We start from the raw sequence: 230,686 nt of genomic DNA, 5'->3' as shown, positions 1-230,686 counted from the left end.
AAACCCGCTGCCTGCTCGGGACGATCCCTCAGCAGCTCCCCGCGCAGCATGGTCACGCAGCAGGCGTGGTCCCGCCACACGTCCCCCAGGAACCGGTGGATCGTGCCCACGTGCTTCGCCTCCGCGGCCGCGTTGAACGGGTCCGCGACCACGTACCCGCCGATTACCCCGTTGTTCAGTGCGGGCAGCATGTCCGAGGGGGCCATCGGGACCAGCGCCACGGTCCGGGCGCTCGTGGACGGGCTCTCACGCATCACGGGTGTCAGCCCCTCGGCGCGGAGCATCTTCTGCACCACCACGTTGTGGATGGACCACCAGGCGGGAATCGCCACGGTGCGGCCGGCAAGCCCCGCCAGGTCCGTGATCTCCGGGTGCACAGTGAGCGAAGAGCCGTTCGTGTGGTTCCACGCCGTGATCCGCACGTCCGCCTGCAGCTCGTAGCGCATGTACAGGGCCATGGGCATGAGCATGTGGATGGCCTCCACCTTGCCCGCCACGAAGGCCTCGGACAGCGAGGACCAGCTGCGGAACAGGACGGGCCGCGCGACGGCCACCCCGGCGTCGTCGTAGTAGCCGTTGGCGTGGGCCACCAGCAGGGGCGCGGCATCAGTGATCGGCAGGTACCCGATGCGCACGGGCCGTGAGCCGCCGTCACCACCGCTGCCGATGCGGGTTCCCGTGTAGAGGGAACCGGCGCCCCACGCCGCACCCGTCAGTGCCACCGCCGCGGTCCCGGCGCGCAGGACGGTCCGCCGTGTGGTGAGAGACCCGCTCATATCTCCCAGGTTCCCGCCTCGTCGTCCGTGCCGCGGTACGTCGCGAGAATCTGTCCGGCCGTGGTGCCGTCCTGGGACGGAACCCACTGCCGCCGAAAACCGCGCGGTCCGGCGAAGAATCCGATGCGGTCCCCCAGCGCCATGGCCTCGGCGACGTCGTGCGTGACCAGGAAGACCGTCAGCCCGAGGTCAGTGGTCAGCTGCCGCAGCCACTGCTGCAGGTCCTCGCGGGTGGCGGGGTCCAGCGCGCTGAAGGGTTCGTCGAGCAGCAGCACGTCCGGGCGCACGGCGAGCGCCCTGCCCACGGAGACCCGCTGGGCCTGGCCGCCGGAGAGCTCCTGCACGGGGGTGTGGGCGAGGTGGGAGAGGCCGAGGATCTCGAGCAGCTCGCCCACGTGCTCGTCGTCGAAGCGGTCGCGGTTGCGCCGGTACCTGCCGCCGAGGGCGATGTTGCGCCGCACGGACAGCCAGGGGAACAGTGCCGGGGTTTGGAAGACCACGGCAAGGCGGGCGTCAGGGTCCGAGAACTCGATGCTGCCTCCGTCGAGGGTCTCGAGCCCGGCGATGGCACGCAGCAGGGTGGACTTCCCGGAACCGCTGGGGCCCAGCACGGCGAGGGTCTCGCCCCGGTGCAGGGTGAGGTCCACGCCGTCGAGGGCGGGGTCGGAGGCCCCCGGGTAGGTTTTGCTGACACCGTGCACCCGCAGCGCGGTGCCCGGGTCCGTGGTCACCGCGGTGCCGTCGTGCCCGTGCCTCACCCGAGCCTGCGCAGTTCCCACCGCAGGTGGCCTTCCGTGGGCGACTGGACGGGCAGGAACGCTGCTTCCCGTGCGCGGCGCGCCGTGGGCGAGGACAGCGCGTAGCCACGGCCGCCCACGATCTTCGCCTCCAGGCGGGTGGCCTCGCCGGTGAGCAGGGCTGCGTCGAGGCGCAACTGCAGGAGCTCGCGGGGTGCGGCGGCACGCGGTTCCCGTGCCAGCCGCACGAGGTCCGCGCGCAGGCGCTGCTGCTCCGCCACGGCATCGTCCAGGTCCTCGCGGAACATCTCGCCGACGCCGCCCAGGTTCTCCCGCGCGCTCGTCAGCGCCGCCGCGGAGAGACCGAGGCAGAACGAGGTCTGCAGCAGCAGGAACGGTCCGCGGACCGTGGCCAGGAACCCGGGGACGTCCTCGGTGAGGACGTCCTGCTCCGCGTCGATCTCCACGCCCTCCAGGCGCAGGATGCCGGACGCCGTGGCGTTGAGCGCCATGAGGTTCTCCAGCGGCCGCACGCTGACCCCGCGGGCCGCCACGCGGGTGCGGACGATCGCGGGGCGTCCGTCCTCCCGGACGACCGGCAGGATCACGACGGCGTCCGGGTACAGGTTCGAGGCCCACGGCACGGTGCCGTCGAGCACCAGGTGGTCCCCCCGGCGGGTGAGCGTCACGGGAATCTCACCGATGCCCGCCGCGGCCTTGAACGCCGGTGCCATGGCGGAGCACAGCGGCACTTCACCGGTGCGCAGCTCAGACGCGACGGGCGCCCCCACCGCGTCGAGGTACTCGAGGCCGGAGCGGTGGCCCCACAGTGAGAACGCCGTGGCCGTGCACTCGGCCGCGAGGTCGAAGACGACGGCTGCCTGTCCACGCAGGTCCCCGCCCCCGAGACCCAGGTCCAGCAGGCCCCGCTGCCCGAGCTCACGCAGGGTCTCGAACGGGGTGGTGTCCGCCTCGTCGGTGGCCCTGGCACGCTCGGCCGCGCGTGCCCGGACCAGGCCGTGTTCCGGGTAGTCGGTCAGTGGGGCCAGGAGCTCCTGGTCGGAGGCAGTCTCGAGGGTTGCCGAAGTACTGGGCTGGGACATGGGTTCCGTTCTGACGGGGCGTGCGCCGGGTGCCGCGGCCCGTCGTGGGCTGCGGCACCCGGTGGTGGTGACGGGTGGACGCGGGACTCAGACCTCGAGCTTGAACATCCGGTCGAAGGGGGTGCTCACGGCCGCGCGGGCGCGCACCACGGCGTCCTCGTCCGGAGCGTTGTAGAAGCACAGGCACTTGGCGGTGTCCTCGCGCACGTAGGTGCGCAGGAACGACACCTCGGGAACCTCGGCGTACTTGGGCGAGTTCGCCTTCTTGCGGGCGAGGTACTGGTCCATAGTGATCTCGGCGGGGATGTCCCACTCCACGAGGTAGTCGGTCTGGCCACGGAGCTTCTTGATGTCCTCGAGCTCCGCGCCCACCAGGCGCACCTCGTCCGGGCCGGTGACCTCGGTGACGGAATCCCCCAGCGCCGTGCGCACGGTCTGCGCAAGACCCTCGGGCGTGTCCTGCTGCGTCTCCACGACGACGAACACGCGAGCGTGGTCCGCCGTCACCTGGGACTCGATGAGTTCGGCAGAGGCCTGCGTGACAGCGCTCGACGTCGCGTCGATGATCGAGCGCACGGCCTCCTTCTCGGCCACGGCGGGAACAATTTCAATGAGCTGCAGCGACATGCGGATCCTTTCGGGAACGGGTCTGCGGTGATGACTCGCGCGCACGCCGGGACTCTTTGCCCCGGTGCGCGGTGCCACCCCGCGTGAACGTGCCCTCCACCGTAGGACTGCCACGTCCACCCCGTGCAAGAGGATTAACAATTCGACACATTTGACTGAGCAGGTCAGCCAGTCCTGGTGCACGCATGCGGTCCGGGTCCCGCCTCGCGATCCGCGGCACGTCAGGGTCCGTCGACGACGGCTGTGACGCGCCCTACAGCAGGTCGGCGACGTCGCAGCGCACCGTGACCGGCGCGTGTTCGCGCAGCGCGGAGGCGCGTGCCTTCTCCGCCCGCAGGGCAGCGGTGACCCGCGGGGCGATCCCGAAGCCGAAGAACAGCAGCGCACGGTAGGGCCGGTTCCCGCCGCGCTCCGAGGAGCGGGCGGCGTCGGCGCCGTCCAGAGTGGCGGCGTCGTTGGTGACGGTCTCAGCAAGGTCGGCGCCATTGCCGGGAGTCTGCTCCACCGGTGCGGGGCCAACCACACGAACGCGCTCGGGCAGCGCGAGGTCCCGCAGGGTGGCGTCCACGGCATCCCGCGGGCCGGTCAGCGCCGCTGTCCGCACAGCCGGTGGCAGACCCAGCTCGTGGCGCTCCCGCAGCTCTCGCTCCGCGTGCCCAGCCGGGTCCCAGCGCACGAGCGCCGAGACGGCACGGTCCAGGTCCGCGGTGACCACCACGGTGCCGCCGTCGGAGGACGCCCGCACCAGGGCAGCGGCGTTAAACCACCGGCGCAGGGTCTGCTCCTCCGCACGCAGCCACGGCCGGGCAAGCATCCGGTTGCCGTCCAGCAACAGCGCGGCGGCGTAGCCGCCGTCCGCGACGGGCTCCGCTCCCGGCGTCGCCACCACGAGCGCCGGGGCGGACCCCACCCGGGGCCGCACGGTGCGGTCGCTCGACGAGATCACGGGCACCTGCGGGAACGAACGGCCCAGCTCCTCCGCGGTCCGGGACGCCCCCACGGTGCTCAATCGCACCCGGGTGAACCCACACTCCACGCACCGCCAGTCATGGGCGTGACGCCCGCACCACGTGCACACCGGCACGGCGTGGGCGGAATCCAGCGCGAGGGGCCCGTCGCATGCCTGGCAGCGCGCGGGCGTACGGCACCGCTGGCAGGCCAGCACGGGAGCATAGCCCTTGCGCGCCACCTGCACGAGCACGGGCCCGGACTTCAGGGCCTCGCGTGCCACCCGGAACGCCTCGTGCGGCAACCGGGCGCGCGCCGCGAGCGGGTCGAGGGCGGTGTTGTAGGAATCGGAGGTCGCTTCGATGCGCGGGGAGAACCGGCGCAGGTCCGCGCGATCTGGTGCCACGCGCGCCGCCCACCCTGTGGCCACGAGCCGCAGCGCCTCGGGACTCACCGCATACCCCGTGAACAGCGCGGCCAGACCCTGCTGCTGGGTGCGCAGCAACAACACGTCCCGCGTGTGCTGGTAGGGGGCGCGCTGCTCCACGAAGTTCACGTCCCCGTCGTCATGACAACACACGAGCGCGAGGTCCTGCACCGGCGCGTACGCGGCAGAGCGCGTGCCCACGGCCAGGCGCTTCTTCCCGAGCGCGAGCTCGAGGAACCCCCGGTAGCGGGGCGTGGGTCCGTCGTCGGCGTGCAGGCGGACGACGACGTCCTCCCCCACCAGCTCGCACAGCGCCCGTTCGAGCCGCTCCAGTGCCTTATGGTCCGCGACCACGCCCACAGCCCCACGACCAGCGGCGTACGCGGTGGCCATGGCGCTCGCGGTCAGCCCCGCCCAGTCATGGTCCTCGGCCGAGGGCAGTACCTCCACGACCGCGCGCGCCGGCTCACCACGCCCCACGGACGCCACGAACTCCAGGCCGCCCGTGTAGTGCTGCCAGCCGGTCGTCGCGGGCTCCACGGGAGACGAGGGCGCTCGGCCGGGCTCGGGGGCCGCGGTCGGGTCCGCATCGGCGGCGCCGTCGGAAGCGGGGCCCGCTGATAGGTCGGCCGGCACCGCGGCGTCGTCGTCCGCATTCACAACGCCCGTCTCGGAGGTCTCGGCAGCTTCGGGAGCCGCGAACTCCTTATCCACCCGCGCGACCCGCGGGGCAATCGCGACCCGCAGGACGTCCGCGACCGTGCCCGCGCAGCGTTCGGCCACGGCCTGCGCGAGCTCGACGATCTCGGGGCGGGCCACCGGCAGAGGCGTGAGCACACGGCGGATGGGCAGCAATCGGTCCTCGGGGACGTCCGTGTGGGCCACACGATCCACGACCCACCCGGACATCTTCCGGCCCGCGAAAACCACCGAGACCTTGGACCCCACGACCGCCTGGTCGTCGAGGGCAGCGGTCACGCGGTAATCGAAGACCCGGTCCAGGTGCGGAACGTAGGCCTCGAGCAGGACCTTGGCCACGGGGTCGCGCGCCGCGCGACCCTCGGAGCCCAGGGCCTTTCGGGGCAAAGTACGCGGCTGGTCCGGGGGTGCGGCCTCGGGCAGACCCGCGAGCGCGAGCTGCTCACCGGACGTGTCCCGCTCGGGGGTGTCCCGGTCCGCGGGGACGGAACCCGCAGTCGCGGAGCCCGGGCGCGCGGTGCCCGCCGACTCCAGCCTGGGAGACTCCGGCATGGCGGGCTCCGTCCCGGCGGGGCCGGGGCTCACAGCCCCGCGGCGGAACGCAACTCCTGGACCCGGTCCGTGCGCTCCCACGTGAAGTCGGGGTCATGACGGCCGAAGTGACCGTGGGCGGCGGTCTTGGCGTAGATGGGGCGCTTGAGGTCCAGGTCCTCGATGATCGCCAACGGCCGCAGGTCGAACACCTCGGAGATCGCCTTTTCGATCCGCGCGGGGTCCACGGTCTCGGTGCCGAAGGTCTCCACATACAGGCCCACGGGACGGGCCTGACCGATCGCGTAGGCCACCTGGACCTCCGCACGGCGGGCCAGTCCGGCGGCCACGACGTTCTTGGCGACCCAGCGCATCGCGTACGCGGCGGAGCGGTCCACCTTGGAGGGGTCCTTGCCGGAGAACGCGCCGCCGCCGTGGCGGGCCATACCACCGTAGGTGTCCACAATGATCTTGCGTCCGGTCAACCCGGCGTCCCCCACGGGACCGCCGCGCACGAAGTTGCCCGCGGGGTTGACGATGATCTTGGTCGCGGACAGGTCCAGCCCGGAGTCCTCCAGGACGGGGCTGATCACGCTGGTCGTGAGATCGCGGGTGAGCTGGTCCAGGTCGTAGTTCTCCGCGTGCTGGGAGGAGACGACCACCGTGTCCACGGAGACGGGGGTGTGCCCGTCGTAGCCCAGGGTCACCTGAGTCTTGCCGTCCGGGCGCAGACCGGGCAGCACCGCAGTCTTGCGCACCCGTGTGAGCTGCTCGGATAGCCGGTGCGCCAGCAGAATGGGGGCGGGCATGAGCGTGTCCGTCTCGTCCGAGGCGTACCCGAACATGATGCCCTGGTCCCCCGCGCCCTGGGCGTCCCGGGGGTCACGCGCGGCACCGGTGCGCTCCTCGAGGGACGTGAACACACCCTCGTAGATCTCGTTGGACTGCTCGCCCACGCTGATGGACACACCGCAGAACTCGCCGTCGAAACCGTGCACGGAGGAGTTGTACCCGATATCCAGCAGGGTCTTGCGCACGATGTGGGGGATCTCCACATAAGCGTCCGTCTTGACCTCGCCCGCCACGTGCACGAGGCCCGTGGTGACCATGGTCTCCACGGCCACCGAGGAATTGGGATCCTCGGTTAGCAGAGCGTCCAGGATCGCGTCGGAGATCTGGTCACAGATCTTGTCCGGGTGCCCCTCGGTCACCGACTCGGACGTGAAGATTCTCAGGTGCTTGCTCGCTTCGTTCACGGGAGACCACATTACCCGTCGGTGCGGACGTCCTCGGCGATGCGCTGCACCACGAACCGCGCGACCTCGTCCTTGGTCCCGCGCGCCCCGCGGTCCTCGCTCGAGCGGGCCGAGAGCACGGTGACCTCGGTGTCGTCGCGACCGAAGACCTTGTCCGTGCCCACCTCGTTGAGCACGAGCAGGTCGCAGCCCTTGCGTTCGAGCTTGGCGCGGGCGAAGTCGAGCACCGAGTGCTCGGCGTCCCCGGTCTCGGCGGCGAAGCCCACGATCAGCTGCTCGAGAGAGCGCTCGGCACGCTGGGCCACGACGGCGCGCAGGATGTCCGGGTTGCGCACCAGCCGGATCACGGGGTCCGCGCCGTCCTCGGACTTCTTCATCTTGTGCTCGCCCACGGTGTCCGGGCGGTAGTCCGCCACGGCGGCGGCCATGATCACGACGTCGGCCTCGCGCGCGGCAGCCAGGGTCGCGTCCTGCAGCTCACGCGCCGAGGACACGCGCGTGATGTCGACGCCGCTCGGCAGCTCGGTCTCCACGTGCGCGGCGATCAGGTGCACGTGTGCGCCCGCGTCGCGCGCGGCACGGGCCAGGGCCACGCCCTGCTTGCCCGAGGACCGGTTGCCCAGGAAGCGCACGGGATCCAGGGCTTCGCGCGTTCCGCCCGCGGTGACCAGGACGCGGCGTCCGCGCAGAGCGTCGTCGCCGTCGGACGATGAGTGGGCGGAGCTGGAGGCGGGGTCCACGAGGGCGAGCGCGGCGTCGAAGATCTCCTGCGGCTCGGGCAACCGGCCCGGGCCGCTGTCCTTGCCCGTGAGCCGACCGCTGGCCGGGTCGAGGACCGTGTGGCCGTGCCCGCGCAACAGGGCCACGTTGCGCTGCGTGGCCGGGTTCTGCCACATCTCGGTGTGCATGGCCGGGGCCAGCAGCACGGGCGCGGCGGTCGCGAGCACCGTGGTGGTCAGCAGGTCGTCCGCGTGCCCGTGGGCCACCCGGGCCATGAGGTCCGCCGTGGCCGGGGCGATCACCACCAGGTCCGCGGCCTGGCCCTGGGCCACGTGGTTGACCGTGTCGATCCGGTCGAAGACCGACCCCGAGACGTGCTCGCCCGTGAGGGCCTCCCACGTGGGCGCACCCACGAACTGCAGGGCGGCCTCGGTGGGCATGGGCACCACGTGGTGGCCGGCCTCGGAGAACAACCGGGACAGCAGGGCGGCCTTGTATGCGGCGATGCCCCCGCCCACACCCAACACCACGCGCAACGGGGCGCGGGGCGCGGAGGGGACGGGGGCGTCGCGGCTGTGCGGGTCGGTCACTGCTCGGAGGACTCTGCGGAACCCTCGGCGGGGTCCTCGGTGTCCGCGGCCGGGATCTCCTCGGAGGTCTCCCCCAGCTGGACGCCGTCGGAGAAGACCGCGGTGCCGTCCTGCTCACCCTGGGCGAAGAAGTCGCCGGTGAACATGTCCGTGGCGGTGGGCTCGTCGTTGACCATCTGGCCGTTGGGGGTGAACCCGGCGTGGTCCACGTGCACGGCCTCGATCAGGCCCTCGTCGACCTCGCGGAACGCGATGGACAAGGGCTTCTCGTTGAGCTGGGTATCCACGAGCGGACCCACGTACTCGAACAGACCCTCGTGCAACTGCGAGTAGTAGGCGTTGATCTGGCGGGCTCGGCGGGCCCCGAAGATCACGAGTCCGTACTTGGAATCCGTCTTGTCGAGCAACCGATCGACGGGCGGGTTGACGATGCCTTCGTTGTTCGTGCTCACGTGTTTCATGACTCCTGTGGTGGACGGAAAAGGTGGTGCTACTGGCCGTGGGGGCTGCGCGGATCCGGGGCGGGTGACCGCCTCAACGGTGCGATGTGCTCGGCAACCCCATGAGGGCCACGAGTTCGGCGGCGGCGCGTTCCACCGTGTCGTTGACGACGGTGTGATCAAACTCTGATTGCGCCGCGAGTTCCAGTTTAGCCGTTTCCAGCCGACGCTGCTGTTGCTCGGGGGTCTCGGTGCCCCGGCCCACGAGCCGGTGCACCATTTCCTCCCAGCTCGGCGGGGCCAGGAACACGAACTGGGCGTCCGGCATGGCCTGGCGCACGCTGCGCGCTCCCTGCAGGTCGATCTCAAGCAGGACGCTACGCCCGGCCGCGAGCGCTTCCTCCACTTTGTGGCGCGGTGTGCCGTACCGGTTGAGGTTGTGCACGACCGCCCATTCGAGCAGGTCGTGGCGATCGATCATGTCGTCGAACTCGGCGTCGCTGACGAAGAAGTAGTGCACGCCCTCCACCTCGCCGGGCCGCGGCGCACGCGTGGTGGCCGAGACGGACAACCACACCTGCGGGTAGTGGTCCCGGATATAGGTGGACACCGTTCCTTTGCCCACGGCCGTGGGGCCGGCCAGAACGGTCACGGTGGGTGTGGGACGCACGGATACCTCCGGGAGAAGACGGTGACGGGCGAGCGGTCAGCTCGCCCGTCACTGTATCAACCGCGGGTCCTAGTGGTTGCGCCCGGGATCGTGCGGATCGGGCACCAGGGTTCAGCGGTCCAGGTAGTCCACGAGCGCCTTGCGCTGGTGCTGACCCAGGCCACGCACCCGGCGGGTGGGTGCGATCCCGATCTGCTCCATGATCGCCGCCGAGCGCACCTTCCCGATCCCGGGGGTGGCCTCGAGCAGTTCGGTGACCTTGAGGCGGCTGACGGCTTCGTCCTCCTCGCCCCTGCGCAGCACTTGTGCCACGGTGATCGACCCGTCCCGCAGTCCCTTCTTAATCTCCGCCCGCGCGGTCCGCGCCGCCGTGGCTTTCTCGCGCGCGCGTGCGCGCTCTTCGTCCGTCAGTGGCCGCAATGCCATACCCAGCTCTCCTCCTCGTGTGACAGCGGCTCGGCCGAGCGCCTGATGGGGGGGACGCACGCAAGCCGCCCCCCTGAAAGTACCGGACGCGTTTGCCCCCGTAAACACGATGAACGCCCCCTGACGTGGCCTTTCGAGCCGTCGCCGGGGGCGTTCTCGGGGGTCTCAGGAGAGGTGGAGGTGCGTGCGCAGCTCCTCGGTGCTGCGGTCGATGGCGTCCCGCAGCGCGGGGACGTCGGGACCGTGACGCAGCACACCTCGCGAGGAGTTCGCGAGCACTGTGGGCCTGACGTGCTCAAAGACCGTGGCCACGGCCGCGGCGTCCGCGCCCTGGGCACCGTAACCGGGGGCCAGGATCGGCCCGTTCAGAGTGCTCAGATCGATGTCCAAGGATGCCAGGGCCTCCCCCACGGTCGCCCCGATCACCGCTCCGCACGAGCCCAGGGTGGCCTCGGACGGTGACGTCACGATTTCATCACGATTGTTCCCGGCCCCCGTATTCGCTCCGGTGACACCGCGAACGGCCGCCACGGTGGCGCCGTCCGACGGCGCCGTCGAACCTTCCGGGGACGACGACGCCGTGCCCGGCCGGGGCTGCGCCGTCGCGTTCTCCCGGGCGATCGCGGCCAGGACGGACCCGGCCACGGACCCGGTGCCGCCCACGTGCTGGACGGACGCGCCCTCCGGGTTGGAGGTCAGCGCGAGCACGAACGCCCCGCGCCCGGTCTCACGCGCGAGGTCCAGTGCCGGACGCAGGGACTCGAAGCCGAGGTAGGGACTCAGCGTCACGGCGTCGGCCGCGAGGGGCGAGTCGTCGGAGAGCCACGCGCTCGCGTAGGCCGCCATGGTGGAACCGATGTCCCCGCGCTTGGCGTCCGCGATGCTCAGCAGCCCGGCCTCGCGGGACTCCCGCAGGACGCGCTCAAGCACCGCGAAGCCCGCGGAACCGTACGCCTCGAACAGGGCAACCTGCGGTTTCACGGCCGCGCACCGCTCCGCTGCGGCTTCGAGGACGCGCAGCGCGAAGCGCTCGAGGCCCTGCGCCGTGGCGGGCAGAGCCCACGCGTCCAGCAAGGAGGGGTGGGGGTCGATCCCCACGCACAGCGGACCCGCAACGGTCATCGCCCGTTCGAGGCGGGCCCCGAAGGGAACACGCTCGGACTCAGCCACGGGTGTCCCCCGCGGCGACCTGCTCCCGCAGCTTCTGCTCGTGCTCCTGCAGGGACGTCACGGACCACGAGTACTGCCGCTGCGCGGTGATCGCCTGCAGTGCTGCACCGAGCTCCGAGACCGTGGTCATGGTGGGCACACCCACGGACGTGGCCGCCGCACGGATCTGGTACCCGTCGCCGCGGGCCTGCTGACCGCCGGAGGGCGTGTTGAAGATCAGGTCGATCTTCCCGTCCGTGATCAGGTCCGCGACCGAGGGGGACCCGTCGTCGGCGTCGGCGATCTTGGCCACGACCGTGGACTCGATGCCGTTGCGCCGCAGCACCTGGGCCGTGCCGCCCGTGGAGACGATCTCGAAGCCCAGGTCCGCGAACATCTTCACGGGGATCACCGCGGAGCGCTTGTCCTTGTTGGCGACCGAGACGAACAACCGTCCGGACGTGGGCAGCGGCCCGCCCGCGGCGGCCTGCGCCTTGGCGAACGCGGTGTCGAAGTAGCGGTCGATGCCCATGACCTCACCCGTGGAGCGCATCTCGGGGCCCAGCAGGGAGTCCACCACGGTGCCCTCCGGGGTGCGGAAGCGCGCGAACGGCAGCACGACCTCCTTGACCGCGGTGGGGGTCTGCTCGGGCAGGGTCGTGCCGTCGTAGTCCGCGGGGAGCATCCCCTGCTCGCGCAGCTCGGCCACGGTGCGCCCGGTGCCGATCAGCGCGGCGGCCTTGGCCATCTGCACGCCCGTGGCCTTGGACACGAACGGCACCGTGCGCGAGGCCCGCGGGTTGGCCTCGATCACGTAGAGCACATCCGAGGCGAGAGCGAACTGCAGGTTGATCAGACCCCTCACGCCCACGCCGCGCGCAATGGCTTCGGTGGCCTCGCGCACGCGGGAGATCACGTCCGGGCCCAGGGTGATGGGGGGCAGCACGCACGCGGAGTCACCGGAGTGGATCCCGGCCTCCTCGATGTGCTCCATGATCCCGCCCACGTAGCAGTCCTTGCCGTCGTAGAGCGCGTCCACGTCGATCTCGATCGCGTCCTCGAGGAACTTGTCGATCAGGGCCGGGCGGCTCGGGCTGACCTCGGTCGCGTTCTCGAGGTAGGACTTCAGGGACGCCTCGTCGTAGACGATCTCCATCCCGCGCCCACCGAGCACGTAGGACGGGCGCACCAGCACGGGGTAGCCGATCTCGTGGGCGATCCGGCTGGCCTGCTCGAAGGTGTGGGCCGTGCCGTTCTTGGGCTGGCGCAACCCCGCCTCAGTGAGCACGCGCGCGAACTCCCCGCGGTCCTCGGCCAGGTCGATCGCCTCGGGGGTCGTCCCGAGGATCGGCACGCCCGCGGCCTTGAGGTCAGCCGCGAGCTTGAGCGGGGTCTGCCCGCCGAGCTGCACGAAGACACCGAGCAGCCCACCCGAGCGGCGCTCGGCCTCCACGACCTCCATGACGTCCTCGAACGTGAGCGGTTCGAAGTACAGCCTCGTGGAGATGTCGTAGTCGGTCGAAACGGTCTCCGGGTTGCAGTTGAGCATCACGGTCTCGTACCCGGCCTCGCGCAACACCATGGACGCGTGCACGCACGAGTAGTCGAATTCGATCCCCTGCCCGATCCGGTTGGGCCCGGAACCCAGGATCATGACCGAAGGCTTCTCGTGCGGGGCCACCTCCGTTTCGCGGTCGTAGCTCGAGTAGTGGTACGGGGTGAACGCCTCGAACTCGGCGGCGCACGTGTCCACGGTCTTGTAGACGGGGCGGATGTCCAGCGCGTGGCGCACCCCGCGCACCACCGATTCCTCGAGGTGGACCAGCTCACCGATCTGGGCGTCGGAGAAGCCGTGACGCTTGGCCTCCCGCAGCGTGACCGGGCGCAGGTCCGGGTCCGCGCGCACCAGGTCCGCGGTCTCGTTGAGCAACTGGATCTGGTCCAGGAACCACGGGTCGATCGCCGTGGCCTCGAAGACCTGTTCCACGCTCGCACCCGCGAGAAGGGCCTGCTGCACGTTGCGCAACCGGTGGGTGGTGGTCTCGCGGCACGTCTCCACGAGCCGGGCCACCGTGTTGGGCCCGGGCTCCACGGCCGGGCGGGCGAAGCTGAAGGACGAACCCTTCTGCTCGAGCGAGCGCATGGCCTTCTGCAGCGCCTCGGTGAAGTTGCGCCCGATCGCCATGGCCTCACCCACCGACTTCATGGTCGTAGTCAGCGTGGGGTCCGCGGCCGGGAACTTCTCGAACGCGAAGCGCGGGACCTTCACGACCACGTAGTCCAGGGTGGGCTCGAAGCTCGCGGGGGTCTTCTGCGTGATGTCGTTGGGGATCTCGTCGAGCGTGTACCCCAGGGACAGCTTGGTCGCGATCTTGGCGATCGGGAAGCCCGTGGCCTTGGACGCGAGCGCCGAGGAACGGGAGACGCGCGGGTTCATCTCGATGACCACGATCCGCCCGGTCGCGGGTTCCACCGCGAACTGGATGTTGCACCCGCCTGTGTCCACGCCCACTTCACGGATCACGGCGATCGCGATGTCACGCATGCGCTGGTACTCGCGGTCGGTCAGGGTCAGGGCCGGGGCCACGGTGATCGAATCGCCCGTGTGCACGCCCACCGGGTCCACGTTCTCGATCGAGCACACGACCACCACGTTGTCGTTGGCGTCGCGCATCATCTCGAGCTCGTACTCCTTCCACCCCAAGATGGACTCCTCGAGGAGCACCTCCGAGGTGGGTGAGTACTGGATCCCGGCGCCGGCGATGCGGTGCAGATCGGTCTCGTCGTACGCGAGACCCGAGCCCAGTCCGCCCATCGTGAAGGACGGGCGCACGACCATGGGGTAACCGAGCTTCTCGGCGGCGACGAGCGCCTCGTCCATGGAATGCACGATGATCGAGCGCGCGGATTCCGCGCCGCAGCGTTCGACGACGCCCTTGAAGGCCTCGCGGTCCTCGCCCAGGTTGATCGCGTCCACGTCCGCGCCGATCAGCTCGACGTCGTACTTCTCGAGCACGCCGTTGGCGTCCAGGGCCAAGGCCGTGTTCAGCGCTGTCTGCCCGCCCAGGGTGGGCAGCACAGCGTCGGGACGTTCCTTCGCGATGATCTTCTCGACCGTCTCCGGGGTGATGGGCTCCACGTAGGTGGCGTCCGCGAACTCGGGATCGGTCATGATCGTGGCCGGGTTGGAGTTGACCAGGATCACGCGCAGCCCCTCGTCCTTCAGGACGCGCAGGGCCTGGGTCCCGGAGTAGTCGAACTCCGCGGCCTGCCCGATCACGATGGGCCCGGAGCCGATCACCAGGACGCTGTTGAGGTCTTGCCTGCGGGGCATCAGTTGTCTCCTGCTTCCGGATCGGGGCTCTGACCGGCCCGGTCCATCATGTCGATAAAGCGGTCGAAGAGATAGGCGGAGTCGTGCGGACCCGCGGCGGCCTCGGGGTGGTACTGCACCGAGAACGCGGGGATGTCCTCGCAGCGCAGTCCTTCCACGACGTCGTCGTTGAGCCCCACGTGGGACACGCTGACCCGCCCGTAGCGGGACTCGGGCGCAGTCACGGGCTCCCCCACGGGCGCGTCCACCGCGAAGCCGTGGTTCTGGGAGGTGATCTCCACCGTGCCCGTGGCGAGGTCCATGACCGGCTGGTTGATCCCGCGGTGGCCGAACGTGAGCTTGTACGTCCCGAAGCCCAGCGCGCGGCCGAGCAGCTGGTTACCGAAGCAGATCCCGAAGAACGGGATGCCCTCATCCAGCACGCGGCGCAGCAGGGCCACCTGCTCGTCCGCGGTGGCCGGGTCCCCCGGGCCGTTCGAGAAGAACACGCCGTCCGGGTGCAGCGCCTGCACCTGCTCAAAGCTCACGTCCGCGGGCACCACGTGCACACGTACCCCGCGTTCGGCCAGGCGCTGCGGGGTCATGGACTTGATCCCCAGGTCCACCGCGACCACCTCGTGGCGCACCGGGGCGTCCCAGCCGTGCTCGCGCGGCTCCACCGCGTAGGTCTCGTCCGTGCTCACGTGCTCGGCGAGCGCACGGCCCGCCATCCCCGGCTGCTCGGTGACCCGCTGCACGAGCTGGGCCACGGGCTCACCGGCCTGATCGCCGGAGAAGATCCCGGCGCGCATCGCACCCTTGTCCCGCAGGTGGCGGGTCAGCGCGCGGGTGTCCACGCCCTGGATCCCGGTGATGCCCTGCTCGGCGAGCTCTTCGTCCAGGCTGCGCTCGCTGCGCCAGTTGGAGGGCCGGCGGGCGGGGTCACGCACCACGAAGCCGTTGACCCAGATCTTGCGGGATTCCATGTCGTCCAGGTTCACGCCCGTGTTGCCGATGTGCGGGGCGGTCTGGATCACGATCTGCCCCGCGTACGAGGGGTCGGTCAGGGTCTCCTGGTAGCCGGTCATCCCGGTCGCGAAGACCGCTTCGCCGAAGGCCGTCCCGGGGGCACCCCAGGCGCGGCCCTCGAACACCGTGCCGTCCTCGAGGACCATGACGGCCGGTTCGATGCGTGGTGAGTTCATGGCGAACTCCTTTCGTTGAGCGTGCCGGGAGCGTGAGGGCTCCCGGGAATTCGGTTCTCAGGCGTCCAGCAGGGCCGACGCCGCGTCCTCCAGTTGCCGGGATCCCTCACCGGTGCGCGCGCGGAAGCCGGTGTCCACGCGGGTGTCCCCGAGGTCCCAGGTCAGCACCACGAGTCCGTCGCGTTCCACGAACTTGCCGACCATCCCGGACGCGGTGGACACTGCGCGCAGATCCGCCCGTGGAATGAACACGTCCGGGGCGCCCTGGCGGTTGAGGAACACACCGTCCGGGGCCACGATCGCCTCCGCGTTCGTGCGCACCCCCAGGTCATGCCCCGCGATACGTTCGAGCGGTTGGGCGGTGTAGGTGGTGACCACGTACATCCCGTCCACGCGCGCGGTGGCCCGCTGCAGCAGGTCCCGGGGCGCCTGGGCCGGCGCGGCCAAGCCCGCCTGGCGTCGCACCCGACCCCGCCAACCCCACCGGATCAGGGCGAAGAGCACCACGACGATCAGGATGGTCAACAGGGTGGGTACGAGCTTGTCCGACATGGGCGGCCTTTCGTGGGGGTGGTCAGCGGGTCAGCGGCGTGGCGGGTTCGCCGTCACGCGCCACGGGGTGACCGCGGTAGAACGTGGCGCGCACACCGCCGGGCAGGGTCATCCCCCGGTACGGACTATTGCGGCCCTTGGACGCGTGGATCGTGGGATCCACGGGGGTCTGCCCGCTGGGGTCCCACAGCACGATGTTCGCGGTGGCCCCGGGGGCCAGTTCCTGGCCCTGGTCGGTCAGGCCCAGGATCCGGGCGGGGGTGCGGGACATGATCTGCGCCACGCGCTCCCACCCGATCAACCCGGTGTCCACGAGGGTCGACTGGACCACCGCGAGGGCGGTCTCCAGACCCGTCATACCGTGGGCCGCGCAGCTCCACTCGCATTCCTTGTCCTCCGCGGTGTGCGGGGCGTGGTCCGTGCCGATCACGTCGATCGTGCCCTCGGCCACGGCACGGCGCAGGGCCTGGACGTCGTCGTCCGTGCGCAGCGGCGGGTTGACCTTGTAGACGGGGTCGAAGGTGCGCACGAGTTCGTCGGTGAGCAACAGGTGGTGCGGGGTGACCTCCGCGGTCACGGCCACGCCGCGCTCCTTGGCCCAGCGCACGATGTCCACGGACCCCTTGGTGGAGAGGTGGCAGATGTGCAGGCGGGAGTCCACGTGCTGGGTCAGCAGCACGTCCCGGGCGATGATCGCCTCCTCGGCCACCGCGGGCCAGCCCGTGAGACCGAGGTCAGCGGAGACCGCGCCCTCGTTCATCTGGGCGCCCTCGGTCAGGCGCGGTTCCTGGGCGTGCTGGGCGATGATCCCCCCGAAGGACTTGACGTACTCGAGGGCCCGGCGCATCAGAACGGGGTCGTGGACGCACTTGCCGTCGTCGGAGAACATCCGTACACCCGCGCGGGACTCCGCCATCGCGCGGATCTCGGACAGCTGCGTGCCCCCGAGCCCCACCGTGACCGCGCCCACGGGGTGGACGTCGCACCACCCAGCGTCGCGGCCCAGCTGCCACACCTGCTCAACCACGCCGGCGGTGTCCGCCACGGGGTGGGAGTTGGCCATCGCGAACACCGCGGTGAACCCGCCGCGGGCCGCCGCACGCGTTCCGGTCTCCACGGTCTCCGCGTCCTCGTGACCCGGTTCGCGCAGGTGGGTGTGCATGTCCACGAGACCCGGAAGGGCCACGGCGCCGGCGGCGTCGATCACGTCCGTGCCCTCGGGCACGTCCAGGGTGCCCACGGGCCCCACGGCGGCGATCACCCCGTCCGTGAGCAACAGGTCCGCGGGCTCACCGCCCTCGGGGCGGGCGTTGCTGATCAGGTAGGAGCTCATGCGGGCCACCTCAGTTCTCGCTCGGGTACGGGGAGCTCTCGTCGCCGGAGAGCAATAGGAACAACACGGCCATCCGCACGGCCACACCGTTGGCCACCTGCTCCAACACGGTGGAGCGCGGGGAGTCGGCGGCCTCTGAGGAAATTTCCAGGCCGCGGTTCATGGGCCCGGGGTGCATGAACACCGTGGGCGCACCCATGTGCTCGAGGCGCTGCACGCGCTGGGATGTGAGCCCCCAGCCTCGCGTGTACTCGGCCTCGCTCGGGAAGAACGCGGCGTTCATGCGCTCACGCTGCAACCGCAGCATCATCACGGCGTCCGGGGCCTCGGCCAGCACGGCGTCCAGGTCGTAGCCGACCTCGCACGGCCAGTCGTCCATGGCCACGGGAACCAGGGTGGGCGGGGCCACGAGCGTGACGCGTGCGCCCAGGGTCGTGAGCAACCACACGTTGGAGCGGGCCACGCGGGAGTGCAGCACGTCCCCCACGATCACCACGTGCATTCCTTCGAGGTCCATCCCGGTGCTCGCCATGCCCGTGGCCCGCGAGCGCACGCGGCGCAGGGTCATGGCGTCGAGCAGGGCCTGGGTGGGGTGCGCGTGCTTGCCGTCCCCGGCGTTGATCACCGCGGCGTCGATCCACCCGGAGTCCGCGAGCTGCTGCGGGGCGCCGGAGGACGCGTGGCGGATCACCACGGCGTCCGCGCTCATGGCCATGAGCGTCTGTGCGGTGTCCTTGAGCGACTCGCCCTTGGACACCGAGGAGCCCTTGGCGGAGAAGTTGATCACGTCCGCGCTGAGCCGTTTGGCCGCGGTCTCGAACGAGATCCGCGTGCGCGTGGAGTCCTCGAAGAACAGGTTGACCACGGTGCGCCCACGCAGGGCGGGCAGTTTCTTGACCGAGCGCGAGGACACGGCGGCCATCTGGTCCGCGGTGTCCAGGATCCGCACTGCCTCGGGGTAGCTCAGCTCGTTGGTCGTCAGCAGGTGCTTCATACGCGCGGCCCCTTCCCGGCGGTACCGGGGGCGCGGGCGACGTCATCGTCGGAGACCACCGGCGAGTCGATGATCACGCAGTCCTCGTGACCCCTCACGCGCGGCTGGGGATCGGACTCGCGCAGCAGCACGCGGACCTTCTCGTGGGAGGACGTGGGCAGGTTCTTGCCCACGTGATCCGCGCGGATGGGCAGCTCGCGGTGGCCACGGTCCACGAGCACGGCCAGGCGCACCGCGTTGGGGCGTCCCACGTCCACGAGGGCGTCCAGGGCCGCGCGGATCGTGCGCCCCGAGAACAGGACGTCGTCCACGAGCACCAGGGTGCGCCCGTCGATCCCGGAGTCCGGGATCACCGTGGGTTGCGGGGTGCGCGCGGGATGACGCCGCAGGTCGTCGCGGTACATCGTGATGTCGAGCTGACCCGTGCTCTGTTGCGCGTGGAAGTCGGGGTCGATCTGCTCGAGCTTGGCGGCCAACCGCTGGGCCAAGGGGTAGCCGCGACGGGCGATCCCCAGCAGCACGAGGCCCCGGGAGCCCTTATTGGACTCGAGGATCTCGTGGGCGATCCGGGACAGGGCCCGGTCGATGTCGGGTGTCGAGAGAATTACGCGGGACGTCATGCTCCGCGGTGACTGCTCGGCGTGTTCGGGCACGCTCACGTGCCGCCTCCTTCCCCGCCTCACCGGACGGACTTAAAGGGTGCGATCCGTAGTCGAAGCTACCACACGAAAAACCCCGGCCCGTGGCGAGCACGGACCGGGGTGGGTTCAGTCGTCGAGCAGGGAGGGCTTGACCTTCTGCAGCCGCCCCAGCAGCCCGTTGACGAAGCGAGGCGAATCGTCCGTGGACAACTGCCGGGCCACGGCCACCGCCTCCGCGACGGCCACGCCGTCCGGGATCTCCGAGTTGTACAGCAGCTCCCATGCCCCCACCCGCAGCACGTTGCGGTCCACCGCCGGCATCCGGTCCAGCTCCCAGCCCTGGGAGTAGGTCTCCAGGAACTCGTCGATGTCCTCGCGCCGGTCGTGGACGCCCTCGAGGATGTCCACCGTGTACGGGTTGATGGGCGAGGAGGAGTTCTCCCGCCGCCGCACCAAGGCGTCCCGGACGGATTCGTTACGTTGTTCGGCCTCGAACAGGATCTCGACGGCGCGGATCCGGGCCTTGCTCCGGGCGCCGCTCACTCGTTGACGCGTCCCAGGTAGTCACCGGTGCGGGTGTCGACCTTGACCTTGGTGCCCTGCTCGAGGAACAGCGGGACCTGGATCTGGTAGCCGGTCTCGACCGTGGCGGGCTTGGTGCCGCCCGTGGAGCGGTCACCCTGCAGACCCGGCTCGGTGTAGGTGATCTCGAGCACGACCGACGGCGGCATCTCGATGTACAGGGGCGCGCCCTCGTGCATGGCCACGGTCACGTTCTGGTTCTCGAGCATGAAGTTCGCGGCGTCCCCCACGACGGCGGCCGGCACCGTGATCTGGTCGTACGTGGAGTTGTCCATGAAGACGTAGTCCTCGCCGTCCTGGTACAGGTACTGGTACTCGCTGCGATCCACCGTGGCGGTCTCGATCTTGGCACCGGCATTGAACGTCTTGTCCACCACCTTGCCGCTGGTCACGTTGCGCAGCTTGGTGCGCACGAACGCGCCACCCTTCCCGGGCTTGACGTGCTGGAACTCGATGGTCTGCCAGAGGTTGCCGTCGAGCTTGAGGATGGTGCCGTTCTTGATGTCGTTGCTGGTTGCCACGGTGTCACTTTCTCGTCGGGAACGTCGCCGCACGGCGGCGGGGCGCGTGGAGCCGGACCAGTCTACCGCGTGCGCCCGCCCGCCGTGCCAGCCGAGCAGTGCTCAGGGGCGCGGACGACGGCGCTCGCCGTGCCGTCCGCGCGGGCTCACTCCGCGATCTCCTGGTAGCACGCGAAGAGGATCGCGGGGTCCGGGACCTCCATGATCCGCGGTGCGGCGATCCGGTCCAGCACCACGAAGCGCAACAGGTTGCCGCGGGTCTTCTTGTCCCGCTTCATGACCTCGAGCAACCGGGGCCACTGGTCCGCGCGATACGTCACGGGCAGCCCCAGGGACGTGAGGATCTCGCGGTGCTCGTGCACGACGTCGTCGGACAACGACCCGGCCGCGCGCCCGAGTTCCGCCGCGAAGACCATGCCCACCGACACCGCCGCGCCGTGGCGCCACTGGTAACGCTCATTGTGCTCGATCGCGTGCCCCAGTGTGTGGCCGTAGTTGAGGTATTCGCGCCGCCCGGATTCCTTCAGGTCCGAGGAGACGACCTCGGCCTTGACCCGGATCCCGCGCTCCATCAGCTCGCGCGCCACGGGCGACGCCGCGTCCCGCACCTCCTGCGGGTTCTCCCGGATCAGCTCGAGGATGCGCGGGTCCGCGATGAACCCGCACTTGACCACCTCGGCCATGCCCGTGAGCAGCTCGTTCTGCGGCAGGGTCTGCAGTGAGTCCAGATCGCACACGACCGCGGCCGGTGGGTGGAATGCTCCCACGAGGTTCTTGCCCTCCGCGGTGTTGATCCCGGTCTTCCCGCCCACGGCGGCGTCCACCATGCCCAGCAGCGTGGTGGGCAGGTGGATCACGCGCACCCCGCGCAACCACGTGGCGGCCACGAAACCGGCGAGGTCCGTCACGGCGCCGCCGCCCACGGAGACCACGGCGTCCGTGCGCGTGAAGTCCGACTGGCCCATGATCTGCCAGCAGAACGCCGCGACCTCCACGCGCTTGCCCTCCTCAGCGTCCGGGATCTCGGCCACGAAGCTCTGGATCCCGACGGCGGAGAGGTTCTGCTGCACCACGTCACCCGTGGCGCGCAGCGCGCGGGGGTGGATGATGAGCACCTTCTTGACGCGCTCGCCCAGCAGTTCGGGCACGCGGTTCAACAGGCCGTTGCCCACGAGGACGTCGTAGCGGTTGTCGGGACCGCCGTGGACGGGGATGCTGACGGGATCACTCATGCGGTGTGTTCCTTTCCGCGCGGCTGCGCGATCGGTTCGCCCAGCGCGAGGTAGAGCTCACGGGCGATCTGCGCCACGGTGCGCGGCGCGGCGCCGTCGAGCCGGATGGTCGCGAGGCGTTCGAAGGTCTCGCGGCGCTCGGCCATGATCTGGCTCCAGCGGGCCTCGGGATCCGGTTGGAGCATGGGGCGGGTCGTGTTGCCCTTGATCCGCGGACGGACGGTGTCCAGGTCCACCTCCAGGTATGCGACCGTGTGCCCGGCCAGCAGCGGCTGCACGAGCGGGGACATGGGTGCGCCCCCGCCCAGGGAGATCACGGACCCGGCAGTGTCGGGGTCGTCGAGCAACTCGGCGACGACCTGCGCCTCGATCCGGCGGAACTCGGCCTCCCCGCGGGCGCGGAACAACCGCGGGATGGGTCCGTAGCGGGACTCGATCACGCGATCGGTGTCCACGTGGGGCAACCCGTAGTGCTCCGCGAGATGCTGTGCCACGTGGGACTTGCCCGCCGCCATCGGCCCGATCAGCACCACGGGCAGGGCGGGGCGCGTCACGCCAGGTCCCCGCGCACCTCGTCCAGGGCGGCCAGCGCGGCGGGGTCCGCGAGCTCGGGGGACGTGCGCAGGTTGGCGGGGATCCCCGCGAGGTAGGCGTCCTTGTTGCGTACCGTCTCGGTGATCGAGTCGCCGCCGAACTTCTCGAGGGCGGCCTGGGCGAGCACGAGCGCGACCATGGCCTCGGCCACCACGCCGGCCGCGGGTACCGCACACACGTCCGAGCGTTGGTGGTGGGCGCGGGCGGGTTCACCCGTGGCCACGTCCACGGTGTGCAGCGAGCGCGGGACCGTGGCAATGGGCTTCATCGCGGCACGCACGCGCAACAGGTCACCGATCGACATGCCGCCCTCGATGCCGCCGGCGCGATTGGAGACCCGGTGCACGGTCCCGTCGGCAGCCAGCGTCTCGTCGTGGGCCGCGGAGCCCGGGCGCGCGGCGGTACGGAACCCGTCCCCGACCTCCACGCCCTTGATGGCCTGGATGCCCATCAGGGCCCCAGCCAGGCGCGCGTCCAGGCGTCGGTCCCAGTGCACGTACGAGCCGAGTCCCGGGGGCAGGCCCTCGGCGAGCACCTCGACGACGCCGCCCAGGGTTTCCCCCGCCTTGTGCGCCTCGTCCACCGCGGCCACCATGGCCTCGGAGGTCCCGGCGTCGAAGCAGCGCAGCGGGTCGGCATCCAGCGCGGCGACGTCGTCCGGGCCGGGCAGCGCGGCGCCCTCGGGCACCGACACTTCCGCGATCGCGGTCGTGTGGGACACGAGCCGCACCCCGAGGGCCGCGAGGACCTGGGAGGCCACGACACCGAGCGCCACGCGCGTGGCCGTCTCTCGGGCCGACGCCCGTTCGAGCACGGGGCGGGCCTCGGCGAAGTCGTACTTCTGCATGCCGGTGAGGTCCGCGTGACCGGGGCGCGGGCGGGTCAGGGGCGCGTTGCGGGCCCGGCCCTCGAGCACCGCGGGATCCACCGGGTCGGAGCTCATGACGTCCTGCCACTTGGGCCACTCCGTGTTGGCGATCTCGATCGCGACCGGCCCGCCCTGCGTGAGCCCGTGGCGGACCCCGCCCAGGATGCGCACGCGGTCCTGTTCGAATTTCATGCGGGCGCCGCGGCCGTACCCGAGCCGGCGCCGGGCCAGCGCGTCCTGGATCATCCCGGTGGTCAGTTCCACACCGGCGGGGACACCTTCGATGATCCCCACGAGCGCCTCACCGTGTGATTCCCCGGCCGTGAGCCAACGCAACATCAAAACACTCCAGTTCTCGCCCGGGGTCCACGCCCCGCGGTCAATTCGTTTCGCTCGGTCGTGCGCCCCGGCCCGGGCGGCACGCGCGCCGGGTCACGGCGCGAGTCGTGTGGCCTGCGCGATGCGCACGCGCTGCGGGATGCCACGTTCGGGCCGTCCCACCGCGCGACACATGGCCGCGGTCACCCTGTCCTCGTGCGGTATCGCCGCGAGGGGATCGCCCTGCGTGAACCAGCGGACCTGATCCACGGCCTGGAAGATCAGCATATCGACACCGGGGGCGATCGCGCCCCCCGCGTCCTGCCATGCAGACGCCAGCCGTGAGGGCCACGGGTCGTACGCGGCGTCGAGCAGCACGCCGGACACCGACGGCGCCTGGGCGCGCCACTGCAACGCGAGCTCGTCCGCACCGCGCGGGGGCAAGGTCGCCACGACCACGTCCGCGGTGTGCAGTGCCTCGGCGGCGTACTCCCACGCCACGGTGCGCACCTCGGTGCCCACCGCCCGCGCCACGGCATCGAGGGTCCGTGCGCGCGAGGGTGTCCGCACGACGACGTCCACCGTCTCGGCCCCGAGCCCGTGCAGGGCCGCGACGGCCGCGCTGGCGGTGGCCCCTCCGCCGAGCACGACGGCGCGCGGGGTCTCCGGGATCGCGCCGGCCGCGCTCACGGCGGACATGATGCCCATGACATCTGTGTTGTCCGCGACCACGCGTCCGTCGTCCTCGAACGTGAGTGTGTTGGCCACGCCGAGCGCCCGCACGAGCGGGATGACCCGGTCGGCGTCTCGGGCGGCGAGGGGTTTCAGGGGCATGGTGACCGAGAACCCGCCCCAGTCCCCCGCAGCCCGGGCGTCCGCCCAGAAGGTGTCCCATTCGCCCACGGGCACGTCCCGGCGCGTGTAGTGCGCCGTGAGCCCCAGGGCCTCGTAGGCGGCCGCGTGCAGCACCGGGGACAGAGAGTGGCCCACGGGGTGCCCCAGCACCGCGGCCCGCACAGAGGATCGCGTCATCGCGCGCCCCTCAGGAGCACTTACCGGGGTTGTCCGAGCACCACTGCTGGTACTCCTGCACGTAGCGCTGGTGCTCCTCGTACGTCTTGGAGAACTTGGTCTCACCGGTGTCGAGGTTCACCGTTACCCAGTAGTAGTAGTCGTTCTTCTCGGGGTTCGCCGCTGCGGCGATCGCGTCGTCGCTCGGGGACCCGATGGGACCCACGGGCAGGCCCGGGTTCGCGTACGTGTTGTACGGATTGGACTTGTCCCGCTTCTCCTCGTCAGTAAGGTGCACGGTGGTCTTGCCGAGCCCGTAGGTCACGGAGGCATCCGACTGGATGAAGCCGCTGGTCTCGCCGTTCGGGTTGTTGATCCGGTTCTCGATCGCCCCGGCCACGGAACGGTAGACCTGGGGCGTGCCCTCGAACTCCACGATGGAGCCGATCGTGAGCACCTCGAACCAGCGGTCCTCGGGGACGTTGTTCTTGGACAGCGTGTCCTTGGTGCGGTCCACCATTTCCTGCAGGATCTGCTCCGCGGTGGCGTCGAGCGGGAAGTGGTACTCCCCCGGGTGCAGCCAGCCCTCCAGGTCGGGGAAGCGGTCCGGGATGCCGAACTTGGCCTTGTCCGTGGCGAGCTTCTCGAACTCGGACTTGTCGATCCCGGTGGCCTGGCTCAGGGCCGCGAACGTGTCCCCCTTGCGCTGGGTCTTGGGGATGGCCGCATAGTGGGTGGCCTCCCCCCGTTCCATGAGGGCGTCGATGGCGGCGTCGGAGCTCATGCGGGTCTTGAGCTGGTACTCCCCGGGCTGGATGAACTGCTCTGGGTAGCGCTGCTGGAACGTGGAGACGAAGTGGGAGGCGTTGGCCACGATGTCCTGCGCCTGCAGGTCCTGGGCGATCTGTCCCGTGGAACTGCCGTCCGCCACGGAGAACGTGACGTCCTGGTCCCCGGAACCGCGGTAGTCCTTGCGTTCGAACAGACCGAACGCGGACCCCAGGACGGCCACAACCACGACCAGAGCCGCGATGAACAGCGCGATCGCCGTGGCCAGGGACGCGCGCGAACGGACCTTGCGGCGCTGCCGCTGTTCCGGGGTCACGTCGTGGTGTTCGAAGGCCCCCGCCAGGCGGGATTCCCCCGCGTCGTTCGAAGAGGTCAGCACGTCACCGTCGGACCGGTGGCCCTGTCCGTCACCGGTGCCGGTCTCCCGCGGCTCTCTGCTCACGAATTCTCTCCGCTCACGAATTCTCTCCGTCCGCCGTTCATGGTGCACATGTGGGGTGCTGCGGGCCAGGATCACCGCCCGCACGGTCAACTCTAATCAGCAGCCCGGTCGGGGACGGGTTCGCCCGGTTCCGTACCGGTCCGCCGCCCCTCGTCCACCGCCGTCTGCAGGAACGTCACCGCGGCGGCCTGATCGACCCTGTCCATGTGATGACGTCGTGACACACCCGAGTCCGACAGCGACCGGTGCGCGCTCACCGTGGACAACCGCTCGTCCACCAGGCGCACCGCTGTAGTGCACCCCCGTGAGCCTAACCGACGAACCAGTGAGGCCGCGTAATCACGAGCCATCCGCGTCGAGGCATTCTCACCGCCGTCGAGGCTGCGCGGCAGCCCCACGTAGACGGTCACCACGTCCCGTTCCTCGCACAACCGGGTGATGATCTTCACATCGAAGGCCTTACGGGGGTTGCTGTCCCGCCCGAGGGTGTCGTGCGGGGTCGCGAGCACGGCGTCGGGGTCGGTCAGGGCGATACCGACCCTGACCGTCCCCACGTCCACGCCCATGCGCACACCGCGTGCGAAGGGTTGCGGCATCAGCCCGCCGTGGCCAGGATCTGCTGGCGGATCCCGGCCAGCGCGTCGGGGATGCGGGCCGGGTCGGAACCGCCGCCCTGGGCCACGTCCGGCTTTCCGCCTCCGCCACCACCGAGCGCGGTCGCTGCGGTGCGCACGAGCTGGCCCGCGGCCAGGCCGGCGTCGCGAGCGGCGTCGTTGACGGCGACGACGACGAGCGGGCGCCCGTTCGCGACACCGGTCACCGCGGCCACGGCGGCGTCGGATCCCAGACGGGCGCGCAGGTCGAGAGCGAGGGTGCGCAGAGCGTCCGCCGAGGCGATCTCACCGGCGTCGTGCAGGACGGCGCGCACGGAGCCCACGGTCTGCGCGTCCTGCGCGAGCTGGCCGGCCTGCGCCTGCAGCTGCTGCTGGCGCAGCCCCGCGAGCTGTCGCTCGGTCTCCTTGAGCTTCTCGAGCGTCGCCGCGAGGCGCTCGGGCAGTTCGGCGCTGGACTGGACCTTGAGCATGCCCGTGAGCTGGTTGACCAGGGTGCGCTCGGCGGCCAGGTGGTTGAACGAATTCAACCCCACGAGCGCCTCCACACGGCGGTTGCCCGAGCCCACGGACTGCTCCGAGACCAGGGACAGCGAGCCGAGCTGGGACGTGGAGCCCACGTGCGTGCCACCGCACAGTTCACGTGACCACGGGCCGTTCATCTCGACCACGCGCACCTCGTCCCCGTACTTCTCACCGAACAGGGACATCGCCCCGAGCTTTTTGGCCTCGGCGAGCGGCATCTCGCGGGTCACGACCTCGAAGTCGTCCCGGATCGCGGTGTTGGCGATCTGTTCGATCTCCTGCACCTGGGACGGCGTGAGGGCCTCCCCGTGGGAGAAGTCGAAGCGCAGGTAACCCTCCTTGTTGAACGACCCGCGCTGGACGGCGTCGGGACCCAACACGTCGTGCAGCGCCGCGTGGATCACGTGCGTGCCCGAGTGGGCGGCCTCGCCGTCGTGACGGCGCCGCGAGTCCACGCGCGCGGTGACCTCGTCACCCGTGACGACCTGGCCCGCGGCCACGGTGACCCGGTGCACGGACAGTCCCTTGACGGGTTGCTGGACGTCCTCCACGGTCAGGCGCAGCCCGTCCGCGGAGTCGATCACGCCGGTGTCGGCGGCCTGGCCACCGGACTCGGCGTAGAACGGCGTGGCCTCGAGTACGACCTCCACGCGCGCGCCCTCGCTCGCCGCGGGCACCGGGACGCCGTCGGCGAGGATCGCGCGCACGGTCGTGGGGGTCACGAGCTCGGTGTAGCCCGTGAACCGGCTGCCGTGGTCGTTCAACAGGCGGCGCAGTTCGGACAGGTCCGCCATGGCGCCCTTCTTGGCGCGCGCGTCCTGCTGGGCCCGCTCACGCTGCTCGGCCATGAGCTCACGGAAGGCCCGCTCGTCCACGGCCACGCCCGCCTCGCCGGCCATCTCCAGGGTCAGGTCGATGGGGAAACCGAACGTGTCGTGCAGCGCGAACGCGTCCGCGCCGCTCAGGGCGCGCTTCTCGCCCTTGGCGAGCTCCACGGCGTGCTCGAGGCGGGTGGTGCCCGACTCGATGGTCTTGAGGAACGCGCGTTCCTCGGCGTACGCGATCTTGGAGATCCGTTCGAAGTCATCCTCGACCACGGGGTAGACGCCCTTCATCGCGTCGCGAGAGCGTGGCAGCAGCACGGGCAGGCAAGGGTCCGTCACCCCGAGCAGGCGCATCGCGCGCACCGCGCGGCGCAACAAGCGGCGCAGGATGTACCCGCGGGCCTCGTTGCCCGGCGTGACACCGTCCGCGATCAGCATGAGCGAGGAGCGCACGTGGTCGGCGACGACGCGCATGCGGACGTCGTCCTCGTAGCCCTGCTCCCCCGGCTTCTCCGCGCCGCGATAGGCGCGACCGGACAGTTCGGCGGCGGCGTCGAGCACGGGGCGGACCTGGTCCGTCTCGTAGAAGTTCTCCACGCCCTGCAGCAGCATGGCCAGGCGCTCCACGCCGAGACCGGTATCGATGTTCTTCTGGGGCAGGTCCCCCAGGATCTCGTAGTCCTTGCCGTTGCCCTCGCCACGCTGGTACTGCATGAACACGAGGTTCCAGATCTCGATGAACCGCTCGTCGTCCACGGCCGGACCGCCGTCCTGGCCGTAGCGCGGGCCGCGGTCGTAGAAGATCTCGGAGTCGGGACCCGCGGGGCCCGGCTGGCCGGTGTCCCAGTAGTTCTCGTCCCGGCCCATGCGCTGGATCCGCTCGGCGGGCAACCCCACGGTGTCGTGCCACAGGTCGTAAGACTCCTGGTCCCCCTCGTACACGGTGACCCACAACCGCTCCGGGTCCAGCCCGAAGCCGCCGTCCTCGAGCGAGGAGGTCAGCAGCTCCCACGCCATGGGGATCGCGCCGGACTTGAAGTAGTCACCGAAGGAGAAGTTCCCGGCCATCTGGAAGAACGTGCCGTGCCGGGCGGTCTTGCCGACCTCGTCGATGTCGAGGGTGCGGATACACTTCTGCACCGAGGTGGCCCGCGAGTACGGGGGCGTCTCTTGGCCCAGGAAGTACGGGATGAACGGGACCATACCGGCAATGGTGAACATGGCTCCGGGCTGCTGCGACACCAGCGAGGCCGAGGGCACCACCTGGTGGCCCTTGCCCTCGAAGTAGCTTAGCCAGCGCTGTGTGATCTCATGGGAGAGCATTACCGGTCATTCCCTTCCGATGGGACGTGTGTGATGATCCGACCCCGGGGGTCGCCCGGTGCGGGGCCCGGTTCGTGGGCGGTGTCCGCCCGCCACGGGGCATCCGGCGGTGGTGCGGCGTGGTGCGGGGCGTCCGGGTGGTTCGCGGTGTGGTCCACGGGCGTGCGCACGCCGAACTTCTCGTGCAGCTCGGCCTCGCGTTCGTTCATCCCCGCGCGCACCCGGGCGGCGAAGTCCTGGAACCGCCGCGCGGCGGTGCGGAAGAGCTCCACGGCGCTCCCGCTCGCGCGGCGTTCGACGGCGCCCTCGGAGCCGTGGCGGGCCACCGCACCCTGGGTGCCGCTCTGCACCTGCCGCCCGATCGCCTCGCGTGCGGCGGGGTCGGAGGCCACGCGCGTGGCCGCTCCGCCCACCACGGCGCCCGCGGCGAGCAGTGCGAGTTTGGACCACAAACCCATGCTCAGCTCCTGGTGTCCGTGGGCCCGGTCGCACGGCCTGCGGCGTGCGCGTCCGTGGACCCGGTGGTCGTGCCGGTCGCCGCGCCACCGGGCGCGGCACCGGGCTCGGTATGGGGGCCGGGCCGGGTCTGGGCACCGGCCTGGGGGCTGAACGCGCGGCGCAGCCCGTGGGAGAAGGACGCGACCTTGATCAGCGGCTGCCCCACCGTGGAGGCCACGAGGGAGGACAGTGCGGAGACATTGGCGGAGGCGTCCGAGACGTTGGACGTGATCCCGTCCACCTTCTCGAGCTGGGTGTTGGTGGTGGCCACGGTACGCGTGACCTCGTCGATCAGCGGGGCGGTGCCGTCGTTGATGGAGCGGATGCTCAGGCGCAACTCATCGAAGACACGACCTAGCTTGATGATGGGCACCGCGAGCAACCCCACGAGCACCGCGAAGACCAATGCCGCGAGCAATCCGGCGATATCCCCACCGTCCATGGGCGACCACAACTCCGTTCCTACTTCGAGATCAGGGTCGGACCCGCGCGCAAGACCGACCGAAGCGCAACTCTACCCAAGAACCCGGGTGCAACGGGGAATCCGGCGCCACCGGGCCCGGTGTGCCCGTGCGCCGTCGTCCCCGGGACGCGAACAGCCCGCAGCCGAGGGCCGCGGGCTGTTCGCCCGTCACCCGTGACACGGGCGACGGAGGGCACGGAGGATCAGACCATCCGTGCGTAGTACTCCACCACGAGCTGTTCCTCGCAGGTCACGGGGACCTCGGAACGCTGCGGCTTGCGCGTGAGCTTGGCCTGCAGACGGTCGATCGTGACGTCCAGGTAGGCCGGGGTGTCCGGGAGGACATCCTGGTTGGCGCCGGTCGCGGCGATCTGGAACGGGACCATCTTCTCGGAGCGCGGGTGCACGTGGACCGTCTGGCCCGGGCGCACGCGGTACGAGGGGCGGTCCACGCGCTGACCGTCCACCATGATGTGGCGGTGCACCACGGCCTGGCGGGCAGCGGCCATCGTGCGGACGAAGCCGGCACGCAGGACAAGGGCGTCGAGACGGGTCTCGAGCAGGGCGATGAGGTTCTCACCGGTCTGGCCCTCGACACGCTTGGCCTCGACGTACGCGCGGTGCATCTGCTTCTCGCGGATGTTGTACTGCGCGCGCAGCCGCTGCTTCTCCATCAGCCGGACCTTGTAGTCGGAGTCCTGCTTGCGGCGGGCACGGCCGTGCTCACCGGGAGCGTACGGGCGGCGCTCGAAGTACTTCTCGGCCTTCGGCGTCAGCGGGATGCCGAGGGCACGGGACTTGCGCACCTGACGGCGCACACGAACACTGTTGGAGCTGTTGGACACAACTTGCCTTTCATGCGGTTCGACGGCGTACGGGATGGACCCGCGTTCCGTTCTGGGTGGTACTGGCCTCCGGCGCGGGAATCGGTTCCCACGGGAGAGGTGCGGATCAGCCGCAATCCGACGGACCTAGCGTCCGCCGGGCACGCGCGGGATCGTGAGGGTGCCACGGGTCCCGGGAATGCGCCGGCGCGACGTGCCAGCCAACCGTCCACTATAGCCGATTCAGTCCACGTCCTCGTTCACCCAGTCGAGCGACTTGGTCACGGCCTTGCCCCAGTTGCGGAACAGCTTGTCCTGCTGCTCACGGTCCCCCTGGGGGTCCCAGCGCTTGTCCTCGGCCCAGTTGCGGGAGATCTCCTCGAGGTCCGCCCAGAAGCCCACGGCGAGACCGGCCGCGTACGCGGCGCCCAGGGCCGTGGTCTCGGTGATCTTCGGCCGGATCACGGGCACACCCAGCTGATCCGCCTGGAACTGCATGAGCAGCTCATTGGCCGTCATGCCGCCGTCCACGCGCAACTCGGTGAGGTCCTGCTTGGAGTCCTTGTTCATGGCCTCGGCCACCTCACGGGACTGGTACGCGGTGGCCTCGAGCACGGCACGGGCGATGTGCTCCTTGCGCACGTACCGCGTGAGCCCCACCAGGGCGCCGCGGGCGTCCGGACGCCAGTGCGGTGCGAACAGGCCCGAGAACGCGGGGACGAAGTACGCCCCACCGTTGTCCTCGACCGCGCGCGCGAGCGGCTCGATCTCCTTGGCGTCCTGGATCAATCCCAGATTGTCCCGCACCCACTGCACGAGCGAACCCGTGACCGCGATGGAACCCTCCAGCGCGTAGACCGGCTTCTCGCCCTCGATCTGGTAGCACACCGTGGTGATCAGTCCGTGCTCGGAACGCACCGGGGTCTCCCCCACGTTCATGAGCAGGAAGCTGCCGGTGCCGTAGGTGTTCTTGCCCATGCCGGGTTCGAAACACGTCTGGCCGAACATGGCCGCCTGCTGGTCACCCAGGATGCCGGCGATCGGGACCTGCTTGAGGAACCCGCGGGCGCGGCCCTTGCCGTAGACCTCGCTGCTGCAGCGGATCTCCGGGAGCATGGACATGGGCACGCCCACGGTCTCGCACAGCTCCTCGTTCCAGTCGAGGGTGTCGATGTTCATGAGCAGGGTCCGGGACGCGTTCGTCACGTCCGTGACGTGCACCCCGTCCTTGGAGCCGCCGGTCATGTTCCACACGAGCCAGCTGTCGGTGGTACCGAAGAGCAGGTCCCCGGCCTCGGCGCGGTCACGGGCGCCCTCCACGTTGTCCAGGATCCACTTGACCTTGGGGCCGGCGAAGTAGCTGGCCAGGGGCAGACCCGTGAGCTCGCGGAAGCGTTCCTCCCCGCCGTCCTTGGCGAGTTCGTCCACGATCTCCTGCGTGCGGGTGTCCTGCCACACGATGGCGTTGTACACGGGCTCGCCCGTGTTCTTGTCCCACACCACGGTGGTCTCGCGCTGGTTGGTGATGCCCACCGCGGCGAGATCGTCCTTGGTCAGCTCCGTCTCCGCGAGGGCGTCCGCGACACATCGGCGGGTGTTGCGCCAGATCTCCTGCGCATCGTGTTCGACCCACCCGGCGCGCGGGAAGATCTGCTCGTGCTCGTACTGGCCCACACCCACGATGGTGCCGGAGTGGTCGAAGATGATGGCGCGGGTACTCGTGGTGCCCTGATCGATGGCCATCACGTACTGGGGATCACCGGAACCCGTGGTCTTGGTGCCTTCGGCGGTCTTGGTGGTGTTTCGCTTGCTCATGGTGCTCACTCCTTGGGTCGAGGGGCAGGAATCGATGGTGGTGCGTTCAGGGGATCAGAAAGCCGCACCCGGGAACAACTGGAAGACACCGCCGGCGAGCAGCGCGCCCAGGATGGGACCCACGATCGGGACCCAGGCGTAGCCCCAGTCGCTGCCACCCTTGCCCCGGATCGGGAGGACGGCGTGGGCCACGCGGGGGCCCAGGTCACGCGCGGGGTTGATCGCGTAGCCGGTGGGGCCGCCGAGGCTCGCACCGATCCCGACCACGAGCAGCGCCACGGCCAGGGGGCCCAGGCCGGAGGGGGTCCCGCCGAACATGAGGATGACGAACACCAGGACGAACGTGGCGATCACCTCGGTCAGCACGTTCCACCCCGCGGAGCGGATCTCCGGTCCGGTGGAGAACGTGCCCAGCTTGGCGGCCGGGTCCAGCGGCTCGTCGTAGTGCTGCTTGTACGCGATCCAGCAGACCACGGCACCCAGGAAGGCGCCCAGGAACTCGGCGGCCAGGTAGACCAAGGTCGACGCGGCGGTGATGGCCACCCCCGGCGCGTAGACATCGGCACCGGAGGCCCAGATGCCGACCGTCACGGCGGGGTTCAGGTGGGCGCCCGATTGCCAGGCGACGTACACGCCGGCGAACACGGCGATACCCCACCCGAAGTTGATGAGCAACCAGCCGCCGGCATTGCCCTTCGTCTTGCCCAGCAGGTGGTTGGCCACGACACCGACACCCAGAAGGGTCAGCAGTGCGGTGCCCAGGACTTCGGACCAGAACACCGTGCCCAGGGGCACCACTTCCGCCGCCTCCATGGGCAGCATCGCGCTCAAAGTGGTCATGGATTGACTCCTTGCAGTTCGTGTCGTTGTTGGGTGATTCGGACACACCGCCTCCCGATGGCGTGAGCCACCGGGAAGCGGTGTCGGCGGGAACGGGACGCCCGCCTACGTCACAGGGTGTTGAGCGAGGGGGCTGCGCTGCGCGCGGCCGCCGCGGAGGCGTCGTCCGTGGTCTGCGCGGCGGCGTCCTCGGCGGCGCACACGGCGCGGTAGGCCTCGATCTCCTGCTCCTTGCGGGCGTCGTCCCAGCCCAGTTCGGCGGCGAGCAGATCGGCGACCTCCTCGACCGCGGCCAGACCGTGATCGGGCTGGTCGTAGGACATCCGGGTCCGGGTCTCGAAGACGTCCGCGACGTGCAGGACACCCTCGTGCCGCGCCGCCTGGACCACCTCGGCCCGCAGGTAGGCGGGCGCCGCCGCGAGCGGCCGGGCCAGATCCTCCTGCTCCGCCACGAGGTCCTCGATCTCCGTGATGGCCGATCCGTAGCGGTTCAACAGGTGCTCGACCATGTCGTCGCTCCAGCCGTGGCGTGCGCCGATCCGGTCCGCCTGGCGGGTCATGGGAACGTACCCGTTGGCACCGTGGAGCAGCGTCCGGTCGGTGACCGAGGGCAGGCTCTTGGCGCGCTCCTTGCCGAGGGCGAAGTCCACGGCGTCCTGGGCCATGATCCGGTAGGTGGTCAACTTGCCGCCGGCGATCGAGATCAGACCCGGGGTCGCCTCCGCGACCGTGTGCTCGCGGGAGATCTTGGTGGACGCGGTTTCCGTGCCCTCCTTGACGCCCGGCTGCAGCAACGGCCGCAGACCCGCGTAGGTGCCCATGACGTCGTCCCGGGTCAGGGGCTCGTCCAGGACCACGTTCGCGTGTTCGAGTACGTAGTCGATGTCCGCGGCCGTGGCCACGGGGGCCGAGATGTCCTGCTCGTAGGGGGTGTCGGTGGTGCCGATGATCCAGTAGTGCTCCCACGGGATCACGAACAGTACCGACTTCTCGGTCTGCAGGATCAGACCCACCTCGCCGCGGATCCTGTCCCGGGGCACCACGATGTGGATGCCCTTGGACGCGAGGACCTTGAGGCCCCCGTCCGTGTGGGCCATGTCCTGGGTCTCCTCGGTCCACACGCCGGTGGCCGCGATGACCTTGCGGGCGCGGATCTCGTGCTGCGTACCGGTCTCCAGGTCCGTGACGCGCGCGCCCACGACGGCGCCGTCGTCGTTCTTGAGGAGCTCCGTGACTCGCGTGCGGGTCGCGGCCAGGGCGCCGTAGCCCACGGCCGTGCGGATGAGCGTCAGCACCAGACGGGCATCGTCCACGCGACCGTCCCAGTACTTGACGGCGCCCACCATGACGCCCGGCTTGATGCTGGGGAACGCCTCCTTCACGCCGCGCTGCGAGAGCTGACGGTGGAAGGGCATGGACGCGACCTTGGAACCCACGTGGGCCAGGGTGTCGTAGAGACCGACGCCCGCCGTCACGTAGGGGCGCTCCCAGAACCGGTGCAGGATCGGGTAGAGGAAGGGGACGGGCTTCACCAGGTGGGGAGCCAGCGTGTACAGCAGGCGCTCCCGTTCGTGCAGCGCCTCCGTGACGAGCTTGAAGTCGAACTGTTGCAGGTAGCGCAGGCCACCGTGGACCAGCTTGGACGACCAGCGGGACGTCCCTCCCGCCCAGTCCTGGGCCTCCACGATGCCGGTGCGCAGCCCTCGCGTGGCCGCGTCCAGCGCGATGCCGGCCCCCGTGATGCCACCGCCGATCACCAGGACGTCCAACTCGGCCCCTTCGCTCATTTCACGGAGCGCGGCCTGACGGGTCTCGGAATTCAATTGGGTGGCAGTCACAGTATCTTCCTCACTCAATGTCGGTGTGGATGCGGTGTGGCCCGCAGTTCTTGCGGACCACGCTACGCACCGGGATGTGACGTACATCCCATTTCGTAGCCGTGCGCACTACCATGTCGCGCCGATGCACGTATGCTCAACCTATTTGCACAAGTGTGCACGGGAGGTGAGGGGCGATGCACGACGATTCACTGCTCTACCAAGCCGCGGAACTGTACTTCGTGCAGGACATGACCATGGGTGCCGTGGCCGAGCGGCTGGGGGTCTCACGGTCCACGGTCTCGCGCATGCTGGCGGATGCGAAAGCCAGGGGCATCGTGACGATCACCCTGCGCCCACCCGACACACCCACGGACCGGCTGTCCCGTCGCATCCACGACACGTTCCGGGTCACGGCGCACATCGCGGGGACCCAGCGGGCGTCGCATAGCGGCCAACGACTCGACGCGGTCTCGCGCTACACCGCACAACTACTCGCGTTGTGGGTCCAGGACGGGACGTCCCTGGGGGTCGCGTGGGGCACCACGACCTCCGCGATCGCCTCTCACGTGCGCCACACCAACACCCAGGACGTCTCGGTGGTGCAGCTCAACGGGGCCGCCGGGCCGCGGACGGCCGGCACGGATGCGTCCGCCCCACTGCTCTCGACGTTGGCGCAGGCCTTCAACGCCGAGCTGTACCCGTTCCCGACCCCCGCTTTCTTCGACTGGGAACAGACCCGGACGCTGCTCTGGCAGGAATCCTCGGTCCGCCGCATCCTCGCGGCCCGGGCGAGTGTTGACCTGGCGGTGTTCAGCGTGGGGGCCTTCCACGGCCCGGTGCTGTCCCAGGTCTACACGGAGGGCCACCTCAGCTCGTCCGAGCTGCGCAGTCTGAGCGGGCACCGCGTCGTCGGGGATATCTGCACCGTCTTCATCCGCGAGGACGGCAGTTACTCGGACATCGAGCTGAACCGGCGGGCCTCCGGACCCACCCCCGCCGATCTCTCCAGGATCCCCCGCCGTGTGTGCGTGGTGTCCGGGCGGCACAAGGTGCGCGGCATCGTGGGTGCGCTGCGGTCGGGCGCGGTGACGGACCTGGTGATCGACGACCTGACCGCCAAGGATGTGCTGGACCACGTGGACGGCGCGGGAGCACGGCCCTGACCACGCACCGTCGTAGCCGCGCCCTACGGCCGGGTGTCGCCGCGCACGATGTCGCGCAACCGGATCACGCGCTGCGCCAGGTCTCGTTCGTGGCCGTACCCCGTGGGCCGGTAGTAGTCCTTCCCCACGAGCTCGTCCGGCGGGTACTGCTGGGTGGCCACCGCGTTGGGCGTGTCGTGGGCGTAGACATAGCCCGCGCCGTGGCCGAGCTCGTTCGCGCCCGGGTAGTGCGAGTCCCGCAGGTGCGGGGGCACGGGCCCCGCACGTCCGGCGCGGACGTCCGCGATGGCCTCGTCGATGGCCAGGTACGCGGCGTTCGACTTGGGCGCGGTGGCCAGATGTGCGACGGCCTCGGCGAGCGGGATCCGCCCCTCGGGCATCCCGATCAACTGCACTGCCTGGGCGGCCGCGACCGCCGTCTGCAGCGCCGTGGGGTCCGCGAGACCGATGTCCTCCGACGCGCTGATGATCAGCCGGCGCGCGATGAACCGGGGGTCCTCCCCGGCCTCGATCATCCGGGCCAGGTAATGCATCGCGGCGTCCACGTCCGAGCCGCGGATCGACTTGATGAACGCGCTCACGACGTCGTAGTGCTGGTCCCCCTGCTTGTCGTAGCGCACCGCCGCGCGGTTGACGGCTTCCTGCGCGTGCTCCAGCGTCACGGTCACGACCGATGCGTCGGGGGTTTCGCCCGCTGCCCCGGGCTCGGCCGCGCCGTCGTCCGACGCGTCGGCTCCCGACCCCTCCGTACCCGAGCCCTCGGCCCCGGAACGCGCGGCGCCATGGGCGTCGTCGTCCGACGCCGCCGCGTGGGAGAGCGCGACCGCCGCCGCCGCCTCGAGGGACGTGAGCGCCTTGCGCGCGTCTCCCCCGGAGACGTCCAGCAGGTGCTCGCGCGCCTCGGGACTCAGGACGACGGCGCCGTCCAGCCCACGCGGGTCGGTCACCGCGCGGTCGAGCAACTCCCCGATGTCCGCGCGCTCGAGCGGTTGCAGGGTCAGCAGCAGCGAGCGAGAGAGCAGCGGCGCGATCACGGAGAACGAGGGGTTCTCGGTTGTAGCGGCCACGAGGACCACCCACCCGTTCTCGACCCCGGGCAACAATGCGTCCTGCTGTGCCTTGGTGAACCGGTGGATCTCGTCGAGGAACAGCACCGTGGTGCGCCCGTGCAGGTCGCGCGCGGTCAGTGCCTCGTCCATGACGCGCCGCACGTCCTTGACGCCGGCCGTGACGGCGGACAGCTCCACGAAGGTGGTGTCGTGGCCGCGCGCGATCACGTGCGCGATCGTCGTCTTGCCCGTGCCCGGCGGGCCCCACAGGATGACCGACGACGCCGCTGTGAGCCCCGAGCGCCCCGCGGCCAGTCCGCGCAGGGGCGAGCCGGTGCGCAACAGGTGTTTCTGCCCCACGACCTCGTCCACGGTGCGGGGGCGCATGCGCACGGCGAGCGGTGCGCGGGAGCGCGCGCGGGACGGGGCCCGGTCCCGCGCGTGGGCGGATGGGCCGGACCCGTCCTCGCTCAGGGGATCCGGGACGTCGAACAATGCATCGCTCACGCCTCGACCCTACTGCCCGCCCCGGACACGCACGGGCCGCCGCGGGTTCAGCCGCGACGCGGGCGCTGCAGCTCGTCGCTGTCCACCACGAGGGTCACGGGCCCGTCGTTGATGAGCGAGACCTCCATGTGCGCACCGAACTCCCCGGTCTCCACCGGCAGACCGCGCTCACGCAGCGCCGCCACGAATGCCTCGAAGAGGGGTTCGCTCACGTCCCCGGGGGCGGCGCGGGACCACGACGGTCGGCGCCCCTTCCGGACGTCCCCGTACAGCGTGAACTGGCTGACCACGAGCACCGGGGCCGAGCGGTCCTCGCACGAGGTCTCCCCCGGCAGGATGCGCAGTCCCGCGATCTTGACCGCGAGCTGCGCGGCGATCTCCGGGGTGTCCGAGTGGGTGACCCCCACGAGCGCGACGAGCCCGGGGCCGGTGATCTCGCCCGTGACCCGTTCACCCACGGTGACACGGGCCCGCGACGCCACTTGCAGCACGATTCTCATGGCGTCAGTCCATCACACTCGCGCGGCGGGGCCACCGACCTCGGGGTGACATCCCGGATCGGCGGCCCCGCAGCGCGTAGCGACGGTGTCACGTGTCGATGGCGTTACTTCGCGTCGCCGCCCTTGTCGGCGGAGGCTGCCTCGCGCGGCGCCTCGGCCTTCTTGGGCTCGGGCTTGGCGTCCACGCCGGCTTCCTTGCGCTGCTGCGCCGTGATGGGCGCAGGCGCGGCGGTCAGGGGGTCGTAGCCGTTGCCGGTCTTGGGGAACGCGATGACGTCCCGGATGGACTCGGTGCCCGCGAGCAGCGCGACCACGCGGTCCCAGCCGAAGGCGATGCCGCCGTGCGGGGGCGCGCCGAACTGGAAGGCGTCCAGCAGGAAGCCGAACTTCTCCCGGGCGTCCTCCTCGCTGAGCCCCATCACGCGGAACACGCGGTCCTGCACGTCCCGGCGGTGGATGCGGATGGAACCGCCGCCGATCTCGTTGCCGTTGCACACGATGTCGTACGCGTAGGCCAGCGCGGAGCCGGGGTCCGTGTCGAAGGTGTCCATGAACTCGGGCTTGGGGGACGTGAACGCGTGGTGCACGGCCGTCCACGCACCGGAGCCCACGGCAACGTCGCCGGACTCGACCGCCTCGGACGCGGGCTCGAACAGCGGCGCGTCCACGATCCACACGAAGGCCCAGTCATTCTCGTCGATCAGGCCCACGCGATGGCCGATCTCCACGCGCGCGGCACCGAGCAGCGCGCGGGAGGTCTTGGCCCCGCCCGCGGCGAAGAACACGCAGTCGCCGGGCTTCGCGCCCACGGCCTCCGCGAGTCCGGCCTTCTCCTCCTCCGAGATGTTCTTGGCCACCGACCCGGCGATCTCGCCGTCCTCCTTGAACAGCACGTAGGCGAGGCCCTTGGCGCCGCGCTGCTTGGCCCACTCCTGCCACGCGTCGAGCTGGCGGCGGGGCTGGGATGCACCGCCTGGCATGACCACGGCACCCACGTACGGGGCCTGGAACACGCGGAACGGGGTGTCCTTGAAGTACTCGGTGAGCTCCGTGAGCTTCAGGTCGAAGCGCAGGTCCGGCTTGTCGGAGCCGTAGTCGGCCATGGCCTGGGCGTAGGTCATGCGCGGGATGGGGGTCGAGACGTCCACGCCGATCAGAGCCCACAGGGACTTCACGATCTGCTCGCCCAGGGCGATGACATCGTCCTCCTCCACGAAGGAGGCCTCAACGTCCAGCTGGGTGAACTCGGGCTGGCGGTCCGCGCGGAAGTCCTCGTCCCGGTAGCAGCGGGCGATCTGGAAGTACTTCTCGATCCCGCCCACCTGCAGCAGCTGTTTGAACAGCTGCGGGGACTGCGGCAGCGCATACCAGGAGCCCGGGGACAGCCGTGCCGGCACCACGAAGTCACGCGCGCCCTCGGGAGTGGAACGGGTGAGGGTGGGGGTCTCCACCTCGGTGAAGCCCTGCTCGTGCAGCAGGGTGCGGGCCACCCGGTTGACCTCGGAACGCAGCCGCATGATGCGGGCGGGCTGCGGGCGGCGCAGGTCCAGGTAGCGGTACTTCAGGCGGGCTTCCTCGCCCACCTCCACGTGCTCGTCGATCTGGAACGGCAGGGGGGCCGCGGTGTTGAGCACGGTGAGCTCATCCACCATGACCTCGACCTCACCGGAGGGCAGGTTGGGGTTCTCGTTGCCCTCGGGGCGGCGCTCCACGGTGCCCGTGACCTGCAGGACGTACTCGTTGCGCAGCTGGTGGAACTGCTCCTCGTCACGCACCACGACCTGCGCCACGCCGGAGGCGTCACGCAGGTCCACGAACGCCACGCCGCCGTGGTCGCGGCGCCGGCCGACCCAGCCCGCCAGAGTGACGGTCTGTCCAATGTTCTCGACGGTCAACGTGCCGAGTTCATGCGTTCGCAACAAGTGCATTCACCTTTTCAATCAATGGGATGGTCGGGATCGCGGGCCGGCGGAGCGCGTCGCACCGAGTGCCCGCGGAGCCGCACCGGATCGGGCGCCCCGGAGCAGGGCGTGCTCCCGTCCCCGCGAGTCTACAAGCCGTCGCGCGCGGGCACGGCCGTCGCGCGCGGGCACGCCTCTCGGAGGACAGAGCCGGCGTCAGTCGTTCGTGGTGGCCGCGCGCAGCACCGTGGCGTGCAGGTCCTCGGCGGGCGGCTGCCACGATGCGGGGTCCGCGGCCACCTGCTCGCCCGAGCGGATGTCCTTGACCTCGTGGGTCGGGCTCCCGTCCTCGGCCACCGAGGAGAACCACACGAACGGGATGCCGCGGCGCTCGGCGTAGCGGATCTGCTTGCCGAACTTCTGAGCCGTGGCGGCCACCTCGGTCGCGATCCCGCGAGCGCGCAACTGCCCGGCGACGTCCTGCGCGGCGGACCACGATGCGTCGTCGTTCAGGGCCACGAGGACCGCGGAGGGCACCGAACGGGAGGCCTGGGCCATGGAGCGGGACAGGATCCGGGTGACCAACCGGGTCACACCGATTGACAGGCCCACACCGGGGTAAGTCTTCTTCCCGGAGGACGCGAGGGACTCGTAGCGACCACCCGAGCACACGGAACCGAGCTGTTCGTGACCCACGAGGACCGTTTCGTACACGGTGCCTGTGTAGTAGTCCAGACCGCGGGCGATGGACAGGTCCGCCACGACCTTGCCGGGGGCGCGGCGGGAGGCCTCCCCCACGACCTCGGCGAGTTCGTTCAGGCCTTCGTCCAGCAGGTTGTTGCTCACACCGAGTTCCCGCACGCGCTCCACGAAGGACGTGTCCTCGGTGCGGATCGCCGCGAGGGACAGCGCGGCCTCCGCCTGCTCGGGCGTGGCACCCACCGTGTCCTGGAGATTCCGGGAGACCTGCTCGGCGCCGATCTTTTCGAGTTTGTCGATCTCACGCAGCACCGCGGGGGCGTCAGTGAGACCCACACCGCGGTAGAAACCCTCGGCGAGCTTGCGGTTGTTGACCCGCAGTACGAACGGCGGGATGGGCAGCTCGGACAGCGCCTCGATCATCACGAGCGCGAGCTCCACGTCGTAGCGGAACGCGAGCGTGCCGTCCCCCACCACGTCGATGTCCGCCTGGGTGAACTCGCGCGCCCGGCCCTCCTGGGGGCGCTCGCCGCGCCACACCTTCTGGATCTGGTAGCGGCGGAATGGGAACGTGAGGTAGCCACTGTTCTCCACGACGTAGCGGGCGAACGGCACGGTCAGGTCGAAGTGCAGCGCCAGCGCGTCCTCGCGGGAGGAGTCCTCGTCCTGTTGCAGCCGGGAGACCCCGTAGACCTCCTTGTCGATCTCACCCTTGCGCAGCAACTGCTCCACGGTCTCCACCGCGCGCGTCTCGATCGAGGAGAAGCCGTGGAGTTCGAAGGTCCTGCGCAGGGAGTCCAGCACGTGTTGCTCCACGATCCGTTCCTCCGGGAGCCATTCGGGGAAACCGGACAGAGACGTGGTGCGGGCCATGGGTGGGAACTCCTCGGTAGTGGGTCTCGGGCGGTCCGGGGCTCGGCCTGTGCGCCGTGGAAGCCCCGGGCGGCGAGGCGTCGTCGTACGAGCAACCCCCGGAACCGGGGCATGCGCGAGCGCGGACGGTGTCAGCTGCCAGTCTAAGCCGCGCGGCTCGATAGGATGGCCGGTGTCCACCATGGGAAACCCCACCGCGACGCCCGCAGCTGCGGGCAGCGCCGGCGGGGTCGTGCAGAAAGAGTTGTAGCGGTGACAGAACGTCCTGAATCCGACGACCGCCGTCCCGTCCCGGGACCGGCCACCCCCGCGGCGTCCGCGCCCAGGCCCGCGGCGCCGTCGACCCCCAAACCCACCCCGAACGCGGCACCCGCGCCCGCACCGGCGGCGGCTCAGCCACGTCCCGCGGAGGGCACCCACGCCGCGCTCGCCCCGGCCGATTCCGTGGAACGCGCTCGGGCCTTCGGCCGCGCGGACGAGAACGGCACCGTGTACGTGAGCGTGCAGGGCACCGAGTACGCGTGCGGGCAGTTCCCGGACGCCACACCGGACGAGGCGCTCGCGTACTTCGCGCGCAAGTTCGACGACGCCGAGGCGCAGGTCGCACTGCTTGAACAGCGCATCGCCGCCAAGGTACCCGCCGGTGACATGCGCAAGACCGTGGACCACGTGCGCGAGCAGGTGGACGCGCACACCATGGTGGGCGATCTCACGGATCTCTCCACGCGCCTGGATACCCTCGAGGACGCGATCAAGGTGGCTCTGAACCGCGAACGCGAGGAGACCAAGGCCGCCAAGGCGCAGCAGCTCGCGCACCGCACCGCGATCGTGGAGGCCGCCGAGGAGGTCGCCGCGCAGGATCCCGCCAAGACGCAGTGGAAGCACTCGTCCGCGCGCATGGCGGAGCTGTTCTCGCAGTGGCAGGACCACCAGCGCTCTGGCGGACGCCTGTCCAAATCGGACGAGGACGCCCTGTGGAAGCGCTTCCGCAAGGCCCGCACCACGTTCGACCGGCACCGCAAGGCCTTCTTCTCGTCCCTGGACGAGACCAACGCCAAGGCCAAGCGCGTCAAGGAGGGCCTGATCAAGGAGGCCGAGGCGTTGTCCTCGTCCACCGAGTGGGGTGAGACCGCCGGGAAGTACCGAGAGCTCATGGACCGGTGGAAGGAGGCCCCGCGCGCGTCCCGCAAGGAGGACGACGCCTTGTGGGCTCGGTTCCGCGCCGCCCAGGACGCGTTCTTCTCCGCGCGCACCGCCGCGAACGAGCGGATCGATCAGGAGTACGCGGGCAACCTCACGGTCAAGGAGCAGCTGCTCGCCGAGGCCAAGCAGATCCTGCCCGTCAAGGACCTCGACGCCGCCAAGAAGCAGCTCGCGTCCGTCCAGCAGCGCTGGGAGGAGGCCGGTAAGGTCCCGCGCGCCCACATGCGCCGCGTGGAGAACGAACTGCGCGCCGTGGAGGACGCCGTGAAGAAGGCCGAGGACGACCGCTGGCGGCGCACCGACCCCGAGACCAAGGCGCGCTCCAACTCCATGCTGTCCCAGCTGGAGAACAAGATCGCCGATCAGCGCGCTGCCCTCGAGGCCGCCCGTGCGGGTGGCAACACCAAGAAGGCCGCGTCACTCGAGAAGGACCTGGCCACGAGCGAGCAGTGGCTCGCCACGCTGCAGGCCACGGCGTCCGAACTGCGCTGATTTTCTGCCGCTGACTGCAGGAACGCCCCCGTCCCCGGTGTGCCGGGACGGGGGCGTTCCACTGGTTCCTAAGGGTGGGGGCGTTCCTCGCCTCGGCGCGCGATGCGTACGGCACCGGCCCGCGCACCGTGGCGTGGGAGCGCGCCGCAGGTCTCGGTCCACGGGCGTTCTCCACAATCGGTGCGCTGCCCTGCCCTTCCGGTTCGCCGTGGGGTGGGATGGGTCCATGACGTCCGTGCTCACCGCTCGCGGCACCACCGCGCCCCTCGTCCTGCTCCCGGGCCACCAATTCAGCCGCGCCGAACTGAGCGCGATGACCGAGGACGGTTTGTTGCGCCGCGAACTGCTCGACGCCTACGTACCTGCGACCACCGCCCCCACGCTCCAGTTGAGAGCCACGGTGGTGAGCAGGGTCGTGCCCGGGCACCTGCAACGGCGGGGTGTGCTGGGGCGGCTCGGAGCCGCGTGGTTCTACCGCTGCGCACCCGAGCCCTCGCCCGTGACGATCCTCGTGGACAAGTCCGCGCGCACAACCACAACGGTGCCGCCGGGCCTCGTGATCCACCAGACGGGGTTCGCGCCGCGGGACCTCGTGGTCCACCACGGCATCACACTGACCACTCCCCTGCGCACCGCCGTGGACCTCGCGATACACGTCACCGGCCCGGCCGGCGACGCCGCTCTGCTCGCCCTACTGAGCGCACCGCGCCTGCACTGCTCACCGCAGCATCTGCTCGCCGAACTCGAGGCCCTGGCAAAGCTGCCGGGGCGCCGGGTCGCGATCGCCCGCGTCCGCAAGCTCGCACGGGCGCTCGAGGCCGGACGCGCGGGCGGACCCGTCAAGAGTTGACCGGGCGGTGTCCCGAGGTGCGGTAGACGTCGTAGACGCCGTCGATCCGGCGCACCTGGTTGAGCACGTGGTCCAGGTAGCGGGTGTCCCCCATCTCGAACGAGAACCGGGAGATCGCCAACCGGGACCGCGAGGTGTGCACCTGGGCCGAGAGGATGTTCACGTGGTTCTCCGACAGCGCCTTGGTCACGTCGTAGAGCAGGGACTTGCGGTCGAGGGCCTCCACCTGGATCTCCACGAGGAACAGGGAGGACTGGGTGGGCGCCCACGAGACGTCCTTGATCCGGTCGTCGTCCTCCGGGATGACACGCATGTTAGCGCAGTCCTTGCGGTGCACTGAGATCCCGGACCCGCGCGTGACGAAACCCACGATCTCGTCCGGGGGCACCGGGGTGCAGCACCGGGCGATCTTGACGTAGACGTCCGAGGCCCCCTGCACGAGCACACCCGCGTCCAAGACGCCGGGGCGCACGGGGTGGGTCACCCGCGTGGTCTCGGCGAGGTCCTCCTCGGTGCCCTCGGCCCCGCCCAGGTGTTGCAACAACTTGTCGACGACCTGGTGGGCGCCCACGGCGTCCGAACCGATGGCTTCGTAGAGCGCCGCCACGTCGCCGCGGTTGAAGTCCTGGGCCACCGCGAGCAGCGCTTCGCTCGTGACCGTGCGCTGCAGCGGGAGGTGGTGTTTGCGCAGCGCCCGGGTGAGCTGGTCCTTGCCCCGCTCGATCGCTTCCTCGCGGCGTTCCTTGGAGAACCACTGCCGGATCTTGGTGCGCGCCCGCGGGGAGCCCACGAACTTGAGCCAGTCCTGGGACGGAGCGGCCTGTTCCGACTTGGACGTGAGGATCTCCACGCGGTCCCCGTGTTGCAGCCGGGAGGACAGCGGGGCGAGCTTGCCGTTGACGCGCGCGCCGATCGTGCGGTTGCCCACCTCGGTGTGCACCGCGTACGCGAAGTCCACCGGCGTGGACCCCGTGGGCAGGGCCATGACCTCGCCCTTGGGCGTGAACACGTACACCTCGGCGGTGTTGATCTGATAGCGCAGCGAGTCCAGGAAGTCCGAGGAGTCCTTGGCCTCCTCCTGCCACGACACCAGGGAGCTGAGCCAGTTCAGCTCACCCTCCTTGGCCTTGGGGGTCGCGGAATTCGCCTGGTTGACCTTGTCCTTGTACTTCCAGTGCGCGGCCACGCCGTACTCGGCGCGGCGGTGCATCTCGTGGGTGCGGATCTGGATCTCCACGGGACGCCCCGCGGGCCCGATCACCGTGGTGTGCAAGGACTGGTACATATTGAACTTCGGCATGGCGATGTAGTCCTTGAACCGCCCGGGCAGCGGCCGCCACTTGGCATGCAGCACGCCCAACGCCGCGTAGCATTCGCGCACGGAGTTCACGAGCACGCGCGCGGCCTGCAGATCGTGGATCTCGTCGAAGTCCTTACCCCGCACGATCATCTTCTGGTAGATCGAGTAGTAGTGCTTCGGCCGGCCCGTGATGGTGGCCTCGATGCCGGAGGCGTCCAGCGCCTCGGCGATCTGACCGCGGATCTCCGCGAGGTGACGCTCGCGCTCGGGGGTGCGTTCCCCCACCATGCGCACGATCTCCTCGTAGACCTTGGGGTGCAGGGCCGCGAAGGACAGGTCCTCGAGCTCCCACTTGATCGTGTTCATGCCCAGTCGGTGGGCCAGCGGCGCGAAGATCTCAAGGGTCTCGCGCGCCTTGCGCCCGGAGGACTCGGAGGACACGAAGCGCCACGTCCGGGCGTTGTGCAAACGGTCCGCGAGTTTGATGACCAACACGCGGATGTCCTTGGCCATGGCCACGATCATCTTGCGCACGGTCTCCGCCTGCGCGTTCTCCCCGTACTGGATCTTGTCCAGCTTGGTCACGCCGTCCACGAGCGCGGCGACCTCCTCGCCGAACTCCTCGCGCACCTGCTGGAGAGTGTAGGACGTGTCCTCCACGGTGTCGTGCAGTAGACCGGCCACGAGCGTGGCACCGGTCATCCCGAGTTCCGCGAGGATCGTGGTCACGGCCACCGGGTGGGTGATGTACGGGTCCCCGGACTTGCGCTTTTGTCCCTCGTGGTGGGTGTCCGCGACCGTGAAGGCCCGCTCCAGGACCGAGAGGTCCTCCTCGGGATGCGTGTTCTGCACCGTGCGCAGCAGGGGCACCAGGATGGGCGAGCTCGGGACCGATTCACCGCTGAGCACCGAGAGGGTCGAGCGGGTGCGTTCACTGCGCCCCGGGAAGACCGCCCGCCCGAACACGGGCCGAGAGGCGGGTAGGACGAAATGGGTGCCCCCGAAGTCACCGCGCGCGACACTCGGGCGAGCGGGCGGGGCGGCATTGGGACGGGACGCCTCTTGAGCGGAGGGCGCGTCGGAGGACGTGACCGCGGAGCCCACGGGTGCCTGGGCACCACCGTTCTCGGACTGGCTGGACATCATCCGGGGCCTCCTCATCGTCGCCGCGACCGCGGGAGGCCGGACATGAGCCCCCGCGGGCTGATGTCCCAGTCTAAGCCCGCGCCGACACGCCGCGGACAACGGTGCGGATGTGCCGCGGACGCAGTAAGGACGTGCCGCGGACGCATTGCTCACCTGCCGCGGACGCGGTACCGAGCGACGTCGCCGCCCGCACCGTTCGGTCACGGCGCACGTGGCCGGTCACGCCATGCGCGACCGGCCACGAGTGCGAGGTGTCGCGTCAGACCGCGACGGGATCCGCGCTCACCGGAGGGGCCTCGCCCGTGCGGTGTTCGAGCACCCGGCGGGTCTGCTCCCGCACGCCGGGTTCGCGGTCGCGCAACCACGAGTACAGGGGCGCGGCGACGAACAGCGTGGCGAGCGTGCCCACGATGATGCCCACGAACAGGGACAGCGAGAGGTCCTTCAACGTTCCGGCCCCGAGCAGGTAAGCACCGATGAACAGGATGGACCCCACGGGGAGGATGCCCACCACGGACGTGTTGATCGAGCGCACGAGGGTCTGGTTCACGGCCAGGTTGACCTGTTCCCCGAACGTGCGTTTCCTGCGTTCCTCGGGCGCGCTGCCGTCCACGAGCCCCGCGGTGTTCTCACGCACCTTGTCGAAGACCACCACGGAGTCGTAGAGCGAGTAGGACAGCACCGTGAGGAAGCCGATCACCGCGGAGGGGGTGATCTCGAAGCCCACCAGGGAGTAGACACCCGCGGTGATGACGATCGTGAAGAGCATGGCGGCGATCGCGGACACGGACATCTTCCACGTGCGGAAGTACAGCGCCATGAGTGCGAGCGCGAGCACCACGAAGATCACGAGCCCCCACAGGGCCTGCCGGGTCACGCCCTGGCCCCACGTGGGTCCCACGAAGTTGGAGGTCACCTGGTCCTCGCCCACGCCGTAGGCGTCCTGCAGCTTGTTCTTCAGGGTCAGGGTCTGGTCGTCGTCGAGTTGCTGGGTCTGCACCCGCACGGTGCCCGGGGCGATGTTCGTCACGGTGGCTTCGTGGGCACCGGGGGTCTCGGCGACCGCCCGCTCGCCCAGGGAGACGTCCGTGGTGGACACGTCCGAGACCGTGAACTCGGAGCCGCCCGTGAAGTCGATCCCCAGGTTGAACCCGCCCTTGATCACGGGGATCAGCACGGAGATCACCACGAGGGCCAGGCTCACGGCGAGCCACGGTCCCCGCTTCTGGACGAAGGGGTAGGACGTGCGCCCGCTGTGCAGGTCGTTGCCGAAACGCGCGAGTCGGTTGCTCATCGCTGGGTCTCCTCGGAATCGGGACGGGCGGTGGCCGCGGTCGCGCCGGCGGACGCGTTCCCGTCGGGTTCGGCGGCGGACGGCGGCGCTGCGGACGACGGCGCTGGGCTCGCTTGCTGTGCCGCGCGGCGTCGTCGTTCGGCGATCGTGAGACCGTCACCGTCCTCGGGGCTGCGCAGCCGGCCGGCGCCGCGGTAGAGCGGGACGGCGTCGAGCGCTTCGGGGTCCAGACCGGAGTGCCGCGCGCCGTTGCCGAAGTAGCGGGTGCGCGCGAGCAACACCATGACCGGGTGGGTGAACAGGAACACGACCAGCAGGTCTGCGATCGCGGTGAGACCGAGCGTGAACGCGAAGCCGCGCACGTTGCCCACGGCCACGAAGTAGAGCACCACGGCGGCCAACAGGTTCACGGCCTTGGACGCGAGCACCGTCTGGCGGGCACGTTGCCAGCCGTGGTCCACGGCGGCCGGGATCGTGCGCCCGGCGCGGATCTCGTCACGGATGCGTTCGAAGTAGACGATGAACGAGTCCGCGGTCTGACCGATCGCCACCACGAGACCCGCGACGCCGGCCAGGGACAGCCGGTAGTTCGCGCCCCACCCCAGCAGGGTGATGGCCAGGTAGGTCACGACACCGGCCACGACGAGCGAGGCGATGGTCACGAGACCCAGCCAGCGGTACTGGAACAGCGAGTAGATGCACACGAGCGCCAGACCGATCAGCCCCGCGATGATGCCCATCCGCAACTGGTTGCTGCCCAGGGTCGCGGAGATCTGCTGCTCGGAGTCGATCGAGAAGGACACCGGCAGCGCACCGTACTTCAACTGCTCGGACAGGAACTTGGCCTCGTCCTCGGTGAAGTTGCCGGTGATCTGCGCGCGACCGTCCGTGATCACGGCGTTCATGGTCGGGGCGGAGACCACGGAACCGTCCAGCACGATCGCGAACCGGTTGCGTGCACCGTTCTGCCCGCCCTGGCCGAGCCCGTAGAGCCGCTCGGAGAGTTCCTTGAAGGTCTGCGTGCCCTCGTCGTTGAATTGCAGGTTCACGGCGAACCCGCCCGTCGCGTGGCCCTGGGAGTTGGTCGCCTGGGCGTAGGACGCCGTGGCGATGTCCGTGCCGGGGATCTCGACCGGGCCCAGGATGAACTTGGAGTTGCTCTGCGGATCACACGCCACGATCGCCTTGTCCTGCGGCTGGGAGGCCCGCTCCTCCTGGGGCCGCGGCGCGCTGCAGTCGAGCGCCTCGTACCTGGCGAAGAGATCCCGCGTGACCCACTTGGGGTCGGAGGAGTTCTCGGGCTCACCCTCCGGTTGGGGGATCGACTTGGGGTCGGTGCGCTGGTTCTCCGGGGTGGCCGCGCCGGGACCCGAGACGATCACGGGACGGAACGCCATCTGCGCGGAGGTCTGGATCAGCTCACGTGTCTCGGACGAGGGCACACCGGGCATCGACACCACGATGTTGCGCCCGGACTGCGTGGTGATCTCCGCCTCGGAGACACCTGCACCGTCCACGCGTTGGCGGATGATCTCGACCGCCTGGTCGAGCTGCTCCTGGGAGATGTCCTGACCGGAGTTCTCCCCCTGCAGCGTGGGCGAGAGCACCATCTGTGTACCGCCCTCGAGATCCAGCGCCAGCTTGGGCGCCCACCCGGTGCGGTCGGTGGTCACACCGTAGACGAGCAACCCGGCGAGGATCGCGATCACCGCCGCGAGGGCCACCAGGGCCTTGCGCGCCGACGACGCCGCTGCGGCCGCTCCGGAGCGGGGTCGCCGCTTCGCGGTGCCCGTCCCGTTCCGACCGGACGTACCGTTCGTCGCTGCGGTCCCGTTCCCGGGAGTCCCCTCCGACGTGCCGGAGGCCTTGGTGCGCCGCCAACGGGACCCGCCACGCGATCCCGGGGTCTGCGCCTTCTTCTGTGCTGCCATTGCTGTCCTTCAACGAGCCCTCGACCGGGGCCGCGGCCCGGTCGACACATGAGAAACGGGCCGAGGTCCTCGGCCCGTGTCCCGGTGGGGGGAAATCAGGTGGTGGGGTTACCGCGGTCGTCGCGGTCGCGGGCGTCGCGCCAGGTCTGGTGCGAGGCGTCCGGGGCCGCCGCACCCGGTGTGGTGCCGGACTGGGCGGTACCGGGCTGGGTGGTGCCGCGATGGGTGGTGCCCTGCTCGCCGGCGGCCGTGGAACCGTCCACGGGGTCGATCGGGTCCACGCGGTGCGCCGCACCGGCCGCCTCGGGGGTACCGGCCTGCACGGAGTCCGCCTCGACCACGCCGGGGGCGGCGGTGGTCGCGGACTCGGCGGGCAGCTCGTCCACCACGGTGGTCACGGTCTGGGAGTGCACCGTGACGAGCTGGCCCGGGGAGATCTCGAGGACGGCCTTGTTGTTCTCCCGGTCCATGTCCCGCAGGGTGCCGTAGAGACCGAAGCTCGTCATCACACGCGTGCCCGGTTCCATGGTGGCCTGCTTGGCCTTCATCTGGGCCTGGGCCTTCTTCTGTCGGCGCATGGGCAGCCACAGCAGCAGGACCATGACCACGAGCATCACGGGCAGGAACCATGCGGTTCCGGCGCCGCCACCGGCAGCGTCCTGGGTCTGAGCGAGGATGGTCACGAAGGATCCGTTCTGTCGAGGTGCACGTACAGCGCGACCGGGCACGACTGCGCAGGGTGCGAAGGTCCCGGCCGATCCTCCCCAGCTTAGGGGATGGATCTGGTCACGTGCTGGACGGATCCTCCGAGTCCGGTTCGGTGGCGAGCGCGGTTCTCAGCGCCGGGTCCTTGAACGCAGCGTGCTCGGGGACGTCGAGTCCCAGGTGCTCCCACGCCGCGGCCATGGCGATCCGCCCGCGCGGGGTGCGACCGAGCAGGCCCTCGCGGACCAGGAATGGTTCCGCGACGGTCTCGACCGTCTCGGTCTCCTCCCCCACGGCGATCGCCAGGGTGGACAGCCCCACGGGGCCGCCGTTGAACTTGTTCACCAGGGCCGAGAGCACGTTGCGGTCCAGGCGGTCCAGACCCCGGGCGTCCACCTCGTACATGTCGAGTGCGGATCCGGCGGCCCGCGCGTCGATGCGCACCACGCCGTGCACGAGCGCCCAGTCCCGCACGCGCCGCAGCAGTCGGTTGGCGATACGAGGGGTGCCGCGTGAGCGCGACGCGACCTCCGTGAACGCCTCGCTCGTCATGGTGAGGTCGAGCAGCCCGGCCGAACGGCGCAGCACGAGCTCGAGTTCCTCGACGGAGTAGAACTCCAGGTGACCCGTGAAGCCGAACCGGTCGCGCAGTGGCCCGGGCAGCAGCCCCGCGCGGGTGGTGGCACCCACGAGCGTGAACGGGGGCAGGTCCAGCGGGATGGACGTGGCACCGGCGCCCTTGCCCACCACGATGTCCACGCGGAAGTCCTCCATGGCCATGTACAGCATTTCCTCCGCGGGCCGGGACATCCGGTGGATCTCGTCCAGGAACAGCACCTCCCCGTGGGTCAGGGAGGACAGGATGGCCGCGAGGTCACCGGCGTGCTGGATCGCGGGACCGGACGAGATCCGCAGGGGGACATCCAGCTCCTGCGCGATGATCATGGCCAGGGTCGTCTTGCCGAGGCCTGGAGGCCCGGACAGCAGCACGTGGTCCGCGGTGCGCCCGCGCAGCTTGGAGGCCTCGAGCACGAGGGACAGCTGTGCCCGTACCCGCTTCTGCCCCACGAAGTCGTGCAGGGTCCCCGGGCGCAGGGACGCCTCGAGCTGCTGGTCGTCGTAGTCGCCCTCGGCGCCCACGAGACGTTGTTGGCCCACCGATCCACGTTCCTCCACGGCCATGCTCACCGCCCCCTGGTCCGCGTGTGGGACGTGGCCTTGGCGGTGCCGAGCCAGGACAGCACGGCGCGCAGGATCTCGGCCACGTTGGCGGACTCCGCCAGTTCCGGCTGGGTCTCGAGGGCGTCGTCGATCCCGCGGGCCGCGTCCTTCTCGCTCCAGCCCAGACCCGTGAGAGCGTCCACGACCTGCTCACGCCACACCTGCATGCCGGGCTGTGCGCTCTGCTGCGGCGCGGGGTCCGGCAGGACGAGCTTGTCCGCAAGTTCCAGGACGATGCGCCGCGCGGACTTCGGTCCGATCCCGGGGACGGCCGTGAAGGCCTTGTCGTCGCCGGCGGCGATCGCGCGCCGGGCGTCGTCGGGCCCGAGGACAGAGACCGCGGCGAGCGCGGTGCGCGGGCCCACCCCGGAGACCCCGAGCATGACGGAGAAGATCTCCTTCTCGTCCGCCTGGGCGAAACCGAACAGCACCGGCGCCTCGTCCTTGCGGGCGATGTACGCGGTGTGCAGGTGCGCGGTGGCACCGACCCGCAGCCCGGCGAGCGTGCGGGGGCTCGCGTTGACCTCGATGCCGAAGCCCGAGACCTCCACCACGGCGAGCGTGGCCCCCACGAAGCGCACCTCACCGGTTATCGAGGCGATCACGGTGCCCCTCCCCTCCCACGGCCGCCGGCCGAGAACATCGGTGTGTCCGAACGCGCCGCGACCTAGGGGCAGGACGTGGTGCGCCGTTCGAACACGTGTACGACTTCCTGCTCGTCACTGTACCAAGCGCCGGGGACACCCAGAACGTGTGCTCCCGCTCGTGAGGCGGGCCCGCAGCGGGAGGCTCAGGACACCCGGCCGCGCCGCCCGCGGGTACCGGTCGCTGCGCCCGGCGCGCGGGACGCGGCCGTACCGGATGCGCGGGGCGCAGTGGCACCGGGGGCTCGCGACGCGGTCTCGGCGCGTCGCCACGCCTGCTGCGCCGGAGTCAGTGCGGCACCCCGGCGGGTCTGCATCGGGCGCGAACCCGAGTGGGTGGACGTGCGCTCGGCCGCGTTGACACCGGCCATCCCACCGCGCCACCCGTGGCACACGGCCAGGGCCAGGGCGTCGGCGGCGTCCGCGGGCCGCGGCGGGGCGTCCAGGCGCAGGATGCGCACGACCATGCGGTTCACCGATTCCTTGTCCGCGGAGCCGTCCCCGGTGACCGCGGCCTTGACCTCGGACGGGGTGTGCCACGCGACCGGGATGCCCCGCGCCGCGGCCGCGGCGATCACGACGCCCGTGGCCTGGGCCGTGCCCACGACCGTGGGAGCGTTGTTCTGCGCGAACACGCGTTCCACGGCCACGACGTCCGGGCGAAAGCGGTCCATGAGTTCCTCGGCGGCCCGCATGATCGACAGCACGCGGTGTTCGAGGGCCTCGTGCGCGCGCGTCCCGCTCACCTGGACGTGCACGAACGTCCCGGTGCGCTGCGCGGACATGTCCACCACGGCGAAACCGCACCTGGTGAGACCGGGGTCCACCGCGAGCACGCGCTGTTGGGACTGCCGGGCCACCACGGGACTCACGGAATTACTCGTCGTCCTCGAGCACGGCCATGACCTCGGCCGGGATGTTGGCGTTCGAGTAGACGTTCTGCACGTCGTCGAGCTCCTCGACCGCGTCCGCGAGCTTGAGGAACTTGCGGGCGCCCTCGGCGTCCAGGTCCACCTTCATGGTGGGACGGAACTGGGGGTCGTCGTTGTTGTACTCGAGACCGGCCTCGTCCAGGGCGGTGCGGATCGCGGGCAGGTCGGTCGCCTCGCTGACCACCTCGAAGTCATCGGACTCGTCGAGCACTTCCTCGGCGCCGGCGTCGAGCACGGCCATCAGGACGTCGTCCTCGGTGAGACCGTCCGTCTTGGCGACCTCCACCACGCCCTTGCGCTCGAACAGGTACGCCACGGAACCGGAGTCCGCCATGGTGCCGCCGTGGCGGGTCACGGCCACGCGCACCTCGGAGGCCGCGCGGTTCTTGTTGTCCGTGAGGCACTCGATGTACAGCGCGGTGCCTTGCGGGCCGCGGGCCTCATAGAGGATCTCGGTGTAGTCGATCGTCTCGCCCGTGAGCCCGGCGCCGCGCTTGATCGCGCGGTCGATGTTGTCGTTGGGCACCGAGTTCTTCTTGGCCTTGGAGACCGCGAGTTCGAGCGCGGGGTTACCCGAGGTGTCCGCGCCGCCCATGCGGGCCGCGACCTCGATCCCCTTGATGTACTTGGCGAACGCCTTGGCGCGCTTGGCGTCAATCGCCGCCTTCTTGTGCTTGGTCGTGGCCCACTTGGAGTGACCTGACATGAATGACCTCCTCGAAAGAATGCGTCCGGCCCCTGCGGACCGGACACGGATCGACCTCCATGATAACGAGCGCGGGGCGGGGCCCGTCAGCGCGGGCGCGACGCTGCGACGTCGCGGGCGCGCTGGGCGAGCGTGTCGTCGAGTTCCCCCTCCGGCAGGGTCTCGCCGCGCAGCTCGAGTGCCGCCGCGAGCAGGAAGTCCGCGACACGCGGGTTCTTGGGCAGCAGCGACCCATGCAGGTAGCTGCCCAGCACGTTCGCGGTGCGCGCACCCTCCGTGGCGTCCTGCCCGTTGTTGCCGGCCCCCGAGACGACACTCGCGAGAGGTTGTTGCCCGGCGCCCAGGTGGGTGAGCCCCGAGTGGTTCTCGTAGCCGACGATCGTGCCCAGGTCCGCGGACTCGGTCACGATGTTGCCGATCAGCCGTTCCGGACCGGCCACCGTCTCGAGGTCGAAGATCCCGATCCCGGACAGTGTCTCCCCGGCCCCCGTGCGGAAACTGTGCCCGAAGAGCTGGTAGAGCCCGCAGATCGCGAGCATGGGCACGCCTCGGGCCACGGCCTCGTGCAGTCGCGGTGCCACCACGGCGAGGTCGTCGGCCACGCGGAACTGTCCCGAGTCCTGTCCTCCGCCGCCCACGAAGAGGTCGGCGTTCTCGGGCCACGGGTCGCCGGGGTTGTAGTCCACGATCTCGGTCTCGAGGCCGTGGCGTTCGGCGCGGCGCTTGAGCGTGAGTGTGTTGCCCCAGTCGCCGTAGATGTTCATGTCCCGGGGGTAGAGCTGCACGATGCGCAGCGCCCCGGCGGTGTCGTGTGCCACGGTGTCCTCCTAGATGGCCGCCACGTGCGTCATGTCGCCCAGGATCCTGCGCAGGGAGAGCATGGCCGTGTACGTGCAGAAGATTCTCATGGGGCGCTCCCCCGAGTCCGCGATGAACCGGCATAACGCGTCCTCGAGGTCCGGTTCCACCGCGGCCACGCGCACGAGGTCGTAGTCCAGGCGCAGCGCCATGTCCCATGCGCGCACGCCCGAGACCATGTCCACGCCGCCGTCGCGCAGCGCGTCGAAGTCCACGTCCCACAGCCACGAGACGTCCCGGCCGTCCGCGTACTGGTCGTTGATCGCGATCATCGTGGCGTAGTCCTGCGCGGAGGCCGAGGCCAGGGAGAGCCGGAAGCCCGCGGGGTTCTTCACGAGCAGCAACTGCAGGGGCTTGTCCTGGACCGTGATGGTCTCCCCGCGACCGAACGCCGGGGTGACCTTCCCCAGTTCGGCCACGAGGGAGGGGACGTCCGCGGCGTCGCCGAGCACCTGCAGGCTCGTGGCGAGGGCGGCCGCGGCGTTGTACTGGTTGTAGACGCCGTACAGGTCCACCGTGGCGTCGTGCTTGCGCCCGCGCACGTCGAGTTCCACGCTGCGCGCGTTCACGGCCTCGAGCACGACGTCGGCGTCGGGCCGACGCGCGGACGGCACGTCCGAGTCCTGGGCGCCGGGGTCCACCTGTCGTAGCCCGTCACGCATGTCGTCGTCGGACGGGAACATGGGGCGCAGTGCGTCCGAGAGCCCGAACCAGCTCACGGCGGTGCCCTCGGTCACGTCCTGGGCGAGGCTCGCGATCCGAGGGTCCTCGCGGTTGAGCACGACCGTGCCCGTGGTGGCGCGCGCGACCTGGCTCAGCATCCGGCGCGTGGTGTCGATCTCCCCGAACCGGTCGAGCTGGTCCCGCATCACATTGAGCAACAGCGAGATCCGGGGCCGGACCTGCTTCACGAAGTGCACCGCGTGGGCCTCGTCCAGCTCGAGCACCGCGACGTCCGCCACGAGCCGACCGAACGCGTCCATCTCCGCGAGCAGGGACGCCGCGACACCGCGCACGAAGTTGGAGCCCGTGCGATTGGTGAACACGCGCAGTCCTTGTGAACGCAACAACTGGACGGTCATCTTGGTCGTGGTGGTCTTGCCGTTGGTGCCGCTGATCACCACCACGCCGAGTGGCAGCTTGGCGAGCTCCTCCGCGACGAACCCGGGGTGCAGTTTCTCCATGACCAGGCCGGGGAAGGCGGAGCCACCGCCGCGCAGGCTCGAGGCCCAGCGCACCCCCTGGCCGAGGACACGTACGAGTGGTCGGGACATGGTCTCCATCCTAGTGAGCGGGCGGATTCGCCCGGGGGGGCGGTCCGGGGCCCGCGGGGGGTCAGTCCCGGGGCCACGCGCGGGCGATGTCCTCGCGCGTGGCCGCCAGGGTCTGGATGAGGGGTTTGGTGTGGGCGACGACGGGCATGAAGTTCGCGTCCCCCGTCCAGCGCGGGACCACGTGTTGGTGCAGGTGCTCGGAGAGCGAACCGCCGGCGGCCTGGCCCAGGTTGAGTCCCACATTGAACGCCGCGGGGCTGGCGACGTCCCGGATCACGAGGACCACGGTGCGGGTCAGCGTGTTGAGCTCCCACAGTTCGTCGTCCGTGAGCTCCGTGAGCTCCGCCACGTGGCGGTACGGGCACACGAGCACGTGGCCCGGGTTGTACGGGAACAGGTTGAGCACCGCGAAGCAGTGCTCCCCGCGGTGGACGATCAGCGCGTCCTCGTCCGAGCGGCCCGGCGCGGTGCAGAACGGGCAGCCCGGAGGCTGCTCCACGGACGTCTCCTCCCCGCGCACGTACGCCAACCGGTGCGGGGTCCACAGCCGTTGGAAACCGTCCGGGTCGCCGGGCAGTTCGAACTCGTCCCGGCTCACGCCCTCCCCGTCCGACGCCGCGGCGTCCGGGGCGCTCACGACTGTCCCGACGCCGCGTCACCCGCCGCGGCGTCGGCCGCGACGGCGCCGTTCCCGGCCTCCGGGGCCTTCGGGGTGTCCTGCGCGGGCGCCGTGGGGTCCGCGTTCTGACGCCGATCGATGTGGCCCGTGATCAGTTCCACCGCGTCCTGCTGGGACACTCCGTTGTACTGCGAGCCATCGCGGAAGCGGAACGAGACGGTACCGGCCTCGGCGTCGTCGCCCCCGGCGATCACGACGAACGGGATCTTGTCCTTGGAGGCCGTGCGGATCTTCTTGGGGAACCGGTCCGAGGACGTGTCCACCTCCACACGTACGCCGCGTTCGCGCAAGGCCTGAGCGAACTCATCGAGGTAGTCGTCGAAGGCGTCCGCCACGGGGATCGCCCGGACCTGGGTGGGCGACAGCCACACCGGGAACGCCCCCGCGTAGTGCTCGGTGAGCACGCCCATGAACCGCTCCACGGACCCGAACAGGGCCCGGTGGATCATCACGGGCCGGCGCCGGGTGCCGTCCGACGCCTGGTACTCGAGGTCGAAGCGCTCGGGGAGGTTGAAGTCGAGCTGGATCGTGGACATCTGCCACGTGCGCCCGATCGCGTCCCGCGCCTGCACCGAGATCTTGGGACCGTAGAACGCCGCTCCCCCGGGATCCGGTACGAGCTGGAGCCCCGAGTCCTGGGCGACCTCCTGCAGGGTGCGAGTGGCCTCCTCCCAGATCTCGTCCGAGCCCACGAATTTCTCCGGGTCCTTGGTGGACAGTTCCAGGTAGAAGTCGTCCAGACCGTAGTCCTTGAGCAGGGACAGCACGAAGTTCAGGGTGCTCGTGAGCTCGCCCTTCATCTGCTCACGCGTGCAGTAGATGTGGGCGTCGTCCTGCGTCATCCCACGCACACGCGTCAGACCGTGGATCACACCGGACTTCTCGTAGCGGTAGACCGCACCGAACTCGAACAACCGCAGCGGCAGTTCCCGGTAGGAACGGCCCCGGGAGCGGTAGATCAGGTTGTGCATGGGGCAGTTCATGGGCTTGAGGTAGTAGTCCTGGCCCGGTTTGGTCAGCTCACCCGTGGCCGGATCGCGCTCCTCGTCCACGTGCATGGGAGGGAACATCCCGTCCCGGTACCAGTCCAGGTGACCCGAGACCTCGTAGAGATGACCCTTGGTGATGTGGGGCGTGTAGACGAACTCGTACCCGGCCTGGGCATGGCGCTCGCGGGAGTAGTCCTCCATCTCCTTGCGGATGATCCCGCCCTTGGGGTGGAACACCGGCAGCCCGGAGCCCAGTTCGTCCGGGAAGGAGAACAGGTCCAGCTCCACACCCAGCTTGCGGTGGTCGCGGCGCTCGGCCTCTGCCAATCGTTCCTTGTACTCGCGCAGTTCGTCCTTGGTGGGCCATGCCGTGCCGTAGATCCGCTGCAGCTGCTTGTTCTTCTCGCTCCCGCGCCAGTACGCGGCGGCCGAACGCATCAGCGCGTAGCCGTTGCCGATGTGCTTGGTGTCCGGCAGGTGCGGGCCGCGGCACAGGTCCCGCCACACCACGTCCCCGCTCTTACGGTCCAGGTTGTCGTAGATCGTGAGGTCACCGGCGGCCACCTCCACCGAGGCACCCTCCGCGGACTCGTCCATGGCACCGGAGCCGGGACCGCCGGCCAGGTCGATGAGTTCGAGCTTGTACGGCTCGTCCGCCATCTCCGCCCGGGCATCGTCCTCGCTCACGCTGCGCCGGCGGAAGATCTGGTTCTTGTTCACGATCTTGAGCATCGACTTCTCGAGCTTCTTCAGATCGTCCGGGGTGAACGGCTCCTCGACGTCGAAGTCGAAGTAGAACCCGTCCGTGATGTAGGGCCCGATCCCCAGTTTCGCGTCCGGGCGCAGCTCCTGCACGGCCTGGGCCATCACGTGGGCCGTGGAGTGGCGCAGCACCTCGAGGCCCTCGGGGTCACCGATCAGCACGCGCTCCACGGTGTCCCCGTCCCGCAGCTCGGTCGCGAGGTCCTTGAGCTCACCGTTGACGTGCGCCACCACGACGTCGCGCTGCTCGCTGTACAGCTCCGCGGCCGTGGTGCCCTGGTCCACGGTGCGTGACTCGCCGTCCACCGTCAACCGCAGGGAAGGGGCATCCGTCATGGTGTTTCTCCTCATCAGATCTTGTGTGCGCCCGCCCGTACCGGGGGCGGGCCGTCGTGCAGGACTCGCGCGCTGGACGCGCCGACGACCTCATCGATGCTACCGCCCCGGCCCCGCCGCCACGAAGACGGGCACGACGCCGCTGCGGGGCCGCGTCCGTGCGGACCGCGCCTCTCCGGCCGAGCCGGCCGCCTCCACGACAGCGCGGTGCGCGGACGCGGGCGTGCCCCGGCGCGGTTGTACCCGGACATGGTTGTACCCCGGGCCGGAGCCCGGGGTACAACCGTCAGTGCTCACACGGCGTCAGCCGCGCGCCGCGGATCAGCGGCGGGGAGCCTCGCCGTCACGGCCGAGGTCACCACGATCGACGTCGGTCTCGACATCGACCTGTTCCTTGCGGACGTCGGCCTCGACGCGCTGGGTCTCCTGGACGGTCTGCTTGTTCAGCCCGACCTCTTCCACGGCCACGGCTTCCTTCTGGACGACGGGACGCTCCTCGTGCAGGGTCACGTCCACCTCTTCCTCACCAATGGTGCCGTTGTCCACGCGAGCGTTCGTGTCGTTGATCGGCGTGCGCTCGACGGTGACCTCTTCGCGCTCGACGGGGACGTCCACGGTCTCGTGGTCGGTCACGACGTACTTGCGCAGGCGGGCGTGGCCGGCCTCGCGCTCCTGCGTGCCCACGTTGAGGCGCTCCTCGTGGCGGACCACGGAGGCCTCGTCACCGGCGGTCGCGGCGACGTCGCGGCGGTCCTGGTCCACGGCGTCGCGGTCACGATCGGCAACATCGCGATCGACGACATCGCGGTCGGCGGCGGCGGTGCCGGCGACACCCGCGGTACCAGCGGCAGCGGTGGTGCGATCACGATCGGTGCCCGCGGTACGGCCGTCGTCGTAGTTCAGCTCGTAGTAGCGGTACAGCTCCTCTTCCTCGGCCGGGGAGAGGTGCTGGTCGGCGTCGACCTTCGGAGCGTCCTTGATGACGTCCTTGGTGTAGGGCAGGACCACACGGTCGCCGTCCTGACGAGCGCCCTTCACAGGAACGAAGTTCTCCTTGGCGCCGAACAGACCGGTGTTGACGGTCAGGAACGTCGGCTCGCCCGAGTTGTCGTCCAGGAAAACCTGCTCGACCTTGCCGATCTTGTCACCGTCGGAACCGTAGGCCGTGCTGGACAGAATTGCATTCACGTCGAACGTGGTCATCGCATTAACTCCTCAGTAAGTCTCTGCTGCCGGCGCACGGTTTGTGCGCCGTAGGCCGCCGCACCCGCAATGGGTGTGTGGTCTGGCTTCGTGACCCATATTACGACCCACATAGTGACGCGCCACTGATTTCCCGCACGTTTCTCTCACGGGGAAACCGGCGCGCCATTGCCGCAGGAACGCCGCGGCATGTGATTACCAGCGGCACTGGCGTGGGGCCTGCGGGATCACGTCGGTGTCGTAGGGCACAATGGGCTGGACCACGTGAGATGGATCCCCGGGCTCGCACCGGGGCATCCGAGAACCGATGACACCGGACGAGGACGGAGCCGCACCGTGTGGGACGCACTGGTCAACAATCCCTGGATCCTGTGGCTGATCGTGATGCTGGTGCTCGCAGCCATCGAGATGCTCACCCTGGACTTCCTCTTTCTCATGATGTCGCTCGCCGCCCTGGTCACCGCCGGCGTGAGCCTGGTCGTGGACAGTTTCACCGCGCAGGTGGTGATGTTCGCGCTGGTGTCGGTGCTGCTGATCTTCTTGATCCGCCCGATCGCCCTGCGACGTCTCAACAGGTCCACGCCCACGACCCGCTCCAACACCGATCGCCTCATCGGGCTGCGGTGCATGGCGCTGGAGCCCGTGAGCCAGCACAGCGGCCTGGTGCGCCTGGAGGGGGACATCTGGACCGCCCGCACCGCCACGGCCGCCGCCCTGCCCGAGGGTAGCACCGCCTACGTCCACCGCATCGAGGGGGCCACCGCGGTCGTCGCGGACGTGGCCCCGGTGCCCACGCAGACCAACCCCGGGCGCGGCGTCCGACCCTGACCCCGGACGACCGCCCCGGCGCACCGCCGAACCCCCACCGAAAGGACCCCATGTCCATCGTCATCATCGTCCTGTTGGCCGTGGTGGTACTCGCCGCGGTCATCGCCCTTATCAAAGCGGTGCGGATCGTCCCGCAGTCGCGCGCGGGCATCGTGGAGCGACTGGGCAAGTACCAGTCCACCCTTAATCCCGGGCTGCACTTCCTCATCCCCTTCATCGACCGGTTGCTGCCCCTGATCGACCTGCGCGAACAGGTCGTGCCGTTCCCCGCCCAGTCCGTGATCACCGAGGACAACCTGGTCGTGGGCATCGACACCGTGGTCTACTTCCAGGTCACTGATCCCCGCGCCGCCACGTACGAGATCACCAATTACATCCAGGCCGTGGACGAGCTCACGAGCGCCACGCTGCGTAACGTGGTGGGTGGGTTGAACCTCGAGGAGACCTTGACCTCCCGCGACAAGATCAACGCGGAGCTGCGCGGCGTACTGGATTCCACGACCGGGCGCTGGGGCATCCGGATCTCCCGCGTGGACATCAAGGAGATCACTCCCCCGCCATCCATCCAGGACTCCATGGAGAAGCAGATGCGCGCCGAGCGTGACCGCCGCGCCGCGATCCTCACCGCCGAGGGCGAGAAGCAGTCCCAGATCCTCACCGCCGAGGGTGAACGTCAGGCCGCCGTGCTCTCCGCGGAGGGTGACGCGAAGGCCGCGATCCTGCGCGCGGACGGTGAAGCGCAGGCCATCGCCAAGGTATTCGACTCGATCCACCGCGCCCGCCCCACCCAGAAGCTGTTGGCGTACCAGTACATCCAGACCCTGCCCAAGGTCGCCGAGGGCACGGCCAACAAGGTGTGGATGATCCCCGCCGAGCTGAGCACCGCGCTGCGCGGTGTGGGTTCCTACCTCAACCCCGGTGCGTCGGACGGCCCCGAGGACGACGAGTACGAGGACGAGGCCCCCGTGGCACCGGACCTGCCGGAGAGCGCCCCCATCGTGGAGCACGAGACCGTCAAGGTCACCGAGAAGGACCTGGAACCGGACCTCACCTTGACGGACCCGAGCGAGTTCGAGATGCCGGATTCGCCCTACACGTCCCCGATCGCCCAGGAGGCCGCCGATCCCCACGTGGACGAGGTCAACCTGCCGGTCACGGACTCGGAACCCACGACCGCCGGCACCACCGGGACGGATGCCGAGTCCGGCTCGTTGCCCCGGCACGCCCGCCCGGAGGCCCCCGAGACCGATCCGGGGAATGAATCCCGCTGACTCCCCGTTACGCTGGGAAATGAAGGGTGGGCCCGCGAGGACGGGACGCCGGGTGTGAACGCACCGCAGCGTCGTCGTCCCGCGGCCCACGAAAAAGTACGTCGGGAAGGATCGTCGCGTGAGTGATCGCAGCCTACGAGGGATGCGCCTGGGCTCCCAGTCCATGGAAACCGAGGCCGGGGTGGAGCCCGCGCCGCGTCAGCGCGTGGAATACCGCACCGCGGACGGCGAGTCCGTGTCCGTGATGTTCGCGGCGGAGGCGGAGATCCCCCCGGTGTGGACCACCAAGACCGGCCAGGAAGCCATCCTGGTCAACGGTGAGAAGCCCGAGAACCCCAACGAGAAGCACCAGCGCTCCCACTGGGACATGCTCCTGGAGCGGCGCAGCATGGAAGAACTCGAGCAGACCCTCGAGCAGCGGCTGGCGTTCTACAAGGAGCAGCACGCCCTCTGATTCCCCCGGGCGGTCGGTGATCGACCGCCGACACACCGACGGAACGACCCCCGCCCGATGGGCGGGGGTCGTTCCGTTGGACGAACAGCAGGTGCGCGCGAGCCGATGCCGGTGCGGTGGCTCGAACCGACCCGGGAGCCGGCCGGGCACGGAGCAGCGGCCCGGTCAGCGGCCCAGGCCCAGCTTCCCGGCGAGCGTGCGCGCACGGGCCGTGAGGCCCCACTTGGCCACGCTCGTGGCGGCCTCCACGGTGACGTCGTTGCTCATCTTGGACGCACCCTCCTCGCGTTCGACGAACGTGATGGGCACCTCCACGATCTTCAGCCCCAGGCGCTCGGCGCGCCACGCGAGGTCGATCTGGAAGCAGTAGCCGCGCGAGCGGACCGAGTCCAGGTCCAGGGCCCGTAGCGTGGTGTCCCGGTAGGCGCGGAAGCCACCCGTGATGTCGTGGATGGACGTGCCCAGCAGGACACGCGAGTAGATGTTGCCACCGCGCGAGATCAGCTGTCGCCGCAGCGGCCAGTTCTCGGTGCGCCCACCCGGGACGTAGCGCGAACCGATGGCCATGTCCGCGCCCTGCTCCACGGCGTCGAGCAGCAACGGCAACTGCTCGGGCTGGTGGGAGCAGTCCGCGTCCATCTCCACGAGGACGTCGTAGTCGCGCTCGAGACCCCACGCGAAACCGGCCAGGTACGCGGGCCCCAGGCCCTCCTTGGCGGGTCGGTGCAGGACGTGGATGTTGCCGTCATGCTCGGCCATGGCATCAGCCATGTCACCGGTACCGTCCGGGCTGTTGTCGTCGGCGACCAGCACGTGGGCGTCCGGCACGGCGGCGCGCAGCCGCTTGATGACCGTGGGCAACGATTCACGTTCGTTGTACGTGGGGATAATGGTGAGAACTCGCACCGGGCGTCCTTTCATGCCGCTGGCAGCCGGGCACCCGAGCCCGGACAGACCACTGGGCGGGCCCATCCGCCTTCGGACCAGAGCGGCCCGGAGGACGCGCGCTGTTTTCTAAGGACGGATGAACCCACCCGGCAGTAAGAACTCAGTCTAACGTCAGGGGCGATCAGGACCAAGATGAAAACGCGACGTCATGGGCGCGGTTCCGCGCCGCTCACGAGCGTCCCGGCCACCACGGTGGCCTCGCACCGCGGCAAGCGGGAATCGTCGAGCGCGGGCAGGACAGGCGTGCGCGCCCGCGGGTCCGTGCTCCACGACGCACCCGTGCCCTGGGCCTGTTGCACCATGACGGATTCGGCGTCCCACACCGCGAGCGTGGCCTCCGCGCCCGGTGCGAGCTGCCCCGCGAGGGGTGTGCCCCCGCGGTGAGCGCGCCACACCCCGCGGGTCAGAGCCAGGAACGCAGCGCGCGCGGAGGTGCGCAGGTGCTCGTCGGGTGCCTCGAGGGCCGCCTTGACGGCGGTCCACGGATTGGGGTCGTCGGTCATGAGCGTCACGGGCACACCGGCACGGGACAGGTCCCGCAGCGGCGCCCGTCCGGGCACGCACGAGACGGTGATCGCCAGATCGGCCAGGCGTTCGCACTGGGCTTCGGACAACTGTTCGACGCCCACGATCCGGTGCCCCCGCGCATGGAACGCCCGGCCGCCGAGTTCCTCCGCGGCGGCGTCCGCGGCGTCCAGCAACGCGTCAACGCGGGGATCCCCTGACGACGACGACGCATCTTCCGTCGACGCCTCGTCCTCCCCCGCGGTCTTGTCCGGATCGTCCTCGGGGCGGTCGTTGCCGGAGGCGTCGCTCCCGGACAACTCGTTCCCGGACAGTCGGCTTCCGGACGGGTCGTCCCCGAACGAGCCACTCTTCGACGCGCCGTCCCCGGACGGGGGCAGAACGAGCACCGCTTGCAGCCCCACTCGCGTGCATACCACGAGGTGTTCCCGCGCGGCATCGGCCAGAGCAGCGGGATCACCGAACGCAGCGGCGTCGAGCCCCAGGGCGGGCGACGGCAGTGCCGAGGGGTCGAGCTCGTCGGTGTCCCGCGCGCGGCGCACCAGGATCGGCAGGGCATGCAGCCCGTCCGCGCGGACCTCCCGCGTCGCGGCGTCGAGCGCGTCGGGGTCCGAGCTCACCAGTTCCACGGCTCCGTAGCCGTGCTCGACGCGCGGAAGCTGCCCGGACCCGACCACTCGGTGGTGGGCGACGAACGCGGGGGTGACCACCGCGGCCCGCAGGTCTCCCGGGGTGACGTCCGCGCCGGCCATGGCCCGGGCGGCGTCGTCGGAACCGACCCACGCCACGGTCGCGCCGTCCAGGAGGATGGCGGTGGCGAACGGGTCAGCGGGCGAGTACACCGATCCGTTGATCCACACCCGCACGGCTTGTTGTTCTGACTTCACGTGATTCCCTCCGACCGGGCGTGCGGAACCCCCGCGCCCGGCATTGTCTTACTGGTCGAAGACGCTGTACTCGACGACGCCGCGGCGCACGGCTTCGATGGCCCGGTGCGCGGTCTCGCGCAGCTCGGGATCGAGCCCTTCCACGCCGCGCAACTGGTCCAGGACGTCCACGGTCTGTTTGGCCCAGCGCACGAAATCCCCCGCGGCCAGGTCGGTGCCGGTGAGCGTCCGGGTCAGAGTGGCGCCCCGGGCCCAGCGGTACATGGCGTCCGCGAGCCCCAGCTCGGGGGCGGCCGTGAGCGGCAATCGGTGCTCGGCCTCGCGCGCGGAGAGCACCGACCAGTTGTGGAGCAGGATCTGGACGGATTCCTCCATGTGGGCCGTGGGCATCTTGGGACGCGCGCCCTGGTCCTCGCGCCGGGGCCGGTAGACGAGTGCGGTCATGACACCGGCAAGTCCGGGGGCGTCCAGTCCGTCCAGGAAGCCGTCCCGCAAGCACAGTGCGAGGAGCAGGTCCCGCTCACCGTAGAGCCGGCGCAACTGTTCGCCCGCCGCGGTGGGCTGCAGGTGGCCGGATTCGTCCGGGCTGAGATACTCGAAGTGCGTGAGCACCGCGCACACGCGGTCGAAGGTCGCGGCGATGCTCCCGGTGCGCCCGGCGATCTGCTTACGTAGTGCCTGGGTGTCCTTCTCGAGCTTCCACGCGCGCTCCGCCCAGCGGGCGTGTTGTTCGCGGTCCGAACAACCATGACACGGGTGCGAACGCAACCGTCGGCGCAGGTCCTCGATCCGGTGATCGCGCGCGGAGGTCCCCCGGTCGAAGCGGATCGCGTGACCGCCCGAGCGGGTGCGCGCGGGACGGTGCTCGCGCAACGCGGCCCGCACGGTCGCGGCGAGGTCCTTGCGTTCCTGGGGGGACTTCCCCGAGAAGTGCTTGGGGATCCGGATCCGGGATTCGGGTTCCAGGGAACCGTCCAGGTCGTTGACACCCACCCGGCGCAGTTTGCCGTCCACCGTGAGAATGTGGGGGCGCGGGTCGAAGGGGTGCGCGTCCTCGCGCAGCACCACGGCCCACCCGGCGTTGCGGCCCTGAGGGATCTCGATCACGTCCCCGGGCAGCAGGTCCTGCAGGGCCACCGCGGCGTCGTTACGTTGACGCGCCGAGCGGGACTTGCTCGCGGACTTCTCCTCGGCCGTGAGCTCACGGCGGAGCGCAGCGTACTCGGTGAAGTCGCCCAGGTGGCACGTCATGGCGTCCCGGTAGCCCTCGAGGGTCTTCTCCTGGGAGCGCACCCGTTTGGCCAGGCCCACGACCGAGCGGTCCGCCTGGAACTGCGCGAACGAGGTCTCCAGGATGGACCGGGAGCGTTTGGCCCCGTAGCGCGCGATGAGGTTGGTGGACATGTTGTATGTGGGCCGGAAGCTCGAGTTCAGCGGGTACGTGCGCGTGGACGCGAGTCCCGCGACGGCCTGGGGGTTCATCCCGTCCCGCCACAGCACCACGGCGTGGCCCTCGACGTCGATCCCGCGCCGGCCCGCGCGCCCCGTGAGCTGGGTGTACTCCCCCGGGGTGATGTCCACGCGAGCCTCACCGTTGAACTTGTCGAGGCGTTCGAGCACCACGGAACGGGCCGGCATGTTGATCCCGAGCGCCAGGGTCTCCGTGGCGAACACGGCCTTGATGAGCCCCTCCGAGAACAGCTGCTCGACCACTTCCTTGAACACGGGCAGCATGCCCGCGTGGTGGGCGGAGATCCCCCGGATGAGGCCCTGGTACCAGTCCTCGTAGTTCAGCGCCGCGAGGTCCGCGGTGGACATGTGCGCGGTGGCCTCCGCCGCGAACGCGCGCAGGGTGCGCTGCTCCTGCGGCGTGGTGAGCCACAGGTCCGCGGCCACGCACTGTGCCACGGCGGCGTCGCACCCGGCGCGGGAGAAGATGAAGGTGATGGCGGGCAGCAGGGCCTCGGCGTCGAGCCGGCGCAACAGCTGGGGGCGGGAGATCCGCTCCTGCCGCCCGGTGCGGGGCTCCTGGTGGCGGCCGCCGTGACGACGGCGATTGCGGTGACCGGGTCCGCGCCCACCCGACCGACCCCCGCGGGGATGCTGGGCGCGGAACAACCGAAGCAGCTCGGGGTTGACCTCGGGTTCGTCCCGGTGTTTGTCCGAGTGGCGCTGCGCGGCCTCCTCGACCGTGGTGTCGTCCACGAACAGGTCCAGCAGCTGCGGCCCCACCTGGACGTGCTGCCACAGCGGGACCGGACGGTGTTCGGAGACCACCACGTCCGTGCTGCCGCGGACGTCATCGAGCCACGCACCGAATTCCTCGGCGTTGGAGACGGTCGCGGACAGGGACGCGAGCTGGACGTGCTCGGGCAGGTGGATGATGACCTCTTCCCACACCGCACCGCGGAAGCGGTCCGCGAGGTAGTGCACCTCGTCCATGATCACGAACCCCAGGTTCGCCAGGGTGGACGAGCCCGCGTAGAGCATGTTGCGCAGCACCTCGGTGGTCATCACGACCACGTCCGCTTCCGAGTTCACGGACGTATCACCCGTGAGCAGACCCACACGGTCCGAGCCCCAGCGGCGCGAGAACTCGTGGAACTTCTGATTGCTCAACGCCTTGATGGGCGTGGTGTAGAAGGCCTTCTTACCCCGGGTCAGTGCGAGGTGGATCGCGAACTCCCCCACCACGGTCTTTCCCGCGCCCGTGGGGGCGGCCACGAGCACTCCCCGGCCCTCCTCGAGAGCGCGGCACCCCTGCGTCTGGAACGGGTCCAGTTCGAAGTCCACGGTGTTCTCGAAGGCCGACAGCTCCGTGCTCACGTGGGCCGCGCGAGCCTTCGCGGCAATGTACCGTTCGGCGGGGGAAGACATGCTTCCACCCTACGCGGTGCCTCTGACACCCCGGGAATCGGGGCGGATCAGTCTTCGTGGGCGGTGCTGCCCATCGAGCGCAGCGCTTCCGCCGAGGTTCCCCGGTCCGCGTTCGCACCGGTCGCGGCGGCCTGCCGGGCCTGCTTCTTGGCACGACGCCGGTCCAGGTACAGACACAGCCCCACGGCCACGAAGAACAGCACCAGCAGCGGGATGGCCAGGTAGAGCATGGTCACGGGATCCGGACCCGGCGCGGCCATCGCGGCGATCACGAGCACGACCACCACCACAATCCGCCACGCCTTGAGCACGGTGCGCCCGGACAGCAGGCCCAGCACGTTGAGACCCACGAGCAGCACGGGGACCACGCACGAGATCCCGAAGGTCAGGATGAGCTGGAGGAAGAAGCGCAGGTAGGTCCCGGCCTCCACGAAGTTCGCCCCGCCCTCGGGTGTGAACGCGGTGAGCGCGTAGACGGCCGCGGGCAGCGCGGTCACGGCCAGGGCGCACCCACCCAGGAACAAGGGGATCGCCGCGGCGAGGAAGGCCATGGCGTAGCGGCGTTCGTTCTTGTGCAGCGCCGGCGTGATGAACGCCCACAACTGGTACAGCCACACCGGCGACGCGAAGATCAGCCCGAGCACCACGGCGACCTCCACCATGATGTTGAAGGACCCGCCCACCGAGGAGTAGTTGATGGTCGCGGTGCGCCCGGACTCGGCCAGGCGCTGCAGCGGCTCGGTGATGTACTGCATGAACGGCTCGTACGCCATGAAGCCGAGCACCGCGCCCAGCACGGTGGCCACGGCGGACTTGATGAGGCGGTTACGCAGTTCCCGCAGGTGCTCCTTGAGCGCCATCTGGGCCTGCGGGTTGTGCCGCCGCGACGTGCTCCTACGGCGTTCCCGGCGCTGTTGCCGAGTGGAACCGGGGGCCTTCCCGGAATCCGTGGTGGACATGGGTCCCTGTCCTCTCTGACGGGCCGTTCACCCGCATGCGACGGGGCCGAGCCGTGCGGCTCGGCCCCGCGCGGGTCCCGACGGACGATGCCGGGATCAGGCGGTGGGGCGCTGGTCCACGGTGGGCGCGGGCTGGCCCGGCTGCGGGGTGATCACGGTGGGCTGCTCGGCGGCCGGCTGTTGCACCGAGGGCTGCACCGTGGGCTGGGTGCTCGACTGCGCGGCGGTGGTGCCCGCGACGGGCTGGCCATCGGCGACCGGCTGGCCGTTGACGGTCACGTTCGGATCGTCGTCGCGCTTCATCTCCTTGACCTCGGACTTGAAGATGCGCAGGGACTGGCCCAGGCTACGAGCCATCCCGGGCAGCTTGGGGGCACCGAAGAGGAGCAGGATGACCACGAGGATCAAAACGAGGGTCAGGGGGCTGTCAAACAAGCGGCCCATGGCGGAGTCCTTTCTGTTCAGCCCGGCGCACGTCCGAATACCTCTGGGGCTGCCCCAGGGTGTCCCTGCGCTGCATCCTGCGGATGAGCCGAGCTGTTTGTCGTTGGTCCCGGCCGCTACGGTAGGCGGCGCGGGTCTCGTCCACCGGGGTGAACATGGCTGGCGGGGCGGGTGTGCGCAACGGCGTGGAGTGTCCCTGGGCCGCGGCGTTCCAGCGGGTGGCGAAATCGGTACCGCTTCGCTCGATCTCGTCCAGCGCGGGCAACACCTGCGTGCGCACGACCCGGTAGAGCACCCACCCGATGAACGCGGCAGCGCCCAGGACCAGAACGGTCCACAGCACGACCCACATCCACCACAGCATGGCCCCAGTATAGGCAGTCGACGGCTACGGACGCCCGGGGGTGGGTTCGGGACAGCTGCTGTTCAACCACTGTTCAACGGCGGCCACAACCTCGGGCGGTGAGACCACGCCCACGTGTCCCGCATGCCGTGTGACCAGGGACGACAGTGCATCCAGTGTGGGGAAGTCCACCTCCGCGGCCACGTACTCGGGCAGTGGACGCGGCCCCCGCGCCGCGCGTGCGCGGGACCCGGGAATCGGCTGGGAGTTCGCCTCCCGGGGCGCGGCGTCGGATTCCTCTGTCTCCCCCGGTGCCGAGGGCACGGAGACCTCCACGAAGCGCTTGGCGTGATAGTGCTCCACGATCCACCGCCCGCGCCGATCGGTGACGACCACAGCCTGGACCGGACGACGCTTGGCCGGTTGGATGCTCGAACGCACCTCCGATTCCATGCGCGGGTGCACCTCGGCCTCACCCGCGTCCTCGCAGCCCACGATCCGGTCGGTGCGGAACGTGCGCGGCGCGTTGGCCTGCAGGCACCAGCCCCGCACGTACTGCTGCCCGTCCGAGAAGATCATCCGCACGGGGTCCACATGCCGCTCCGTGACCTCGTCCCGGGAGGCCACGAGGTACTGCAACCGCACGCGCCGGCCGTTCTTGATCGCGTCCCGCAGGCGGGTGACGAGGGCGCTGTCACGGGGCTCCGCGGCGGCGTCGGCGTCCGGTGCCGCAAGCGCGTCCGCGAGCGGCAGCGCGTCCGCGGCGGTCGCGACCTTCTGCATGGCCGAGCGCACGACCCTGCTGTCACCGCCCGGAACGGCCTGCAGGGTCTGCAACCCCATGAGCAGCGCGCTGGCCTCGGGGACCGTCAACCGCACGGGTTCGGACAGTTCCTGCGCGTTGCCCAGGTAGATGTGGCCGTCGTCCCAGGACGCGTCGATGAGCTGGTCCGGCATGTGCCCCGGGCGCCCGCACACGAACAGGGTCTGCAGGTCGTTGACGAGTTCCGCGTCCGTGATCCCGAAATGCCGGGCCGTCTCCTCGAGTTCCGCGCCCTGATGGGCGTAGACGTGGCGCACGATGTGTAGCAGCCGCGCGAGGTGCTGTTCGGTGCTGGCCTTGGCCGCGCCGTGACGGCGCTGCTTGCCCCAACGCACGTCCACGCCGGGCATCCGCGCCTGGAAGGCCCGCGCGTCACGGAGTCTGCGGGCCACGGCGTCGGCGACCGCGTTCTGGGTCGCGATGTCCTCGGCGGTCGGGGCGTCGTCGCTCGTCGAATCGGGTTCGGCCGACGGCCCGCCCTCGGCCGTCGGGGTGCTCCCGCCCTGTGCGGCGTCGCCCCGAATGCCGGGCACGGGTTCGCGGGGCACCCGGGCGTCCGGGCCCGCCGCGCACACGTGTTCCGCCGCGGACTCGGTGTCGTGCACCGCGAGCTGCACGGCGTCGTAGCCCTCGGGGGCCCGCCACGCGGGCGAGTCGGACGGCGCGGCAATGCGGCGCAGCAGCTGGCCCGCGCCCTGGCGGACATGGACCACCACGCACAGCTGCGGCGGCTGGCTGACCATGCGCGCGAGCTGACCGCCCATGGAAAAGTCCCGGGGCGGCTCGAACGTCTCGCGCGTGGTCTCCACCTCGGAGATGATGCGGGAGAGCCGGAACGTGCGCTGCGCACGCCGGTCCGTGTCCCAGCCCGCGAGGTACCAGGCTCCGTAGCGGGAGCCCACACCCCACGGCTGCACCGTGCGCTGGGAGAATGCCCCGGTGCGGTCCACGTAGTCGAAGCGCACTGTGCGGTGCGCAAGCACTGCCGAGAGCAGCGGCTCGAAGGCGGGGTCCGCCACGGCCACGGTGGGCTGCAGGTCCCGGCCCGGCGCGGCCTCGCCGCTGAGCGCCGGTTCGAGCTTGTCGAGGGCGCGGCGTGCGAGCCGGTCCTGGGCAGCGTCGTTCCACGCGTCCGCCGCGACGGCGAGCACCGCGGACTCCTCTGCACTGAACCGCACCCGGGGCAGCCGGTACGAGCCCCGGGGCACGCGGTAGCGCGGGGTGAGCTGCGCGTCCGAGGCCCAGGGGTCGTCGTCCGGGATTTCCTCCACCGGGTACCCGAGTGAGCGCAGGTGCGCCTTGTCGCGCTCGAACATGCGCTCGAACGCGTCCTGGTTCCCGGCGCGGTCGTAACCGGGCACGATCCCGCGCAGCTGCTCACGGGTGTACCCGGACTCGCGGTCGAGCAGGGCGATCAGCAGGTTGAGGAGCCGCTCGGCGGACGCCGTGGTGGAACGGCGCGCCGAAGGCCCCGCGGAGGGCTCCATTCAGCGGACGTCGAGCAGGTCCACCACGAAGATCAGGGACTCGTCCGGGCCGATCACGGCGCCGGCGCCGCGCGAGCCGTACGCCAGCTCGGAGGGGATCTCCAACCGACGCCGACCACCCACCTTCATGCCCAGCAGACCCTGGTCCCAGCCCTGGATGACCTGTCCCACGCCCACCGTGAAGCCCAGCGGCTCACCGCGGTTCCAGGAGGCGTCGAACTCCTCGCCGCCCGAGTACGTGACACCCACGTAGTGGCACGAGACCGTGTCCCCGACCTTCGCCTCCCGGCCGGTGCCCTGGATCTCGTCCACGATCCGCAGCTCGGTGGGAACCGGGTCCTGGGGGAAGTCGATCTCCGGCTTGGAACGATCAAGCTTGCGCTGTCCGAATGACACGGGCTCTACCTTTCGTCGTGGGCCCCCGGGCGGGGCCGTGCCGAGCACACAGTGTAGCCGTGTCTCACTTGCCGGACGCAGAGGACTCCGGGCTCGCGCTCGGTGCCGTGGACGCACCGGGAGTGGCGCTCGCCGAGGCCTGCGGGCTCGCGGTCTCCGTCTTCGGGGTGGGTGTGGTGCCGAGGATGTCCACCACGAACACGAGCGCGCCCGCGGGGTACTGGGAGTCCTTGCCGAGATCCTTCTCCGTGCCGTAGGCCTTGTCGGTGGGGATCACCAGCTCCACGCGCGAGCCCACCTTCTGGCCCTCCAGACCCTCCTTCCAGCCGGCGATCACACCGTTGAGGGGGAAGGAGGCCGGGGTGCCCTTCTCGTAGGAGGAGTCGAAGGACTTCCCGTCCGCCCAGCGCACGCCCACATAGTTCGCGATCACGGTGTCCGACTCCTTGACGGTGTCACCGTCCCCCTCGATCAGCACGTCCGTCTTCAGCTCCTTGGGCTCGCTACCGGAGGGCTTGGCGATCGTGGGGGTGCCCTTGTCGTCCTGCGTAACGTTGGGCATGTCCTTGGAGGGGGTCTTCATCTTCTCGTTGAGCGACGGCATGATCTTCTTGGTCACCTGGTAGACCTCCACCGAGGTGGAGTCGTCCCCCTCGGAGGCCGCGCCGCTGGTCTTGGGAGAGCTGTACGCGATGATCTCCCCCTCCTTGGCTTTCGTCAGGGCGTCGTACATCTGCGGCAGGGAGTCCTTGAGCTCGTCGTTGACGGTCAGCACCTGTCCGGCACCCTGGCTGTAGGTGTCCCCCAGCGAGGAACCATCCGAGCCCTTGTACAGGGCCGCCTGCAGCATGATGCTGTCGCCGGCGTGGATCTCCTCACCGTCCCCCTCCTTCAGGACCTTGGTCTGCGCGTCGTCCACCTTCATTGGGGTCTTGAAGGACACCGACGGCGCGGTGCCCTGCGAGGGGTCTGCGGACAGTTCCACGGAGTCCCAGCCCGAGCCCCCGCTGCAGCCGGTCAGCAGCAGGGACAGGGCGAGCGCGGCGGTGCCGGCAGGGATGATCTTTCGCACGAGGGGGTGACCTTTCGTCATCGGGGTGCTGGCTCGGGGCCAATGTAGAGGACCCGCGTGGGCCGCGGCTGGGAGAGTCCCCGGAACACTGCGGGCGGGTGGGGTCAGGCGCGTCCGGAGGTGATCTCTGCGATCAGCTCCTCGACGTCCGGCTGGGTGGTGGCGAAGGGGTCCTTGCACATGACCGTGCTCTGCTGGTGCTCCCCGTTGAGCTTCAGGTGCACCCAGTCCACGGTGGTGCTGACCCCGGCGTCGTGGGCGGCGGCCACGAACCGCCCGCGCATCCGCGCCCGGGTGGGAGGGCCTTCGACGACGGCGCGCTCGACGTCCTGCGGGGCCACGAACGTCTCCACGGCACCGCGGCGCTCCAGCATATGGAAGAGTCCGTGGCGCGCGGAGGTGTCGTGGTAAGCGAGGTCCAACTGCGCCATGCGGGGGTGGGACCAGTCCATCCCGTGGGCGCTCGCGTAGGAGTCCAGCAGCTTCTTCTTGATGGCCCAGTCCAGCTCGCGGTCCACCAGCGAGCTGTCCTGCTCCTCGACGGCGCGCAGCCCACGGTCCCACAGCCCGACGACCCAGTCGAGGCGGTCGTGGTGCGCGCCGTGGCGCTGCACGAACCGGGTGACTTCCTCAAGGTACTCGCGCTGCAGTTCGACCGCCGAGCGGTAGCCCCCCGCGGCCAGCTCCAGCGGTGCCAAACCGGTGAGGTCGTGGGAGACCTGCCGCAGGGCGGCAGCCGGGTCCGCGAGCGTGCGGTCCGGCAGGATCTGGCCCGCCTCGATCATGCGCAGCACCGCGTCCGTGATGCCGATCTTCAGCGCCGTGGTGGTCTGGGACATGGACGAGTCGCCCGTGATGACGTGCAGCCGGCGGTAGCGCTCGGCGTCCGCGTGCGGTTCGTCCCGGGTGTTGATCATGGGGCGGGAGCGGGTGGTGGCCGAGGACGACCCCTCCCACACGTGGTCCGCCCGCTGGGAGAACGAGTAGCCGGGGCGCCCGTCCCCCAGGGCCAGGGAGCCGAAGGGCGGCGGCCCGTCCGGGTGCACCCGACCCGCGCCCACGAGGATCTGCCGCGTCACCAGTAGCGGCAGCAGGTGCTGGACCAGCCGGGAGAACTCCGTGCGGCGGGCAATCATGTAGTTCTCGTGCGAGCCGAACGAGTTGCCGGCGGAGTCCGCGTTGTTCTTGAAGAGGTGCACCGTGCCGCCCACGCCCTCGGCGTCCAGGCTCTCCTGCAGCTGAGCGCGCAGGTCGTCCACGATCCGTTCGCCGGCGGCGTCCTGGGCGACGACGTCGTGCAGGGTTGCGGCCTCGGCCGTCGCGTACTCGGGGTGGGAGCCCACGTCCAGGTACAGGCGCCCGCCGTTAGGCAGGAACACGTTGGAGGCCCGCCCCCACGCGAGCACCGGTGCGAACAGCCGCCGCGCCGTCTCGTCCGCACCCAGGGGACGGCCCTGCGGTGCGCTGTGGATCAGGCCGAACTCGGTCTCGACCCCGTAGATCCGCCGTTCCACGGTATTACTGGCCGCCCTTCTGCACGAAGCCCTTCACGAAGGCCTCCGCGTTGGTCTCGAGCACGCCGTCGATCTCCGCGAGCAGGTCGTCGGTGCCCTGGGTGTCCCGCTGGGCCTGTGCGGCGCCCGAGGCGGGCGGGGTCGCGGGGGCCGGGGCGTCCGGTTCCTCCTCGCGGCGGGATCCGGTGCGGAAGATGCGTTCCTGTGCCATGGTGTCCTCCTGTGGCTTCTCGAATGAGGTGTGCTGCGCCCGACCGGGCGGTTCAGCCGATGTCGCTGCCCGTGACGAGGGCGGGCCGGTTCGCGGCCACGCGCTCGATCCAGGTCTCGACGTCCGGGGCGTCGAACCAGTCCTCGCACGTGTCCCGGGTGAGGTCGTGAGGTTCGGGCATCCTGACCCGCGCTCCCCGGCGGATCCCGGGGAACGTCACGGTCAGTGTGTCCCAGCCCACCGCGGCCATGTCCCGCGGGTACCGGGACACCGCGGTGCCCCGGAAGTACGCGCGGGTGTCGGTCGGCGGATGGTCCGCGGCCGCAGTGATCCGGTCGTGGTCCACGAGGGTGCGGATCCGTCCGGCTGCGGCGAGCTTGTGGTAGAGCCCCTTGTCGGGGCGCACGTCCGCGTACTGCAGGTCGATCGCCACGAGCCGGGGATCGTCCCACGCGAGACCGTCGCGTGTGCGGTACGCGGTGAGCAGCGCGTACTTGGCCGCCCAGTCCAACCGGTCGGACAAGCGCGCGGGGTCCTCGGCGAGGTCCGTGAGCACCTCGTCCCAGGTCTGCAGAACGTGGGCGGTGTCCTCGTCCAACCCGTTCGGGGCCAGCTCGGTCTCCAGCGCCAACGCTGCGCGGTAGTACTCGCGCTGCAGCTCCACCGCGGTCAACTCCCGACCGTTCGCGAGCGCCACCGTGGTGCGCAGGGACGGGTCGTGACTGATGGCCTGCAGCGCGGCCACGGGATCCGCGAGCTCGAGGCGCGGCGCCCGGTCGTGTTCCACGAGGTTCAGCACCAGGGACGTGGTCCCGAACTTGAGCAGCGTGGCCACGTGGGAGAGGTTGGCGTCCCCGATGATCACGTGCAGGCGCCGGTAGCGGGTGTCGTCCGCGTGGGGTTCGTCCCGCGTGTTCACGATCGGGCGGTGGATCGTGGTCTCGAGCCCCACGGTGCGTTCGAAGAAGTCGGCGCGCTGACTCAGTTGGAACCCAGGACATGAACCGTCCACCCCGAGGCCCACACGGCCTGCACCGCACATGATCTGTCGGGACGCGAAGAACGGCAGCAGGGCCGCGGTGATCCGCTCGAAGGGCACGGCGCGTTCTACGGTGTAGTTCTCGTGCGCGCCGTAGGACACCGACTTGTTGTCCGTGTTGTTCTTGTAGAGGTTCACCGGCGCGGCATCCGTCCCCGTGGAAACCTCCGCTAGGTACTCCACGGCGCGGGCGGCCACCACGTCCCCCGCGGCGTCCCACGTGAGCGCGTCCAGGGGCGTGGTGACCTCCGGGGACGAGTACTCCGGGTGGGAGTGGTCCACGTAGACCCGCGCGCCGTTGGGGATCACGGTGTTCATGATCACGCGGCGCCAGTCGAGGTCCTCCGTGTACATCGCGGATTCGCTGATCGCCTCCGCGGCGATCTCCTCCGCGGTGAGCACCGGCGCCTCATCGGTGAGCTGGCTCGGGTGGGCGTCCTCGCGGGCCACGGTGAACCCCCGGGCATCCGCGAGCGGGGTCTCGGAACCGTAGTCCCACCCTGTGCCGAGCGGGGCGTCCGGGGAACCGGGCTGCGCGGCGTCGTCGTCCGATGGCGTGGGCCCGGCCGAGCCCACGGACCGTTCCCCGCGTGCCGCCTCCTGTTCCCGAAGCCGTCGGGCGACCCACGCGGCGTACCCCGTGACCACGCGGGTCGAGAGCACCGTGGGGTTCGCACCCGGCTCACCCTGGGCCAGCACACCGAACTCGGTCTCGCTGCCCATGATCCGCCGTACCGTCATGCCGCGCCCCCGTCCGGACGCTGCGTGCCGGAGACCCCGGGGCGGTCCACCGCGATCCGGACGTCCTGGATGGTGTCCGCGCGCCGACCGGTCAACCGGGCCCAGTCCTCCGGGTCCGCGGTGTTGGGCAGGTCCTGTTGTTCGTGGAACTCCTGGTTCACCGCGTCCACGAGGTGCTGCGAGGTGATCCCCCGTCGGCCCGTGGTCAGCAGCGTCTTGATGGCCTGCTTCTTGGCGCGGTCCACCACGTTGCGGATCACCGCGCCGGACGCGTAGTCCGCGAAGTACAGGGTCTCCTGGCCGCCGTCGCGGTACGTGATCGTGAGGAACTCGGTGTCCGGGGTGCGCGCGTACATGCGCCCGATCGCGGCGTCCACGAGCTCCCGGGCGGCCTGCGCGCGGGAGCCGGCGCGAGCGACATCGTCCTCACGCAGGGGCAGGTCCTCGGTGACGTACAGCGAGAAGATCTCCCGCGCGCCCTGCTCGTCCGGGCGGTCGATGCGGATCTTCACGTCCAGGCGACCGGGGCGCAGCACCGCGGGATCGATCATGTCCTCGCGGTTGGTCGCGCCCACCACGATCACGTTGTCGAGCTGTTCCACGCCGTCGATCTCCGTGAGCAACTGCGGCACGATTGTGGTCTCCACGTCCGAGGACAGCCCCGAACCGCGCACGCGGAACAGCGAGTCCATCTCGTCGAAGAACACCACAACGGGGATCCCGCGCGCCGCCTGCTCGCGCGCGTTCGCGAAGATCGAGCGGATCTGGCGCTCGGTCTCCCCCACGTACTTGTCGAGCAGCTCGGGACCCTTGATATTGAGGAAGTAGCCCTCGGGCCGCGCGCGCCCGGCCTTGGCCGCGCTGCGCTCGGCGAGCGAGCGCGCAACAGCCTTGGCGATCAGCGTCTTGCCGTTGCCCGGGGGACCGTAGAGCAGGATGCCCTTGGGCGGGCGCAGACCGTGTTCGCGGTAGATGTCCGGGTGGACGTAGGGCAGTTCCACGGCGTCGCGGATCGCCTCGATCTGAGGCCCCAGCCCGCCGATGTCTGTATAGCGGACCTCCGGGACTTCCTCGAGCACGAGCTGTTCCACGTCCGTGCGTTCCACGGGTTCCAGGGCGAAGCCCGTGCGGTGGTCCACGGTCAGCGCGTCCCCGGGCTTGGGGCGCTCACGCCGCAACCGACCCGAGAGCAACAGCACGCGTTCCTCGTCCGAGCGGCCCACGGTGAGCACGCGGTCGTGGTCGATGACCTCCTTGACGGTGGCCACCTCCCCGGTGCGCTCGTAGTCGAGCACCGCGATCACCACGTAGTGCTCGTTGAGCAGCACCCCCAGTCCGGGCTCGCACGCGCTCAGCGACACGAGAGGGCTCAGGGCCACGCGCATCTTCCGTCCCGCGGAGAGCACGTCCACCGACGGGCCCGTGACCACGGGACCGTCCCCGGTGGCCTCCCCCAAGGGCTGGCGACCGTGGTTGACCTGCAGCACCACGGCGAACGTCGCGGGCGCCTCGGCCTCCGCCGCGAGGGTCTTCTTGAGCGTCACGATCTCCTGGCGGGACGCGTTGAGCAACCGCACCAGCTTCTCGTTCTGCGATCCCACCGCCGCGAGCTGCTTGTCCAGGTTGCGCTTCTGGTCCCGCAGCATGTTGATCTGGCGCTGGGTGATGTCCGCGGCCGAACGGCCCGCGGTGCCGCCCGATTCAGTCATCGCGCACCTGACCCTCGTCCGCGCGGGCCTGCTCGTCGATCTCCCGCTGGGCGCGCGCGGCGTGCTCGGCCAACGACGCCGCATCGCGGCCCGCGCGGCGCAGCTTGCGGTCCGAGACCAGGCGCTCACCCAGGGCCACGGGAGTCCACGCCTGCAGATCCTCTTCCGTGTACTCGCTCTTGGAAGCGCGCCGCTTCGGAGCCAACCTGGGTGCGCCGTCCACGAGTCGGCGGGACTGGATCAGGAACCCGGTGTGCGCGACCATGCGGTGGTCCGGGCGCACCGCGAGCCCCTCCACATGCCACCCGCGCACCATGGTCTCCGAGGCCTCGGGCTCGGTGAAGCGGCCGTCCGCGCGCATGGCCTCCGCCACGCGGGACAACTGCGGCACGGTGGCCACATAGCAGATCACCACGCCGCCGGGCGCGAGGGTTGTGGCCACGGCGTCGAGGCACTCCCACGGGGCGAGCATGTCCAGGATCACGCGGTCCACGGACCCGGGCTCCTCCCGCGCGCCCAGTTCCTCCGCGAGGTCCCCGAGGCTCAGTTCCCACGCGGGGTGCGGGCCGCCGAACATGGTCTCGATGTTGCCCCGGGCGATCTCCGCGAACTCCTCCCGGCGCTCGAACGAGTGGACGTGGCCTTCGTCCCCCACCGCGCGCAGCAGGGAGATGGTCAGCGCGCCGGAACCGACCCCGGCCTCCACGACCCGGGCGCCCGGGAAGACGTCCGCCATGGTCACGATCTGCCCGGAGTCCTTGGGGTAGACCACCGCGGCTCCGCGGGGCATGGACAGCACGAAGTCCTTGAGCAGTGGCCGCAGCGCCTGGTACTGGATCCCCGAGGTGTTGGACACGACCGTGCCCTCGGGTTGGCCGATCAACAGCTCATGTGCCAGCACCCCGCGATGGGTGTGGTGTTCCCCCCCGTCCACCAGGGTGATGGTGGTCATCTTCCCGGTCTCGTCCATGAGTTGGACGCGCTCGCCGGAGCGGAACGGGCCACGCCGGTTGGCTGCTCCCCGCACGGTGGCGCCGGTGGGGTTCGGATGGGATTCCTGCTGCTCGCTCATCTGCTCGCTCTCACGCGTGGTCGTCGTCGGGGCCGTCCGGCTCCGTAGGTGCGCCCGCACCGCGGGCCGCCCCGAGCCATTCTCCCACCGTAGCCCCGATCGGATCACCACGCCCCGCGGCGATGGCCCCCACCGTGCTCATGGAGCGATCAGGCGCGCAGGGCCAAGCGTGCGAGGTCCTCGTGGTGCACCACGCCCGTGACGTGACCGGCACCGTCCACGACGCACACCCAGGCGCGGTGCCCGGACTCCAGCACGCGGGCCAGTTCGCCACCGGGGGTGCCCGGGTCCACGGTGGCGTCCGCGGGGTGCCATTCGGCTACGTCCCCCACGGCGACGACGCCGCGGTGCGCCGGTGCCACCCGTTCGGCGAGCTCGGGGTCCAGCAGGCCCACGGCACCGCGGTCACGGACGACGACGTCCGGGGTCCATCCCCGGTAGTCGTCCCCCGTGGCGGCCATGACGGTGGCGTCCACGAGGGCCAGGGGCGTGGTCGGGGAGAACTCCATCGCGGGACGCGCGACACCCCCAGCCCGCACGGCGTCGAGCACGCCCAGAACGCGTGCCTGGCGCAGCGCCTGCCCCGCGCCCATGAAGATGAACCCGGCCACGAGCAGCGTGATCACGAGCACCACCGGTTGGCGCCATACCTGCGCCCACAGCAACCACGCGACCGTGAGGATCGCGATCCCGCGCCCGCACCACGCGGCCACGGTCGTGCCCTTGGCCTCCGAGCGGGTCAGTGCCCACACGATCGCCTCCACCACGCGCCCGCCGTCGAGCGGCAGTCCGGGCAACAGGTTGAACAACCCCAGGATCCAATTGGCCAGGATCAGCAACTGGACGAGCGCCCACCCCGGGCCCGCGAGGCTGTCCGCGGTCACGAAGAGCACACCGGTACCCAGCGCGGCGAGCACCACGTTGCTCAGCGGTCCGGCCAGGGACACGAGCGCGGTGGGCAGCGGTGTGGTGCGCACGCTGCCGAACGCCGTGTGCCCGCCCATGAGGGTCAGCACGATCCGGGTCACTGGCCACCCGGCCGCGCGACCCGCGAGCGCGTGGGCGAGTTCGTGCACCAGCACGCTCAGGGCCAGGCCCACCGCGAAGCCCAGGGCCAGGAGCAGGTTGAGCCAGCCGAGCTCGGGGTACAGCCGCCACAGCACGGGCCCGTACATCACCAGGGTCAACCCCGCGATGAGGAACCACGAACGGTCCAGCAACAGCTCCACGCCCAGCAGCAGACCCAGCCGCACGCCGCGGGGTCGGGGGCCGGCGGGGGCCGGTGCGGCGCGGTCGTCGGAGGGCTGGCGGAACCGGGGAAGGGGCATGCTGAACATGGTAGGTGCGCCCGCCGGTACCGCGCTGGGGATCGGCTCGTGGAACACCCGCATGGGCCGTACAGTGGGACGGTGACCACGTTGGACAATAATTCGGAGCAGCCCGGTATCGGACCTTTCGGGGTCGTGCGTGACGGTGCGGACCAGGAGACCGTCACGGTGCTCATCGCCGCGTTCGAGGGCTGGAACGACGCCGGCGACGCCGCCACGGACACCCTCAAGCTCATCCGCGAGCAGCTCAACGCGAAGGACGTGTTCGAGGTCGCCTCGGACGACTACTACGACTACCAGTACTCCCGTCCCGTGATCCGCCGGCCCCTGACCGGGGAGCAGAAACTGCACTGGCCCACCACGCGGTTGTCCAAGGCGTCGGTGCCCGGGACCAACCTGGACGTCGTGCTGTTGCACGGCTGGGAACCGTCCTACCGGTGGCGCGCGTTCACCGCCGAACTGCTCGAGCAGGCCGCGGCCCTGGACGTGGACTTCGTGATCATGCTCGGCTCGCTGCTCGCGGACGTCCCCCACACCCGCCCGATCCCCGTGACCCTGACCTCGGACACCGAGGAGCTGCGCGAGGAACTGGACATCGATGCCCCCCAGTACGAGGGACCCACCGGGATCGTGGGGGTGCTCTCCCACATGGCCGCGCTCGCGGGCTTCCCCACGCTGAGCATGTGGGCCGCCGTCCCGCACTACGTGGCGCAGTCGCCCTCCCCCAAGGCGCAGCTCGCGCTCGCGCGCCGCCTGGAGGACCTGCTGGGCATGGCCCTGCCGCTCGAACCCGTGGTCGAGGACGCCGAGGCGTGGGAGCGCGGCGTGGACGAGCTCGCCTCCGAGGATCCGGAGGTCGCGGACTACGTGCGCCAGCTCGAGGAGGCCAAGGACACCGTGGACCTACCGGAGGCCACCGGGGACGCGATCGCCCGCGAGTTCGAGCGTTACCTGCGCCGCCGCGACGACCGCGGCTGACCGCGAGGGTCCGTCGGAGGCGGGGCGCTCAGAGTTCGATGCCGAGCAACGCCTCGACCGTGGCGCGCGCCAGCGCGGCGTCCTCGGCCGACGCCCCCGCACCACGCGCGGCGGCACCGCCCAGGTTGCGTGCGGCCCACGCGTCCACCGCGATCAGTGCCGCGGGAGCGTTGAGGTCCTGACCGAGGGCCGCGCGCACGGCCTCGAGCAGGGAGTCCGCCCCGGCCGTTTCGGGTTTGACGGCGGCCTCACGCCATGTGGCGAGGCGTCGCTTCGCCTGCTCGAGCAGGTCGTCCGTCCAGAACCAGTCCGTACGGTAGTGGTTGGCGAGGATCGCCAGGCGGATCGCGGCGGGATCCACTCCCTCCCGGCGCAGGGTCGAGACGAGCACTAGGTTGCCCTTGGACTTGGACATCTTCTCGCCGTCCAGCCCCACCATCGCGGTGTGGACGAAGTGCTCGGCCATGGGCTCACCGGACAGCGCGTACGAGTGGCCCGCGCCCATATCGTGGTGCGGGAATGCGAGGTCCGAGCCTCCGCCCTGCACGGTGAACGGCGCGGGCAGGTACTGCAGCGCGATGACGCTGCACTCGATGTGCCATCCGGGGCGGCCCTCACCCAGTGACGCACCGTCCCAGAACGGTTCGCCCTCGCGCTTGACGCGCCACAACAGCGGGTCCAGCGGATCACGCTTGCCCGTGCGTTCGGGGTCGCCGCCGTGATCCGCGAAGAGGGGCAGCATGCGCTCCCGGTCCAGGCGACACGTGGAGCCGATCACCCATGCGTCGGGGTCGTCGGCGCGCAACCGCCCGGCGGCGTCGACGTCGAAGTAGACGTCCCCCGCGGGCTCCGAGCGCCCGTCCTGGCCGGTGCCCTCCGGGACGCGGTACGCGAGCCCGCGTTCCACGAGGCGTTCGACGGCGGGCACGATCCACTCGACGGCCTCGGTGGCCCCCACGTAGTGATCGGGGGCCAGCACGTTCAGGGCCGCCATGTCGGTGCGGAACAACTCCGTCTGTTCCTCGGCGAGCTCGCGCCAGTCCACGCCGGTGTCGTTCGCCCGCTCGAGCAGGGGGTCGTCCACGTCGGTGACGTTCTGAACGTAGTCCACGGGGAAGCCGGCGTCCCGCCACACCCGGTTGAGCAGGTCGAAGTTCACGTACGTCGCGGCGTGGCCCATGTGCGTGGCGTCGTACGGGGTGATCCCGCACACGTACAGTCCCGCCCGGCCCTCACGCGGTTCCAGCCGTTCGAGCTCCCCCGTGCTTGTGTCGTGCACGAGGGGTGCGGGCGAGGTCCCGGGCAGTTGCGGAACCGGACGGCTGGACCAACGCTTCATGTTCACCTTCGCTTGGACGATTCTTGGACTCCCTCGAACGCAACGGGCGCACCGGGGCCGCTATTCCCTGGTGACCGCGAACGCGCACGTCACGGGTCGAGGGCGGTGCTGATCAGGCGCTGATGAGCCCCGTTCCGAGCATCACGAACAGCGCGGCACCCAGCAGGATGCGGTACCACACGAACAGGTTGTAACTGCGCTCCGAGATGTAGTGCATGAACCACCCGATGATCAGGTAACCCACGCCGAACGCGATCAAGGTTGCCACCGCGGTCTGGCCCAGGGAGTAGACCCCGCCGGGTTCGGCGCCGCTGACCGCCTTGTACAGCTGGTACAGGCCGGAGGCGAACACCGCGGGAATGGCCAGCAGGAACGCGTAGCGTGCCGCGGCCGCGCGGGTGTAGCCCATGAGCAGACCCGCGGTGATCGTGCCACCCGAGCGGGAGACACCGGGCACCAGTGCCAGCGCCTGGGCGAAACCGAAGCCAACGGCGTGCTTGACGGTCAGGTCCTCTAGGTGACGCTCCTGCTTGCCCATGTAGTCCGCGATCGCCAGGAACAGACCGAAGACGATCAGCATGGTCGCGGTGATCCACAGCGAGCGGAACTGGGTCTCGATGTAGTCCTGCAGCAACAGACCGAGTACGGCGATGGGCAGCGAACCCAGGATGATGAACCACCCCATGCGGGCGTCCGGGTCCTTGCGGTCCACGCGGCCGCTCAACGACAGCGCCCACTTCTTGATGATGCGCACGATGTCCCGCCAGAAGAAGATGATCACAGCGGTCTCGGTGCCCAGCTGGGTGATCGCGGTGAAGGTGGCCCCGGGGTCCGCCCCGTTGGGCAGGAACTCGCCCACGATCCGCAAATGGGCGGAGGAGGACACCGGCAGGAATTCGGTCAGCCCCTGTACGAGGCCCAGGATTATCGCTTCGATCCAGTTCACGCGACAACTGTACGGCACCCCCTCCGAGGTGCTTCCCGGCCCGTCCTGGGAAGCCGCTGGACACGCACGAAGGCCCCCGCCCGCGGCGGAGGCCTTCGCAGCTCACGTGATCCGACCCCCGGGTCAGCGCCCGGAACGGCGTCCGTTCGAGGAATCACGGTCCTCGTTCTCGTCGTCGTCATCGTCGTAGTCGTCCTCGTCGACGAGATCCTCGTCCATCATCTCGTTGTCCTCGAGAAGATCGTCGTCATCATCATCGTCATCCTCGTCGTCGTAGTCGAGGTCGTCGTCGGAGTCGTCCTCCTCGGCGAAGACGGTGAGCGGGGTGACCTCGTCGTAGGCGTCGTAGAGGGCTTCCTCGTAGGCTTCGAAGGTGTTGGCGATGGCCAGGTAGGCTCCGTCCACCGTGGGATCGTCGTCCGAACGGCGGTTCGCCGCGGCGGCGAGGTGTTCTTCGAGGGCGTTGACGAGCGCTTGCAGCGCGGCGCGAGGATCGGTGCTCATGGTGTAGACGTTAGCCGTTATCGGAGCAGAATGGGAGCAATGAAAGAACAACGTCTGAAGCACAGTTCGGTATCCGGTCACCCCACCATGACCGGGCGCGACGACCGGTACGAGTACCTCTCGCTCACGGTGGCACCCCGGGAGAAACCCGCCGAGGCACGCAGCCGGGTGCGGGAACACACCGAGTACGGCAAGTGGGAACTCATGCGCTCGGCGGTGCTCTACGGGGGCCAACGCCGCTATGTACTGCGCCGGCGGATCATGCGGGTGGACCGCACGTTCTGAGCCCGGGATCGCTCAGGACGAGACGGGTCCCAGCAGGGATTTCGCCGTGGCCGCGTGGACGGACTCCTCGTCCGAGGGGTGGTACATCCCCGCCAGCACGTCCCGGTAGAGCCGCTCGAGCTCGGAACCGCGCCGGTACTGCGCTCCCCCGGACGCCCGCAGCGCCAGGTCCACCACGGCGCGCGCGGCTTCCGTGGCCCGGTGCTTGACCCCGGAGAACAGGATGAACCACCGCGGCCCGTGCGCCGGCTCCCGGTCCGAGCCCAGGGCGTCCACGTCCGCGCACAACTGCCGCAGTTGCAGTTCCACCCCGTCCCGTAGCACACCGGCCCCGGCTATGTGCCGGCGGATGTCCGGGTCGTCCGAGTACGGGGCGTCCTTGGCCAGGGATCGCCTCGTGGTCGTGATCTCCACGGCCACGTCGATCGCGCGGTCGGCGATCCCCGTGTACACCGCCGCGAGCAACAGTTCGAAGCACCCGAAGATCCCCCACACCACGGGGTCCGGGTTGGGTGTGGCAGGGGTCCTGGTGAGCACGTCCTCGGTGCGCAGCAGCGCACCGTCCAGCACCGTGGTGCACGACTGCGAGGCCCGCATCCCGAGCGCGTCCCAGTCCTCGCGCACCGTGACCCCTCCCGCCGGGGACCCGTGGTCCTCCCGAGTGAGGAACCCGAAGACGAGGGGTGCGGCGTCGTCGTCCCCGGAGACCCGGGCGTGGACGAGCAGGCGCGTCCAGCGCGGGGACAGGGACGTGAAGATCTTGGTGCCGTGCAGGCGCCAGCCCTCGGCCACGGGCTCGGCGCTCGTGGTCGCGTCGAAGAGGACGGAATCGTTGCCCGCCTCGGAGATCCCGAACGCGAAGACCTCCCCGGCCACGGCGTCGAGGAAGATCCGCTGCGCGCGATCGTCCCCGCGCAGGTGGAGGGTGTGGCCGATCCCCACGATCACGTGGTGCATGTTGATCCCCAGCGCGGTGGCCGGTGCGGCCGTGGCGAGGCGGCGCTGCGCCTGCGCGGCCTGCTCGAGCGTGAAGCCCAGCCCGCCGAACTCGCGCGGGACGAGCATCCGCAGGTAGCCGATCTCGCGCAGCGCATCGAAGTCCTCGGCGAAGAACGCATTGTCGCGGTCGGTCGCGGCGGCGCGGTCCCTGATCTCGGCGAGCAGCTCGTCGGATAGCAGTTCGGTCACGGCGGTCATGGGGGCTCCTTCGGTGGTCAGGCCAGTGGAATGAGGCGGAACGCGGGGCGGGCCGGCGTCGCGCGGGTCCGGTCGCGTGGGGCGTGCACGAGGTCGCGAGGACTTGGCAGTACGACGCGGGGCCGACGTCGTTCGGGCCGGCGAGCGCGGGGGGCTCAGTACGTGCGCAGCAAGCGGTCCAGCACACGCGAACCGAACTCGAGCGAGGCCACGGGCACGCGCTCGTCCACGCCGTGGAACATGCCCGTGAAGTCCAGTTCCGGAGGCAGCTGCAGCGGGACGAATCCGTAGCCGGTGATCCCGAGCGTGGCCAGGGACTTGTTGTCGGTGCCCGCGCCGAGCATGTAGGGCAGCACCACGGCGTCGGGGTCCTCGGCCTGCAGCGCGTCCACCATGGCGTCCACCACGTTGCCCGAGAACGGGACCTCCAGCCCGATGTCCTCGAACTCGGCCTCGAAGCGCACCTTGTCACCCGCGAGCTCCTGGAGCTTCTCCATCACCAGATCACGCTGATCCGGCAGGAACCGCACGTCCACGGTGCCCTGCGCGGTCCCGGGGATCACGTTCGTCTTGTATCCGCCGTCGAGCATCGTGGGGTTCGAGGTGTTCTGCAGGGTCGCCCCCACGAACCGGGCCACATCCCCCAGTTCGCGCAACAGCCGCTGCGGGTTCTCCGGATCGAACTCCACGCCGGTCAGCTCGGTGACCTCGTCCAGGAACGCGCGGGTGGTCTTGGTCAGTTCCACGGGCCACGTGTACTGCCCGATGTTCGCCATGGCGCGGGACAGGTGCGTCACGGCGTTGTCCTCGTGCAGCCCGGAGCCGTGCCCGGCCTGGCCCTGTGCGATGAGCTTCAACCACAGCAGGCCCTTCTCCGCGGTCTGCAGCAGGTAGGCCCGCTTGCCGCCGATGTTCGCGGAGAACCCGCCCACCTCGCTCAGTGCGTCCGTGACACCGTCGAAGACCTCGGGATGTTCGCTCACCATCCACTTGGAGCCGTAGCGCATCCCGGCTTCCTCGTCCGCGAAGAACCCGAAGACGATGTCCCGCTCGGGCACGGTTCCCGTGCGGCGCATGTGGCGCAGCACCGAGAGCATCATGGCGTCCATGTCCTTCATGTCCACCGCGCCGCGGCCCCAGATCATCCCGTCCCGCACCTCCCCTGCGAACGGGTCCAAGGACCAGTCCTGCGCCGCGGCGGGGACCACGTCCAGGTGGCCGTGCACGAGCAGCGCGTCCGCGCTCGGGTCCTTGCCCTCGATACGGGTGAACACGTTCGCGCGGCCAGGGGCGGACTCGAAGTACTGCGCCTCGAGGCCCACCTCGTGGATCAGCTCGGCCACGTACTCAGCCGCCGCACGCTCGCCCTTGGCCTCACCACTCGCGTAGTTGCTCGTGTCGAAGCGGATCAACTCGCGGCAGATCCGGGCGGTCTCGCCCTCCGGTGTGGAATCGGTCTGGGGGTTCTCGGTCATGGTTCTCGCTCTCCTCACTAACGCCGGACGGTGGCCTCCGGGCTGCGGTCCCCGCGTGGGACGACGACGCCGCTCGCGCCCACCGCGGTGCCGTGGGCCGGGGCTCGGACGGGCCTGCCCCTCCACCGTAGTACGCCCGTGGAAACCGGGGTCTTCTCGGTTACCCTGAGGGGCAAGAACTACCGTGTGTACCGATGACCCATGGGAGGCCATGATGACTGGAACCATCACGCTAATCGCGCGGACCGAGCTGACCCCCCGGGAGCTCACGGCCACGAGCCGTTCCGTGACGGACGAGGACACCGCCGCGCTCGCCCGGTTGCTCCGGGAGGCCTACGGCTCCGGGACCGTGGGCACGCAGGAGGATGCGGAGACCACGGTCCGGGACGCGTTCCGGGGTGAGTTCGGCCCGTTCTTGCAGGAACAGTCGCAGGTGATCGAGGACGAGGACGGCAACCCCGTGGCCGCGGCCATCGTGCTCGAGCGCCGCGATGACCCGCACCTTCCGGACGTGCCGTACCTGTTCGAACTTTTCACGGCGTCCTCGCACCGCCGCCGCGGCTTGGCGGAGCAGCTCGTGCGCCAGGTCATGACGTCCCTGCACGAGAACGGCTACCACGAGGTGTGCGTGCGGATCCCGGAGGACAACTCCGCGGCGCTCGCGCTCTACCTCACGCTCGACTTCAACCGCTGGATCCCGGAGCAGGACGAACTCTGACGGTGCTGCGGCTGTTCGGGACGCAGCTGCCCGGAACCGAGCCGTCCAAGACCGACCCGCCTAGAACCGAACCGTTCTGAACCGGATGCAAGAGACCCGGATCGCCTGAGGCGACCCGGGTCTCTTGCTGCGGATGGATGCACTGCATGTCGTGGAACGAATCGGCGTCCGCCGAGCGCACCGGCGCCCCTCCGTGACGCGCCCGCGCCGTCGTTCGACAGCGAGGGGCGAACCCGTCAGCGTGGCAGCAACCCGTCAGCGCAGCGTGAGCTCGTCGCTGCGCGGCGGGACCTGGGATGCGTCCGTGCGCGTGGCCCAACGCACCGTGATGTCCAGGACCCGCAGGTTCTCGGGATCGTTCGTGTCGGTCGCACCCGGGTGCTGTGCCGCAAGCGTCTGACCGGCCGGAGCGGCGTCGGCCCCTTCGAGGACCCTGGCCTCTCCCTCGAGCTGCACCTCGTGCGTGCCGTCGCGCATCACGACCATGGACACGCGCGGGTCGGACGTGATGTTGGAGAACTTCCGGGACTTGGTGTTGGTCCCGAAGACGATGTGTCCGTCGTCCGTGGCAGCCACGTGGACGTACGCGGATTCGGGATATCCCGTGCCGCTGTTGCTCGCGAGCACGCCGGCTCCGGCGGAGCGGACGAAGTCGATCAGCCAGCGCGTGTCATCGGTCAGGGTGTTGCCCAGTTCAACCATGTCTACCCTCGGTTATCGTCGGTGTGGGTGCGTCGGTGCACCGTCTCCACCATAGGCAGAGGGCCGAGGTCTTGCGGTGCGGCGGGCCGCACCGAGGACATTCACCGGGGTTGTGACACGCCCCGGCCGCGGCTACAGCAAGGTCTGCAGGGGTTCCACCAGGTACTCCCCCTGGGACTTCACCGACCCCACGTCCGTGCTCACGGCATGCATGCGCCACTGCGCGGCGACCTCCAACGCGCCGGCCACCGCGCGGTGCACGAGTTCCGGGGCGTGGTCCTTGTCCGGGGTGATCCATTCGCGCGCGAACGCTTCGGTCATGCCCATGGGCAACCGGTTGTGCAGGGCTCCCAGCGCGGCGAGGTGCGAGTTCTCGTCGTGCGCGTCGGGGGCCTCGCGCGTGAGGATCGAACACGAGAGCAACCACCGGCCCGCGTCGTCCTGCGCGTTCTTGCCCGGCCGGGTCTGCTCGGCACGCGCGAGGTCCGCGGCGTCGTCGGGAACGTGCCACCACTCGTAGATCCCGGCGAACCAGATCGGGGAACCGTCCTCGGGGTGCACGAAGTACGGTTGCTTCTTCCCGCGCCCGGACTCCGGGGCCTTCCATTCGTAATAGCCGTCCGCGGGGATCGCGCAGCGCCGGGCTTTGACCGCGGCCCGGAAGGACGGTTTCTCGGTCACGGTCTCCGAGCGGGCGTTGAACATCTTGGACCCGATCGACAGCTCCTTGGCCCACGAGGGCACGAGGCCCCAGCGCGCGGCGTGGATCTCCGGGAGCAGCTGACCGTCCGGTGAGAGCCGCTCGAGCAGGATCGGGACCGTGTGCGTGGGAGCCACGTTCCAGCTGGGTTCCACGCCCCCGGCAATCGAGTCGTCGACCTGCGCGTCGAAGGGCAGTGCGAGCTGGCCCGGGGTCCGGGCGATCACATAACGACCGCACATGGTGTTCTCCTCCCGTGACGGGTTGTCGGTCCTACCGCGATCCGCTCACGGGGCCGTACCCCATGTAGGACGAGTACCGGTCGTACACGTTCATGAGCGCGGCCTCGACCTCGGCGACCGTGGTGCCCGGTCGGACGTCCGCGACGCACCCGGCGGTGGCCGGTTCCCACGACACACCCAGGCACGAATACACGTCCTCCAGGACGCTGCGCAACGGCTCGGCTACCTCGATCACGAGCACCGTGGAGAAGTACCACGCCCCGGCCACGACACGCTGCGCGGTACCGGCGAGTTTGACCGGTTGGTTCGGATCCGCCGCTGTCCCCGGTGCGTGTACGCTGTACTCCCCCGCGCAGTACTCTCCCGGGATCTCTCCCACCTGGGCCGGGATCTCGAGTTCCTCGAGCGCTGCGACCACCATGTCCCCGAACAGGCGGTACCGGTCCTGGATACCCGTCTTAGGATCCGGATCCGGTTCCACGTGATCGATGACCAAGCAACCCCCGTGGTACGCGGCCGCACGGCCACCCACGCGGCGCACGAGCGGGGTGAACGCGGCGTCGAGCGCGGCCTGACGGGCCCGGGGGAACCCGGGGTTGAGTTCGTCGCGGCGACCGAAGGCCACCGTGGGCCGCGGTTGGTACACGCGCAGCACGGGTTCGGTGGCGCCACCGCGCGCGGCGTCGAGGATGGACAGGGCGCGGCGGTAGTCCTGTTCGGCGCCCAGGGACTCGCGCTGACGTATGAGTTTCATGCTGGCGCCAACTCTAGTGCAGCGGGGCCCGCTCGGAACCCGGACGCGGCGGCACGGGCGGGTCCGTTCCCCGCAACTCCTCGCTCACCCGGCCGGACGTGGCACGCGTTAAGTCGACGACGTGTGGAGCATCACGCCGCGGAGGTGGTCAACCGCGCCGCCGGACGGGGCGGGGCCGTGAGCGCAGTGGCCATGCGGCTCTCCTCGGCCGCGGTGACCGGACCGTGAGCGGCGGCAGCTACCATCGCGGTCTTGAGCACGTGGTGGTTCGCGAGCAGATCCGTGGAGTTGCCCAAGGAACGCAGCACTCGCCACGACATGGTCACACCGCCGCGTGAGACGTAGCGATTGACGTAGCGCACGGCGGCGTTCCAACGTTTGCGCTGGTCACGGGTGAGTTCCGCGCCCTCTTCCTGTTCCTGCAGCCACGCACGAGCACCCACGAACACGCGGGACACCAGTTCACGTTCGAACGGTTCCACCGTGCCGGCACCGCGCATGAGCTGGTTGAGCGTGCCCAGCTCGGCGACCGAGAGCACTGATTTGACGGACGATTTTGCGTGCATCACGTTCAAGCCCCCTACGAAGATCTCCCGTGGCGAGTGCATGACTGTGCAGTTCTTCACGGTTGTCGATCGTGCCCCCACCAACCCGGCGTTCCCCCCGGAACGCCTGAGGGTTGGCGGGAAACCTCTCCCCTTGCGGCTCCAGCCTAGGAACAGCGGCCACGTGATGACAGCCGCACATTGGGGGACGCACCCGCGCGCCACCCGCTCTTCATTCCACGGCCCATTCCACGGCCTTGTTTGCCGCACACTCCCACCCAACACACCCCCGCCCCCCTTGCCCCGCGGCGAGCGCACTGCACAACATCTGTGCTCCGATACGCACCGAAATCGGGGGTAAAAGGGGTCGTTTCGCGGCACAGATGTTCACCCACCACACTCCACGCCAGCCCCGCCCGCGTGTCACACGCCGCCCACCACGCCCGCGGATCGCCCACCCACCACGGCATGCGACGAGGCCCGGGCCCGCATACACCGTGCGGATCCGGGCCTCGAAACGCCCTCCGGGAGGGCGGGCGCTCAGTGACTCAGAAGTCCCAGTCCTCGTCCTCCGTGTTCACGGCCTTGCCGATCACGTAGGAGGAGCCGGAACCGGAGAAGAAGTCGTGGTTCTCATCCGCGTTCGGGGACAGCGAGGAGAGGATGGCCGGGGACACGTCCGTCATTTCCCGCGGGAACAGGGCCTCGTAGCCCAGATTGTTCAGTGCCTTGTTGGCGTTGTAGTGCAGGAACTTCTTGACGTCCTCGGTCCAGCCGACCGAGTCGTAGAGCGCCTCGGCGTAGGCCACCTCGTTGTCGTAGAGCTCGTCCAGCAGCTCGTACGTGTACGCCTTGAGCTCCTCCTGACGCTCCGGGGCCTCCTGCAGCAGACCACGCTGGTACTTGTAGCCGATGTAATACCCGTGCACGGCCTCGTCGCGAATGATCAACCGGATCAGGTCCGCGGTGTTGGTCAGCTTGGCGTGCGAGGAGAAGTACATGGGCAGGTAGAACCCGGAGTAGAACAGGAAGGACTCCAGCAAGGTGGAGGCCACCTTCTTTTTCAGCGGGTCGTCACCCTTGTAGTACGTCAGCACGATGTCGGCTTTGCGCTGCAGGTGCTCGTTCTCGCGCGACCAGCGGAACGCCTCGTCGATCTGCTTCATGGACGACAGCGTGGAGAAGATGGACGAGTAGGACTTCGCATGCACGGATTCCATGAACGCGATGTTCGTGTACACGGCTTCCTCGTGCAGGGTCTTGGCGTCCGGGATCAAGGAGACCGCGCCCACGGTGCCCTGGATGGTGTCCAGCAGGGTCAGGCCCGTGAACACCTTCATGGTGAGGTCCTGCTCCTCGGCCGTGAGCGTCTTCCACGACTGGACGTCATTGGACAGCGGGACCTTCTCGGGGAGCCAGAAATTGGACGTCAGACGGTCCCAGACTTCGGTGTCCTTCTCGTCCTGGACGCGATTCCAGTTGATGGCCTCCGCCGGGTGGCGGAGCAGTTCGACCTTCTCGGTGGTCATGGCGCGCACTGGCTCCTTCGTGGATGGGGGTTCCCGCCCCGCTGGATGACGCCGACGGCGCTCGGCGGGCGAGCACTGCACACCGGTTCTCGCGGGGTCGGCTGGCGCGCGGGACGACTTCCCAGGGTACTCCACTTCAGGCGGGAACGAACGGGGCCCGATTCCTTCCACCCCGGACCCATCGCGTCATGTTCCCTCAGGGTGAACCCCGTGTCGGGGTCCTTCCGTATGTGACGGAAGCCGTGCAGGATGAACGTACCGACCCGACACCGGGCTGGTTCACCTACCGGAAGGACACAGATCATGCCGGATCTCGGAGGACTCGCGGACAAGGCCAAGGATGCCGCCGGAAACCACCAGGACAAGGTCGACCAGGGCCTCGACAAGGCGGGTGACGCCGTAGACGAGAAGACCGGTCACAAATTCGAGGGCCAGGTCGATCAAGGCCAGGACGCCGCGCGCGATCGGCTCAGCGGCAACGAATGATCTGCACCGCCGCGTGAGAACGGGGTCCCTTCCGATCGGAAGGGACCCCGTTCTCACGTCGGCTCGAGGGTGCGCCCCACGGGCTCGAGGGCTCCTCTCAAGGACCGGTCACCCGCGCGGTGGCGACGCCGCGGCGTCGCCACCGCTCTCGCGGGTCTCAGGCCTCGTCCGCCTCCCGGGCGAGTGCCGTGAGGCGGGAGACCGCCCGGTAGTACTTCTTCTGGTAGCCGCCGGCCATCATCTCCTCCGTGAAGACGCGGTCGAACGGCACGCCCGTGGAGAGGATGGGCAGGTCCCGGTCGTACAACCGGTCCGCGAGCACCACGAACCGCAGCGCCACCGCTTGCTGGTCGATCGTGCGCACCCCGCGCCACGCGATCGCGTCCAGGCCCTCGATCAGCGCACGGTAGCGCGAGGGGTGCACGCGGGAAAGGTGTTCCACGAGCGCGTCGAAGTCGTCGATCGCCACACGCCGACCCGCGAAGTGCTGTTCGACGGCGGCGTCGAGCGCGGCGTCGTCGGGCAGGGGCGACGGCGCGTTCGGCAGTCCGCGGTGACGGTAGTCCTCGCCGTCGATGCGCACGACCTCGAACTGGGAGGACAGCACCTGGATCTCACGCTGGAAGTCCTGCGCCGCGAACCGGCCTTCGCCCAGTGAACCGGGCAAGGTATTGGACGTGGCCGCGAGCTTGACGCCCGCGTCCGCGAGTTCGCGCATGAGCCGGGACATCAGCACGGTGTCCCCGGGGTCGTCGAGCTCGAACTCGTCGATGCACACGAGGGTGTATTCCTTCAGGGCGTCCACGGTGCGGCGGAACGTCAGCGCACCCACCAGGTTGGTGTACTCCACGAACGTGCCGAACGCCTTGGGCCCGGGCACGGCGTGCCACAGGGACGCGAGCAGGTGGGTCTTGCCCACGCCGAACCCGCCGTCCAGGTAGATCCCCTGCGCCGCGCCGGAACTCTTCTGCCCGCCGAAGAGTTTGGAGAAGAACCCGCCACCGGAGGCGCCGCCCCCGGACGCGCCCGCCGCGAAGGTCTTGAGCTTCTCGACCGCCTGTGCCTGCGAGGGCTGCGACGGATCAGGGCGGTACGTGTCGAACGACACCTCCCCGAAGCGTTCGGACGGGGTGAAACCGGCCAGCAGTTCATCGGCCGAGACGCGTGGATCGCGCTCCACGAGGTGTTCGATCTGAGTGCTCACGTGACAGGGCCTCCCGACCGGTTCCGGATCGCGCGCCGCGGCGGGCGCGCACCGGGACCGGTCCTGCGGTAAACGGACAGTACGTGGGACGCGCCGGGCGTCCCGTTCTCCCCCGATGCTACCGGTCAGCCCGTGGTGAACACGGCGACCGCGTATGACGGCACACGCGGGCCGGCATGCGCCGGGTGCGCGCGCACCACTACGCTGGAGAACGAGACGCGCACGGCACGTGCGTGCGCAGCGCCCACGACAGCACAAGGACAAGGAGAAGTCTCATGGCTGTAGAAGCAGAGCAGAACGACGCGTTCGCGCAGTACGCGCACCCGGAACGTCTGGTGTCCACGCAGTGGGTGGCCGATCACGTCGGCACGCCCGGCGTCGTCGTCGTCGAATCGGACGAGGACGTCCTGCTGTACGAGACCGGGCACATCCCCGGGGCCGTCAAGGTGGACTGGCACACGGACCTCAACGAACCGGACACCCGCGACTACGTGAACGGGGAGCAGTTCGCCGAGGTGATGTCCCGCAAGGGGATCTCCCGCGACGACACCGTGGTGATCTACGGCGACAAGTCCAACTGGTGGGCCGCCTACGCCCTGTGGGTCTTCACGCTGTTCGGTCACCGGGACGTGCGCCTGATGAACGGCGGGCGCGACAAGTGGATCGCCGAGGGCCGCGAACTGACCACGGACGCGACCCCCGTGACCCCCACCGAGTACCCCGCGGTGGAGCGGGACGACTCCGTGATCCGCGCGTACCGCGAGGACGTGCTGGCCGCGCTGGGCACCACTCCCCTGATCGACGTGCGCTCCCCCCAGGAGTACACGGGCGAGCGCACCCACATGCCCGACTACCCGCAGGAGGGCACGCTGCGCGGCGGACACATCCCCACCGCGGCGTCCGTGCCGTGGGCCCGGGCCGCCGCCGAGGACGGGACGTTCAAGTCCCGCGAGGACCTCGACGCCATCTACCGCGACGAGGTCGGGCTCGGGCAGGACGACGACGTGATCGCGTACTGCCGCATCGGCGAGCGTTCCTCGCACACGTGGTTCGTGCTGACCCACCTGCTCGGCTTCGACAACGTGCGCAACTACGACGGGTCCTGGACCGAGTGGGGCAACGCCGTGCGCGTGCCCGTGGCGCAGGGTGAGGAACGCGGCGAGGCCCCCGGGGCCGCGCGGTGAGCACCCAGGACCTGCCCGAACAGTTGCGGGAGCTGGTGACCGAGTTCCACGAGGTCCCCGAACCCGACAAGCTGCAGTTGCTGCTCGAGTTCTCCCGTTCGCTGCCCGCGCTGCCCGCGCGGCTCGGCGAGCACCCGGAGGAACTCGAGCAGGTCACCGAGTGTCAGTCGCCGTTGTTCCTGACCGTGGAACTGGACGGGTCCGGTGCGGACGCACCGGTCGCCCTGTTCTTCTCCGCGCCGGCGGAAGCGCCCACCACGCGCGGTTTCGCATCCATCCTGCACGAGGGGCTCAACGGCCTGCCGGCGTCCCAGGTGCTGGACGTACCCGACGACCTGCCGGAACGCTTCGGGCTGACCAAGCTGGTGTCCCCGCTGCGCATGCGCGGGATGTCCGCGATGCTCGGTCGGATCAAACGCCAGATCCACGCCCGGCTCGGCGAGTGAGCGCCGCGGGCAACCAGTCACGGATGGCCCGCTCGTAGCGTTTGCGGTCGATGTTCCATTCCTTGGTGTGCCGGGCCCCGGAGAACCCCACGAAGTCCACGTAGGGACTGCGATTGGCGAGTTCCACGGACCCGGCCACCGGGACCACCTCGTCGTCCGTGGAGTGCAGGATCAGGGTGGGCGTAGTGATGTCCTCCCAGCGGGAGAGCCAGTCCAGGGCATGCAGGTCCAGGGGCGCGGCCAGCCCGGTGATCCGCGGGCCCATGCGGTGGGAGATCAGGTCCGCCGCCATGCGACCCACGCGCCGCGGGATGCGGTGGATCCGGGTCTGGTGAGCCAGTAGCTCGTACCAGTCCACGACCGGCCCCGTGAGCACCAGCGCTCGGATGCGGTCGCGGTACTCGGTCAGTTCGGTCGTGCGCAACACAATGGCCCCGCCCATGGACCACCCGAACAGTACGATGTCCGACGCTCCGTGGTCCAGCGCATAGCCGATTCCCGCCTGGATGTCCTCCCATTCGGTGAACCCCAGCCCGTAGCGCTGATCCGGGGTGGAGGGTGCCTCCTGGTCGTTGCGGTAGGACAAGATGAGGGAGTGCAACCCCAGTTCGTGGGCCACCCTGGCCCCGCGGATGCATTCCGGGCGCTGGGCGCCGCGGCCGTGCACCATGACCGCCCACGTGCCGGTGTGGTGTGCGGTGGCCGTGTCCCCGTCCGCGGGGATGACCCACGCGGGCGCGGGCCCCAGCGGCATCTCCACGTGGATCTTGCCATAGGCCAACCCGGCGTCCGACGGTCGCGCGTACACGGTCCCGGTCCACCACCCGCGCTTGCCCACCGCGAGTTCCCCGCGGTACACGCGCTCCACGAGCCGCGTGACGGTGCCCCCGGTCTGGCGCACGATGAAGCCGATCCGCGCGAGGCCGCGACCGTCGTCGAACCGTAGGGCGTACGTCCCGGCGACCCGGGTGTCCGGGTTCGCGGGCAGCGTGATCAGTTCCTGTCCCGAGTTGGGGTCCTTCTCGAGCTTGAGCACCTGGACGTTGCCGGGCCGGGTGGACGGGGTGACCACGTGGCGCGCGACGAGTGCCGCCAGACCTCCCGACAACGCGAACGTCGCCGACGCTGCTCCGATACTCGCGGCGGCGCCCACCACCGCGCCGCGGCGCCACGAGCGCGCGTTCGAATCCTGCCCGGGGGTGATCAGGGTAGTCATGTCGTCATTCTGGCACGCGCCGATCACGGGGACCTGGATGGCGGGCCGGTCACCGCAGGCACCCCGAATACACGGCGCGCGCGAGCGTCGAACGGCGGCTACGCGAGGTCGTACGGGCATAACCGGCGCGAACGCATGGTTGGACAGGGAGGAAGTCACATGACGACGAGAAGGAGGCGCCCCGTGACCACGGAGCCGAACCACGAGACGAGCGCCCGCACCGGCGGAGCCCTGAGCCCGGAGGCCGCCGCGGCGCGCACGGACGCGCAGTGGCGTGAACAACTGAACCCGCTCGAGTACCAGGTGCTGCGCCAGGCCGGGACCGAACGCCCCTTCACGGGCGAGTACGTGGACACCACCACGCAGGGCGTGTACGAGTGTCGCGCGTGCGGGGCCGAGCTGTTCCGCTCGGACACGAAGTTTTCGTCCCACTGCGGGTGGCCGTCCTTCTTCGCGCCGCTCGCGGAGGACCGGGTGCGCTACATCGAGGACACAACCATGGGGATGAAGCGCGTGGAGGTGCGCTGCGCGAACTGTGACTCGCACATGGGCCACGTGTTCGAGGGCGAGGGGTACGACACTCCCACGGATCTGCGCTATTGCATGAACTCGGTGTCCCTGCGTCTGGTTCCCGCGACGCAGGACTGAAGCGTCGATCCGACCCACCCCAGAACGACGCACGGCGATACGCACGAGCGACACGAGGTCAAACGCGCGGTGAAGGATAACGGTGTGGTTACTGTGACCTTGTGGGAGCGGTAACCGAGCTGAACAGCACTCCGGACGTGTTTCGCGCAGTCGTGCAAGCCCTGGAGACTGCCCGCTTCCGCCCGGAGATCGCACTGCGCCGTATCGTCCCCCCGCACGGACTTGCTCCGCACGCGATCTCCTTCGCCGCGGAAGTCGTCCGGGGTCCCCATCGGCGCGACACCGCACCCGACCGGCCCCGCACCGCGGACGACGCACCGGCGGCCGGGCGTTTCGTGGTGTTGTACGACGAGTCCTGCCCGCAGCCCTGGGAAGGTCCCTTCCGGATCGTGAGCTGGTTCCGGTCCCGCACGGACACCGCCATGGGCCGGGACGACCTGCTGACCGACGTCGGTTGGTCCTGGCTCACGGACACGCTCACCCAGCACGGTGCGCAGTTTACCGCCGAGGGCGGTACGGCCTCCCGCACGGTGGAGCGCCACTTCGGGAGCCTGACCGAACATGCAGACTCCGCCCAGGTGGAGGTGCGGGCGTCCTGGACCCCGGTGCCCCACATCGGCCCGCCGCACTGGGCCCTGACCCACCTGGGTGCGTGGGCCCAGGTGTTATGCACCGCCGCCGGTCTGCCACCCCATCACGAGGGCGTCACCTACCTGTAACCGGCCCCGTCATCCGTCCCGTCCGGCGGTGCGGATCACCCGCACCGCCGCCGATCCACCCTCCGAGGAACATCCCATCAACAGCAACGCCAAGGACCCCAGGCCCTCTCGAGCTCCGGAGCCACCCGAGATCGTGGTCCCCGGATTCGAGCATCTGCACATTCCCGCGACCGTGCATCTCAACGGCCCCGCAGAGGGGCTCCCCCGCGTGGTGGACACCGCCCGCGGCCTCACGCGCGCCGCGGAGCAACTGGCCGCGGCCACGGGTCCCGTGGCGATCGACACCGAACGCGCCTCGGGGTTCCGCTACGGGCAGCGCGCGTTCCTCGTACAGTTGCGCCGCGAGGGCGCGGGCACGATCCTGATCGATCCCGAGGCCGTGGGGTCCCTGGCGGTCGTGAACGAGGCCCTGCGCGACGTCGAGTGGGTGCTGCATGCGGCCACGCAGGACATGCCCTGCCTCGCCGAACTGGACATGCACCCGGACCGGCTCTTCGACACCGAACTGGGCGGTCGGTTGCTCGGGCTGCGCAAGGTGGGCCTCGCCTCCATGACGGAGGAGCTGCTGGGATTCACGCTGTCCAAGGAGCACTCGGCGGTGGACTGGTCCCAGCGCCCGCTGCCCGTGGACTGGCTCAACTACGCCGCACTGGACGTCGAAGTGCTCGTGCAGCTGCGCTGGGCCACGGAGGATCGCCTGGTCCAGGCGGGCAAGCTCGACTGGGCGCTCGAAGAATTCGACCACATCCGCACCCTGCCCCCGCCCGCACCGCGCCAGGATCCGTGGCGGCGCACCCACGGCGTGGGCAACGTCCGTGGCCGGCGCAAGCTGACCGCGGTGCGCAATCTGTGGCAGGCGCGGGAGTCGCTCGCGCGGCACAAGGACCTCGCGCCCACACGGTTGCTCCCGGACTCGGCGATCGTGGCGGCCGCCAACGCGATGCCCCGCACCGTGCCGCAGCTCATGGCCACCCCGGGCTTCCACGGTCGCCTGGCCTCGCGCGAGGCCACCCGGTGGCTCACCGCGGTCCAGGACGCCCGCAACACCGAGGAGCCCGTCCCCGCCACGATCCCCTCCAACGCCCTCCCGCCGGTCAAGGGCTGGGATGCCAAGCGCCCGGAGGCAGCGGCACGGCTCAAGGTCCTCAAACCCGCCGTGGCGGAACTCGCCGAGCACCTGGAGTTACCCACCGAGAACCTCCTGACGCCCGAACTGTTGCGCCGGTTCTGCTGGCAGCCCCCGCGTTCCACCGCCGACGACGCCGTGGCCGCCCGGTTGCGCGAGCTCGGCGCCCGCTCGTGGCAGGTCGAGCACGTGACGCCCGTGATCGGGGCCGCGTGGCGTGAACTGCGCTCGCGGCGTCGGGCGGAGAAGACCACTGAGGGGCACGAGTAGATCGAGGGCGCGGAACCGGCCGTGCACCGGACCGCTCCGGCCACGACACGACAGTGGCCGTGCACCCACGAAGGTGCACGGCCGTTGTCACGCGGCGGCGCGGTCACATGACCCGTGCCGCCCGTCGCATCAGTTCTTCATGTCCTTGGCGTCCGGACCCGGGTGCGCGGGCTTCATGTCCACCTCGTCCTCGGTCACGGCGGGCTCGGGCAGCTCGGCGTCCGAGTGCTTCGCGGGCGTACCGGAATCCTGACCGCCCTGAGAGGCCTTCTGCTTCACGGCCTCGGCACCGCCCTGCGCCTTGTCCTTAACGGACGCGGCACCCTGGGCGGCCTTGTCCTTGACGGCGGCCGCGCCCTCGGAGGCCTTGGCGCCCACGGTGCCGGCGGCCTTCTGCGCGCCCTCGGCGAGCTTCTCGCCCACCACGGGGACCTCGGACTTGACCCAGTCCGTACCCTCGGAGACCTTGGCCTGGACCTTGGGGTCGTTCCAGGTGTTCAGCGCGCTCTCGCGCAGGGACTCGTAGCTCTTGCGACCGGACGCGGAGCCGACCACGAAGCCGATTCCGAAACCGGCGACGAATGCAAGACGTTTAATCATGGTGCCTTCCTTCCTGTACCGCGGACCGGGATCCACCCGTCCGCTCCTGGTCCCATCGTACTGAGGAAACACCCCGCCCCCGCGCCCCACGCCGCGCCGTGACCGGTCCTAGGATTGAAGCCACCGCGTCGAAAGGATCGCACCGCCATGACCGTCCCACCCCTGCCCGAAGACCCCGCCGCCCGGACCAAGACCCCCTCCCCCGCGTTGTTCACGCGCCGACGCGCCGTGGGTGCCGCCGGGATCGCCACTGTGGGCGCGGTCGGGTTGAGCGCGTGCGGTTCGGGCGGCGGATCGGACGACGACGCCGCGGCCACCCCCACCGCGCCGGCCACCCCCGTGGACGTGGCCGCCGCCGCGGACATCCCCGTGGGGTCGGGGGTCAAGGTGGACTCCGGTGGTGTGCAGGCCGTGGTGGGACAGCCCACCGAGGGCACGTTCACCGCGTTCTCTCCCGTGTGCCCGCACGAGGGGTGCATCGTCAATCCCGCCAACCGGCAGTACGTGTGCCCGTGCCACAGCTCGGCGTTCGACATGGCCACGGGCGAGGTCAAGGGCGGGCCCGCACCCAGGGGACTCACTGAGTACCCGGTCACGGTGCGCAACGGGCGCGTCATCGTGGGCTGAACCGCGCGGATCCGTTCGCCACGCACCACATCTGTCCGGCGGCGAACGGTCCGTGGAGCAGCGTCCCCGGATCCGCATTCGTGGATCAGCGCTGGTGGTTCAGCGTTCGTCGCGCGGTTGCTCCCCGGAGCGCGGCACGGTGAGCTGCGCGGCGTCTTCGGCCACGGGGCGCGCGTACGGGACCTTGGTGCCCAGGACGGACGCGAGCGTGTCCTGGGCGATGCGCTGGGCGGTCAACCCCGTGTGCTGCAGGATCTGCTCGCGGCTCGCGTGCTCGAGGAACTCGGTGGGTAACCCCACCTCGTTGAGCGCGGTGTCCACGCCCTGGGCGCGCATCTCCTGGCGGATGAGCGAACCGATGCCCCCGGCGCGCACACCGTCCTCGATCACCACCACGATCCGGTGCGTCGCTGCCTGCTCCACGACCGCCTGCGGCACGGGCAGCACCCAGCGGGGGTCCACCACGGTGGAGGAGACACCGTGGGCGGCGAGACGTTCGGAGACGTCCAGCGCGGTGACGCACATGGCGCCCACGCCCACGATCAGCACGTCGCGGTGATCCACGCCCTTGCCGGAGGCCTCGCCGTTGCGGGCGAGGACGTCCACCCCGCCGCTCAGTCGCTCGAGGGCGGGCAGCGGCGCACCCACCGCGCCCTTGGGGTAGCGCACCACGGTGGGTGCGTCGGAGACGGCAACCGCCTCGCGCAGCTCCTCGACCATGGTGGCCTCGTCCCGCGGGGCCGCGAGGTGCAGCCCCGGCACGATCTGCAACAGTGCGAGGTCCCACATCCCGTGGTGGCTCGGCCCGTCCGGGCCGGTGACGCCCGCGCGGTCCAGCACGACCGTGACGCCCGCGTGATGCAGGGCCACGTCCATGAGCAGCTGGTCGAAGCCGCGGTTGAGGAACGTCGCGTACAGGCCCACGACCGGGTGCAGCCCGCTGAACGCCATGCCCGCGGCCATGGTCAGCGCGTGCTGTTCGGCGATCCCCACGTCCACGACGCGCTGCGGGTGTGCCATCTGCATCTTCTGCAGTCCCATGGGGATCAACATGGCGCCGGTGATGCCCACGATGTCCTCGCGCTCATCCGCGATCGCGGCGATCTCGTCGCGGAAGACGTGCGTCCACGAGCGGGCCGAGGCGGTGCTCGTGGGTTTGCCCGTGGTGGGGTCGATCACGGGCACGGAGTGGAACTGGTCGTTCGCGTCCAGGCGGGCGGGCAAGTAGCCGTGGCCCTTCTCGGTGATGGCGTGGACGATGACCGGGCCACCGAAGTTGCGGGCATTCGTGAGCGCTTGTTCCATCGCGGCGAGGTCATGGCCGTCCACCGGACCCACGTACTTCATGCCGAGGTCCTCGAAGATCCCCTGCTGGACCACCACGTCCTTGATACCTTGCTTCATCCCGTGCAGACCGCGGTACACGGCCTGGCCCAGGTGGCCCGAGGACGTCAGCAGGCGCTTAGCCTTCGCGAGGGTCTGCTCGTAGCGGCGGTCCGTGCGCACGGCGTCCACGCCCTGCTGCACGCTGGCCTGCAGCTCGCGCAGGTGGTTCGCGAACCCGCCCACGGTGGGCGCATAGGAGCGGCCGTTGTCGTTGACCACGATCACGACTTTGCGGTCCCGGTCCGAGGCGATGTTGTTCACGGCCTCCCACGCCATGCCACCGGTCAGGGCCCCGTCCCCGATCACCGCGACGGTGTGCCGGTCGTCCTGGCCCGTGAGCGCGTAACCGCGCGAGATCCCGTCCGCCCAGGACAGGGACGACGACGCGTGGGAGGACTCCACGATGTCGTGTTCGGACTCCGCGCGGGACGGGTAGCCCGCGAGGCCACCCTCCTGGCGCAGGGTGTCGAAGTCCTGGCGACCCGTGACGAGCTTGTGCACGTAGGACTGGTGCCCGGTGTCGAAGACGATCGAGTCCTGGGGCGAGTCGAACACGCGGTGCACCGCGAGGGTAAGCTCCACGACACCCAGGTTCGGCCCCAGGTGACCCCCGGTCGCGGAGACGTGGGTGATCAGGAAGGAACGAATCTCGGCGGCCAACTGCTCCATGGCCGCGGCGTCCAGCCCCCGTAGGTCTTCGGGTCCCTCGATGGTCTCCAGAAGCGTCATAGCCTGCTCTCCGTGGATGTCTCGTCCTCTTCGGGCCCGCACCGGACGGGTGCTCGTCCGGCGGGGGGATCATGATGCGCCCGAATGCTCCGTCCGATCTTACTCGCCCTGGCCGGGGCCCCGTCCCGTCGCATGGCCTGGGCCACGGCGAACGGCGCCCGCAACGCCGTCGGCCGGTGACCCCCGAGCGGGGATCACCGGCCGACGGTACGATCCGAGGACCTATTACTTGGCGATCTGACGCAGCACGTACTGCAGGATGCCGCCATTACGGTAGTAGTCGGCCTCACCCGGGGTGTCGATGCGCAGCACGGCGTCGAACTCCACGGTGGAACCGTCTTCCTTGGTGGCCGTGACCTTCAGGGTCTTGGGGGTCTGGCCGTCGTTGAGCGCGGTGACCCCTTCAATCGAGAACGTCTCGGTGCCGTCCAACCCCAGGGAGTCCGCGGACTCGCCCTCGGGGAACTGCAGGGGCAGCACGCCCATGCCGATCAGGTTGGAACGGTGGATGCGCTCGTAGGACTGCGCGATGACCGCGCGCACACCCAGCAGGGACGTGCCCTTGGCCGCCCAGTCACGCGAGGAACCGGAGCCGTACTCCTTGCCGCCCAGCACCACCAGGGGAACACCGGCCTCCTGGTAGTTCATCGCGGCGTCGTACACGGCGGCCTGCGGGCCACCCTCCTGAGTGAAGTCGCGGGTGAAACCGCCCTCCACGCCGTCGAGCAGCTGGTTCTTGATGCGGATGTTCGCGAACGTACCGCGGATCATGACCTCGTGGTTACCACGGCGGGAACCGTAGGAGTTGAAGTCCTTGCGCTGCACGCCGTGCTCCGTGAGGTACTTGCCCGCGGGCGTGTCGCTCTTGAACGAACCGGCCGGGGAGATGTGGTCCGTGGTCACGGAATCGCCCAGCTTGAGCAGCACGCGCGCACCCTCGATGTCCTCCACCGGAGTGGTCTCCATGGTCATGCCCTCGAAGTACGGTGGCTTGCGCACGTAGGTGGACTCGGGGTCCCACTCGAACACGTCACCCTTGGGGGTGTCCAGGTTCTGCCAGCGATAGTCACCGTCGAAGATGGTGCCGTACTCGCGGTCGAACATATCGGTGTCGATCGAGGCATCGATGATCTTCTGGACCTCGGTGGGGTCCGGCCAGATGTCCTTGAGGAACACGTCCTGACCGGTCGAGTCCTGGCCCAAAGGCTCGTTCTCGAAGTCAAAGTCCATGGTCCCGGCCAGCGCGTACGCGATGACCAGCGGCGGGGACGCGAGGTAGTTCATCTTCACGTCCGGGTTGATTCGGCCCTCGAAGTTGCGGTTACCGGAGAGCACCGAGGTCACGGCGAGGTCGTTTTCCTGCACGGCCTGGGAGATCTCGGGCTCCAGAGGGCCGGAGTTGCCGATGCACGTGGTGCAGCCGTAACCCACGATGTAGAAGCCGAGCTCCTCGAGCGCCGGGACCAGACCGGACTTCTCGTAGTACTCGGTGACCACGCGCGAACCCGGGGCGATCGAGGTCTTGACCCACGGCTTGGCCTTGAGGCCCTTCTCCGTGGCGTTGCGCGCGAGCACGGCCGCGGCCATCATCACCGAGGGGTTGGACGTGTTGGTGCAGGACGTGATCGAGGCGATCGACACGGCACCGTGGTCCAGCTCGAAGTGACGGCCGTCCTCCATGGAGACCTCCACTCGGTGCTCGGGGCGCTCCCTCATGTCGTCCGCGGAGCTCTTGCGCGGCGCGTCCTGGGGGTCCTGCTCGTCGGTCGCGTCGTGGGAGGGGGCGTCGGAGGCCGGGAAGGACTCGACGACGTCCGGGTCCACCTCCACGGACTTGTCCTCGGCCACGTAGTTCACGAGGTCGTCTCGGAACTGTTCCTTGGAGCGGGTCAGCTCGATGCGGTCCTGGGGACGCTTGGGCCCGGAGATCGAGGGGACCACGGTGGACAGGTCCAACTCGAGGTACTCGGAGTAGGCGACCTCGTGCTCGGGGTCGTGCCACATGCCCTGTTCCTTGGTGTACGCCTCGATCAGGGCGATCTGCTCCTCGGAGCGGCCCGTGAGCGCCAGGTAGTCCAGGGTCACCTGGTCGATCGGGAAGATCGCCGCGGTGGAACCGAACTCCGGGGACATGTTGCCGATCGTGGCGCGGTTGGCCAGCGGCACCGCTGCCACGCCCTCACCGTAGAACTCCACGAACTTGCCCACGACACCGTGCTCACGCAGCATCTCCGTGATGGTCAGCACCACGTCCGTGGCGGTCGCACCGGAGGGGATCTCGCCGGTGAGCTTGAAGCCCACCACGCGCGGGATCAGCATGGAGATGGGCTGACCGAGCATCGCGGCCTCGGCCTCGATGCCACCCACACCCCAACCGAGCACGCCGATGCCGTTCTCCATGGTGGTGTGGGAGTCGGTGCCCACACAGGTGTCCGGGTAGGCGCGCAGCGTGCCGTCAACCTCGCGGGTCATGACCACGCGGGCCAGGTTCTCGATGTTGACCTGGTGGACGATGCCCATCCCGGGCGGGACCACCTTGAAGTCATCGAACGCGGTCTGGCCCCAGCGCAGGAACTGGTAGCGCTCGCCGTTGCGCTGGTACTCGATGTCCATGTTGCGCTCGATCGCGTCCGCGGAACCGAACACGTCGATCTGCACGGAGTGGTCGATGACCAGCTCGGCCGGGGCGAGCGGGTTCACGCGGGAGGGGTCGCCGCCGAGATCTGCCACGGCCTCACGCATGGTGGCCAGGTCCACGATGCAGGGAACGCCGGTGAAGTCCTGCATGATCACGCGACCAGGGGTGAACTGGATCTCCGTGTCGGGCTGGGCCTCGGGGTCCCAGTTGCCCAGGGCTTCAATGTGCTTGCTCGTCACGTTGGCACCGTCCTCGGTGCGCAGCAGGTTCTCGAGCAGGACCTTCAAGCTGTAGGGGAGCTTCTGGGCTCCCTCCACGGCGTCCAGTCGGAAAATTTCGTAGTCGGTGCCCTTGACGTTGAGAACGTCCTTGGCTCCAAAGCTGTCCACAGTCATGGTGTGGAACTCCTCTCGCCACCGTCGGTTGCGTTCGGCGCGCGCGGCACACTACAGGTGTCCCCCGCGCGTGGAACAGTCCCTGTCAGTGTAGCCCGTGCGCTCCGTCACTCCGGGGATTCCCGGGCGTCCGCGTCACGATGACGTGGGCCGTCGTTCGGCCGCCCGGTTCAGCCCTCGCAGTTGAGCACCGCGACGGCTTCCACGTGGTGCGTGTTCGGGTACAGGTCGAATGCCTCGACGCCCTCGATCCGCCAGCCCCGGCGCCGCAACCGTCCCAGGTCCCGGCCGAGCGCGGCGGGATCGCACGCGACGTACACGATCGTGCGCGGTGCGGCACGGTCCACCGCGGCCAGGACCTCCTTGGCCGCACCGGCGCGCGGCGGGTCCAGGACGACGACGTCCGGGCGCGGTGGCCGCGGTGTGGAACCACGACCCCGCCGGGACGACGCCGCTGCGGCACCCCGGCCCCGGTGCCCACCCCGCCCGCCCGGTCCAGTGAGCACGCGCGCCACGTCCCCGCGCACGCTCGTGACGTGCGGGGCGCGGGCGAGGTTGTGGGCGGCGTCGGCGGAGGTCACGGGCGAGCCCTCGACCGCGAAGACGCACCCCGTGGGGCCCACGGCGCGCGCGGCCACCGCGGTGAACAGACCGGCGCCGCTGTACAGGTCCCACACGCTGTCCCCGGGGCGCAGACCGGCGCCGTCCAGTACCGCGCGGGCGAGGGTCCCGGGAGCGCCGCGATGGATCTGCCAGAAGCCCGTGGGACTTATGCGCCAGCGCAGCGGCTCGGGATCGGTAGCGCCGGGCAACTCGAGGGTCTCCTGGACGTGGTCGGTGCCCGCCCACAACTGGGTGTCCCGCTCGTGCGGCGAGCGCGCGGTGACGCTCACCCCGCGGTCCCCCGCCCATGCGCTCAACCGATCCCGCAGGGCGGTGACCTGCTCGGGCGCGGCATCCGGGCGCAGCCCCACGTGCAGCAGCGGTGCCGCTCCCCCTGCCGGCGCGGCGACGTCCACGCGGGCCGCACCGGGGTACTCCAGCGACCACGGGGCCAGGGCGCGGATCGCGTCCGTGGCCAGGGGCATGTCCGTGACGGGACCGAGCTCGGTGCTGCGGTGGGGGTACATCCCGGGTGTGCCGTCGGGGGCCACGTCCAGGTGCAACCGGGTGCGCCACCCGGTGCCGTCGGGGCTCTCCCCCGCGACGGGCTGCACCTCGCCGTCCCAGTCGTGGCCGGCCAGGTGGCCCAGTTGCTCGGCGATCACGTGGCGTTTGAGTTCGCGCTGGGTCGTCAGATCCGCGTGCCCAAACTCGGCCCCGCCCAGCGGTGACCGGTCCGCGCCCGCTGCGACGAGCGCGTCCGCCTGCTCCCACGGGTGTACCTCCCGGCGCCCGGGGACGGGTTCGAGCACGTCCGTGACGTCAGCGCGCCAGAACGACGCCGCGGGGTCCCGGTCGGTGAGCCGCACCCGAACCAGCTCCCCCGGCAGCCCGTGGCGCACGAAGACCACGCGCCCCTCGTCCGTTCGGGCCACCATGTGGCCGCCGTGGGCCACGGCGCCCAGGCGCAGCTCGAGGTGATCGGGGGACTCGGTCATTCGTTGTTCTCCGTGAGTCGTAGTTCGCGCACCGATTCGAGGTGCCAGGGTACGGAGGCGATCATGACTCCGCGTTCGTAGTGCAGCCGCGTCCGCAACGGGCGGATGGCCTGGTTGTGCAGGAAGCGTTCCCATCCGCGGCCCACCACGTACTCGGGCAGGTACACGATCACGAGGTCCCGCGGGGACTTGCGGCGGATGCCGCGGATGTGGGCGATGACGGGTCCCACGGTATCGCGGTAGGGCGAGGCGAGGACCGTGACGGGCACGGGGATCTCCAGGGCCTCCCACTGCTTCACGATCTGTTCGGTGCGCGCGCGGTCCGTGTCCACCACCACGGCCTCGAGGCTGGACGGACGGGAGGCCCGCGCATAGGTCAGGGCGTGCACCACGGGCTTGCGCACCGAGGTGACCACGATGATCGAGCGCACGCGGGACGGCAGGGCCCGCACCCCCGAGTTTTGGTGCACCTCGAGTTCGGTGTCCACCGAGCGGTAGTGGTGCCCGATGGCGCGCATCAGCACGGTGATCAGGGCGATCGCGACGATCGTGAGCCACGCGCCCTGGGCGAACTTGGTCACGAGTACCACCACGAACACCGCCGCACACGCGATCAGGGCGATCACCGCCACGGCCCAGCGCCCGGCGATCTGGCGGTGCGGACTCTGCGACGTGCTCGTGCGGCGCACCCTGGCCCAGTGCCGCACCATGCCCGCCTGGGTCAGCGTGAACGCGAAGAACGCCCCCACCACGTACAGCTGGATGAGCCCGTTGACGTTCGCGCCGAACACGATCGTGAAGACCGCCGCGACCACGGACAACAGGATGATGCCGTTCGTGAACGCGAAGCGGTCCCCCCGGCTCTGCAACTGCCGGGGCAGCAATGCGGCGGACGCGAGGCGTGAGGCCAGCACGGGGAAGCCCGAGTACGCCGTGTTCGCGGCCATGAACAGCACGCCCACGGTCACGAGAACGAGGATCACGAACCACACGGAATCCACCCCCGCCACGGCCTGCGCGATCTGGCCCAGGATGGGCACCTGGTAGAAGTCGGGCTCCGGTGCGCGGCCGTCGATCAACAGTTGCCGCGCGGGGTCCATCACGACCACCGCGCCCGTGCGCCGGGTCAGGTAGAGCACCCCGAGCAGCAACACCGCGGACAGCGCTCCGAGCACCGCGAGCGTGCGCGCCGCGTTGAGGGCCTTGGGCTTGCGGAAGAACGGCACGGAGTGCGTGATGGTCTCCACGCCCGTCAGGGCCACGGCACCCGAGGAGAACGCGCGCAGCACGAGCATGGCCCCGGCCAGGCCCATGAGCCCGCCGTCCATGCCCGCGGCCGGGACGACGTCGTAGTCCGCCGACGGCGCGCGCTGCAGTGTTCCCGTGACGTCCTGGACGAAGCCCACGAGCACGAGGATCAGCACGACCCCCACGAACGCGTACGTGGGCACCGAGGACGCGCGACCCATGAATTTGAGTCCGCGCAGGTTGAGCAAGCCCACGAGCGCGATCCCCGCGACGGCCACGACCGTCTGGTGACCCACGAGCCACGGGACGGCCGCGGCGAGGTACTGCGCGGCGGCGGCCATGGACACGGCCACGACGAGCGTGTAGTCCACCATCAGAGCGGCACCCACCGCGGCACCGGCGGGCCGGCCGAGGTTCTTGGACGCGATCTCGAAGTCCGCCCCGCCCGAGGGGTACGCGCGCACGTTCTGCCGGTACGCGGTGATGATCACCGCGAGCACGGCGAGAACCGCGAGGCCCACCCACGGGGACAGCAGGATCGCCGCGGAACCCGCGAGGGCGAGCGTCAGGACGATCTCATCCGGGGCGTACGCGACCGAGGACAGGGCGTCGGACGCGAACACCGGCAGGGCGGTGCCCTTGGAGAGCACCGTGCCCGCGGCGCGCTCGTTGTGGATCGGTTTGCCCACGAGCGCGCGGCGCAGCATTTGGGACACATACACGTGGGAACACGCTAGTCCCTCGGCCGGGCCTTGTCCCGTGCCGCGGGCCCTATGCTGTGGCTCATGGCGCATTTCGTGATCATGGGCGTGGGCCGGGTGGGGATCACCCTCGCGCACGCCCTCGAGGACTCAGGGCACACGGTTGCCGTGATCGACCAGGACGACCGGGCGTTCCGCAAACTGCGGCCCTCGTTCAGCGGCAAAAAGGTCACGGGCCACGGTTTCGACCGCGAGGTGCTGCAACGCGCGGGGATCGCGGACGCCTACGCGTTCGCCGCGGTCTCCTCGGGGGACAATTCCAACATCATCGCCGCACGCGTGGCGCGGGAGACCTTCAAGGTCAAGCACGTGGTCGCCCGGATCTACGACCCCACCCGCGCGGAGTTCTACCAGCGCATGGGCATTCCCACGGTCGCGTCCGTGCGCTGGAGCGCGGACCAGGTGCTGCGCCGCATCCTGCCCGAACACGCCATCACGGGTGACTTCCGGGAGGCCTCCGGCCGCCTGCAGCTCGGGGAACTGCCCCTGGACGACGCGTGGTCCGGACTGCACCTGGACCGGATCGAGGAGGCCGCCGGTGTGCGGGTCGCGTTCGTGACCCGGTTCGGGGAGGGCATCCTGCCCGCGAGCGACACGAGCTACCAGCAGGGGGACATCGTGCACGCCATGATGCGCGTGGAGGACGTGGAACGCGTGGCCCGGGTGCTGTCCCGACCGCCGTCGGACGAGGTCATGGAGGCCGTGGCGCTCGCCGCGACCCCCGGGACGCGGGGGCGTGACTGATGCACGTGGTGATCGTAGGCGGAGGGTCCGTGGGATCCTCGATCGCTCGGGAACTGTTGTCGCACGGCCACGACGTGGTCGTGGTGGACGCCACCGCGGAGGTGATCGGACGCTCCAACCTGCGCGGTGCGCAGTGGGTTGTGGGGGACGCGTGCGATCTCCATGTCCTGCAGCGGGCGCGCGCGGAGGAGGCGGACGTGGTCGTGGCCGCGACCGGTGACGACAAGGCCAACCTGGTCGTCTCGTTGCTCGCGCGCAGCGAGTTCGGGGTGCCCCGCACCGTGGGGCGTGTCAACCACCCCAAGAACGAGTGGCTCTTCGACGACGCGTGGGGCGTGGACGTGGCCGTATCCACCCCGCGGTTGATGACGGCGCTCGTGGAGGAAGCCGTGGAGGTGGGCGACGTCGTGCGCCTGCTGAGCTTCCAGACCGGCTCGGCCACGCTCTCCGCCTACACGGTGCCCCGGGAACACCCCGTGGTCGCGAGCACCGTGACCCAGGTGCCGTGGCCCCAGGACGTGGCGCTCGTGGCGATCCTGCGCGACGGCGTGCCGATCGCACCGTCCGGCGACGATGTCCTGGAGAGCGGGGACGAGCTGTTCTTCATCACCACGGCGGAGGGTGAGGACCAGTTGCGGGCCATGTTCACCACGGCCCGGGACGTCAACCTGCAGGCTGCTCGCGGCGAGGGCGGCTCCACAGCCATGCCACCCACAGCACAGCGGCGTACAGCGGGGCCCCCATCACCAAGCGCGTGATCCCGAGCGCCGTGACGTTCTCCGCGACGTACAGCGGGACCTGCACGAGCAACCGGGTCGCGAACATCGCGATGAGCAGACCGTTGACCCGCTGATAGGCCACGCGCCGCAGCGGGTCGCGGCGCCATTGCACGGATTCACCGCGCACGTAGCCGAAGACGACGCCCAGCAGCGGCCACCCAACGGCCGCCGAGATGCTCAACAGGACCAGCGCCACGACGTTCGTGATGAACCCGGGCACGTAGTAGTCCAGCGCCTGCCCGCCCGCGCGGGCGAACAGCGTGCATACTCCCACGCCCATGAGCCCGGCGATCGCCTGGGTCACGGCCTGGCGCTGCGCCAGCCGGAGCACGGTGAACACGGCGGCCGTGCCCAGTGACGCCAACAACGCCGGGACCAACTCCCCCGTGAGCACCACACACGCGAGGTACACGAGTCCCGGGAGGATGGATTCGATCACGCCGCGCCAGCCGCCCACGGCGCTGAGCACGTCCAGTTGGCCGTTGGCGTCGCGGCGCAGGCCCGAGCGCCGGGCGAAATCCTCGGCGGCGCGGCCCATGCGGTCGCCCGCGCTCTGCGGTGCGGGTTCCGTGGGGTCCGGCGGGGATGTCATCGCACGGCCTTCTTGGGGGTGATGATCTCGTAGCGCGGATTGTACATGGTGGCCACCCCGTCCGGGAAGCACACCACGGCGAGGCAGCGCAGCTTGGTGCCGGCGGTGACGCCCGGGACCACGTGCTGACCGTGCCACAACAGTTCGAGCGTGCACGGCTGCGTCCCTGGGTTCGTCACGCGCAGCAGCGCCCGGTAGTACGGCGGCGCGGTCACGGGCGCGATCGTGACCTCCACGACCACGCCCTCCACGACCGCACGGCGCCGCTGCCGCGCCCGATGCTCCGGGGTCAGGTCCTCCGCGTGGGCCTCGGGTTCGGCGACGACGTCGATCGCGCCCGTGAGCGGGTTGTTGACCACCCGGGTCAGCCGATCTCGGTAATCTCGGGGCCGCGCCGCGGCTCCTGCACCGCGGCGCCTGGCTCCGCCGGGGTCCGACCCGCGTCCTCGTCCGCACCGGTCGGCGCGCCCGCGGGGTGCACCTCGGCGTCCTCGGGGACCGTGAGCGCGAGCAGGTCGCGCGGCGGGTGCGGGTCCTGGCCGCGGACGACGACGAGCCCGCGCACGGCGTCATCGAGCACCTCCGCAGTGGGCCCGGGCAGCGCGGCGTCGCCTGTGTAGACGCAGCGCAGGAACCAGCGCGGACCGTCGATGCCCACGAAGCGTGCGAGCCGGAACCCGTTCTCGCCGGAGGGTGTGACGCCCGCGAACTGCGCGTTCACCTGCATGCCCAGGGGACCGTCGGAGACTGTGGGGTCGCCCCCGTCCCGCCGCAACCCGGTCACGAGCTCGGCGCGCACCTCGTCCCACAACCCGGAGGACTTGGGGGCCGTGAAGACCTGCACCTGGACGGAACCGCCCCCGAAGTCCATGTTCACGGCCCGCGGCACCCGGTCCCGCGGATCCAGCTCAACGCGCACGTCCACGCGCGCGACCGGCTTCAGCAGCAGGGCCCCGAGATCCAGGTACTCGGCGCGCTCACCCGGCATCTCGCTCTCGTCCCACGGGCCGTTGGCGCGAGGATCCGGCGCGTCCTGGTCCGGGGCGGCCTCGGTGACAGCCGACGCGGTCGTGGACTCGGTCGGTGTCTGCTCCGAGGCCTCGCGGTTGCGCTTCTTACGTCCGAACATCAGTTGCTCCAAGAGTGGGTGGGGAATCTGCGGGGGCGAGGGCCGGCGATCAGCGGGCCCCCGTGGACCCGAATCCGCTCGCACCGCGCTCGCTGTCGGGGAGTTCGGTGGTGAGCTCGAAGCGGGCGGTGATCACTTCCTGGATCACGAGCTGGGCGATCCGCTCACCGCGGCGCACCGTGTAGCTCTCATGCGGATCCGTGTTGAGCAGGCACACCTTGAGTTCGCCACGGTAGCCGCTGTCCACGGTGCCCGGTGCATTGACCACGGTCAGCCCATGCTTGGCCGCGAGCCCGGAGCGCGGGTGCACGAGACCCACGTACCCCGCGGGGATCGCGAGCGCCACCCCTGTGTCCACGAGCGCGCGCCGACCCGGGCCGAGTTCGACGTCGTGGCGGGCGCGCAGGTCCGCCCCGGCGTCACCGGGACGTGCATAGGCGGGGGCGGGCAGGTCCGGGTCCAACAGGTGCAGGGCCACGGTCACCGCGGCCGACTCGCTCATTTCGGTCACAATGCCCCACTGTAACGCGCGGGCCTGACGGCGCGGACGCGGGCGGCGTCCAGGGGGAATGTGTCAAGGTGGGGGCATGAGTTCCCACCCAGATTCCGGGGCGGCCGCGGCGTCCTCACCCGCAGAGCACCCGTCCCACGCCCAGGAGAACGTCCGAGCGGACGTGCAGTACGAGGAGAAGCTGATCGTCGCGTGGTGGGTATGGCTCATCGTGGTCTTCGTGGGCGCGGCCGGATTCGTGGCCGTGGCACCCATCAGCATCGCCGTGGGCGTGATCGTCGCGGTGGTGCTGATGGTCGTGATCGGGCTCGTGCTGCACCTGGGGGCGCCGAGCATCGTGGTCACCGACCAGGACCTGCGCGTGGGCCGGGCGTACATCGAACGGCAGTACGTGGGCGATGCCCGTCCGCTGGTCGGCGCCGAGGCGCGTGCTGCGCGTGGACCCGACCTGGACGGGCGCGCCTTCATGAACTTCCGTGTGTCGATGCCGGACCTGTGCCGGATCGAGATCGTGGACCCGGTGGACCCCACCCCGTACTGGCTCACCGCGACCCGCCACCCCGAGCGGTTGGCCGAGGCGATCAATGCGGGCTCCCGCTCGGCGAGCGACCGCGGCGACCGGGCCTGACAATCACGATCACGGACGAGCAGAAAGACGACGGGCGCTCACCCGAGGGTGAGCGCCCGTCGTCATGCGGTCGTGGACCCGGGGCTCAGCCCACGCACTCGTAGCAGTACTTCACGCCATCGCGCTCCTCGGCGAGCTGCGAACGGTGGCGCACCAGGAAGCACGAGCCACACGTGAACTCGTCGTCCTGGGCTGGGAGCACCACGACGGACAGTTCCTCGTTGGAGAGGTCCGCGCCGGGGAGTTCGAAGCTCTCCGCCGCGGTGGCCTCGTCCTCGTCAACGCTTCCGGACTGTTGGTCCGACCGCCGGGACTGGAGCTCCTCGATGGAGTCTTCCTTGAGGTCTTCGTCCTGCTTACGCGGTGCGTCGTAGTCTGTGGCCATATGTCTATCCGCTCCAACCGGTCTTCACGAAAATCCCTGCGAAAAACACCTCCCGAGGGCTCTACCCCCGGGCCGTGTCGCGTAGATTGTTCACCATGGACGCGGAAAAAGCCAGTGGCGACGCCGAGGTTTTCTCGCAGAGCAAGATTTCCACCTCGGGCGGTGGATCCGCTCGTCCGGATGACACACGCGGTGCCCGTGCGGGTGGCCGTCCCCCCGGTCCCGAACGGCGCCCGGGCGTGCCACTACACTGACGCTACGAGCGCGCCGAGCGCACCCCGGATCGCGTGGTGCCCCCAACGGCGAGGGAAGGACAGCATGGAGCAGTTGCGCCTGGTAGGAGTGCACGACGACGGTGAGCACCTCATCGTGGAGACCCCCGATTCGACCCGGTACCGGCTGAAGATCGACCAGCAATTGCGTCAGACGATCCAGCACGCGCGCCGCAAGCGCCCCTCTCATGGACGCGGCGGAGGGTCCTTCGGTCCGCGTGACATCCAGGCCCGCTTCCGCGCCGGTGCGAGCGTCGAGGACGTCGTGGCCGAGTCCGGGTGGGAGGCCGAACGCGTCAAGCGGTACGAATGGCCCATCCTGGCCGAACGCTCCCACGTGGTCGCCGAGGCGTGCCGGGTCACGGTCTCCGGGACCAACCCCTCCCACGAGGGCTACCGCTCCGTGTTCGAGGGCGAGCCCCGCACCCTGCGCGAGACCGTGGACGAGCGTGCCGCCGAGCTCGGGGTGGACCGCTCGTCCTTCGACTGGGACGCGTGGTTGCGCGAGGACCAGTTGTGGACCGTGCAGCTGAGCTTCTCCGCGGAGGACGCCTCGCAGGACGCCCCGGACATCCCGGGTCCCGCCCAGTGGAGTTACAACCCCGCGAACCGGACCGTGCGTCCGGAGAACGACTGGGCGCACGCGCTGGGTCAGGAGCACCAGGAGACCGGCCCGCTCGGCGCGGCCGCCCACGCGCTGCCCCCCGCACCCACCGCGACATTGCGGCAGTTGCAGCACGAGGCGAGCCAGGCGGACGACCTGCTCGACGTCCTGCAGTCGCGCCGCGGACGGCGGATCGGCTCGGACGAGGCGGGCGACGACCGGCTCGCGGAGATCCTCGGCCGCGGCATGGGTCAGGTGGACCAGCGCCCGCGCCCCATCGACGCCCCGGAGGATTCCACGGTGTTCGACCGGCCCATCCAGCCGGCCGCCTCGCAGGTCGCCGAGGCCCAAGCCCTCGCCCAGGACGACGGGATCGAGATCGTCGACGATTCGACCCCCCTCGAACACGACGACGCCACCCCCTCCCGGAACGCAGCTGCCCCCGCCGTGCCGTTCGGGAAGGGCTCGTACGATGACTCCCCCGCAGCCTCCCGGAACGAGAACGTCCCCTCCGCCGTCACGGACCACCAGCCTGCGGATTGCACGTCCGAGGATCCCGCGCCTGAGGACTCCGGGTCGGAGAACTCCGGTGAGGACGAACACGCGGCCACGGAGACCGAAGCGCGCGACACGACGTCGGATAGCGCGTTCGCCGTCGACGCCTCCGGCACGGCCACGGACGTGGCGGACGAGGACGAGCCCGCCGCGCAGGGCACCGACGAACCGGCCCGTTCCGGCGATGCGGACACCACGGACGAATCGGGATCGAGCGACCGTCCCGCCCCGGGCCCACGGGGTCGCACCCCCAAGGCCAAGCGGTCCTCCGTGCCGAGCTGGGACGACATCGTCTTCGGGGCCAACCGGTCCTGACGTCGGTGCTGCGCTCTCACGAGCGGTTGTGCGCGGGGAAGCCGGCACGCGGTAAAGTCACGTGAACGCACCGGGCCCGGGGAGAACACGGTCCGGTCGTGGACACGCACGGGCGATCTCGAGGGAATTTTTGCATGGGCAACTCCATCCAGGACGATTTATTCGGTGAGGACACTCAATCCCCCGAAGGCGCTGCGACTCCGGCCCGCTCGGGTGCCCGGCGGTACATGGCCCCCGTCACGCTCGGTGGTGCGGCCCTGCTCGTCCTGGTGGGTGTGGGGGCCGTGGCTTTCACCGGTTTGTCGGGTTCGTCCGACGACGACCCCGCGAACTTCGCGACCGAGTCCCCCACCGTGACCCCCTCCCCCACGCCGAGCGCCACCCCGAGCGTATCTCCGACGCCGTCGCCGCAGATCACGCCGTTGGTGCCGCCCTCGAGGCCCGCGGAGCAGTACTACGTGCCCGTTCCGCCCCCCGTGGTTCCCGCACCCCCGGTCGCTCCCGCACCGCCCGTCGCGCCGGTACCCCCGGCGCCCACGAGCACCCCTCGGCCCGTTCCGTCCACGGCTACGCCCGAGCCCACGAAGAGCCAGGCACCGGAACCGACCCGCGCACCTCGGCCGCCCCAACCACCGGCGCCCACGCGGCCGGCGGCGCCGACCGCCGATCCGGACCCCGCGCAGAAGGAGACTAAGCCCGCGCCGATCACCACACCAGGGAAGGGACAAGCCTCTCCTGGTCGGTGAGCGACCCGTGCTGGCCCACCATAGCCAGGGGCCGGGTTCCTTGTCGGGAGACGTCGTACAGGGCGATGTCCTCGCGGGCCAGCACCCACACGTCGCCTGCTCGTTCGAGCAATCCTTGATCCGGTTCGGGGCCGAAGTACCCGTGCGCGGCAAGGTGCTGCTTGGTGGCCACCCACACGACGTCCCCGTAGTGCGCGCTCCAACGGCTTGCCAGTTCTTCCGGATCGGTGTCCGCGTCCGTGTGCAGTTGCACCGCCCGGGGCTCACCCGCGGTGAGCCGCACCCCGGCCATGAGCTCGGGGACCGCACTGTAGTCCACGCGGTGCTCGGGGGCCACGTCCACCATGCCATGGTCCGCGGTGAGGATCACCCGGGTGTTGGCGGGCAATTTGGTCACGAGCCGCTTGAGCGCGGAATCAAGTTCCTCGAGGGAGCGTAACCAGTCGTCCGAGCGCCACCCCGCTTTGTGACCGGTCTTGTCCAGCTCGTCCCAGTAGAAGTACACGAGCCCGCGCCTGCCCTCCCGCAGTTGCTCGAGGGTGCGCGCGGTGCGGGCGTACACACCGTGGGCGCCCACGAAACGGCCACCACGCAGCACAGCCCTCGTAAGGGCGGAGGACTCGAAGCGTGGTGAGCTCACCGTCACGGCGTCCGCGTGCTGCGCGGCGCGCTCCAGGACCGTGGGCTCGGGTTGCCAGGCAAGCGGGTCCACGTCCGAGGGCCAGTTGCCGAGCATGTTGACCACGCGGTCGGAGGCGGGGTCCACGACGTCGTAGCCGAGCATGCCGTGACGCCCCGGTGTGGCTCCGGTGCCCAGGCACGAGAGCGAGACGGACGTGGTCGTGGGGAACGCGGCGTCGAGCTCACCGAGTGACTGGGCCGCGCGCAGGGTGGGCGCGTAGCTCGCCGTTTCCCTCAGCAAGCGCGAGCCGAGACCGTCCACGAGCACCACCACATAGCGTTGCGCGGACGGCAAGCTGAGGGCGTTGCGGAAACCGGGGATGCCCAGGGCCGCGGCCGCGGAACCCATGACCTCCGCGACGCTGTGCGAACCGTAGCGCGGCGCACGCGGCAGCTCCGGGGCAGCGGGATCCTCCACATTCACGCGTTGCGCCCCGAATCGCGGCCGTTGAACCGGTGACCGAACCGCGGTCGCGGTGCCGGCGGTTCGGGACGGGCCGCGGTGGGGTGCTGCGGCGGGGACTGCGCGATCTGCGCGCCGGAATCCGTCAGCGGTGCCACATTGGCCCGGCGCAGCGTGCGCGCGAACTCGCGAGCGCCCTCCACGGCCTCCTGCCCGTCCGCCTCGGAGCTGATGCGCATGACCACGTCCTCGCTCGCGGCAGTGCCCGTGTAACCGTGGTCCGCCTGGCACTCGGGGTCCTCGCACATCGCGGGATACAGCTCGAGCTGTTGGGTCCCGGTCCAGCTCACGGCCAGGTTCAGCTCCATGATCGCGGTGCCCGGGACGTAGTTCTGCGGCTGGTGGTACGCGTAACTCAGCGTGACCGAGCGGATCTGGGAGATCGGCACGGTCTCGGACGAGACCCGAGCCACGGTGTCCGAACCGTTCTCGTCATACTGTTGGTCGTCCACGTGCGTGATGTGCAGGACGTCCTCCGCGAGCACGAGGGCCGTGATGTGCCGGTGCAACTCCGTGTTGGTGAAATGGGTTTCCAACTGCACCAGGTGGGACACCGGGCGCCGCCCGTCCAGGGAGTCCATGACCACGTCCGTGACCAGTTGCGGATAGAAACCCGCCTTCTCGATGTCCTGGACCAGGCGCGATCCATCGGGTGCTGAGTATGTCATGGCGCCATTGTCCTCCACCGCGCCGCCCGGGGCACATTGCGACCCTCCGCGGTCCGGCACACGGCGCGACCCTTCACCGCCCGGCGCCTTACGGGGCCACCACGCACGAAACCGTGCCGTCCTCGAGCTTCGAACAGATCGGGGTCACGTCCGTGGTGGGCGCCGGTTCCGGGTCCCTCGTGGGAGAGATGGTGGGGGCCGGTGTCTGCGCCGGTGACGGATCACCGCCCCACTGCACCAGCACGGGGCCGAGCCACAGGTACCCCGCGGCGAGGGCCAGGAGCGCGAGCGTGAGCGCTAGGACCCACCACGGCCAGCGGACCGCTCGCCGAGCGTGCGGCTCCCGTTCGTCCGCCGTGCCACCCGGGTCCACGACGCCGCCGGCTCCCGTGTCCGCTTCCCGCCCTCTGGCAGCCAGGCCGGTTGCGGTACCCACGGCAGTGATACCGGTGGGGTGCACGCCCGTGAAGCCCGCAGGATCCACGATCGTGATCTCCTCGGACCGGTCCGGGGCGCTCGCCCCTTCCGAGGTGCCCACGGGGTGCCTTTCGAGCATCGTGGGCGCGCCCTCCACGGGGTTCAGCCACTCGGTCGTGTCCTGCCCGGCACCGGTTCCGATCGCGTGCGCAGCGGTCACCTCGTTCACGGGGGCGAAAGGGCGCAACCGGTCACCGCCGCGCTCGGCCATGGGCCGGTGCTCACCCCCGGCGATCACCTTCCGGTGCACCGCGTGCCACGCGATGGGCGCCTCCGTGGTCCCGCCCGCCCCGGGAGGTAACCGCGCGGCGTCGAGCACCGGGGACAGCTCACGCTCCGTGGTGGGTTCCAGGACGTCGAAGACCTCGAACGGCTCGCCATCCACCGTCTCGCTGGGCCGGTCCCGGCGGGCGGCCGCCGTGGCCGTGAGACTCGCGAGCAGCTGGTCGGCGGCGCGCGTGCGCTCCGCGGGCACGATGCTGAGCAGTCCGGCCACGCCCGCGCGTAACAGCGGGGAAGCCCCGAACAAGCCGAGGCGGGCCACGTCCTCCGGGCGCAAGGGGTCGCCACTGAGATCCACCTCGGGCAGGACCATGCGCACCGCCGTGACCCCGGCGGCATAGAGGTCCATGGTGCGAGACGGATTCCCCGGGGCGTACGCCTCGGTCGGCAGGTACCCGGGGGTACCCACCACGGTGCCGGCGTGCGTGAGGCGCGCATCGGTCACGCGCACGGCGATCCCGAAGTCCGCGAGCCGGGCCACGGGGGTCCCCGAACCCGTGGGTTCGAGCAGCACGTTGGCGGGCTTGACGTCCCGGTGCACCCAGCCGTGCTCGTGGACGAAGCGCAGTGCCTCGAGCAGCTGACACATCAGCTCCTCCGCGAGCCAGTCCGCCACGGGACCGTTGTCCTGCAGCGCGGCCTCGAGGGTGCCCCCGGACACGAGCTCCATGGCGATGGCCACGTGTTCGTCCTCCGCGGCCCAGCCGTACGGAGCCACGACGTGCGGGTGCTCGAGGTCCACGGACTGTTCCCGCACGAAGCGCAACAGCTCCGCCGAATCACGCTGCCGCAACACCTTGGCCGCGCATTCCCTGCCCCGGCGCAGGTCGTGGGCTCGCCACACGGCCCCGCTGCCACCCTCGGCGATGGGTGTCAGCAGTTCGAAGCGTCCGGCTATCGTGTCCCGCACTCGGTTCGCGGTCCCGTGCTAGCCCAGCATGGCGCGCCGGGCACTGTCCGTGCGTTGTCCCGGGTCCCCGATCTTGACCGCGGCAGAGAGCACCGTGACGACGGATCCGGAGAGCACGACCGGGTTCAGTTCCAGGAACGCGATCTCGGGGAAGCGGTCCTTGAGAAAGGCCACATGGTTGATCAGCTGCTCCAATCCGGTGGTGTCCACGGGCGGGACGCCCTGGTAGCCGAACAGTTTCCGCGCGGCCTTGGGCGCGCGCACCATGCGAGTGATGTCCCGGTCGGTCAGCGGGGGCACGCGGTGGGCCCAGTCGTCCAGCAGGTGCACGGCGTCCCCGGCCATCCCGAAGGACAGGACGGGACCGATGAGTGGGTCCTCCGCGGCGCGCACCACCACGGTCTGACCCGTGGGCGCCATGGACTGCACCTCGAAATCGCTCGCGTTCCAGCCCGCGAGCGTGCGCTTCATGGTCTCGATCGCGGCACCCAGTTGGTCCGCGTTCGCGATGTTGAGCACCACGCCACCCAGGTCCAGGCGGTGGCGCAGGAACGGGTCCGTGGACTTCAGGGCCACGGGGTAGCCGAGCCGTTCGGCGGCGGCGTACGCGCCCTCCGGGTCCGTGAACCGCACGGACTCGAGCACGCGGATCCCCGCGAGACCCAGCAGCTCGTTGCGCTCGGCGATCTCCAGTTCGTAGAGCGCGTCCCCGCTGATCTTCTCGCGCAGCCGTTCCAGGAACTTCTCGACGCCGTCGAAATCGAACTCCTCGGGCGACACCATCACGCCCTGGTCCTGCGAGCGCCATGTCATGTAGTCCACGACGCTCGCGAGCGCGCTCAGGGCGGCGCCGGGCGAATCGAAGCACGGCAGGGCGGCGTCGTCCGCGGTGTGCACGGACGTGGTCATGGCCTCGGGGCCGTGCTGACCCGTGAACACGACCACGGTCGTTCGGTCGGCGTCGCGCGCGGCCCGGGCGACGTCGCTCGCGAGCGCCGCGGTGTCCAGGCCGCGCACGGGCATGAGCACGAGCACGACGCTGTCGACCGCATCCGACGAGAGCTGAGCGCGCACGGCGTCCAGGACGGCCTCGTGCGCCCGCTCGGGCCCGTTGGAGGTGTCCACGGTGCCGTCCACGACGGCGGGGTCGAGCCGTAGGCGCAGGGCCGTGTCCTCGGCGAGCTGCGCGAGCGCGAGCGCGTTCGAGACCACGGCCACGCGCGGGGAGGCGGGCAGCGGCTGGCTCTCCGCGATCGCGGCGATGTCGAGCAACTGCTCGGCCGTGGTCGCACGGATCACCCCGGCCTGGCGAAACATCGCGTCGAGCGCGCCGGTCGGGGCCTGGGTGACCCGGCCCGTGTGGCCCGGCGGGAGCCGCAGGCCGGTGACCTCGGACTTCGCGACGATCACGGGCTTGCTCAGCGAGAGCCTGCGCGCAATGCGCGAGAACTTGCGCGGGTTGCCCACCGACTGCAGGTAGAGACCGCACACCGTGGTGGCGGGGTCGTCCTCCCAGTACTGCATGAGGTCGTTGCCGGAGACGTCCGCGCGGTTCCCCGCCGAGAGGTAGCTGGACATCCCCACGCCGTGGCGCTGCGCGGCACCGTAGAGCATGGTGCCGATCGCCCCGGACTGGGAGAACAGTCCCAGTCCTCCGCGGCGCGGCAACTCGGGCAGAACGGACGCGTTGAGCGAGACCTCCGGATCGGTCGTGAACAGACCCAGGCTCGCTGGGCCCACCACGCGCATCCCCGCGGCGCGGGCGATCCGCACCAGGCGGCGCTGGGCGGCCGCGCCCTGCGCACCGTCCTCGGCGTAACCGCCCGTCATCACGACGACGGCGCGCACTCCCGCCCTGCCGCACTGCGTCACGGTCTCCTCCACCGATTCGCGCGGCACCGCGATCACCGCGAGGTCCACGGTGCCCTCGATCTCGTCGAGGGACGAGACGAAGTGCAGCCCGTCGCGTTCGTACGGCGAATGACCTACGCCGTAGAGCGTGCCCGTGTACCCGCCCGTGAGGATACCCTCGACCGCGTGGAACCCCGCGTGGTCCCGGTTCGCGGACGCTCCCACGACCGCCACGGTGGCCGGTGTCAGCAGGTCCGTGATGGACCGGGCCTCCGCGCGGTGCTCGCGCGCGGCCATCACCGCGAGCGACTTCTCGGTGGGGTCGATGTCGAAGTCCACGACCACCACGCCGTCCTCGAACTGACGGGAGACGTCGTAGCCGGCCTCCACGAAGACGTGGAGCATCTTGCGGTTCTCCGGCAGCACCTCCGCAGTGAAGCGGTCGATCCCGTTCTCGCGGGCGGCGGCGGCCAGGTGCTCCAACAGGATGGACCCGATTCCCCGCCCCTGGTGGTGATCGGAGATCATGAACGCGACCTCCGCCGAGCGCTGCGTGGTGCGGTCATAGCGGCCGACACCGATCATCCGCTCCCCCAGGATCAGCACGAAGCACACGCGGTCCCGGTGGTCCACCGTGGAGAAGCGGTCCAGTTCCCGCTGGGACAGGGTCGGTTTGTAGGAGAAGAACCGCAGGTAGATGCTGTCCTCGGACTGCCCGGAGTGGAACTCCTGGAGCAGGTCCTGGTCCTCGGGGCTGATGGGGCGCAGGTGCGCGGTGGCGCCGTCGCGCAGGATGACGTCCGCCTCCCAGTACTCGGGGTAGGTCTGCTGCGGCGCGGCGTCGTCGGTGGTACCCATAGACTTCAGAGTAGCCAACCGCCTGCTCCGGTCACAGGAGCACGCCCTGATTTCAAGGAGTTACCCCTCGATGGCTCGTCGCCGCTCAGCCACGCGTTCTCCCCAGGACGAACTGCCCAAGGACTTCACCGAGCACATCGTGGACGTGGACGTCACGCAGGAGATGGAGACGAGCTTCCTGGAGTACTCCTACTCCGTGATCTACTCCCGCGCGCTGCCGGACGCCCGGGACGGTCTCAAGCCCGTGCAGCGGCGGATCCTGTTCATGATGGACCAGATGGGCCTGCGCCCGGACCGCGGCCACGTCAAGAGTGCGCGCGTGGTGGGCGAGGTCATGGGCAAGCTGCACCCCCACGGTGACGCCGCGATCTACGACGCCATGGTCCGCATGGCGCAGTCCTTCGCGATGCGCGTGCCACTCGTGGACGGGCACGGCAACTTCGGGTCGCTCGACGACGGTCCGGCGGCCCCGCGCTACACGGAGGCCCGGATGGCCCCGGCCGCGCGCACGCTCACGGGTGACCTCGACGAGGACGTCGTGGACTTCGTGCCCAACTACGACAACCAGTTCCAGCAGCCCGCGGTGCTGCCGGCCGCGTACCCCAACCTGCTCGTCAACGGGGCCACCGGGATTGCGGTGGGCATGGCCACGAACATGGCACCGCACAACATGCGCGAGGTCGCGGCCGGGGCCCGGCACCTCATCCTGAACCCCGAGGCCACGCTCGAGGAACTCATGCGGTTCATCCCCGGTCCGGACCTGCCCTCCGGCGGTCGGATCGTGGGCCTCGAGGGCGTGCGGGACGCCTACCGCACCGGGCGGGGTTCGTTCCGCACGCGCGCCACGGTCTCCGTGGAACAGGTCTCGCCCCGCAAGCAGGGCATCGTGGTGACCGAGCTGCCGTACATGGTGGGCCCCGAGAAGGTCACCGAGAAGATCAAGGACGCGGTCCAGGCCAAGAAGCTCGCCGGGATCTCGGACGTCGTGGACCTCACCGACCGCACCAACGGGCTGCGCCTGGTCATCGAGCTCAAGAACGGTTTCAACCCGCAGGCCGTGCTCGCGCAGCTGTACAAGCACACACCGCTCGAGGAGTCCTTCGGGATCAACAACGTGGCTCTCGTGGAGGGTCAGCCCCGCACCATGGGGCTGCTCGAGCTGTTGCGGGTCTACAGCGACCACCGGATCAGTGTGGTGCGCCGGCGCACCGCGTTCCGCCTGGCCAAGCGGCAGAACCGGTTGCACCTCGTGGAGGGGTTGCTGATCGCGATCCTCGACATCGACGAGGTCATCCAGATCATCCGTTCCTCCGAGGAGACGGCCGAGGCCCGGGACCGGTTGATCGCGGTCTTCGACCTCTCCCGCGCGCAGTCCGAGCACATCCTGGAACTGCGGTTGCGTCAGCTGACCAAGTTCTCCCGGATCGAGCTCGAGGCCGAGCGGGACACCCTGCAGCGGGAGATCGCCGAACTCGAGGCAATCCTGGGCTCGGAGACCGCGCTGCGCGGCGTCGTCGCGGACGAGCTCACCGAGACCGCGGAGAAGTTCGGTGACGAGCGGCGCACCGTGCTGCTCGAGGCCGAGGACCTGCCCGCGGTCACCGCGGAGAACGCGCGCGGGAAGAAGAACGCGGCACCGTCCGTGGCGCTCGAGATCAGCGACGACCCGTGCTGGGTGTTCCTGTCCACGACCGGGCGGATCGCCCGCAGTGCCGTGCGCACCCCGCTCGCTGACGGCTCGCGGCGCTTCAAGCACGACGCCCTGACGAGCGTGGTGCCCTCGACGGCGCGCGGGGAGATCGCCGCGATCACGTCCACGGGCCGGATGCTGCGCGTCTCGTGCGTGGACGTGCCCGTGCTGCAGGAGTTCGACGGCGTTCCCCGCCTCGCGGACGGCGTGCCCGCCGCGGACTTCCTGGGTCTGGACAAGAACGAGACGCTCGTGGGACTCGTGCCCAGCAATGCCGTGTTCGCGATTGGGACCGCGGACGGCGTGGTCAAACGCGTGAACCCCGACTACCCGCTGAACCTGGACCAGTGGCCCGCGATCAAGCTCAAGGACGGGGACTCGGTGGTGGGTGTGGGTGCCGCGCCGGTCGACGCGGAACTCGTGTTGGTCTCCTCGGACGCCAAGCTGCTGCACTTCCCCGCATCCGCGGTGCGCCCCCAGGGCCGAACGGCCGGTGGCGTGGCCGGGATGAAACTCGCGGCGGACGAGCACGTGATCTTCTTCGGGGCGGTGGCACCGAGCGAGTCCACCGTGGTGGTCACCCAGGCCCGCAGTGACGGTCAGCTGCCCGAGATGGGCGAGGCGTCCGTGAAGGTCACCCCGCTCTCGGAATTCCCCGCCAAGGGCCGTGCGACCGCCGGTGTGCGGGCCCAGCGACTACTCGCGGGTGAGACCGGGTTGACCCTGGCGTGGGTCGGCCACGGGCCGGGCAAGGCCGTGTCCGCGGCGGGCGTCGCGCGATCGCTCCCCGTGGAGTATGGGCGCCGGGACGGTTCCGGTGTGGGCATCGACCGTGCGGTCGCAGCCGTGGGACCCGCGCTCAGAGGTCTCCCCGTGCCGGGGACCACGACGAATGGGGAGTCAGCCGCGGAGGACGAATGACCCGCGGACCGGGCGCCGCGGAGGAGGATGGATCGGCGACGGTCGGCGACCGACCCGCGCACGGGGCGACGGCGGCGTCACCCGCGGACGACCGACCGTCCGGGGCGTCGCGCCGCCCGGCGCGTGAGACGGCGCCGCTGCCCGAGCACACCACCTGAGGCGCTCAGGCGTCGATCTGCTCCTGGTTGAGCTGGGCGGCACCGGCCACGATGAAGTCCTTGCGCGGGGCCACCTGCGAGCCCATGAGCAGGGAGAACGCGCGCTCGGCGGCCTCGGCGTCGGACACGCGCACGCGCCGCAGGACACGGTGGCGGATGTCCATCGTGGTCTCCGCGAGCTGATCGGCGTCCATCTCCCCCAGGCCCTTGTAGCGCTGGATGGGCTCCTTGTACCGACGATCCTGCTCTTCGAGGCTGCCCAGCAGCGTGTCGAGTTCGCGCTCCGAATACGTGTAGACCATCTCGTTGGGCTTGGAGCCCGGGTTGACGATCTGCACCCGGTGCAGCGGGGGCACCGCGGCGTAGACCCGTCCGGCCTCCACGAGCGGGCGCATGTAACGGTAGAAGAGCGTGAGCAACAGGGTGCGGATGTGGGCGCCGTCCACGTCCGCGTCCGTCATCATGATGACCTTGCCGTAGCGGGCGGCGTCCAGGTCGAAGCTGCGACCCGACCCGGCCCCGATTACCTGGATCAGGGCCGCGCACTCGGCGTTCGCGAGCATGTCCGTGATCGAGGCCTTCTGCACGTTCAGGATCTTGCCGCGGATCGGCAACAGCGCTTGGTAGTTGGAGTTGCGGGCGAGCCGGGCGGTGCCGAGCGCAGAGTCGCCCTCCACGATGAACAGCTCCGAGCGGTCCACGTCCGCGGAACGGCACTCCACGAGTTTCGTGGGCATCGACGACGTCTCGAGCGCGTTCTTGCGCCGCTGGGTCTCCTTGTGCACTCGGGCCGAGATCCGGGACTTCATCTCCGCGACGACCTTCTCGAGCAGCTGACCGGCCTGGGCCCTGTCGTCCCGCTTCTTGGAAGTCAGCTGCTTGGTGAGCTCCGCCTCCACGACCTTGGCGACGATCTGGCGCACCGCAGGGGTGCCCAGCACCTCCTTGGTCTGCCCCTCGAACTGGGGTTCGGCCAACCGGACCGTGAGTACCGCGGTGAGCCCGGCCAGGACGTCGTCCTTCTCGAGCTTGTCGTTACCCGCCTTGAGCTTGCGGGAGTTGGTCTCCACCTGCTTGCGCAGGGTCTTGAGCAGCGCATTTTCGAAACCGCTTAAGTGGGTGCCACCCTTGGGCGTGGCGATGATGTTGACGAACGAGCGCACCGTGCTGTCGTACCCCACGCCCCAGCGCAGGGCCACGTCCACCTCGCACGTGCGATCCACGTCGGTGAGCCGGGCGTGTCCGGACTCGTCGAGCACAGGGACCCGCTCGGTGAAACTGCCCTGCCCCTGCAGCCGCCACACGTCGGTGACGGGCGCGTCCGCGGCGAGGAACTCCGCGAACTCCGAGATCCCGCCGTCGTACTGGAAGACCTCCTCCACGGGACCGTCCGCGCCCGGTGTACCCGGCAGGCGGCGTTCGTCCTGCACGGTGATCTTCAGCCCGGGGATCAGGAACGCGGTCTGGCGGGCGCGGCGCACGAGCTCCTCGGTGGAGAAGCGCGCGTCCAGGGTGAAGATCTGATCGTCGGCCCAGTAGCGGATCCGTGTGCCGGTGACGCCGCGCTTGGCTCTGCCCACGACCTGCAGGTGCGAGTCGGTCGTGAACGCCTCGAACGGTGCACTCGGGGACGGCGCCCCCTTGTCCGTGAACGTCCCGGGCTCACCGCGTTTGAACGACATCTGGTAGGTCTTGCCGCCACGGTCCACCTGCACGTCCAGGCGCGCGGACAGCGCATTGACCACCGAGGCACCCACGCCGTGCAGCCCGCCCGACGCCGTGTACGAACCGCCGCCGAACTTGCCGCCGGCGTGCAGTTTGGTGAACACGACCTCCACGCCCGTGAGGCCCGTGCGGGGTTCGGTGTCGATGGGGATGCCGCGACCGTCGTCATGGACCTCCACGCACCCGTCCCGGTGCAGGATCACCGTGATGTCCTGGCCGTACCCCGCGAGCGCCTCGTCGACGGAGTTGTCGATGATCTCCCACAGGCAGTGCATCAGACCGCGCGAGTCCGTGGAGCCGATGTACATGCCCGGGCGTTTGCGTACCGCCTCGAGGCCCTCCAGGACGGAGAGGTGGCGGGCGTTGTATTCGGAACGGGACGGTGTCACGGTGGTGCTACTCCGGGGTTCGGGGGCGGCCCGCGGGCGGTGCGGGACCATCCCACTGTAGTCGGCACCCGGGGTTTGTGCGCGGTGGGCGAAACAGGGCCTTCGTGGGAAGCATTGACTGCACGCGTGGGTTGTACTGGTACGTGCGATCGGGGCGCGACACCCCTGATGGCCGTGCGGCGGCTCAGATGAGCGCCGTCGCATTCCGTACCCCGTGAGGAGGATCCCATGAACGCGACACTCGAAGCGCGTGAACTTAACGCGACCCACCGTTGCGACGCCTGCGGTGCCCAGGCATACGTCCGCGTGGTCCTCGAATCCACCGGTGGCGAGCTGCTGTTTTGCGCCCACCACGCTCGTGCGAACGAGGAGAAGCTGCGCCCGTTGGCCGCCACGTGGCAGGACGAGACGCAGCACATCGGCGCCTGAGCGACAGGCCCACCCGCGGCGTTCCGGTCCCCCGCCGGAACGCCCGGACACGAAGGAAGGCGCGCATCCTCGGATGCGCGCCTTCCTTGTCATGTGTCCTTCACATCATATGTCCCTCACGGGCCGGGCTTGCGGCCCCACAGGATCACGTTGGTGCCCAGGTACTTGGTCTCGAAGTCCACGTCCGTGAAGCCGACCTCGCGCATGAGCTGCGCGACCTGCGTGGGCTGCATGAATCCGAGGGTGGAGCTCTCCAGGTAGGAGTAAGCGTCCTTGTCCTTGGCGACCACCCGTCCTAGCAGGGGCAACACAATCCGCATCCCCGCGGTGACCGCGAGCTTGAGCAGCCCCCGGGGCGGTGCCGTCTCCAGGACGACCACCCGCCCCCCGGGCGCGAGCACACGGAACTGTTCGCTGAGTACGCGCGGGACGTCGCTCACGTTGCGCAGCAGGTAACCGTGGGTCACCGCGTCGAAGGATTCGTCCGCGTACTCCAGCGAGTGGGCGTCCGCGAACTCCCACGCGATGCCGTCCGCGCCGGGCTTCGTGCGGGCGCGCTCGAGCATGTTCTCGGAGAAGTCCACCGCCGTGATCTCGGCGCGGGGTTCACGACGCCGCGCGGCCAGCGCGATCTCCCCCGTGCCCGTGGCGATGTCCAGCAGCCGGCCGCCCGGCGTCACGGCCGCCCGCCGGGCCACCTCGCGGCACCACTGGGCGTGCCGACCCAGGGTCATCAGCGTGTTGATCCGGTCGTAGGAGTCCGTGATCCGGTCGAAGATGCCCTGGACCTTCGTATCCCGTTCGGTCATGGAGTGCTTACCGTTCTTGTTCACCGAGGACATCAGTCCAGGTAGTCCCGCAGCACCTGCGAGCGGGACGGGTGACGCAGCTTGGACATGGTCTTGGACTCTATCTGGCGAATCCGCTCACGGGTGACGCCGTAGACCTTCCCGATTTCGTCCAGGGTCTTGGGCTGACCGTCCGTGAGCCCGAAGCGCATGGCCACCACACCGGCCTCGCGTTCGGAGAGCGTGTCCAGCACCGAGTGCAACTGCTCCTGCAGCAGCGTGAAGGACACGGCGTCCGCGGGGACCACGGCCTCGGAGTCCTCGATCAGGTCGCCGAACTCGGAGTCACCGTCCTCACCGAGCGGCGTGTGCAACGAAATGGGTTCGCGACCGTACTTTTGGACCTCCACGACCTTCTCGGGGGTCATGTCGAGCTCATTGGCGAGCTCCTCCGGGGTGGGTTCGCGCCCCAGGTCCTGCAGCATCTGGCGCTGCACGCGGGCCAGCTTGTTGATGACCTCGACCATATGCACCGGGATGCGGATGGTGCGGGCCTGGTCCGCCATGGCGCGGGTGATGGCCTGGCGGATCCACCACGTTGCGTACGTGGAGAACTTGAAGCCCTTGGTGTAGTCGAATTTCTCGACCGCGCGGATCAGGCCCAGGTTGCCCTCCTGAATCAGGTCCAGGAACAGCATGCCGCGGCCCGTGTAGCGCTTGGCCAGGGACACCACGAGGCGCAGGTTGGCCTCGAGCAGGTGGTTCTTGGCGCGGCGGCCGTCGTGGATCACCCAGCGGTAGGCGCGGCGGGTGTCCGCGTCCATGGAGTCCTGTTCGTCCGCGAACTTGTGCTCGGCGTACAGCCCGGCCTCGATGCGCAGGGCCAGGTCCACCTCCTGTTCCGCGTTGAGCAGCGCGACCTTTCCGATCTGCTTGAGGTAGTCCTTGACGGGGTCCGCGGTGGCACCGGCGACGACCACCTGCTGGGCGGGAGCGTCGTCGTCGTCGTTGTTGGTCAGCACGAAGCCGCGCGCACTCTTGTCCTGGCGGCCCTTCATGAGCGGGGCCGATTCCTCCACTGAGGCCTGCTGGGACTCCTGGGTGTCCTCGTCCTCGAGGTCCTCCGGGGTGTCCTCGGGCACCAATTCGTCCTCGGCGAGCGCCTCCTCGACGGGATCCGCCTTCTTCCGACCGCGTCCGCCCGCGGGGGCCTTGGCGGCGGGCTTCGCGGCGGTTTTGGTGGTCTTGCGGGTGCCCGTGGACTTGGCGGTGCCCTCCGCGGAGTCCGCGGTGGTCTTGGTGCGGGTCGTGGACTTGGTCGCCGCGTTCTTGGTCGCGGCCGTCTTCTTGGCGGCGGTCTTCCGGGTGGCGGTCTTCTTCGCCGCGGGCGCGGCGGTGTCTGTCTCGTTCGACGCCGCCGCGTCCGATGTGGCAGCGGTGGTCTGCGACGACGCCGCGGCGGTCCCCCGCGTGGCGGAAGCGCTCTTCTTAGCGGCGGTGCTCTTGCGCGCCACAGTCTTCTTGGCCGCGGCGGCCCTCTTCACGGCGGGCTTCTTAGCAGCGCCACTCGTGCTAGCGCCGCCCGTGCCTGCCTGAGAAGTGGTCTCAGCGGGGTCCGTCTGCGCCGTGGAGGCCTGAGAAGCGGACGCGGTCTTGCTGGCAGCTGGTGACACGGAGAACCTTTCGTTGGACAGATCTACGGGTGCGCACCGCATCAGCGGCCAACACACCTATGACCCTGTCAAGTCCGGCGTGGTGACACGGGGTCCCGCCGAGACTCTGAGGGCCTTATTCGCCCTAACACCGACCCTTCGCAGTTTGTTCCCGCACACCATGAAAAATTTCGCCCGCCCCCGTTACCTCTAGCGATGTGCCCCCATCACCCCTGGTCCGAGGCACCGCGTTCCCACACGCCCCGGCCTGGCCACGCGGTACGCCGGTCCACGCACCACCACGGCGTGGGCTGGTGCCGCAACCGGTGCGCCACGTCGGCCGCCGCGGAACGGCCGGGCATCGCGGATCGTTCGGACCCCGCGGCACCCTCCCGGTTCGCGCAGCGTGCGAGCAACCGCGACGCCGTGTGGGCGCGACCCCGGTACACCTCGAGCTGCGCCAAGGTGGCCACGACGCTCGCGGCAGCCGCGGTCAAGGGTTGCCGGTCACTCGAGGGGTTTGGGTCACTTGACGGCTCTCGGTCACCCGACGTCTCCCGGGAATCCGACAAGTCTCGAGGACCCAACGACTCCCGCGAGCCCGCCACGATCTCGGTAGGGTCGGCGAGCGGGTCGCGCCCCGCACCCAGAATCCCGTCCAGCACCTGCAACACCCGGTACGCACCGTCCAGGGTGTCCCAGTCCGGCGGGCCGTCCCATTCCCCGGCCACCGCGACCACGCAGCGCAGGGCCTCGTCGATCTCGTCCTGCGAGGGCTCGGACCCCGCGATGCCGCCGCCCAGTCGCACCATGGCGGCCCGCAACCCTGCGAGCGCCGCCGCGGCCCGAGCGGTGCTCCCGCTCAACCACGCGTACAGCAGCGCGTCCCTGACGAGGTCGTCGTGCACCCCCTCGATCAGCAGCGCGAGATGTCCGTCCGACAGACCCAGGACGGCATCCACCCAGTGCTGCCTGTCCGCCTGGACGCAACGCACCGCGCGGTGCCACGCCGTCAACGGATGCCGCGGATCGGGGTCGATGGTGGGCGGCGTCGGACCCGGCACCGTGGTCCGCGCAGGTGCGGAATCGCCGTCGTCCGTGCGCAGTCGCTCCCACGCACGCGTGACATGCTGTGCCCTCCGGGCGAACCGGTGCCGCCACCGCGGATGGTGCTCGGGCGCATCCGGTTCGGCAGCGCTACCCAGTGCGATCATCTGGGCGTTGACCGCGCTGTCCCGGATCAGCTCGACGGGCAACGCCCGGTCCGGTTCCGCGAGGTCCCACCAGTGCTGCGGACCCACCACGAGGGCGCGTAACACGGTGAGTCCCGCCCGTTCCACGGCGCACTCCCACCGGGCCGCGGCCACGGCCTCGCGATCCATCCCGCCCTCGAGGGCCTGGTCCGAGTACACCGTCACGACCACCTCCCCGCAGTGACGCACACGCGCGAGGACCTCGGCGAGCTCCGCACCGAGCTCGTACGGATCGGTCTCCACGGTGGGTGAGTTCATGCTCAGGCACAGGGCGCTGCTGTCGGCCACGGGGAAGAACAGCACCGAGGTGTTACGGGGCTGGCGACCCACCTGATGAGGGATCAGCGCGAGGAGGTCCTCGGTGCTGCGGATGCGAACGGTGTCGGCGGCTTCATGGGAAATGGTCATGACGCCACCCTGGCGACCGGACGCCCCTCGGTGGGGTCGGTCCGCGCGCATGTGCACGAGCTCGCTCCCGACACACCCCGGGGCGGTGCTGTGGAGGGCGCTTGCCGCGGTGGACGAAGTGGGGCGCCGTCGGCGGTGGGCGAAGTGGGGTGCCGTCGGCGGTGGAGCGGTAGGGCGTGGCGAACCGGAGCCGTAATGGGACGCGCGGCGCGGGTTCCCACTCACCCAGGGGTCAGACGGAATCGGGGCCGTGCACCCGGCGCACCTTGCGTGTGCAGCGAAGGATCGCGACCGTGCCCACGAGGGCCACGAGGGCCTGGGCGGCGATCGCGGGACGGAACGCATCGGCGTCGTACAGCGTGGGTGTGATCCCGGCGCCGAACAGCAGGTCGAGCACGAGCCCCGTGACGTAGATCGCGAGCAGGGACGCCGCGAACCCGCCCACGTTGGCGAGTCCCGTGGCGGTGCCGTTGCGCTGCGGCGGGTTGAAGGAGCGCACGATGTCGAACGCCAGCATGGACGCGGGCAGGGACAGAGCGATCATGCACACGGCCACGTAGACGACCACGGCGGGGGCGTGGCCCGGCCAGACGAGCAGTGCCGTCCACCCGGCCCAGCTCACGAGCACGCATGCCAGGGACAGTGTGGAGCGCCGGCGCGCGAAGCGCGCACTGAGTTTGCCGATCACCGGCGCCACCGCCACGTTGAACACCACGTACACGGTCATCACGGCGGAGGCCTGCGTGGGGTCCAGCCCCTGTGCGTTCTGCAGGTACGGGTACGCCCACATGAGGGCGAACGTGTTGCCCACGAACTGCACGGTGAAGTGGACCCAGAAGCCCAGCTGGGTCCCCGGTTCCTTGATGGCCTGCCCCATGGAGGTGCGCACGGTCGCCAAGGAGATCGCGTCGTTGAGCTCACGCGCGCCCGGCGGGTTGCTGCGCAGGAACAGGCCGGAGAGCACCGCGGCGAGCAGGGCGATCGCCGCCATGACCGCGAAGGACGGCACCCAGCCGACCACGTGGAGCAACGCCGCGAACGGGATCACGGAGAAGAGCTGGCCCAGGTTGCCCGTCATGCCCACGACCTGGGTGAGCATGGGTACCTTCAGCGCGGAGAACCACACGGGGAGCAAGCGCATGACGCACACGAACGTGGCGGCGTCGCCGGCGCCCACGAGGATGCGACCCACCACGCCCTCGGCCACGGACTGCGCCGCGGACAATTGCAGTTGTCCCGCCGCCATGGCCACGGCCCCCACGGTGATGAGGATGCGCGGGCCGAACCGGTCCACGAGCACCCCCACGGGCACCTGTAGTGCCGCATAGACGAGCACCTGCATCATGGAGAACAGGGACAACCCCGAGGCCGCGGTCTGGAACCGGTCGGCGGCCTCCACCGTGGCCACGCCGAAACTCGTGCGCTGCGCGACCGCGGAGAAGTACGCGAAAACACCCACCGCGAAAATCAACCATGCGGTGGGTGAGTCCTTGTACCGGGACGGACGGGGTGCAACCGGTTCGGGCATGCGGATGGGCCTCCCACGGGCTCGGCGACGGAGGCCCGTGCATACCGGGTGCGGGGCCCTACTCTCGGTGGTCCTCCGGGTCGCTCTGCGCGGCCAGGAACGCCTCCGCGGCGGCACCGAGGTCGTCGGCGTCGGGCAGGTCGGCGTCGTCGGGCCCGGCGAGAATCGAACGACGGGCGGACGCGTCCACCACGTCATCGTATCGCCGTTCCATGTTCTGGATGACACCCTGGACCTCGGGCGAGGAGTTCGCCTGCGCGTCGATCTGACGGATCACGTCCCGGGAGGCCTCCCGCAGCTCGTCCGTGGGCAGAGTGCGCCCGGTCACGGCACTGAGATACTCGAGGGCCGCGACGGCCGCCTGCGGAAGGTAGGACTCCGCGAGGTACTGCGGCACGTGCACGGACAACCCCACGTGATCGATCCCACCCTCCTGCAATCGCAGTTCGAGCAGGTGCGAGGCGGATGCGCTGACCTCGAACGTGGGCTTGTTGCCGTCGATCCGGGGCAGCAGATCCGCACGCGGACCATGGGCGGTCACCAGGATGGGCCGCGTGTGCGGCACGGGCATGGGGATCCCTCCCACGAGCGCCACGAGACTCACCCGCAGTCGTTGCGCGAGCCCCACCACGGCGGAGCTGAACCGCTCCCACTGGGTGTCAGGCTCGGGTCCGGTGAGCAACAAGAAGTGCCGGTCCAGCCCGTCGGTGACCACATGCAGGTTCAGCTCGGGCGCCTCGAAGTCCTCGAAGTGGTCCTCCGAGAACTTCACGTGGGGGCGCCGGGAGCGGTAGTCGTAGAGCTGGTCCAGGTCGAAACGGACCACGGTCTCGCTCGGCATGGAGTCGAGGATGACGGCCTCGATCTGACCGGCCAGGTGGCCGGCCTCCACGTATCCGGACAGCGCCACGATCATGGGCAGCCCACGCAATCGCTCGTCTCCCAGCAACGCGGGATTCCCCAGATACAGGGCCGTGGGATCCAGCACACTTCCTCCTCGTCGAATCATGGGCGCGGCACAGGGGCGCCGACGCTCGTGAGAAGGGAACGCCCGGAGCGACCCCGCCTATTCCCCGCTTCCCCGGGGCTGTGCTGGCTAGGATCGGAGTCGTGCGCGCCACACGAACGCCGCGCACGTCGCGGCCATCCGTACCGCGCCGCATCGTCGTCAGCCACCCGTGAAAGGACACGACAGTGACCACACCGCAGGACATCCTGGCCACCCACGAGGTACGCCTCGAGACCAGCACCAAGCCCCTGGGCACCTCCGCAGACGCCCTCGTGCTGGGGGTACGCCACGACGGCGAGCTCGCGGTACCGAGCGACGTCAAGGCGGGCGTGCGGCGTCGTCTGACGGAGCTCGCCGAACGGGCCCGGGTCTCCGGCGGGCTCGACCGCGTGCTCGTGGTGCCCGCCCCGGACGAGGTGGACGCGCGGTCCGTCGTGTTCACGGGACTGGGCCGTGGTGAGGACGACGAGCGTGGCGAGAACCTGCGCCAAGCGGCCGGTGCTGCGGCGCGGACCCTGCGCGGAGCGGCCGAAACCGCCGTGTTCGCGCTGCCCGTGGCCTCCGAGACCGAGGTCCAGGCCGTGGCCGAGGGGATCGGGCTGGGCGCGTTCAACTACGTCACGCAGAAGTCCCGCACGGCCTCCGAGGCCGACGTCCCGCTGAGCGCGGCGACCGTGGTCGTACCCAAGAACCTCGGCAAGACCGCGAAGGACGCCGTCATCCGGGCCGCCCACGTGGCGCGCGCCGTGCGCCTGACGCGCACCCTCGTGGACCTCTCCCCCGACACCGCGACCCCCGAGTTCGTCGCGGCCGTGGCGACCACTGCGGCGAAGGGCACAAAGGTCTCGGTCGAGGTGCTCGCCGAGAAGGAACTGACCCGCGGCGGCTACGGCGGACTGCTGGGCGTGGGGCAGGGCTCCGTCAACGGGCCGCGCCTGGTCAAGCTGCAGTGGTCCCCGGCCCGTGCCAAGAAGCACGTCGCGCTCGTGGGCAAGGGCATTACGTTCGACTCCGGCGGCCTGTCGTTGAAGCCGCCCGCCTCGATGATGACCATGAAGTCGGACATGGCCGGTGCCGCCGCGGTGCTCAGCACCGTCCTCGCGGCCGCTGCGCTCCAGTTGCCCGTGACCGTGACGGGCTGGCTGTGCCTCGCCGAAAACCTGCCCTCCGGCTCCGCGACCCGTCCGGGTGACGTGTTGAGCATGTTCAGCGGTCACACCGTGGAGGTGTTGAACACGGACGCCGAGGGCCGCCTGGTGCTCGCGGACGGGCTGTGGGCCGCGGGTCAGGAGAACCCTGACCTGTTGCTCGACATCGCGACCCTGACGGGCGCGCAGATGGCCGCGCTTGGCGTGCGTACCGCGGGCATCATGGGCGACGACGCCGCTCGGGAACGTGTCGTGCGCGCCGCCTCCCGCGCGGGCGAACCCGCGTGGCCCATGCCGCTGCCCGAGCACCTGCGTCCGTCCCTCGACTCGTTCGTGGCGGACCTGAAGAACATGGGCGACAAGTACGGCGGGATGCTCGTGGCCGGGCTGTTCCTGCGGGAGTTCGTCCCCGAGCAGCGTGGCCGGCGGATCCCGTGGGCGCACATCGACATCGCGGGCCCCTCCTTCAACGAGTCGCAGCCCTGGGGGTACACACCCAAGGAGGGGACCGGCTTCGGGGTGCGCACCATGCTCGCGGTGGCCCAGGACCTCGCCGAGTAGGCTTCCCCCGATCGTGCGCCACGCTGCGGGGGTCCACCGGGATGCAATGTCTGGTGAGCCCCCCCGGGGTGGCGTTAGGCTGGACCCCAACCGTGACCGCCCCACACACACCCAGGATCGGGACCCGGGCGGGCATCAGAAACCAAGAACTCGAACCCCGAGGGAGCCAACGTGGCCGACAACCAATACGACATTCTGGTCCTGGGCGGAGGATCCGCCGGGTACTCCGCCGCACTGCGCGCGGTGCAGCTGGGTTACAGCGTGGCGCTGATCGAGAAGGAGAAGCTGGGCGGTACGTGCCTGCACTGGGGTTGCATCCCCACCAAGGCGTACCTGCACTCGGCCGAACTCGCCGAAGGCGCCCGGGAGTCGGAGAAGTACGGCATCAAGGCCTCCCTCGAGTCCATCGACATGGCGGCCGTGCGCGAGTACAAGAACAAGGTCGTGCAGGGCAAGTACAAGGGTCTCACCGGGCTCATGAAGATGCGCAAGGTGGACGTGATCCAGGGCAACGGCAAGCTCACTGGCCCCAACACCATCGACGTGGACGGCACCACCTACACGGGTGAGCACATCATCCTGGCCACCGGTTCCTTCTCCAAGACCCTGGGCATCGAGATCGGCGGTCGCGTGATGACCTCCACCGAGGCCCTCGAGATCGACTTCGTGCCCAAGTCCGCGATCGTGCTGGGCGGCGGCGTGATCGGCTGCGAGTTCGCCTCCATGTGGCGCTCCTTCGGCGTGGACGTGACCGTGATCGAGGGTCTGCCCCACCTCGTGGCCAATGAGGACCCGGCCATCGTGAAGATCGCTGAGCGCGAGTTCAAGAAGCGCGGCATCAAGTACAACCTGGGCACGTTCTTCGAGAAGGTCGAGCAGAACGACGACGGCGCCAAGGTCACCCTCGCGGACGGCAAGGAATTCGAGGCTGAGATCGTGCTGGTGGCCGTGGGCCGCGGCCCCAACACCGAGGGCATGGGCTTCGAGGACCAGGGCATCCCCATGGACCGCGGTTTCGTGACCCCCGACGAGCGCCTGCACACGGGCGTGGCCAACATCTACGCGATCGGTGACATCGTCCCCGGCGTGCAGCTCGCCCATCGCGGCTACCAGCAGGGCCGCTTCGTGGCCGAGGAGATCGCCGGGCTCAACCCCGTGGTGGTCCCGGACATCAACGTCCCCAAGGTCACGTTCACCGAGCCCGAGATCGCCTCCGTGGGCTACTCCCAGCCCAAGGCGGAGGAGAAGTTCGGCAAGGACAACGTGGAGACCTTCGAGTACAACCTCGCTGGCAACGGCAAGAGCTCCATCCTGGGCACCGGCGGCATCATCAAGCTGGTGCGCGAGAAGGACGGACCCATCGTGGGGTTCCACGCGATCGGGACCCGCATCAGTGAGCAGATCGGTGAAGGCCAGCTCATGGTGAACTGGGAGGCCTACCCCGAGGACGTGGCGGCATTCATCCACGCCCACCCCACCCAGAACGAGGCCATCGGTGAGGCAGCGATGGCATTGGCCGGCACTCCGCTGCACGGCTGATCCACTGCACCGGGTGCCCGCCCCACGGGGTGGGCACCCGGCCCCTCACCACCCCGGGACCGCACGGACCCGGGACACGTTGCACATTTTCCGATCTTTAGAGAGGGACGGACGACACAATGTCTGAAACCGTTAACCTGCCCGCGCTGGGCGAGTCTGTCACCGAAGGAACCGTGACCCGCTGGTTGAAGCAGGTGGGCGACGAGGTGGCCGTGGACGAGCCCTTACTCGAGGTCTCCACCGACAAGGTCGACACCGAGGTCCCCTCCCCCGTGGCCGGCGTCGTCGAGAAGATCCTGGTCGAGGAGGACGAGGACGTGGAGGTCGGTGCCCCGCTGGTCGTCATCGGTGACGGCTCCGGTTCGGGTTCCGATGACTCCTCGGACGCTTCCGCTGACTCCTCGGACGCTTCCGCCGAGGAGGTCGAGGACGCCGCGACCGAAGCCGATTCCGGTGAGAACACCGAACAGGCCGCGGAGACCGAGACCGAGCAGGCCCCCAAGGCCGACACCAAGCAGTCCTCGGGCAACTCCGTGGAGGTCACCCTGCCCGCGCTGGGTGAGTCCGTGACCGAGGGCACCGTGACCCGCTGGCTCAAGGAGGTCGGCGAGCAGATTGAGGTCGACGAGCCCCTGCTGGAGGTTTCCACCGACAAGGTCGACACCGAGGTCCCCTCCCCCGTGGCCGGGACCCTGCTGGAGATCAAGGTCCAGGAGGACGAGGACGCCGAGGTCGGCCAGGTCCTGGCGATCGTGGGCGACGAGTCCGCCGCCGGCTCCGGTGACTCCGACTCCGACTCCGACAACGGTTCCTCCGACGAGTCGGGTGAGACCAAGGCCGAGCAGATCGAGGACGCCGCGACCGAAGCCGATTCCGGTGAGAACACCGAACAGGCCGCCGAGGCCAAGGCTCCCCAGAAGAGCTCCGGCTCCGAGGAGAAGCCCACTCCCGCCAAGCAGTCCGAGTCCGGTGCGTCCTCCGATTCCGGTGCCAAGTCCTCGGACTCCGGCACCAAGGACGTCCCCGGCTACGTGACCCCGCTAGTGCGCAAGCTGGCCCGTGAGAAGGACGTGGACCTGTCCACGATCACCGGCACGGGTGTGGGTGGGCGCATCCGCAAGCAGGACGTGCTCGCCGCCGCGGAGGAGGCCGCCAAGCAGTCCGAGGCTCCCCAGGTCCAGGACACCGGCGCCAACATGGCACCGGCCGTGTCCCGCCAGGGCTCCGAGGCCCAGCCGGCCTCCGCCCCCGCCCCGGACGCCAAGCGCGGCACCACGGAGAAGGCCCCCCGCATCCGGATGACCATCGCCAAGCGCATGCGCGAGTCCCTGGACGTCTCCGCCCAGCTCACGCAGGTGACCGAAGTGGACATGACTCGCGTGGCCCAGCTGCGTCAGAAGGCCAAGGACCAGTTCCAGAAGCGCGAGGGCGCCAAGCTCACGTTCATGCCGTTCTTCGCCAAGGCCGTGGCCGAAGCATTGCAGGCGCACCCCGTGCTCAACGCTACGTTCAAGGAAGAGTCCAAGGAGATCGTCTACAACGCCTCCGAGGACATCGCGATCGCGGTGGACACCCCCCGCGGGTTGCTTGTGCCGGTCGTCAAGAACGCCGGTGACCTGAACCTGGGTGGTCTGGCCAAGCAGATCGCGGAAGTGGGTGCCGCCGCCAAGGACGGTTCCATCTCCCCGGATCAGCTGACCGGTGGGACCTTCACCATCACGAACATCGGTTCCTTCGGTGCTCTGTTCGACACGCCCATCATCAACCAGCCGCAGGTCGCCATCTTGGGCACGGGCACGATCGTCAAGCGCCCCATGGTGCTCACGGACGCGGACGGCAACGACACCATCGCCATCCGCCACATGTGCTACTTGTCCCTGACCTACGACCACCGTCTCGTGGACGGCGCGGACGCCGGCCGGTTCCTGGGCACGCTCAAGAAGCGCCTGGAAGCGGGTCAGTTCGAATCGGAGGTCGGCCTGTAAGGGTTTCCCTGTGACCCACCGCGGTCAACCGTTCGGTTGATTTTCCGGCCGCCGGGATGTGTTCTGGATCACTCAGAACGCATCCCGGCGGTTTTGTGTGACGGGGCTCCGATAGGCTCGAATCATGTCTTTCCTCTTCAGCCTCATGTTGTTCCTCCACTTCCTCGGTCTAGCCGTCATCATCGGCACGTGGCTCTTCACCATGAAGCGCCCCACCGTCACGTCCGGTCAGTTCTGGGCCGCGCTCGTGATGCTGCTGACCGGTTTGGTCATGGTGGTCTTCCGCGAGATGCAGGACGGTTTCGCGGTCAATCACATGAAGATTGGCGTCAAACTGATCATCCTGCTCGTCGTGGCCGTCGCGGCGTTCATCGGGATGCGCAAGACGAAGCGCGGTGAGCCCGTGTCCACCGGGCTGGCCCACGCGGTCGGCGGTCTGGCCGTGATCAATGCCGCCGTCGCTGTGTTCTGGTGAGCCACCCGCTTCCCTGAACGTCCCCCGTTCCCACCGCACGCCCCGGTGCCGCGCGTTCCCTTCAGATTGCGACGGCACAGGGGCTTCGCGTTGCTCACGACCCGCGGGTCAGCGCCTCCGCCCATGGGCGGCGGCTGCCTCGCAGCCACCCGTTGCGGGCCTGTCGATGCCGTCGGCGCGCGGCAGCCTCCCTCGGCGATCCGACCCCCATGACGAGACCGTCACGAGCCGACCCTCATGTCGCGGCCGCCGCGCGGGGGCCGTCATGGGCCGCCTCTCACGGGGCGGCCTCGACCGGTGTGACGTCGGCAAGCCGCCACCCCCGCGGGGTGTGGGTCACCGAGATCCGCAGGGTCTGAAGGGCCTCGTCCCCCTGCCGGGTCACGTGGGAGCCCGAGGGTAATTCGCCGTGCCAGCCCCGCGTCCGGACCTCGGCGTCGTAGGTGCGAGTGCGGGCCGCCTCGGCGGGCGTGAGACCCGACCCGGCGCGGGGCCGCTGTTCGGTCAACCGGACGACGTCCATGCTCACACCGGACAAGGCCGTTAATCCCGATCCCGCGGTGTCCTGGGCCTTCGCGCGCCGGATCAGGTCCCGATCCCGCGCAGCGAGTCCCGAATCCGCGACGTACACTTCCGCGACGGCCGTCTCGTCCCCGGCCGCGAGCGCCGCCGCGCGGGCGGACACGAGGCCTTCGACGGCCCTTCGCGCCTCACCGTCCTTGTCCTGCATGGTCTCTCCTGGCGCGGTGGCCGATCGCTCGGTAGCTTCCCTGGACGCCCCCGCAGCGTCCGGCACGGGGGTCGCCCCAGGCGACTGCGAGCTCGTTCCGGAGGGTGTCCCGGCGGCCGCATCCGGGGGCGACGACGCCGTCCCCACCTCGGCTGCCGACGTCGCACCGGATTCGGCGGGCCTGGCGACGGGCCCGCCACCGTCCCACGCGAGGAATCCCCACGCCAGGGCCGCTGCACCCAGGACTCCGGCGGCCGTGAGCCACGCCCTGCGCCGCACGGACGTGTCCACCCCGGCCACGGCGACGCCGCCCGGACTCATCCGAATCCGACGCGGGGGAACGAGCCGACGGGGAACGGGGCGCAGGGGCATGAGGCGGCGGGGCCGCGCCACGGTGCCGTCCGCGCGGATGACCTCCGGGGTCATGCGTTCGGGTGGCCGGCCGACCGGTTTGCTCCGCGGTGCGGAGGCCGAGAAACCCGCGGCGAGTTCCTGCGCGGAGGGGCGCGCGGCGGGGTCGTCAGCCAGGGCGGCCTCGAGCATCAGCACGAGGTGACGCGGCGCGGCGGGACACATGAGCGTCAACGGCACCCGGTGCGACTCGGGGCCGGGGTGCCGGCCCGTGAGCGCGAGCCACCCCAGCACGCCCAGGGCATGCACGTCCTGCACCGCGGTGTATGCATCCTCCGCGGGGCCGAGCGCCACCCCGGGGTGCGCGGACCGATCCGCGACACCCCATGGCACGGGCCCCACAGAGCTGCCCGCGGGAACGCCGTAGCCGTCCACGAGCGCGCGCCCGTCCGGTGTGAGGAGGACGTGATGCGCCGCGAGGTCCCCGTGCACCCAGCCGCGCTCGTGCAGGTGCGAAAGCACACGAGCGACCGCCGCGAGAACCGGCGCGGTGTCCTCAGGCCGCAGCCGTCCCCGGTCGCGCATGGTGTCCTCAAGGGTCTTGCCGCGGACGTGGTCCGCCACGAGCGCCCGGGATACGCCGTCCCCGCCGAGGGTCGCGCGCACGCTCACGAGCTCGGGATGCGGTGACTCCGCCCATGCCTCGACGAGGGCGGCGATCTGCTCCTCGCCGGCCCGCCGGTGTTCGCGGTCCTCGGTCACGACGAATGTGACGGTGTACTTCTCATGGGTCGTGCGTTCCCGGGCCAGCCACGTGCGGGACCCACCGCCCTCCCCGAGCTTCTCCACGAGTTCGAGACCGTCGCGCTCGACCGTCTCGGCGGCCGGATCGCTCATCGACTCGGGCGACTCCGCACGGTCGGCGGGCTGCACACGGTGGACGGGTCCCGAATGGCCGGCGGATACCGCACTAGCGGTGGGGGCCATACCCGGGGTGGCCGCGGCGTCGTCGTGTCCCTCGCGACCGTGACGACGCCGCTCACCGGCGCGCACGGCCCGCACGCGGTCCCGGGCGCTGTGCCCACGCGACGGCGCGGACGCGTCACGGGCCCTGGACGGCGCCTCGAGCTGCTCCGGTTCCTGCTCTGCGTTCATGACCTCACTGTGCCGTGAAACACGGAGGCCCGCTCGCGTTATCCACAGACGGGCGGAAGGGATAGGCTGGCGGAATGGCTCTGCACTTCGAACGCATCGGTCTGGCACCGGACTTCGTGAACTACCGCGAGTGCTTGGACCTGCAGCGGGAGGTCCACGGCGAGGTCGTGGCCGGAACCCGCGGCAACACGGTGCTGATGGTGGAACACGAACCCGTCTACACCGCCGGGCGCCGCACCGAGAAGCACGAGTACCCGTGGGACGGCACGGACGTGGTCCCGATCGGGCGGGGCGGGAAACTGACCTACCACGGCCCCGGGATGCTCGTGGGGTATCCCATCGTGCGCTTGCCGATCCCCTTGGACGTGGTGCGCTTCGTGCGTGTCCTGGAAGAGGTCATCATCGCCGTGGTCCGCGACTTCGGCGTGCCCGCGACCACCGTGGAGGGCCGGTCCGGCGCGTGGGTGCTCGCGGACGAGCGGGGCCCCGATCGCAAGATCTCGGCGATCGGTGTGCAGGTCTCCAAGCGTGCGACGATGCATGGTTTCGCCTTGAACTGCTCGAACGACCTGCGCCCGTTCGGCAAGATCATCCCGTGCGGGATCACGGACGCCGGCGTGACCTCGATCAGCCAGGAGACCGGGAATCGGATCGACCCGGCGGACGTTGTGCAGCGTATGGAGCAGGAACTCGCGGCCCGTGAGGCGGACCTGTGCGTCGCCTTCGAACCCGATGTCCCGGCACCGCCCGTGCGACTGCCGCACACGGGTGACTCCCGAGCGAGGGACGCGTCACCCACCGCGGTGTCCTGACCGGGCCACAGCCACCGCACGAATCGCGGATCGTCGAGAACAGACCCCTGAGAACGGCCCGTACCGCTCATCCGCGTGGACCGGGCCCCGCCAGCGCCACCAGCGAGGAGTACTCATGACCATCGCCCCCGAAGGCCGCAAACTGCTGCGCGTCGAGGCACGCAACGCCGAGGTGCCCATCGAGAAGAAGCCCTCGTGGTTGAAGAACACCGCCAAGATGGGACCCCAGTTCACGGAACTGAAGTCCATGGCCCGGGGTCGCGGGCTGCACACGGTGTGCGAGGAAGCCGGGTGTCCCAACATCTACGAGTGCTGGGAGGACCGTGAGGCCACGTTCCTGATCGGCGGGGACACGTGCACGCGCCGCTGTGACTTCTGCGACATCGCCACGGGCAAGCCGGGCATGGTGGACGTCGCCGAGCCTCGCAAGGTGGCCGAGTCCGTGCGTGACCTGGGACTGCGCTACGCGACCGTGACCTCGGTGGCCCGTGACGACCTCGCGGACGGCGGCGCATGGCTCAACGCCGAGACCATTCGCGCGATCCACGCCCTGAACCCGAGCACGGGTGTGGAGATCCTGATCCCCGACTTCAAGGGTCAGCCGGACGCCCTGCAGCAGGTCATCGACGCCCAGCCCGAGGTCTTCGCGCACAACCTGGAGACCGTCCCCCGCATCTTCCGCCAGATCCGTCCCGCGTTCGCGTACGAACGCTCCCTGGACGTGCTGACGCAGGGCAAGGAGAACGGGATGATCGTGAAGTCCAACCTGATCCTGGGAATGGGCGAGACCGACGACGAGGTCTACGACGCCCTGTGCGACCTGCACGACGCCGGGTGCGACATCATCACGCTCACCCAGTACCTGCGCCCCGGGCCCACGTTCCACCCCATCGACCGGTGGGTCAAGCCCGAGACCTTCGTGGAGCTGTCCAAGCAGGCCGAGGAGATCGGCTTCCTGGGCGTGATGGCTGGGCCCATGGTGCGTTCCAGCTACCGCGCCGGCAAGCTGTGGGCACGCGCCATGAAAAAGATGGGCCGCGAGATCCCCGAGCACCTGTCCCACATCGACGACTCGGGTTCCGCGAGCCAGGAAGCCTCCTCCCTGTTGGCCCGCCTGGGCTGACGCCCGCATCAACACCGCTCCGCGAACGACGCCGCCCGCTTCCGGGCGGCGTCGTCCGTTCCGGGTGCCGCGCGGCACCCGGAAGGGCTTCCCTACGGACGAGACGCCGCGTCGACGGGCCTCAGCGGATAGAATGGCGGGGATCCCCTGTGTCAGCGAGTGCGAGGAAGAACTGTGTCACCAGCCACGTCCACCAAGGCCAAGGCCGCCGAACGCGACCGTAAGCGCGAGGAGAAGCGCCAGCGCAAGGCCGCCAAGGGCCCGGGCATCTTCGCGCAGATGAAGCAGGTCTTCCAGATGACCCGCGAGCGCGAGCCGAACATCCTGTGGTGGATGATCCTGCTCGGCCTAGGCGTGCTGCTCGTGTTCCTGCTCATCGGTGTGCTACTCGGCAACTGGATCACGTGGTTGCTCATCGGCATCCCGTTCGCGGTGCTCGCCGCCGTGATCCTGCTGTCACGGCGGGCCGAGAAAGCCGCATTCTCGCGCATTGAAGGACAACCCGGTGCCGCGGGGGCCGCGCTGTCCACCCTCAAACGCGGGTGGATCGTGGAGGAGGAACCCGCCGCGATGGATCCCAAGTCCAAGGACCTGTTGTTCCGCGCCGTGGGCCGCCCCGGTGTCGTGTTCATCACCGAGGGCCCGGTCAACCGCGTGGACAAGCTCGTGAAGAAGGAGCGCCGCCGCATCGGCCCGGTGATCCAGAACGTCCCCATCCACGTGCTCAAGTCCGGCAACGGCGAGAACCAGATCCCCCTGAGCAAGCTCACCAAGGAGATGAAGCGCCTGGAGAACAAGCTCACCAAGCAAGAAGTTCAGGTGGTCCACCGCCGGATGAACACCCTGCAGAACAAGCTGCCGATCCCCAAGGGCGTGGATCCCCTGCGTGCGCGCCCAGATCGTAAGTCCATGCGCGGTCGCTGAACCAGCGCCCACGCGCCGTGGGGCGATCCTGCTGATCAGCGCACGCGCACCAGGACGGTGTCGACCGCGCGATCGTGCAGACCCCGTTGGTCCTCGTCCGCGATCAGCGCGGGGATCACCAGACACAACAGCAGCGTGCGAAGGGCCGCTCTGCCGAAACCGGCGGGGCGGCCCTTCATTGTCTGGACTTGCAACCCCATGATCCAGTGCCCCGGGGTGCGCCCGAAGAACCCGACCATGAGCACGCTGATCACGAAGAACACCGCGAGGTTCATCAGCCCCGACCCGTTCCACTGCGCGAGGAACAGCCCCGCGAGGACCACCGCAAGCACCCAGTCGATCACCAGGGCCACCAGGCGCGCAGGGAAGCGAGCGATCGAGCCCGGCCCCTCAGCGGGGCGACCCAGACGACGACCGGGGTACGGCTGGCTTCCCTGGGGGGCGCCGTCGAGCCACGAGCCCATGTCCTGGCGAGAAATCATGACTTCACCCTAACGGGCCGACGTGGGAGCGCGCGCACCCGCCGGTAGACTGGGGCTCGTATTGACCGGTCGGCGAGCCCTCCGTGCATCACGCTCCGGGCGTTACACGGACGAAACATTCGTGTCATGGACGGGCAACGCCAGGTTCCTACGCTGGACATCAGAACCGAACGACCGCGGTGGTCCCCGCCACCGCGGCGTCGATCGGACGCCCACACAGAAGGAGAACAGGTCCATGTTCCAATCAGCCGAAGAAGTGCTCGCATTCCTCAAGGACGAAGAGGTCATGTTCGTCGATCTGCGTTTCACGGACATGCCCGGTGTGCAGCAGCACTTCAACCTCCCGGCCAAGGCGGTGGACGAGGACTTCTTCACGGACGGGCAGTTGTTCGACGGTTCCTCCATCCGTGGTTTCCAGGGCATCGCCGAGTCCGATATGCAGCTGATCCCGGACCCCCAGTCCGCGTTCGTGGACCCCTTCCGGCTCGAGAAGACGCTCGTGGTCACGTGCTCGATCGTGAACCCGCGCACCGGCGAGCCCTACCACCGCGACCCGCGCGGTGTGGCCGAGCGCGCCGAGGCGTACCTGGCCTCCACCGGTATCGCGGACACCGCGAACTTCGCGTCCGAAGCCGAGTTCTTCGTCTTCGAGGACGCCCGCTTCCAGGTCTCCCCCGAGCACACCTTCTACCGGATCGACTCGGACGAAGCCTCCTGGAACAGCGGCCGTGAGGAAGAGGGCGGCAACCTCGCGAACAAGACCTCCGTGAAGGGCGGCTACTTCCCCGTGTCCCCCGTGGACAAGCAGGCGGACCTGCGCGACGCCATGTGTGTGGCCCTGGACGAGGTGGGCCTTGAGGTCGAGCGCTCCCACCACGAGGTCGGTGCCGCGGGTCAGGCGGAGATCAACTACAAGTTCTCCACGCTGACCGCCGCCGCGGACGACCTGCTCAAGTTCAAGTACGTGATCAAAAACACCGCGGACTCGTTCGGCAAGACCGTCACGTTCATGCCCAAGCCCGTCTTCAACGACAACGGCTCGGGGATGCACTGCCACCAGTCGCTGTGGAAGGGCGGGGAGCCGCTGTTCTACGACGAGAAGGGTTATGCGGGCCTGTCGGACGTGGCGCGCTGGTACATCGGCGGCCTGCTGGAGCACTCCTCCGCGGTGCTCGCGTTCACCAACCCCACCGTGAACTCCTACCGCCGCCTGGTCAAGGGCTTCGAGGCCCCCGTGAACATGGTCTACTCGCAGGGCAACCGCTCCGCGGGCATCCGGATCCCCATCACGGGCACCAACCCCAAGGCCAAGCGCCTGGAGTTCCGCGCGCCGGACCCCTCGTGCAACCCGTACCTCGCGTTCGCCGCGCAGCTGATGGCCGGGCTGGACGGGATCCGCAACCGCATCGAGCCGGCGGACCCCATCGACAAGGACCTCTACGAGCTGCCCCCGGAGGAGGCCAAGGACATCAAGAAGGCCCCGGGCACCCTGTCCGAGGCGCTCGAGGCCCTCGAGGCGGACCACGAGTTCCTTCTCGCCGGTGACGTGTTCACCGAGGACCTGATCGAGACCTGGATCGAGTACAAGCGTGAGGTCGAGCTCAAGCCGCTCTCTGTGGTGCCCCACCCGCTGGAGTTCCAGATGTACTTCGGCGTCTGATTCCCCGCTCCACACCAACGCGGCCCCGCTCCTCGTGAGCGGGGCCGCGTTCGCGTCACAGCACGGGCGACGTCGCCCGCTCGCCACGTGGGGGCCGCGCCACACGCCGGGTGGCCGGGTCCAGTAGCCACAGGTAGATGCCGTACGTCAAGGCCACGAGCGCGGCGATGACCCGCGCCGCGAAGAGGTTCAGGTCCAGGTAGGGGAACACGTCCAGCTGGTCCGCCACGGCGTAGACCATGAAGAACGCGGTCACGAAGAACAGCACATCCACCTGCCAGTCGTCGCGGATCCCGGAGATCGCGAACAACGGGATGAGCCACACCACGTACCATGCCTGGATGATGGGGGCCAGCAGCACGAACGCGGCGAGCGCCCACGCGAGCCGGCGGAACAGTTTGGCGTCCCGCCCCACGAACATCAGCACGACCACCACCGCGGCGGAGAGCACCGTCCCGGCCGTGTGCACGGCGTCCATCCACGCGGAGCCGTTGAACCCCCACGAGCTGCCCACGAGCTGCGCGAACAACCCCAGCAGTCCGATCGGCGCGTACCAGATGTACACGGTGCCCGGTGTGGAGACCGCGGAGACCCACCCGAAACCGAAGCCGTTGACGAATCCCATGAGCGCCAACAGGGCCACGGAGTAGGCCAGCGTGAGGGCCCAGATCGCGAACCGGCGCGGCCACGACGCACCGCGCCCGGCCCAGAGCAGGCCCACGAACGGCAGGAAGATCAGTGTGATGGGCTTGATCGCCACAGACAGGGTCACGAGGGTCGTGCCCGCGATCCCACCCTTCCAGTTGCGGTGCATTGCCGCCACGTAGGTCCCGATCAGGGCCAGGGCCAGCATGATCGCGTCGTTGTGGGCGGCCACCACGAAGTTCGTGAGGAACAGCGGATTGGCCACCGATAGCCACATGGCCCGCCGCGGATTGACGCCGTGCAGCCGGGCCAGGCGCGGGATGACCCACATGCACGCGATCACGGACACTACGCACAAGGCCCGAAACAGCAGCACGGAGGCGTCCGGGTCCGCACCGGTCACGAGGACCACGAGCTGTTCGAGCCACAGGAACACCGGGCCGTACGGGGGCGGGGATTCCGCCCATAACTGGTCCGCGCCCAGTTGGAAGAAGTTGTCGATCGTGGAGACCCCGGACTCGTACGGGTTCAACCCGTTCGCCATCACGCGGCCCTGCCCGATGTACGAGTACACATCCCGACTGAACAACGGGATGCTCACGAGCATGGGCGCCGCCCACGCCGCGATCGAGATCAGCACCCAGCGGGCGCTCTCCGGTCCCCACGGTCTGAGTTTCTGGCCCAGGCGCAGCCACTGCCGCACCAGGAGCATGGCTCCGAGGGCGAGCATCACGACCGAGACCACCACGCCCACGGTCTCGAAGCGCATCCACATGATCAGCGGGATGCGCCGCAGTGAGGACACGCTCGCGAGCCATCCCACGCCCAGGGAGCCGAACAGCAACATGAGCGAGCCCAGCGAGCCCATCACCACGGTGCGGGTCAATGACGCCGAGGACGTCGCGTCTCGTCCCGGGGCTGCGTCCCGTCCGGTTCCGGGGGGCGTCGGGTGACGTTCCGTCCTGGACGTGATGCGCACTACGGGCCTCCCGGTGCTTCCGCGGTGGCCGCAGATGAGGGGTCTGGGAATCGTCCGCCGCGGCGCGCGGTGCGCGGGGGCGGCGTCGGGGTGATCCTACCGTGCGACGTCGTACGCCAACCGGATGCCCGGGGCGAGGCGGCGTCGCGGGGGTGCCCACACGACGCGATAGATTGGAGGGCGTGACGACTGCAAACCGGAAAATAGTGTGGATCGACTGCGAGATGACGGGGCTGTCCCTGTCCGATGACGCGTTGATCGAGGTGGCCGCGCTCGTGACCGACGACGAGCTCAACGTGCTGGGCAGTGGCGTGGACGTGGTCATCAAACCCCCGCAGGCCGCGCTGGATCAGATGTCTTCTTTCGTGCGGAACATGCACGAGACATCCGGGCTGCTGCCGGAGCTCGAGAACGGCATGGACATGGCGCAGGCGCAGGACGCGGTGCTGGACTACATCCGCAAATGGGTCCCCGAACCGGGCAAGGCGCCGCTGGGTGGTAACTCCGTGGGCACGGACAAGACGTTCCTCACGCGGGACATGCCGCAGCTCGTGGATCACCTGCACTACCGGGTCATCGACGTCTCCACGATTAAGGAGCTCGCGCGGCGCTGGTACCCGCGCGCGTACTTCCAGGCGCCCGAGAAGACGGGCAATCACCGTGCGCTCGGAGACATCGAGGACTCGATCGACGAGCTGCGATACTACCGCCACATCCTCTTTCCCGGCGATCCCGGCCCCACCTCCGACGACGCCCGCAAGATCGCCGCGCTCATCAAGGCCTCCCCGACCCGCTCGGGTTCCTGACCGGGACCTGACGCGTTCAGGCGCTCGATGCGGGAATCCGCCCGGGCGTGCGCTATAGTGGTCGTCGTTGCCCGGAGGGATCGAACGGTTCTTCCACGGGTTCATGGTGGGCGTAGCTCAGTCGGCAGAGCGCCTGGTTGTGGTCCAGGAGGTCGCGGGTTCAACCCCCGTCGCTCACCCCATACACGAGGTGCGAACATCGATCGGTGTACCGGTCGGGGTTCGCACCTCGTTCTCGTTGGCGGGCCAGTCCTGCATGACCTCGACCGCCCGCTTCCCAGCGGCCCGTCCGGCCTGACCACTCCCACCGCTGCGGCCATCCCCGCCACCCCGACCGCCCGCGCCCGCCGTCCACATGCACAGTGGAGGAAAAACAGCTTGGCGCGCGAATATCTGTTCCAACTCAGTAAAAGCACAGCCGGGGGTGCTCCTATGTTCTGAGTCAAACCGCGAGGGTGGTTGGTTCGGGGCTAAGGGTAGTGGTCGGGGGCTGGTAGTAGGTGCCATTGCGGAGCATCGCGTAGATGACGTTGCAGCGGCGGCGGGCGAGGCAGATGACGGCGGCGTGGTGGCGGTTTCTCTCGGCCCGCTTCCGGTCGTAGTAGGCCTTGGAGATCGGATCTGAGTCCGAGGCGACCCACGCGGAGTAGAACAGCGCGTTCTTCAGGCGTTTGTTGCCGGATCAGGCGGGGAACTCGCTCCTGATCGAGGTCCCTGATCTTCGCGTGACCGGCGCGACACCGGCGTAGGCTGCGAGACGGCCTGCGGTCTCGAATGCGGAGCCATCGCCGAAAGCCAGGAGGATCTGGGCGGTCTTGATGCCGATCCCCGGCATGCTCATCAAGACCCCGGCGAGAGAAAAGTCCTCCAGCATAGCCTCGACCTCCCGGGCCACGGTCGCCCGCTGTTCCTTGAGTTCTTTGACCTGGCCAGCGACTCGGGGGATCACCAGTTCCACCCCTGCCGTTGCGGGGACCACCACGGTCGGCTCGCTGAGCGCCGTGAAGAGCCGATCGACCAACACCTCCGGGTCAGCGGGATGGATCTGTGTGAGCAGAGACCGGATCCGGTTCAGTGCCCGGGTGGTCTCGTGGGCGAGGTCCTCGTCGAAGCCGGCTAAGACTGTCAACGCGGAGAGGACGTCTCTGTCACGGTCGACGGTGCGGAGGGTGTGGGGCATGGTACGGGCAGAATTCGCGATGATGAACGCATCGCGTGCATCAGTCTTTGACCGGTCCGGATACAGGTCCGCGGCCTTTCGCATCGCCAACCCGGGTAGGTAGGCCACCGCGCAGCCGACGTCGCGAGCGACTGCGATGGGCAGGGCTCCGATGGTGTTGGGCTGATCGGCGACCATCAGCACGTCGCCGTGCTCCTGCAGGTGTGTGAAGAGGTCGCGCAGCTGGGCCTCGTCCTGCGGGAGGGGCTTGTCGAAGAGCCTGTTCCCGTCGGGGTCCAGCGCGCAGGCATGATGCCCGGTCTTCCCCACGCCCAGGCCGATCACGGCCGCGAATCTGGCGTTCATGAGGTCGTCCTCGTTGAACGCATCACTGCTGGTCGCAGTCTTGAGACCCGATGCCGGCACCCACGTTACGAAGAGACCTCAGAGAAGCTGGGCCGTGTCCCTATGAGCGGTCAACGCGTGTCTCTCGACCGGGCGGCAACACCCCCCCCGGACCATGGATGGCTGGGCAGACAAGCCATACCCGGTCGAGCACCAAACGCCCGGCGATCGGGGGTACTCACAACGTAACTGGCGGGCACCACGAAGCCCCTCCTACCTCCGAGCGCGCCGCGAGGTGGGAGGGGCTTCCTCGACCTTGCCTAGAACCGGAACGGAATGGGGATGGGCCCGCAGCAGCAGACTCCGCTCACGTCGCCGCGGCCCGCGGGGCCGAGCATGAGTGCCGCCCGGTAGCAGGCCGCGAAACGGAGCATCGTGGGGATGATCCCTCGGATCACGCCGTACTGCGCAATGATGCCGCGCACCGCCGCGGAGCAGGACTGCCCGCCCCGTGCCACGAGATGCGCGCACGTGAATCCTTTACGCGGTGAGAGGTGGCGCTGGTATCCGCGGATGAGACGATCGACCACACGGCGGGGTGCAGTGACTACTCGAAGCAGTACGTCAGTCAAGGGCGACCGGCTCCTCTTCCCATGAGCATGATCGTGGTGTGCACAGGGTCATGGCTTGAGGACCACCTTGATGCAGCCGTCCTTCTTCTCCTGGAAGATCTTGTACATCTCCGGTGCGTCCTCCAAGGACACGTGGTGGGTGGCCAGTGACTCGAGGCCGAGGACGTCGTCCGGGCGGCTCGCGATCTCCAGCAGCTCATCGGTCCAGTGGCGCACGTGGCACTGGCCCATGCGCATGCTGATGCCCTTGTCGAACATCTCCATCATGGGCATGGGATCCGCCATTCCGCCGTACACGCCCGACACCGAGACCGTGCCCGCGCGGCGCACGCTGTGGATCGCGGTGTGCAATGCGTCCAACCGGTCGATACCGGCCGTCTCGATGGCCTTGCGCCCGAGCGGCTTGGGCAGTCGCGCCGCACCGGCGACGATCTTCTCCGCGATGGGGTTGCCGTGCGCTTCCATGCCCACGGCATCCAGGACGCCGTCGGGGCCGCGCCCATCCGTCATGTCGACGAGCGTGTCGGAGACCTCGTCCACCTCACGCATGTCCACGGTCTCGATCCCCCAGCTCTTGGCCAGGGCGAGGCGCTCGTCCACACGGTCTACGGCGATGATCCGCTTGACGCCCTGCAGCTTGGCCGAACGCACCGCGAGTTGGCCCACGGGTCCGAGGCCCAGCACCGCGAGGGTGTCCTCTTCCCCCACGTTCGCGTACTTCACGCCCTGCCACGCGGTGGGCAGGATGTCGCTGAGGTAGAGGAAACGCTCGTCGTCGAAGTCCTTGGGCAGTTTCACGGGGCCGAAGTCCGCGTGCGGGACGCGCACCATTTCCGCCTGGCCCCCGGGGACCGACCCGTAGAGGGAGGAGAAACCGAACAGCGCGGCGCCCGTTCCCATCTCGCGGACCTGGGTGGTCTCGCACGCGGCGTACAGCCCGCGGTCGCACATCCAGCAGTGACCGCACGCGATCACGAACGGGACGACCACGCGGTCACCGGGTGCGAGGTTGCTGACCTCCGGTCCCACTTCTTCCACGATGCCCATGAACTCGTGACCCATCACGTAGTCCTTCTGCAGGTACGGGCCCAGCACGCCGTAGAGGTGCAGGTCCGAACCGCAGATCGCGGTGGACGTGACCCGCACGATGGCGTCGGTGGGATCCTGCAGAACGGGATCGGGGACGTTTTCGACCCGGACGTCGCCGAGTCCTTGCCATGTGAGTGCTCGCATTCACCCAGTAAAGCATGATCACCCCGCCCGGGCACCACCCCTGCAGGGGGGTCGAACCTGGGCGGCGCACCGCGTAGCGTGTCCCGTATGACCGCATCGCATCAGGTTGCCCTCGTGGCCGGAGCCTCCCGTGGACTGGGGCTGCTCGTGGCCAAGGAACTTCTCTCGCGTGATTTCGACGTCGCCGTGTGCGCTCGCGACGCCGCCGAGTTGGCCCGCGCGCGCGAGATGCTGTCCCCGTTCGGCACGGTGCGCGACTACGTGTGCGACGTCGCCGAGGCGGACCAGGTCGAGGCCTTGGTGCGGGACGTGGAGCGCGATCTGGGACCGGTGGACGTGCTCATCACGGTCGCCGGGATCATCCAGGTGGGCTCGGTGGAGGGTGTCACGGTGGAGCAGTTTCGGGACGCCGTGACCACCATGACCATGGGTCCCGTGCACACCGCGCTCGCGGTGTTGCCCGGGATGCGCGAGCGTGGCCGCGGCCGGATCGGCACGATCGCGTCCGTGGGCGGACTGGTCTCCGTGCCGCACCTGTTGCCGTACTGCACGGCCAAGTTCGGCGCGGTGGGGTTCAGCGAAGGTCTCGCGGCGTCCCTGTCGGGGACCGGCGTCACCGCCACGAGCATCGACCCCGGCCTCATGCGCACGGGATCGCACGAGCGCGCCTACTTCACGGGCGAGTCGCAGAACGAGTACGCGTGGTTTGCGCCGTCCGCCTCCCTGCCGGTGTTGTCCATGAACGCCGACCGCGCGGCCCGCTTGATCGTGGACGGCGTTCTCGCGGGACGCCCGATCGTGCTGCTGGGGTGGTTGCCCAAGGTCGCCCAGCGGGTCCGGGGTATCGCCCCCGGGCTCACGATTCGCGCGTTGGGCGTGGTGAACCGGGTGCTCCCGTCCGCGTCCCCCCAGCAGACGGATCTCGTGGTGGGGGCCACCGCCAAGCAGCGCCTGGGATCCCGCGTGGTCAACGCCCTGAGCACGCTCGGCAGCAAGGCCGCACAGCGCAACAACGAGCGCTGAACGAACCGCGGTCGTCCGGCTCGCCGGTGCGCCCCGTGCCGGACGACGGCGCGCGCGGCGGCGGCATGCAGCGGCAGCGCCCGGCGGCGTGGTTCGCGACGGCTGTGCAGCATGGCGTGACGCGCCCTCGCCAGCCGGGTCAGCGCCGTCGCACCCTAATCCCTCGGTACACGATGCCCAGCGCCAGCACGAGGACGCCGCCCGCCACGGACGCGATCGGGAGCGTGACCACGAGGACCACGCACAGCACCGTGCCCAGGACGGACACCGCGCGCGGGTAGCGGCGATGCGGCCCGGTCTGCGTGAGCGCACTGAGGTTGGCCACGAGGTAGTACAGCAGCACCCCGAACGACGAGAAGCCCACCACCCCGCGCACGTCCATGGTGAACACCGCGATCACAACCACCGCTGCCACCACGATTTCGATGCGGCGCGGGACGCCGTGGCGCTCGTCGAGCTCGGCGAGGGGCGCGGGCAGATCCGCCGTGCGGGCCATGGCCAGGCCGGTCCGACCGATCCCCGCCGTGAGCCCCAGCAGCGCCCCGAGCGTGGCGGCAGCGGCCGCAATCGTGACCACAACCGTGGTCCACGGCCAGTCGGCGGCCGCGGCGAGGTCCGCGAGCGGCGTCGTCGTACGGGACAGGGCCTCGGGACCGAGGACGTGCAGCGAGAGCACCGCGAGTACGCCGTAGATCACGAGGACCGCGCTCAGGGAGATGACGATGGCCCGGGGGATGATCCGGGCGGGATCGCGCACTTCCTCCCCCATGGTGGCGATGCGTGCGTACCCGGCGAAAGCGAAGAACAGGAGTCCCCCGGCCTGCAGGACGCCGTACGCCCCGCCCGGCGGTGCCGCACCGAAGGTTGATGCGGCGGGGCCGGACCCGGCGAAGAGCCCGGCCACGAGGACCACGGCCAGGCCCGCGAGCACGATACCCACGAGCACCTTGGTGGCCGAAGCAGTGCGCGTCACGCCGAAGCAGTTGACCGCGACCACACCGAGCACCGCGAGAGCAGCGACGGGCCGTTGCCAGGGCTCGGGGACCACGTAGGCGGCGAACGTCATGGCCATGGCCGCGCAGCTCGCGGTCTTACCGGTGAGGAAACACCACCCGGCGAGGAACCCCGGCCAGGGGCCGAGGCGCTCGCGACCGTAGACGTAACTGCCGCCGGCCACGGGGTACTGGGCGGCCAGCTGGGCCGAGGACAGTGCGTTGCACAGTGCGACGACCGCGGCCAGCACGAGGGCCAGCGGTAACCAGGCGCCCGCGGAGGCCGCAGCGGGGGCGAACACCACGAAAATGCCGGCGCCGATCATGGAACCGAGCCCGATGGTCACGGCGTCCGTCAGGCCAAGTCTGCGGTGCATGGCGGAAGGATTCGTCACGAGGCTCCCGGGTTTCACATCACGTGCCCGTGACACACCAATGGGCGGGCCGCGTATCGCGTCCCGCCCACGGTGGTGTCATGTGCACTTGTCTGTCGTGGCTCTCGAAGGTGGCCTAGAAGACGGGCTTGCCGCCGGTCACACCGATCACCGTGCCGGAGACGTAGGACGCCTCCGCCGGGCTGGCCAGGAACACGAACGCCCCGGCCATCTCGGAGGGCTGTCCCGCGCGGCCGAGCGGGGTGTCCGACCCGAACTGAGGCATGCTCTCGCCGGCCTTGGTCGCGGGCTGCAGCGGGGTCCAGATGGGTCCGGGGGCCACGGCGTTGACGCGGATCCCCTTCTCCCCCAGCTCGCTGGCCAGGTTGACCGTGAAGTTGTTGATCGCAGCCTTGGTGGAGGCGTAGTCGATCAAGTTCTCGGACGGGTCGTAGGCCTGGATGGAGCTCACGTTGATGATCGAGGAACCACTCTTCAGGTACTGCAGCGCCTGCTGGGAGACCCAGAACAGGGCGTACAGGTTGGTCTTGAAGACGCGGTCCATCTCCTCGGTCTTCAGACCCTGCAGACCGCCGTCACGGCGGGCCCACTGGAAGCCCGCGTTATTGACGAGGATGTCCAGGCCGCCGAGCTGCTCGGCGGCGTCGTCCACGACCTGACGGGCGGTGGCTTCGTCGCGCAGGTCCGCGGGCAGCAGGACGGCCTTGCGACCGGCCTTCTCGATCCACTGCTTGGTGTCCTGCGCGTCCGATTCCTCGTCCGAGAGGTAGTTGATGGCCACGTCCGCGCCCTCACGGGCGAACGCGATGGCCACCGCGCGGCCGATGCCGGAGTCGCCACCGGTCACGAGGGCCTTGAGACCCTCGAGGCGACCGCGGCCCACCCAGTTCTCCTCACCGTGGTCCGGGAAGGGCTGCATGTCCGTGGACAGGCCGGGCGGGGTCTGTTCCTGCTCGGGGAAACCGCCCTCTTCACCGGCGAGTTCCCGTGCTTTCCTGGCTGCTGCGTACTTGTCTTCGGTCATGTGTCCATTGTGCCCCGCCGTACCCCGGGCTGTCGCCCACCCGGAAGGATGAAACCGCTGGTCGGTCCCGGATGACGCTGCGGGTCAGACCGCGGTCGTGCGCTGCTGCTGACCCGTGGGATCCATCCCGTGCTGGACGCCCCACAACACGGCCTGACTGCGTCGCTCCACGCCCATCTTGCGGTAGGCGGAACGGATGTAGGACTTCACCGAGTTGATGCTGAGGTAGCAGTGCCGGGCGATTTCGTCATTGGTGAACCCCTGCGTGATCAGCGCGATCACCTCCGCCTCACGCGCGGAGAGCCCCTCGGGCCGGCCGGGCCAGTCCAGCAAGGTGATGTCCTCCCGCACTGGTTCGGGGGCCACCACGCGCTCCCCCTCGTGCACGCGCACGAGGGCGTCCGCGAGTTCGTCCCCGGTGAGCTCCTTGGAGAGATAACCGTGTATGCCCAGATCGAGTGCTTCGTCAACGTGCTCGGCGCGCACGTGCCACGTGTACATCACGACCTTGAGGCAGTGGGGGTCATCCAGTAGGCGCATCACGTCATGGGTGCCACGGTCCTTCGCGGCGAACGCGTCATAGAGCACCACGTCCGCGTCCGTGTGCGGCAGACACCCGGAATCGAGTTCCACGACCCGCAGGCGCGGATGACCCTGCAGCATACTCGCCACACCCTGGAGGACCACGGGATAGTCGTTGATCAGGGCCAGGGTGATGACAGGGCGTTCGGAACTCACACCCCGAGCATAATCGTATGCTCACGCATCATCGGTCGAACCCTGTTCGAAGACGTGCCAGTCCTCCCCCGCGCGTGTCAAGACCCCCAAGTTGCGGAGTTCCCGCAGCCACCCCTCCATGGGGTCGAACCCCCACGTACGGCGGAAGAGGTTGGCGTTGCGGGCGATCGCCGCGGCGTGCTGGACGGGCGGTGACTGGGTCGGGTGGTACTGGTGGTACGCGGCGGCTCCGCCGAGCCACCACAGGCTCCCCCCGCTCGCGGCCAGGCGCTGCCCGAAATCCGTGTCCTCGCCCCCGTAGCCCACGTAGCGCTCGTCGAATCCGGCCGCCGCGTGCCACGTCCGTACCGTGGTCGCCATTGTCAGCGACCACAGCATCCGGGGGTCGCCCTCGACCAGTTCCCCGGGCTCCGGCAGCACGCGGGCGGCGTGATCCCGTCCCGCGCGGGCGACGCCCTCGGGCGTGTAATCGGCCTCGGTCATCCCCTCCGGGAGGTACTGCACGCGCCCGCTCACCACGGCGCGCTGGTCTGCGAGCCTCTCGAGGGCGCGCGTGTAATCGGCCATCAGGTCACGGTGGGGAAGGCAGTCCACGTCCAGTAGCACCACGGTCTCCGCGCCCAGCTGCTCCGCGTGTGCCACGCCGGCATTGCGCGCGGCGGCCAACGGCAGTTCGACGGCCGGCGGCAGTTCCACGAGGTCGGTGGGCAGTTCCGGCCGTTGCTCGAGCACTCCGCGGATCCCGGGATCGCCCATGCTCACGACCACATGGGTGATCGGGGGTTCGCTCTGCGCGGCCACCCAGTCCCGTTGCCGCCGCAGGTGGGTGTGCCGTCCGCTCACGATCGTGATCAGGGCAGCGGCCGTCACGACGTGACCCCGTGCAGCAGGTCCTCGAGCGCGCGCGCCGCACGGTATGCGCCGTCGCCATGGCGCCACGCGTCCCAGCGGGAGCCGCCGAGTTGCTGGGCACGTGCGAGCAACCGGGGCCACGCGGCGGCGTCGGGCCAGTGCTGCAGGCCCACGCAGATTCCCGCTCGCTCGAGCGCGGCGGCCGTGGCGGCTTGCTCGTCGTGCGGTCGCGGCTGGGCGACGACGACGGCGCGCGAGTGCGCCGCGGACAGCTCCGCCACGGCGTTGTTGCCCCCGTGGGAGATGATGACGTCCGCCTCGTGCAGTTCGCGCCACAGGTCCGGGGAGGGGTTCTCCGGCGAGCGCACTGTCCACGACCACCCGGGGGTCGCCGCGCGAGCCGCCTCGATCTCGGTGTCCCCCACGTCGGTCCCGCCGCGGCCCCACACCACCAGGACGCGTTGGCCGCCGACGTCGCTCGTGCCACTCCCGCTCGCACCTCGTGTCGCGGTGCGCTCACCGGGAGCTGGCTCGCCGGAAGAGTACGCGCCGGGAACGTGCTCGGCGGAGGAGCCCGGCACCCGCACGGGGACGTCGAAGCGGGAGATGGCCCCCGTGAACGTGGTCTTACGGGTCCATTCCTCGGGCCAATAGGTCTCCGCGGTCTCCCGGGACCACGGCGCGATCAGAGCGGTCGCGGCGTCGTACGCCGCACGGTGGGTGCGGTCGGTGCGATCCCCCCGCATGGCCATGACCACGGTGGGCACACCCATCAGACGCGCGAGCAGGGTGACCTCCGCGGAGGTGTCCGTGACCATGAGTTCCACATCCGAGCGCAGGCGCTGCGCCATAAGACCCATGCGTTCCCGGTACCCGGGATGCTCGAGAGGCGCCCAGTGCAGCACGTCGTTGGCGGTGGGGTCCACGGGGTCCTGGGCGACATCCGGGGGCAGCTGGACCCACTCGCCGGGCCACGCCTCCGGGCGCTCCAGGGAACTGAACCCCGTCACGGGCACCGTGAGTTCCCGGGCGATCTGGGTGGCCCGGTTGCGGTGGCCCAGACCCTGGTGGTGGATGTAGTACCCAATCACGCGCTCACCAGTTCCCGGTAGAGCGCGGCGTAGGCGTCCACGGTGACGTTGAGGGAACAGTGCTCGAGCGCGTAGTGGCGCACCCTGGTGCGGTCCAGGGCCACCACGCGGGGCAGCTCCGCGACCGCGGACGCCACCGTCTCCACCTCGCTCGCCCCGGGCTGGGACGTGTGCCCACCGGGATCGCGCACGATCTCGCTCAGGCCGCCGCGGGCCACGGCGAGCACGGGCGTGCCGCACGCCATGGCCTCCGCAGCCACGAGGCCGTAGGGCTCCTCCCATGCGGGCGTCACGAGGCTCGCGGCGCTATTGCCCACCAGGGTGCGCAGCTGCTGCGTGTCCAGGTGACCCACGTAGGTGATGTCTTCATTGAGCAACGGCTTTAGCCGCGCCTCGAAGTAGTGCCGATCCGCGATGGGCCCGGCGATCCGCAGTTTCCACCCGGCCTTGCTCGCGATCAGCGCCGCGATGTGCGGGGCCTTCTCCGGGACCACGCGCCCGGACCACACGAGGGCATCCCCGCCGGGTCCCGGTCGCCACTCGTGCGGGTCCACGCCGTTGCGGATCACGCGGGCGGGCGTGACCTTGCTCCACATCTGGGCCACCGAATCGCTCACGGCCACCGTGGGTGCCGTGGGCGTGAGACGCAGCGCGGGTTCGAGCCACGGGGTGGCCGGGGTGTGAAGGGTGGTCAACAGGGGTTGCGGGATGGCCGGGGACATCACGATGGGCAGGAAGTGCAGCGAATTGTTGTGCACCACGTCGATGTCCGGGCGGCGTGCGAAGTCCCGCATGACCTGCAGGTACGAGAAGGTCTCCCGCACCTGCGCCTCCGGTGGCATGGCGACGTCGTTGCGCGCCTCGTCGCTGAGCACGAGCGGTTCCACGTCCAGTTCCTCGACCCCGAGCTCGGGGTCGGAACCCGGCGCAGCGAAGACCACCACCTCCATCCCGCGGCACTTGAGCCCGCGGGCCAGGTGCCATGTGAAGGACTCGAGACCCCCGGAGAACGGCGGGGCGATCGGGAACCGGTCATGCGCGAGCAGTGCCACCTTCATGCGGCGTCCCCTTTCCCGGCCTCCCGGACCACGACGACGCGGCGGTAGACCTCGGCGTGGGCTGCGGCGATGCGACGTCGTTGTTGGGTGCGTTCCAAGGCGCTCGCCTGCCAGGGCGCGTTCCCGCGCAGACCCGCGAGCGCTTCCCGGATCTGATCGGCGTCCGGCTGACCGTCCCGGTCCCAGTCGAAGCGCAGCACACCCGGATGCTGCTCGTGGTAGAACCCCACGGACGGCGCCAGGACATGGGTGCCCAGGTCGTAGCACAGTTCGAGCCACCCGGAATGGGTGCCGAAGCGGTACGCGAGCACCGAGAGATCGAGCCCGCGCAGGTACTCCCACAACTGCTCGTCGGTGTAGAACTCGTGGACGTTGACCTGAACGTTGAGGGTCCGACGCGCGGTCTCCAGTAGGTGACTCACTACGGGGTCGTGGTGCGGGGTGCCCCGGGTGACCACGTCTGTGTGGACGTCGAGCTGCAACCGGATCTCCCCGCGGGACGCGCATTCGAGCAGCACGCGCGCCACCGGCAGGGGGTTCATGTTCGCCCGCATGCTCTTGAGGTTGAGTCCCACCACGGGTACGGATCCCACGGGCGCGTGATCGCGCCACCGGTCTAGCGGGAGCAGGTGCGGGTGCGGGATGACCGTGGCCCGGCGGCCCCAGCGCCGCTCGATCACGCGTGCGGCGCCGTCGGTCAGGGTAATCAGTTCGTCGGCGGCCGGGATCAGCACGTCCAGGGCGGCGTCCTGGGCGGCGGGGTCCGTCTGGTGGGGGTTGCGCAGATCGTGCACCGTGTAGACGAACGGTTTGCCCAGCTCGTGCAGGGTGTCCACGATCCGTCGCAGCTCCGCGGGTGAGGTCTGATCGAACCCGAAGTGCAGGTGGTAAATGTCGAACTCGTGTGCGTGCCGCCGGATCCAGGCCTCGCTCAGCATCACGAGGGGCCACCACGGAGCTCCGGGGACCGGGTGTGCTGGCGCGGGGTCCGGCAACCGGTGGACGGGCTGTACGGCGCCGGGGTCACTGAGGTGCTCGACGTACACGTGACCGTGGGGTAGGGACGCGACCCTCACTCGATGTGACCTCCTGCGCAGAACTGACGTGGACGGATGGGACGCCCGCTGGCTGTGCGGACCGGGAACGGCGCGGGATCCGGTGCCTGAGCCGATTGTGTGCACGGCCCCCGGCGACGATACACACATTACTGATGGTCAGGGACACGATATATTGTCCTCCGTCCGCCCGCCCTCCGCGCGGCCGCGCGGCGTGGGTCCAGGGACCACGCCCACATATGACGTCCACCCGTGAATCCCGAGGTGCTTTCCGCATGACCGTCCGTCCCATTGTGATCTCCGGTAACCCCGTGCTGCATCGCCCCGCGGCCCGGGTGACCACCTTCGACGACGCACTGCGCGAGCTCGTGGCGGACATGCATGAGACCATGGACGCGTCCCACGGCGTGGGTCTGGCGGCGCCGCAGATCGGGGTGGGGCTGCGGATCTTCACCTACATCTTCGAGAACGAGGACGGTGTGCCCCCGCGCGGCACGCTCGTGAACCCCGTCCTGAGCACCGGGCGGATCTCCGAGACCGCCCCGGACCCGGACGACGAGGCCGAGGGATGCCTCTCGGTGCCCGGCCAGTCCTGGCCCCTCAAGCGGGCGGACTGGGTGCGGATCGCCGGGCAGGACGAGAACGGGGACCCCGTGGCGTTCGAGGCCAACGGCTGGTTCGCCCGGGTCATGCAGCACGAGTACGACCACCTGGACGGGAAGCTGTACGTGGACCGGCTCAACCGCAAGTGGTCCAAGAAGGCCCGCAAGGCCATCTCCGCGGAACAGTGGGGCACGGATTCGACGTGGCTGCCCGGTGTGGACGAGGACCCGTTCGGGCACTGACCCGCTGAGGGGATCCCGCATCACGGACGCGCCGTGGCGGCAGGCCCCGTCTCAGCGCCCTCGTCAGGCGAGCCGGTTGCTGCCCGTGGCTCAGCGCGGCTTGGTTACTGCGGATCCACCACGATCGTGAGCGTGCCCGCCTTGCGGGTCGTGGGTTCGGTCAGTTCCACCGTGAACCTCTCGGCCAGCGCCGCGCTCACCTGCTCCACGGTGTCCAGCGGACGCCCCGCTCCCCCGATCTCGCACAGCGCACGGGCCACGAGTCCCCGCGTGTGTTTGGCGTGATGTGACACCACGGACCGGCTCCCGTCCGGCTTGAGCTGCTCGACCCGTACCGTGACGGTCCGCGCGGCGGGAGGTTTCCACGCCGCGGCGTAGGCCGCCGAGCGACAGTCCACGATCACGCCGTCGGCGGCGAGCGCGTTCAGCACCGGGGTCAATCGCGGTTTCCACCACGCACCGAGCTTGCCGGTGTCCGGCAGCGCGGTCCCCATACTCAGGCGGTAGGCGGGGATGCGGTCGGTGGGTCGCACCGCGCCCCACAGTGCGGAGATCACGAGCAGCGACGCATCGGCGACCTCGCGGGCCTCGGGGGCGAGGGAGCTGACATCCAGCGCGTCGTAGAGCACCCCCGCATAGACGTCGGTGGCGGGCGCGGCAGGTGCGGTCGCGAGTTCACGGTTGCGGGCGACGTCGTCCGCGAGCGACGGCCCCACCCCCAGGATCTCTAGGGCGTCCGGGCGTTCGCTGACCTCGGCGAGGTGCTCTGTCAACACTGCGCGATCACGTGAGAGCTCGGGGAAGCTGAGTTCGGCGGGCATGACGGGATTCCCGGTCGCGGGCGCGGTCTTGGACTCGGAGGGAGGCAGCAGAATCAGCACCCCACGAGTGTAGAGGGACAGGTGGGCCTGTGAGCCGGGTTCTGTGCCGCGGGCGGTTACCCGCACCGCGGTGACGACCATCCATCTAGACCGTGCGTTGCCGCACGGCTCGAGCAGCCTACCCGGACGCTCGGGCGAGCAGCCCTCGAACGCGCCCTGCATGGCCTTGCTCCGGACGGGGTTTACCGAGCCGCGCCGGTCACCCGGCGCGCTGGTGGTCTCTTACACCACCTTTTCACCCTGACCCGCTCGCGGCGGGCGGTCTGTTTTCTGTGGCACTGTCCTGCGGGTTACCCCGAGTGGGTGTTACCCACCGTCCTGCTCTGCGGAGCCCGGACTTTCCTCGAGACGCCGTCCTTCACGACGACGCCGCGCGGTCGCCCGGCCCACCTGTCCGCCGTCGATCCTACCGCGCCGCCGGGCCACCCGACGCTCAGCGCCTGGCACCCCTGGCGCGGGGCACCCGAGTCAATGCGAGCGGCCGATGAGGAGCGGGCCGCGCAGTTCAGGACCGGACGCGTGCAAGCCCGGGCTCACACCAGGAGCAGCGCGGAACACTCGGGGCACTGGGGCACGGTCTGCGGCGGAGTATTTGTCAGCGCCGCGGCGTCGGCGGGGCTCAACCGGGTGCCGCACGCCCCGCACGTTCCGTTCTCGAAGCGTGCGACGGCGATCCGGCCTCCCCCGCGGGCGGTGCGCAGGCCGTCGTAGCGGCTCAACAGGGCGGGATCAGTGAACTCCGATACACGCGTGGAGCGCTCCGCGGTCAGCCGCGCGTGCTCCTCTTTGAGCCGGGACAGCTCCACGTCCCGCTCGGCCACCGCCGCGCGGGCCTCAGCGTCCGCGGCGCGCAACAGGGGCAGCTTTCGGTCCCGGTCCGCGGTGACCTCCTCGGCGTGGTTCATGGCCTGCAACTGCGCGTCCTCGGCCCGTCCGCGCTGCGCGGTGAGGGTGTCGATCTCGTGCTGGATGCCCATGAGGTCCTTGGCGGAGCCGCCGTGGTTGAGCCGCTCGGTGTCCTTGTCGATCCGGTCCTGGATCCGGGTGACCTCCCGCTCCGCCTCGGCCACCGCCCGCTCGGCCTCCTGCTGGGCGGTCTCGAGGGCGCGGGCCGCCGCGATCGCCTGCGTCCGCCGGGCCATGAGGGAAGCCACCCGCTCGGAGGTCTGTAACTCCTTGGCCCGGGCCATCACGGTGAGCAACCGGGAATCCACGGACTGGAGTTCCAACAGGGCGGGAAGGGCCGAGCGGGGTGAGGTCATGGCGTTCTCCTGGGGTGCGGCTGGTTGAGTGCGGTGGTGGGTCCGCGTGTGCTTCAGGTCCCGGGCGTGTCGATCCGGAAGTCCCACGGATCGGTGCGCAGCGAGCTGACGGAGGTCTCCACGGCGAATCCCCGCCGCTCGAGTTCGTGCCGCAGGTCCTCGGAGGCCCACGGCAACCACAGGGCCTCGCTCGCGGAGTGGGCGGCGTCGATCAGCGCAGGGGTGCCCGATCCCCCGGGCCCCAGGGCGGCTTCCCGCGCTTCGGAGGCCGGGTGGTGGCGCAGGTCCGCGGTCACGAACACGTCCGCCCCGTGGGCGCGGACCTCGTCGAAGAGGGAGTCCCCGGAGCCCCCGCACACCGCCACGGTGCTCACGGGTCGCTCGGGGTCGCCGGCCACGCGCAGGCCCTGCGCCGTGGGCGGGATCCGCTGCGCGAGTCGGTCCGCGAGTTCGCGCAGCGTCACCGGCGTGGCCAGGGTCCCCACCCGACCCAGCCCCACGCGGGGGTCCGTGTCGTGCGGGACGAGCGGAGCGGCGTCGTCGGGAGAGACACCGCACGCCGCGATCAAGGCGTCCGACACGCCCCGGCGCGCGGAGTCCGCGTTCGTGTGGCAACACAGCAGGGCGCAACGGTTCTCGATGAGGTCGTGGATCGCGCGGCCCTTGAAGAGGTGCGCGGCCACCGACGTGACCCCGCGCAGCAACAGCGGGTGGTGGGTCAGCAACAGGTCCGCGCCCCTGGAGACGGCCTCGTCCACCACGGCGGCCACGGGATCCACCGCGAAGTGGATCCGCCGGATCGGCTGCTCCGCCCGCCCCGTGACGAGCCCGGACGCGTCCCAGTCCTCCTGCAACCGGAAGGGCCACAGGGTGTCCGCGGCGGCGAGCACGTCCTCGAGCGTGGGCGGGGCGTCGGACGGGCGTTCGGTGCTCATGACCTCATCCTAGGAGTTCGCGCTGGGCGAGCGGCGGGAATCTTCTGGCGCGTCACGCGTTGTACTGGGCATGACTTCATCGACACCGCAGACGTTCGTGCTGGCCGGTGGCTGCTTCTGGTGCCTGGACGCCGTCTACCGCAGGGTGCGCGGCGTGCAGGGGGTGCGCAGTGTCTACACGGGAGGGCACACGGACCACCCCGACTACGAGTCCGTGTGCTCGGGCACCACGGGCCACGCCGAGGCCGTGGAGGTCACGTTCGATCCCTCCGTGGTTCCCGCCGACGTGATTCTGGACCTGTTCTTCACGGGCCACGACCCCACCACGCTCAACCGCCAGGGCTACGACGTGGGCACGCAGTACCGCTCCGCCATGTTCCCCGCCGACGACGAGCAACGGCACCTCTTCGAGGCCGCGATCTCCCGGGCGCAGACCCTGTTCGACGATCCCGTGGTGACCACCATCGAGCCGCTCGGGCCCGTGCACGAGGCAGAGGACTTCCACCAGGACTTCTACGGGAACCAACCATTCAACGGCTACTGCCAAGTGATCATCAACCCCAAGCTCGCGAAGGTGCGCCAACATTACGCCGTGTGGCTGAACGACTGAGCCGCCACCCGGGCCACCGATACGCTGGAGAAGACTCTGTGCGGGGACCGGCACGTGTGCCATGCCCCGCGGACCGACTGAACAGGAGACATGTCATGGGCAAGATCTACAACGACGTCACCGAGGTCGTGGGAGGCACTCCCCTCGTCCGCCTGAACCACCTGGACAAGGACCTCCCCGGCAACGTGGCCGTGAAGCTCGAGTTCTACAACCCCGCCAACTCCGTCAAGGACCGGATCGGCAAGGCCATCGTGGATGCCGCCGAGGCCTCCGGCCAGCTCAAGCCCGGTGGGACGATCGTGGAGGGCACCTCCGGTAACACGGGCATCGCCCTGGCCATGGTGGGTGCTGCCCGCGGGTACAAGGTCATCCTGACCATGCCCGAGACCATGTCCACCGAGCGCCGGGTCATGCTGCGTGCCTACGGTGCGGAGATCGTGCTGACCCCGGGTGCCGACGGCATGCGCGGCGCCGTGGACAAGGCCCAGGAGATCGTGGACTCCTCGGACAACGCGATCCTCGCGAGCCAGTTCGCCAACCCGGCCAACCCCCAGGTGCATTACGAGACCACGGGCCCCGAGATCTGGAACGACTCCGACGGCGCCGTGGACGTCTTCGTGGCCGGTATCGGCACGGGCGGGACCATCTCCGGCGCCGGCAAGTACCTGCGCGAGCAGAAGCCGGACATCCGGCTCGTGGCCGTGGAGCCCTCCGACTCCCCGCTGCTGACCGAGGGCAAGGCCGGCCCCCACAAGATCCAGGGTCTCGGCGCGAACTTCGTCCCGGACGTGCTCGACCGTGAGATCTACGACGATGTCTACGACGTCACCGTGGAGAACTCCGTGAAGTTCGCTCGCGAGCTCGGCACCCAGGAAGGCATCCTGGGCGGCATCTCCTCGGGCGCCATCGTGTGGGCCGCCCTGCAAGAGGCCGCCAAGGAGGAGAACCGGGACAAGCTCATCGTCGCCGTGGTGTGCGATTTCGGTGAGCGCTACATCTCCACGATCCTGTACGAAGACATCCGGGGCTGATCCACTCGACCCGACCGTGCGGGTGTCCGGGATGCGCACCACAAGTGAGGCGCACCCCGGGCACCCGTTCTTCACGGCGGGCGGCCCACCCCGGCACACCACGGAAGAGGAAACACACGTGAGCTTCTGGCGCAGACTCAACGAGGACCTCGACACGGCTCGGACGCACGACCCCGCGGCGCGGTCCAACCTGGAGATCGCTCTGAACTACTCGGGGCTGCACGCCATCTGGGCCCACAGGTTGTCCCACCGGTTGTGGCGTAACCCGGACCGCCGGTTGCTGGCGCGCACCGTGTCCCAGCTCGCCCGCTGGGCCACGGGCGTGGAGATCCACCCGGGCGCCACGATCGGCCGGCGCTTCTTCATCGACCATGGCATGGGTGTGGTGATCGGCGAGACCGCGGAGATCGGTGACGACGTGATGATCTACCACGGCGTGACCCTCGGTGGTCGCTCCTTGGAACCCGTCAAGCGTCACCCCACGATCCAGGACCGCGTGACCATCGGTGCCGGTGCCAAGATCCTGGGTCCCCTGACCGTGGGCCATGATTCCTCTGTGGGCGCCAACGCCGTGGTGGTCAAGGACGTCCCCGAGGACTCGATCGTGACCGGCATCCCCGGCAAGGTGCGCCGGCGCACCCCGGAGAAGCAGGAACCGCTCGTGGACCCCGCAACCTACATCGATCCCGCGATGTGGATCTGAAGCTGACTACCTGACGGGTTCGACGAGAACGGGCCGGGTCCCCACGTGGGGGCCCGGCCCGTTCTCGCTACCACCCCCTGTCTCGGGAGCGGTCGACGGTTCACGTGCTCAGGACACGACCTCGGAGCGGTCCCCGCTCCACAGCACGTGGAAGCTGGAGTCCGGGTCGTCGATGCGCTTGTACGTGTGGGCACCGAAGTAGTCCCGCAGGCCCTGGGTCAGGGCGGCGTTCAGCCGCGGGCGACGCAGAGCGTCGTAGTACGCGAGCGCGGAGGAGAACACCGGGGCGGGGATGCCGCGTTCGACGGCGCGTGCCACCACGCGGCGCCACGACGGCAGTGCGTCCTCGATGGACGTGATGAATTCGGGCGCGAACAGCAGGTTCAACGGGGCCTTGTCCCCCTGGTAGGCGGCCATGATCACGTTGAGCAGTTCGGCGCGGATGATGCAGCCGTTGCGCCACAGGCTCGCGATGGTCGCGAGGTCCAGCTGCCAACCGTACTCCCGCCCGGCCATGGTGAGCATGTCCAGGCCCTGCGCGTAGGACACGAGCTTGGACGCGTACAGCGCCTTGCGCACGTCCTCCACGAACCCGGGGTCCTTCACGACGTCCTCGGTGGTGTCCCCGATGCCGGCGGGCAGCACCTCTTGGGCCTCCTTGCGCATCACGGGCTCGGAAGACGACAGGGCGCGGGCGAACACCGACTCGGCGATCGCGGTGACCGGGGAGCCCAGTTCCAGGGCTTCCTGCACGGTCCAGCGGCCGGTGCCCTTCTGACCCGCGGCGTCCGCGACGACGTCGATGAAGGGCTTGCCCGTCCGGGAGTCCACCTGACGCAGCACCTGCGCGGTGATCTCGATGAGGTAGGAGGACAGCTCGGTGGCGTCCCATTCCTCGAACACGTCCGCCTGCTCGGCGGGCTCCAGTCCGGCCACGGAACGCAGCAGCTCGTGCGCCTCACCGATGACCTGCATGTCCGCGTACTCGATGCCGTTGTGCACCATCTTCACGAAGTGACCCGCGCCGTCAGTGCCGATCCACGCGCAGCACGGAGCGCCGTCGTCCGCCTTGGCGGAGATGTCTTCGAGCATGGGGCCCAGGCTCTTGTAGGACTCCTCGGAACCACCCGGCATGATGGACGGGCCGTTGAGGGCGCCCTCCTCACCGCCGGAGACACCCACGCCCACGAAGTGCAGGCCCTTCTCTGCGCACTCGCGCTCACGACGCCGCGTGTCCTGGAAGTAGGAGTTGCCGCCGTCGATGATGATGTCGCCCTCGTCCAGCAGCGGGGTCAGCTGCTCGATCACGGAATCCACGGGCGCGCCCGCCTTGACCATGATCAGCACGCGGCGCGGCTTCTCGAGGGAATCGACGAGCTCCTCCATGGTCTCGGTGGGGATGAAGTCCCCCTCGGAACCGTGCTCCTCCATGAGGGCCGTGGTCTTGCCCTCGGAACGGTTGTGCAGGGCCACGGTGTACCCGTGGTGCGCGAAGTTGCGGGCCAGGTTGGCGCCCATCACGGCCAGGCCGGTGACGCCGATGTGAGCTTTCTTTTCTGCTGCCATGGTCCCTAGCCTACGCATCTGCCCTGTGGGGTTGCAGCGATTGCCGCCTGTTCCCCCAGATACGCTCGGACATGTAGAAATCCCCGGGACTTGAGTCCCGGGGATTTCTTGAAGTGGTGGAGACCGACGGAATCGAACCGCCGTATCTGTCACGCCCGAAAGCGATCTAGCGCACCAGCGTCCCCTCAAGCAAGACACGTCACCGAGCGCGTTTGCATCATCAGCTTAACGCATCGTGACCGCGCGGTGTCAAACGCGACGCCGAACGGGGAACCTATGGTGGTCAACATCACACACGGACTCGTGCATCGTGTTGGGTCCCGCCGTGACCTGCGGGTAGGCTGATCCGCAATCGGGTGCTGGCAGCTGGTCCAGTCGTGCCCACCCGATCCCGGGCCTTTAGCTCAGCTGGTAGAGCGCCACGTTTACACCGTGGATGTCATCGGTTCGATCCCGGTAGGGCCCACCACACGTACGACGAACGGACGTCAAGCCCGTCGCGCCGGGGTCGCGGAATGGCCCCGGCCTATCACCTAGGTCGAGCGATGCAGGTCTACTGAGACGGTGGGGACTCTCCGAGCACATCGTGGACGGCGTCGTCGACACGAGTATCAACGGCACGTTCCTGAGCCCCGCGGCCGCAGTGATCGCTGGCAGCATCGAACTCGCACAGGTGCGCAAGGCGCATCTCAGGGCGATCTTCGCGGGACCCGGAGGGAACCTTCCGGTCCCTCACGCCACGGGCGGGCGCCACATCCCGATCGCGGGGACCGTCCCGCGGGACGGCACCGGTCCCCGGGAGATGAACCCGAAACGCGAGTAGAAGGGCACGAGGTCCAGCGAGGAGGCCTCCAGGTACGCCCCAGTGTGCTCGCGGTCGATGTGGGCGAGCCGTTCGTTGAGCAGCATGCTCCCCACTCCCGTCCGCTGCAGATCGGGCAGGGTCCCCACGGCCTTGAGGTACCAGTGCGGGGTGGCTGGATGCTGGCGGTGGGCCAGGAACTCGGTCGCAAGGGCATCCGGGAGGCGATCACGGAACACCCGCGCGTAGGCCAGCAGACCCGGAAGCATCCGAGGGATCGAGACCTTGCTTCCGGGGGCCTCCCACAGGGCCACGCCCAACGGACGCTCCTCACCCCGCCGCTCGGCGAGATACGCGTGGCCGCCCGCCTGCAGGGTCTCCCGCACGATGCGCTCCCACAGGACGGTCAGGGACCCGATCACGTCACCGGGCGGGAGCAGACCCACCACGTGGGGGTCCACCGAGAACGCCCGGGCCAGGGTCGCGGCGGCGCGCTGCGTGTCCGCGGCGGCCGCGGGGAGGATGTCGATCTGCTGCGCGGCGTCGTGGTCGGCGCCCTGAGTCGTCTGCACAACCAGAGAGTAACAGCACGCCCCTAAGAGCGGGCCGGGTGCCGAACCCGTCCATGACGAGCTCGTTCACCCGGCAGGCAAAGGACGTGCGACGCTCAGAGAAGTCGCGGCTGCGTGGGCGTCTCCGCCGGTTTCTTGGCCCGACGACGCCGCGTCGGAGCGGCCTTTTTCGGTGCCGTGTCGTCCTCGGGGGCCTCCGCGGCAGTGTCCTCCGACGCCGCGTCCGTGCCCTGCGCGGGGCGCCGGCCCGAGCGACGTCGTACGCCACCGTTGGTTCCCGGACCCGCAGCGGGAGGAACGAGGGTCTGCTGACCCGCGAGCTCCGCCTGCTGATCGCGGAGCACGTTGATCGCGCGCTCAAAGTCCTCGAGGTCGTCGAACGCCTGGTACACGGACGCGAACCGCAGGTAGGCCACGACGTCCAGGCGGCGCAGGGGCGGGAGGATGGACAGGCCCACGTCGTGCGCCTCGACCTCCGCACTGCCCGAGGCCCGGATGGATTCCTCGACCTCCTGGGCGAGCATCGCGAGGTCGTCCTCGCTGACGGGGCGACCCTGACATGCCTTGCGCACGCCGTTGACGATCTTCTGGCGGTCGAACGGTTCGGTCACCCCCGAGCGCTTGATCACCGAGATGGTCGTGGTCTCGAGCGTGGAGAAGCGTCGGCCGCACTCGGTGCACCGGCGGCGTCGGCGGATGGATGTGCCGTCGTCCGAGGTGCGCGAATCCACCACCTTGGAGTCGTTGTGCCGGCAGAACGGGCAGTGCACGGCTCAGCCTTCCCGGCCCGGTGCGGCGGCCTCGGAGCGGATCGTGACGGCGCGGCCGTGCGCGGGCAGATCCTCGGTGTCCGCGAGCGCCACGATGTCGTCCTCGAGCTGCGCGAGCGCCTTCTTGCTGTACTCGATGACCTGCACGGCTTTCATGAACGACGCCGCCTGCAGTCCCGAGTTGAACACCGCGGTCCCGCCCGTGGGCAGCACGTGGTTGGAACCGGCGGCGTAGTCCCCGAGGGGCACGGGACTGTACGGGCCCACGAAGATCGCGCCGGCGTTGCGCACTCGCGCGGCCACCACGGCGGCGTCCCGCGTGTGGATTTCGAGGTGTTCGGCGGCGTACGCGTCCGCAACCGCCACGGACTGGTCGAGGTCGTTCGTGAGCACGACCCCGGACTGGGGTCCACCCAGTGCCGTGGCGATCCGCTCACGGTGTTTGGCGGCGGGCACCTGGACCGCGAGCTGCTCCTCGACCGCCCGGGCCAGGTCCTCAGAATCGGTGATCAGCACGGACCCCGCAGCGGGATCGTGTTCGGCCTGCGAGATGAGATCCGCGGCCACGAACCTCGGATCCGCGGAGTCGTCGGCGAGCACCGCGATCTCGGTGGTGCCGGCCTCGGCGTCCACGCCCACCACGGAGCGCAACTGCCGCTTGGCCATGGCCACGAAGATGTTGCCCGGGCCGGTCACGGTGTTGACGGGTTCCAGGACGTCCTCACCATCGGTGATTCCGTAGGCCAAGGCGGCGAGCGACTGCGCGCCGCCTACGGCCCACACCTCGTCCACACCGAGCAGACCGGCCGCGGCCAGGATCACGGGGTGGGGCAGTCCGTCGAAGTCCTTCTGGGGCGGCGAACACAGCACCACGGATTCCACGCCCGCGGCCTGGGCCGGCACGACGTTCATGACGACCGAGGACGGGTACACGGCCAACCCACCGGGGATATAGAGCCCTGCGCGACGCACCGGGGTCCACCGGTGGCGCAGGACCGCACCGGGGGCGACCTCCACGCTCACGTCCTGCGGCCGCTGCGCCCGGGCGAAGGCGCGCGTGCGCTCGATCGCGGACTCCAGTCCGTGGCGCACCGCGGGGTCGAGTTCGGCCACCGCGCGCTCGATCTGCTCGGGCGCCACCCTGATCCGTTGCTGGTCCACGCCGTCGAACGTGAAGGCGAGATCCCGCAGCGCCTGCGCGCCACGGGAGCGGACGTCCTCGATGATTGAGCGGACGCTGTCCTCCGCCTCAGCGACGGACGACGCCGCTTGGCGCGGCACCGCCGCACGCAGCTCGTTCCAGTCCAGGTGCCGTCCCCGCAGGTCGATGACCCGCAGGTGGGAACCAGTGGTCGCCGGGGATGCGGATTCAAGGCTGTACTCACTCACCCGCCCAGTCTACAATCGCGCCCCGCGCGGACCGCTCGGGCAACACCCGCACACGGCTAGAACCCACGCACCGTGCATTCCGAGGTCACGCAGCGTCAAGTCCGACGCCGCGCGGCGGCCCGGGCAGCGTCGCGCAACTACCCGTGCGGCGTCGAACCGCGGCCCGTTCGACGCCGCCCGTTCACGAGCGCCCGGTGACGCGCCCGGCGCCGCGTCGTCACGCCTCGAGGCAGGCCGGGCCCAGGAGGACCTTGAGGTCACCGAACAGGGCCGGCGACGGGTTGACCCGGTACTCGGGGCCCAGGCGCATGACCTGGACGCTGCGATGCGTGTCCAAGTGGATCCGCACCTCCGAGTCCCCCTTGTGATTGCGCAGCACCTCCCCGATCCGGCGGATCACGGCCTCCGTGGCCCGGTGCTCGGGCAGGGCCACGCACACGGGTCCCGAGGAACCATCCACGCTCAACTCGGGCACCGTGAGTTCCTGGGCGGAGATGGAGATGGAACCGTCGTCGCGGCGCTGCATACGGCCCTTGATCACGCAGATCAGGTCCTCGGCAAGGACCCCGGCGATGGGCGCATATGCCTTGCCGAAGAACATGATCTCGATGGATCCCGAGCGGTCCTCGAGCTCCACGCGCGCGTACGCGTTGCCGGACGACTTCGCGATCCTGCGGGACAGGGACGTGATCATCCCACCCACGGTAATCACCGCACCGTCGGGACGGGTGTTCTCCTCGGTGAGCAGCGAGGCGATCGCGGTGTCCGTGTACTGGCCCAGGGCGTCGTCGAGCCCGCGCAGGGGATGGTCGGAGACGTAGAGACCGAGCATCTCGCGCTCGAACGCCAGCAGGTCCTTGCGCTCCCACTCGGGGACCTCCGGGACCTCCACGGAGAACGTCTCCTGCTCGGCGTCGTCGGCGCCGCCCATCGCGAAGATGTCGAACGTGAACTCGCCGTTGTCCTCCTTCTTCTTCTGCGCGACGACGTCCTCCACGGCCTGCTCGTGGCACATCACCAGGCTGCGGCGCGTGTGACCCAGCTGGTCGAACGCACCGGCCTTGATCATGGACTCGATGGTGCGCTTGTTGCACACCACGGCCGGGACCTTGGCCAAGAAATCGGTGAAGGACGTGAACTTGCCCTGCTCGGTGCGCGCGTCCACCATGGCCTGCACCACGTTGGACCCCACGTTGCGCACCGCGCCCATGCCGAAGCGGATGTCGGTGCCCACCGGGGTGAAGTTCAGTTCGGACTCGTTGACGTCCGGGGGCAGCACCGTGATCCCCATGTGGCGGCACTCGGTCAGGTACATGGCGAGCTTGTCCTTGTCGTCACCGACCGAGGTGAGCAGCGCGGCCATGTACTCGGCCGGGTAGTGCGCCTTGAGGTACGCCGTCCAGTAGGACACGAGCCCGTAGGCCGCGGAGTGCGCCTTGTTGAACGCGTAGTCCGAGAACGGCAGCAGGATGTCCCACAGCGCCTTGATCGCGTCTTCGGAGTACCCGCGGTCGATCATCCCCTGGTGGAAGCCCTGGTACTGCTTGTCCAGCTCCGCCTTCTTCTTCTTGCCCATGGCGCGGCGTAGGATGTCCGCCTGACCCAGGGAGTAGCCGGCCACCTTCTGGGCGATCGCCATGACTTGCTCCTGGTACACGATCAACCCGTACGTGGTGCCCAGGATCTCCGACAGCGGTTCCGCGAGCTCCGGGTGGATCGGCGTGATCTCCTGCGCGCCGTTCTTGCGCAGCGCGTAGTTGGTGTGCGAGTTCGCACCCATGGGCCCGGGGCGGTACAGCGCGATGGTCGCGGAGATGTCTTCGAAGTTGTCAGGGCGCATCAGTTTGAGCAGCTGACGCATGGGCCCGCCGTCCAACTGGAACACACCGAGGGTGTCACCGCGCGCGAGCAAGTCGTAAGAACCGGCGTCGTCGATCGGCAGGTGCTCGAGGTCCAGGACGAACCCGTCCCGGTTGAGCGTGATGTTCTCGAGGGCATCCGAGATGATCGTGAGGTTGCGCAACCCCAGGAAGTCCATCTTGATCAGCCCCAGCCCCTCGCACGTGGGGTAGTCGAACTGGGTGATGACCTGCCCGTCCTGCTCGCGGCGCATCAACGGGATGATGTCGATCAGCGGGTCCGAGGACATGATCACACCGGCCGCGTGCACACCCCACTGGCGCTTGAGCCCCTCGAGGCCCTGGGCGGTCTCGAAGACCTTCATGGACTCGGGGTCGTCCGCGAGGATCTCGCGCAGCTCCCCCGCCTCGTCGTAGCGCTTGGCGTCCTGGTCGTAGACGTCCTGCAGGGAAATGCCCTTGCCCATGACGTCCGGCGGCATGGCCTTGGTCAACCGCTCCCCCATGGAGAACGGGTAGCCCAGCACGCGGGAGGAGTCCTTGAGCGCCTGCTTGGCCTTGATGGTGCCGTACGTGACGATCATGGCCACGCGCTCGTCGCCGTACTTCTCGGTCACGTAATGGATGACCTCGGAGCGGCGGCGATCATCGAAGTCGACGTCGAAGTCGGGCATGGACACGCGGTCCGGGTTGAGGAAGCGCTCGAAGATCAGCCCGTGCTGCAACGGGTTGAGCTCGGTGATGCGCATGGCGTACGCGACCATGGACCCCGCACCGGAACCACGGCCCGGACCCACGCGGATCCCGTTGTCCTTGGACCAGTTGATGAAGTCCGCGACCACCAGGAAGTAACCGGGAAAGCCCATCTGGATGATGATCTTCTTCTCGTACTCGGCCTGCTCGCGGACGTCGTCCGGGATGCCCCCGGGGAAGCGGTAATGCAGCCCTTTCTCGACCTCCTTGATGAACCACGAGGTCTCGTCCTCGCCCTCCGGGGTGGGGAAACGCGGCATGTAGTTCGCGGAGGTGTCGAAGTCCACCTCGCAGCGCTCGGCGATCTCCAGGGTGTTGTCGCACGCCTCCGGGAAGTCCCGGAAGAGCTCGCGCATCTGTTCCGGGGACTTGAGGTAGAACTCGTCAGCGTCGAACTTGAACCGCTTGGGGTCCTGCAACGTGGAACCGGACTGCACGCACAGCAACGCGGCATGGGATTTGGCGTCCTCCGCGTGCGTGTAGTGCAGGTCGTTGGTGGCCACGAGCGGCAGGTTGAGCTCTTTGGCGAGCTTGAGCAGGTCCTGCGTGACCCGCTTCTCGATCCCGAGCCCGTGGTCCATGAGTTCGCAGTAGAAGTTCTCTGCGCCGAAGATGTCCCGGAACTCGGCGGCCGCCTGCACGGCCTGGTCGTACTGACCCAACCGCAAGCGGGTCTGCACCTCACCGGACGGGCAGCCCGTGGTGGCGATCAGACCCTTGCCGTACTGGTTGAGCAGTTCACGGTCCATACGCGGCTTGTACAGCTGACCCTCGAGCGACGCCTTGGTGGACGCACGGAACAGGTTCTGCATGCCCTCGCTCGTCTGCGCGAGCAGGGTCATGTGGGTGTAGGCACCGGCGCCCGAGACGTCGTCGCGCCCGCCGTCCGCGAACTTCACGCGGGAACGGTCCTGCCGCGCGGTGCCCGGGGTCAGGTAGGCCTCCACACCGATGATCGGCTTGATCCCCGCGGCGCGCGCCTTGTTCCAGAAGTCGAACGCCCCGAAGACGAAGCCGTGGTCCGTGGTGGCCAGGGAGTCCATGCCCAACCGGTGGCATTCCTCGAAGAGGTCGGTCAGGCGCGCGGCACCGTCCAACATGGAGTACTCGGTGTGCACGTGGAGATGGGTGAAGCCTTTTTTGCCGGTCGCCGAAGTCACCGCCCCAGTCTAGGACCCCGCACCGACCCGCTGAGGGTGGACGCGGTGGAGATCCGTCACAGCTGCGGGCCGCCCTCCCGCAGCGTCTCCACGGCATAGGCGAGATCCGCGGGATAGGGGCTCGTGTACTCCACGTCCTCCCCCGTGTCGGGGCTCGTGAACCCGAGCCGCGTGGCGTGCAACCACTGCCGCGTGAGCCCCAGCCCCGCGGACAGCGCGGGATCCGCCCCGTACGTGAGATCCCCGCAGCACGGGTGCTGCAGGGCGTTGAAGTGCACGCGGATCTGGTGGGTGCGCCCGGTCTCCAGGTGCACCTCCACGAGGGACGCCCGCCCGAAGGCCTCGAGCACCTCGTAATGGGTCACGGAACGGCGACCGTCCTGCAGCACCGCGAAGCGCCACTCGTGTCCCGGGTGCCGCCCGATCGGGGCGTCAATGGTTCCCTTGAGCGGATCCGGGATGCCCTGGACCACCGTGTGGTAGACCTTGGTGACCGTGCGCTCCTTGAAGGCGCGCTTGAGCACCGTGTAGGCGTTCTCGTCGCGGGCGACGACCATGAGCCCGGAGGTCCCCACGTCCAGGCGGTGCACGATCCCCTGCCGCTCCGGAGCCCCCGAGGTCGCAATCGTGATCCCGGCTCCGGCCAGCGCCCCGGCCACGGTGGGTCCCTTCCACCCGGGCGAGGGGTGCGCGGCAACCCCTGCGGGTTTGTCGATCACCACGTAGCCCGGGTTCACGTGCACGAGGCGCAGATCCGGTACGTGCTGCGCGGCGATGCGGTGGGGGTCCTCGGGCACCGGGACCTGGACCGTGTAGGTCTCGGCCGCACCCACCCTGTGGGACTTGGGCGCGGGCCGCCCCCGGAAGCTCACCCGCTCCTCGGCGCACAACTGTGCCGCCGCCGAACGGGACAAGCCCGTCCAGGCGGCCACGGCGGCGTCGAGCCGGGAACCTTCCTGCTCGGCCGTGGCCGTGAACCGCTCGCTCACGTACTCGGGTTCGGAACCGGTGGGGCGGGTGTGCTCAACGGCCACGGGGCACCTCCATCTGGCGATTGGTCATGATCAGCACGAGGATCAGCACCACGCCCACGACCACCCCGCAATCGGCCACGTTGAAGATCGCGAAGCGGGGCACCGCGATGAAGTCCACCACGTGTCCGTGGGCGAAGGAGGGCTCCCGGAACAACCGGTCGGTGAGATTGCCCGCGGCACCGCCCAGGACCAGTCCCAGGGCGAGCGCCCACAGCGGGTCCCGCACCCGGCGCAGGTTCCACAGGATCGCAACGATCACCACGGCCATCACGATCGTGAAGACCCACGTGACGTTGGAACCGAGGGAGAACGCCGCGCCGCTGTTGCGGATGTGTTCCCACCACAGCAGGCCGGGGATCACGGGGTACTGCCGGCCGATCGGGAGGTTCTCCACGACCCACAGCTTGCTGAGCTGGTCCGCCGCGTACCACGCCGCGGCCACGAGCAGGGAGATGACGAGGCAGCGGCGGCCCACCCGGGAGGTCCCGGGGGCCGCCGCCGCGTCAGGGGTGTGTTCCGTCACCGGCGCTTACTTGGTGCCCGTGCGCTTGGTGGTCGCGGAGACGGGAGCGTCAGCGGGCTCGAGCGATCCGGTGTTGGCGAGATCGTTCAGCTGGGCGTTGAGGAAGCTCTTGAGGTTGCCGCGGTAGTCCTCCTCGAAGCTGCGCAGCTGCGCCACGGAGGCCTCGAGGTCCACCTTCTCGCGCTCGAGCGAGGACAGGGTCTCCTCCTTTGTGCGCTTGCCGTCCGCCACGAGCTGGTCCGCTTGGGTGCGGCCCTCGGTGATCAGGCGCTCACGCTCGGCCTGGCCCTGCGAGACGTAGTCGTCGTGCAGCTTCTGCGCCATGGCGAGCACCGCGGCCGCGGACTCGGCGGACTCGGTGGTCGGGACGTTCTGCGTCGCAGCAGGCTGGGCGGCGGCCGACGACGTCGTGCCCGCGCTCGGAGCGACCGTCGCGGCGGTGCTCGAGGACTGCTCGTCCGTCACGCGCACGGGCTCGGACACCGTGGTCGTCTCGGAGGTCTCGGTCACCGAGGCGGCCGGAGTCGCCGTGGTCTCCTGGACGTCCTCGGTGGACTGCGAGACCGCGGAGGTCTCCACGGCGGACTCCTCGGGGCGCCCACCCAGGGTCTCGACCTGCTTGCGCAGGGCGTCGTTCTCCTGGTTGAGGCGACGCAGCTCCACGACGATCTCGTCGAGGAAGTCGTCCACCTCGTCCTGGTCGTAGCCCTCACGGAACTTGGTGGGTTGGAAGCGCTTGTTGATGACGTCTTCGGGTGTCAAAGCCATGAGATGTCCTCACTCCTCTAGATGAATTGAACCGCTCGGATGGTGACCGTGCGCGGCGGTGACTGCCGCCGTTGCGCGGTGAATTCTGGCCCAGGATACAGCCGCGTGGCCGCGCCCGGGGCACGGACCGCTCAGCCGCGCAGCAGGAAACCGGCCAGGACGGTCTGCAGGATGCTGACGGCGAAGACCAGGATCAGGAACCCCAGGTCCAGCGCCACCCCGCCGAAGCGCAGCGGCGGCACGAGCCGGCGCAGCGCCTTCATGGGGGTATCGGTCAACGAGTAGATCGTGGACGCCGCCACGAGCGCCATGCCCTTGGGACGCCAGCCGCGCGCGAACATCTGTACCCAGTCCAGCACGAGGCGGCCCAACAGGGCGATGTAGAGCACGTGGACCACGAGGTAGACGATCGACAGCACCAGGCCCATGCTCAGCCCTCGACCCGCTGGACCGAACCGGTATCCTCGTCGATCTCGTCCGAGTGGCCCTGGTCCAGGACCTCCACGAAGGACGGGGTCAGCAGGAACACCTTGGCGGTGACCCGTTCGATGGACCCGTGCAGGGCGAAGACCAGCCCCGCGGCGAAGTCCACGAGACGCTTGGCCTCGGCCTCACCCATGTCGGAGACGTTCATGATCACCGGTGTGCCGTCCCGGAACGCCTCACCGATGGATTTGGCGTCGTTGTACGACCGGGGGTGCACAGTGGTGATGGTGCGCAATTCGTTGTCGTCCTCTCGGGAACTGGGAGCCCGCTTGATGGGGGTCACGGGGGCTCGGTACTCGGGGGACCGGCGGGCCATGGAGGTGCTGCCGGTCTCGCTCACCGCAGTCGTGGAACCGCTCGAGGCGTGCTGGGGGGTGTCCCGAGGGCGGGGGGTTTCTTCGGAGTGGTACTCGTCGTCGCTCTCGGCCAGCCCGAGATAGACCATGGTGCGACGCAGCGCTCCGGCCATATTCTCTCCTCAATCACAGAACGGACCGACTCAGGTCGGCCCGCATGTCGTCCGTCCTTACGCTACCGCACGGCGGGCCGCGGCCCGAGAACATCCGAACCGATCCGCACGTGCGTGGCCCCCGCGGCCACGGCTGCTTCGAGGTCCGCGCTCATGCCCGCGGAGATCGCCCGCGCGTCCGGGAATTCCCGCTGCACATCCTGGGAAAGCTTCCACAGTGTCTCGAAGGCCTCACGGGGTTCGGCGCCCAACGGGGCCACCGCCATTACACCGCCCACGCGCAACCCCTCGGTCCCCTCGAGCGTCCGCGCGAGCTCCAGGACGGTGTCCGGGTGCGCTCCCCCGCGGTGGCCGTCCGGCTCGGCAACCGGGTCCAGGTTGACCTGCACGAGACACGGCAGATCGACGTCGTCGCACGGGGCGGGCCGCGCGTCCCCCGCGAGGGCCGCGTTGCGGTGCGAACGCACCGCCTTGCCGAGCGCGGTGACGAGCGAGGGTCGGTCCACGGAATGCACCCAGGACGCGTACTTGACCACGTGCTTGGCCTTGTTGGACTGCAACTGACCCACGAAGTGCCACGCGGGAGGACTCACGGGAGGCTCCTGCCGGGCGAGGGTCTCGGCGACCTCCGCGGCCTTGGGCCCGGCCTCCTGGTCCTTGTTCTCCCCCACCGCGCGCACGCCGAGTTCCCGCAGGCGCAGGACGTCCTGCGCGGGGAAGAACTTGGTCACGACCACGAGCGAGGGCAGCTCGCCCCGGTGGGCGCGCTCGGGTGCGCGGCCCTCGGCCGCGTGCAGGATCCGTTGGCGCACCGCGGACAACCGTTGTGCGAGTTCCGCGGTACGGCCCGCGTCCTGCGGATCCGTGGTGGTCGTCATTCGGTGTCCCTCCCGTTGCGGGCCCACACGAGCCCCGCCAATCGCTGCGGTGTGGTGTCCCGGCGGTACGAGTACAGCGCGCGGTGCTCGAGCGTGCACCAGGCCTTGCGATCCGTGCCTGCGGTCGCGACGCTCACGCCCCGCTCACGCAGCAGCGCGTCCGCGGCACTCGGCAGGTCCAGGCCGGGGGTGCCCCACGCCGTGGTGGTCGCGATTCCGGGCAGCGCGGCCTCGGCCGCCTCGGCCATCTCCGCGGGTACCTCGTAGCAGTCCCCGCACACCGCGGGGCCGATCCACGCGGTGATCCCGGTGGCACCGCGGTCCTCGAGCGCGCCGACGGTATGCTGCAGGACCCCGTCCAACAGACCCTTGCGGCCCGCGTGGGCCACCGCGAGGACCGGCGCCGCGGCGTCGTCGTCCGTGCGGCCCACGAAGACCACGGGAAGGCAGTCCGCCGTGAGGATCCCCAGGGGCGTGCCGTCCGTACTCACGGCCGCGTCCGCCTCGGGGGCCTGTTCGGGGGCGTCGGTGCCCGTGGCGTCGTGCACGGTGGTGCCGTGCACCTGGTGTACGAACCGCACGCCGCGCGCCCCGGTGCCCAGCTCGCACTCCACCGTACGACGCCGCTGCCGCACCACCGCGGGATCGTCGCCCGTGTGCGTGGCCAGGTTGCCCTCGGTCGCGTCCGTGAACGCGATGCCCACGCCGTGGTGTTCACTGCGGAACCACATGCCGTTCTCCTTCCACTGCCGTGCCCCGCGCGGGCGCGGGACGTCGACGGGGTGGTCACCTCAGTGGTGACCACCCCGTACTGCACCCCGATCGGTGTTTGCGCTGCAGGGCGTTCACACTGCAGGGTGCTCGCGCGAACCCGTGCCGCCCGTGGGGGCACCGGCCCCGATATCAGTCCCCCGGAACGATGCACACCAGTGAACTCACCTGGTGCGCATCGCTGGACTCACTTCAGGAAGTCCGGGAAGTCCAGGGAGTCCTTGCGGCCCGAGGAGTTCGTGGAGGACGGCGCGTCCGACTCGGCGGGCAGGTCCACGTCGAAGCCCGCGTCATCGGGGATGTCGTCGTCCTGGTTCTGCCGGGACGCGAACCCCGCGGCGGGTGCGCCGTAGGAGGAACCGCCGCGCTGAGGAGAGCGGCCCAGACCCGAGGGCCGGGACGCGTCCCCGCCGAAGGTCGCGCGGGTGTTCTCCGCCTGGCGCTGCGCGGGCGAGGAGTTGTTGGCGTTGGTCTCCTGCGAGACCGAGTCGAACCCGGCGGCGATGACCGTCACGCGGGCCTGGTCCCCCAGGGCGTCGTCGATCACGGCACCGAAGATGATGTTGGCCTCCGGGTGGGCGACCTCCTGCACGAGGCGCGCGGCCTCGTTGATCTCGAACAGACCGAGGTCTGAACCACCCTGGATGGACAGCAGTACACCGTGGGCACCGTCAATCGAGGCCTCGAGCAGCGGGGACGCGATCGCGAGCTCCGCGGCCTTCACGGCACGGTCCTCGCCCTGGGCGGAGCCGATGCCCATGAGCGCCGAACCGGCACCCTGCATCACGGACTTGACGTCCGCGAAGTCCAGGTTGATCAGGCCCGGGGTGGTGATCAGGTCAGTGATGCCGGAGACACCGGACAGCAGTACCTGGTCCGCGGACTTGAAGGCGTCCAGCATGGACACGTTGCGGTCCGAGATGGACAGCAGTCGGTCGTTGGGGATCACGATGAGCGTGTCCACCTCGTCCCGCAGGGTCTCGATGCCGTTCTCGGCCTGGTTGGACCGGCGCCGACCCTCGAAGGTGAACGGGCGGGTGACCACACCGATGGTCAGCGCGCCGAGCGAACGGGCGATGCGGGCCACGACGGGCGCGCCACCGGTACCGGTTCCGCCACCCTCGCCGGCGGTCACGAAGACCATGTCCGCGCCCTTGAGGACCTCCTGGATCTCTTCCTCGTGGTCCTCGGCGGCCTGGCGTCCCACGTCCGGGTTGGCGCCGGCGCCGAGACCGCGGGTCAGTTCGCGGCCGACGTCCAGCTTGACGTCCGCGTCCGACATCAACAGCGCCTGGGCGTCCGTGTTGATGGCAATGAACTCGACGCCGCGCAGACCTTCTTCGATCATGCGGTTGACGGCGTTGACACCGCCGCCGCCGATGCCGACCACCTTGATGACGGCCAAGTAGTTCTGGGGGGTTGAGGAGTCCATATGCACCTAACTCGCGTGGGCTTGCGGAACAAGGGATGTTCGATTGGGGGTAAAGCTTCAACCTTGAGGTGAAACTCGTGAGGTATTGACACCCGCGGGTGCAATATTCCGATCAGGGCAAGGATAACAACCCCGCCCGGTTCTCCGTATCATGCTCCCACGTGTTACCGGAGTTTGCCATAAATCCCCTGGTCACGCCCAACTTTGAAGTTTCAGGAACTGGTTGAACGATTCCGACCCCTTCTCACCGGACCACGGGGTGCAGTGGTGCGGACACGTCGATGAGCGTGGCGTCCTTGGTGGCGTCCGAGTTCACGAGGGCGGCCACGACCTGGGATTTCAGTTCGCTCTCCCCCGCGTCCCCCCACAGGACCTTCTTGCCGCCCTTGAGGGTCAGCTCCACAGTTGAGCCGGACGGGGCGTCGGCCGCGTCCAAACGGGACAGCACATCCGCCGGCAGAGCGGCCAGGACCTCGGACACGTCGGTGAACTTCTGGGTGCTCAAGACACCCCGGCCACCCGCCACGAGGGGCACGTCCGGGCGCTGGGCGCGGGGCACCGTGCTGAGGGGTTTGCCCTCCGAATCAACGAGCACCAGGTTGGCTGCGTCCTCGACCACGGCCACCCCCACGCGTTCGTGCAGGTGCACCGTGATGGTGTGCGGGGGTCGCAACACCACGTCCACCGATTTCACTTGGGGGACGTCGCCGACCGAGTCCATGATCTCCTGCTTGGAGATCCGGGTCATGGGGACTCCCTCGTACCCGGCCAGGGCCTGCTCCACCGTGCGGGGGTCCGTGAGGGTCGCACCCTGCACGTCGATCGTGCGGGTCGCGAACAACGGCGAGAAGAAGACCACGAGCGCCAGCGCCGCGAGCACCACGAGGCTCAGCAGCAGTGCGAGCAGGCGGCGGCGCCGGGCGCGCCGATGCGGGCTCGGCGGGAACGGGACCACGGTCGTGGAGTCCTCGTCGGGCTCGACCGCCGTCTCCTCGGGTGCCTCCTCGGTGGCGCGAGCGGCCCGGCGCTGGGCCCGCCACGTCGAGAACCGTCCACCGGCACTCGGCACGGCCTCGAGTTCGTCCGTGGCCACACGCGTGACCTTGGCACCGCCGTGCACGCGGACGAGGGTCTGTTCGTCCGGGGCAACGCCCATCGCGTCCTCGGGCGCGCTGCCGCGGCCGCGCGCGGACCTCGACCCACCCGAGGACGCACCGGGCGTGCGTCCCCGCGATCCCCGACCCACGGCCGACGACCCCATTCCGGTGGGGCTCGACGTCGGGAACGGGAGGTCCGCGTCCCACGGGGTCGAGGCGTCCGTCCCGGTCCCGGAGATGTCAGAGATGCCGGACGGGTCGGCGGTTCCGGACGGGTCGGCGGCGTCGCGCGCGGCGGCGTCGTCCGCGTCGAACGGAGCGCCGCCCACACGGGGCTGGTGCGGAGGGACGGAGCGTGCCATCAGCGCTGCGCCAACGCGGAGAGGATCCGCGGCCCGAGAGCGGTCACGTCACCGGCGCCGATCGTCATGATCACGTCCCCGGGACGCGCACGGGCCACCACGGTCTCGATCGCCTCCTCGGCGCTCGGGGTGGAGACCACCCGGTCGTCGGAGGCGTGTCCGGTGATCGCGGCGCCGGTGATCCCCGGCTGGGGTTCCTCGCGCGCGCCGAAGACGTCCGTGACGCACGCGAGGTCTGCGATCTCGAGGGCGCGGCAGAACGCCTCCGCGAACTCCCGGGTGCGCGAGTACAGGTGGGGTTGGAACACAGCGAGCACGCGGTGACCCTGGGCGACGTCGCGCGCGGCCGTGAGCGCGGCGGCGACCTCCGTGGGGTGGTGAGCGTAGTCGTCGAAGACCCGCACCCCGCCGTCCTCGCCCTTGGGGTCGAAGCGCCGTGACGAACCGTGGAACGAGCCCAGGCCCTCGGCGAGCAGGTCCGGGTCCGCGCCCGCGGCGAGGCCCGCGGTGAACGCCGCCGCGGCGTCGGCCACGTTGTGCGCTCCGGGAACGGCGAGCGTGAGCGCCACGGTGCGCCGGGCGCCGTCGTGGTCGAACGTGAGCGTGCAGGACGAGCCCGTGCCGTGCGGCGTGGCGTCCAGGACGACGACGTCCGCTGCCGGGTCCTGCCCGTACGTGAGCACGGCCTCCCCGCAGTCCCGACGACGGCGCGCGAGCCGGTCCGCGCCCGGATCGTCCGCGCACGCCACGAGGGTCCCACCGGGGCGGATGGTGTCGCAGAACGCCTCGAACGCGGCGTAGAACGCTTCCGCGCTGCCGTAGTGGTCCAGGTGGTCCGGTTCCACGTTGGTGATGATTGCGATCCGCGGGTGGTAGGTCAGGAAGGAGCCGTCCGACTCGTCGGCCTCAGCCACGAACCAGTCGCCGGAACCGAAGCCCGCATTGGCGCCGAGATCCGGGACGTGGGCGCCCACGGCCCAGGACGGGTCCATGCCGGCCGCCTGCAGGGCCACGGCGGCCATCGAACTCGTGGTCGTCTTCCCGTGCGTCCCCGCGACCGCGATCACGTTCCTGCCGTGCATCGCCGCAGCGAGTGCCTGCGAGCGGTGCAGGATCCGCGCACCCGCGGCACGTGCGGCGGCCAGTTCCAGGTTCGTCTCCTTGATTGCCGTGGAGACGACCACCGTGGCGGCGTCGGCCACGTGGGCCGCGGACTGCCCCACGAACACCGTGGCTCCCAGCGCCTCGAGCTGCCGCAACCCGGCCGAGTCCTTCGCGTCCGAACCGCTCACCGCCACACCGCGCGCGAGCAGCAACCGCGCGACCGCGGACATGCCCGCCCCGCCCATGCCGATGAAGTGCACGCGGCCCAGGCCGTGGGGATCGAGGGGTTGCTGGGTGTTCACTGGTTCTCCTGGGGACGTGGGGGGGGGAAGGTTTTCAGCGGCGGGCGTGGTCGAGGGTGAGCCGGGCCATCACCTGCGCGGCGTCGCGGACACCGTGGGCGGCAGAGGCCTGGGCCATGCGATCGAGCCGGGGAGCGTCGGTCACGAGCGGGACCACGGTCTCGCGGTAGAACGCGGCGGTGAACTCGGCGTCCCGCACGATCTCGGCACCACCCGCGGCTACGATGGAGCGGGCATTGAGTGCCTGCTCACCGTTACCGATGGGCAGGGGCACGAAAACGGCGGGCAGACCCACGGCGGCGACCTCGCACACCGTGGCCGCGCCTGCGCGGGCCACGAGCAGGTCCGCGGCCGCGTAGACCTTCTCCATCCCGTCCACGTACTCGGTCTGGACGTAGTTCGGCGCGCGCAGCAGCTCGCCGTCCGGGGTGCGCACTTCCTTGGCGCGCCCCGTCACGTGCAGCAGCTGGTACCCGTGCCGCGCGACCTCCCCCGCAATCGCGGCCACGGTCCGGTTCAGGGACTGGGCACCGGAGGAACCACCCGTGACCACCACGGTGGGCAGGTCCGGGTCCAGCCCAAGCGCCGCGCGGGCCTGCGCGCGTTCCGCGGTCCGGTCCAGCGTGGCGATCTCACGCCGCATGGGCATGCCCACGGTGCGCGCACCACGCAGCGGGGTGTCCGGGAAGGCGGTCGCCACGACGGACGCGAACCGGGCGCCCACCCGGTTCGCCATCCCGGGCTTGGCGTTGGCCTCGTGGATCACCATGGGGATCCGACGCCTCGCGGCCGCGAGGTACACGGGCGTGCACACGTACCCGCCCACGCCCACGACCACCGTGGCCTGTTGCGCGTCCAAGATCCGGCCGGCCTGGCGCACCGCGGCGGACAGCCGACGCGGCAGGCGCGCGAGGTCCAGGGACGGCTTGCGGGGCAGGGGCACGCGGTCGATCAGTTCGAGGGGTACACCGGCCTGCGGGACGAGCCGCGTCTCCATGCCGGAGGCAGTGCCCACGGCGCACACCGTGGCGTCCGCGCGCAACTGCTGCACGGCGTCGGCGATGGCCAGCAGGGGGCTGATGTGCCCCGCGGTGCCGCCACCGGCGAGCACCACGCGGGCGGATCCGGCCCGCTTTTGCTGGTGGTCGATGTCGTGCGTGGTTGTCATTCTCGTCCCTTTCCGAACCGCTGGGTCACGCGCTGCGCCCACGACGTCCGGGGGCGTTCCGGTTGCGTGGCCAGCCCGCGCTCGTAGGCCTCCTGGTCGTCCAGGATCTGGGTGCCCGATGCCGCCCCGGACCGTCCGGGACCCACACGCACCGAGCGCGGGACCCGGGCGAAGGACATGACCACGCCCACGGCCGCCATGGTCATCAGCAGCGCGGATCCACCGTAGCTGATGAAGGGCAGCGGGATACCGATCACCGGGAGCAGGCCAGTGACCATGCCCAGGTTCACGAAGGCCTGGCCCACGAGCCACGTGGCCACGCACGCGGTGGTGATCCGCACGAACGTGCTGCGGGTGCGCAACAGGATCCGGGCCATGGCCACGACCATCACGATGAACAGCGCCAGGATGATCACGGTACCCACGAGGCCGAGTTCCTCGCCGATGATCGAGAAGATGTAGTCGTTGTGGGCCTCGGGCACGTAGTTGTATTTGAGCCGGGACTGGCCGAGCCCCACGCCCCACCAGCCGCCGGTGGCCAGGGCGTTGAGTCCTTGCTGTGCCTGCCAGCACGCGTCCGTGGCGCCGCACTCCCCGAACAGCCACCCGGTGATCCGGTCCAGACGGTGCGGCGCAGTGATCACGAGGAACAACCCGCCCAGGACGAGGCCGGCCGCGCCCACGAGGAAGATCTTCAGGGGTGCGCGCGCGAACCACAGTGCCGCGGCGTAGATGAGGCAGAACACGATGGCCGTACCGGCATCCCCGCCGGCCAGCGTGAGGAGGGTGGGGACCAGGAATCCCACGACGGAGGGCCACAGGGCCGGCTTCCAGTGCTGCGCGACCGCATCTCCCTGGCGCGCGAACATCGCCGCGAGCCAGATACACAGCGCGAGCTTGGCGAACTCCGAGGGCTGGAACGACTGACCGCCCAGCACGAGCCAGTTGCGGTTGCCGTTGACCTCCCGCCCCAGGGGTGTGAACACGAGCAGGGACACGAGCACGCTGAGACCCCACAGCACCCACGCGATCCGCGTGTAGAAGTGGGGTGGCACCATCGACAGCGCGAACATCGCGATCAACCCCACGACCCCGAACAGCGCCTGGCGCGCGAACAGGGCGTACGCCGAGCGACTGTCGGAGATCGATTCCACCGCGGACGCGGAGAGCACCATCATCACGCCGATGCCGGTGAGCAACACCACGCACCCGGCCAGGGCGTAGTAGGAGTGGAAGAGCGGGCCGTCGGTGAGCTGGTGCCACCAGCCGCGCATCCTGGTGCTCAGGGCGATCGATCGGGTGCCCGGCTGCGCGGGCTCGGCTGCCCGGGGACGTTCGGGGGTGCGGGTGGCCATCAGAACCCCAATTCTTCGTGCACGACGTGCATGAACGCGTTGCCGCGGTCCGCGTAGTCGGCGAACTGGTCCATGGACGCGGCCGCCGGTGCCATCAGCACGGTGTCTTTGGGCTCGGCGTGTTCACGGGCCAACCGCACGGCCCGGCGCATCACGGCGTGCCCGTCGGTCGGGTCGATGCCGGAGTCGTCCGGTGCGGTGCCGCCCTGGCCCGGGGTCGCCGCGAGGACGGGCACGTCCGGGGCCAGGCGGGAGAGCGCGTCCAACAGGGCGGCGTCGTCCGTGCCGATCACGACGACCGCGCGCAGCCGGCCCGCGTTGCGCTCCACGAGGGTGTCGTACGTGACGCCCTTGGAGAGCCCGCCGGCGATCCAGACCACGGAGTCGAACGCGGACAGGGACGCCTGCGCGGCGTGCGGGTTGGTGGCCTTGGAGTCGTTGATCCAGCGCACCCCGTCCGATTCGGCCACGAGCTGGATCCTGTGTTCACCGGGGCGGTGGGCGCGCAGTCCGTCCCGTACGGCCTCGGGGCTCACCCCGGCGGCGCGCGCGAGCGCCGCGGCGGCGAGCGCGTTGGCCACGATGTGGCGCGTGGGGATGGAGCCGGTGTCCTCGATCGATCCGATCTCGGCGGCGGTCGTGGCGCGCTCTGCGACGAACGCGCGGTCCACGAGCAGGTCGTCCACCACGCCCACCATGGACAGCCCCGGGGTCTGCGTGGTGAAGCCCACCGCGCGGCAGCCCTCGAGCACGTCCGCTTCCTCTACGAGTTCCTCCGCGCCGTCCTGTTCGGCGTTGTATACGCACGCGACCCGCGTGTTCTCGTATACACGGGACTTGTCCGCGCGGTAGTTCTCGAAATTGCCGTGCCAGTCCACGTGGTCCTGGGCCACGTTGAGCACCACGGAGGCCAGGGGCGAGACGGAGTGCGTCCAGTGCAGTTGGAAGCTGGACAATTCCACAGCCAGGACGTCGTACTCCACGGGATCGCGCAGTGCGTCCAGGATGGGCGTGCCCACGTTGCCCACGGCCACGGCCTTGAGCCCGGCGGCCTGCAGGATGGAGGCGGTCATGCCCACGGTCGTCGTCTTGCCGTTCGTGCCCGTGATGCACACCCATTCGGGGGTCTTGCGCCCCGCGCGGCGGTTCACGCGCCACGCGAGCTCCACGTCACCCCAGATCTGGATGCCCTCCTCGCGCGCCGCGGCGAGCAGCGGGTGGGTGGGTGGGAAGCCCGGGGACGTGATCACGACGTCCGGGCGGGCCCCGGCCACGTCCGGGACGCTCGTCATGGCGTCCGGCCCCAGGACGACGTCGCTCGCGCCCACGATCTTCAGGGTGTCCGCGCTCTGCCGGTTGCGTTCGGTGTCCCGGGAGTCCAGGACGGTGACGAGCGCACCGAGTTCGATCAGGGTGTCCGCCGCGGCGAAACCCGAGACCCCGATCCCGGCGACCACGGCGCGCAGACCGGACCAGGGCGCGTCCCAGCTGGTCAGCTCCGCGAGGCGGGGGTTGTCCAGGACGGGGTTGTCGTTGCTCGCGTGCATCATGTCTGGTCTGTGCCTCATCCTCGTGTCGGTCGTGGGTGGTCTCGCGGGTGACCGGCGCGCTCCGCCACCCGAGAGCGGGGTGCGCGCCGCGCGGTCAGTGCAGCGCTTCCGCGCCGGGGAACGCGCCGCCGTTGTGCAGCAACCAGTCACCGTAGAACACACCGAGCGCGGCGGCCACGAACAGACCGGCGATGATCCAGAATCGGACCACGATCGTGACCTCCTGCCAGCCCTTGAGCTCGAAGTGGTGTTGCAACGGGGCCATCTTGAAGATGCGTTTGCCGTGGGAGAGCTTGAAGTAGCCCACCTGCAGGATCACGGACAGGGTGATGATCACGAACAGGCCGGCGATCAGGATCAGCAGCAGTTCGGTGCGGGAGAGCACCGCGAACGCCGCGAGCGCGCCGCCCAGGCCGAGCGAGCCCGTGTCCCCCATGAAGATCTTCGCCGGGGACGTGTTCCACCACAGGAACCCGATGAGCGCACCCACCAGGGCCGCGGCCACGATCGAGAGGTCCATGGGATCCCGAACCTCGTAGCACGCCGCCTGTGCCACGTTCTCGCACAGGTGCCCGGCCTGCCACAGTGTGATGAGCATGTACCCGCTGAACACCAGGATGGACGCGCCCGTGGCGAGCCCGTCCAGACCGTCCGTGAGGTTCACGGCGTTGGTGGTTCCGGTGGCGATCAGATTCACCCAGATCACGAACAGGATGGCCCCCACGATCGGCCCGGCGAATGCGAGGTCCACGCCGGTGTCCCGGGTCCAGGAGATCGCCGTGGAGGCCGGAGTGTTGCCCGCCTCGTCCGGGAAGAACAACACGAGCAGGGCGAACGCGATGCCGATGGCCCCCTGCAGGGCCATCTTCCCGGCCGCGGTCAGCCCCAGGTTCTGTTTCTTGGAGATCTTCTTGAAGTCGTCCAGGAACCCCACCAGCCCCATGCCGAGCATCAGGCCGAGCGCCAGGACGCCCGAGAGGGTGATCCCACCGTTCTCAGGCCACGCGATCACGCTGATCAGGTGGGTCACCAGATAGGCGGCCACGACCGAGAGCAGGATGGCCACGCCACCCATGGTGGGGGTGCCGCGCTTGGTCTGGTGAGACGTGGGTCCGTCGTCCCGGATGTACTGGCCGTACCCGCGCCGGGCGAGCACCCGGATCAGGGCGGGCGTACCGAAGATCGAGAACACGAGGCCGAGCCCCGCTGCCACGAGCAATTGGATCACGGGCTCAACCCTCCTGGTGGTTCGTGTCGGTGGTGGCCTGGGCCACCCGGTCCCCCAGGTGCTGCAACCCCGCGGCGTTGGACGCCTTGAACAACACGATGTCCCCCGGGCGCAGCGTGTCACTCAGGTACTGCTCGGCGTGCTCGGTGTCCGGGACCCAGGCCGCTTCCTCACCCCACGAGCCCTCCAGGGTCGCAGCGGTGTAGACCGGCCGGGCGACCTCCCCCACGGCCACGACATGCGAGACGTTCAACCGCACGAGCAACTGCCCGAGGTCCGCGTGGGCGGTGATGGACTCGTCACCGAGTTCGAACATGCCACCCAGCACGGCGATCGTGCGCCGCGCGGGGTGCTCCTCGTCCCCGCGGCCCAATTGGGCGAGGGTCTGCAGGGCGGCCCGCATGGACTGCGGGTTAGCGTTGTAGGCGTCGTTGATCACGGTCACGCCGTCCGGGCGCTCCGTGCGTTCCATCCGCCACCGCGAGCGAGGGCCGCGGCCCGTCAGACCCGCTGCGATCTCGGCCGCGGGGACCCCGGCGCCGAAGGCCACGGCGGCCGCGGCCAGCAGGTTGGTCACATGGTGCGCACCGATCAGCTGCGAGTGCACCGGGTGGGCGGAGCCGTCCGGGAAGTGCAGCGTGAAGGCGGGGCACCCGTCGGTACCGACGGTCACGTCCTCGGCCCACACGCGCGGGTCCTCGTGGGCCGGGTCGTGGGCGTCGGGTCCCTGCCCGAAGGAGATGATGCGCGCGTCGGTGCGCTCGCGCATGGCACGCACGCGGGCGTCGTCGTCGTTGAGCACCGCGGTGCCGTGCGCGGAGAGGCCCTCGACCATCTCGCCCTTGGCGCGCGCGATGTTCTCCACGCCACCGAACTCGCCCGCGTGGGCCGATCCCACGCACAGTACGGCGCCCACGTCCGGGCGGACGGTGTCGCACAGGTAGCGGATGTTGCCGATGTGCGTGGCGCCCATCTCGATCACGAAGTACTCGGTGTCTTCGGTGGCCGTGAACACCGTGAGCGGGACACCCACCTCGCCGTTGTACGAGTTGCGCGGCGCGACCGTGGGGCCCTGCGCGGCGAAGATCCCGTGCAGCAGGTCCTTGGTGGTCGTCTTGCCCACCGAACCCGTCACGGCCACCACGGTGACCGGGTGCACGGCACGCAACTGCTCGAGCACGTGGCTCGCGAGCGCGCCCATCGCAAGCACCACGTCTGCCACGACGACGCACGGGTACGGAGCCCCCGCGTCGTCGGTCACCACGCGTTCGGTCAGGTGCAGCACCGCGCCGGATTCGGCCGCGACGGGCACGAAGCGGTGCCCGTCCGTGGTCTCACCCGGCTTGGCGACGAACAACGCGCCGTCCGTGACTTCCCGGGAATCGGTCGTGACGGAGGTGACGGTCACGGACTCGGGGTCCGGGACCCCCGCGAGCTCACCGTTCACGGCCCGCGCGAGCTGCGCGGCGGACATGGCAATCATTGCTGCTCCTTCGTGTCCGCGTGCAACGCCGCCAGGGCGTCCCGCAGCTCTTCACGGTCGTCCAGGTGCACGACCACGCCGTTGAAATCCATGGCGGTCTCGTGACCGCGGCCCGCCACGATGATGGCGTCGTCCGGGTGGGCCATGCGCACTGCTGTGCGGATCGCGGTCGCGCGCGGTTCGATGACCAGCACGTCCGTGGCGCGAGCATGGTTCGCGACGGCCTCACGAGCGCCCTGCGCGACTTGCTCCCGGATGGGCGCGGGTTCCTCGGCGTGGGGATCGTCGTCCGTGATGATCACGACGTCCGCCTCCTCCGCCGCGACCCGGCCCATGATGGGGCGCTTGGTGGTGTCGCGCTCGCCGGTGGCGCCGAAGACCACGATCACGCGACCGCGCCCGTCCTCGGGGGTCACGGCGCGCAGCGAGCGCGCGAGCGCGTCCGGGTTGTGCGCGAAGTCCACGAGGGACGTGGGCCGCGTGCCCACAAGTTCCATGCGTCCGGGCACGCCCGCGCTCAGGGGGTCGTGCTCGTCCAGGACGCGTTGCAGGGTGTCCAGTGCCACGCCGGAGTCCAGGACCATGAGCACGGCCAGCGCCGCGTTGGCCACGTTGAACTCACCGGGCAGTCCCGTGTGCATGTCCAGCGCGCGCCCGTCCGTGTGCCGCAGCGTGAACGAGTGACCGATGCCCCGGCGGGTCAGCGAGCGCAGGGTCCAGTCCGCGGCATCCGACCCGCCGGTCCCGACGGGGGCGGTGCCTTCCGCATCGCTCGCGTCCTGACGCGTTCCTTCCGGGCCGCGCAGGGCAACGGTCGTGACGTTCTCCGCACCCAGGTTTTTGCGGGCCCGCTGCGCCATCGCGGCGCTCCACGGGTCTCCGTCCCCCAGCACGACGACGCCGCGGCTCGTGCGCTCGCGCGTGAACAACCGCGCCTTGGCCTCGAAATACTCGGCCATGGACCCGTGCAGGTCCAGGTGGTCCTGGGTGAGATTGGTGAACCCAGCGACGTCGTAGTGCACCCCGTCCACCCGGTGGAACTCGAGGGCGTGGGACGAGACCTCCATGACGGTGGCGGTGATCCCGCGTTCACGGGTCAGGGCCAGCAGGGAATGCACGTGCGGAGCCTCTGGCGTGGTCATGTGTGACGGGATGGGTGTGTCCCCCGCGAGGATCTCGATGGTGCCGATCAACCCGGTCATGTGGCCCAGGGCGCGCAGGATCGAGGTGATGAAGTAGGTCGTGGTGGTCTTGCCGTTGGTGCCGGTCACCGCGAAGAGCTCCTGGCCGGTGCCGTCCGCCGGTTGGGAATCGTAGACCGCGCGGGCCACCGGACCCACCCATGAACGGGGTTCGGGGCTCACGAGCACCGGCAGGCCCACGCCCGCCTCGACCACGGACCGCGCGCCGTCCGGATCGGTGAGGATCGCCACGGCACCGGACGCGGCGGCGTCGGCGGCGAATCGCGCCCCGTGGACCTTGGCGCCGGGCAGCGCGGCGTAGAGATCACCCGGCTGCACCTCCCGCGAGTTCAGGACCACTCCCGTGACGGGAGCGGTGGTCCCCGTGGGGGCGGGGACCACCCGCGCGCCCGTGAGCCGCGCGAGCTCCTCGAGCGAGTGGGCCACGGGCCGGGACGGACGCAGACTCTGCGCGTCGGTCCCTTCTTGGGCAGATGCCACCATAGAAATCCTCTTCGAACCTGTCTGTGGACGTACCCCGTCCACCCGGGCCGGTGTCTCACCGGTCGTTGCTGCCGCCATGTGCTTCTGTGTGGGAAGTTTAGTCCTGGGACTCGTCCCTCCCCGGCTGCGGCCACGTTTGCTCGAGCGCGTTCGTGGGTGTCACGTCCCGGTCCACGTTCTGCGGCACCTGCATGTCGAACGTGGGCCCCGTGGTGGTGGAGGGCGCCACGTTGAAGTGGTGCAGCACCTGGGACATGATCGTGGAGAACGTGCTCGTCACGCCCAGGGTGCGCACGTCCCCCTGGGGGCGCTGCATGGTGATCGCCACGAGGTACTGAGGGTCCTCCATGGGGGCCACACCCACGAAGGACGTGGTGTAGCCCTCGTACCCGCCGCTCTCGCTCGGCGCCTCGGCCGTACCCGTCTTACCACCCACGCGGTATCCCGGCACGGCCGCTTCCTTGGCGCCGCCCTGCGTGACCACGTTCTCCATGATGTCCAGCGTCTGCTGCGCGGCGGACTCGGAGAGCACCTGTTTGGGTTCAGGACGTTCGGGGTGCGTGACCGTCCCGTCCGGCGCGGTCACGGAGTCCACGAGGCGCGGTTCGATCTGACGGCCCTTGTTCGCGACCGCCTGGAAGATCGACGCCGTGCGCAACGGGGTCTGGGACACGCCCTGACCGAACAACACCGTGTACTCCTGACGCGGGTCCCACTGATCCGCGGGCGCCAGGATGCCCGTGGACTCCCCCGGCAGTTCGATGCCCGTGGCGGAACCCACCCCGAAGTTCGCGAGGTTGTCGTGGCGGGCCTGCTTGTCCATCTTGGAACCCATGATCACGGTGCCCGTGTTCATGGAGTCCGCGATGATCCCCGCGACCGTGCGGTTCTGGGTGCCGTGGTCGAACGCGTCGGTGATCTTCTCGGAACCGATCTGCAGGTACGGCGGGACCGTGATCTCCGTGGTGGGGGACACGATCCCCCGGTCCAGGGCGCCGGCCACCGTGGCGATCTTCTCCGTGGAACCGGGCTCCACGGCCTGGGACACGGCGCGCGAACCGAGGTCGGCGGCGTCGGCCTTGCCCGGGACGTTGGGGTCCACCGAGGAGGTGTCCGCGAGCGCCAGGACCTTGCCGGTCTTGACGTCCATGACCACGGCCGTGCCCCATTCGGCCTTGAGCTGCTTGGCCCGTTCGCGCACGGCCTGCTCCGCGAAGAACTGGACGTCGCTGTCGAGCGAGAGCTTGACGTTCGAACCGTTCTCGGCGGCCTTCTGTTCCTGCGGGGCCACGGGGATGCGCACGCCGTCGCCGGAGATCTCGAAGCGGCGCTCGCCGTCGGTGCCGCGCAACAGGGAGTCCTGGGTCTGTTCGATCCCGCCGAGGGCCTGGTTGTCCCCGCCCAGGAACCCGACCACGGAACCGCCCAGGGAACCGTCCGGATAGCTGCGCTGGAACGTGGGCTGGCCGTAGATGTACGGCAGGTTCAACTCCCGCAGGGCGTTGTACTGCTCGGGGGTTACGCCCCGCGCCACGTAGTTGAAGCTCTTGTCCCCGTCCAGCGCGGCCTTCACGTCCGTGTCCTTCATGCCCAGGGCGTCCGCGATCTTGTACACGGCCTGCGTGGGGGTCACGGTCTCGGTGGAACCGTCCTTGTGGGGCACGGTCACGGCGGCGACGGCGCTCTGGTCCACGGTGATGTCGTAGCGCTGCAGTGTGCGGGCCAGCACCGTGCCACGGCTGTCGGTGATCTCCCCGCGCACCGCGGGGATGGACTCCACGAGCGTGCGCTGGGCGGCCGCGGCCTCGGCCCGGCCCCCGGGGTCCAGCCCCTGGACCCAGAACAGGCGGCCCACCACGAGAAGCAACAGGACCAGCAGGAAGGCGATGCCCACGTGCATGCGCGAATAGGGCCGGAACAGTCGGTTCTTGCGCGCTGACGATGCTGACACGGTCTTCCTCGATTCCTGGACTTCAGCGTGGTGGGGCCACCTCCGACGGGTTCTACTCCCGGTCCGCGGCGCGGACCGGCGCGTTCACTGGCCAGGCGCGCGCTGCGACGGCGCGGGGATGGAGCCCCCGTTGAGATCCCGGGACTCGTCGGCCTTCTGGGCCGCTTGACGCTGGGCGGTCTTCTTGTCCGCTTCTTCCTTGGCGCGCTTCTCCGCGCGTTCCTCGGCGGCGATCCGGTTCGCCTCCGCGGCGTCGGAACCCTTCATCTGCGCGGGCGGCACGAGGATGTTCTGCGCGTCCGTTTTCTCCGCGGGGGCGCTCGGGGCCGTGACGGCACCCGTGCCGAGCTGGATGCTCCCCACATCCTTGGCCGGGACCATGCCCAGGTCGTTGGCGCGGGCGGCCAGGTTCTGCGGCGCGGAATTGGCCTCGATATCCTGAGTGAGCGCCTCGTTCTCCTGGGAGAGAGCGCGCTGCTGACCCGTGAGCTCGGTCAACTGGTACTGCCCCTGGGTGATCTGGATGTTGAGCAACAGGATGCCCACGAGAGCTGCGGCCAGGGCGAGGGTGCACATGACCACGGTGGAGACCCGGCTGCGGCGGGCCGTGCGGCGCGGCACCACGGAGAGCGGCCTACGCCCGTCCGCCCCCCGGCCCGAGGGGTCACCCGACGACGGGGGCGAGGCCGACGTCGCACTGCTCATCGCTCACTCCCTGGTCTCGTGGTCTCCCGGAGCCGCTCGACGGCACGCAACCTGGCCGAGGCGGCCCGGGGGTTGTCCCGGACCTCCTGCTCGCCGGCGCGTTCCGCACCGCGGGTGAGAACCTTCAGCGTGGGCTGGTGTTCCGGCAGTTCCACGGGAAAACCTCTGGGGGCCGTGGAACGTGCACCGCGAGTGAACTCCTGCTTGACAATTCTGTCCTCCAGGGAGTGGTAACTCATGGCGAGGACACGCCCTCCCACCCTGACAGTTTCCACGGCGGCGGGCACGGCACGCTCCAGGACGTCGAGTTCCTCGTTGACCTCGATCCGCAACGCCTGGAAGGTCTGCTTGGCCGGGTGGCCCTTCTTGTGCTGGGCCGCGGCGGGGACCGCGGAGCGGACCACGTCCACGAGCTGGGCGGTCGTGCGCAGCGGGGCCTCGGTACGGGCGGCGACGATGGCGCGCGCGATCCGCGGCGCGAAGCGGTCTTCGCCCCAGCGGTAGATGATGTCCTTGAGCTGGGCCTCCGAGTACTCGTTGACCACGGTGTACGCGGACAGTTCCGCCCGGGAGTTCATGCGCATGTCCAGGGGGGCGTCGAACGAGTACGCGAAGCCGCGCTCGCGTTCGTCCAGCTGCAGTGAGGACACCCCGAGGTCGAACAGGATGCCGTCCACCCGGTCCACGCCGGCGGTTGCGGCGGCCTGATCGATGTGGTCGTACGTGGTGTGGATGCCCGTGAACCGCTCCCCGAAGTGCGCAAGGCGTTCCCCGGCGAGGTCGAGGGCCTGGGGGTCCCGGTCGATCCCGACCACGCGCAACCCCGGGAAGCGTTCGAGCATGGCGTGGGTGTGCCCGCCCATGCCCAGGGTCGCGTCCACGACCACGGGGTGTTCGGTGTCCAACGCCGGCGCGAGCAGGTCCAGACAGCGCTCCAGCATCACGGGGATGTGTCGTTGCTCGGCGGGGGCGTGGTCCATGCCGGGCTCCTGGTCTGTTGCGGATCGTGCGGGTACTACGGGTCGCAGGTCTCGGTGCGCACGGCACCGATGTCCTCCGGGGGCATCCTACGGTGCGCCCGGACACCAGATCCCCATCCGCCGCTCGCCCCTCGAATCCGGCCTGACTCGGGGGAAGTCGAGTCAGGACGGTGACGTGGGCGGCTGGAGATCTCATGTCCGGGGACGGCACCGGCGGGGGTCCCGCGCGGTGGTCCTCGGGTGATCAGAACAGCCCGGGTATGACCTCGTCCTCCGTGGCGGAGAAAGCCGCTTCCTTCTCCGCCAGGTACTGCTGCCACGAGGCCGCATCCCAGATCTCGGCGCGGCTGCCCGCCCCGATCACCGCCAGTTCCCGGTCCAGGCCCGCGTACGAGCGCAGGGACGCCGGAATGGTGATGCGACCTTGCTTGTCCGGGACCTCGTCCGATGCCCCGGAGAGAAAAACGCGGATGTAATCCCTGGCCTGCTTGGACGACAACGGGGCCGCCCGCATCTGTTCGTGGACCCTGGCGAACTCCTGCGCGCTGAACACGTACAGGCAGCGTTCCTGCCCTCGGGTCAGCACGAGTCCGTCCGCCAGTTCGGCCCGGAACTTGGCCGGGAGAATCAGCCTGGCCTTGTCGTCCAAACGCGGTTCGTATGTTCCGAGAAACACAGCCACCGCCTTCGAATCAGGGCCAGCCCAACCCTCGCTTCTCTACCACGCTCCACTTTACTCCACTGCCCTCCCCCGTCAACGCGCATCCCCTCCACGGCACGCCACGACGGCGCTGCCCCGGGGCGTCGTCGACATCCCTTTCCCGGCGTGGTCTGCGGGCACGCCGGAGACGATGGGTCCGGACATGAAAGAACTCCCCGACGCGGTGCCGGGGAGTTCTCGGAAGTTCTACGGGCTGGACAGCCTGCGGGGAGGCTCAGTGCTAACCCTGATTGCGTTTGTCCCACTTCTCCTCGAGGTTCTGGAGGAAAGTGGAGGACTTGCGTGGACCGGAGGAACCGCGGCCGGACGGCCCGTTCCCGGGGTTTCCGGGATTGGCGGCGCCCTTGCCCGGGGTGGCCCGGCCCCGCACGGTGGCCACGTACGCGCCGGCGGCCATCACGATGAAGCCCAACACGCCCACGATGATCAGTTGCAGGGCGACCCCGGCGAGCAGGACGCCCAGGCCAACCACGGCGATCACGACCCCCAGCACGACGTTGCGCATGGACCCGCGCCCCCGAACCGCTTCGGTGTGCATGGTCGACGCGAAGCGGGGGTCGTCGTCGTGCAACTGCTTCTCGAGCTGGGCGAGAAGCTGTTGTTCGTGCTCGGAGAGAGGCACGATTCCTCCTGTGGTGTTGAGGGAGCGAGGCGGGGGCGGTACGGCTGCCTTCCTCACGTACCGTCCAGAATATCCCGTGCGGGACGGATTGGCATCGTCGTTTCCATGAGTTTGGCTGGGCGTACAATTCCGGGGCCGAATCGGTGGTGCACGCGGTCCATGGCTTCCTCCGCGGCACCCCATTCCTCCTCCCGTCCGTCCAGGCTCAACTGGAACGCGTGATCGGCCCCGGTGAGCTTCTCCGCCCTGATGCCCACGAGCCGCACGGCCTGCGCTCGCGGGCCCAGGCCGTCCAGTAGCGCGCACGCTTCGGTGTAGAGATCGTGGGCCGCGGTGACGGGGTGACTCAGCGTCCTGGAGCGGGTGATGGTCGAAAAATCGGCGTAGCGCAGCTTGAGTCCCACGCGCCCGGCGCGCAGTCCGTGCCTGCGCAACCGGACCGCGGTGTCGTGGGCCAGGCCCAGCAGCACACGTTTCAGAGCCGCACTGTCGGCGACGTCGCGCTGGAACGTCCGTTCGGCCCCGATGCTCTTCTCCTCGCGCGCGGGCGTCACGGGACGGGGGTCGTGGCCGGTGGCCAATTGTTTCAAATGTGTCCCGGACGCGGTGCCCACGAGCGCGTGCAACCGGGGCAACGGCGTGGCGGCGATGTCCCCGACCGTGGACAGCCCGGCGGACTGCAGGATCTCAGAGGTGCGCTTGCCCACCCCCCACAACTTGCCCACCGGCAGCTGTGCCAGGAACGCGAGGGTGTGCTCGGGCGTCACCACGAGCAGCCCGTCCGGCTTGCAGTACGCGGAGGCGATCTTGGCGACCGTCTTGTTCTCCGCGACCCCCACGGAGGCGGTGAGTCCCGTGCGTTCGTGGATCACGCGCCGCAGGGTCCGGGCGATCTCGACGGGCGGTCCGCTGCGCCGGATCGCCCCGGACACGTCCACGAACGCCTCGTCCACGCTCAGCTGCTCCACGCGGTCCGTGACCGAGCGGAAGATGTCCATCACGATCCGTGAGTAATGGGTGTACGCCTCGCGATGCGGTTCGAGCACCACCGCGGAGGGGCAGCGAGCGCGGGCCTGGGACACGGGCATCGCGGAGTTCACGCCGTACTGGCGGGCTTCGTAGGACGCGGAGAGCACCACCGAGCGCGGACCGGAACCGGCCACGATCACGGGGCGGCCGCGGTACTGGGGGGCGTTGAGCAGTTCCACGCCCACGTAGAACATGTCCATGTCCACGTGCAGGATGGCGCAGCGCCGGTACTCGGCCAGTTGCTGCGGACTCGGCCCGCCCATGGCGCCTCCTTCCACGACCCTCCGGCATCGGGAACCCATCGCCACGCGGGACCCGTCCGGATCGAGACCCGTTGATGACGGACATGCCACCCGCGCGGGATCTGGTTCGTCTTTCATAAGCCTAGGAAGGGGCTCCGACACGCACACGGGCCACGGCACCACGAACTTATCCGACCCCGGGCCGCTCGACGGGGCGGCACCGCTACGCATCCGCGGCGCCGCGTCCGGTTAGGCTGGTCGGGCGCCCGCGGGGCGGCCCGGCGTCGTGGAGCCCGTGCCCGTGACGCCCGCCGCGACCCGCGGTACCGCGCAGCGCGGCCGACAGCATCCCCTCGATCAAAGGTGCCCTGGCATGACCCCTCCCGACGCGTCCGTCACCGCGACGCAACAGGACCGTGACTTCTCCGCGCTCCTGGACGAGCGGATCACCGAGTTCTTCGCGCGGGAACGCGAACGGGTCACCGGGATCTCCCCGCACGCGACCGTGCTCGTGGACGCGATCGAAGACCTCACGCGCGGCGGCAAGCGCCTGCGCGCACGGCTGTGCTACTGGGGCTGGCGCGCGGCTGGCGGGGCCGTGGCGGACGACGTCGCCGTGGCCGCCGCGGCGTCCCTCGAACTTTTCCAGACCGCGGCGCTGATCCACGACGACATCCTGGACCGCTCGGACACGCGCCGCGGCAAGCCCAGTGTGCACCGCGTTTTCGAGGCCCTGCACCGCGACGCCGGGTGGTCCGCGGACGCCGCCCACTTCGGGGTCAGCGCGGCCGTCCTCACCGGGGACATGAGCCTGTCCTTCGCGGAACAACTCTTCGCCGACGCCACCGCGCGGGTCGCCGCGGACGCGGCCGCGACCGCACGGGAGATCTTCTCCACGATGCGCACCGAGGTCATGGCCGGGCAGTACCTGGACATCCATGCGGAGGTCGCTCCCGCCGTGGGCGACCCCGAGGAACAACTCGAGCGTGCCATGACCGTGCTGCGCTACAAGTCCGCCAAGTACTCGGTAGAGCACCCCGTGGAGATCGGCGCGGCACTCGCCGGCGCGGACCGCGCGTTCCTCGCGGACTGCTCCGCGTTCGCGCTGCCGGTCGGCGAGGCTTTCCAATTGCGCGATGACGTCCTGGGGGTCTTCGGCGACCCGGAGACCACGGGCAAGCCCGCCGGGGACGACATCCGCGAGGGCAAGCGCACCGCGCTGATCGCACTGTGCGCGGCATCGAGTTCGGCCGAGGACATCGCGTGGCTCGAATCGGTGCTCGGCCGCGCGGAACTCACCGAGCAGGAGGTGCACCGCGCGCGGGACCTCATGTGGGACAGCGGCGCCCACGCGCGCTCGGAGGACCTCATCGCGTCCCTCGTGCGCACCGCGGACACGCAGCTGGCGCGCTTGCGCACCGACGACATCGCCCGGGCCGGACTGCAGGCGCTCGCCGACGCCGCCGTGCGCCGCGCCAAGTAGGCCGCCTCAGCGGGCGGGTGTCACCAGCCCAGGGCCTGGGCCCTGCGGCGCACCTCGGTCTTCTGGCCACGGCGCAGCGCGTCGATGGGCCGCCCGGGCAGGGACTCGTCCTCGGTGAACAGCCAGCGAATCGCCTGGGCGTCCGTGTAGGCGGCATCCCGCAGGACGGCCACGGTCCCCTTGAGGGAGTCCACGGGGCGGTCGCCGTCCATGAATTCGGCGGGGACCACACGCACGCGGTCTTCGGGTCGGCGCACCTCGAGCAGGGCGCCGTCGTCCACGAGCCGGTGCACCCGGGTGATCTGGATGTCCATGGCCTCGGCGATGTCGGGAAGGTAGGTCCACTCGCCCACCAACGAGTCGAGTTCGGCGAATTCCTGGGCGGAGAGATCGGTTGAGTAGTTCACGAACCCTACTGTGCCACGGCGCACCGACCGGCTCACACACCGGTCGCGACCAGGGGTCGGGTAATCTGGGGGCACCGTGCTGTACCGGAGGGTGCCGCCGGATCTTCCCCCGTTCCCCCGTCCAGAGGTAGGAATCGCGAACATGCCGGTTGACCCGCCCCACGACCGCCGGTCCCCCCGTTCCACATGGTCCCGCCGCGCCGCGCAGGGCTCCGCCGCCGCGCTGGCCGCCCTCACCGCCCTGGGCACCGTGGGTTCCGCGCACGCCGCGCCGGCGCCCGCCCCGAACGTCCACGTGGCGCAGCATGCCCAGTCCACGCACGCGACCGTGGCCCCCGGGGACTCCCTGTGGTCCCTGGCGACCGCCCACGGGGTGCGAGTCCAGGACCTGATGAGCGTCAACAAGCTCCCGGCCCACGGCATGATCCGCCCCGGCCAGCGGCTCGTGATCCCGGGATCGGACCGCGCTCCCGCCTCCTCCTCCGCGGCCGCATCGCGCGCCGACGACGCAGACCCGGCCGGCTCCGACCGCGGCGGCTCCCGGCGCCACACCGTGGCCGCCGGTCACACCCTGTGGGACCTCGCGCAGCGCTACGGCGTGAGCGTGGCCGAGCTTATGCGGGCCAACGGGGTCTCCGCTGCCTCCGTGTTGCGCCCGGGCCAGGGACTCACGATCCCGGGCGGGGCGGCGGGACCCGCCCGAGCGGCGTCGTCGTCCGAACCCGCCGCGACGGTGCGTGACGCTGGCACGGCCGCGGCCCCGAAGCACAAGGCCGCCGTGGGTGACACGTTCGCGGGCCGCACGTACCCCCGCGAGGTCGTGGAGTCCGCGAACCGACACCACGCCCAGTTGCAGCAGCGCCAACTGCCGGCCCCGGAGCAGATCCGCGAGATGGTGCGAGCGACCGCCCAGGAGTTGGGGGTGGACCCGGCGCTCGCGCTCGCCCACGCCTCGCAGGAATCCGGGTTCCGCCACGGGGTGGTCTCCCCCGCGGACGCCGTGGGCACCATGCAGGTGATCCCGTCCGCCGGTGAGTGGGCGTCCGCGATGGTGGGTCGGGACCTGGACCTGCTGGACCCCCAGGACAACATCACCGCGGGGGTCGCGCTGATCCGGGAGCTGCAGGCCAAGGCCCCCAACAGGGCCGCGGGGATCGGCGCCTACTATCAGGGACTGCACGGCGTGAAGACGTACGGTATGTACCCCGACACCAAGGCGTACGTGAAAGCCGTGAGCGCACAGGAACGAGAATTTGCCCAGTAGCAGCATGAACGACCACCGCGTGGGATCCCTGCTGGAGGGCCGGTACCAGGTCCGCCGCCTGATCGCCCGCGGTGGTACGGCCACGGTCTACGAGGGGCTCGACGAACGGCTCGAACGTCCCGTGGCCCTGAAGATCATGCACCCCCACGTCGCGGACGACCCGTCCTTCGTGGCCAGGGCACGGCGTGAGGCCAAGTCCGCCGCGCGCCTGCACCACCCCAACGTGGTGGCCGTCCTGGACCAGGGTCACACCGCGGATGGCGTGCTCTACCTGGTCCTGGAATACGTGGACGGGCCCACTCTGCGCGACGTCGTGGCCCATGAGGCGCCCATGACACCGCGCCGCACGCTCGACCTGCTGATCCCCGTGCTGCGCGGCCTCACCCAGGCGCACCGGATCGGCCTGGTCCACCGGGACGTGAAGCCCGAGAACGTCCTGCTGACCCGGGGCGGGCAGGTCAAGGTGGCCGACTTCGGACTGACCCGCGCCGTGGACGAGCACACCACGAGCACCACGGTCATGGGCACGGTGGGCTACGCCGCCCCCGAACTCGTGGGGGACGGCCCCGTGGACCAGCGCAGCGACGTCTACGCCGTGGGGATCATGGCGTACGAGATGCTCACGGGCTCACGCCCGTACACCGGTACCGCCCTGCAGGTCGCGACCGCCCACGTGAGCCGGGACGTCCCCGCCCCCGGTGGGCTCGCGCAGGGCGTCCCCGCTGCGCTCGACGAGTTCGTGCTGCGCGCGACGTCCCGCGACGCTGCCCAGCGCCCCGCCGACGCCGCGGCGCTGCTGGACCTCGCGCTGGCCATCCGACGCTCGCTGCCCGGGCAGATCGACCCGCCCTCACTGCGGGACACGGACACGGTCGTCCTGGGAGGCGGGTCCCACGCCTCGACGGCTGCGGCGGCGGTCGCCGGAGGGGCACTGGCCGGCGCTGCGGGAGCGTCCGCCGCTGCCGGCGCGGCCACCGTTCCCACCGCGGGAGGCGACGCCGCCGAGGCGCCGACGCAGGCACTCGGCGGAGTACCCACGGAGGCCCTCGGCGATGCGGGAGCGGATCCCACCGGGGAGAACGCCACCACCCCGCTCGGTAGTCAGCACACGCATGGAATGGGCCGTCCCGGCGAGCGCGGGGCCGGTGCGCCGATCCTGCCCGCCTTCGAGCCCGACGCGACCGGGACCATCGCCATGACCCAGGTGGGCTCCACCGCCCACCGCTCCCGCGACACACCCCGGGTCCGGCTGAACCCCCAGCCCCCTGCCCTGCACCTGGCCGTGGGCGCCGTGGTCTTCGCGCTGCTGCTCTCGGTGGCCGGATTCCTGGGCTGGTGGCTCGGCTCGGCCCCCGGGGCGGCGTCCGCGACCGTCCCTGCCGTCGCGGGTCAAGACACCGCAACCGCGGAACGCGCCCTCAACAGCGCGGGCATCTCCAACGTGGGCGTGCGCTCGACCACGAGCCCCGAGGTCCCGCAGGGCATCGTGATCGCCACGGATCCCGGGGTCTCCACCACCGTGCGCGGTATCGAGCAGGTCAACCTGGTGGTCTCCGAGGGTCCCGCCCGCGTGAGCGTTCCCACCGTGGTCGGTTCAGCGGGCGACGACGCCCGGGCCGCGATCACCGGCGCCGGGCTGCGCGTGGGCGAGATCTCGCGGGAGTACTCCGCGCAGGCCGTGGACACCGTGCTCGGGCAGTCCCCCGCTGCGGGGACGAGCGTGGACGAGGGCACGACCGTGGCCCTGACCCTCGCCGCGGACACCCCGCAGGGTGCACCGCCCAACGTGGTGGGCCAGGACGCGGACTCCGCCCGGCAGAGCCTCGAGGAGCAGGGGTACACGGTGGAGATCAACTCACCCGTTGGTTCCCACCTCAACCGGGTCGTGCGCCAGCGTGAGGACGGGAACACGGTGATCCTCACCGTGTTGTGACGGTCGTGCGGACACGACCGCATGAGTGGCGACCGTGCTGTCACGACCACGCCGTGACACCCGCGCCCCGAAGGCGATGACGACACGGACGCCTTACACACGAAAGATGACCCCGGCACCAACGGTGCCGGGGTCATCGCATGTCAATGGATCAGTTCTGCTGGGAGAGGTACTCCGCGACCAGGAACGCGATCTCCAGGGACTGCATGTGGTTCAACCGGGGGTCGCACAGCGTCTCGTAACGTTCGGCGAACGAGGACTCGTTGACCGGGTCGGACCCGCCCAGGCACTCCGCGACGTCGTCACCGGTCATCTCCACGTGGATGCCGCCCGGGAACGTACCCAGCGCACGGTGCACCTCGAAGAAGCCGCGGACCTCATCCACGACGTCGTCGAAGTTGCGGGTCTTGTACCCCGAGGGCAGCGAGACCGTGTTGCCGTGCATGGGGTCCGTGACCCACACGGGCTTGGCACCCGACGCCTCCACGGCCTGAATCACCGGGGGCAGCTTCTCGCGGATGTTCTTGGCACCCATGCGGGTGATGAACGTCAGGCGACCCGGCTCGCGCTCGGGGTCCAGGGCATCGATGAGCCGCAGGGCGTCGTCGCCCGTGGTGGACGGGCCGAGCTTGACGCCGATGGGATTGCGCAACCGGGAGAGTAGGTCCACGTGCGCGCCGTCGAGTTCGCGCGTGCGCTCCCCGATCCACAGGAAGTGCGCGGATGTGCCGTACGGCAGGTTCGTGCGGGAGTCGATGCGGGTCAGTGCACGCTCGTAGTCAAGCAGCAGCGCCTCGTGCCCCGCGAAGAACTCGGTGGTCTTGAGAGCGTCGAAGTCGGAGCCGCACGCGGCCATGAACTTCACCGCGTGGTCGATCTCGCGCGCCATGGACTCGTAGCGGGCGTATGCCGGGTTGGCCGCGAAGCCCATGTTCCACGCGTGCACGCGGCGCAGGTCCGCGAACCCGCCCTGGGTGAAGGCGCGAATCAGGTTCAGCGTGGACGCGGACGTGTGGTAGCCGCGCACCATCCGCTTGGGATCGTGGACGCGGGACTCCTCGGTGAAGTCGAAACCGTTGACCATCTCCCCACGGAACGAGGGCAGGGTCACGCCGTCGCGGGTCTCGTCGTTGGACGAACGCGGCTTGGAGAACTGCCCCGCCATGCGCCCCATCTTGACCACGGGCAGCGACGCGCCGTACGTGAGCACCACGGCCATCTGCAGCAGCGTGCGCACCCGGGCCGAGATCTTGTCCGCGGTGGCACCGGCAAACGTCTCGGCGCAGTCGCCGCCCTGCAGGAAGAACGCCTCACCGTTGGCCACCTGGGCCAGGCGCGCGCGCAGCCGGTCGACCTCCCCCGCGAACACGAGGGGCGGGACGGCGTTGAGCTCCTGCATGCTGCTCGCGAAGTCGGGGTGCTGCGCCCACTGGGGGTGCTGACCGATCGTCTTGTCCCGCCACTCGTCCAGGCCGGGATAGTTCGCCGCGCTCGGGGAGGGGGACGACACGGTTCGGATCTGTTCAGGCAGCGTTATGGAACTCATTCGGACAGTCTAGGCGGATTCCTTGGGACCGCGCTCGTCCGTTCCGTCATGTGAACGTCCCTGCAGCTTGGCGCCCAGGTTGCTCGCCTGCTGGGACACGGCGTCCGTGACCGCGCGTCCCTTGTCCCGGGTGGCCTCGACGACGTCGCGGGCCTGGTTCTTGAGCGCTGCGGTCTTCTCCTCGGCGAGCGCGCGCTTGTGATCGGCAGCGTAGACGTCTGCCATTTCCTGGCCAGAGATCTTCTGGATCGCGGCCATGATCTCGTCCGTCACGCGGCGCATGGTCGCGTGGTCCCCGCGCCGGGACATCAGGTCCGAGAAGTCCATGGGCTCACCGAAGACCGTGGTGACCTTGGCACGGCGCGGATCCGGGAACCGTGAGCCCAGGGGCTGCATCTTGTCCGTGCCGAACATCGCCACGGGGATCACGGGGGCCCCGGTCTCCAGCGCGAGGCGGGCCACACCGATCTTCCCCTTGTAGAGCCGACCGTCCGGGGAGCGCGTGCCCTCCGGGTAGATCCCGATCAGCTTGCCCTCGGCGAGTGCCTGGCCACCGGCACTGAGCGATTTGGCGCTGGCCTTGCCACCCCTGCGGTCCATGGGGATCTGGTTGATGGCTTTGAAGAACGCGCCGATCACGCGGCCCTTGAGCCCGGGAGTCGTGAAATACTCGGACTTGGCCAGGAAATACACCTGGCGCGGCACGGCCACGGGCATAAAGATGGCGTCCGGGACGGACAGGTGGTTGCTCGCGAGGATCGCGGGGCCGTGCTCGGGGACGTTCTCCAGACCCACCACGGTGGGTCGGCACACCAGATTGACCACGGGGCCCACCACGTAGGTCTTCAAGAACATGTACACCATGAGCGGGAGCCCTTTCGTCATCGCGGGAGTCACCGGATGCCCGCGGTGACCCGGCCGTGCACCGGTGCGCTCACGCGGCACCGTGCCTTTGTTCCGCCACATTCTCTCACGAGTTCTCGCGGCGGCTGGCACAATGGCGCCATGTTCTCCGATCAGCAACTCCACGGCCCCCTGCACCTTCCCGGCTCTTCCTCCGTGGGGGTCCTCCTACTGCACGGCTTCACGGCCACCACGGCCTCCGTGCGGGATTGGGCGCACGCCGTCCACGAGGCCACCGACGACGCCGGAGCCCACCCGGGCGTGCGCGTCCCCCTGCTGCCCGGGCACGGGACGCAGTGGGAGGAACTGGCCGAACAACCATGGCAGGCCTGGCGGGACGCCGTGGACGAACAGTACTGGGCGTTGCGCCGCGAGCACGACCGCGTGGTCGTGGGCGGGCTGTCCATGGGCGGCGCGCTGGCCCTGCACACCGCGGCCCGGCGGGAGGTCACCGGGGTGCTGCTCGTGAACCCCGCGCTGTCCCTCGTGAACCGGATGGCGCGGTTCAGTCACCTGGTGAGTCCCGTGGTCACGTCCCTGCCCGGCATCGGTGGCGACGTCAAGAAGGAGGACGTCCTGGAGTCCACCTACGACCGCACGCCCCTGGCCGCCGTCGCGCAGCTGAACGTGCTGATGCACCGGACCGTGCGCATGCTCCCGGCGATCACCGCGCCCACCGTGGTGTTCCGTTCCGAGGTGGACCACATCGTCTCCGGGGACTCCGCGGACCTGGTGGCCGAGCACAGTTCCGGGGACGTCCGCGTGGTCGATCTGCAGAACAGCTACCACGTGGCCACACTGGATCACGATGCCCCACTGCTCGAACGGATCTCCCGGGACGCGGTCCAGCGGTTGTCCCGGGGCGAGCAGTTCCTCCCCGAGGACCCGTCGTGAGTTCACGCCAACCACCGGAGGACCCGTTCGAGCGGATCATCCGCGGCAACTCGTGGGACGACGTCCCCCGCGACGACGAGGACCTCGAACCGTGGGCCGAGGACTTCCCGTGGGAGCCCCGCGAGCAACCGGCCGAGGAGATCCCCGTCGAACTGCGGGACACCCGGGAGGACGAACGCTACGAGCCCGATCCCGGGCCCGTTGCGAGCGGGATCTCCCCCGCCATGCTGCGCGCCCTGAGCACCGTGCTCGCGGTCATCGTGATCATGGTCGGACTCGCCCTGTTGCCCGGGCCCCTGCCCCCGGTTATGTGGCTGCTGGGCCTCGTGGGTCTGGTCACGGGTCTGTACCTGGTCTTCCGCGCGCTGCCGCAGGACTCCCCCGAGGACGACGACGGCGCCGTCGTCTGACGCGTCCGCGCGGCGCGTTCCAGCGGGTCCGGCTCCCCGGACGCGGGTGTCTCCGCCACAATCCTGCCGGGGTCGCCGTCATGTGGTGGACACGTCCAGTATATGCCGGGAGTGAGGCGCGACACACAGTAGGCTGAGAGCCGTTCCCATCAGGAAGGTGCCCCTCCATGCGACGCGTCAGCGCCCCGGCCATCGTCGATCCCCTGCCGTACCCCGGCATCGCCCACATCCTTGCCGAACGCGCCGAGCAGAAACCCGACACGGTGCTGTACACCGTGCTCGCAGAAGGGCGCGAGCGGGACGTCACGGCGCGACAGTTCCGTGACGAGGTCGTGGCCCTGGCCCGCGGGATCGCCGCGAAGGGCATCCGCCCCGGCGAGCGCGTGGGCCTGCTGAGCCGCACGCGCTATGAGTGGACGCTCGTGGACTTCGCCCTGTGGTGGGTCGGCGCAGTGCCGGTGCCCGTCTACGACACGTCCTCCCCCGATCAGATCGCCCACATCATGTCTGATTCGCAGGCCGTGGCGATCTTCGTGGAGACCGACGAACTGGCCGAACGCGTGCAGCGGGCCACCGGGATCACGGAGTTCGCGGCCGCACGGCGGATCTGCGTCTTCGACACCGCCTCCAGCGAAAACTCCCTGGAGGCCATGATCGCGGGCGGCGCGGACCGCACGGATCTGCAGACGCCCTACGACGGCGTGACCCTGGACGACGTCGCGACCCTCATCTACACCTCGGGAACCACGGGTGCGCCCAAGGGCTGCGAACTGACCCACCGCAATTTCGTGTCGTGCTCGCAGAACACCATCCCGGTGGCCGGTGCCGTCATGGCCGGGGGGTCCCGCACCCTCATGTTCCTGCCGCTCGCGCACGTGTTCGCCCGGTTCGTGGAGGTCACGTCCCTGGACGCCGGGATCACCCTGGCCCACACGCCGGATGTCTCCCACCTCATGGAGGACCTCGCCCGGTTCAAGCCCACGTTCATCCTGGCCGTGCCCCGCGTGTTCGAGAAGATTCTGGTGGGCGCGCGGTTCAAGGCCCAGGCCGGTTCGCCCGTGAAGAAGCTGATCTTCGAACGGGCCGTCGCGACCGCCGTCGCGTGGTCACGCGCCACCGTGAAGGGCCCCGTGCCGCCGCTGCTCGAAGCCCGCCACCGCCTCTACGACAAGCTCGTGTACTCCACGCTGCGCCAGGCCATGGGCGGGGACGTGCGCTATGCCGTCTCCGGGGGTGCAAGTCTGGGCGACTACCTCGCGCACTTCTTCAACGGGATCGGTGTGTACGTGGTCGAGGGCTACGGGCTCACCGAGACGACCGCCCCCATCGCGGCGAACTTCCCGAGCCTCAACCGGCTCGGCACGGTGGGCCACCCGATCCCCGGCAACGACGTCGCGATCGCCGCGGACGGGGAAATCCTCGTGCGCGGCGCCAACGTGTTCAAGGGCTACCACGGGCTGCCCGATAAGACCGCCGAGGCGTTCTTCGACGGTTGGTTCGCCACCGGGGACCTGGGCCACCTGGACGACGAGGGTCTGCTCACGGTCACGGGGCGCAAGAAGGAGATCATCGTCACCGCGGGCGGCAAGAACGTGATCCCCAACCAACTCGAGGACCCCATCCGCGCCTCCGCGACCGTGGGGCAGATCATGGTCGTCGGGGACGACCGCCCCTTCGTGGCCGCCCTGATCACCCTGGACCCCGAGACGCTGCCCAAGGTGCTGCCCGGACTCGGGCTGGATCCGCACATGAGCGTCGACCGGGCCGCACGCGAGGAGGCCGTCATCGACCACGTCCAGAAGATCGTGGACCACGCCAACGCCAAGGTCTCCCGCGCGGAGGGCGTCAAGGCCTTCCGCATCCTGGACCGTGACCTCACGATCGAGGACGGCCACCTCACTCCGTCCATGAAGCTCAAGCGGGCCAAGGTCGCCCAGGACTTCGCGCGCGAGATCGAGGACATCTACGCGCGCTGACAGCCCGCCGACGCCGTGGGGTGCCCGGGCCAGGAACTGCGCTTCGCATACCGGGCTCCGGGCGCCCGGTTTAGTCCCCCGTGCGCTGCCCGGGGACGTCCAGACCCAGTAGCGCGTTCTCCACCACCTCCGCGAGCGCGGGGTGGATCCAGTACTGGCCGCGTGCCATTTCGTGGGCCCGCAGCCCGAAGGACATGCCCTGGACGAGCGGCTGGATCAGGTTGGAGGAATCGCGGCCGATGAGGTGTGCCCCCAGCAGCTCGCCGGTGCGGGCGTTCGCGATGAGTTTGCAGATCCCGGCGTGGTCCTCCATGGCCCAGCCGTAGGCCACGTCCCCGAAGTCCTGTTCCTTGATCGTGATCCGCTCGTCGTTCCGGGCGGCCCACTCGCGGGCCTGGACCTCGGTCATGCCCACGGACGCGATCTGCGGTTCAGTGAACACCGCGGACGGCACGTAGCGGTGATCGGTCGCGCGCAGATCCTGCGGGTGCACCACGTTGTGGGAGACCGTGCGGGCCTCGGCGTTGGCCACGTGCTTGAGCTGGTACGGGGAGCACACGTCCCCGAGGGCCCATACGCCGGTCACGGGTTCCCCGTCCGAGAGCACACGCTGGTACTCGTCCACGGCGAGCAGACCGCCGCCGGTGACGTCCAGGTGGGCGGCTTCCGGGCGCAGCGTGTCCGCATTGGGGACGCGCCCCGTGGCCAGCAGGACGACGTCGGCGGTGCCGTCCCAGTGCTGTGCGGAACCGTCGGAGGCCTGCGCCGACACCGTCAGGCGGCCGTCCTCGGCACGCTCGATCCCGGAGAGCGTCCACCCGAGTTGCAGGTCCCACTGTTCGGCGGCCTCGCGCGTGAAGCGTTCGGCGATCGTGTCGTCGTGTTCGCGCAACAAGCGCTGCGAACGGTTGAGCTGGGTCACGGAGGCGCCCAGTCCGCGGAAAACGTGGCAGAACTCGGCGGCCACGTACCCGCCGCCCACCACGATGACGTCTCGGGGGAACTCGTCCAGGCGCATCACGGTGTCCGAGGTGTGCACCCCGGGCAGGTCGGTACCCAGCACGTCGGGGATGCTGACCCGCGAACCGTTGGCCAGCACGATCTCATCGGCGATGATCCGCTGCCCGGACTCGGTCTCGAGGACCTTGGGTTCCACGAAGTGCACGTACTCCTGGATCACCGTGACGTTGTCGAGCGACTCGCGGTACTGCAGCCCGTTCTTGGAGATCGCGTCGATCCGGGCGAAGATGCGATCCCGCATGCCGGGCCAGTCCACACCCTCGATCACGGCGTCCAGGCCCAGCCGTATGGCGTCCCGCGCTTGGTCCCCCACGGTGGCCGGGTACGCGTACATCTTGGTGGGGATGCACCCCACGTTCAGACACGTCCCCCCGAACCGGCCGGGTTCCACGATGGCGACGTCGAGGTCCGCGTACTCGTCTGTGAGGATGGAGTTGCCGGAGCCGGAGCCCACGATGATCAGGTCGAAAGAACGCATGTGCCCCATCCTAGGCCGCCGCCCCGCGCGTCCGAGGACAGGCGGGGCGGCGGGATCCGTCACTCGGGGTCGATCACCAGCACCAGGTCCCCGCCGCTGACGTGCGCGGTGTCCGCAAGTGCCACGCGGGAGACCGTGCCCGAGACCGGCGCAGTGATGGACGCCTCCATCTTCATGGCCTCGATCGTGGCCACTGAGTCCCCCGCGGCGACCTTTGCCCCCTCGGAGACCGTGACCGTGACCGCACCGGCGAAGGGTGCCGCCACGTGCCCGGGCTTGGATGTGTCCGCCTTCTCGGTCTCCACGGCCTGGGACTTCACCGACTCGTCGCGGATCTCGAGCAGGCGCAGCTGACCGTTGAGGGTCACCATGACCGTGCGCATCCCCTTCTCGTCCGGTTCGGAGATCGCCTGCAGGGTGACCAGCAGCCGCACCCCCTTGCCGAGCGAGATGACGTGCTCGTGGTCCTGTTTCAGCCCGTACAGGAAGTCGCGGGTGTGCAGGAGGGAGATGTCCCCGTACTTGGTGCGCGAGTTCTGGTAGTCGCGCGTGGGGCCGGGGAAAAGCAGCCGGTTCAGGGCCGCGCGGCGCACCTCGCCCGGCTGGGCGAGCTCCTCGACATCCTGCTCCGAGAGCTCCTCGTCCGCCAGGTGCACGGTGCGTCCCTCCAGCGCCTTGCTGCGGAACGGTTCCGGCCAGCCCGCGGGCGGGGTGCCGAGCTCGCCGGCGAGGAAGTTGATCACGGAGTCGGGGATGTCGAACTTGCGGGGATCGGCCTCGAACTCGGCGGGGTCCACGTCCATGCCCACGAGCTGCAGGGCGAGGTCGCCCACCACCTTGGACGACGGCGTGACCTTGACCAGGTGCCCCAGCATCCGGTCCGCGGCGTGGTACATGTCCTCGATCGCCTCGAACTTCTCCCCGAGCCCCAGCGCGATGGCCTGCTGGCGCAGGTTTGAGAGCTGCCCGCCCGGGATCTCGTGGCGGTACACGCGGCCGGTGGGCCCGGTCAGCCCGGACTCGAAGGGCTTGTAGATGGAGCGCACCACTTCCCAGTAGGGCTCCATGTCGCTCACGGTGTCCAGATCAAGTCCGGTGTCCCGGTCCGTGTTCTCGAGCGCGGCCACGAGCGCGGAGCCCGAGACCTGGGACGTGGTGCCGGCCATGGACGCGGATGCGGCGTCGACGGCGTCGACCCCGGCCTCCGCAGCGGCGAGCAGCGTGGCGAGCTGCCCGCCCGCGGTGTCGTGGGTGTGCAGGTGCACCGGCAGGTCGAAGCGCTCGCGCAGGGCCGCCACGAGACGCCGCGCGGCCTCCGGGCGCAGCAACCCCGCCATGTCCTTGATCGCCAGGATGTGCGCGCCGGCGTCCACGCACTGCTGAGCGAGGTCCAGGTAGTAGTCGAGCGTGTAGACGTTCTCCTGCGGGTCGAGCAGGTTGCCCGTGTAACACAGGGTCACCTCGGCCACCGCGGTGCCCGTGGCCCGCACCGCCTCGATGGCCGGGCGCATCTGCTCGACGTCGTTGAGCGCGTCGAAGATCCGGAAGATGTCGACGCCGGTCTCGGCCGCCTCCGCGACGAACGCGTTGGTCACCTCCACCGGGTACGGCGTGTACCCCACGGTGTTGCGCCCGCGCAGCAGCATCTGGATGGGGATGTTCGGCATCGCCTCGCGCAGCAGCCGCAGCCGCTCCCACGGGTCCTCCCCCAGGAAGCGCAGCGCAACGTCGTACGTGGCACCGCCCCAGGCCTCGACCGAGAGCAGCCCCGGCAGCAGGTGCGCGTACGCGGGTGCCGCCGCGAGCAGGTCGCGGGTGCGCACACGGGTGGCCAGCAGGGACTGGTGGGCGTCACGGAACGTGGTGGACGTCACTGCGAGCGGTTCGTAGTTCCGCAGGGTGCGCGCGAAGCCCTCGGGCCCCTGCTCCTGGAGCACCTGGCGCCAGCCGGAGGGCACCTCGTGGGAGGACGGACCGTCGAACGGGCTGCGGAAGGGTTCGTCCCGCTTGTCCCCCGGGTAGTGCGGGAGCTTGTTGCGCGGGTCCATGCCGTCGATGCGCTCGCCGTGGGGCTTGTTGACCGTCACCTCCGCGAGGTAGTTCAGCGCGCGGGTGCCGCGGTCCGCCGAGCCCTTGCCCTTGAGCAGGTCCGGGTGGTTCTCGATGAAGTCCGTGGCCACGTCCCCGGCCAGGAAGTCCGGATTGTGCAGCACGGCCCGCAGGAACTGGATGTTGGTGGCGATCCCGCGGATGCGAAACTCGGCGAGCGCGCGGCGGGCGCGGTGCACCGCGGTGGTGTAGTCGCGTCCGCGGCACGTGAGCTTCACGAGCATCGAGTCGAAGTGCGGGGAGATCTCCGCGCCCGCGTAGAGCGTGCCGCCGTCCAGGCGCACACCGGCGCCACCGGCGGAACGGTAGGCCGAGACCTTCCCCACGTCCGGGCGGAAGTCGTTGGCGGGATCCTCCGTGGTGATCCGGCACTGCAGGGCGGCCCCGCGCACGCGCAGCGCGTCCTGCGAGATGCCCAGGTCGTCCAGGCTCTCACCGGCGGCGATGCGCAACTGGGACTGGACCAGGTCCACGTCCGTGATCTCCTCGGTCACGGTGTGCTCCACCTGGATCCGGGGGTTCATCTCGATGAACACGTGCTGCCCCGCGCGTTCCCCCGCGGTGTCCACGAGGAACTCCACGGTGCCCGCGTTGACGTAGCCGAGCTCCCGGGCGAACTTCACCGCGTCCCGGTGCAGGGCGTCACGGATCTCCTCGTCCAGGTGCGGTGCCGGGGCGATCTCGATGACCTTCTGGTGCCGGCGCTGCAATGAGCAGTCCCGTTCGAACAGGTGCACGATGTTGCCCTCATTGTCCGCGAGGATCTGCACCTCGATGTGCCGCGGACGTAACACGGCCTGCTCGATGAACACGGTGGGGTCACCGAACGCGGTGTCCGCCTCGCGCATCGCGGCGTCGAGCGCTTCCGCCAACTGTTCGGGCTTCTCCACGCGCCGCATCCCGCGGCCACCGCCACCGGCGACCGCCTTGACGAACACCGGGAAGCCGATCTTCTCCGCGGCCTCGATCAACGTCTCCTTGTCCGAGGAGGGGTCCGAGGACTCGAGCGTGGGGATGCCCGCGCGCCGCGCGGCCCGCAACGCCTCGACCTTGTTCCCGGCGAGTTCCAGGATCTCGGCGCGCGGACCCACGAACGTGATGCCCTCCGCCTCGGCCGCGCGCGCCAGGTCCGGGTTCTCGGACAGGAAACCGTAGCCCGGGTAGATGGCGTCCGCCCCGGACTCCTTGGCCACGCGCACGATCTCGGCCACGTCCAGGTACGCGCGGACCGGGTGGCCCTCCTCCCCGATGTGGTAGGCCTCGTCCGACTTCTGGCGGTGGATCGAATTGCGGTCCTCGTACGGGAAGACGGCAACGGTCTTGGCGCCGAGTTCGTACGCCGCTCGGAACGCGCGAATGGCAATCTCGCCGCGGTTGGCCACCAGGATCTTGGAGAACATGACTACCGTTTCCGCACGCGGCGCCCTGTGGGGCCCGCGCACTGGGTGAGGAGACGACTACCGGGACAGCTTACGTGAGCCGCGCCTCGGCAGGGTAGCCCGGATGTCGTGTCCCCTGTGCCGGTCCAGACAACATCCGCCGCTCGTGGTGACATCTACAGCTCATGACGACGACGCCGCGCGGCACCGCCCTACCCGGCTCGCGACGTGCGGTGATCCACCCACTAGCATGGAACAGGCTGGTGGGCAGCCCCCATTTCAGGTGACAGAAGGGTGATCCGTGCAGATCGTCAGCATCAGCAGCCTCAAGGGCGGGGTGGGCAAGTCCTCCGTGGTCCTGGGGTTGGCCTCCGCCGCTCTCGAAGCACACGTCCCCACGCTCGTGGTGGACCTGGACCCCCACGGCGACGCCTCCACGGCGCTCGGCGTCCACGCCCGCCCGGGGCACGAGGTGGGCACCGTGCTGCGCCGCCCCCGCAAGGGTGCACTGGCCTCCGTGGCCACGGCATCTTCGTGGACCAAACATCCCATCACCCCGCACACCGTGCCCGCGGGCCCGGGCGCCCCTGCCGACGGGTCATCGACCGGGGACGGCGCACGAGCCGTGCTGGACGTGGCACCAGGCTCCGCGGCGTCGTCGCACCTTGACCACGCCGCGTTCCGGACCAAGGACCTCAAGCGTCTCGAGACCGCGCTGCGGGGACTGGCCCGCTACGAGCTCGTGCTGATCGACTGCCCGCCCACCCTGAGCGCGCTGACCCGCATGGCGTGGGCCGCGTCCCACAAGGTGCTCTCCGTGGCCGAGCCGTCCCTGTTCTCCGTGGCGGGCACCAAGCGCACCATGACGGCGCTCGCGCAGTTCGAAACTTCCCGGATCTGGGCCGTCCCGGAGGCCGGGGTGGTGATCAACCGCGTGCGCGACGACTCGGTCGAACAGCGTCACCGCATGCGGGAACTGCAGGAGTTGTTCGGACCGCTCGTGGTGGATCCCGTGCTGCCGGACCTGTCCGTGATGCAGCAGATCCAGGGGGCCGCGTGGCCCGTCCACCGCTGGCCGGGTGCCCCGGCTCAGGATCTCGCGCAGCGCTTCGGCACCATTCTGGCGGGCCTCACGCGCTGATCCCGCAACCCGCGGCGGCGGGGTGCGGTGGCGGGTCAGCCCGCGTTCTTCTTGCGACGGCGCGCGCGCCGGGCGGACAGCTCGTCCTCCGGGAACGGATCCGCGGCGGGGGCCCCGTCCAGGCTCGTGTGTTCGCCCGGCATGGAGGCCAGCGTGCCCTCGACCTCGCGCCACACCCGGCCCACCGCGATCCCGAACACGCCCTGACCGCCCTGGACCAGGTCGATGACCTCGTGGGGGGACGTGCATTCGTAGACGCTCGCGCCATCGGACATGAGCGTCAACCGCGTGAGGTCCTCGATGTTGCGCAGCCGCAGCGCGCCCACCGCCGAGCGGATCTGCTGCAGGGAAACACCGGTGTCGAGCAGGCGCTTGACGACCTTGAGCACCAGGATGTCCCGGAAGCTGTAGAGCCGCTGCGACCCGGAGCCCTTGGCGCCGCGCACGGTGGGTTCCACGAGATCGGTCCGCGCCCAGTAGTCGAGCTGGCGGTACGTGATCCCCGCGGCCTTGCATGCGGTGGGACCGCGGAAGCCCACGGTCTCGTCGTAGCCGCCCAGGTTGTCAGTGAACAACATCTCCTGGGTGCCGCCGGCGAGGGAAGATGCGCGCAGCCGTGCCGCGTCCAGCGGCAGCTCCGGATTGCTCAAGCGTCCTCCTCATGCGTGGGTAGGGGTGTCCGATCCCCCGGACACGGGCACCAGCTCGCTGACGCCTCCTCGACGGTAAACCCACGGGTGGAGCGGGTCAAAGACATTGCCCACGGGCGGGCCCGTGTCGTCAGCCTACCCGCACGGGGCCCAGACGGGGTGGAATCAGGACTGGAAATCGTCCGGATCCACGTGGTCCAGGAAATCCCGGAATTCCCGGACCTGGGCCTCGGCCTCCTGCGGCTGGTCCCCCGCCTGTTCCCGCAGCTCCCCGTCCGGGCTGAGCACCAGACCGGCCTCGTCCAGCACGGCCGCGGCGCACAGGATGGGGCATGACGTGCGCGCCGCGATCGCGAGGGCGTCCGAAGCGCGGGCGTCCACCACGGTGCCGTCGTCGAAGGAGATGGCCGCGTGGAACACCGTGTTCTCCACCGTGTGCACTACGACGTCCCGCACGCTGCGCCCGAGCTGGTCCACCACGGACAACAGGAGGTCGTGTGTAAGGGGGCGCGGGGGCTCGATGCCCTGCAGCGCGAACACGATGGACGTGGCCTCGTTGGTCCCCATCCAGATGGGTAGACGCCGGGCGCCCTGAAGTTCGCGCAGCACGACCACGGGCTGGCCCGTGGGCACGTCCATGCGCACCCCGGCGATCTCCATGCGCACGTTCGGGCTCATTGCGCGCTCCCGTCCGTGTCCGACGAGGCGAACGGTTGCACCGTCTCCTCCACCTGCGAGGTCACAAGCGCGGTCATCACGGTGAGGCACAGCGAGGCGATCTCTCGAGCCCGCTGCACGGCCCTCCGCCGCGTCTCGGGGTCCCTGCGGTTGCGCAACGGTGAGATGCTGCCCTCGACCAGGGCGATCACGCGCTCCGAGGCGCCCCGCAGCACCCGCAGGTGCCGCGGTTCGATCCCGTACCCGTTGAGCTTGCCCGCAGCCACGGCCACGGTAAGTGCGTGGCCGTCGAACGCGCCGACCCGTTCCACGAGCAGGCCGTGGTTGAGCAGTTCCCGCAGCAGCGGCACGTCCGTGCCCGACCGCGCCGCGAGCTCGCGCAGGGTGTACCGCCGACCGTCGTCCGGAACCGGTGAAGTGGGTTCGGGGTCGACGCCGTCCCTGGAGCGTCCGGTCCCCGGTTCCTGCCGCTCGGTGTCCTGCGCGGGATCCTCGCCCCGGTCCAAGCGGTCACGGATGACCCGCAACGGGAGGTAGCGCTCACGCTGCAGCGTCAACACGGTCTCCAACCGGGCGACGTCCTCGTGGGAGTACTTGCGGTACCCCGAGGCGCTCCGCAACGGGTGCACGAGTCCCTGGTCCTCGAGGAAGCGCACCTTGGACGCGGTCAGTTCAGGGAACTGCGGCTGCAATCGGCGCAGTAACGCCCCGATACCCACCCGCGGGATCTGCGGTCGTTCGGAATCAGGCATGGAGCGCGTCAGGAACCGTTCTGCACGGAGTGGTAGTACGTAAACCGGAACTTGCCGATCTGGACCTGGTCGCCGTTCTCCAGCACCTTGGTGGCGACCCGGTCACCGTTGACGTAGGTGCCGTTGAGGGAGGACTGGTCCACTGCCTCGAACGTACCGCTGCGTCGGATGAACTCCACATGACGGCGGGACACCGTGACGTCGTCCAGGAACACCGAGCACGCCGGGTGACGACCCGCGACGATCTCGTCCCGGTCCAGCAGGAACCGGGCACCGGTCAGCCCGCCGTTCGTCTCCAGCAGCAACGCGGAGCCCGGGGGCAGGGAGGCCACCGCGTTCTGCTCGCTCTCGGAGAGTTTGTGGTGAGCGGCATGGGCCAGCACATCCCCCACGATCTGGATGGATGTGGTCTCCGGACCCGCCTGGGTACCGGGTTTCTCATGGTTCGACATCAGGGTTCCCTCACCTCACGTGAAGTTGGCGTATTCAGTCCAGCAACTGCTGGTAAGCATCGGCGTCCAATAGCTGCCCGGTGGCATCCGAGGAGTCCACGCGCACGGTGAACAGCCAGCCGGATCCGTACGGGGACTCGTTGAGCGCGCCGGGGTTGTCCACGAGGTCGTCGTTGACGCTCACGATCTCGCCGCTGACGGGCGCGAAGAGATCGCTCACGGACTTGGTGGACTCGACCTCCCCCACCACGTCCCCGGCGGAGACGGTGTCCCCGACCTCCGGTAGTTGGACGAACACGACCTCGCCCAGTTCGTTCTGTGCGTGGTCCGTGATGCCCACGCGGAAAGTGTTGTCCTCGTGGAGGTCCTCGACCCACTCGTGTTCTTCGGTGTACGCGAGTTCCGCGGGAATGTTGGTCATGTCGGTCAGTTTAGGGCACGACTCACGCAGTCGGGTTCATCACACGTGCGCGTGTGCAGCGCGCCGGTGTCAGCTGAACGGCCTACGAGGTTCAGGCGCGCTCACGCGGCGCTCAGCCGGTACCGCCCCGGCGGGTGTATTTTGACCCCGTGCCCATCACCGAGGCCCTCCGCCAGGCCGCGATCCGCGCGCGCACGCACGGGTCCAGGATCCCCCGCGCCGTCCCCCTGAGCCGACGACGCCGCGATCCGCTGCACCTGCACGAGCTCACCCCCGCCCGGTCCGCACGGATCATCGTCACGGCCTTCCTGGTGGCCGTGCTCGCGGGCACCGGGCTACTCATGCTGCCCCCAGCCACCACGGCTCCCGGGGGCACGGACGTGCTCACGGCGGCATTCACCGCGACCTCCGCGTTGTGCGTGACCGGCCTGGTCACGGTGGACACCGCGACCTACTGGACGCCATTCGGTCAGGTGGTGATCATCTGTCTGATCCAGGTGGGTGGCTTGGGTGTCATGACGTTCACGACCATGCTGGGGATCCTGCTGGCCCGTAAATTCGGCCTGTCCTCCCGGTTGCTCGCCAACGCGGAGACGAAATCCCGCGGCGGAGCGCGCAAGGTGGTCGCACGCATCGTGGCGACCACCGCCGTGATCGAGAGCATCGCGGCGCTCATCCTGTTCCTGCGGTTCTGGGGCCACTACCACTACCCGCCGGGCACCGCCCTGGCCCACGCGGGGTTCCACGCCGTGTCCGCGTTCAACAACGCGGGATTCGCGCTGTACACACTCAACGTCATGGACTTCGCGGGCGACGCCTGGATCCTGCTCACGCTCGCGGCGTGCGTGATCCTGGGCGGGCTAGGCTTCCCGGTGCTCTACGAACTGCGCCGCCACATCCGGGTGCCCCGGCGCTGGAGCATGAACACCCGGCTCGTGCTGCTCGCGACCCCCGTGCTGCTCGCGGGAGGCACGCTGTTCCTGCTGGTGCTCGAGTGGAACAACCCGGGCACCCTGGGCGGCCAACCGCCCGCGGTCAAGCTGCTCAACGCGTTCTTCCAGTCCACGATCTCCCGCACCGCGGGCTTCAACAGCATCGACATCGGTCACATGCACCCGGTGTCGTGGCTCGGGATGGACATCCTGATGTTCATCGGCGGCGGCCCCGCGGGCACGGCCGGCGGTCTCAAGGTCACGACGTTCGGGGTGCTGTTCTTCGTGGCCCTCACCGAAATCCGGGGTGGCGCCGCGGTACCCGTGCTCGGCAAGCAGCTCTCCCGCTCCGTCCAGCGCGAGGCCATCACGGTCGTGGTGCTCGCGACCGTGGCGGTGATCGGTGGCACGATGCTCATCATGCTCACGGACACCGGCCTGGGCCTGGACCGTGTCCTGTTCGAGTCCGTCTCCGCGTTCGCGACCGTGGGACTGAGCACGGGGATCACCCCCACGCTCGCCCCGTTCGCGCAGTGGGTGTTGATCGCCCTGATGTTCACGGGCAGACTCGGCCCGGTCACCGTGGCCGCGGCCATCGCATTCGGCCGCCGCCCACCCCGTTACGAACTGCCCAAGGAACGACCGCTCATCGGATGAGCCCGGGCCAGCCCGCGCCACCCGTGGACCCGGTGCTCGACGACCACGACCCACGAAGGAAGCCCCATGTTCGGATCCCACCCCGCCGCGTCATCCCGCAACGCCATGGCCAACGCCGTGGTCGTGATCGGGCTGGGCCGCTTCGGCGGCGCCCTGGCCACGGAACTGATGCGCAACGGCACGGACGTGCTGGGCGTGGACATGGACGAGACGGTGGTCCAGCGCTTCAACGGCAAGCTCACGTCCGTGGTGCGCGCGGACGCCACGGACGAGGACGTGCTGCGGGAGCTGTCCGTGGACGAGTTCGACCGCGCGGTCGTGGGCATCGGTTCGGACATCCAGGCGAGCATTCTCGCGGCGTCCCGGCTCGTGAAGTTCGGGTGCCCCGCGATCTGGGCCAAGGCCATCACGGAGCCCCACGCGGAGATCCTGACCCAGATCGGCGTGCAGCACGTGGTCAATCCCGAGAGCGACATGGGCACGCGTGCCGCGCACCTGATCCAGCACCGGATCCTGGACTTCGTGCCCATCGACGCGGACTACGCCCTGGTGCGGTGCACCCCGCCGGAACCCATCCAGCAACGACCCATGGACCTGCTCAACGTGCGGCGTCGGTTGGGGGTCTCGGTGGTGGCCGTGTGCCGCCCGGGCGGTCAGTGGGAGCCCATCGAACCCGGCACCATGCTCTACGACGACGACCAGATCCTCGTGACCGGGCCCACCGCCAAGGTAGAGCACTTCTCGAACCTGACCTGAGGGTGTTCCTATAGGAACCGAGTCAGTCGGCGCAGCTCACGGGCCGTGGCCGCGGGAGCGCCGTCGGGGCGCACGAGGGCGTCGAGGCGGCGGCGCAGTGCGGCGTCGTCGCACTCCAGGCCGATGGCCACGACCCGGGACCGCGCGGGCTCGTCGGAGGGCCGTGACACCCGGTCCACCGAGACGTATCCCGCCACGGAGTGCGCCACGAACCGGCGGATCCCCCGGCCCGCGGCGACATCCACGATCGCCTTGATCCGGTGGACGGACGCGGGCGGGTCCTCGAGCAGCTCGGCGAACGCCGCGGGGTCCACGACCGAGGGCGCGTCCAGGGCCGTGGCGCGGTGGTGGACGTGGTGGTCGTGGTCGGGGGCCCGGCCGAACTCCCACAGCGCGAGCTGGCCGCCCTCGGGTACGGGGTGCTCGGCGGCGTCGAAGAACAACCGGGGATCGGCCGCCCCGTGGGGCGCGTCGATGACGAGCGCATGCGGATTGGCGTGCGCGATCCGTTCGCGCACCGCGGCGGTCTCCCGGGGATCGGCGAGGTCGGTCGTGGTCAGCAGCACGACCGCTGCGGCCTTGACGTGCTGCGCGAGGTCCCAGCCGCTGGCCTCCGCGAGCGCCACGCGGGCCACGGCGATCACCTCGACGAGCCCGCCGAAGCGTACGTCGCGCACCTCGCTGCCCAGGACCATATGGATGAGCCCCGGGGGCTCGGCGATCCCGGAGCCCTCGATCACGACCGCGTCGAGCTCGAGGGAGGGCCGGGACAGCGCACGCAGGGCGTCGTCGAGCTGGCGGGGGTCCTCGATGCAGCACAGGCACCCGCCCGCGATCGACACGGGTTCGGCAACGTGCCCCGCCACGAGCGCGGCATCGACATTCACGTCCCCGAAGTCGTTGATGATCACACCGATTCGCGCGCCGCCGGTCGCGAGGAAGTGGTTGAGCACCGTGGTCTTGCCGGAACCCAGGTAGCCGGTGAGGATCAGGACGGGAAGCGAGCTCGGCATGGGTCCATGCTTATCAGTCCGCGAGCATGTCCCGCACGAGGGGCGCAACACGCGTGCCGTAGAGCTCGATGCTACGCATGAGCTTTCCGTGGGACAGCGGGCCCGTGGAGATCTTCAGGTCGAAGCGCGAGGCACCCAGGGCCCGCACGCCCGCGGCGATCTTACGGGCCACGGTCTCGGGAGATCCCACAGCCATGGACCCGTGCTCCACCTCCTCCAGGAAGGACTCCTCGGTGGGTGCGGGCCACCCGCGCTCGGCTCCGATGCGCTCGGTGGAGATCGTGTAGGGGCGGAAGAACTCCTCGCGGGCCTGCTCGTCGGTGTCGGCGACGTACCCGTAGGAGTGGTAGGCCACGGGGTTGTCGGAATGGCCGAACTCGGCGAGCGCGCGGCGGTAGAGGTCGCTGAACGGCGAGAACCGCTCCACGGGCCCGCCGATGATCGCGAGCATGAGCGGGAGGTCGTAGTGCGCGGCCCGCACAACCGACTGCGGGGAACCACCCACCGCGATCCACGTGGGCAGCGGTCCGTTCTCGAGCGGCGGGTAGAGGCTCACGTCCCGCAGGTCCTGGGTCAGCGTGCCCTTCCAGGTCACCGGCTGACTCGTGCGCAGCGCCGCGAACAGCGCGAGCTTCTCCTCGAACAGTGCCTCGTAGTCCTGCAGGTCGTATCCGAACAGCGGAAAGGACTCGGTGAACGAGCCGCGGCCCAGCACGACCTCAGCCCGCCCGTGGGACAGCGCGTCCAGCGTGGCGAAGCGTTCGTAGACGCGCACCGGGTCGTCCGAGCTGAGCACCGTCACCGCCGTGCCCAGGCGCAACCGCTCGGTGCGCGTGGCGATCCCGGCGAGCACGACGTCCGGGGCGGAGATCGCGAAGTCGTCCCGGTGGTGCTCCCCGATCCCGATCGAGTGCAGCCCCACCTGATCCGCGAGCACCGCTTGCTCCACCACGTTGCGGACGGTCTGCGCGTGCGAGACGGGGCGGTCGTCGTCGTCCCACGTGACGTCCCCGAAGGTGTCGATTCCCAGTTCAACGGCCATGCCACGCACAACATTGTGGACACGTCAGCTATTCCGGTGGCGGCCCCTGCGGGTGGCCGGTCGCTTCCCCACCCCGCGGGCTCTTGCTAGGCTCGATCGCGATGCCCACGTTCCCGATCGCCACTGCCGCGCGCCCGCACGCCGTCCCTCGCGGCAGCGTGTCTCCGGGTCTGCTCGTCCGATCCGTGGGTACGAACGGCCAGGTGTCCTCGTGGGGCGCCAACCAGGCCGGCGCACCGCCGTCGGCCTCCGTCCACTGACCCCGGAGCCGTTGCCGGCGCTCGTGAGCGCCCACGCCGTCCTCCGGCCCGCTCTGACCTCATGTCACCCCGGACCTAGGTGGACCATTGCTACTTGCCTGCCTCGCGGGCGCACTCCTCACGTGCGCGCTCGCCCCCCTGTTGACCCGCGCGATCGGCCGCAACGTCGGATGGCTGCTCGCGGTGCCCCTGCTCGGCGCCGCGGCGTTGGTCGCCCTCGGGTACGACGACGCCGCGCACTCCCCCGCCGAGCCCACCCCCGCGGTGGTCGAGTCGCTGCCGTGGATCCCGTCCCTGGACGTGGGGCTCGACCTGCGCCTGGACGGGCTCTCGCTGGTCTTCTCCCTCCTGGTCCTGGTGATCGGGGCCGCGGTGCTGTGTTACGCCACGCGCTACCTCGAGCGCACGGACCGGGCCGATCGCGGGAAGCACGCGGGGTTCTATGCGCTCATGACGGGCTTCGCGGCGGCCATGCTGGCCCTCGTGCTCGCGGACGACCTCGTGGTGTTCTACGTCGCGTGGGAGGCCACCACGCTATGTTCGTTCCTGCTCATCGCACGCTCGGGGGACGGCGCACGGGAACCCGCGATCCGCACATTGCTCGTGACCGTGGCCGGCGGGCTCGTGCTGCTCGCGGCCGTCACCGTCATGATCGTGGCCACCGGCACGACCCGGATCAGCGCCGTCCTGACGCACGACGTGTGGGGTGCGCAGTCCGGGCTGACCACGCTCGTGGCCGTCCTCGTGGCGGTCGCCGCGTTCACCAAGTCCGCCCAGTTCCCGTTCCAGGCGTGGTTGCCGGACTCTATGGTCGCGATCACCCCGGTCTCCGCGTACCTGCACGCCGCGGCCATGGTCAAAGCCGGCATCTACCTTCTCTTGCGCTTCTCCCCCGTCTTCTCCGGAGTTCCCGCGTGGACCGTCCTGCTCGTCACGGCAGGACTCGTCACCGCGGTGTTCGGTGCCGTGGCCGCGCTGCGCCGCTACGACCTCAAGGAACTGCTGGCCTACTCGACCATGAGCCAGCTGGGTCTGTTAACCGCGATGATCGGGGTGGGCACCACGGCCGCACTGTCCGCCGCGGTGGTGCACACGATCGCGCACGCGCTGTTCAAGTCCACCCTGTTCATGGGCGTGGGCGTGATCGATCACAGCGCCCACACCCGGGATCTGCGCGAGCTGGCCCGGATGAACCCGCGGATGCCCGTGACCGCCACCCTCATGGTGCTGACCGCCGCCTCCATGGCGGGGATCCCGTTGTTGCTCGGTTTCGTGAGCAAAGAGTCCATGCTCGCGGCCTTCCTCGAGGCTCCCGGTCCCGCGTGGGCCCCGTGCTTGCTCACCGCGACGGCCGCCCTCGCCTCGGTCTTCACGGTCGCCTACGCTGCGCGCCTCGTGCTGGGCGCGCTCGGTGGCCGCAACGGCACCGTGGTGCCCGAGGCCCCGGTGTCCTTCTGGGCCGCGCCCGCCTCGGGTGCCCTCGCGGGGCTCGTCCTGGGTCTCGTGCCGTTCCTGCTGGACGGGCTCGTCTCCGCGGGTGCGAGTGCGGCCGCCGGGTCCACCGTGGAGAAGAACCTCGCGGTGTGGCACGGCCCGGTCCCCGAACTGTTCGTCTCCCTCGCCGTGCTCGCCTCGGGTGCCGCACTCGTCCTCGCCCGACGCCGCGTGCACGCCGTCCTGGCCCCGCGCGCCTTCCCGTTCTCCGCCCTGGACGGCGTGGACCGGGCGCGCGAGGGGACCATCCGGCTGGGCGGCGTCGTGGGCTCGTGGACGAACAGCCCCGCCCCCGCGCGGCACCTGTCGATCCCCGCGGTGTGCCTGAGCGTCGTCGCGCTGCTCGCCGTGTGGAGCACGACCGAGTTGCGGCCGGTGCGGATCGCGGCGAGCGAGCCCTTCGACTGGCTGCTCGCGCTGCTGATCGCGTGCGGTGTGATGGCCATGATGAACGCGCGCAGCCTGATCTCCGCGATCGTGGTGACCGGGGTGGTGGGCTTCTCGATCACCGTGTGGTTCTTCGACCTGGGCGCCACGGACGTGGCCATGACCCAGCTGCTCGTGGAGATTCTCACGGTGTGCGTCATGGTCCTATTGCTGCGCCGCCTGCCCGCGCGCTTCTCCTCCCCCGGCGCACGACGCCGCGTGGTCGCGCTGCTCGTGGCGGGCGCCGCGGGGCTGGCGACCACCGCGGGCGTGTGGATGCTGACCGGACGGCGCGAGGCCTCACCCGCGTCCGAGTACTACCTGACCCACGGCTACAACGAGACCGGCGGGTCCAACCTGGTCAACACGATCCTCGTGGACCTTTGATTCCAGCAGTCGTCGCAACACCTACAGAAGAGGTGTCGCGGTGGCGGAGAAGAGATACATCGACGAGCAGAAGGAGGAGTTCTTCCGAGTTCTTGATCGAGGCGGGACCGTTCGCGCGGCGGCGCGGGCGGTCGGTGTTCACGAGAACGCCGGTTACAACTGGCTGCGCAAGACGGGGTTGACGATGCATCGGGCGACTCCGCGCATCTACCCGCCGGAGTTGAAGGAGGAGTTCCTGCGGCTCGTTCGCGAGCGGCAGATCATCTCGACCGTCGCACACGAGTTGGGCATTCATCGTCCGACCGCGTACGCGTGGGCACGGAAAGCGGGGATTTCCACGAGCGAGGCACGGCGGGTTAATCCCCGACGCGAGGAGTTTCTGCGCCTCAGGGCGGCAGGGCTCACGCGCTCGGAAGCCAGAGCACGAGTAGGCGTGGATGCCCGCTCAGCGGCTGATTGGGATAAGGGCATCACAATCATCAACCGAGGCAGGGTCTATCCCGATGGCCGCATCGTGCGTTACCCCAAGCAGAACAATGGGAACGTGCCTGAACGAAGATCCCGTGCGATCGGCGGAAGCGTCGACCTGAATGTCGTGGAGAAGGTCATCGATGGCCGATACGTCAGCCTTCTTGAGCGAGAGCAACTCCAGGATCTGCGCCGCTCAGGGCTCTCCATCCGGCAGATCGCGGCGGAGATGGGGCGGTCGCCGTCGACGATCAGTCGGGAGCTGCGCCGCAACACGGTCTCCGCCCGGGGATACATGCCCCACACCGCGCACCGGCTCTCGGTCAAGCGGCGAGCCCGGGCGCGTCAGCCGAAACTCCTCGCCCACGACGCGCTTCGTTCCTACGTTCAGGAGAAACTGAAGATGAAGTGGTCTCCGCAGCAGATCAGCCACCGACTGGTCAAGGACTTCCCGGCCGCTCCGCAGATGCGGGTGTGCACCGAGACGATTTACCAGGCGATCTATGTCCATGCGCGCGGCGAACTGAAGCGTTCACTCGGACAGCAACTTCGCCGCGGGAGGGTTGCACGGAAACCACACCGACGGGCCGATGCGCGACGTACACGATTCGTCGATCCGATGAACGCCATCAGCAACCGTCCGCCCGTGGTCGATGCTCGTGATGTTCCCGGGCATTGGGAGGGAGACCTCATCATCGGAGCACTCGGCGGGTCTGCGATGGCAACGTTAGTCGAGCGGTCAACGCGCTTCGTGATGCTCGGGTATCTCGGGCGAGAGCGGACCGCGGAGGCCGTCCGTGACTCTCTCATCACGACCGTCCGGGATCTGCCTGCGGCGCTGCGAGGCAGCCTGACCTGGGATCAGGGCGCGGAGATGGCAGAGCACCGCGCGTTCAGCACCGCGACGAACTTCGAGGTCTACTTCGCCGATCCCGGCTCGCCCTGGCAACGCGGCAGCAACGAGAACACCAACGGCCTCCTCCGGCAGTACTTCCCCAAGGACACCGATCTCGCTGCACACAGCATCACTGACCTCGCAGCAGTAGCTCAGGAGCTCAACGGACGCCCCCGAAAGTCATTGGACTGGGATACCCCGGCCGAACGGATGGATGCTTTACTGAAAGCCACGTGATCAACGTGTTGCGACGACTGCTGGAATCCAAGCTGCCTGGCAGGCCGTGCAGTACGCCGCGCCCGGGCAGGGCGGGTCCCTGGCGGTGCTCGGTCTGGGCCCGGTCGGTCAGATGTCCGCCCGCATTGGCAAGCACTTGGGTTATGAGGTGTTCGCGGTGGACCCGGTCCCGGAGCGCCGGGCCATGGCCGAACGCCACGGCATCGCCACCCTGGACTCCACGGACGGCGTGGTCGAGCAGCTCAAGGACCTCACCGGCGGGCGCGGCCCGCATGCGGTGGTGGACGCGGTCGGGATGGAGGCCCACGGCTCCCCGATGGCCGGGATGGCCCACCAAGCGGTGGGAGCATTGCCGTCCGCGCTGGGTCGCAAGGCGATGGAAACGGCG

The 230,686-nt window shown here is 69.7% G+C and carries 197 protein-coding genes, 3 tRNA genes, 1 other RNA gene and 4 pseudogenes (1 of these 205 cut by a window edge); 52 read left to right on the top strand and 153 right to left on the bottom strand.

Going from position 1 to position 230,686, the window contains the following annotated elements; genetic code table 11:
- From RF646_RS04120 to RF646_RS03965, 32 genes are all read right to left on the bottom strand, one after another.
- Nucleotides 1–776 carry the 5' portion of an ABC transporter substrate-binding protein gene (locus tag RF646_RS04120; protein WP_368835271.1) on the bottom strand. It extends 403 nt beyond the left edge of the window, so 776 of the gene's 1,179 nt are visible here — the first part of the coding sequence; its start codon is at nt 774–776; the stop codon falls past the left edge of the window.
- Nucleotides 773–1,534, bottom strand: a complete 762-nt coding sequence (locus tag RF646_RS04115; protein WP_240505548.1) for an ABC transporter ATP-binding protein — start codon at nt 1,532–1,534, stop codon at nt 773–775. Before RF646_RS04115 ends, RF646_RS04120 begins: the two co-directional genes overlap by 4 nt.
- On the bottom strand, nt 1,531–2,616 hold the full coding sequence (locus tag RF646_RS04110; RefSeq protein WP_368835270.1) for an acyl-CoA dehydrogenase: 1,086 nt from the start codon (nt 2,614–2,616) through the stop codon (nt 1,531–1,533). Before RF646_RS04110 ends, RF646_RS04115 begins: the two co-directional genes overlap by 4 nt.
- Before the next feature lie 87 nt (nt 2,617–2,703).
- Complete coding sequence (locus RF646_RS04105; protein ID WP_145004750.1) at nt 2,704–3,243, bottom strand: DUF4242 domain-containing protein; 540 nt, start codon at nt 3,241–3,243, stop codon at nt 2,704–2,706.
- A gap of 253 nt (nt 3,244–3,496) precedes the next feature.
- Nucleotides 3,497–5,869 carry a primosomal protein N' gene (locus tag RF646_RS04100; RefSeq protein WP_368835269.1) on the bottom strand — a complete coding sequence of 791 codons (2,373 nt, stop codon included), beginning with the start codon at nt 5,867–5,869 and terminating at the stop codon, nt 3,497–3,499.
- Nucleotides 5,870–5,898: 29 nt separating this feature from the next.
- Complete coding sequence (metK, locus tag RF646_RS04095; RefSeq protein WP_064845873.1) at nt 5,899–7,116, bottom strand: methionine adenosyltransferase; 1,218 nt, start codon at nt 7,114–7,116, stop codon at nt 5,899–5,901.
- Nucleotides 7,116–8,414, bottom strand: coding sequence for a bifunctional phosphopantothenoylcysteine decarboxylase/phosphopantothenate--cysteine ligase CoaBC (gene coaBC, locus RF646_RS04090; protein WP_368835268.1), 1,299 nt, complete (start codon nt 8,412–8,414; stop codon nt 7,116–7,118). The genes metK and coaBC overlap by 1 nt, the downstream gene beginning before the upstream one ends.
- Complete coding sequence (rpoZ, locus tag RF646_RS04085) at nt 8,411–8,866, bottom strand: DNA-directed RNA polymerase subunit omega (protein ID WP_064845908.1); 456 nt, start codon at nt 8,864–8,866, stop codon at nt 8,411–8,413. Before rpoZ ends, coaBC begins: the two co-directional genes overlap by 4 nt.
- An 82-nt stretch (nt 8,867–8,948) precedes the next feature.
- Nucleotides 8,949–9,524 carry a guanylate kinase gene (gene gmk / locus RF646_RS04080; protein WP_064845874.1) on the bottom strand — a complete coding sequence of 192 codons (576 nt, stop codon included), beginning with the start codon at nt 9,522–9,524 and terminating at the stop codon, nt 8,949–8,951.
- Between the two features lie 111 nt (nt 9,525–9,635).
- Nucleotides 9,636–9,950: an integration host factor, actinobacterial type gene (mihF, locus tag RF646_RS04075; RefSeq protein ID WP_035961833.1), complete on the bottom strand. Its 315-nt coding sequence runs from the start codon at nt 9,948–9,950 to the stop codon at nt 9,636–9,638.
- Between the two features lie 165 nt (nt 9,951–10,115).
- Nucleotides 10,116–11,120: an orotidine-5'-phosphate decarboxylase gene (gene pyrF, locus RF646_RS04070; protein ID WP_368835267.1), complete on the bottom strand. Its 1,005-nt coding sequence runs from the start codon at nt 11,118–11,120 to the stop codon at nt 10,116–10,118.
- Nucleotides 11,113–14,433: a carbamoyl-phosphate synthase large subunit gene (gene carB, locus RF646_RS04065; RefSeq protein ID WP_085106015.1), complete on the bottom strand. Its 3,321-nt coding sequence runs from the start codon at nt 14,431–14,433 to the stop codon at nt 11,113–11,115. Before carB ends, pyrF begins: the two co-directional genes overlap by 8 nt.
- Nucleotides 14,433–15,617 (bottom strand): glutamine-hydrolyzing carbamoyl-phosphate synthase small subunit, encoded by a 1,185-nt coding sequence (carA, locus tag RF646_RS04060; protein WP_368835266.1) that lies wholly within the window; start codon nt 15,615–15,617, stop codon nt 14,433–14,435. The genes carB and carA overlap by 1 nt, the downstream gene beginning before the upstream one ends.
- Before the next feature lie 57 nt (nt 15,618–15,674).
- Nucleotides 15,675–16,169: a hypothetical protein gene (locus RF646_RS04055; RefSeq protein WP_064845878.1), complete on the bottom strand. Its 495-nt coding sequence runs from the start codon at nt 16,167–16,169 to the stop codon at nt 15,675–15,677.
- A 22-nt stretch (nt 16,170–16,191) separates the two neighbouring features.
- On the bottom strand, nt 16,192–17,502 hold the full coding sequence (locus RF646_RS04050; RefSeq protein WP_368835265.1) for a dihydroorotase: 1,311 nt from the start codon (nt 17,500–17,502) through the stop codon (nt 16,192–16,194).
- Between the two features lie 10 nt (nt 17,503–17,512).
- Nucleotides 17,513–18,496 (bottom strand): aspartate carbamoyltransferase catalytic subunit, encoded by a 984-nt coding sequence (locus RF646_RS04045; RefSeq protein ID WP_064845879.1) that lies wholly within the window; start codon nt 18,494–18,496, stop codon nt 17,513–17,515.
- Complete coding sequence (gene pyrR / locus RF646_RS04040; protein WP_144931841.1) at nt 18,493–19,155, bottom strand: bifunctional pyr operon transcriptional regulator/uracil phosphoribosyltransferase PyrR; 663 nt, start codon at nt 19,153–19,155, stop codon at nt 18,493–18,495. Before pyrR ends, RF646_RS04045 begins: the two co-directional genes overlap by 4 nt.
- A 108-nt stretch (nt 19,156–19,263) precedes the next feature.
- A complete protein-coding gene (gene nusB / locus RF646_RS04035) occupies nt 19,264–19,680 on the bottom strand; it encodes a transcription antitermination factor NusB (RefSeq protein ID WP_064845881.1) in 417 nt (138 codons plus the stop codon).
- Nucleotides 19,677–20,240: an elongation factor P gene (efp, locus tag RF646_RS04030; RefSeq protein ID WP_064845882.1), complete on the bottom strand. Its 564-nt coding sequence runs from the start codon at nt 20,238–20,240 to the stop codon at nt 19,677–19,679. Before efp ends, nusB begins: the two co-directional genes overlap by 4 nt.
- A gap of 146 nt (nt 20,241–20,386) precedes the next feature.
- Nucleotides 20,387–21,472 (bottom strand): 3-dehydroquinate synthase, encoded by a 1,086-nt coding sequence (gene aroB / locus RF646_RS04025; protein WP_368835264.1) that lies wholly within the window; start codon nt 21,470–21,472, stop codon nt 20,387–20,389.
- The gene (locus RF646_RS04020) at nt 21,469–22,026 is read right to left on the bottom strand and encodes a shikimate kinase (protein WP_206398798.1); all 558 of its coding nucleotides are present in this window, start codon (nt 22,024–22,026) and stop codon (nt 21,469–21,471) included. Before RF646_RS04020 ends, aroB begins: the two co-directional genes overlap by 4 nt.
- Nucleotides 22,023–23,273, bottom strand: a complete 1,251-nt coding sequence (aroC, locus tag RF646_RS04015) for a chorismate synthase (RefSeq protein WP_144996749.1) — start codon at nt 23,271–23,273, stop codon at nt 22,023–22,025. Before aroC ends, RF646_RS04020 begins: the two co-directional genes overlap by 4 nt.
- A 93-nt stretch (nt 23,274–23,366) precedes the next feature.
- Nucleotides 23,367–24,284 (bottom strand): shikimate dehydrogenase, encoded by a 918-nt coding sequence (locus tag RF646_RS04010; RefSeq protein ID WP_368835263.1) that lies wholly within the window; start codon nt 24,282–24,284, stop codon nt 23,367–23,369.
- A gap of 10 nt (nt 24,285–24,294) precedes the next feature.
- On the bottom strand, nt 24,295–25,494 hold the full coding sequence (gene mltG / locus RF646_RS04005) for an endolytic transglycosylase MltG (protein ID WP_085106011.1): 1,200 nt from the start codon (nt 25,492–25,494) through the stop codon (nt 24,295–24,297).
- A 92-nt stretch (nt 25,495–25,586) separates the two neighbouring features.
- Entirely contained in the window at nt 25,587–26,090 is a 504-nt protein-coding gene (gene ruvX, locus RF646_RS04000; RefSeq protein ID WP_131332983.1) for a Holliday junction resolvase RuvX, read from the bottom strand.
- A complete protein-coding gene (gene alaS / locus RF646_RS03995) occupies nt 26,090–28,777 on the bottom strand; it encodes an alanine--tRNA ligase (RefSeq protein WP_368835262.1) in 2,688 nt (895 codons plus the stop codon). Before alaS ends, ruvX begins: the two co-directional genes overlap by 1 nt.
- Nucleotides 28,777–29,235 carry a hypothetical protein gene (locus tag RF646_RS03990; protein ID WP_064845890.1) on the bottom strand — a complete coding sequence of 153 codons (459 nt, stop codon included), beginning with the start codon at nt 29,233–29,235 and terminating at the stop codon, nt 28,777–28,779. Before RF646_RS03990 ends, alaS begins: the two co-directional genes overlap by 1 nt.
- Before the next feature lie 2 nt (nt 29,236–29,237).
- Nucleotides 29,238–29,717 carry a DUF948 domain-containing protein gene (locus RF646_RS03985; RefSeq protein ID WP_241180694.1) on the bottom strand — a complete coding sequence of 160 codons (480 nt, stop codon included), beginning with the start codon at nt 29,715–29,717 and terminating at the stop codon, nt 29,238–29,240.
- A 224-nt stretch (nt 29,718–29,941) separates the two neighbouring features.
- The gene (gene rpsD / locus RF646_RS03980) at nt 29,942–30,583 is read right to left on the bottom strand and encodes a 30S ribosomal protein S4 (RefSeq protein ID WP_035961694.1); all 642 of its coding nucleotides are present in this window, start codon (nt 30,581–30,583) and stop codon (nt 29,942–29,944) included.
- Nucleotides 30,584–30,805: 222 nt separating this feature from the next.
- A complete protein-coding gene (gene glpK, locus RF646_RS03975) occupies nt 30,806–32,305 on the bottom strand; it encodes a glycerol kinase GlpK (protein ID WP_368835307.1) in 1,500 nt (499 codons plus the stop codon).
- Nucleotides 32,306–32,431: 126 nt separating this feature from the next.
- Nucleotides 32,432–33,217 (bottom strand): MIP/aquaporin family protein, encoded by a 786-nt coding sequence (locus tag RF646_RS03970; RefSeq protein ID WP_368835261.1) that lies wholly within the window; start codon nt 33,215–33,217, stop codon nt 32,432–32,434.
- 110 nt (nt 33,218–33,327) lie between these two features.
- Nucleotides 33,328–35,004, bottom strand: a complete 1,677-nt coding sequence (locus RF646_RS03965; protein WP_270240582.1) for a glycerol-3-phosphate dehydrogenase/oxidase — start codon at nt 35,002–35,004, stop codon at nt 33,328–33,330.
- Nucleotides 35,005–35,231: 227 nt separating this feature from the next.
- Between RF646_RS03965 and RF646_RS03960 the strand changes: the two genes are divergently transcribed.
- The gene (locus tag RF646_RS03960; RefSeq protein ID WP_368835260.1) at nt 35,232–36,200 is read left to right on the top strand and encodes a sugar-binding transcriptional regulator; all 969 of its coding nucleotides are present in this window, start codon (nt 35,232–35,234) and stop codon (nt 36,198–36,200) included.
- Nucleotides 36,201–36,223: 23 nt separating this feature from the next.
- On the opposite strand, the gene RF646_RS03955 is transcribed toward RF646_RS03960, so the two are convergent.
- The 4 genes from RF646_RS03955 to hisS all read right to left on the bottom strand — a co-directional run bounded on the left by RF646_RS03955 (nt 36,224) and on the right by hisS (nt 41,729).
- Entirely contained in the window at nt 36,224–37,756 is a 1,533-nt protein-coding gene (locus tag RF646_RS03955) for a replication-associated recombination protein A (protein ID WP_270258992.1), read from the bottom strand.
- Nucleotides 37,757–37,803: 47 nt separating this feature from the next.
- Nucleotides 37,804–38,256 carry a D-aminoacyl-tRNA deacylase gene (gene dtd / locus RF646_RS03950; protein ID WP_368835259.1) on the bottom strand — a complete coding sequence of 151 codons (453 nt, stop codon included), beginning with the start codon at nt 38,254–38,256 and terminating at the stop codon, nt 37,804–37,806.
- Between the two features lie 104 nt (nt 38,257–38,360).
- Nucleotides 38,361–40,178, bottom strand: a complete 1,818-nt coding sequence (gene aspS / locus RF646_RS03945) for an aspartate--tRNA ligase (RefSeq protein WP_368835258.1) — start codon at nt 40,176–40,178, stop codon at nt 38,361–38,363.
- Nucleotides 40,179–40,373: 195 nt separating this feature from the next.
- Entirely contained in the window at nt 40,374–41,729 is a 1,356-nt protein-coding gene (gene hisS, locus RF646_RS03940; RefSeq protein WP_144931833.1) for a histidine--tRNA ligase, read from the bottom strand.
- A 252-nt stretch (nt 41,730–41,981) separates the two neighbouring features.
- Here hisS and RF646_RS03935 point away from each other — a divergent pair, with 252 nt between their 5' ends.
- Nucleotides 41,982–43,424 (top strand): DUF349 domain-containing protein, encoded by a 1,443-nt coding sequence (locus RF646_RS03935; protein ID WP_368835257.1) that lies wholly within the window; start codon nt 41,982–41,984, stop codon nt 43,422–43,424.
- A gap of 226 nt (nt 43,425–43,650) precedes the next feature.
- Nucleotides 43,651–44,274, top strand: a complete 624-nt coding sequence (locus RF646_RS03930) for a type IV toxin-antitoxin system AbiEi family antitoxin (protein WP_144996763.1) — start codon at nt 43,651–43,653, stop codon at nt 44,272–44,274.
- Here RF646_RS03930 and RF646_RS03925 read toward each other — a convergent pair.
- The 13 genes from RF646_RS03925 to RF646_RS03865 form a co-directional block, all read right to left on the bottom strand.
- Nucleotides 44,264–46,717, bottom strand: a complete 2,454-nt coding sequence (locus tag RF646_RS03925; protein ID WP_144997002.1) for a bifunctional (p)ppGpp synthetase/guanosine-3',5'-bis(diphosphate) 3'-pyrophosphohydrolase — start codon at nt 46,715–46,717, stop codon at nt 44,264–44,266. The genes RF646_RS03930 and RF646_RS03925 overlap by 11 nt on opposite strands.
- A 262-nt stretch (nt 46,718–46,979) precedes the next feature.
- Nucleotides 46,980–48,014, bottom strand: a complete 1,035-nt coding sequence (secF, locus tag RF646_RS03920) for a protein translocase subunit SecF (protein WP_035961645.1) — start codon at nt 48,012–48,014, stop codon at nt 46,980–46,982.
- Entirely contained in the window at nt 48,011–49,945 is a 1,935-nt protein-coding gene (gene secD, locus RF646_RS03915) for a protein translocase subunit SecD (protein WP_368835256.1), read from the bottom strand. Before secD ends, secF begins: the two co-directional genes overlap by 4 nt.
- A 95-nt stretch (nt 49,946–50,040) precedes the next feature.
- On the bottom strand, nt 50,041–50,628 hold the full coding sequence (gene yajC / locus RF646_RS03910) for a preprotein translocase subunit YajC (protein ID WP_368835255.1): 588 nt from the start codon (nt 50,626–50,628) through the stop codon (nt 50,041–50,043).
- A gap of 103 nt (nt 50,629–50,731) precedes the next feature.
- A complete protein-coding gene (gene ruvB, locus RF646_RS03905; RefSeq protein ID WP_368835306.1) occupies nt 50,732–51,832 on the bottom strand; it encodes a Holliday junction branch migration DNA helicase RuvB in 1,101 nt (366 codons plus the stop codon).
- A 2-nt stretch (nt 51,833–51,834) separates the two neighbouring features.
- Nucleotides 51,835–52,476 (bottom strand): Holliday junction branch migration protein RuvA, encoded by a 642-nt coding sequence (ruvA, locus tag RF646_RS03900; RefSeq protein WP_064845905.1) that lies wholly within the window; start codon nt 52,474–52,476, stop codon nt 51,835–51,837.
- Nucleotides 52,477–52,661: 185 nt separating this feature from the next.
- The gene (gene ruvC / locus RF646_RS03895) at nt 52,662–53,387 is read right to left on the bottom strand and encodes a crossover junction endodeoxyribonuclease RuvC (RefSeq protein WP_240918839.1); all 726 of its coding nucleotides are present in this window, start codon (nt 53,385–53,387) and stop codon (nt 52,662–52,664) included.
- A gap of 4 nt (nt 53,388–53,391) precedes the next feature.
- Nucleotides 53,392–54,153: a YebC/PmpR family DNA-binding transcriptional regulator gene (locus RF646_RS03890; protein ID WP_064846326.1), complete on the bottom strand. Its 762-nt coding sequence runs from the start codon at nt 54,151–54,153 to the stop codon at nt 53,392–53,394.
- A gap of 86 nt (nt 54,154–54,239) precedes the next feature.
- On the bottom strand, nt 54,240–54,971 hold the full coding sequence (locus RF646_RS03885) for a type 1 glutamine amidotransferase (protein WP_085105998.1): 732 nt from the start codon (nt 54,969–54,971) through the stop codon (nt 54,240–54,242).
- Nucleotides 54,972–54,980: 9 nt separating this feature from the next.
- The gene (locus RF646_RS03880; protein ID WP_368835254.1) at nt 54,981–56,294 is read right to left on the bottom strand and encodes a MurT ligase domain-containing protein; all 1,314 of its coding nucleotides are present in this window, start codon (nt 56,292–56,294) and stop codon (nt 54,981–54,983) included.
- A gap of 52 nt (nt 56,295–56,346) precedes the next feature.
- The gene (locus RF646_RS03875; protein WP_144931830.1) at nt 56,347–56,922 is read right to left on the bottom strand and encodes an HIT domain-containing protein; all 576 of its coding nucleotides are present in this window, start codon (nt 56,920–56,922) and stop codon (nt 56,347–56,349) included.
- Nucleotides 56,919–59,051, bottom strand: coding sequence for a threonine--tRNA ligase (thrS, locus tag RF646_RS03870; protein WP_368835253.1), 2,133 nt, complete (start codon nt 59,049–59,051; stop codon nt 56,919–56,921). Before thrS ends, RF646_RS03875 begins: the two co-directional genes overlap by 4 nt.
- A gap of 321 nt (nt 59,052–59,372) precedes the next feature.
- Nucleotides 59,373–60,254 (bottom strand): DUF2382 domain-containing protein, encoded by an 882-nt coding sequence (locus tag RF646_RS03865; protein ID WP_368835252.1) that lies wholly within the window; start codon nt 60,252–60,254, stop codon nt 59,373–59,375.
- A gap of 336 nt (nt 60,255–60,590) precedes the next feature.
- Between RF646_RS03865 and RF646_RS03860 the strand changes: the two genes are divergently transcribed.
- The 3 genes from RF646_RS03860 (at nt 60,591) to RF646_RS03850 (ending at nt 62,807) form a co-directional block, all read left to right on the top strand.
- A complete protein-coding gene (locus RF646_RS03860) occupies nt 60,591–61,082 on the top strand; it encodes an NfeD family protein (RefSeq protein ID WP_368835251.1) in 492 nt (163 codons plus the stop codon).
- Nucleotides 61,083–61,132: 50 nt separating this feature from the next.
- On the top strand, nt 61,133–62,353 hold the full coding sequence (locus tag RF646_RS03855) for an SPFH domain-containing protein (RefSeq protein WP_286737723.1): 1,221 nt from the start codon (nt 61,133–61,135) through the stop codon (nt 62,351–62,353).
- 118 nt (nt 62,354–62,471) lie between these two features.
- The gene (locus tag RF646_RS03850; protein ID WP_035961581.1) at nt 62,472–62,807 is read left to right on the top strand and encodes an RNA polymerase-binding protein RbpA; all 336 of its coding nucleotides are present in this window, start codon (nt 62,472–62,474) and stop codon (nt 62,805–62,807) included.
- 165 nt (nt 62,808–62,972) lie between these two features.
- Here the strand turns inward: RF646_RS03850 and RF646_RS03845 are convergent, their stop codons facing one another.
- The 15 genes from RF646_RS03845 to RF646_RS03775 form a co-directional block, all read right to left on the bottom strand.
- Entirely contained in the window at nt 62,973–63,713 is a 741-nt protein-coding gene (locus RF646_RS03845) for a polyprenol monophosphomannose synthase (protein ID WP_368835250.1), read from the bottom strand.
- Nucleotides 63,714–63,901: 188 nt separating this feature from the next.
- Nucleotides 63,902–65,167, bottom strand: a complete 1,266-nt coding sequence (locus RF646_RS03840) for a hypothetical protein (RefSeq protein ID WP_368835249.1) — start codon at nt 65,165–65,167, stop codon at nt 63,902–63,904.
- A gap of 48 nt (nt 65,168–65,215) precedes the next feature.
- Nucleotides 65,216–68,044, bottom strand: a complete 2,829-nt coding sequence (locus tag RF646_RS03835) for a DEAD/DEAH box helicase (RefSeq protein WP_368835248.1) — start codon at nt 68,042–68,044, stop codon at nt 65,216–65,218.
- 47 nt (nt 68,045–68,091) lie between these two features.
- Complete coding sequence (tatC, locus tag RF646_RS03830; RefSeq protein ID WP_206398912.1) at nt 68,092–68,904, bottom strand: twin-arginine translocase subunit TatC; 813 nt, start codon at nt 68,902–68,904, stop codon at nt 68,092–68,094.
- 195 nt (nt 68,905–69,099) lie between these two features.
- Nucleotides 69,100–69,447, bottom strand: coding sequence for a Sec-independent protein translocase subunit TatA (gene tatA, locus RF646_RS03825; protein ID WP_368835247.1), 348 nt, complete (start codon nt 69,445–69,447; stop codon nt 69,100–69,102).
- Nucleotides 69,431–69,811 (bottom strand): hypothetical protein, encoded by a 381-nt coding sequence (locus RF646_RS03820; protein ID WP_035961557.1) that lies wholly within the window; start codon nt 69,809–69,811, stop codon nt 69,431–69,433. The genes tatA and RF646_RS03820 overlap by 17 nt, the downstream gene beginning before the upstream one ends.
- Nucleotides 69,812–69,835: 24 nt before the next feature.
- Nucleotides 69,836–72,100: a WYL domain-containing protein gene (locus tag RF646_RS03815; protein WP_368835246.1), complete on the bottom strand. Its 2,265-nt coding sequence runs from the start codon at nt 72,098–72,100 to the stop codon at nt 69,836–69,838.
- Nucleotides 72,101–72,496: an FKBP-type peptidyl-prolyl cis-trans isomerase gene (locus RF646_RS03810; protein ID WP_064846990.1), complete on the bottom strand. Its 396-nt coding sequence runs from the start codon at nt 72,494–72,496 to the stop codon at nt 72,101–72,103.
- Nucleotides 72,497–72,560: 64 nt separating this feature from the next.
- Complete coding sequence (locus RF646_RS03805; RefSeq protein ID WP_368835245.1) at nt 72,561–73,568, bottom strand: FKBP-type peptidyl-prolyl cis-trans isomerase; 1,008 nt, start codon at nt 73,566–73,568, stop codon at nt 72,561–72,563.
- A 104-nt stretch (nt 73,569–73,672) separates the two neighbouring features.
- Nucleotides 73,673–75,082, bottom strand: coding sequence for a Pup--protein ligase (gene pafA / locus RF646_RS03800; RefSeq protein ID WP_368835244.1), 1,410 nt, complete (start codon nt 75,080–75,082; stop codon nt 73,673–73,675).
- Between the two features lie 4 nt (nt 75,083–75,086).
- Nucleotides 75,087–75,293 carry a ubiquitin-like protein Pup gene (locus tag RF646_RS03795; RefSeq protein WP_098055493.1) on the bottom strand — a complete coding sequence of 69 codons (207 nt, stop codon included), beginning with the start codon at nt 75,291–75,293 and terminating at the stop codon, nt 75,087–75,089.
- A gap of 52 nt (nt 75,294–75,345) precedes the next feature.
- On the bottom strand, nt 75,346–77,073 hold the full coding sequence (gene dop / locus RF646_RS03790; RefSeq protein ID WP_368835243.1) for a depupylase/deamidase Dop: 1,728 nt from the start codon (nt 77,071–77,073) through the stop codon (nt 75,346–75,348).
- On the bottom strand, nt 77,070–78,782 hold the full coding sequence (gene arc, locus RF646_RS03785) for a proteasome ATPase (RefSeq protein WP_064846986.1): 1,713 nt from the start codon (nt 78,780–78,782) through the stop codon (nt 77,070–77,072). Before arc ends, dop begins: the two co-directional genes overlap by 4 nt.
- A complete protein-coding gene (locus RF646_RS03780; protein ID WP_368835242.1) occupies nt 78,775–79,854 on the bottom strand; it encodes a tRNA (adenine-N1)-methyltransferase in 1,080 nt (359 codons plus the stop codon). The genes arc and RF646_RS03780 overlap by 8 nt, the downstream gene beginning before the upstream one ends.
- Before the next feature lie 149 nt (nt 79,855–80,003).
- Nucleotides 80,004–81,182 carry a site-2 protease family protein gene (locus tag RF646_RS03775; protein ID WP_368835241.1) on the bottom strand — a complete coding sequence of 393 codons (1,179 nt, stop codon included), beginning with the start codon at nt 81,180–81,182 and terminating at the stop codon, nt 80,004–80,006.
- An 81-nt stretch (nt 81,183–81,263) separates the two neighbouring features.
- Here RF646_RS03775 and RF646_RS03770 point away from each other — a divergent pair, with 81 nt between their 5' ends.
- Complete coding sequence (locus RF646_RS03770) at nt 81,264–82,160, top strand: PAC2 family protein (protein ID WP_064846984.1); 897 nt, start codon at nt 81,264–81,266, stop codon at nt 82,158–82,160.
- Between the two features lie 28 nt (nt 82,161–82,188).
- On the opposite strand, the gene mshC is transcribed toward RF646_RS03770, so the two are convergent.
- The 3 genes from mshC to RF646_RS03755 form a co-directional block, all read right to left on the bottom strand.
- Complete coding sequence (gene mshC, locus RF646_RS03765) at nt 82,189–83,499, bottom strand: cysteine--1-D-myo-inosityl 2-amino-2-deoxy-alpha-D-glucopyranoside ligase (RefSeq protein WP_286737712.1); 1,311 nt, start codon at nt 83,497–83,499, stop codon at nt 82,189–82,191.
- A 112-nt stretch (nt 83,500–83,611) separates the two neighbouring features.
- On the bottom strand, nt 83,612–84,445 hold the full coding sequence (locus RF646_RS03760) for an undecaprenyl-diphosphate phosphatase (protein WP_035961521.1): 834 nt from the start codon (nt 84,443–84,445) through the stop codon (nt 83,612–83,614).
- Between the two features lie 123 nt (nt 84,446–84,568).
- On the bottom strand, nt 84,569–84,949 hold the full coding sequence (locus RF646_RS03755) for a primosomal protein (RefSeq protein WP_368835240.1): 381 nt from the start codon (nt 84,947–84,949) through the stop codon (nt 84,569–84,571).
- 87 nt (nt 84,950–85,036) lie between these two features.
- Between RF646_RS03755 and RF646_RS03750 the strand changes: the two genes are divergently transcribed.
- A complete protein-coding gene (locus tag RF646_RS03750; protein ID WP_094067061.1) occupies nt 85,037–85,234 on the top strand; it encodes a DUF5703 family protein in 198 nt (65 codons plus the stop codon).
- 12 nt (nt 85,235–85,246) lie between these two features.
- Here the strand turns inward: RF646_RS03750 and RF646_RS03745 are convergent, their stop codons facing one another.
- Both RF646_RS03745 and RF646_RS03740 read right to left on the bottom strand, forming a co-directional pair.
- Nucleotides 85,247–86,431 carry an acyl-CoA dehydrogenase family protein gene (locus RF646_RS03745; RefSeq protein WP_368835239.1) on the bottom strand — a complete coding sequence of 395 codons (1,185 nt, stop codon included), beginning with the start codon at nt 86,429–86,431 and terminating at the stop codon, nt 85,247–85,249.
- A gap of 155 nt (nt 86,432–86,586) precedes the next feature.
- On the bottom strand, nt 86,587–87,906 hold the full coding sequence (locus RF646_RS03740) for a M20/M25/M40 family metallo-hydrolase (protein ID WP_144996796.1): 1,320 nt from the start codon (nt 87,904–87,906) through the stop codon (nt 86,587–86,589).
- 211 nt (nt 87,907–88,117) lie between these two features.
- On the opposite strand from RF646_RS03740, the gene RF646_RS03735 reads away from it, so the two are divergent.
- On the top strand, nt 88,118–88,624 hold the full coding sequence (locus RF646_RS03735) for a GNAT family N-acetyltransferase (RefSeq protein ID WP_231885618.1): 507 nt from the start codon (nt 88,118–88,120) through the stop codon (nt 88,622–88,624).
- A gap of 255 nt (nt 88,625–88,879) precedes the next feature.
- On the opposite strand, the gene RF646_RS03730 is transcribed toward RF646_RS03735, so the two are convergent.
- The 5 genes from RF646_RS03730 to nrdF form a co-directional block, all read right to left on the bottom strand.
- Nucleotides 88,880–89,326 (bottom strand): pyridoxamine 5'-phosphate oxidase family protein, encoded by a 447-nt coding sequence (locus RF646_RS03730; RefSeq protein WP_098055514.1) that lies wholly within the window; start codon nt 89,324–89,326, stop codon nt 88,880–88,882.
- Between the two features lie 132 nt (nt 89,327–89,458).
- On the bottom strand, nt 89,459–90,268 hold the full coding sequence (locus RF646_RS03725) for an SOS response-associated peptidase (protein ID WP_368835238.1): 810 nt from the start codon (nt 90,266–90,268) through the stop codon (nt 89,459–89,461).
- Nucleotides 90,269–90,299: 31 nt separating this feature from the next.
- Nucleotides 90,300–91,022, bottom strand: coding sequence for a biotin/lipoate A/B protein ligase family protein (locus RF646_RS03720; protein WP_368835237.1), 723 nt, complete (start codon nt 91,020–91,022; stop codon nt 90,300–90,302).
- A gap of 131 nt (nt 91,023–91,153) precedes the next feature.
- Complete coding sequence (locus RF646_RS03715) at nt 91,154–91,588, bottom strand: hypothetical protein (RefSeq protein ID WP_368835305.1); 435 nt, start codon at nt 91,586–91,588, stop codon at nt 91,154–91,156.
- A gap of 527 nt (nt 91,589–92,115) precedes the next feature.
- Nucleotides 92,116–93,096, bottom strand: coding sequence for a class 1b ribonucleoside-diphosphate reductase subunit beta (gene nrdF, locus RF646_RS03710; RefSeq protein WP_064846975.1), 981 nt, complete (start codon nt 93,094–93,096; stop codon nt 92,116–92,118).
- Between the two features lie 303 nt (nt 93,097–93,399).
- Here nrdF and RF646_RS03705 point away from each other — a divergent pair, with 303 nt between their 5' ends.
- Nucleotides 93,400–93,582, top strand: coding sequence for an antitoxin (locus RF646_RS03705; RefSeq protein ID WP_312917033.1), 183 nt, complete (start codon nt 93,400–93,402; stop codon nt 93,580–93,582).
- Nucleotides 93,583–93,739: 157 nt separating this feature from the next.
- Here RF646_RS03705 and zapE read toward each other — a convergent pair whose 3' ends face one another.
- Nucleotides 93,740–94,786 carry a cell division protein ZapE gene (zapE, locus tag RF646_RS03700; protein ID WP_064846785.1) on the bottom strand — a complete coding sequence of 349 codons (1,047 nt, stop codon included), beginning with the start codon at nt 94,784–94,786 and terminating at the stop codon, nt 93,740–93,742.
- A gap of 275 nt (nt 94,787–95,061) precedes the next feature.
- Between zapE and RF646_RS03695 the strand changes: the two genes are divergently transcribed.
- Both RF646_RS03695 and RF646_RS03690 read left to right on the top strand, forming a co-directional pair.
- The gene (locus RF646_RS03695) at nt 95,062–95,970 is read left to right on the top strand and encodes a sulfurtransferase (protein ID WP_085105973.1); all 909 of its coding nucleotides are present in this window, start codon (nt 95,062–95,064) and stop codon (nt 95,968–95,970) included.
- Nucleotides 95,967–96,416, top strand: coding sequence for a SufE family protein (locus RF646_RS03690; protein ID WP_085105972.1), 450 nt, complete (start codon nt 95,967–95,969; stop codon nt 96,414–96,416). Before RF646_RS03695 ends, RF646_RS03690 begins: the two co-directional genes overlap by 4 nt.
- Here RF646_RS03690 and RF646_RS03685 read toward each other — a convergent pair.
- A complete protein-coding gene (locus tag RF646_RS03685; protein WP_368835236.1) occupies nt 96,382–97,632 on the bottom strand; it encodes an alpha/beta hydrolase family protein in 1,251 nt (416 codons plus the stop codon). The two genes, RF646_RS03690 and RF646_RS03685, sit on opposite strands and share 35 nt — an antisense overlap.
- 159 nt (nt 97,633–97,791) lie before the next feature.
- Between RF646_RS03685 and msrB the strand changes: the two genes are divergently transcribed.
- The 3 genes from msrB (at nt 97,792) to RF646_RS03670 (ending at nt 100,395) form a co-directional block, all read left to right on the top strand.
- Complete coding sequence (gene msrB, locus RF646_RS03680) at nt 97,792–98,280, top strand: peptide-methionine (R)-S-oxide reductase MsrB (RefSeq protein ID WP_064846781.1); 489 nt, start codon at nt 97,792–97,794, stop codon at nt 98,278–98,280.
- 137 nt (nt 98,281–98,417) lie between these two features.
- Complete coding sequence (locus RF646_RS03675) at nt 98,418–98,999, top strand: DUF3000 domain-containing protein (protein ID WP_240505542.1); 582 nt, start codon at nt 98,418–98,420, stop codon at nt 98,997–98,999.
- 28 nt (nt 99,000–99,027) lie between these two features.
- Nucleotides 99,028–100,395 (top strand): HRDC domain-containing protein, encoded by a 1,368-nt coding sequence (locus RF646_RS03670; protein ID WP_312794099.1) that lies wholly within the window; start codon nt 99,028–99,030, stop codon nt 100,393–100,395.
- Nucleotides 100,396–100,524: 129 nt separating this feature from the next.
- Here RF646_RS03670 and RF646_RS03665 read toward each other — a convergent pair whose 3' ends face one another.
- Nucleotides 100,525–100,995, bottom strand: coding sequence for a hypothetical protein (locus tag RF646_RS03665; RefSeq protein ID WP_085105969.1), 471 nt, complete (start codon nt 100,993–100,995; stop codon nt 100,525–100,527).
- 147 nt (nt 100,996–101,142) lie between these two features.
- Here RF646_RS03665 and RF646_RS03660 point away from each other — a divergent pair, with 147 nt between their 5' ends.
- A complete protein-coding gene (locus RF646_RS03660) occupies nt 101,143–101,622 on the top strand; it encodes a Rieske (2Fe-2S) protein (RefSeq protein ID WP_085105968.1) in 480 nt (159 codons plus the stop codon).
- Nucleotides 101,623–101,721: 99 nt separating this feature from the next.
- Here the strand turns inward: RF646_RS03660 and dxs are convergent, their stop codons facing one another.
- The 4 genes from dxs to RF646_RS03640 form a co-directional block, all read right to left on the bottom strand.
- The gene (dxs, locus tag RF646_RS03655; protein ID WP_085105967.1) at nt 101,722–103,737 is read right to left on the bottom strand and encodes a 1-deoxy-D-xylulose-5-phosphate synthase; all 2,016 of its coding nucleotides are present in this window, start codon (nt 103,735–103,737) and stop codon (nt 101,722–101,724) included.
- Nucleotides 103,738–103,962: 225 nt separating this feature from the next.
- Nucleotides 103,963–106,770: an aconitate hydratase AcnA gene (gene acnA, locus RF646_RS03650; RefSeq protein WP_368835235.1), complete on the bottom strand. Its 2,808-nt coding sequence runs from the start codon at nt 106,768–106,770 to the stop codon at nt 103,963–103,965.
- Nucleotides 106,771–106,940: 170 nt separating this feature from the next.
- The gene (locus RF646_RS03645) at nt 106,941–108,371 is read right to left on the bottom strand and encodes a class I SAM-dependent RNA methyltransferase (protein WP_368835234.1); all 1,431 of its coding nucleotides are present in this window, start codon (nt 108,369–108,371) and stop codon (nt 106,941–106,943) included.
- Complete coding sequence (locus RF646_RS03640) at nt 108,368–110,341, bottom strand: APC family permease (RefSeq protein WP_368835233.1); 1,974 nt, start codon at nt 110,339–110,341, stop codon at nt 108,368–108,370. Before RF646_RS03640 ends, RF646_RS03645 begins: the two co-directional genes overlap by 4 nt.
- 63 nt (nt 110,342–110,404) lie before the next feature.
- Here RF646_RS03640 and RF646_RS03635 point away from each other — a divergent pair, with 63 nt between their 5' ends.
- Together RF646_RS03635 and RF646_RS03630 are read left to right on the top strand one after the other, a co-directional pair.
- The gene (locus RF646_RS03635; RefSeq protein WP_064846787.1) at nt 110,405–111,124 is read left to right on the top strand and encodes a TrkA family potassium uptake protein; all 720 of its coding nucleotides are present in this window, start codon (nt 110,405–110,407) and stop codon (nt 111,122–111,124) included.
- Nucleotides 111,124–111,882, top strand: coding sequence for a TrkA family potassium uptake protein (locus RF646_RS03630; RefSeq protein ID WP_368835232.1), 759 nt, complete (start codon nt 111,124–111,126; stop codon nt 111,880–111,882). The genes RF646_RS03635 and RF646_RS03630 overlap by 1 nt, the downstream gene beginning before the upstream one ends.
- On the opposite strand, the gene RF646_RS03625 is transcribed toward RF646_RS03630, so the two are convergent.
- Genes RF646_RS03625 through dut form a run of 4 tightly spaced genes read right to left on the bottom strand, consistent with a single transcriptional unit; the run spans nt 111,788 to nt 114,126 of the window.
- Entirely contained in the window at nt 111,788–112,495 is a 708-nt protein-coding gene (locus RF646_RS03625) for a DUF3159 domain-containing protein (RefSeq protein WP_144996808.1), read from the bottom strand. The two genes, RF646_RS03630 and RF646_RS03625, sit on opposite strands and share 95 nt — an antisense overlap.
- Nucleotides 112,492–112,854: a hypothetical protein gene (locus RF646_RS03620; RefSeq protein ID WP_368835231.1), complete on the bottom strand. Its 363-nt coding sequence runs from the start codon at nt 112,852–112,854 to the stop codon at nt 112,492–112,494. The genes RF646_RS03625 and RF646_RS03620 overlap by 4 nt, the downstream gene beginning before the upstream one ends.
- Before the next feature lie 5 nt (nt 112,855–112,859).
- Nucleotides 112,860–113,624: a DUF3710 domain-containing protein gene (locus RF646_RS03615; protein WP_368835230.1), complete on the bottom strand. Its 765-nt coding sequence runs from the start codon at nt 113,622–113,624 to the stop codon at nt 112,860–112,862.
- Between the two features lie 49 nt (nt 113,625–113,673).
- Entirely contained in the window at nt 113,674–114,126 is a 453-nt protein-coding gene (dut, locus tag RF646_RS03610; RefSeq protein WP_368835229.1) for a dUTP diphosphatase, read from the bottom strand.
- A gap of 85 nt (nt 114,127–114,211) precedes the next feature.
- On the opposite strand from dut, the gene RF646_RS03605 reads away from it, so the two are divergent.
- Nucleotides 114,212–114,763, top strand: a complete 552-nt coding sequence (locus RF646_RS03605; RefSeq protein ID WP_368835228.1) for a DUF3093 domain-containing protein — start codon at nt 114,212–114,214, stop codon at nt 114,761–114,763.
- 85 nt (nt 114,764–114,848) lie between these two features.
- On the opposite strand, the gene RF646_RS03600 is transcribed toward RF646_RS03605, so the two are convergent.
- Nucleotides 114,849–115,148 (bottom strand): DUF4193 domain-containing protein, encoded by a 300-nt coding sequence (locus RF646_RS03600; protein ID WP_368835227.1) that lies wholly within the window; start codon nt 115,146–115,148, stop codon nt 114,849–114,851.
- 318 nt (nt 115,149–115,466) lie between these two features.
- Between RF646_RS03600 and sepH the strand changes: the two genes are divergently transcribed.
- Entirely contained in the window at nt 115,467–116,894 is a 1,428-nt protein-coding gene (gene sepH, locus RF646_RS03595; protein ID WP_368835226.1) for a septation protein SepH, read from the top strand.
- 705 nt (nt 116,895–117,599) lie between these two features.
- On the opposite strand, the gene RF646_RS03590 is transcribed toward sepH, so the two are convergent.
- The 4 genes from RF646_RS03590 to RF646_RS03575 all read right to left on the bottom strand — a co-directional run bounded on the left by RF646_RS03590 (nt 117,600) and on the right by RF646_RS03575 (nt 123,830).
- On the bottom strand, nt 117,600–118,670 hold the full coding sequence (locus RF646_RS03590; RefSeq protein WP_206398914.1) for an alkaline phosphatase family protein: 1,071 nt from the start codon (nt 118,668–118,670) through the stop codon (nt 117,600–117,602).
- Between the two features lie 71 nt (nt 118,671–118,741).
- Nucleotides 118,742–119,452: a DUF5998 family protein gene (locus tag RF646_RS03585; protein WP_035961403.1), complete on the bottom strand. Its 711-nt coding sequence runs from the start codon at nt 119,450–119,452 to the stop codon at nt 118,742–118,744.
- An 88-nt stretch (nt 119,453–119,540) separates the two neighbouring features.
- Complete coding sequence (locus tag RF646_RS03580) at nt 119,541–121,121, bottom strand: serine/threonine-protein kinase (RefSeq protein WP_167318567.1); 1,581 nt, start codon at nt 121,119–121,121, stop codon at nt 119,541–119,543.
- Nucleotides 121,122–121,139: 18 nt separating this feature from the next.
- Nucleotides 121,140–123,830: a GNAT family N-acetyltransferase gene (locus RF646_RS03575; protein WP_368835225.1), complete on the bottom strand. Its 2,691-nt coding sequence runs from the start codon at nt 123,828–123,830 to the stop codon at nt 121,140–121,142.
- A 70-nt stretch (nt 123,831–123,900) separates the two neighbouring features.
- Between RF646_RS03575 and RF646_RS03570 the strand changes: the two genes are divergently transcribed.
- Nucleotides 123,901–126,441: a DNA topoisomerase (ATP-hydrolyzing) subunit A gene (locus RF646_RS03570; protein ID WP_368835224.1), complete on the top strand. Its 2,541-nt coding sequence runs from the start codon at nt 123,901–123,903 to the stop codon at nt 126,439–126,441.
- A 163-nt stretch (nt 126,442–126,604) separates the two neighbouring features.
- On the opposite strand, the gene RF646_RS03565 is transcribed toward RF646_RS03570, so the two are convergent.
- Entirely contained in the window at nt 126,605–128,713 is a 2,109-nt protein-coding gene (locus tag RF646_RS03565; RefSeq protein WP_368835223.1) for a type IIA DNA topoisomerase subunit B, read from the bottom strand.
- Nucleotides 128,714–128,941: 228 nt separating this feature from the next.
- On the opposite strand from RF646_RS03565, the gene RF646_RS03560 reads away from it, so the two are divergent.
- The gene (locus RF646_RS03560) at nt 128,942–129,142 is read left to right on the top strand and encodes a hypothetical protein (RefSeq protein WP_035961388.1); all 201 of its coding nucleotides are present in this window, start codon (nt 128,942–128,944) and stop codon (nt 129,140–129,142) included.
- Between the two features lie 116 nt (nt 129,143–129,258).
- Here RF646_RS03560 and RF646_RS03555 read toward each other — a convergent pair whose 3' ends face one another.
- From RF646_RS03555 to RF646_RS03535, 5 genes are all read right to left on the bottom strand, one after another.
- Entirely contained in the window at nt 129,259–129,984 is a 726-nt protein-coding gene (locus tag RF646_RS03555; protein ID WP_260849451.1) for a ubiquinone/menaquinone biosynthesis methyltransferase, read from the bottom strand.
- Nucleotides 129,984–131,603 carry an RNA polymerase sigma factor gene (locus RF646_RS03550; RefSeq protein WP_085105950.1) on the bottom strand — a complete coding sequence of 540 codons (1,620 nt, stop codon included), beginning with the start codon at nt 131,601–131,603 and terminating at the stop codon, nt 129,984–129,986. Before RF646_RS03550 ends, RF646_RS03555 begins: the two co-directional genes overlap by 1 nt.
- Nucleotides 131,604–131,809: 206 nt before the next feature.
- On the bottom strand, nt 131,810–133,243 hold the full coding sequence (locus RF646_RS03545; RefSeq protein WP_064845179.1) for a DUF4192 family protein: 1,434 nt from the start codon (nt 133,241–133,243) through the stop codon (nt 131,810–131,812).
- 232 nt (nt 133,244–133,475) lie between these two features.
- The gene (locus RF646_RS03540) at nt 133,476–134,771 is read right to left on the bottom strand and encodes a nitrate/nitrite transporter (protein ID WP_368835222.1); all 1,296 of its coding nucleotides are present in this window, start codon (nt 134,769–134,771) and stop codon (nt 133,476–133,478) included.
- Between the two features lie 58 nt (nt 134,772–134,829).
- Nucleotides 134,830–135,759, bottom strand: coding sequence for a proteasome assembly chaperone family protein (locus RF646_RS03535; protein WP_179861265.1), 930 nt, complete (start codon nt 135,757–135,759; stop codon nt 134,830–134,832).
- Between the two features lie 206 nt (nt 135,760–135,965).
- On the opposite strand from RF646_RS03535, the gene RF646_RS03530 reads away from it, so the two are divergent.
- The 4 genes from RF646_RS03530 (at nt 135,966) to RF646_RS03515 (ending at nt 141,488) form a co-directional block, all read left to right on the top strand.
- Nucleotides 135,966–137,489, top strand: a complete 1,524-nt coding sequence (locus RF646_RS03530; protein WP_144996824.1) for a leucyl aminopeptidase — start codon at nt 135,966–135,968, stop codon at nt 137,487–137,489.
- A gap of 171 nt (nt 137,490–137,660) precedes the next feature.
- On the top strand, nt 137,661–139,028 hold the full coding sequence (gene lpdA, locus RF646_RS03525) for a dihydrolipoyl dehydrogenase (RefSeq protein ID WP_098054531.1): 1,368 nt from the start codon (nt 137,661–137,663) through the stop codon (nt 139,026–139,028).
- Between the two features lie 119 nt (nt 139,029–139,147).
- Nucleotides 139,148–141,013: a 2-oxoglutarate dehydrogenase, E2 component, dihydrolipoamide succinyltransferase gene (gene sucB / locus RF646_RS03520; protein WP_368835221.1), complete on the top strand. Its 1,866-nt coding sequence runs from the start codon at nt 139,148–139,150 to the stop codon at nt 141,011–141,013.
- A 124-nt stretch (nt 141,014–141,137) separates the two neighbouring features.
- Nucleotides 141,138–141,488 carry a hypothetical protein gene (locus RF646_RS03515; protein WP_144932928.1) on the top strand — a complete coding sequence of 117 codons (351 nt, stop codon included), beginning with the start codon at nt 141,138–141,140 and terminating at the stop codon, nt 141,486–141,488.
- Nucleotides 141,489–141,765: 277 nt separating this feature from the next.
- Here the strand turns inward: RF646_RS03515 and RF646_RS03510 are convergent, their stop codons facing one another.
- Nucleotides 141,766–143,724 (bottom strand): serine/threonine protein kinase, encoded by a 1,959-nt coding sequence (locus tag RF646_RS03510; RefSeq protein ID WP_368835220.1) that lies wholly within the window; start codon nt 143,722–143,724, stop codon nt 141,766–141,768.
- 74 nt (nt 143,725–143,798) lie between these two features.
- Here RF646_RS03510 and lipB point away from each other — a divergent pair, with 74 nt between their 5' ends.
- From lipB to RF646_RS03495, 3 genes are all read left to right on the top strand, one after another.
- Nucleotides 143,799–144,536 (top strand): lipoyl(octanoyl) transferase LipB, encoded by a 738-nt coding sequence (gene lipB / locus RF646_RS03505; RefSeq protein ID WP_098054537.1) that lies wholly within the window; start codon nt 143,799–143,801, stop codon nt 144,534–144,536.
- 115 nt (nt 144,537–144,651) lie between these two features.
- Entirely contained in the window at nt 144,652–145,659 is a 1,008-nt protein-coding gene (lipA, locus tag RF646_RS03500; protein WP_085105942.1) for a lipoyl synthase, read from the top strand.
- A 174-nt stretch (nt 145,660–145,833) separates the two neighbouring features.
- A complete protein-coding gene (locus tag RF646_RS03495) occupies nt 145,834–146,583 on the top strand; it encodes a DUF4191 domain-containing protein (RefSeq protein WP_368835219.1) in 750 nt (249 codons plus the stop codon).
- A 35-nt stretch (nt 146,584–146,618) separates the two neighbouring features.
- On the opposite strand, the gene RF646_RS03490 is transcribed toward RF646_RS03495, so the two are convergent.
- Nucleotides 146,619–147,065, bottom strand: a complete 447-nt coding sequence (locus tag RF646_RS03490) for an RDD family protein (protein WP_064845162.1) — start codon at nt 147,063–147,065, stop codon at nt 146,619–146,621.
- A 235-nt stretch (nt 147,066–147,300) separates the two neighbouring features.
- Here RF646_RS03490 and glnA point away from each other — a divergent pair, with 235 nt between their 5' ends.
- Entirely contained in the window at nt 147,301–148,725 is a 1,425-nt protein-coding gene (gene glnA / locus RF646_RS03485) for a type I glutamate--ammonia ligase (protein ID WP_085105940.1), read from the top strand.
- Nucleotides 148,726–148,780: 55 nt separating this feature from the next.
- On the opposite strand, the gene mptB is transcribed toward glnA, so the two are convergent.
- On the bottom strand, nt 148,781–150,256 hold the full coding sequence (gene mptB, locus RF646_RS03480; RefSeq protein WP_253270453.1) for a polyprenol phosphomannose-dependent alpha 1,6 mannosyltransferase MptB: 1,476 nt from the start codon (nt 150,254–150,256) through the stop codon (nt 148,781–148,783).
- Between the two features lie 275 nt (nt 150,257–150,531).
- Here mptB and orn point away from each other — a divergent pair, with 275 nt between their 5' ends.
- Together orn and RF646_RS03470 are read left to right on the top strand one after the other, a co-directional pair.
- Entirely contained in the window at nt 150,532–151,155 is a 624-nt protein-coding gene (gene orn, locus RF646_RS03475) for an oligoribonuclease (RefSeq protein ID WP_094067060.1), read from the top strand.
- Between the two features lie 106 nt (nt 151,156–151,261).
- A tRNA-His gene (locus tag RF646_RS03470) sits at nt 151,262–151,337 on the top strand.
- A 260-nt stretch (nt 151,338–151,597) separates the two neighbouring features.
- Here the strand turns inward: RF646_RS03470 and RF646_RS03465 are convergent.
- From RF646_RS03465 to RF646_RS03455, 3 genes and pseudogenes are all read right to left on the bottom strand, one after another.
- Nucleotides 151,598–152,680: pseudogene (locus RF646_RS03465) on the bottom strand (IS110 family transposase).
- A 299-nt stretch (nt 152,681–152,979) separates the two neighbouring features.
- Nucleotides 152,980–153,291 carry a membrane protein insertion efficiency factor YidD gene (gene yidD, locus RF646_RS03460; RefSeq protein WP_368835218.1) on the bottom strand — a complete coding sequence of 104 codons (312 nt, stop codon included), beginning with the start codon at nt 153,289–153,291 and terminating at the stop codon, nt 152,980–152,982.
- Nucleotides 153,292–153,339: 48 nt separating this feature from the next.
- Nucleotides 153,340–154,524 carry a zinc-dependent alcohol dehydrogenase gene (locus RF646_RS03455; RefSeq protein WP_098054543.1) on the bottom strand — a complete coding sequence of 395 codons (1,185 nt, stop codon included), beginning with the start codon at nt 154,522–154,524 and terminating at the stop codon, nt 153,340–153,342.
- 87 nt (nt 154,525–154,611) lie between these two features.
- Between RF646_RS03455 and RF646_RS03450 the strand changes: the two genes are divergently transcribed.
- Nucleotides 154,612–155,547, top strand: a complete 936-nt coding sequence (locus tag RF646_RS03450) for an SDR family oxidoreductase (RefSeq protein WP_144932399.1) — start codon at nt 154,612–154,614, stop codon at nt 155,545–155,547.
- 139 nt (nt 155,548–155,686) lie between these two features.
- Here RF646_RS03450 and RF646_RS03445 read toward each other — a convergent pair whose 3' ends face one another.
- The 7 genes from RF646_RS03445 to RF646_RS03415 all read right to left on the bottom strand — a co-directional run bounded on the left by RF646_RS03445 (nt 155,687) and on the right by RF646_RS03415 (nt 162,902).
- On the bottom strand, nt 155,687–156,934 hold the full coding sequence (locus RF646_RS03445; RefSeq protein ID WP_368835217.1) for an APC family permease: 1,248 nt from the start codon (nt 156,932–156,934) through the stop codon (nt 155,687–155,689).
- A gap of 115 nt (nt 156,935–157,049) precedes the next feature.
- On the bottom strand, nt 157,050–157,958 hold the full coding sequence (locus RF646_RS03440) for an SDR family oxidoreductase (RefSeq protein WP_368835216.1): 909 nt from the start codon (nt 157,956–157,958) through the stop codon (nt 157,050–157,052).
- A gap of 84 nt (nt 157,959–158,042) precedes the next feature.
- Nucleotides 158,043–158,696: a LuxR C-terminal-related transcriptional regulator gene (locus RF646_RS03435; RefSeq protein ID WP_368835215.1), complete on the bottom strand. Its 654-nt coding sequence runs from the start codon at nt 158,694–158,696 to the stop codon at nt 158,043–158,045.
- Between the two features lie 21 nt (nt 158,697–158,717).
- The gene (locus tag RF646_RS03430) at nt 158,718–159,566 is read right to left on the bottom strand and encodes a glycosyltransferase family 2 protein (RefSeq protein ID WP_368835214.1); all 849 of its coding nucleotides are present in this window, start codon (nt 159,564–159,566) and stop codon (nt 158,718–158,720) included.
- Complete coding sequence (locus RF646_RS03425; RefSeq protein WP_368835213.1) at nt 159,563–160,639, bottom strand: glycosyltransferase; 1,077 nt, start codon at nt 160,637–160,639, stop codon at nt 159,563–159,565. Before RF646_RS03425 ends, RF646_RS03430 begins: the two co-directional genes overlap by 4 nt.
- Nucleotides 160,636–161,697, bottom strand: a complete 1,062-nt coding sequence (locus RF646_RS03420) for a glycosyltransferase (protein ID WP_193519412.1) — start codon at nt 161,695–161,697, stop codon at nt 160,636–160,638. The genes RF646_RS03425 and RF646_RS03420 overlap by 4 nt, the downstream gene beginning before the upstream one ends.
- A complete protein-coding gene (locus tag RF646_RS03415) occupies nt 161,694–162,902 on the bottom strand; it encodes a glycosyltransferase family 4 protein (RefSeq protein ID WP_368835212.1) in 1,209 nt (402 codons plus the stop codon). The genes RF646_RS03420 and RF646_RS03415 overlap by 4 nt, the downstream gene beginning before the upstream one ends.
- A 125-nt stretch (nt 162,903–163,027) precedes the next feature.
- Here RF646_RS03415 and def point away from each other — a divergent pair, with 125 nt between their 5' ends.
- On the top strand, nt 163,028–163,597 hold the full coding sequence (def, locus tag RF646_RS03410; protein ID WP_144932386.1) for a peptide deformylase: 570 nt from the start codon (nt 163,028–163,030) through the stop codon (nt 163,595–163,597).
- A 104-nt stretch (nt 163,598–163,701) separates the two neighbouring features.
- Here def and RF646_RS03405 read toward each other — a convergent pair whose 3' ends face one another.
- The 4 genes from RF646_RS03405 to RF646_RS03390 form a co-directional block, all read right to left on the bottom strand.
- Nucleotides 163,702–164,478 carry a YaaA family protein gene (locus RF646_RS03405; protein ID WP_368835211.1) on the bottom strand — a complete coding sequence of 259 codons (777 nt, stop codon included), beginning with the start codon at nt 164,476–164,478 and terminating at the stop codon, nt 163,702–163,704.
- A gap of 14 nt (nt 164,479–164,492) precedes the next feature.
- Nucleotides 164,493–164,871, bottom strand: an RNA gene (gene rnpB / locus RF646_RS03400) — RNase P RNA component class A.
- A 140-nt stretch (nt 164,872–165,011) separates the two neighbouring features.
- Nucleotides 165,012–165,740 carry a zinc ribbon domain-containing protein gene (locus tag RF646_RS03395; RefSeq protein ID WP_368835210.1) on the bottom strand — a complete coding sequence of 243 codons (729 nt, stop codon included), beginning with the start codon at nt 165,738–165,740 and terminating at the stop codon, nt 165,012–165,014.
- 53 nt (nt 165,741–165,793) lie between these two features.
- Nucleotides 165,794–166,675 carry a Nif3-like dinuclear metal center hexameric protein gene (locus tag RF646_RS03390; protein ID WP_368835209.1) on the bottom strand — a complete coding sequence of 294 codons (882 nt, stop codon included), beginning with the start codon at nt 166,673–166,675 and terminating at the stop codon, nt 165,794–165,796.
- A gap of 70 nt (nt 166,676–166,745) precedes the next feature.
- Between RF646_RS03390 and msrA the strand changes: the two genes are divergently transcribed.
- From msrA to epsC, 3 genes are all read left to right on the top strand, one after another.
- The gene (gene msrA / locus RF646_RS03385; protein WP_035962271.1) at nt 166,746–167,285 is read left to right on the top strand and encodes a peptide-methionine (S)-S-oxide reductase MsrA; all 540 of its coding nucleotides are present in this window, start codon (nt 166,746–166,748) and stop codon (nt 167,283–167,285) included.
- A gap of 95 nt (nt 167,286–167,380) precedes the next feature.
- Entirely contained in the window at nt 167,381–168,316 is a 936-nt protein-coding gene (gene cysK, locus RF646_RS03380; protein ID WP_144932380.1) for a cysteine synthase A, read from the top strand.
- A 118-nt stretch (nt 168,317–168,434) separates the two neighbouring features.
- Complete coding sequence (epsC, locus tag RF646_RS03375) at nt 168,435–169,019, top strand: serine O-acetyltransferase EpsC (RefSeq protein ID WP_035961303.1); 585 nt, start codon at nt 168,435–168,437, stop codon at nt 169,017–169,019.
- A 108-nt stretch (nt 169,020–169,127) separates the two neighbouring features.
- On the opposite strand, the gene gndA is transcribed toward epsC, so the two are convergent.
- Together gndA and RF646_RS03365 are read right to left on the bottom strand one after the other, a co-directional pair.
- Nucleotides 169,128–170,585: an NADP-dependent phosphogluconate dehydrogenase gene (gene gndA / locus RF646_RS03370; protein ID WP_368835208.1), complete on the bottom strand. Its 1,458-nt coding sequence runs from the start codon at nt 170,583–170,585 to the stop codon at nt 169,128–169,130.
- 114 nt (nt 170,586–170,699) lie between these two features.
- Nucleotides 170,700–170,770 (bottom strand) — tRNA-OTHER (locus RF646_RS03365).
- A 208-nt stretch (nt 170,771–170,978) separates the two neighbouring features.
- Between RF646_RS03365 and RF646_RS03360 the strand changes: the two genes are divergently transcribed.
- Nucleotides 170,979–171,054: transfer RNA gene (locus RF646_RS03360), tRNA-Val, on the top strand.
- A gap of 263 nt (nt 171,055–171,317) precedes the next feature.
- On the opposite strand, the gene RF646_RS03355 is transcribed toward RF646_RS03360, so the two are convergent.
- The 26 genes and pseudogenes from RF646_RS03355 to dinB form a co-directional block, all read right to left on the bottom strand.
- Nucleotides 171,318–171,959 carry an N-acetyltransferase gene (locus RF646_RS03355; protein ID WP_286737663.1) on the bottom strand — a complete coding sequence of 214 codons (642 nt, stop codon included), beginning with the start codon at nt 171,957–171,959 and terminating at the stop codon, nt 171,318–171,320.
- A gap of 329 nt (nt 171,960–172,288) precedes the next feature.
- Nucleotides 172,289–172,729, bottom strand: a pseudogene (gene nrdR / locus RF646_RS03350) (transcriptional regulator NrdR); the annotation flags it as partial.
- A 3-nt stretch (nt 172,730–172,732) separates the two neighbouring features.
- Nucleotides 172,733–174,118, bottom strand: a complete 1,386-nt coding sequence (gene hisD / locus RF646_RS03345) for a histidinol dehydrogenase (RefSeq protein ID WP_367404687.1) — start codon at nt 174,116–174,118, stop codon at nt 172,733–172,735.
- Between the two features lie 217 nt (nt 174,119–174,335).
- Entirely contained in the window at nt 174,336–177,890 is a 3,555-nt protein-coding gene (gene dnaE, locus RF646_RS03340) for a DNA polymerase III subunit alpha (RefSeq protein WP_085105924.1), read from the bottom strand.
- Between the two features lie 56 nt (nt 177,891–177,946).
- Nucleotides 177,947–178,924 carry an RluA family pseudouridine synthase gene (locus RF646_RS03335; RefSeq protein ID WP_085105923.1) on the bottom strand — a complete coding sequence of 326 codons (978 nt, stop codon included), beginning with the start codon at nt 178,922–178,924 and terminating at the stop codon, nt 177,947–177,949.
- The gene (gene lspA, locus RF646_RS03330) at nt 178,914–179,399 is read right to left on the bottom strand and encodes a signal peptidase II (protein ID WP_240505551.1); all 486 of its coding nucleotides are present in this window, start codon (nt 179,397–179,399) and stop codon (nt 178,914–178,916) included. Before lspA ends, RF646_RS03335 begins: the two co-directional genes overlap by 11 nt.
- A gap of 54 nt (nt 179,400–179,453) precedes the next feature.
- Nucleotides 179,454–180,215, bottom strand: coding sequence for a DivIVA domain-containing protein (locus RF646_RS03325; RefSeq protein WP_144996854.1), 762 nt, complete (start codon nt 180,213–180,215; stop codon nt 179,454–179,456).
- A gap of 131 nt (nt 180,216–180,346) precedes the next feature.
- Nucleotides 180,347–180,643, bottom strand: a complete 297-nt coding sequence (locus RF646_RS03320) for a YggT family protein (RefSeq protein ID WP_368835207.1) — start codon at nt 180,641–180,643, stop codon at nt 180,347–180,349.
- 2 nt (nt 180,644–180,645) lie between these two features.
- Nucleotides 180,646–181,170: a cell division protein SepF gene (locus RF646_RS03315; protein WP_085105919.1), complete on the bottom strand. Its 525-nt coding sequence runs from the start codon at nt 181,168–181,170 to the stop codon at nt 180,646–180,648.
- A 62-nt stretch (nt 181,171–181,232) separates the two neighbouring features.
- Nucleotides 181,233–182,048, bottom strand: coding sequence for a YggS family pyridoxal phosphate-dependent enzyme (locus tag RF646_RS03310; protein WP_368835206.1), 816 nt, complete (start codon nt 182,046–182,048; stop codon nt 181,233–181,235).
- Entirely contained in the window at nt 182,045–182,779 is a 735-nt protein-coding gene (locus tag RF646_RS03305) for a polyphenol oxidase family protein (RefSeq protein ID WP_144996860.1), read from the bottom strand. Before RF646_RS03305 ends, RF646_RS03310 begins: the two co-directional genes overlap by 4 nt.
- 227 nt (nt 182,780–183,006) lie before the next feature.
- The gene (gene ftsZ, locus RF646_RS03300; RefSeq protein ID WP_085105916.1) at nt 183,007–184,251 is read right to left on the bottom strand and encodes a cell division protein FtsZ; all 1,245 of its coding nucleotides are present in this window, start codon (nt 184,249–184,251) and stop codon (nt 183,007–183,009) included.
- Nucleotides 184,252–184,495: 244 nt separating this feature from the next.
- Nucleotides 184,496–185,710 carry a cell division protein FtsQ/DivIB gene (locus RF646_RS03295; protein ID WP_240918879.1) on the bottom strand — a complete coding sequence of 405 codons (1,215 nt, stop codon included), beginning with the start codon at nt 185,708–185,710 and terminating at the stop codon, nt 184,496–184,498.
- Nucleotides 185,710–187,116 (bottom strand): UDP-N-acetylmuramate--L-alanine ligase, encoded by a 1,407-nt coding sequence (murC, locus tag RF646_RS03290; protein WP_144996863.1) that lies wholly within the window; start codon nt 187,114–187,116, stop codon nt 185,710–185,712. Before murC ends, RF646_RS03295 begins: the two co-directional genes overlap by 1 nt.
- Nucleotides 187,117–187,150: 34 nt before the next feature.
- Nucleotides 187,151–188,284 (bottom strand): undecaprenyldiphospho-muramoylpentapeptide beta-N-acetylglucosaminyltransferase, encoded by a 1,134-nt coding sequence (murG, locus tag RF646_RS03285; protein ID WP_368835205.1) that lies wholly within the window; start codon nt 188,282–188,284, stop codon nt 187,151–187,153.
- Nucleotides 188,281–189,639, bottom strand: a complete 1,359-nt coding sequence (ftsW, locus tag RF646_RS03280; RefSeq protein ID WP_368835204.1) for a putative lipid II flippase FtsW — start codon at nt 189,637–189,639, stop codon at nt 188,281–188,283. The genes murG and ftsW overlap by 4 nt, the downstream gene beginning before the upstream one ends.
- A complete protein-coding gene (gene murD, locus RF646_RS03275; RefSeq protein ID WP_167318595.1) occupies nt 189,639–191,189 on the bottom strand; it encodes a UDP-N-acetylmuramoyl-L-alanine--D-glutamate ligase in 1,551 nt (516 codons plus the stop codon). Before murD ends, ftsW begins: the two co-directional genes overlap by 1 nt.
- 94 nt (nt 191,190–191,283) lie before the next feature.
- Nucleotides 191,284–192,417: a phospho-N-acetylmuramoyl-pentapeptide-transferase gene (gene mraY / locus RF646_RS03270; protein WP_167318596.1), complete on the bottom strand. Its 1,134-nt coding sequence runs from the start codon at nt 192,415–192,417 to the stop codon at nt 191,284–191,286.
- Between the two features lie 4 nt (nt 192,418–192,421).
- Nucleotides 192,422–193,900 (bottom strand): UDP-N-acetylmuramoyl-tripeptide--D-alanyl-D-alanine ligase, encoded by a 1,479-nt coding sequence (murF, locus tag RF646_RS03265; protein WP_368835203.1) that lies wholly within the window; start codon nt 193,898–193,900, stop codon nt 192,422–192,424.
- Nucleotides 193,897–195,585 (bottom strand): UDP-N-acetylmuramoyl-L-alanyl-D-glutamate--2,6-diaminopimelate ligase, encoded by a 1,689-nt coding sequence (locus RF646_RS03260; protein WP_368835202.1) that lies wholly within the window; start codon nt 195,583–195,585, stop codon nt 193,897–193,899. Before RF646_RS03260 ends, murF begins: the two co-directional genes overlap by 4 nt.
- Nucleotides 195,586–195,682: 97 nt before the next feature.
- Complete coding sequence (locus RF646_RS03255) at nt 195,683–197,536, bottom strand: peptidoglycan D,D-transpeptidase FtsI family protein (protein ID WP_368835201.1); 1,854 nt, start codon at nt 197,534–197,536, stop codon at nt 195,683–195,685.
- A gap of 84 nt (nt 197,537–197,620) precedes the next feature.
- Nucleotides 197,621–198,241, bottom strand: coding sequence for a hypothetical protein (locus tag RF646_RS03250; RefSeq protein WP_368835200.1), 621 nt, complete (start codon nt 198,239–198,241; stop codon nt 197,621–197,623).
- A complete protein-coding gene (gene rsmH, locus RF646_RS03245; RefSeq protein WP_085105908.1) occupies nt 198,238–199,221 on the bottom strand; it encodes a 16S rRNA (cytosine(1402)-N(4))-methyltransferase RsmH in 984 nt (327 codons plus the stop codon). The genes RF646_RS03250 and rsmH overlap by 4 nt, the downstream gene beginning before the upstream one ends.
- A 244-nt stretch (nt 199,222–199,465) precedes the next feature.
- Nucleotides 199,466–199,897 (bottom strand): division/cell wall cluster transcriptional repressor MraZ, encoded by a 432-nt coding sequence (mraZ, locus tag RF646_RS03240; protein WP_035961210.1) that lies wholly within the window; start codon nt 199,895–199,897, stop codon nt 199,466–199,468.
- Nucleotides 199,898–200,162: 265 nt separating this feature from the next.
- Nucleotides 200,163–200,564, bottom strand: coding sequence for a DUF3040 domain-containing protein (locus RF646_RS03235; protein WP_085105907.1), 402 nt, complete (start codon nt 200,562–200,564; stop codon nt 200,163–200,165).
- Between the two features lie 53 nt (nt 200,565–200,617).
- Complete coding sequence (dinB, locus tag RF646_RS03230) at nt 200,618–201,856, bottom strand: DNA polymerase IV (RefSeq protein WP_085105906.1); 1,239 nt, start codon at nt 201,854–201,856, stop codon at nt 200,618–200,620.
- 352 nt (nt 201,857–202,208) lie between these two features.
- On the opposite strand from dinB, the gene RF646_RS03225 reads away from it, so the two are divergent.
- Entirely contained in the window at nt 202,209–203,318 is a 1,110-nt protein-coding gene (locus tag RF646_RS03225; protein ID WP_368835199.1) for a polyprenyl synthetase family protein, read from the top strand.
- A 20-nt stretch (nt 203,319–203,338) separates the two neighbouring features.
- Here the strand turns inward: RF646_RS03225 and RF646_RS03220 are convergent, their stop codons facing one another.
- On the bottom strand, nt 203,339–203,725 hold the full coding sequence (locus RF646_RS03220) for an Rv2175c family DNA-binding protein (protein ID WP_131333104.1): 387 nt from the start codon (nt 203,723–203,725) through the stop codon (nt 203,339–203,341).
- A gap of 142 nt (nt 203,726–203,867) precedes the next feature.
- Here RF646_RS03220 and RF646_RS03215 point away from each other — a divergent pair, with 142 nt between their 5' ends.
- Nucleotides 203,868–204,989: a LysM peptidoglycan-binding domain-containing protein gene (locus RF646_RS03215; RefSeq protein WP_368835198.1), complete on the top strand. Its 1,122-nt coding sequence runs from the start codon at nt 203,868–203,870 to the stop codon at nt 204,987–204,989.
- A gap of 4 nt (nt 204,990–204,993) precedes the next feature.
- Entirely contained in the window at nt 204,994–206,922 is a 1,929-nt protein-coding gene (locus RF646_RS03210; RefSeq protein WP_368835197.1) for a protein kinase, read from the top strand.
- 151 nt (nt 206,923–207,073) lie between these two features.
- On the opposite strand, the gene RF646_RS03205 is transcribed toward RF646_RS03210, so the two are convergent.
- Both RF646_RS03205 and RF646_RS03200 read right to left on the bottom strand, forming a co-directional pair.
- A complete protein-coding gene (locus RF646_RS03205) occupies nt 207,074–208,468 on the bottom strand; it encodes a class II 3-deoxy-7-phosphoheptulonate synthase (protein WP_064845750.1) in 1,395 nt (464 codons plus the stop codon).
- Nucleotides 208,469–208,477: 9 nt separating this feature from the next.
- On the bottom strand, nt 208,478–209,323 hold the full coding sequence (locus tag RF646_RS03200) for a lysophospholipid acyltransferase family protein (RefSeq protein WP_368835196.1): 846 nt from the start codon (nt 209,321–209,323) through the stop codon (nt 208,478–208,480).
- Nucleotides 209,324–209,473: 150 nt separating this feature from the next.
- On the opposite strand from RF646_RS03200, the gene RF646_RS03195 reads away from it, so the two are divergent.
- From RF646_RS03195 to RF646_RS03185, 3 genes are all read left to right on the top strand, one after another.
- Entirely contained in the window at nt 209,474–210,265 is a 792-nt protein-coding gene (locus RF646_RS03195) for an alpha/beta hydrolase (RefSeq protein WP_368835195.1), read from the top strand.
- Nucleotides 210,262–210,675 (top strand): hypothetical protein, encoded by a 414-nt coding sequence (locus RF646_RS03190; RefSeq protein ID WP_368835194.1) that lies wholly within the window; start codon nt 210,262–210,264, stop codon nt 210,673–210,675. The genes RF646_RS03195 and RF646_RS03190 overlap by 4 nt, the downstream gene beginning before the upstream one ends.
- Nucleotides 210,676–210,842: 167 nt before the next feature.
- Nucleotides 210,843–212,651: a long-chain fatty acid--CoA ligase gene (locus RF646_RS03185; protein WP_368835193.1), complete on the top strand. Its 1,809-nt coding sequence runs from the start codon at nt 210,843–210,845 to the stop codon at nt 212,649–212,651.
- 70 nt (nt 212,652–212,721) lie between these two features.
- Here the strand turns inward: RF646_RS03185 and RF646_RS03180 are convergent, their stop codons facing one another.
- Together RF646_RS03180 and RF646_RS03175 are read right to left on the bottom strand one after the other, a co-directional pair.
- Complete coding sequence (locus RF646_RS03180) at nt 212,722–214,149, bottom strand: mycothione reductase (protein ID WP_368835192.1); 1,428 nt, start codon at nt 214,147–214,149, stop codon at nt 212,722–212,724.
- A 59-nt stretch (nt 214,150–214,208) separates the two neighbouring features.
- A complete protein-coding gene (locus RF646_RS03175) occupies nt 214,209–217,658 on the bottom strand; it encodes a pyruvate carboxylase (RefSeq protein ID WP_368835191.1) in 3,450 nt (1,149 codons plus the stop codon).
- Nucleotides 217,659–217,938: 280 nt separating this feature from the next.
- Here RF646_RS03175 and RF646_RS03170 point away from each other — a divergent pair, with 280 nt between their 5' ends.
- Entirely contained in the window at nt 217,939–218,778 is an 840-nt protein-coding gene (locus tag RF646_RS03170; protein ID WP_085105896.1) for a ParA family protein, read from the top strand.
- 35 nt (nt 218,779–218,813) lie between these two features.
- Here RF646_RS03170 and RF646_RS03165 read toward each other — a convergent pair whose 3' ends face one another.
- The 5 genes from RF646_RS03165 to gcvH all read right to left on the bottom strand — a co-directional run bounded on the left by RF646_RS03165 (nt 218,814) and on the right by gcvH (nt 221,731).
- The gene (locus tag RF646_RS03165; protein ID WP_064845778.1) at nt 218,814–219,356 is read right to left on the bottom strand and encodes a MerR family transcriptional regulator; all 543 of its coding nucleotides are present in this window, start codon (nt 219,354–219,356) and stop codon (nt 218,814–218,816) included.
- A gap of 237 nt (nt 219,357–219,593) precedes the next feature.
- Entirely contained in the window at nt 219,594–220,106 is a 513-nt protein-coding gene (locus RF646_RS03160; RefSeq protein WP_064845758.1) for a bifunctional nuclease family protein, read from the bottom strand.
- Nucleotides 220,103–220,858 carry a MerR family transcriptional regulator gene (locus tag RF646_RS03155; protein WP_368835190.1) on the bottom strand — a complete coding sequence of 252 codons (756 nt, stop codon included), beginning with the start codon at nt 220,856–220,858 and terminating at the stop codon, nt 220,103–220,105. Before RF646_RS03155 ends, RF646_RS03160 begins: the two co-directional genes overlap by 4 nt.
- 8 nt (nt 220,859–220,866) lie before the next feature.
- Nucleotides 220,867–221,310 carry an FHA domain-containing protein gene (locus tag RF646_RS03150; protein WP_368835189.1) on the bottom strand — a complete coding sequence of 148 codons (444 nt, stop codon included), beginning with the start codon at nt 221,308–221,310 and terminating at the stop codon, nt 220,867–220,869.
- A 34-nt stretch (nt 221,311–221,344) separates the two neighbouring features.
- Complete coding sequence (gene gcvH, locus RF646_RS03145) at nt 221,345–221,731, bottom strand: glycine cleavage system protein GcvH (protein WP_064845761.1); 387 nt, start codon at nt 221,729–221,731, stop codon at nt 221,345–221,347.
- Nucleotides 221,732–221,880: 149 nt separating this feature from the next.
- Between gcvH and RF646_RS03140 the strand changes: the two genes are divergently transcribed.
- Both RF646_RS03140 and RF646_RS03135 read left to right on the top strand, forming a co-directional pair.
- Nucleotides 221,881–223,320 carry a TrkH family potassium uptake protein gene (locus RF646_RS03140; protein ID WP_368835188.1) on the top strand — a complete coding sequence of 480 codons (1,440 nt, stop codon included), beginning with the start codon at nt 221,881–221,883 and terminating at the stop codon, nt 223,318–223,320.
- Between the two features lie 66 nt (nt 223,321–223,386).
- Nucleotides 223,387–224,076 (top strand): TrkA family potassium uptake protein, encoded by a 690-nt coding sequence (locus RF646_RS03135; protein WP_064845762.1) that lies wholly within the window; start codon nt 223,387–223,389, stop codon nt 224,074–224,076.
- 8 nt (nt 224,077–224,084) lie between these two features.
- Here RF646_RS03135 and RF646_RS03130 read toward each other — a convergent pair whose 3' ends face one another.
- Nucleotides 224,085–225,089: a GTP-binding protein gene (locus RF646_RS03130; protein ID WP_368835187.1), complete on the bottom strand. Its 1,005-nt coding sequence runs from the start codon at nt 225,087–225,089 to the stop codon at nt 224,085–224,087.
- A gap of 13 nt (nt 225,090–225,102) precedes the next feature.
- Complete coding sequence (locus RF646_RS03125; RefSeq protein WP_098055229.1) at nt 225,103–226,131, bottom strand: LLM class flavin-dependent oxidoreductase; 1,029 nt, start codon at nt 226,129–226,131, stop codon at nt 225,103–225,105.
- Between the two features lie 101 nt (nt 226,132–226,232).
- On the opposite strand from RF646_RS03125, the gene RF646_RS03120 reads away from it, so the two are divergent.
- The 5 genes and pseudogenes from RF646_RS03120 to RF646_RS03100 form a co-directional block, all read left to right on the top strand.
- On the top strand, nt 226,233–226,391 hold the full coding sequence (locus RF646_RS03120) for a hypothetical protein (RefSeq protein WP_156523370.1): 159 nt from the start codon (nt 226,233–226,235) through the stop codon (nt 226,389–226,391).
- A gap of 87 nt (nt 226,392–226,478) precedes the next feature.
- Nucleotides 226,479–228,698, top strand: a complete 2,220-nt coding sequence (gene mbhE, locus RF646_RS03115; protein ID WP_368835186.1) for a hydrogen gas-evolving membrane-bound hydrogenase subunit E — start codon at nt 226,479–226,481, stop codon at nt 228,696–228,698.
- A 184-nt stretch (nt 228,699–228,882) separates the two neighbouring features.
- Nucleotides 228,883–229,080 (top strand): annotated as a pseudogene (locus RF646_RS03110) (transposase); the annotation flags it as partial.
- 186 nt (nt 229,081–229,266) lie between these two features.
- Nucleotides 229,267–230,298, top strand: coding sequence for an IS30 family transposase (locus tag RF646_RS03105; protein ID WP_368835304.1), 1,032 nt, complete (start codon nt 229,267–229,269; stop codon nt 230,296–230,298).
- Nucleotides 230,299–230,332: 34 nt separating this feature from the next.
- Nucleotides 230,333–230,686, top strand: a pseudogene (locus RF646_RS03100) (zinc-binding dehydrogenase); the annotation flags it as partial.

Source organism: Kocuria sp. CPCC 205261 (genome assembly GCF_040981025.1).
In the GTDB taxonomy this organism is placed as follows: domain Bacteria; phylum Actinomycetota; class Actinomycetes; order Actinomycetales; family Micrococcaceae; genus Kocuria; species Kocuria marina.
The sequence above is the reverse complement of the archived record's forward strand: the minus strand, read 5'-3'. Positions and strand labels throughout refer to the sequence as shown.

Coding starts and splice junctions, on each gene's coding strand:
- thrS (WP_368835253.1), bottom strand. CDS start 59,051: ATGACGGATGCCCCTTCCCTGCGGTTGACGGTGGACGGCGAGTCACGC.
- murD (WP_167318595.1), bottom strand. CDS start 191,189: ATGATGCACGCGAGCAACGACAACCCCGTCCTGGACAACCCCCGCCTC.
- RF646_RS03820 (WP_035961557.1), bottom strand. CDS start 69,811: ATGCTGTGGTGGATGTGGGTCGTGCTGTGGACCGTTCTGGTCCTGGGC.
- RF646_RS03125 (WP_098055229.1), bottom strand. CDS start 226,131: ATGGCCGTTGAACTGGGAATCGACACCTTCGGGGACGTCACGTGGGAC.
- RF646_RS04010 (WP_368835263.1), bottom strand. CDS start 24,284: ATGACGCGATCCTCTGTGCGGGCCGCGGTGCTGGGGCACCCCGTGGGC.
- RF646_RS04055 (WP_064845878.1), bottom strand. CDS start 16,169: ATGTCGGACAAGCTCGTACCCACCCTGTTGACCATCCTGATCGTCGTG.
- RF646_RS03635 (WP_064846787.1), top strand. CDS start 110,405: ATGGCGCATTTCGTGATCATGGGCGTGGGCCGGGTGGGGATCACCCTC.
- ftsW (WP_368835204.1), bottom strand. CDS start 189,639: ATGGCCACCCGCACCCCCGAACGTCCCCGGGCAGCCGAGCCCGCGCAG.
- dtd (WP_368835259.1), bottom strand. CDS start 38,256: ATGAGAATCGTGCTGCAAGTGGCGTCGCGGGCCCGTGTCACCGTGGGT.
- RF646_RS03660 (WP_085105968.1), top strand. CDS start 101,143: ATGACCGTCCCACCCCTGCCCGAAGACCCCGCCGCCCGGACCAAGACC.
- RF646_RS03880 (WP_368835254.1), bottom strand. CDS start 56,294: ATGGAGACCATGTCCCGACCACTCGTACGTGTCCTCGGCCAGGGGGTG.
- RF646_RS03930 (WP_144996763.1), top strand. CDS start 43,651: ATGACGTCCGTGCTCACCGCTCGCGGCACCACCGCGCCCCTCGTCCTG.
- RF646_RS03740 (WP_144996796.1), bottom strand. CDS start 87,906: ATGACCGAGAACCCCCAGACCGATTCCACACCGGAGGGCGAGACCGCC.
- def (WP_144932386.1), top strand. CDS start 163,028: ATGACCGTCCGTCCCATTGTGATCTCCGGTAACCCCGTGCTGCATCGC.
- RF646_RS03585 (WP_035961403.1), bottom strand. CDS start 119,452: ATGACATACTCAGCACCCGATGGATCGCGCCTGGTCCAGGACATCGAG.
- RF646_RS03135 (WP_064845762.1), top strand. CDS start 223,387: ATGTTCGGATCCCACCCCGCCGCGTCATCCCGCAACGCCATGGCCAAC.
- RF646_RS03510 (WP_368835220.1), bottom strand. CDS start 143,724: ATGAACGCAGAGCAGGAACCGGAGCAGCTCGAGGCGCCGTCCAGGGCC.
- RF646_RS03315 (WP_085105919.1), bottom strand. CDS start 181,170: ATGGCCGGAGCGCTGCGTCGCACCATGGTCTATCTCGGGCTGGCCGAG.
- sepH (WP_368835226.1), top strand. CDS start 115,467: ATGGAGCAGTTGCGCCTGGTAGGAGTGCACGACGACGGTGAGCACCTC.
- RF646_RS03305 (WP_144996860.1), bottom strand. CDS start 182,779: ATGTGGTTCCGCAGTGAACACCACGGCGTGGGCATCGCGTTCACGGAC.
- RF646_RS03865 (WP_368835252.1), bottom strand. CDS start 60,254: ATGACCACGTTCGACGTGAATGCAATTCTGTCCAGCACGGCCTACGGT.
- RF646_RS03310 (WP_368835206.1), bottom strand. CDS start 182,048: ATGACGACCACCACGGATCCGCAGGACGCGGGCCGTACCGCGGAACTC.
- RF646_RS03130 (WP_368835187.1), bottom strand. CDS start 225,089: ATGCCGAGCTCGCTTCCCGTCCTGATCCTCACCGGCTACCTGGGTTCC.
- mihF (WP_035961833.1), bottom strand. CDS start 9,950: ATGGCATTGCGGCCACTGACGGACGAAGAGCGCGCACGCGCGCGCGAG.
- RF646_RS03780 (WP_368835242.1), bottom strand. CDS start 79,854: ATGAGCGAGCAGCAGGAATCCCATCCGAACCCCACCGGCGCCACCGTG.
- RF646_RS03755 (WP_368835240.1), bottom strand. CDS start 84,949: ATGAGCACCGATCCTCGCGCCGCGCTGCAAGCGCTCGTCAACGCCCTC.
- RF646_RS03665 (WP_085105969.1), bottom strand. CDS start 100,995: ATGATTAAACGTCTTGCATTCGTCGCCGGTTTCGGAATCGGCTTCGTG.
- RF646_RS03320 (WP_368835207.1), bottom strand. CDS start 180,643: ATGGGCCTGGTGCTGTCGATCGTCTACCTCGTGGTCCACGTGCTCTAC.
- cysK (WP_144932380.1), top strand. CDS start 167,381: ATGGGCAAGATCTACAACGACGTCACCGAGGTCGTGGGAGGCACTCCC.
- mshC (WP_286737712.1), bottom strand. CDS start 83,499: ATGAAGCGTTGGTCCAGCCGTCCGGTTCCGCAACTGCCCGGGACCTCG.
- RF646_RS03560 (WP_035961388.1), top strand. CDS start 128,942: ATGAACGCGACACTCGAAGCGCGTGAACTTAACGCGACCCACCGTTGC.
- rsmH (WP_085105908.1), bottom strand. CDS start 199,221: ATGGACCACGCCCCCGCCGAGCAACGACACATCCCCGTGATGCTGGAG.
- RF646_RS03705 (WP_312917033.1), top strand. CDS start 93,400: ATGCCGGATCTCGGAGGACTCGCGGACAAGGCCAAGGATGCCGCCGGA.
- RF646_RS03515 (WP_144932928.1), top strand. CDS start 141,138: ATGTCTTTCCTCTTCAGCCTCATGTTGTTCCTCCACTTCCTCGGTCTA.
- RF646_RS03295 (WP_240918879.1), bottom strand. CDS start 185,710: ATGGCACGCTCCGTCCCTCCGCACCAGCCCCGTGTGGGCGGCGCTCCG.
- RF646_RS03225 (WP_368835199.1), top strand. CDS start 202,209: ATGACCCCTCCCGACGCGTCCGTCACCGCGACGCAACAGGACCGTGAC.
- ftsZ (WP_085105916.1), bottom strand. CDS start 184,251: ATGGACTCCTCAACCCCCCAGAACTACTTGGCCGTCATCAAGGTGGTC.
- RF646_RS03570 (WP_368835224.1), top strand. CDS start 123,901: ATGGCTCGTCGCCGCTCAGCCACGCGTTCTCCCCAGGACGAACTGCCC.
- RF646_RS03455 (WP_098054543.1), bottom strand. CDS start 154,524: ATGCGAGCACTCACATGGCAAGGACTCGGCGACGTCCGGGTCGAAAAC.
- RF646_RS03420 (WP_193519412.1), bottom strand. CDS start 161,697: ATGAAGGTGGCACTGCTCGCGCATGACCGGTTCCCGATCGCCCCGCCG.
- RF646_RS03925 (WP_144997002.1), bottom strand. CDS start 46,717: ATGTCCAGCCAGTCCGAGAACGGTGGTGCCCAGGCACCCGTGGGCTCC.
- RF646_RS03555 (WP_260849451.1), bottom strand. CDS start 129,984: ATGTCCTCGGTGAACAAGAACGGTAAGCACTCCATGACCGAACGGGAT.
- RF646_RS03890 (WP_064846326.1), bottom strand. CDS start 54,153: ATGTCAGGTCACTCCAAGTGGGCCACGACCAAGCACAAGAAGGCGGCG.
- RF646_RS03450 (WP_144932399.1), top strand. CDS start 154,612: ATGACCGCATCGCATCAGGTTGCCCTCGTGGCCGGAGCCTCCCGTGGA.
- metK (WP_064845873.1), bottom strand. CDS start 7,116: ATGTGGTCTCCCGTGAACGAAGCGAGCAAGCACCTGAGAATCTTCACG.
- RF646_RS04110 (WP_368835270.1), bottom strand. CDS start 2,616: ATGTCCCAGCCCAGTACTTCGGCAACCCTCGAGACTGCCTCCGACCAG.
- hisS (WP_144931833.1), bottom strand. CDS start 41,729: ATGGCCCGCACCACGTCTCTGTCCGGTTTCCCCGAATGGCTCCCGGAG.
- RF646_RS03180 (WP_368835192.1), bottom strand. CDS start 214,149: ATGCGTTCTTTCGACCTGATCATCGTGGGCTCCGGCTCCGGCAACTCC.
- lipB (WP_098054537.1), top strand. CDS start 143,799: ATGGCTCTGCACTTCGAACGCATCGGTCTGGCACCGGACTTCGTGAAC.
- RF646_RS03730 (WP_098055514.1), bottom strand. CDS start 89,326: ATGGTTGAACTGGGCAACACCCTGACCGATGACACGCGCTGGCTGATC.
- RF646_RS03965 (WP_270240582.1), bottom strand. CDS start 35,004: ATGAGCGAAGGGGCCGAGTTGGACGTCCTGGTGATCGGCGGTGGCATC.
- RF646_RS03745 (WP_368835239.1), bottom strand. CDS start 86,431: ATGACCGCCGTGACCGAACTGCTATCCGACGAGCTGCTCGCCGAGATC.
- tatA (WP_368835247.1), bottom strand. CDS start 69,447: ATGGGCCGCTTGTTTGACAGCCCCCTGACCCTCGTTTTGATCCTCGTG.
- sucB (WP_368835221.1), top strand. CDS start 139,148: ATGTCTGAAACCGTTAACCTGCCCGCGCTGGGCGAGTCTGTCACCGAA.
- msrB (WP_064846781.1), top strand. CDS start 97,792: ATGACGACGAGAAGGAGGCGCCCCGTGACCACGGAGCCGAACCACGAG.
- RF646_RS04050 (WP_368835265.1), bottom strand. CDS start 17,502: ATGAGCTCCTACCTGATCAGCAACGCCCGCCCCGAGGGCGGTGAGCCC.
- glnA (WP_085105940.1), top strand. CDS start 147,301: ATGTTCCAATCAGCCGAAGAAGTGCTCGCATTCCTCAAGGACGAAGAG.
- dinB (WP_085105906.1), bottom strand. CDS start 201,856: ATGGGCGGGCCGAGTCCGCAGCAACTGGCCGAGTACCGGCGCTGCGCC.
- aroB (WP_368835264.1), bottom strand. CDS start 21,472: ATGAGTGATCCCGTCAGCATCCCCGTCCACGGCGGTCCCGACAACCGC.
- dxs (WP_085105967.1), bottom strand. CDS start 103,737: ATGACGCTTCTGGAGACCATCGAGGGACCCGAAGACCTACGGGGGCTG.
- nrdF (WP_064846975.1), bottom strand. CDS start 93,096: ATGACCACCGAGAAGGTCGAACTGCTCCGCCACCCGGCGGAGGCCATC.
- RF646_RS03600 (WP_368835227.1), bottom strand. CDS start 115,148: ATGGCCACAGACTACGACGCACCGCGTAAGCAGGACGAAGACCTCAAG.
- RF646_RS04105 (WP_145004750.1), bottom strand. CDS start 3,243: ATGTCGCTGCAGCTCATTGAAATTGTTCCCGCCGTGGCCGAGAAGGAG.
- RF646_RS03175 (WP_368835191.1), bottom strand. CDS start 217,658: ATGTTCTCCAAGATCCTGGTGGCCAACCGCGGCGAGATTGCCATTCGC.
- RF646_RS03325 (WP_144996854.1), bottom strand. CDS start 180,215: ATGGCTTTGACACCCGAAGACGTCATCAACAAGCGCTTCCAACCCACC.
- RF646_RS03215 (WP_368835198.1), top strand. CDS start 203,868: ATGCCGGTTGACCCGCCCCACGACCGCCGGTCCCCCCGTTCCACATGG.
- RF646_RS03120 (WP_156523370.1), top strand. CDS start 226,233: ATGCCCACGTTCCCGATCGCCACTGCCGCGCGCCCGCACGCCGTCCCT.
- glpK (WP_368835307.1), bottom strand. CDS start 32,305: ATGGCCATCGATCAGGGCACCACGAGTACCCGCGCCATCATCTTCGAC.
- RF646_RS03695 (WP_085105973.1), top strand. CDS start 95,062: ATGGCTGTAGAAGCAGAGCAGAACGACGCGTTCGCGCAGTACGCGCAC.
- dop (WP_368835243.1), bottom strand. CDS start 77,073: ATGACGGTACGGCGGATCATGGGCAGCGAGACCGAGTTCGGTGTGCTG.
- murF (WP_368835203.1), bottom strand. CDS start 193,900: ATGATTGCCATGTCCGCCGCGCAGCTCGCGCGGGCCGTGAACGGTGAG.
- msrA (WP_035962271.1), top strand. CDS start 166,746: ATGACTTCATCGACACCGCAGACGTTCGTGCTGGCCGGTGGCTGCTTC.
- RF646_RS03720 (WP_368835237.1), bottom strand. CDS start 91,022: ATGAAACTCATACGTCAGCGCGAGTCCCTGGGCGCCGAACAGGACTAC.
- secD (WP_368835256.1), bottom strand. CDS start 49,945: ATGGCAGCACAGAAGAAGGCGCAGACCCCGGGATCGCGTGGCGGGTCC.
- RF646_RS03200 (WP_368835196.1), bottom strand. CDS start 209,323: ATGTTCTTGAAGACCTACGTGGTGGGCCCCGTGGTCAATCTGGTGTGC.
- carB (WP_085106015.1), bottom strand. CDS start 14,433: ATGCCCCGCAGGCAAGACCTCAACAGCGTCCTGGTGATCGGCTCCGGG.
- RF646_RS03605 (WP_368835228.1), top strand. CDS start 114,212: ATGAGTTCCCACCCAGATTCCGGGGCGGCCGCGGCGTCCTCACCCGCA.
- RF646_RS03855 (WP_286737723.1), top strand. CDS start 61,133: ATGTCCATCGTCATCATCGTCCTGTTGGCCGTGGTGGTACTCGCCGCG.
- murG (WP_368835205.1), bottom strand. CDS start 188,284: ATGACAACCACGCACGACATCGACCACCAGCAAAAGCGGGCCGGATCC.
- RF646_RS03630 (WP_368835232.1), top strand. CDS start 111,124: ATGCACGTGGTGATCGTAGGCGGAGGGTCCGTGGGATCCTCGATCGCT.
- RF646_RS03150 (WP_368835189.1), bottom strand. CDS start 221,310: ATGTCGAACCATGAGAAACCCGGTACCCAGGCGGGTCCGGAGACCACA.
- RF646_RS03155 (WP_368835190.1), bottom strand. CDS start 220,858: ATGCCTGATTCCGAACGACCGCAGATCCCGCGGGTGGGTATCGGGGCG.
- RF646_RS03210 (WP_368835197.1), top strand. CDS start 204,994: ATGAACGACCACCGCGTGGGATCCCTGCTGGAGGGCCGGTACCAGGTC.
- RF646_RS03160 (WP_064845758.1), bottom strand. CDS start 220,106: ATGAGCCCGAACGTGCGCATGGAGATCGCCGGGGTGCGCATGGACGTG.
- arc (WP_064846986.1), bottom strand. CDS start 78,782: ATGACTGAATCGGGCGGCACCGCGGGCCGTTCGGCCGCGGACATCACC.
- RF646_RS03985 (WP_241180694.1), bottom strand. CDS start 29,717: ATGGACGGTGGGGATATCGCCGGATTGCTCGCGGCATTGGTCTTCGCG.
- acnA (WP_368835235.1), bottom strand. CDS start 106,770: ATGACTGTGGACAGCTTTGGAGCCAAGGACGTTCTCAACGTCAAGGGC.
- aroC (WP_144996749.1), bottom strand. CDS start 23,273: ATGTTGCGTTGGCTCACGGCCGGGGAATCACACGGTGAGGCGCTCGTG.
- tatC (WP_206398912.1), bottom strand. CDS start 68,904: ATGGCGCTCAAGGAGCACCTGCGGGAACTGCGTAACCGCCTCATCAAG.
- RF646_RS03960 (WP_368835260.1), top strand. CDS start 35,232: ATGCACGACGATTCACTGCTCTACCAAGCCGCGGAACTGTACTTCGTG.
- RF646_RS03815 (WP_368835246.1), bottom strand. CDS start 72,100: ATGGAGCCCTCCGCGGGGCCTTCGGCGCGCCGTTCCACCACGGCGTCC.
- dut (WP_368835229.1), bottom strand. CDS start 114,126: ATGAGCGAGTCGGCCGCGGTGACCGTGGCCCTGCACCTGTTGGACCCG.
- ruvX (WP_131332983.1), bottom strand. CDS start 26,090: ATGCCGCAACCCTTCGCACGCGGTGTGCGCATGGGCGTGGACGTGGGG.
- RF646_RS03990 (WP_064845890.1), bottom strand. CDS start 29,235: ATGGGTTTGTGGTCCAAACTCGCACTGCTCGCCGCGGGCGCCGTGGTG.
- RF646_RS03590 (WP_206398914.1), bottom strand. CDS start 118,670: ATGGGTTCCGCGGCCGCGGCCCTGGGCATCCCCGGTTTCCGCAACGCC.
- RF646_RS04045 (WP_064845879.1), bottom strand. CDS start 18,496: ATGAAGCACCTGCTGACGACCAACGAGCTGAGCTACCCCGAGGCAGTG.
- RF646_RS03415 (WP_368835212.1), bottom strand. CDS start 162,902: ATGTGTGTATCGTCGCCGGGGGCCGTGCACACAATCGGCTCAGGCACC.
- RF646_RS03205 (WP_064845750.1), bottom strand. CDS start 208,468: ATGAGTTCCATAACGCTGCCTGAACAGATCCGAACCGTGTCGTCCCCC.
- RF646_RS03390 (WP_368835209.1), bottom strand. CDS start 166,675: ATGAGCACCGAACGCCCGTCCGACGCCCCGCCCACGCTCGAGGACGTG.
- RF646_RS03645 (WP_368835234.1), bottom strand. CDS start 108,371: ATGACCGAGTCCCCCGATCACCTCGAGCTGCGCCTGGGCGCCGTGGCC.
- RF646_RS03725 (WP_368835238.1), bottom strand. CDS start 90,268: ATGTGCGGTCGTTATGTGATCGCCCGGACCCCGGGCCAGCTCGCACTG.
- RF646_RS03395 (WP_368835210.1), bottom strand. CDS start 165,740: ATGACCTCACCCCGCTCGGCCCTTCCCGCCCTGTTGGAACTCCAGTCC.
- RF646_RS03540 (WP_368835222.1), bottom strand. CDS start 134,771: ATGCCCGAACCGGTTGCACCCCGTCCGTCCCGGTACAAGGACTCACCC.
- ruvB (WP_368835306.1), bottom strand. CDS start 51,832: ATGGCCGTGGAGGAACGTGGATCGGTGGGCCAACAACGTCTCGTGGGC.
- RF646_RS03440 (WP_368835216.1), bottom strand. CDS start 157,958: ATGACCGAAGACAAGTACGCAGCAGCCAGGAAAGCACGGGAACTCGCC.
- RF646_RS03195 (WP_368835195.1), top strand. CDS start 209,474: ATGTTCTCCGATCAGCAACTCCACGGCCCCCTGCACCTTCCCGGCTCT.
- RF646_RS03250 (WP_368835200.1), bottom strand. CDS start 198,241: ATGAGCAGTGCGACGTCGGCCTCGCCCCCGTCGTCGGGTGACCCCTCG.
- RF646_RS03775 (WP_368835241.1), bottom strand. CDS start 81,182: ATGCCCCTTCCCCGGTTCCGCCAGCCCTCCGACGACCGCGCCGCACCG.
- lipA (WP_085105942.1), top strand. CDS start 144,652: ATGACCATCGCCCCCGAAGGCCGCAAACTGCTGCGCGTCGAGGCACGC.
- gcvH (WP_064845761.1), bottom strand. CDS start 221,731: ATGACCAACATTCCCGCGGAACTCGCGTACACCGAAGAACACGAGTGG.
- RF646_RS03625 (WP_144996808.1), bottom strand. CDS start 112,495: ATGACATCCCCGCCGGACCCCACGGAACCCGCACCGCAGAGCGCGGGC.
- RF646_RS03835 (WP_368835248.1), bottom strand. CDS start 68,044: ATGTCTTCCCCCGCCGAACGGTACATTGCCGCGAAGGCTCGCGCGGCC.
- RF646_RS03575 (WP_368835225.1), bottom strand. CDS start 123,830: ATGGGTACCACCGACGACGCCGCGCCGCAGCAGACCTACCCCGAGTAC.
- RF646_RS03185 (WP_368835193.1), top strand. CDS start 210,843: ATGCGACGCGTCAGCGCCCCGGCCATCGTCGATCCCCTGCCGTACCCC.
- RF646_RS03750 (WP_094067061.1), top strand. CDS start 85,037: ATGACCGGGCGCGACGACCGGTACGAGTACCTCTCGCTCACGGTGGCA.
- RF646_RS03715 (WP_368835305.1), bottom strand. CDS start 91,588: ATGCACGCAAAATCGTCCGTCAAATCAGTGCTCTCGGTCGCCGAGCTG.
- RF646_RS03970 (WP_368835261.1), bottom strand. CDS start 33,217: ATGACCACTTTGAGCGCGATGCTGCCCATGGAGGCGGCGGAAGTGGTG.
- RF646_RS03685 (WP_368835236.1), bottom strand. CDS start 97,632: ATGACTACCCTGATCACCCCCGGGCAGGATTCGAACGCGCGCTCGTGG.
- RF646_RS03260 (WP_368835202.1), bottom strand. CDS start 195,585: ATGGTGGCATCTGCCCAAGAAGGGACCGACGCGCAGAGTCTGCGTCCG.
- RF646_RS03615 (WP_368835230.1), bottom strand. CDS start 113,624: ATGTTCGGACGTAAGAAGCGCAACCGCGAGGCCTCGGAGCAGACACCG.
- secF (WP_035961645.1), bottom strand. CDS start 48,014: ATGAGCAACCGACTCGCGCGTTTCGGCAACGACCTGCACAGCGGGCGC.
- RF646_RS03165 (WP_064845778.1), bottom strand. CDS start 219,356: ATGTTGTTCACTGACAACCTGGGCGGCTACGACGAGACCGTGGGCTTC.
- alaS (WP_368835262.1), bottom strand. CDS start 28,777: ATGCTCTCCCATGAGATCACACAGCGCTGGCTAAGCTACTTCGAGGGC.
- RF646_RS04100 (WP_368835269.1), bottom strand. CDS start 5,869: ATGCCGGAGTCTCCCAGGCTGGAGTCGGCGGGCACCGCGCGCCCGGGC.
- gndA (WP_368835208.1), bottom strand. CDS start 170,585: ATGGCAGCAGAAAAGAAAGCTCACATCGGCGTCACCGGCCTGGCCGTG.
- RF646_RS03735 (WP_231885618.1), top strand. CDS start 88,118: ATGATGACTGGAACCATCACGCTAATCGCGCGGACCGAGCTGACCCCC.
- RF646_RS03490 (WP_064845162.1), bottom strand. CDS start 147,065: ATGATTTCTCGCCAGGACATGGGCTCGTGGCTCGACGGCGCCCCCCAG.
- RF646_RS03545 (WP_064845179.1), bottom strand. CDS start 133,243: ATGACCATTTCCCATGAAGCCGCCGACACCGTTCGCATCCGCAGCACC.
- RF646_RS03795 (WP_098055493.1), bottom strand. CDS start 75,293: ATGGCACAGGAACGCATCTTCCGCACCGGATCCCGCCGCGAGGAGGAA.
- carA (WP_368835266.1), bottom strand. CDS start 15,617: ATGAACTCACCACGCATCGAACCGGCCGTCATGGTCCTCGAGGACGGC.